This window comes from Formosa sp. Hel1_31_208, assembly GCF_900104785.1.
In the GTDB taxonomy this organism is placed as follows: domain Bacteria; phylum Bacteroidota; class Bacteroidia; order Flavobacteriales; family Flavobacteriaceae; genus Psychroserpens.
The window spans coordinates 2,875,687-3,098,671 of record NZ_LT629733.1; the positions used below are offsets into that span (position 1 = coordinate 2,875,687).

A 222,985-nucleotide genomic window follows, 5' to 3' on the forward strand; every position below is an offset into this window, starting at 1 on the left:
TGGTGAATATAAAATCCGACTAGACTTCCCTCCTGTGGCCACCCAAGTCTTATCGCCAACAATAGCTATATTGGTATTACTTGCAGCAAAAGCAGCTTCGCCTTCTTTAGCTTTTGGTAAATTATCACAAGCCAATTTTGTCCAGGTGTCACCACTGTCGCGCGTAATGATAATACTCATACAATCTTCTGTGGGGTCACCAATAGCAATACCTTCTTGGCTATTCCAAAAATCTATAGCATCATAAAACACCTTTTCTCCAATCTCTTCGTAAACCAAAAGAGGGGCGTTAGATTTTCGATGTTTTTTGTACAACTTAGCAGGATTAGCGACTGACATGAAAAACACGTCACCATTAACATTTTTGATAGCCCTAAATGCTAAGGGCTTATCCTCATGCGTAATGACATTTTTAGAATGTGTCTTTTTAGAACTAAACTCAAAATTCGTTAGATCTATTTTATTTTCAGCTTCCAGAGCAATCAACCCAATATGATTTGAGCTTCCATAAAAGATGTAATCATCATTAAAATCTATAGCTCTAATACTTGTGGTGGAATCAATAAATATGGGCTCTATAAAAACTGAATTAAAATTTTGAGTACGCACAGGAACTTTATCTTCTCGACAGTTAAAACATATTGAAAAAATGATAAATAGAAGAAATGGATAGCGCATATGTAATTTTGTTTGTATAAAAATAGAAAAGCTTAACGAATTAATAGATAAACAAATCCCAAATAAACATTTTAATGTACCTTTGCATGCTTAATTTTTTATCATGCGCTTACACAGAAACTTATGCTTTGCCGTCGTTGATGGATTAACTCTCATCTTTAACGAAGGAAAATATGCAGACAAAGTGATTCAACAACTCTTAAAACGTGATAAACGTTGGGGAAGTCGTGATCGCGCCTTTGTTGCCGAAACAACCTATGACATTGTGCGTTGGAAACGTTTGTATGCCGAAATAGCTGAAGTTAAAGCCCCTTATGACAGAGACAATTTGTGGAGAATTTTTGCAGTTTGGGCCACGCTAAGAGGTATTAAATTACCAGACTGGAAATATTTCGAGAATACACCTCAACGAAAAATAAAAGGCCGTTTTGACGAATTGACAAAGACCAGAAAATTCAAAGAATCTATTCCAGATTGGCTAGATGATATAGGGGTTCAAGAACTTGGAGAATCTAAGTGGACTAAAGAAATAGCTGCTTTAAACGTGCAAGCTGATGTCATCTTAAGAGTCAATACTTTAAATACTACTAAAGAAAAACTACAGTCGCTACTATTCGACAATGACATAGAAACTGAAAGCATTAAAGGGTATCCAAATGCTCTGAAGTTAAGGGAGAGAGCAAATGTTTTCCAAACGGAAGCTTTTAAAAATGGTCTTTTTGAAGTACAAGATGCCTCGTCACAATTAGTCGCAGAATTTTTAGATGTTAAACCAGGCATGAGGGTTGTAGATGCCTGTGCAGGTGCAGGCGGAAAAGCATTGCACATTGCCTCGTTAATGGAAAATAAAGGCCAAATTATTGCATTAGATATTTATGAAAATAAATTAAATGAACTCAAACGAAGAGCAAGACGTAATGGTGCGTTTAATATTGAAACAAGAACCATTGAGTCAACCAAGGTCGTCAAAAAACTATATGATAAAGCTGATAGAGTACTCATTGATGCCCCATGTTCAGGTCTAGGTGTATTGAGACGAAATCCAGATGCGAAATGGAAATTACAACCAGAATTTATCGAAAGCATTAAGAAAACACAACAGGAAATTTTACAACAATATTCAAGAATTGTTAAAGATGGCGGCAAACTAGTTTATGCAACCTGTTCTATTTTACCTTCAGAAAACCGACAGCAAGTTGATAGTTTTTTAGCCTCGGAAATGGGTGAAAATTTTAAATTCATAAAAGATAAGAGTATATTGTCACATGAAACAGGTTATGACGGATTCTACATGGCATTGCTTGAAAAGACAAATAAATAACACATGAAACACATCTACTTTTGCTTTGCAGTTCTTACTGCATTTATAAGCTCTGCACAAATTCCACCGGGATATTACGATGCTGCTACAGGAACTGGGTTTGCTCTAAAAACACAGCTTAAAAATATTATTGATGATGTTAATGATAATAACGGTCAACCGTTTCATGATAATTCTGTCACCTATAGTCAGCTTTGGACACTTTATGAAACATCTGATGTGCGTCCCGATGGAAAGGTTTGGGATATGTATAGTGACTGTAATTTCACTTTTGTTGTCGATCAAGATATGGGATCAGGTGGCGGAAGCGAATGCTCAAAATTTAATAGAGAACATAGTTTTCCAAGAAGTTGGTTTGACGACCAACAAAGCTTACCCATTTTTGCTGATGCTTTTCATGTCATTCCATCAGATAAGAAAGTAAATGCTGAACGCGGAAATTTAGCTTACGGTGAAGTCGCATCAGCAAGTTATACATCTTTAAATGGCTCTAAAAGAGGATCCAGTAGTATCACCGGTCCAACAGGTCAGGTTTTCGAGCCCGCAGATGAATTTAAAGGAGATATTGCTCGTGGGTTCTTTTATGTAGCCACTAGATACGAAAACCTAATTAGTGGCTGGGAAGCCAACGATAGCGATGGTGATAGCATGTTAGATGGCTCGAGCAATCGTGTTTTTGAACAATGGGCTTTAGACATGTTGTATTCTTGGCATGTTAATGATCCCGTAAGCCAAAAGGAAATCGATAGAAATAACGCGATTTTTTTGCATCAGGACAATAGAAATCCGTTTATAGACAACCCACAGTATGTTTTTGATATATGGCAAGATGTGTTGTCTGTGGATGAATTTGACATTGCCGAAACTTTCAAAATGTTTCCTAATCCGGCTAGTGAAAATGAAGTAACAATATTATCTAATCGAGATATTGTAGCTGAAATTTATGACATTTTAGGAAAACGAATATCAGTGCAAATTGTAACAGCAAATCAAAATAAATTAAATATATCGAATCTATCCAAAGGCATGTATATCATTCGGTTAAAGTCTGATCAAAACAGTTCGACGAAGAAATTAATTAAACAATAAACTGAATTTATAATTATAAAAAGCGACTCTAATGAGTTGCTTTTTTTTACATTACAATATCGTTCTTCCATTCAAAAGGCAATGGTATATCTTTGTCATCTATGAGCTGCCTAATATCAATTTCTATATTCCTACTCATATTGGTAATTGGGACATCATTTGGTCCTCCTTCAAAAGGATTTTCGGTGTTCTCACCAATAGCTTCCATGGTATGGAATACCCAGGCCAAAAGCGTACTAAAAGGAATTGAAAACCAAACAAAATGATTGGCAATAAACTGCTGAATTCTATGTAATGTCGAAGTTTTAGATTCATGAGTCGTCAGGTCTTCAATAATATGAATTCCTATGGCCTCAAAGCCTTCCAATATCCCAAAGGGCAATAAGATAACAAACACCCAAACAAACATATAATTGAGTGTCGCAAACTGCCTTGGGTATGGAAAGTTTTTGATACGCTCACTCTTTCCCTGTAAAGCATAAAATTCAACAAGCATATTAGCCATTTCCATATGTCTAAAATCTTCAATCAATCCTTGTTGCATTAATTCTTTTAATCGTTTCGATTGAATCCCTAATAATTGTGAGGCTTTATTTCCTTTAGCAAAAACCTCTTGGTATTCACTTTCAGAAATATAGCCTTTAATTGCATCTTCGATAGGAATCGTATCCTCACATACTAAATAGTGAGCTTCTCTAAATTCTCGATTTGATTTTTGTGCCTTCACATGCTGTTCCCAGGGTTTATCTGCACGCATTTGATAACGCAATGCTGTTAACCAAGCGATATGGCGATGAACCATCTCTCTATGAATCTCATGTAATTCTTCATGAGAAAGCTTAATTTTAGAATGATCATTGTTAATAAAATCTTTGACCATAATTGTCCATGAACGTGATGCATTTACAATTCCTCCCCAAATTTTTCGAGCTTCCCATAAGCGGTCATAGGATGCATTATTTTTAAAACTCACAATAAATGCAACAGCCGTACCAAGCACTCCCAGTGGCAGCCAGGGCACGTGCAACCATTTGAGACCCGCAACATCAAAAAGTACGACAGGAATTGTAGAAAGAATAAAAAATAAAAAAATGTGACGGCGGGTCCATTTAATGACACCTTTTACTGGAAATATTCGCCTTGTATACATAGATTTCGTTTAAGTCATTTAAAAGTAAAGAATTCAATTTAGAAAAAGTAAATCCTATTGTGAATTATTTAGTGAATAACTCTCAATATTCAGCACTATTATCGTGTCGAATTACATTGAAAAAGTGTAAATTTGAGCTTTCAAAAATTCAATACAAAATACGATATAATGATTCATTTCTTCGGAAACCAAAACAGTAAGGTTTATGCTGTTCAAGTCACAAAAGAATTATCAGCAGAAACCATAACTAAATTAATTTGGTTATTTGGTAACCTGCCAATAATAGAACAAGCATCTCTAGATGCTTTTTTTGTTGGTCCGCGAGCTGCAATGATTACCCCTTGGAGCACTAATGCCGTTGAAATTACTCAAAACATGGGTATCGATGGGATAATTCGTATAGAGGAATTTGAAGTATGTTCAGCTGATTTCACAGGCTATGACCCAATGATCTCTGAAAAATACAACAGCTTAAATCAAGAATCTTTTACCATCGACATTGAACCAGAAGATATTCTCAATATTGAAGACATTTCGGCCTATAATGAACAAGAAGGTTTAGCTTTAAATAATGAAGAAATAGACTACTTAGAAGGTGTTTCAAAAAAGATTGGTAGACTTTTAACAGATTCTGAAGTCTTTGGATTTTCTCAGGTGAATTCTGAGCACTGTCGTCACAAAATATTTAACGGAACATTTATCATTGATGGCGAAGAACAACCGACATCGCTTTTCAAGATGATTAAAGAAACATCGAAACAGCATCCTAACACTATTGTTTCAGCATATAAAGATAATGTCGCCTTTATTAAAGGCCCTATAGTCGAGCAATTTGCGCCAAAGCGTTCTGATGTCCCTGATTTCTACGCTAAGAAAGACTTTGAATCTGTGATTTCGCTTAAAGCCGAAACTCATAATTTCCCAACTACCGTAGAACCTTTTAACGGCGCTGCAACGGGTTCTGGTGGTGAAATTCGCGATCGTCTTGCTGGAGGAAAAGGGTCTTTACCTTTGGCAGGAACCGCTGTTTATATGACTTCATATTCGCGCTTGGAAGACAATCGCCCTTGGGAACAAAAATTTGATGCTAGAGCTTGGCTATACCAAACCCCAATGGATATTTTAATAAAAGCTTCAAACGGAGCATCAGATTTTGGTAACAAATTTGGTCAACCTTTAATTACAGGCTCTGTCTTAACGTTTGAACATGAAGAAAACACCTCATCAAGCGCATCAAAAGCTAGAAAGCTAGGTTATGATAAAGTAATCATGCAAGCTGGCGGAATTGGATACGGGAAAGCTCAACAAGCCCTAAAAGATACTCCTAAAGAAGGTGATAAAATTGTAATTCTTGGTGGAGAAAATTACAGGATTGGAATGGGTGGAGCCGCAGTTTCTTCCGCAGATACTGGAGAATTTGCTTCTGGCATTGAACTCAATGCTGTACAACGTTCTAATCCTGAAATGCAAAAACGTGCTGCTAACGCTATTAGAGGCATGATAGAAAGCGAAGTGAATCATATTGTTTCTATTCACGATCACGGTGCTGGCGGGCATTTAAACTGTCTTTCAGAGCTCGTGGAAGATACGGGAGGTGAAATTGATTTAGACCAATTACCTGTTGGTGACCCAACGTTGTCTGCTAAAGAAATTATTGGTAATGAATCTCAAGAACGTATGGGATTAGTTATTGCTGAAGAACATTTAGATACTTTACAAAAAATCGCAAATCGTGAACGCTCTCCAATGTACACCGTTGGAAACGTTACAGGTAATGATCGATTTACGTTTGTATCTAAAACCAAAGGTGACAAACCAATGGATTTAGCCTTAGAAGACATGTTTGGCAGCTCTCCAAAAACGATTTTAACAGACAAAACAGTTAAAAGAAACTATAAAAACCCGAGATATAAAACCAAAAATTTACACATTTACTTAAAGCAAGTCTTACAGTTAGAAGCTGTTGCATGTAAAGATTGGTTAACAAATAAAGTAGATCGATGTGTTGGTGGTAAAGTTGCCAAACAACAATGTGTTGGATCTTTACAAATTCCTTTAAATAATGTTGGTGTCATGGCATTAGATTATAATGGAAAAGAAGGAATTGCAACATCTATAGGCCACTCTCCTATTTCTGGTTTAATTCATCCAGAAGCTGGGAGTAGAAATTCAATCACAGAATCTTTAACTAATATTATTTGGGCACCTTTAAAAGATAATTTACAATCTGTTTCATTATCTGCGAACTGGATGTGGCCCTGTAAAAATGAAGGTGAAGATGCGCGTTTATATAAAGCTGTAAAAGCGATATCTGACTTTTCAATAGATTTAGGGATCAATGTTCCAACGGGAAAAGATTCATTATCAATGAAACAAAAATATCCAGATGGTGAAGTCATTTCTCCTGGAACAGTTATTATTTCTGCTGCAGCAAACTGTAATGAAATTTCTAAAGTAGTGGAACCCGTTTTACAAGTTGATGGCGGAAATATCTATTATATTAATATCTCACAAGATGGTTTTAAATTAGGAGGGAGTTCTTTTAACCAAACATTAAATACTATTGGAAATGAGGCTCCAGATGTCAAAAATGCCGCTTTCTTAAAAAACACATTTAATACCATTCAACAACTAATTAAGAATGATAAAATTTCTGCGGGCCATGATGTAGCTTCTGGAGGATTGATTACGACCTTATTAGAAATGTGTTTTGCTGACAGAAATTTAGGTGCCAATTTTGATATATCGTCTTTAAATGAAGACGATTCAATAAAAGTACTATTTGCAGAAAATGCAGGACTTGTTTTTCAAGCAGATGCGTCTGTAGAATCAATCTTATTGCAAAATAATATTGAATTTTTTAATATCGGTACAGTAAATAATTCAGAAAAAGTAAGTATTAAAAATCAAGAAGACACATTCTCTTTTGATGTTTCTGAAATGAGAGCTATTTGGTATAAAACTTCTTTTCTTCTTGACCAAAAGCAAACAGCTAACGGTTTAGCAAAAGCGCGCTATGAAAATTACACAGAACAACCTTTAACTTATCATTTTCCGAAGCATTTTACGGGACAATTACCAAAAGTAGATACAAGTAAACCAAGACCTAAAGCCGCTATTCTTCGTGAAAAAGGAAGTAATTCTGAACGTGAAATGGCTAACGCAATGTACTTAGCTGGTTTTGATGTTAAAGATGTTCATATGACCGATTTAATTTCTGGTCGTGAAACTCTAGAAGACATTCAATTTCTAGGTGCCGTTGGTGGTTTCAGTAATTCTGATGTATTAGGTTCTGCTAAAGGATGGGCTGGAGCCATCAAGTATAACGAGAATGCGAATAAAGCGATTAAAAACTTTTTTAATCGTGAAGACACCTTATCAGTTGGAATCTGTAATGGCTGTCAGTTATTCATGGAATTAGAATTGATTAACCCTGAGCATAACGAACATGGTAAAATGCATCACAATGCGTCTTATAAACATGAAAGTGCTTTCACTTCGGTAACGGTACAGGATAACAATTCGGTAATGTTATCGACATTAAAAGATGCCACCCTTGGGGTTTGGATTAGTCATGGTGAAGGAAAATTTAAACTTCCAAAGGACGAATCCGATTATAATATTGTGGCTAAATATGGTTATGATAGTTATCCAGCCAATCCGAATGACTCAGACTATAATACTGCAATTCTTTGTGATACAACTGGTCGACACTTAGTGATGATGCCACATATTGAACGTTCAACATTTCAATGGAATTGGGCAAATTATCCTAAACACCGAACAGATGACGTATCTCCTTGGATAGAGGCATTTGTCAATGCCCGACTTTGGGTAGAAAAACACTAAGGTATGCATTAAATAACCCTGAAGTTAACTTGAAGGTTTTATCTTAAATTACAAGAATTTAGAGTTGTACAAACTAATCGACACGTTCGTAAATAGCCATGACTCCACCTGTATATTCTTCAATGGTTCCGTCGGGTCTGATAATATCGTTATCACCGAAAAGACTTAATCCATATAAATGTTCAAATGGTATATTAAAAGTCAAAACATTGTTGTCATTTGATAATTCCCCATCATAATAAAACACATTATTATAGCTTACATTGACAACAGCATCAATCTGTTGATAAACAAGTCTTGCACCATCGGGCTCAATACAGTCATAAGTTTGAGTTTGATTATCATTTACTATTAATGATAGCGACCTGTAGTTTGGAGCTCCAAAAGTATCATCCAATCGAAAATAAAGTTCAGAAATAACACAAGCATTACCTTCTTCTAATAGGTCCTGAGAGTAAACGCCGTCCCCATTTAAATCGATACTGCTTTCTAATATATAGTTTGTAATCACAAAGGTTTTATCTTGAATATTAAACTCGGTGGTATTACTATCATCATTTTCACAAGAGCATAAACTCAAAAACAAAAGGAGTAATATAACTAGTTTATTCATAACATATAATTTTAGTTGATATTTAAGAGATGCATAAACCATTAAAAGGTTGCGTAGATTCTTATAAAATATATTTACTGATTTTCGCCTTTTCGTTTAACAAATTTATAAACCGGCAATGATTACCAATAGAGTATTGCAATTATATAGAGTAATCATTACCTTTCCAAGATGTATTATTTTACCTACAATTAATCTAAAAATATGACGCTAAGTTATTTTGACAACAAAGTTCCTCATTTGATTGAAGAGTATTATCAATTATCGTTTACAGAAAATTCACTACCATTTCAATCTACTGTGTTGCCCGTAGGATTTACACATATCACTCATTTGTATTACGGTGAACAAAAAGCCTTCCTTAATAAGAAAGAAATGGTTTTAAAAGACACCATCATTAGCGGTCAATTCTTTCGGTCGTATCAATTACATTGTTCGGCACCTTCTTTATCCTTCGGAATTAGTTTCCATCCCACGGCATTATTTAAAATATTAAACTTAGATATTTCAACAATAGATAATAAACATATATCCCTCGAAGTATTTCATTCAGATTTTAATGCGCAGCTACTCAAGGTTTTTAAAACCTTTTCAACACCAAAGGATATCGTAAAACATCTCGATCATTTCTTTTCTAATTTAGAACTTAACACAAATAAAACAACACAGCAGATTGATATTGCAATTGATCTTATTAAACAAAAAGAAGGGCTTTTAAATATTAGTAGCATTCTTAATCAAGTTGACATGTCCCAAAAAACCTTAGAGACGCAGTTTAAAAAAATAGTTGGACTGACACCGGGAAAATACGTGCGTTTATATCGTTTTATAAAACTAATGCGTAAATATGAAAATCAGGAAATAGCAATTAAAGATTTGCTATTTATGTATGACTATTATGACCGGTCTCATTTTGCTAAAGATTTCAAACTATTTATGAATGAAAGCCCAAAGTCCTACTTCAAAAAAGACTATCCGTTGTTAAAAGCTGTCTTTAAAAATGACTAGTTACGATTTTTTACACCATTTAATTATTTAGATGTTCTAACTTTAAACTTTGAAATGATAGTCGGTCAGCAAAAAATTAATATATAGGGTTTATTAGTTTAAGTTATTTGTAGTAAAGTATTGACTATTTATTTTAGATAAAATTCAACAAATTGAGGAGTTGTGTCATTGCAACTCCTTTTTTGTTGTTGTCATTTGAATTTCCCTTATTATTTCCTATTTTGCATTACTACAATCCTTTCAAAGACGATGACAGAAATAACGAGACTTTTCGACTTCCCTTACTATCAATTAGAAACCCATAATCTTGATGCTGCATTAGTTACAAAATATGACGGAGAGTGGATAAAAACATCTACTAAATCATATCTAGACAAAGCCAATGCTGTAAGCAGAGCATTGCTAAAATTAGGAGTTCAAAAGAATGATAAAATTGCTATTATCTCAACAAATAATAGAACCGAATGGAATATCATGGATATTGGTATTCTTCAAGTCGGCGCTCAAAATATTCCTATTTATCCTACCATCTGCGCAGAAGATTATGAATATGTATTAAATCATAGCGAATCCATATTTTGTTTTGTTTCTGATGAAGAAGTCTTTGAAAAAGTAAAAAAAGTACTAGGAAACACTCAGTTAAAAGAGGTCTACTCTTTTGACCATATAGAAGGATGTAAACATTATTCTGAACTCTTCGAACTTGGTAAAGATGACAGCACACAAAATGAGGTAGAAGCCAGAAAAGATGCTGTTTTACCCGATGATCTTGCTACTATTATTTATACATCAGGAACCACAGGAAAACCAAAAGGCGTCATGCTTACGCACTGGAATATTACGAGTAATGTTTTAGATAGCGCATCACGAGTACCACTAGAAGAAGGACAAACACGGGTATTGAGTTTTTTACCAATATGCCACATATTCGAACGTGTATTAATTTACGTATACCAACACTCTGGAACCTCTATTTATTTTGCTGAAGGTATTGATAAAATTGGTGATAATGCCAAAGAGATAAAACCGAACCTAATGAGTGTTGTCCCAAGATTACTTGAAAAAGTATTCGACAAAATCATGCTTAAAGGTGAAGATTTAAAAGGGATCAAGAAAGCTTTATTCTTTTGGGCCGTAAAACTGGGCGAAAAATGGGAACCTTACGGTGCTAATGGTGCCTGGTATGAATTTAAATTAAAAATAGCAAATAAACTCATTTTTAGTAAATGGCGAGACGCTCTGGGAGGAGAACTGACAACGATGGTTTCCGGTAGTGCCGCATTACAACCACGTCTGTCTCGCATCTTTTGTGCTGCAGGTATGCAAGTTATGGAAGGCTATGGTCTTACTGAAACTTCACCAGTAGTAACCGTAGGCATGTATAAAAATAATATGTTTAAGGTGGGTACAGTAGGCAAACCTATTGATAATGTCGAAATTAAAATTGCCGAAGACGGCGAACTCCTCATAAAAGGTCCAAACGTTATGAAAGGATATTTTAAAGATCCAGAAAAAACGGCGAGCGTTATGACAGGTGACTATTTCCATACAGGTGACAAAGGCGAAATTGATGCGGACGGATTCTTAAAAATTACTGGACGTAAAAAAGAAATGTTTAAAACGTCTGGCGGAAAATATGTAATTCCTCCACTTTTAGAAAACGATATGAAGCAGTCACTTTTCATAGAACAAATCATGGTGGTTGGTGAAGGAGAGAAAATGCCAGCAGCAATCATACAACCTAATTTTGAATTTATTAGAGATTGGATAGCTCATAAAGGTCATACGATTGGCACATCAAATGCTGAGATTGCAACTTCAGACATTGTTATGAAACGAATTCAAAAAGAAATCGACAAATACAACCAACACTTTGGTAAATGGGAACAGATTAAACGCTTTGAACTCACCTCTGATGTTTGGTCAATTGATGGTGGTCACTTGACACCTACCATGAAAATGAAACGAGATATCATTAAAGATATTTATCAAGAACTTTACGACAAAATTTATAGAGCCTAGGGAATTTTCGCAAGTTATAACCATTATTCCTACTTTATTAAACCTTTTTTCAAACTTGAAAAAACGACGGTTAATATACTAACATTCTAAATTTGTAGTATTAATCTAAAAACGAATATTATGAAATTTTCAAAATCAATTACCGTCTTAGTCTTATCTCTTTTTTTAAGTATCGGTACTTTTGCCCAATCAACAGAATTTTTAACCACTCGAAATCTCGGATTTAAAGAATCATCTAAAGTTCAAAATGTAGAGATTAAGATTACTGAAAATACTTCAGCATTAAGGCTTAGCATTAAATGTGGTGTTAGAAAAGGAAATGTCTCCATACAAATCTACGATCCTTCTGGAGAAAAACAAGGAGAATTCTCTGTAGAAAGCATGGAATCTGATGATAACGATTCATTGTTTAGCATGCTTAAAGAAGGCGTTACTGGACAAATCAATAAGTATATTAGTAAACCACAAAAAGGAACTTGGATTATAAAATTTATTCCAAAAAATGCCAATGGACGAGTAGAAATTCAGTCTTGGCAAGAAATGTAAATATTGATATTAATGTCCAAAACTAAACGAGTTTTACACATCAGTTTATTATTCATAATTAGTTCTTGTTTATTGTGTGCTGCACAGAATAAACAGGAACACTATGACATCAAAGGAACCATAGAACTAGATTCTACCTGGAGTAATAATGCCTACTTATCTCTAATTCCTTCGTTCAATAAAATGTATACAATGTCTAATTCCATGATCGTATCTGTAGCGCGAATAGATGCTAATGGAAATTTTAAATTCGACACATCCTTTTTACCAGAAGAAGAACATTTATATAGAATTCATATTTCAAAAAAAGATGCGCCTCCAGCCTCACTTATTATAGGCGGTAACGATGAAAACCACATTTTTATTATTACTAAAAAGAATTCTAATATCTCCATTAAAAAGAAGAATAAAAACAGTCCTTTTCATCAATCTAAAGTATATGGCAATCAGCAAAATATAGCCTTAAATGAGATTAATCAAATTTCTCGATTTATAGATAGTACTGGACTAGAAGAAACATATCTCAAACGAGAATTTATAACCAAGGGTATTAATGAGAAGCTAAGATTTGTAGCAGACTCCTCCTCTAATGCATTAGTATCGCTTTATGCACTTTACAAAAGCAAATATGAAAACAACTATAGTATCAATAAACAATTTTATTCAGATTATATTGAAAAATGGTCACATAACAAATCTTTATATTTTAAAGAATTTAGAAATAGCCTACCTATAGAAAATCAAAAAAAATCTTATTCAAATATTCTCATAGGTATTACCTGTTTTCTAATTGGGATTTTGTTGAGTTATTATTTTTGGGTATTGCGGAAAGTAAATAAGTTAAAAACACTTAGTGTACAAGAACGAAAGATTTTTATATTTCTTCAAGACGGAAAAACAAACAAAGAAATTTCAGATGAGCTTAATATTGGTTTAAGCACAGTGAAATCTCACGTGAGCAATATCTATTCAAAACTTGGTGTTAAATCTCGTAAAGAGATTCTAGATATCAATTTATAAATTCACTTAGCTGCTATCTCATCATTAAATACTATGCGCGCATAATTTTCCTTAAAATACTATGCACGCATAGTATTTTTTAGTATATTTGGGTTTCAAATTTCAACATATGAAAGATAAAACAATTGACTACGTCCTGAGAACCACATGGTTAGCTGTAAATAAGATGTACAATGAGGAAGCATCTCAATTCGACACAACCATGGCCACTGGCTTTGCTCTTCTGAGTATTGATCCAGAAAACGGGACACCCTCCACATCTCTTGGACCTAAAATGGGAATGGAGGCTACCAGTTTGTCACGAACTCTAAAAAGCATGGAAGAAAAAGGTTTGATAGAACGTAAACCTAATCCAGAAGACGGTCGTGGTGTACTCATTTATCTTACTGAATTCGGTAGAGAAAAAAGAGCTTATTCTAGAGAAAAAGTGCTCACTTTTAATGAAACAATAAAGGATAATGTTTCAGGTGAAGAATTATTGAGTTTCTATAAGGTAGCCGAAGTTATCAATAACATGATTTCCAATAAACAGATATACAATCAAAAAGAACACATTTTAAAATAAGATGAGTAAACGTAGAATTAAAAAAATAGCCATTATTGGATCAGGAATTATGGGAAGCGGAATCGCTTGTCATTTTGCCAATATTGGAGTCGATGTTTTATTATTAGACATCGTACCGAGAGAACTAAATGATATAGAAAAGGCCAAAGGTTTAACCCTTGAGGATAAAATAGTGAGAAACCGATTGGTAAATGATGCGTTAACCGCTTCAATAAAATCAAAACCGGCTCCATTATATCACCCATCATTTAAAAATCGAATCACCACAGGGAACCTTGAAGATGATATCGCTAAAGTAAAGGGTGTAGACTGGATTATGGAAGTTGTTGTTGAACGTTTAGATATTAAACAGCAGGTTTTTGAAAAACTAGAACAACATAGAACTCCAGGAACACTTATTACGTCAAATACATCTGGTATCCCTATTAAATTTATGAGCGAAGGTCGAAGTGAAGATTTTCAAAAACACTTCTGTGGGACACACTTCTTTAATCCTGCGCGCTATTTAAAATTATTTGAAATCATACCAGGTCCAAAAACCGATGCATCAGTTTTAGAATTCCTAAATGGTTATGGTGAACAATTCTTAGGAAAAACATCAGTGGTCGCAAAAGATACTCCTGCATTTATTGGTAATCGAATTGGAATCTTCAGTATTATGAATGTATTCCATGTGGTTAAAGAACTAAGCATGACCATTGAAGAGGTAGATAAACTATCTGGCCCTGTTATAGGTCGACCAAAATCGGCAACTTTTAGAACGGTTGATGTTGTTGGTTTAGACACCCTAGTTCATGTAGCAAACGGAATCAAAGATAATTGTCCTAATGATGAGCAATTAGAGTTATTTCAAATACCAGATTTCATCAATACCATGATGGAGAATAAATGGTTAGGAAGTAAAACAGGGCAAGGATTTTACAAAAAAAACATCTCAGCTGAAGGCAAAAAGGAAATTCTTTCTTTAGACTTAGAGACCTTAGAATACAGACCAAATAAAAAAGCAAAATTTGCCACTTTAGAATTGACCAAAACAATCGATAATGTTGCAGATCGTTTTAAAGTATTAGTCAAAGGAAAAGATAAAGCAGGAGAATTTTACAGAAAACATTTATCTGCCTTATTCGCTTATGTTTCAAACCGAATTCCTGAAATCACAGAAGACTTATATAAGATTGATGATGCTATGAAAGCAGGATTTGGTTGGGGACATGGTCCCTTTCAAATATGGGATGCAATTGGTATTGAGAAAGGTATTGAGATGATGATGTCAGAAGGTGTGGAACCCAATGCATGGGTACGCGAGATGCTGGCATCTGGAAGTACGTCTTTCTACACTGTTAAAGATGGTGCTTCTTATGCATATGATATTCCGAAGAAATCTCAAGAGAAAATTCCTGGTCAAGATAGCTTTATCATACTAGACAATATTAGAAAATCAAATGAAGTCTTTAAAAACTCAGGAGTCGTAATTGAAGATTTAGGTGATGGTATTTTAAATGTTGAATTCCAATCTAAAATGAATACCATTGGTGGCGATGTTCTTGCTGGATTAAATAAAGCGATTGATCTTGCTGAAAAAGATTTCGCAGGTTTAGTCGTTGGAAATCAATCTGCTAACTTCTCTGTAGGCGCAAATATAGGAATGATCTTTATGATGGCTGCAGAGCAAGAATATGATGAGTTAAATATGGCTATCAAATATTTTCAAGATACCATGATGCGCATGCGCTACTCCTCTATTCCAACAATTGCTGCTCCTCATGGAATGGCATTAGGTGGTGGATGCGAGCTATCAATGCATGCAGATAAAGTTGTTGCAGCCGCTGAAACATATATCGGACTTGTAGAGTTTGGTGTTGGTGTGATTCCCGGTGGTGGTGGCTCAAAAGAAATGGCCTTAAGAGCACAAGACACATTTAGAAAGGGTGATGTTGAACTCAATGTTCTACAAGACTATTTCTTAACTATCGGAATGGCTAAAGTAGCTACTTCAGCTTATGAAGCTTTTGATTTAGGAATTCTTCAGAAAGGAAAAGATGTGGTAGTGGTTAATAAGGACCGACAAATTGCTACAGCTAAAGCCTATGCCAAATTAATGGCCGACACTGGATACACACAACCTGTAAAACGTAAAGACATTAAAGTACTTGGGAAACAGGCATTAGGAATGTTTTTAGTAGGAACAGATGCCATGGAAGCAAGTCATTATATCAGTGAACATGATCAAAAAATAGCTAATAAGCTAGCTTACGTGATGGCTGGAGGTGATTTATCAGAACCTACTTTAGTTAGCGAACAGTATTTGTTAGATCTAGAACGGGAAGCGTTTTTATCTCTTTGCACAGAGCGTAAAACTCTAGAAAGAATTCAACACATGCTAAAAACTGGCAAACCTTTAAGAAACTAAGACAATGAAACAAGCATATATAGTAAAAGCATATAGAACGGCAGTTGGAAAAGCACCAAAAGGTGTATTCCGTTTTAAAAGAGCAGATGAATTAGGCGCTGAAACTATTCAGCACATGATGAAGGAATTACCCAATCTTGAGGTCTCAAGAATTGACGATGTAATTGTAGGTAATGCAATGCCTGAAGGATCACAAGGTCTCAATATGGCACGATTTATTTCCTTAATCGGATTAAATAGTGTTGATGTTCCTGGTGTTACAGTAAATCGTTTTTGTTCTTCAGGTCTCGAAACTATTGGTATTGCCGCAGCAAAAATTCAATCGGGAATGGCCGATTGCATCATTGCTGGAGGATCTGAAAGCATGAGTTCTGTGCCTATGACTGGATTTAAACCAGAACTAAATTACGATACGGTTAAAGCAGGTCATGAAGAATATTATTGGGGAATGGGAAATACTGCTGAAGCTGTAGCGAATCAATTTAAAGTGTCGCGCGAAGATCAGGACGAATTTGCATATCATTCGCACATGAAAGCCTTAAGCGCACAAGCTGAAAATCGTTTCCAAGATCAAATTGTTCCAATTACTGTGGATCAAACCTATATCGATGAGAACGGAAAAAAAGCCACAAAGACATATACGGTCAACAAAGATGAAGGACCAAGAAAAGGTACTAGTAAGGAAGCCTTAGCGAAACTAAGAGCTGTATTTGCTGCTGGAGGAAGTGTTACTGCCGGAAACTCTTCACAAATGAGTGATGGTGCCGCTTTTGTTATGGTTATGAGTGAAGCAATGGTTAAAGAATTAAATATCGAACCCATTGCACGTTTGGTAAGTTATGCAGCTGCAGGTGTTGAACCTCGTATTATGGGAATTGGTCCTGTTAAAGCGATTCCAAAAGCTTTAAAACAAGCTGGATTACAACAATCAGATTTAGGGCTTATTGAACTTAATGAAGCTTTTGCTTCTCAATCTCTTGCAGTAATACGTGAATTAGATTTAAATCCTGACATCATTAATGTGAATGGAGGTGCTATCGCTCTTGGACATCCTTTAGGTTGTACTGGAGCTAAATTATCAGTACAGTTATTTGATGAAATGCGGAAACGCGAAATGAACGCTAAATATGGTGCGGTAACCATGTGTGTTGGTACTGGTCAAGGTGCTTGTGGAATATTTGAATTTTTAAACTAAAAAAGAAGAACAAAACAAAATATAGCGATGGAAACAACAGAAAAAGACATTCTAAGAGGAGGACAATTCTTAGTCAAAGAAACCAAGTGCGAAGATATATTTACACCTGAAGATTTTTCGGAAGAACAACAAATGATGAAAGATTCGGTAATGGAATTTAATGACCGTGAAATCATTCCTCATAAACCTCGTTTTGAAGCAAAAGATTATGCCTTAACTGAAGACGTCATGCGTAAAGCTGGTGATATGGGCTTTTTAAGTGTTGCTGTACCAGAAGCTTATGGAGGAATGGGCATGGGCTTTGTCTCTACGGTCTTAACTTGTGATTATATATCAAGTGGAACGGGATCATTCAGTACAGCCTTTGGTGCGCATACAGGAATTGGAACAATGCCAATTACACTCTACGGAACCGAAGCGCAAAAACAAAAGTATGTCCCAAAATTAGCTACTGGAGAATGGTTTGGCGCTTATTGCTTGACTGAGCCTGGAGCTGGATCTGATGCTAATTCAGGAAAAACCACAGCAGAATTGTCTGCCGATGGAAAATCTTATAAAATCAATGGTCAAAAAATGTGGATTTCAAATGCAGGTTTCTGTCGTTTGATGATTGTTTTCGCACGTATTGAAAATGATAAAAATATTACAGGTTTCATCGTTGAATTCGATAAAGCAAACCCGAATGGTATTACACTGGGTGAAGAGGAACATAAACTAGGTATTCGCGCAAGTTCTACACGTCAAGTATTCTTTAACGACACTGTTGTTCCTGCCGAAAACATGTTAGCTGGCCGAGGTGAAGGCTTTAAAATTGCCATGAATGCACTTAACGTTGGACGAATAAAATTAGCAGCTGCTTGTTTAGATTCTCAAAGAAGAATTCTAACTACAGCAGTCAATTACGCAAATGAACGTAAACAATTTAACACCCCTATTTCAGATTTCGGAGCGATTAAAGTGAAACTTGCTGAAATGGCTGCAAGTGCTTATGCTGGAGAATCTGCAACATACAGAGCTGCTAAAAACATTGAAGATCGCATCGCTATGCGCGAAGCTGCTGGAAACTCACACCAAGAAGCAGAACTAAAAGGCGTAGAAGAATATGCTATTGAATGTTCTATCTTAAAAGTAGCCGTTTCAGAAGATGTACAAAACTGTGCTGATGAAGGCATCCAAATTTTTGGAGGTATGGGATTCTCTGAAGAAACACCTATGGAAGCTGCATGGAGAGATGCACGTATTGCCCGTATTTACGAAGGAACAAACGAAATCAACAGAATGTTATCAGTAGGGATGTTGGTTAAGAAAGCTATGAAAGGTCATGTTGATTTATTAGGTCCTGCTCAAGCAGTACAAGAAGAATTAATGGGAATACCATCTTTCGATACACCCGATTATTCTGAGTTATTTTCCGAAGAAAAAGAAATGATTAAGAAGTTAAAAAAGACCTTCTTAATGGTTGCTGGTGGAGCGGTTCAAAAGTATGGTCCTCAATTAGAAGATCACCAACAATTATTAATTGCAGCAGCAGATATCTTGATTGAAATCTACATGGCTGAATCAGCTATTTTAAGAACCGAAAAGAATGCTAAGCGGTTTGGTGAAGACGCGCAATCTGCTCAAATTGCCATGGCCAAATTATACTTGTACCATGCCGTTGATATCGTTGAAGAAAAAGGAAAAGAAAGTATTATTTCTTTTGCTGAAGGCGACGAGCAGCGTATGATGCTCATGGGTCTAAAACGTTTTACTAAATATGCCAACTATCCAGATATCGTAGATTTACGCAAGGAAGTTGCAGAAAAAGTGAAATCTGAGAATAAATATTGTTTTTAATCTAGACGTGTTCTAATTTTAGAAACAGCAAAAGCCAATTCACTAACGGAATTGGCTTTTTTAATTTTACTATCTTTAAATCCATTAAATATTGTAGTTATGAAACCTTATACTTCTCTTTTCTTTTCACTTTGTTTTTCTGTCTGTTTTGCGCAATCCAATACCGAAATTTTCCTCTTTGATTTAGAAACGAGTGCTACTCAAATAGAACTCAACAACGGTCAAAACATTTCTAATAACTTAGGCTATGATAATCAACCGTCATTTTTAAATGATCGCTATATATTGTTTGCTTCAACAAGAAATGAACAAACAGATATTGCCAAATATGATATGAGATATGGTTCTAAATCTTGGTTAAATTTTACAGAGGGCGGTGAATACACACCGCTAAAAGTTCCTAATAAGGATGAAGTTTCCGCAGTTAGACTCGATAAAGATGGGAAACAACGTTTGTATGGCTATACGATGAGCAATGGCGAATCAACAGAACTAATTGCAGACTTAGTTGTTGCTTATTATACGTGGTTTGATGATCATACTGTTGTTTCTGCTGTCATTGAAGGTGATGATTTAAACCTTTATGTTTCCAACGTCTTAGATGGTCGTAGCAGAAAATATGCTACCAAGGTTGGTAGATCATTCCATAAAATCCCAAACTCAAACCTCGTTAGTTTTATTTCTAAAGCGAATGAAACCTGGCAAATTAAATCCTTAAATCCTCTTACTGGTGTTACTAAAGTTATCGCAAATACCATAGAAGGTGTTGAAGATATTTGTTGGTTAAATAATAAGACCATTCTTTCAGGTCAAAACAATGTGCTATACAAACTGACTTTACAGCGTGACAACAACTGGAAAGAAGTTGCTAATTTAAGTCGTAATAGCATTTCTAAAATTACAAGATTAGCGACTAATGCAGATGCTTCAAAATTATTAATTGCAGGTGATGTAGATTCTACGGCAACCACTACAGAAACAACATTAGACACCTCTGAATCTGATGAAACTACGTCCGACAACTCTACTAAAACTTCTGATGCTAAAGCCATCGTTCAAAAACAATTAGATGCCTATAATGCCAGAGATATTGATGCCTTTATGGCAACTTACACCAAAGACGTGAAGCTCTATAATTATCCTAACGAACTCAGAACTGATGGTCAGGAACAAATGCGCAAAAGTTATAAGGAATGGTTTGATGCGGTTCCAGATTTAAGAGCTTTTATAAAAAACCGTATTGTAATTGGCAATAAAGTCATAGATGAAGAGCAGGTGACCGCCAACGGTAAAGTAATTAATGCCGTTGCCATATATGAAGTAGAAAACGGCCTAATTAGTAAAGTCACCTTCATTCAATAAACTAGATGCCCCTAACTTTATATAGGTTTTAGTTACTAGGAATTAGGATAAGTTCTTCCTGAGGTTCAATTAGATACTCAGCAGCATTTTTTGTTACTATAGCCATCTCTTCTACTGAAATAGTTTTTAGTGAACCATCTTCTAACTTCCAAGAATGAAATCCATCAAATGCGAAAGTCATTCCTTCTTTGAGTTGTTTTTCTGAAGCTGGTCTTACATGAGATGCTTGTGAACCTCCTAAATTTGGACCAACATCGTGAGCCACATATCCTACGGGATGTCCTGTACTCCACATAACGTACTCTGATTTTGCCGCTTCCATTAGCACACGTTGTGCTCTATCAACATCAACTCCCTTTACTCCCGGTTTCATGGCCGCCAGTACCGCTCGGTTACCTGCTTTTCCACTTTCCCAGTAATACTGGATATTATCTGGAGCTTTAGTCTCATCATCTTTTAGGACATATGCAAATCGTTGAATATCACTAACCCATTGATCGTAGACTTTGATTCCAAAATCGATTTGAATAACATCTCCTGGCATAATTATTTTATCGGTTGCATGCGAATGGCCTCGGTCTGGACCAGAATTCACATTTGGGTTTTGGTCTGGAGCCCAACCATCGGTTACAGCGTACTCAGCCATTTTTTGCTTTAAAAACTTGGCAATATCCGCATCTGTAGATTGTCCAGGAATCACTTGTTTATAAGCTTCAATTTGCCAATCGGCCGTTAGTTGGGCTGCCTTGCGTAAAATTTCAACTTCTTCTGGTAGTTTGATAGATAACCATTCATAAATTAATTGTGTAGATGAAACTAATGTACCCTCATAATCCATTAATAAATTTTCAAGATCTGTTCTTTGTGTGAATGAAAGTCCGTCAGCCATGGCATTCGAGTCCGATGAATTAACTGCGATAGTTGCAAAATTCTTTTCCTTAATGAAATTTGTGGCCATTTCGACTGCCGATGTTCCTCTTTCAACACTCACCACTTCATCATGAATATTTAAATCGTCTAAAGCTGTTGCTTCACCAGAAGGTGAAAACACCATGGAATGAAATCCATTGTCATCATTAAAAAATAAAAAAGCTGCAGTACCACCTGCATTTTCACCTCCAATATGATCAGCGATAGGATCGTTATTATTTTCTCTACAAATCACCAGCCAACAATCTACTTCAGCAACCTTCAGTGCTTGAGGTAATAATGAGTTAATGCGTTCCTTTCTTATGTCTTGCCAAGGATTCTCACCCCAAAAACTCTGAGGATTAATGATAACTTCTTGTGGCTTGGTATCAATACAGCTAGTGAATAGTATTAATACGACAATCAAAATACGGTGAATAGTGTTCATTTTTAAACTTTATAGTATCTTGACGAAGATAGTAATTATAGCAAAAAATTGAAAGCATTTAAGTCATTCTAATAATTTAAAAACTAATCTCCTTATATTTATAAGACATGAAATATCTATTACTCCTCGTTTTCTGTTTATCGACGCAGATTCATGCTCAAGAACCTACTCTAGAACCTAAATTGGAAAACATCACTTGGATCTCCGGGAACTGGAAGGGCGAAGCCTTTGGCGGACAAACCGAAGAAAACTGGAGCAAACCTTCAGGCGGTTCGATGATGGCAACGTTCAAACTCATCAATGAAGGAAAAGTATCGTTTTATGAAATTGAAATTATTAGAGAACTCGAGAACACATTAGTACTGCAATTAAAACACTTTGATAACGACCTTAAAGGCTGGGAAACTAAAAATGAAACGGTAGATTTTCCTTTGAAAAAAATTACGGCAACCCAAGTTGTTTTTGAAGGCATGAGCTTTGAAAAAGTAAATGATAATGAAATGAATGTATATGTCGACATAAAAAATGACGATGGTGACATAGAAATAGTGAAATTTAATTATCATAAAGACTCAAAAGAAAACAAACCGCTTAAGCAGCTTATTAAAGTAAAAAAAGCGGAAACAAATCCCACTATAGATGGTATTGCAAATGAAGCTGTATGGCGCACATCTAAATGGTACTCTTTAGATCAATTGTGGTTGGGAAAAGCATACTCGAAAGATGATTTTCAAGGTCGTTACAAGCTATCATGGACCAATGACGCGCTTTATCTTTTAGTAGAAATAGAAGACGACAAACTCATTGACAATAATGAAGACCCACTTGTTGCATGGTGGGACGATGATTGCTTAGAAGTTTTCATAGATGAAGATAACAGTGGTGGGAACCATCAATTTACGCACAATGCTTTTGCTTATCATATAGCCTTAGACGGAAATGTAGTTGATTTGTCCACTTCGGAACAAGGTAAATTATATAACTCCCATATAGAATCTAAGCGCATTACAACGGGTAACACTTCAATTTGGGAAGTGAAAATTTCGCTTTATGATGACACTTATAGCGACGCAGGTGATCATACGCCTATTAGATTAAAACGCAATAAAAATATCGGATTTGCATTAGCCTATTGCGACAATGATAACAGCGACAATCGTGAAAATTTTATTGGCTCTATTGCTGTGGAAGGTAAAGATAAAAATAGAGGTTGGATAGATGCGGATATTTTTGGAACTTTACTACTTGTAAATTAACATCATCAAAAATTATACTATGAAAAAATTAATGACCCTTATGTTTTTAATGGCAACATGTCTAACATTTGGGCAAACCAGTCAGAAAATTTACGATATCATCGATGCTGTTTCAGAAGAACGATTGCGTCAAGATGTTAAAACACTTACCGAATTTGGTACCAGAAATACGTTTAGTGACACTCTAAGTGAAACGCGTGGTATTGGTGCTGCAAGACGATGGATTAAGAACGAGTTTGAAACCATTTCGAAAGATTGTAATAATTGTTTAAATGTATTTTATCAAAAAGATTTTGTCTCTAAAGAAGGAAATCGACGTGTTCCTAAAGATGCATGGGTGGTCAATGTCATTGCCGTTCAAAAAGGGACGACCTATCCTAATCGCTATATCATAATGAGTGGCGATATAGACTCAAGAGCTAGTGATACTATGGATTTTACCACAGACGCACCAGGAGCTAATGATAATGCCTCTGGAATGGCAGGCACCATAGAAGCTGCAAGAGTCTTATCTAAGTATCAATTTGAAAGCAGTGTCATATATGTGGGTTTATCTGGTGAAGAGCAGGGTTTATTTGGTGGAGCTGGGTTAGCTAAACACGCCAAAGAGCAAGGTTGGAATATTATAGGAGTTTTAAATAATGATATGATTGGAAACATCACAGGTGTTGATGGCGTAGTTGATAATCGTACGTTCAGAATATTTTCAGAACCAACAACTACTGACGAAACTGATCCAGAGAAATTAGCACGACAAGCCAGAGCAAGACGTTTTTATGGAGGAGAAGTTGACGGAATATCACGTCAGTTAGCGCGATATGTGCATAAGACTGTAAACACTTACATGCCAGAAATGAATCCTATGATGGTATATCGTTTAGATCGTTTTGGTCGAGGAGGTCACCACCGCCCTTTTAACGATTTAGGCTTCGCTGGAATTAGAATTATGGAAGCTCACGAAAATTATACACAACAGCATCAAGATATTCGCACAGAAAATGGGATACAATATGGTGACACTTTTGAGCATGTAAATTTCGGCTATGCAAAAAAACTCACCACTGTTAACGCCATCAATATGGCTAGCTTAGCTTGGGCTCCACCGGCACCTCCCACAGTTGAAATAGGTGGAATTGTTGAGCCCTCTGCTAAATTGAAGTGGAGTTCAGTAGCCGGTGCCAAAGGATATAAGATCTATTGGAGAGCCACCACCTCACCCACTTGGGATCATAGTAGATATGTTGGTGATGTCAATGAGTTTACACTTGAAGGCATCGTCATTGATAATTTTTATTTTGGCGTAGCTGCTGTAGATGATGAAGGTTTTGAAAGCGTCGTCGTTTTTCCGAATAAAATTATGCGATAGATGAAAATCAATGTCGGTTTTATAATCCTTCTTTGCTTCTTTTCATGCAGTGAAAAAGTAATTAAACCTAGTTATATTCAATTTCAAACCAAAGAGGATTCTATTGTTATTTCGGCAATAAACAGAAATAATTATCCACTTCATGTTTATGTGGAGCAAAATTCTCAGGCAGTAACAGATACGTTAATCTTACTTCCAAAAGAGTCAAATATATTATTGCGTTTATCATCACAAGATGACGACACACTATCTATCCTTGAAAACTATGGCTTTAGAGGTGCTTATGGCAATCCGAAAATGACAGTTTACGATACATTGTACAATTATCAGTTACCTTTTCCTAAGGGCAAAAAATATACCGTCTTACAAGGGAATGATACCAACTTCACTCATGATAATGACTTTTCAAGATACGCCATAGATTTTAGAATGCCAATTGGTGACACTGTTTGCGCTGCTAGAAGTGGCTATATTGCAGGCATTGTACAACACCATAAAAAGCAAGGTACCAATCCGTCTTATCGCGATTATGCTAATTTCATTACAATGTATCATAAGGACGGTACATTTAGTCAATACGTTCATTTAAAACAGAATGGTGCTTTAGTAGTTCACAATCAATATGTCGAAAAAGGAGACCCTATTGGTTTGTCAGGTCATACGGGTTGGTCAACAGAGCCACATTTGCATTTTGCAGTTTTTAAATCGAAGCCTTTTGAATTTGTATCTATCCCAATTCTAATAAACGGAAGAAAAAGTCAATCCATAAACAAATGGGATTTGGCGACTCATTAACAAAAGAAAGGCTACCAAACGGTAGCCTTTTTTATTCTATAATAAAAATTGATTAATTGACTAATATCTTTTTAGAATCGATTCCATTTTCAGTATGGACTATAACAATATAGGCACCAGTAGTCATTTGATCGGCATTAATAGTGAATGTATTGTTTGAATTTATAGCATTCGATCTATACACAGATTGACCAAGAATTGAATAGATTTCAATATTATGAATATTTATGTTTGCGTTATTCAAAACTTTAATTTGATCTGCATTTACATCAAACCTGATGTCAATTGAGTTAGCATTTGTTTCAAATTCGTTTACACCAAGAGTATCCGGTTGTGCAAATACAATTTCAAATCGGTTTAAATATACACCAGAATTTAAATTTACTGCGTAAGGACCTTCTTTGATATTAAAATATATACCTAAAGTGATATCATGTACAAATATGTTCATGGAGTTAGGAATGTTTTCAAGTTTATCAATTTCAATCGTATTGATACCATTACTATTAGTCGTAATTCCAATTGGAATGACTGTATCTTCGTTGATATCATTAATCCCCTGATTTAAAAACTTGCCAGAATCGATTAACCAAAACATATCATCAGATTGTATATTGTCCATTTCAGTATCAAAATCCTCATCAAAACCTGAAGATGCATTCTCATCTGCCAAAACTGAAATTTCTCTCATATAACTATTAGGAGAATTATATTCTAACCTTATCTTCATTCTTAAGTCTGGTTCTTCAATAGTAGTAGTAGTAGTTGTTGCGGCAGTCTCATTACTGGCAAATAAATGACCTGTACTAAGCAATAAACACACTAACAATACTGCAGTCTGTAATTTAGTTAATACTTTAAAAATTGTAGTTTTTTTCATAATCGTAGGTTTTAAGTGATCGCTCACCTCATTAATTAGTTTAATTGTCTTATTTAATTACATGATGTGTATACAACAAAAATTGTAACACGTTGAGGGAGGATACTTAACAACTATGATAAGTATTGGGATTAATTTGTTATTGTAAAATAATATGAAATTGGCTTACCGACTCAGTAACAATTAAGAAGTCATGAAGTAGGCAATCATATTTCGTAGGCTTGGGACCCATTATTTCATTATATGTTCACACATACAATTTCAACAACACCTCAAAGATAGAGTGCTACATCACCAGAAGATCATATACTCGATTACAGGGAATAAATACTCGATGAAATGTAGTAAATGACTGTTTTTATCGATGAAATGACCACAATAAAAAGACAACTAAATCACTGTATTTAACTATTTATTAGATACTTATATTATTTACTGAATTAATCTACCATATGTAATAAGCTCAATTGTATAAAAAACGAAAAGACCACCCGAAGGCAGTCTTTAAGTTGACATAAATTAAAAAACTAACTAATTAACTATTACTTTACGAGAGAAGCTTCCATTGTCTGTTTCAATTTTAACAATATAGGTTCCCGTACTGAATGTCTTTGTATTTATATGTAATTCACTCTCTGAATTATTCTCTTCAATTACTAATATTGATTGTCCTAAGATGGTAAACACTTCAATACCATCAATTATGTATCCATTTGGATTTAAAATCGTAATATTTTCATCAGCATTATTGTAGAATACATTTAGTATATCTTCTATTTCAGTAGTTTCTATACTCAATGTATCTTCATCACTAAATACGATTTCAAAACGATCTAAATAAACTCCTGCCAATAAATCAATATCATAAGCACCTTCCTTCAAGTTGTGGAACAATCCTAATTGGATATCGTGTAAGAAGATATCCAAGTCATCTGGAATATTCTCTAACTTATCTATTGAAATTGTATTGATTCCATCCGTTTCTGTATTAACACCTAACGGTAAAACCGTTTCGATATTCATAGCTCCAACACCTTGAATCACGTATTTACCTTCATCAATCAACCAATACATATCATCAGGTTGGTTGTCATATAACTCAGCATCATAACCCCAATCATAAGCCATACTTGCATTATCATCGGCAGTTACCAATATCTTTCTAGTATAGGTATCAATAGAATTGAATTTTAATCCAATTTTCATTCTCAAATCACCTTCCTCTTCATCTGCTGAAGATTGAGCTGTACCATCGTTACGTACAAATATTGAAGCACTTGTAGCTTCCGTTTTAAATGCACGTTGACTATTATTGAATCGTATTGTACCTGTATTTTCTCCTACAACAAAGAATCCTTGACCAACTGGTATGTATCGTCCTGGTAATTTTGTTCCAATCAAAACACTCTGATCAACATCCTCGTCGGCAACACCGTAAGCTACAGCAGGAACTGCTCCAGCTAAATTATAAGTAGCATATCCACCTTGATATTCACCCAGAACATGAGAACCTCCTCCCCAATGTTCCCAGAAGTATAAAGTACCTGTCGTATTACCTGGTGCGTCTATAGTAGGAGCATTATCTTGGATAAATGCATGAGCATCTATTGCTGAAGCATATGGGTTACCAACTAAATAATCATTACCTGCATTTATGGGCAGCGAAATTGAACCATTATTAGGTTTTCCATTAACCGTATAGTTTTGTTCTAGTGTCACATTTCCAGATGTATTTGCAACTCCTTTCATTGTGAACCCTTCTCCTGGATTTAATGTGCCATTACTTCTAACATGTTGCCATGACGAATAATCACCACTAGTTTGGTTTACAAACTTCCAAATCCAATAATCAGCGATTCCAATTGGTGAACCTGATGTACCATCATAACCATTTGTAATGAAATTAATATTTTGTGGTGTCAATGGATTTGTTCCATCTTTAAATACATTACTTACGTTATAACTTGTATTGTTAGAGGTTGTACTTGTTACTCCAACAGGAGACGACCAATAATTATAAGTATACATATCTCTTGTTCCTTGTTGATCTTTTTCTAAAGACCCTGAACTCGCAACATCCAAATCACTATCAGCTATTTGAATTAACTGCGATTCGCCCTGTAAATCAATTTTTCCGTTTAGTTTTAGATAATGAGTAACGGTTAATCCGTACCCAGTTTTTGCTGTATTGTTTCCAGCTACAGTAATTTTATTCGCATCAACTAACAAGCCTAAAAGAGATCGATTATTAGTTGGGATAGTACTATTATCCATAATTAAATTATGAGCCGTTCTTACGATATTCCAATCTACAGGAATTGTCGGATTTACAATTGACATGGCTCCCGGGATTGTTTGCATCGTACCACTAGACCATGACGCAGTTGACTTCCATTCACCATCGGCCTGAGATTCATAAGGTAATGGAGCCGTTTGTCTATCTACTGTATCTAGATTTCTTAAGGCACCTTGATTTCCATTTCCAGAAGCATCATCAGTGTTGGTGTAGGTGTAAACTGACATAGGATAATACCCTGCCAATTCTGACCATGGAATAGATTCTACCTCGTTTTTTGTAATGTCTGTTGGTAGTACTTTACCTGCAACAAAAGCGGCATTATTTTCAATTTCTTGATTCATAATAAATCGCAATTGATCTACAGAAAGATTGGTATCCCAAACTCTAACTTCATCAATATTCCCTCTAAAGTGCTGTGTTGGTGAATTTTTTCCTGCAGCTGCAATGTAAAAAGATTCATTGGTCGTAATTGGTGCTGTTTTAACTCCAGATTTATCGAGTACACCATCAATATATAAGGATAAAGTTGTCCCATTATAAATAGCCGCTATGTGATGCCATTCATCATCAGGTATACTCGTATTAGAAGTAAGTCCCATATCTGCACCATTTTTCCAATACATCTGTATTCTGTTGTCATTGTAAATTCTGAAATCATAACCAGTCACAAACGGATTACCCCTTTTCGACATTATAGATTTTGTTCCACTATCAGCTGCATCTCTTTTAATCCATGCCGACAACGTAAATGCCGACGGATTTAGATCTAATGCATTTTCCATATCAATGTAATCCACTGCACCATCAAAATACACCGAACGTTCCACAATCACTTGTGGTGCATAACCGAAAGTTATATATTTTGTACCATCAAAATCATAATTTGTTTCTAGGTTGCCATTTCCGTCAGATTTCATAATTCTATAATCAGCGGTAGGATCAAACACACCTGTACTAGAAATAAACATTAAATAACTCCCTGGAGGTGTAATGTTTCTTATCGCATCTTGAGGAATGCGAACCTTAACTGAAGGAATATCACCACCAGTTTCTACAACTTTCCAAACACGTTGCATTGCTGTAAATGATACATTGGTTGTAAGTGCTGGACTAATTCCTGCACTCATATTTACTGAGATTGTTCCGGCAGCTAAGTTTAAATCAGAGCCATTATTCCCCCACACTAAAAATTCTTTATCATTAAAGCTGGTCGGGTCATTACTTTTATGCTCTTTATTGGTGTCGTAAATATCGTTTAATCCCATCGTTATGATTCCTTCTATTCTACCTGTTCCGTCGGCAGCATCATTAACACTCCTCGATTGTCTTTGGTTTAATTCTGAAAGATCATCTCGACCTATCCCAGTAATGTCATAGTTATATCCAGCATTTAAGGATTGATCCCAAATGATTTTTCCATCACTATCTGCATAGTCTTGTGACGTCCCATTTATTCCTAAGGTAATGCCATATTTAATAGCAAGGTACGATTGTATTCTGTTTCGTTCTTGCGTTAAACTTCCATCAGCTCGTCTTGATTTATACGTAATAACTTCAGCAATACGACCATCAAAACTACCATTCCAATACTGACTTCTTCCCAACCAATATCTACCGTTATTAACCATTTTGTATTTGGCAATATCGTTAGTTTCTGTTCCTACCTGATTGGCATTAAAGTATAATTCCATATCAGTATCAGACGCATTTTGTCTAACATTCACAATATGTATTTGGTTGTAATCCGTTCCCGTTCCTGTATCTGCTCTTCCATAACCATTTTCTGGGGAAGAAGGCGAAGTTTCATTGGTAGTCGCAATACAATAACTTAATCTTTCATTATTAAATCTTGCCGTATAGGCACCATATCCAAAACCTGTTACATCCTCTGTATATGATGGACCTGCAGGATCTGTACTAGTAAATGTGTCTAATGGAATCATAGAGGTCGTAATCGTTGGATCTGGCATTATTACAACAAACATATCATTTGTATTAAATCCACCGGTACCTGTTAATTCATTTCTACTTCCATTACTAATAATATAAGTCATATCACGGTTAGCCGTGTTGTTGTTGTTTTGAAAATCAATAACTGGATTAAAATTAAAGTTTCGATCTGTATTATTTCTATATACAGGTTCTTGACCAGTAACCATTACTTCAGCATTATTTCCTAAACCGTTATCTGTCCACTGATTTACTAGTGCTCCATCAGTTCCATAGGTCGACCCATCCAATTCATCAGCTTTAAGCCAAAGATCTAGATCTGATGTAATACCTCCAGGTGCAACAACTGGCGTACAGAATGTTGTTCCTTTAATAGTGATATTATCAATATAAACTCGGTCATTATCATCACTAGCGTCACATCGCACTCTAAATTGTGAATTAGGTCCCGTTGGAAACGAATAATCTGACTTAAATACAGTCACCATTTTACCATAAGCTATGGCGTAATTTACAGTTTCAAAATCGGCTGATTTTCTTGCAACTTGACCACTTTCAAATGCAGCGACAATAGCCCAAGTAGTTCCACCATCACTACTATATTCAATAAAAAAATCTTCAAAATATGTTTTTGTGTTACCACTATAATTTGATTCCATACTATAGGGCTTAAAAAAGAATTTAAAATCTACTTTATCAAAACTTGATAAATCAAATAAAGGTGATAAAAAAGAGGAGGCGTTTCCAACTGGATCGTCATCTCTAATACGTAAACTATAATTGCCTTGATATGCCCATGTCCCATCATTAAATCGAATGGCATCGACTCCACCTGAGGTCCAACCGTCTAAACCGCTTTCAAAAGTCGCACTATGGATAACTGTTGTTCCACAAGTTCCACTGGCATTACTAACATCCTGAATGTCGAAATTTTCAGTAGCTTCAGTTTGTAGGTCTTGTGCCATTACCGCAATGGTATTGAACACGAATAAGAAAACTAGGAGAAGTAATTTTACAATTACAGGTCTTCCAAAATTTTTAGCAGCTTTCATAATAATAGTTTTTAATGATGTGTCGCATCATTGGTTAAGTAAAATCCCTTACTTGTTTTAATTAATTTATGTCAAACATTATCGTGAAAATCTTAATTCTTAGAATTTAGATAACACATGAGGGAAAATACTTCGCTATTACGAAATGTATTTTGGATTAATCAGTTATTGAAAAAACATTATGAAAGAAAAATACTAACTTAGGATGTACGTTAATGAATTAGGGCTATCCTGTATCTAAAGTATACAGCTTTGGAAAGACATAACACAACGTTGCAGAAATAACTGCATTAAATAGGTATTTTTATTTCATAGGCTTGGGGCCAAATATTTAATTGTACATGCATACAATATCAATAACGATGTAAATGTATACTTACAACGGCTAATGTAAGCTAAAAATCGATAAAGTGCTTCATATATTCGATAAAATACACTAAATTACAGTAATAATCGCCTAACTACTATGATAAATTCTGAGTTATTTGGCTACAAATATATAAATATCAGTGTTTTAGGTTTATTTTTTAATTTCTCAGATTTATGACTAAAGTGTATGATACATCATGACTGTTAGTGAATGTGTTTGATGCGGTCAACTCACCTATTTTAAAACTTTCAGGTTGTATATAGTGTTAAAAATCAGGCTTTTGAATCAAATTATAAAAAGGGTCGCTAAAGCTTCCTTTATTATTTATATTCCACTTATAAAACTACCATAAGGGTCTTTAAATTGAATACCTTCTGTAAAGCGATACTTGCTCAATTGCTTAAATTCTACCAATGCCCACAGGACAAATTCTTTTACGAAATAACTCTCCTCGTTTTTGAGATTTGGTTGATAGTCAGCTAATAAGTCATCTAAAGGAGATACTCCATCTAGCAACGCCTTGTATTCTTTATCCCGAAGTTCGTCTAAAATCTCAAAACCTTCTTGCTGATTAAAAAACCAAGAGATGATATCATCGTAAGGTGTTTCCTCATCTTCTTTTTTAAGTTTTTCTATCTTTGGAAAGAATTCAGGAAACAGACTTTTTACGGCTTCACCTATTAAATTATAGGCCACCATAGCAGCGCCTTCCTGCTCACCTTCATAAACCAATTCTACTTTACCTGTAATCGAAGGTATAATGCCAACAAAGTCACTCAAACGTAACATCGTTTTATCATCTCCTGCCTTCAAAGCTCTACGTTCTGCTGTACTTAGTAAATTTTCTAATGCCGTAATACTTAGTCTAGCACTCACACCACTTTTAGCATCGATGAATTCGCTTTCACGAGCTTCAAAAACGATTTGCTCTAATAAGTCACGTGCTAAATCTGGCACAATAACTGACTGTTTTTGACTTTCCAGAACTTTTGCTTCTTGTTCAGTAATCAATCTGGCCGTCTCAATATCTGCCGGATAATGGGTTAAAATCTGACTTCCTATTCTGTCTTTTAAAGGTGTCACAATACTACCTCTATTCGTATAATCTTCTGGATTTGCTGTAAAAATAAACTGTACATCCAAAGGCAAACGTAATTTGAATCCTCTTATCTGAATATCCCCTTCCTGTAATATATTAAATAAGGCCACTTGAATACGCGCTTGTAGATCTGGCAATTCGTTAATCACAAAAATACAACGATTGGCCCTTGGAATCATTCCGTAATGAATCACCCGATCATCAGCATAGCTCAATTTTAAATTGGCCGCTTTTATAGGGTCAACATCGCCAATGATATCAGCAACTGTAACATCAGGAGTGGCTAACTTTTCAGCAAAACGTTCACTTCTGTGCATCCAAGAGATGGCGGTATCATCGCCTTTACTGGCAATCTCCTCTTGAGCATAGCGCGAGATCGGATGAAACGGATCATCATTAATTTCTGAACCTTGTACTACAGGAATATACTCATCTAAAAGATTCAGCATTAGTCGTGCTAATCTCGTTTTTGCTTGACCGCGAAGTCCTAATAAATTTATATTATGACGTGATAATATGGCACGTTCGAGTTCTGGTATTACTGTATTTTCATAACCATGAACACCTTCAAATGCAGTCTCCTTATTTTTTATTTTTTGAATGAGGTTATCTCTAAGTTCGTCTTTAATAGATTTTGACTGATATCCTGCTTTTTTTAATTCACCTAATGTCTTTATAGTTTCTATTTTCATTATCCTTTAATTCTTTTTTTTCTGTTTGTTTCGTAATCTTCAAATATCATTTCACCCAATCCTTTCAACCCTGTATAAAAGGCTTTACCTTGATTAGCTCTGGTAAATTCTTGCACAAACTGCATTAAATACTGGTCTTGTGCAATCATGAATGTGGTGATGGGTATGTGCAGTTTCCGAGCTTGTTGTGCCATAGCATAACACTTATTGGTAATGTAAGGGTTAAGTCCGTTACTATCTTTATAGTATTGTCCGTCAGGCAAACGCAAGCAACTTGGTTTTCCATCGGTAATCATAAAAATCTGTTTATTCGTATTGCGTTTTCGTCTTAAAAGATCCATCGCTAATTGCAGACCAGCAACCGTATTGGTATGATAAGGGCCTACTTTTAAATACGGCAAATCTTTTATTTGTATTTGCCAGGCATCATTCCCGAAGACAATAATATCCAGTGTATCTTTAGGGTAGCGGGTTGTAATGAGTTCGGCTAAAGCCATAGCCACTTTTTTTGCTGGAGTGATGCGATCTTCACCATACAATATCATACTGTGGCTAATATCGATCATAAGCACCGTGCTCATTTGAGATTTATGAAGGGTTTCTTCGACGACTAAATCATCTTCTGTTAATTTGAAATTCCCTATACCATGATTAATTTGCGCATTTCGCAAACTTTCGGTCATAGATACTTTATCTAAAGCATCCCCAAAATGATAGTTTCTAAAATCTCCTGTATGCTCGTCACCTAAGCCAGGACTTTTACTTTTGTGATTCCCTTGACCACTTCGTTTAATTTTTCCGAAGATATGATCTAAAGCTTGTTGTCGGATAGCACGTTCGGTTTTAGCTGTAATTGCCATTCCACTATTACCATCAGGGTCAATATCTTCTTTGATATACCCCTTGGTTTTAAGGTCTTCTATAAAATCATCAATGGTATATTCAGCTGTAGTTAACTCGTATTCCTTATCTAATTGGCGCAGCCAATCTATAGCTTCGTCAAAGTCACCTGAAGTATGGGTGATAAGCTCTTTAAAGATTTCAAAAAGCTTTTCAAAGGGCGACTGGTTAAGGACTTCGTATGACTTAAAAACGAAGCCTTTTTTGAAATTATTTTTCTGTTTCATAGCCGCATAAAAATAAGGCTTTTTAAACTGAAAAATATTAAAGCAATTATAAAATTATTCTATAAGTTTCAATTTCTGTAGTTTCTCAATTTTAATCTGTTTCCCTTCAGTCGAGATGAGACCTTTTTTCTTAAATTGCGATAAAATTCTAATAGCCGATTCTGTGGCCGTACCGACCACATTGGCATAATCTTCTCTGGAAAGCACCACGTTAAGATAGCCATTTTCATCAACACCAAAACTATTATAAATGTATACGAGAATGTCTGCTAAACGCTGCTTCACAGATTTTTGAGCCATATTAACAATAATATCCTCAGAATCTTTAAGATCTTTGGCCATTGTCTTCAAAACATCCATGGTGAAATTCGGATTTTTTTGTAAATCATTTAAAATCTCTTGTCTCGGTATAAAGCAAAGTTCCATATCGTTTATGGCAATGGCACTTAAGTTTGTAGATTCCTCCCTTATTAAAGAGTTCTTTCCTAATAGATCACCTTTTACAACTAACTTTACAATCTGATCCTTACCATTGGCGCTAAGTTTAGATAATTTGCAAATACCATCCTTTACACAATACACGCCATTTATAATGTCACCTTCTTCAAAAATAACATCGCCTTTTTTAACAGTTCGTGACGTTTTACAACCTGAAATTCGTATTAACTCATCTTTTGTTAGTGATTTTAAGGAATTAAATTCTTTTACGATACACTGCTCGCATCTACTCATACCCTATAAATTTTATACAGTAAATATATATAAAACATGACAAATATCATATTATTACTTGACATCTTTTATGACTTTTATGGCAGGTATAAATGAGCAAATTTTTATGGAACAAACTACTTGTTTCCATTGTGGTGATGATTGTAACAACACCATAATTAACTACAACGACAAAAGTTTTTGCTGTAATGGCTGCAAGACGGTTTATGAGATTTTTTCAGAAAACGACTTGACGTGTTACTATGATTTGCAGGCATCTCCAGGCGCAATCCCTAAGGAAATTGAAGGGAAATATGATTTTCTGACTCATGAAAATATTATTGAAAAACTCACTGAATTTAATGATGACAACACGCAAATAGCCACATTTTACATTCCACATATTCATTGCAGTTCATGTATTTGGATTCTGGAAAACCTCAATAAATTGAATGCTGGCATCTCAACGTCTCAAGTTAATTTTGGAAAGAAAACAGTGAGAGTCACTTATAACGTTAGTAGTACTTCTTTAAAAGAGGTTGTACTGTTAATGAGCGCAATAGGATACGAACCTTATATCTCACTTGACGATTATAAAACAGGGCGCCAAAACGTCAATAGAAGTTTAACGTACAAATTAGGAGTTGCTGGTTTCGCCTTCGGAAATGTCATGTTTCTCTCATTTCCAGAATATTTTGAAGTCGGTGAATTTTGGCTCGAAAAATACAAACACCTATTTCGGTGGATCATGTTTGCCTTTTCATTACCAGTAGTCTTTTATGCAGGACAAGATTATTTCATTTCAGCATATAAAGGCTTGCGCTCGAAGTTATTGAATATCGACGTTCCTATTGCTTTAGGTATTGTCGTGCTATTTTTGAGAAGTACCGCAGAGATTATTTTTGATTTAGGTTCTGGATTTTTTGATAGTTTAACAGGACTCATTTTCTTTTTATTACTAGGAAAATATTTTCAACAAAAAACATACAGCTTCTTATCGTTTGAACGCGATTATAAGTCTTACTTTCCCATTGCAGTAACTAAGATTAATGCAACTGGAATAGAAACCCCAATTCAGGTTTATGATATAAAAAAGGGAGACCGCTTGTTAATTAGAAATGAAGAATTAATACCAGTAGACGGCATTCTTATTCATGGTAAAGCACGCATTGACTATAGTTTTGTGACTGGAGAATCTGAAACTCTTAGCAAACAATCAGGTGATAAATTATTTGCTGGCGGTAAACAAACCTCTGGTGTATTAGAAATGGAAGCCATAAAATCTGTTGAGCAAAGTTATCTCACACAATTATGGAGCAATGATGTCTTTTCTAAGAACAAAGAAGATGGCTTTACCAACGTAACCAATGCCATAAGTAAACGTTTTACTATCGCCGTTTTAAGTATTGCGATTATTGCTACCACGTATTGGCTAATCGTTGATGCATCCAAAGCAATGAATGTATTTACGGCTGTACTTATTATTGCTTGTCCTTGTGCTATTGCATTATCGGCACCGTTTACCTTTGGGAATCTGCTGCGTATCTTCGGAAAGTTAAAATTCTATGTAAAAAATGCATCTGTCATTGAGCAGTTAGCTGCAATAAATACCATAATTTTCGATAAAACAGGAACCATTACTTCCAATAAAAAGAGCACAGCAAGTTATGATGGTGTTGCACTCAGCTCTACTGAAGAAACCCTATTAAAAAATACGCTTCGAGGCTCAAACCATCCATTAAGTCGAACATTATATGACGTCTTAGCCGAACATAATATTATCGCCCTAAACCATTACGAAGAACACCTTGGAAAAGGAATTGAAGCATCTCATGATGCAGATCGTATTAAAATTGGCTCTGCATCTTTTGTTGGTGCAACGGAAACCTCTGCACTAAACACAACAGTTCATATTAGCACCAATAATACATATAAAGGGAAATACACCTTCTATAATAGCTATAGAAAGGGCTTGTCTAAATTATTTAATGATCTAAAAAAGCACTATGATTTGGTCATCCTATCAGGAGATAATGAAGGAGAATTTGAGAATCTGAAGAAACTTTTACCTTCTAAAACAAAACTAATCTTTAATCAAAACCCCAACGACAAACTAGACTATATAAAGTATCATCAATCTGAAGGGGCTAAGGTACTAATGATTGGTGACGGCCTTAATGATGCTGGCGCACTAGCACAAAGTAATGTTGGTATCGCCCTATCAGAAAATGTCAATGTATTCTCACCTGCCTGTGACGCGATTTTGGATGCCACAAAATTTAAACAATTAAATAGTTTCATTAGTGCCGCAAAAAGCGCTATCAAAATCATAAAATGGAGTTTCGCATTGTCTTTTGTTTACAATATCATTGGACTTTACTTTGCGGTAACAGGACAATTGGCTCCTGTTATTGCAGCTATTTTAATGCCTTTAAGTTCTATTAGTATTGTCGTATTTACAACGATCGCTACTAATTTTTTAGGTAGAAGAATAGAATGAATACAAATAACTAAACATGACATAAATCATGTTTTTTAAAACTGTTCAAATGTACTTTTGAACCATAACTTCTAATAGGTATGAGTGTTATATATATTTTACTGACTATCAGCATTATTATTGCTATTGTTTTTTTTATTGCTTTTATCACAGCAGTAAGAAACGGACAATTTGATGATAGCTATACACCTTCTGTTAGAATGCTTTTCGAGGATGAACTCGTTAAAGAGCAGCCTAAACCATCTGTTAAAATCAAAAAGACTAATTAAATTATTATGGAAGTACAACAATTTCATTACGATAATAAAATCGTTAAAAATTTCCTCTATGCCACTATGCTTTGGGGAGTTGTAGGAATGTTGGTAGGCTTACTACTCGCATTTATGTTTTTATTCCCAAACCTCACTGACGGTATTTCGTGGTTAAGTTTTGGTCGTTTAAGACCTTTACACACTAATGCAGTTATTTTTGCATTCGTAGGGAACGCTATTTTTGCCGGTGTTTATTATTCCTCACAACGATTACTTAAAGCAAGAATGTTTAGCGACGCCTTAAGCAAAATCAATTTCTGGGGTTGGCAGCTTATCATTGTTGGTGCGGCAATTACATTACCTCTGGGATACACAACCTCAAAAGAATATGCAGAATTAGAGTGGCCTTTTGATATTGCCATTGCACTAATTTGGGTTGTTTTTGGTTGGAATTTAATTGGCACAATTCTTAAACGTAGACAGCGCCATTTATATGTCGCTATCTGGTTTTACATCGCAACTTTTGTGACTGTTGCTGTACTGCATATTTTTAATAGTTTAGAAATGCCTGTGAGCGGACTTAAAAGTTACTCGGTATATGCAGGTGTTCAAGATGCCTTGGTACAATGGTGGTACGGACATAATGCTGTAGCATTTTTCTTAACAACTCCTTTCTTAGGACTAATGTATTATTTCGTCCCAAAAGCAGCGAATAGGCCTGTATACTCTTACAGACTATCTATTGTTCACTTTTGGTCTTTGATTTTCATATACATTTGGGCTGGTCCTCACCATTTATTATACACAGCGCTTCCTGAATGGGCTCAAAACCTTGGCGTCGCCTTTTCTGTGATGTTATTAATGCCGTCTTGGGGAGGAATGATAAATGGACTCCTTACACTTCGAGGTGCTTGGGATAAAGTGCGTACAGATCCTGTTTTAAAATTTATGGTTGTTGCAATTACTGGTTATGGTATGGCAACCTTTGAAGGCCCAATGCTTTCTATAAAAAGCATGAATGCCATGGCGCATTTTACGGATTGGATTATAGCGCACGTTCACGTAGGCGCTTTAGCATGGAATGGTTTCTTGACCTTTGGTATGATTTATTATCTCGTTCCGAAGTTATTTAAAACCAAATTACATTCTTTAGCCCTCGCCAATCTTCACTTTTGGATTGGAACGCTCGGAATTATTTTCTACGCACTTCCAATGTATGTTGCAGGATTTACACAATGGGCAATGTGGAAACAATTTAATCCAGATGGAACTTTAGTATATGGTAACTTCCTAGAAACAGTCACCGAAATTATCCCAATGTATTGGATGCGTGCCATTGGTGGCACCCTATTTCTTACAGGTATGATTATCATGGTTGTGAATGTTATTATCACGATTAGAAATGGTAGCAAAGTAACCGATGAACTAGCCGAAGCTGCTGCGCTTAAACGCGTCTCTAAAAGGCGTGTTGCTGGCGAAGGATGGCATACATGGTTAGAACGTAAACCTGTGAAATTAACACTGCTTGCTACAGTTGCTATCTTAATTGGGGGTATTGTACAAATAATTCCAACCTTACTCGTCGAATCTAATATTCCAACTATTAGTAGCGTAAAGCCTTACACACCATTAGAACTTGAAGGTAGGGACATCTACATCAGAGAAGGTTGTGTAGGTTGTCACTCTCAAATGGTAAGACCATTTAGAAATGAAGTAGAACGTTATGGTGAATACTCGAAAGCAGGTGAGTATGTTTATGATCACCCATTCCTTTGGGGAAGTAAACGTACAGGACCAGATTTACATCGTGTAGGTGGGAAATATTCTGACAACTGGCATTTAAATCATATGTATGATCCGCAAAGCACCTCATCTGGCTCTATCATGCCTGCATATCAATGGATTGTTAGAAATGAGCTTGATAAATCACAAACCGAAGCTAAAATGGAGGTTATGGTAACACTTGGTGTACCGTATACTGAAGATGACATTGCTAACGCACAACAATCTATGAGTGACCAAGGAACTCAAATAGAAAAGAACCTATACACAGATCCAGATTTTGCTAAATCTTATGAAGCAGATAAAAAAGCTGGAGGTGAAGCATTTATTGAAATGCGAAATAGAGAGATTGTAGCTATCATAGCATATTTACAACGTCTTGGTACAGATATTAAAGTAAAAGATCAAGAAGTTACAACAATTCAAAACTAATTAATCATGCTAAAATTCGTTAAAAATCACATGGAAAGCATCACAGGAATAGAAATCTATCCTTTGATTTCCCTTATTATATTTTTCAGTTTTTTCGTCATCTTATTTTGGTGGGTAATTACTGCAAAAAAAGACTACATCACTACAGTGAGTAATATTCCGTTAGACAACCAAAATCCATCAGAATTATGAGAAATATACCTTCATGGATAAGAATACCTATTGTATTCTTTATCATTTTCGGACTTACAGAATACGTTATAGATTCTGGTGACGAACCTGCATTTATAGCTGAACCTTTAGTAGGATTATTTTTAGTACTTGTGTTTTTAATTCTTGTAGCTATTGAAGCTATTGTTAGTGCAATTAATAATGTACTATACCAAAGTTTAGATGAAGCCGCTAGAGCTAGAATTGATGCCAAACAACATGAGCCTTCTAAGCTTCTAAGTTGGATCAATAATACGTATACAAAGCTTGTTGGCACAAAACCAATCGAGGAAGAACACGATCTTGTTTTAGATCATAATTACGATGGTATTAAAGAGCTTGATAACGATTTACCGCCATGGTGGTTATATGGCTTTTATGCGTCTATAATTTTTGGTGCTGTTTACTTAGCAAGATTTCACATTTTTAATGGTGACAATCAATTTCAAGAATTAGATGCTGAGATTGCTCAAGCTAAACTTGATATTGAAGAATACAAAAAGACAGCAAAAGACTTAGTCGATTTCAATACGGTAACTGTTCTTGCAGATGCAAGTGATCTCAATGCCGGAAAAGCCATTTTTGAAACCAACTGTGTCGTATGTCATAAATCTGATGGTGGTGGCGGAATTGGCCCTAACCTCACCGATGAAAATTGGATTTCAGGAGGTGGCATCAAGAATGTATTTAAAACGATTTCAGAAGGTGGTCGCGATGGAAAAGGTATGATTGCATGGAAGCAAAGTTTGAAACCTTCGGAAATGGCACAAGTGGCGAGTTATGTTCTACAATTTCAAGGAACAACTCCAGCAGAACCTAAAGCAGCTGAAGGTGACATTTGGGTAAATGAAGAGGTTTCCGCAGAGGATATTCCAGTTGAGGCTATCGAAGTGAAAACGGATTCAGTTACTTCAATTAAAGACAATTAATAATGGAAACGCCCCAAAACGAAACTTTTAGAGATTCTATTGGGACCATCAATGAAGATGGTAAACGTGCTTGGGTCTATCCAAAAAAACCTAGTGGGTATTATTATGAAAAACGCAAAATCGTTAGTTACGGACTTCTAGCATTTTTATTTGCTGCACCATTTATTAAAATTGGTGGGAACCAGTTTTTAATGTTCAATGTCTTAGAACGACGGTTTAATATCTTTGGCTTTCCATTCTGGCCTCAAGACTTTCATTTATTTGTCATATCCATGTTAATAGGTGTTGTTTTTGTAACGCTTTTTACGGTAGGTTTTGGACGTATTTTCTGCGGCTGGATTTGTCCGCAAACTATATTCATGGAAATGGTCTTCCGAAGAATAGAGTATTGGATTGATGGTGATAGAAATAAACAGCGAAAGCTAGATAGGCAAAAGTGGGATGCTGAAAAAATAAAAAAGCGGCTTTTTAAATGGTTTATATTTTTGGTAATCTCTTTCCTTATTGCTAATGTATTCTTAGCTTATGTCATTGGAAGTGATAAACTGATAAGATATATCGTAGAGGGCCCTATTAAACATACGAGCACACTCATACCTCTCATCATATTTACGGCAGTGTTCTATTTCGTATTTGCTTGGTTTAGAGAACAAGTATGCATTATCGCTTGTCCTTACGGAAGATTACAAGGTGTGCTACTCGACAATAAATCGATTGTTGTGGCTTATGACCATAAACGTGGTGAAGGTGAAAGCGGTCGCAAGAAGTTTAGAAAAAATGAAGACAGAGAAGCGCTTGGTCATGGTGACTGTATTGATTGTTTACAATGCGTTAATGTATGTCCGACAGGTATCGATATTAGAAATGGAACACAATTAGAATGTGTGAATTGTACCGCTTGTATTGACGAATGTGATCACATTATGGATAGTATCGACCTACCAAAAGGCTTGATTCGCTATGCAAGTGAAGATAATATTGAAAATAAAAAGAAATTTAAATTTACGCCAAGACTAAAAGGTTACACAGCCGTTTTAGTTATTTTGATAGGTGTTTTATCTGGTATGCTTTTACTGAGAAACGATGTAGAGGCAAGAGTACTGAGACTTCCGGGTCAACTATATGAACATAAAGGAGAAACTATTATTAGTAACGTATTTACCTATAAGCTGATAAATAAAACAACAGATACCATACGCAATGTGAGTTTTAAATTGCGTGAGTATAAAGGAGAGATTAAACTGGTATCCACATCAGATGTTTTTGAGGTTCCAGCACAAGGATTAGCCGAAGGCACCTTATTTATAGAAATAGACAAAAGTGAACTCAAAGGTGACAAAAACAAACTCATGATTGAGGTGTATAATAATGACGAACTTATAGAAACCACAACCGTGAATTTTTTAGCACCAAGGAGTTATAAATAAAGTTAAAGCACATGCATTAAGGATTGAACGGTCTGTTTGAGCTCTCCCAATAGCTATTGGGAAGCGAGTAGTGAAAGCCTGACCGGAGCCTTGCGCAGGAATGCCATAAAAAATAAAATTATGAAATTGAATTGGGGAACAGGAGTCGTATTAGCTTTTATAGGTTTTATTAGCTTCATCTTGTATTTCGTTGTTAATATATATACATCGAAAAAGTACGATACTGATTTGGTCACTGAAGATTATTACAAAGCCGAATTACAATATCAAAATGATATTGATAAAGAGAATAATGCAACAGATTTAGCATCAAATATTTCGTGGAAACGTTCAGAAAGCGGTTTAGAAATTTTGTTCCCTGAAACTCTGGATTTCAATCAAATCACTGGAAAAGTGTTCCTATATAGACCATCTAACAAACAATTAGACTTTGAAACTACAATTTCATTGTCTAAACACAATTTGCTCATACCTGACAAACGTTTGTTGGATGGTCGTTGGAACATAAGAGTTGATTGGCAATATAATGGAAAATCATATCTATTCAAAAAGGAAATTATTTACTAACTATTAAATTATGCTCTGGTCTGCACTTGTTTTTGGTCTTCTAGGAAGCTTCCATTGTGTTGGAATGTGCGGTCCAATTGCATTTATGCTGCCGGTAGATAGAAGTCATACATCAAAAAAAGTATTTCAGATATTCACCTATCATTTCGGAAGAATTCTCGCCTATAGCTTAATAGGTTTGGTATTTGGTTTAGTAGGTAAAGGTTTATATATTTTTGGAATCCAACAGCAACTCTCTATAGCCATTGGTATATTAATGATTCTTATTGTCTTAATACCCACACAAACATTTAATACCTATAATTTCTCTAAACCCATCTACAGGTTAATTTCTAAAGTGAAATCGGCTCTAGGGCAGGCTTTAAAAAAGAAGACTGCTGATACGTTTTTAACCATCGGATTTTTAAATGGTTTTCTTCCTTGTGGTCTAGTCTATATGGCGGTTATTGCATCTATAGCCACTCAAAACGCGCTTCAAAGTAGTCTTTATATGGCGTTATTTGGGATTGGAACCATTCCGTTGATGACTACAGCCATCTATATTGGTAAATTTCTAAATGCAACTGTTAAACAGCGCATCCAAAAAGCCATCCCTGTGTTTGTGATTATTATTGGTGCGTTATTTATCTTAAGAGGATTAGGATTAGGCATTCCTTACATCTCTCCTACTCCTATTGTAGAAATGGCAACCAGTGCGATTGATTGCCATTAAGAAACGGTCAATACATATACCTAAATATAAAAATTGTAACTAAAAATAAAGTCGAACTCATGACTGATATACATAAACTTCAACTCAATAAAGATGACATGAAGCAGTTGGGCTATCAGGTTATTGATACCATTGTTGCCCATTTTGAAACTGAACACTTAAAAAAGCCTGTCGCAACAGCTACAAGACAAGAAATGGATTCTCTTTTTAGCACCAATGTTCCAGAAAATCCAACGCCATTTCAAGATGTTTTAGAATTTATTATCAAAGAAGTGCTACCAAATAGTAATATTGTATCGCATCCTAAGTCATTTTCTTTTGTACCTGGCCCGAGTAATTATGTGAGTGTAATGGCCGATACTTTAGCTACTGGATTCAATGTGTTTTCTGGCGGATGGGTAGCCTCTCCTGCAGCAGCAGAACTAGAAATTGTCACTATTGACTGGCTCCTAAAACTGTTTAAATTTCCAACTAAAAAAGGCGGTGGAATTTTCACTAGTGGTGGTTCTATGGCAAACCTCACAGCACTAGTTACAGCAAGACGACAATGTTGTGGTGATGACTTTTCAAAGGCTATCATTTATTTATCAGATCAAACCCACTCTTCTAATATTAAAGCCATTAGAGTATTGGGATTTAAAAAAGAACAAGTTCGGATTATACCTACCGATCTCGAATATAAAATCGCTATCAATAAATTGAAAAATGCCATTGCAAAAGACAGACTTGAAGGCTTACAACCCTTTTGTATCATTGCTTCTGCTGGAACTACAAATACAGGAACTGTTGATCCATTAAACGAAATTTCAAAAATTTGCAAATCTGAGAAACTATGGTTTCATGTTGACGGTGCTTACGGAGGCGCAGCTATATTAGCTGAAAAAGGAAAACAATTATTAAAAGGTATAGAGAAAGCAGATTCGCTCACTATTGATCCTCATAAATGGTTATTTCAACCCTATGAAATGGGTTGCCTTTTAGTCAAAAATCATAAATGGTTGAGTAAAACATTTAGCGAAAAACCTGAATATTTAAGAGATATTGAAGGCAATACCTCTGAAATTAATTTTTATGACCATGGCATTCAACTCACCAGACGTTTTAGAGCACTAAAATTTTATATGTCATTAAAGACCTTCGGACTTAATGCGTTTAAGCAAGCTGTGAGTTATTCTATCGATCTCGCTGAAGAGGTTGAGAACTTCTTAAGACAGAGTTCAAATTGGGAAGTGCTCTCTCCAGCAACGTTGGCCGTTATAAATTTTAGATATCATCCAATCGGCGTTTCACTAACTGAAAAATCATTAGATAACTTAAACCAACATATATCCAAACAGGTCATGCGATCAAGAGAAGCCTTGCTAGTTACGACTGTTATTCAGAATCAAGTGGTATTGCGCATGTGTTTAATTAATCCACGTACTACAATGACTGATGTGAAAGACACGCTATTATTATGTGAATCAATCGCTAAAGAGAAATGTGAGTCTTTTGTTTAAGAACTTAATCCTAGTTAAATGATATTTATCATATTATTTAAGCAAAGGTAATGGTAACTTTAATTGTCACTTAAATACTGAAGATTATGAAAAAAAATATGCCTGTTTCAACAATAATGACGACTGAGGTCATTACCCTAAATAAAAATGATAATTTAGATACTGCAGAAGCACTATTTAAGAAAAATAAAATCCGCCATATTCCCGTTGTTGATGGGAATAAGATTTTGGGCATGCTAAGTTACACAGATTTACTTAGGATAAGTTTTGCAGATGCTGTTGATGAGCTTGATGAGGAAGTGGACACTATCGTTTATAACATGTTCACTATCGAGCAAGTTATGGCTAAAAACTTAATTAGTGTCGATTCTGATACCACTATAAAAGAGGTCGCTGAAATTCTTTCTAAAAAAGAATTTCACGCGTTACCTGTAGTAGATAATGCTCAGCTGGTTGGTATTGTGACAACCACAGATCTCATCAATTATTTACTGAGACACTTTTAAATTATAGTCATACGAAGAATAATAACTCATTAAGACTCACATTGTGAAATGTTGTTTAATGAGTTGTTATTTTATATATGACAATGTTATGCTATTTTATTAATTTTTAGATATTTGTCAAAAAAGAAATATTTATGTTTTCAAAAGCTTGCGAATACGGTATTAGAGCATCCATATGTATTGCTAAAAACTCGTATGAAGGCAAAAGAATTAGTTTGAAAGACATTTCAGAAGGCATAAATTCACCACAAGCCTTTACTGCTAAAATATTACAAGCCTTGGTTAAGCACAAAGTTATTAAATCGGTGAAAGGTGCTTATGGTGGTTTTGAAATAGATAAGAGAGATATCTCACAAATAAGACTCTCTCAAATTGTCAAAGCCATTGATGGTGATAAAATATATGTAGGCTGTGGATTAGGTCTAGAAGAGTGTGATGAAAATCATCCCTGTCCAGTACATGACAAATTCAAGTCCATACGAAATGATTTAGAAAACATGCTAGTGCATACCAATTTGGAAGAGTTAGCTTTAAACTTAAAAAAAGGAAATGCTTTTTTAAAGATTAAAGATCAAAAACAATAAAATCGATAAATAGAATTTCACACTTATGAGTATTCATATAGAAGCCAAAAAAGGAGACATTGCAGAAACCGTATTATTGCCTGGAGATCCAATGCGAGCAAAATGGATAGCCGAGACGTTCTTTGATGAGCCAAAGCTCTACAATGATGTTCGTGGCATGTTAGGCTACACAGGCACGTATAAGGGCAAACCTGTCTCTGTACAAGGCACAGGAATGGGCATTCCGTCTACTTTAATCTATTGTCATGAACTTATTAATGAATACGGCGTAAAAAACTTAATACGCGTTGGCTCTACAGGATCCTATCAGAAATACGTAAAAATTAGAGATATCGTTATTGCCATGGCTGCATCTTCAACTTCCGGAATTAATAATTCGCGATTTATAAATGCCGATTATGCACCTACTGCAGATTTCGATTTGTTTATGAAGGCAGCACAATATACTAAAAAACATAACATTCCTATTAAAGCAGGGAATGTATTATCTTCAGATGAGTTTTATGAGGATGATTTTAATTCGTACAAAAAATGGGCAGAATTTGGCGTGCTCTGCGTAGAAATGGAAACCGCTGGCATTTATACCATCGCTGCAAAACACAATGTGAGTGCGCTTTCTATACTTACAGTTTCAGATTCCTTAGTGACAAAAGAAGCCACTTCGGCAGATGAACGCGAATCTACATTCAACACGATGATTGAAATCGCGCTGTCAACTCTAGAATAATAGGAATTACACTTTAAAATATTTAAAATATGCTTCGATTAATTGCTCCAATTGATGTAAAGCAGCCTCAGAAGTTGTACGATCTGTTTGTTCCCTTAATATTGAAATCTCATCTAACATAGGTACTAAAACAATATGTAATTGATCATGTGGTTCCCCTTTCATTGAACAGTTTTGAATCACATAACTCGTTTGCTTAGCTAAATCATCTCCAAGCGCTTTATAGTCGGACGACTTTCTTTTTTTAAATACTGAAATAATAGAATCCATCTTCTGAACACCTTCATGGGTTTCTATGTTTGCAACCCATTTTTTACCATTATCCAACTTGAGTTGTAAGGTATCTAAAACTGCTATATGTTCAGAACTAGAAACAGATTCTGAGCTCGTCTTTTTCTCTTCATTCTTGCAGCCTACTCCTAAAATTATGAGTAGAATTGCTGCTGTTAATAGTCTTTTCATGATGATAAAAATAATGAATTAAAAATCTTTCTTTTTCGATTTAAATACAATCCGAAATACGGGCAAAATCACCCAAACCGAAAGCATTGCTAATGAAACCATGAGTCCGAAACTAGTTCCGAAGAATTGCTTAAAAATAGCTCCAGTATAGCCTAATAATGCAGAAATATCAAGTTTCAAAAGTATAAGTGTTCTTGACAAATCTATAGGATTTAGCATGGTACCAAAAAGCGATACTTTATCTAGCGGATAGTCTTCAAACATAATCAAGGTCATTAAAAACAAACCGTCATAAATGATGGCTAAAAATAACCAAAGCAATATCGCATAACCAAAACCTTTAATTTTATTTTCATTAGACAAGGCGATATTAAAGGCTAAAGCTGTAAAAATTAAGGATAAAAACGTTCCAGTGACCAACAGTAAAGAAAAATCCCAAATCGCACTACTCTCAAACAAACCATAGAATACAAACGGAATTCCCAATCCGAGAATTAAACTCATCGATAAGGATAAGGCTACACCCAAATATTGTCCTAAAAATATGGATGAACGCTTTAAAGGCTGTGCCAATAAAAGCTCAGTAAATTCTTTAGAATTATAATAGTACATCACTCCAAAAATGGTTCCTATTAACGGCACTAAAACAATGATGACATTCATTAAGGTAATCACCGCTTTTGACAAATCATTATTTAAAAATAAGAGGACCACACCTAAGAGCAAATAGAAAGCAAAATAGACGTAACTCCAACGGCTACGCATCAAATCGAAAAAACTATATTTTAATATTTTAAGCATGGTTTTCAGTTAATATAGACGCAATTGCATGTTCAAAATCAGGCTGCTTGGTCTTGGTTTTTAATTCTGAAATAGAGCCTTTAAAGTAGATGTTGCCTTCTAGCAAAAACACAATTTCATCTGAAACTTCCTCAACAAAACTCATAATGTGCGATGTAATTAGGATTGTCTTTCCTTTAGCTTTTTCAACTTGTATTAAATCCTTTAATCGGATGAGAGAAATTGGATCCAATCCAGTAGTAGGCTCATCTAAAATAATTAAAGGGCTATCAAACATAAAGGTGAGAACAATATTCACTTTTTGCTTCGTTCCTCCTGAGAGATTCCCTAGCTTTTTATCTAAAAATGGCTTTAATTTAAAGAGTTCAATCAAATGTTGATCTTCATCAGTAAACTGACGCAAATCCTTGATCATTTTAATCAATTCTTTAACTTTTAAATTACTCGGGAAATTTGCTATTTGTGGTAAATAGTCAATTTTATGTCTGTACTCTGAATTTTTCTTCACGTCCTCACCAAAGACAGTAATCTGTCCTTTGTTAGGAATGACCATCCCAAGAATAGCTTTAATTAAGGTTGTTTTTCCTGAGCCGTTCGGGCCGAGTACAGCAAAAATCCCACCTTCGTCAATCGTCAAGTCCAAACCGCTCAACACCTGATTCTTTCCAAATTTTTTATGTAAATTTTGAATGCTTACCATGTCACTTTTTTTGTTAATGGATGATGATCTAAAAGATTATCTGGCGTGAACACTGGAGATACTTTTTCAGAAAAATCGATAATATCTATAAATAAACTGCGCAATAAAATAATGGTTTCTGGCGTGCGATTTACAACATAAGAAAACAATTTTACTGGTCTGTATGGAATATCTCCTACACCATCTTTATCGAGGTCATAACCTGTATAATTGCTCCAAAAATTTCGATCGAAAATATTATCGTTTACTTTACTATTGTAAGCAATATCAAAAGAATTGTACAAAAAGTTATTCTCAATAAACTGATTGGCGTAACAGGCACCACGGACTTTCAAAGCCCATCCATTATTTTTAAAATTGTTGTTTTTGTAGATGACTCGATTTGTGCCTTCTATATTAATTCCGATGGTATTTTGCTCAAAGGTATTACCAATAATTTCAGCATCGTTAATTTCTTTTAAAAGCATGCCGTAAGATGCGGTTCCCCAATTCTCTCTAAAGGTATTATTGAGCATTTTTATTTTTTTGGAAAACATAACAGCGACGCCTGCTCCATTATTTTCAAAGGTATTATCCTCATAAACATCGTCGTTTGAAAACATAAAATGCAAACCATATCTAATATTTAAAGCACTCACATTGTTTTTAATGATACAATCATCAGAAAATTCTAAATAAATTCCATCACGAACATGCTCAATATAATTATGTTCGATTTCAATGTGATGACTATACCACAATTGGATCCCATTTCCGGAGTTGTGTTCCTCAACTGCATCACCAACAATCTTATTGTGATATACTTTTCCGTGATGAGACTTTTCTATATAAATTCCGAAGAACAACTTTTCGAGTACTAAATTTTTAATGACGAAATTTTTACTTTTCTTGACGCGAATCGCAGCGTAGTCTTGAGTATAACTCGTGCCGACATTGATAATAAACAGACCGTCAACAGTGACATTATCTGAAACTATAGTAATTATCTCACCCTTTAATTCACCATCAATCACTGGATAATCTTTACCAATTATAGTCAATGGTTTATCAACCAAAATATTATACGCCTTGTACGTCCCCTTTTCTATTACGATAGTATCAAAATCTTTAGCTTGGCTAATGGCGTTCTTTAATGTCGTAATCGGGCAAGTTGTACAGACTTCGATAGTTTGTGCGCATGCAATTAATGACATTAAACACCCTATAAAAAAAGCCGTTATCGTCTTATTCATACTTATCGTATAATTAGAAATTTTGAGTTTTCACTTGCTTCAACCCAATGGGCAGTATCCTTCGGAAAACCAAATAACTGATGCTTGGTGAGTTGATATTCTAACCCATCAATAAAAAAAGTGATTGCACCTTCGAGTACCAGTAATTGAGCATCTGTCGGAGAGGTATGCTTCGGAAAAACGGCATTCTTTTCTAAACTTATCTGAAGAATTTCCTTAGCATTAATATCCAGTATTTTTCCAGCGTTTAATCCGTCATAAGGCGTTAAATTAATAAGGTCATTAATTTCGTAGGTCATGATTATCGGTTTAAATGTGTTAATAATTCATCCCAAGTGTATATTGTTCCTCCCTTTTCTGCTTGCGTTGCTTTGGCGTCAGATAGATTTTCAAATGCTGATAAATAGGCACCCATCGGACTGGGAATGTTTTCACTTATTAAAAATGTGGCTTGAGTCGCATCAATAAGAGCTTCGGGCTCTGAGTAGTTATTTGATAAATACAATGCGATTTCAGAGGTGTCAAATTCATCTAAAAAATTGACCATACATTCGGTCGCATCAAACTTATAGACCTTTCCTTTTTTTGTAACTACCTCTGCTGCATGAATTTTATCAACAATGGTCATTTTGCAGAAATGACAACCATCGCTACCATAATCTATGGGTTTTGGTGACACATTACAGCTGAAAAATAGGCACAGCAATGCAATGATAGAATAGTGTTTTAGTGTTTGCATGATGTTTAGTGTTTTAGTGTTTTGATCGTATTTACATAGTCAATGATTTTTGGTGTTGTTTTTTACCTACAAAAAAAGCAATAAATGAGGTTGCAATACCCAAAGCTAAAAATAAAGCACCTAGTTGTGGGTAAGAGTGTGCCCTAAAATTCAGAATATCCCGACTGCCAAAAAGTGGTGGCTGAAATCCCATTTGTGTCCCATCAGGATTGGTAAATTTCATAATGGCCTTTGGATCGAGATTATGACCATAATCGTGTTCCCACAAATAAAAGTCATACATCCCAGCAGAGCTTAAAACAATCATTATAATAAACCATCCTAAAAACCATTTGTAGTTTCCTTTCCAAGCAATTAATAAACCTAAAAAACTGGTAATTAGAATACCTGCTGGAAAGATTTTAAACTCAGGAATGGCATCAGGAATATACTTCATACCAACATAGTGGTTCATGAGGTTGATATTTTTGATATCATGCGGATTGGCATCAGAAAAGTCATTAATATGAATATACATACCTAAAGGCGTAGGATATTGCGGTGCTTCTAATGTAATCTTCCACAGCGGAAATAAAAATAAACCTAAGGGTAGAATGGTTGCAAGCAACATGATGATGTTCGACTTTTTCATCGTAAAATATTTAGTGATTTTTATAGTGTTTTAATAAAAAGGCGAGAGCGATAAAATTACTCTCGCCTTTGATATAGGAAAATAAACACTAAAACAAAATTTCCCTAAATTCTTTACTCAATATCTTCTCCAAGAGACCATTTTAATGGCGTATTAGCATTTGCTGCAGAGACTCTCACATAACCTTGCATTTCTTGATGCAATGCAGAACAGAAATCTGTACAATAGAATGGCCATACTCCAACTTGTTTAGGTTCCCAGACAGATGTCTTTGTTTGCCCTGGCATAATTAATATCTCTGAGGTATTTTGGCCTATCATCGCAAAACCATGTGGTACATCAAAATCTTGCTCCAAGTTTGTGATATGAAAATATACTTTATCTCCAACCTTCACACCTTCAATATTATCTGGTGAGAAATGACTTCTAATGGTAGTCATGTATATATGAACTTCATTACCATTTCTTACCACCTTGGTATCATCATCAGATTTAGCAGCATAAGGATGCTTGTTTTCTTCTAAACTGTAGATTTTCTGAGAACGTTCTTTAATAATATCCGCGCGCATAGCGGCAGCATAGTGAGGCTCTCCATGCGTTGGAAAGTCTAAAAGTAATTCCATTTTATCTCCAGATATATCATACAATTGAGCACTATGCTCTAACTCAGGACCTGTTGGTAAGTAACGATCTTTCGTAATTTTATTCATCGCAAACATATACTTACCTTGAGGTTTTCCAGAGTTTCCTCCGGGAATGGTTAAGTGGCCTACAGAATAAAACGTAGATTGTCTGTCTAATACTTCCCATGTGCCTAGTTTCCATTTTACAACTTCAGACGAAATAAAGAAGGTCGTATAAGCATTCCCTTTACCGTCAAATTCTGTATGCAGTGGTCCTAATCCAGCTTGTTCAACGACACCAGCTAATACATCTTCAAAATTTAAGATTGGAATACCATAAGCATCTCCTGCAAATTTTTCATTGTCAATAGCATCTATCATTCTTGTAAATGAATGTACAGTTAAGTTTGCAGATAATTTTCCGTTACCAACAATATATTCTCCAGAAGGATCTACATCACAACCATGTGGTGATTTAGGTGTTGGTAAGAAATATACTGCTCCAGGAACTTCTGACGGATTAACAACACGTACTTCTTTTATCATAGTAGATGTGGCCGTATGTGTATCCTCATCATAAACGTTATGCGCATAATTAGCTGGCATCATTTTACCACCACCATTATTTACATATGCTTCAATTTTTTTCCAGTTTATAGCTGCGATAAAATCTTTATCATTCTGTGATGCGTTAACCTCTAGAAGCGTACTTGCTTCTTCAGTATTATAGGTAGAAAAGAAGAACCAACCATGAGAAGCACCACGCCCTGGATGCGCTAAATCGTAGTTAAAACCTGGCATGAGCACTTGAAATTTTATTTCCATAGCTCCAGTTTCTGGTGCAACACTAATAAAAGATAAAGCTCCTTGAAAATTACCTTTGTAATCTTTAATTGGCATATCGCGTTGCGGAATTGGTACAGAAAAACGTGTACCTGCAACAACGTACTCTGTGTTTTCTGTTACAAATGATGAACTGTGATTACCTGCACTGTTAGGTACTTCAATAATTTCTGTAGTTTCAAAAGTTTTCAAGTCGATCTTCGCAATTCTTGGTGTGTTGTTTTCATTTATAAAGATAAAACGTCCATCAATTTCCCCATTAGTTTGGGAAATGTCTGGGTGGTGAGAATCTCCCCAAGGAATAAATCCGTGAGACGTATTCAGCATTGGTTTTGTCTCTTCGGAATAACCATATCCAGAAGTTGGAAACTGTGAGAATACAGGAATCTCTTTAAACATTCTTCCTGATGGTAATCCATAAACAGTTAAATTACCACTATAACCTCCAGAGATAAACGCATAAAATTCATCATGCTCTCCGGGCGCAACGTATACTTTTTCAGCAGCATTACTCGAAAGTGCTCCAGAATTACTCTCTGATGTTTTTGAATCATTACAGCTCGTAAATGCAGCATATACAAATACAAGCGCAATAGTTATTTTTAATATATTCTTCATATTCTTATAAATTTAATTAGTGTTTTTAATCTTCAGTTGGCGGCAATAGTACTTTATCAATAACATGCACAATTCCATTTCCTGCTTTTACGCTCCCCAATATTTTTGCACCGCCAATCATAGGTTCTCCATTAATTACCTCGATTTTAACATATTGATTATTGGCTTGTCCAAGTTTTTTAAATTTCTTTAAAAAGTCTTTAGAGTAATTACCTGGAGTTACATGATACTTCAAGATATTAGCTAAGGCATCTTTATTCTCGGGTTTCAGTAAATTTTCAACTGTTCCCTCAGGTAAGGCAGCAAAAGCCTCATTAGTTGGCGCAAAGACCATTAAAGGTCCTGCATTAACTAAAACATTTTCAAGATCTGCGGCTTTTACAGCTGCAACCAATGTAGTATGATCTTTAGAACCAATTGCAATACTTAGAACAGTTGTGCTTTTATCATCTTTAATAAAAGCTTGTCCTGCTTTTTTATTTGATGTGGTTTCAGTCTCTGAAACTGTTGAGTCCATTGAAGCTTCTTTGTCTTCATTTTTACATGAGAGCATTATAGCTATCACTGCAAAAACAAGACATAGTTTTTTGGTTGTTTTCATAATATCGTGTTATAGTGTTAAAGTGTTCTGAAATATTCTAATACTGATCTAGCCTCTTGTTCCGTTAGGTTTTGATTAGCCATTGGCGAACCATTAAACTCAATTAATAATTCTCTTGCTAAGGGATCATTTTTAACCATTTCCTCAGGGTTTAAAATCATATTCATGACCCATTCTGGTGATCTACGATCAAAAATATCTGTAGGTGGTGGACCAATAAATTTTTTGTCTGGTCTATGGCAAGCAGTGCACATTTTTTTAAATACTTCTGCACCTTCAGCTACCATGTTTTGATCTATTTCTTCATCTAAAGTCAAAGATGTAATTGGACCAACACCTTTATTGGCTAAGTCAACTCTTTGAGATGCTTTTATAGTCGTCTCTTTAGGCGTTTCCTTTTTAACAACTGCCTCTTTTTTCCCATAAGAAATAGGTTCTTTTTTCTTTTCTTCTTTGCCCCCACAACTTAACAGCAGTGTTACAAATAATACAGTCATTAGTTTTAGTGTTTGTTTCATTTTGATTTAGTTTATTTTACAATATTAGTCACTCAATAGTAGAATTCATATGATAATTATCATATTTCGGACAATTTTATCCTATTTAAAATTATACTCTTTTATTACTGCCATTGTGTTAAATCTTTTCTAAGTTGAGTTCGTAATATAGCAACAGTGCAACTTTTCCTTATCTTTAAAGCAACTAAACCAAACCACTATGAAAAAATGTATGCTTTTGATGCTTTTTATGGCATCCCTCTCTCTCGTTGCTCAAGATATTTCTCCTGATTTATTAAAAAACATGACGCCACGAAATATTGGCCCAGGAGGTATGTCTGGACGCGTTACATCAATTGATGCTGTTCATTCCAATCCTGATATCATGTATGTTGGAACAGCTTCTGGAGGTTTATGGAAAAGTGAATCAGGAGGTATTACTTGGACCCCTATCTTTGATAATCAAGTCACAGCTTCCATTGGAGCAGTAGCCATTCAGCAATCAAATCCTAGTGTTATTTGGGTAGGTACAGGTGAAGGCAACCCAAGAAATAGTTTGAATGGTGGTTACGGCATTTTCAAATCATTAGATGGTGGAAAAAGCTGGAAAGCTATGGGATTAGAAAAAACACGTCATATTCATCGTGTCATAATAGATCCTACCAATCCAGATGTTGTTTATGTAGCGGCAATAGGGTCTCCTTGGGGAGAACATCCTGAGCGTGGCGTTTTTAAAACGACAGATGGCGGTAAAACATGGAATAAAATCTTATTTGCAAACAATAAAACAGGTGCATCCGATTTGGTGATGGATCCTTCAAACCCCAATAAGCTAATTGCTGCCATGTGGGAACATAAACGCGATCCTTGGTTTTTTAATTCTGGCGGTGAGGGTTCTGGTTTACATATTACCCATGACGGCGGAAACACCTGGAAAAAAATCACAGAGAAAGAAGGTTTTCCAAAAGGAAACCTCGGTCGTATAGGCGTCGCTATTGCACCTAACAAACCAAATATAGTTTATGCACTTGTTGAAGCAAAGAAAAATGCACTCTACAAAAGTGAAGACGGTGGGTTTAGCTGGTCAATGATCAATAATAAAAGTGATATCGGTAATCGACCTTTCTATTATTCTGAAATTTATGTCGATCCTCAAAATGAAAATCGCGTCTACTCCGTATTTACTTATATCAATGTATCTGAAGATGGCGGTAAAAATTTCACACAACTCATGCCTGCCTATGGGGTGAGTAACGGCGTGCATCCCGATCATCACGCTTGGTGGATTCATCCTGAAGATGGCAGTTTTATGATTGATGGTAATGATGGTGGTATGAATATCACAAAAGATGGCGGAAAATCATGGCGTTTCATTGGTAACCTTCCTGTCGCACAATTCTATCACATCAATGTTGATAATGAAATCCCATATAATGTGTACGGAGGAATGCAAGATAATGGATCTTGGAGAGGTCCAGCTTATGTATGGAGAGATCAAGGTATTCGCAATAGCTATTGGCAGGAAATTAGTTTTGGTGACGGATTCGATGTGGTTCCAGATCCAGACAATTCAAGATATGGCTGGTCAATGAGTCAGCAAGGGTATGTGAGTCGCTATGATTGGCAAACTGGAAATAACTATTCCGTAAGACCAACACATCCTGATCCTAATGTGAACTTACGCTTCAATTGGAATGCTGCTATCAATATTGACCCTTTTGATACGAGTACATTGTACTTCGGAAGTCAGTTTGTACATAAATCTACCAATAAAGGTGATACTTGGAGTGTCATTTCGCCAGATCTCACTACAAACGATCCAGAAAAACAAAAACAATCGGAAAGTGGTGGTTTAACCATGGATGCCACAGGAGCCGAGAATCATACCACAATTTTAGTCATCGAGCCTTCTCCTCTTGAACGGAATATGCTATGGGTTGGTACAGACGACGGAAAAGTACATTATACCACAAATGGTGGCGATTCATGGAATGACGTGACCAAAAACATTAAAGGTTTACCCGCAGGAAGTTGGGTTGCTCAAATTAAAGCATCAAATAAAAACAAAGGAGAAGCACTATTAATCGCTAACGATTATAGACGTTTCAATTACACACCTTATGCCTATCGTACAAAAGATTATGGTAAAACATGGGAACGTATAGTAGATGGAAATGACGTAGCGAGTTATACGCTTTCGATAATAGAAGATCCAGTAGAATCAAACTTACTCTTTTTAGGTACTGATGACGGACTTTATATCTCCTTCAATGCTGGAAACACCTGGTCGAAATGGACTAAGGGTTTCCCTACCGTATCTGTAAAAGATCTTGTTATTCACCCAAGAGAGCATGATTTAATTATTGGGACTTTTGGGCGTGCTGCTTGGGTCTTGGACGATATTCGTCCGCTAAGAACATTAGCTAAAAATAAACAAGTGATCAATCAAAAATTAGAATTATTTGATCCTCCAACAGCATATCAAGCGGCATACCAGCAACCAACAGGAAGCCGTTTTGGGGCTGATGCCATGTATCACGGTGAAAACAGAGGCTATGGTGCACAATTCTCTTATTTTATTAAAGTAGTTGACAAGCCTAAAGTTACCGAAGACAAGAAAGAGGACTCAGAAGATGCTGCTCCTGATGACAAAGAAAACAAAGTGAAATGGGACTCTATTCATTTCAAAATTTATGATGGCGACCGCCTAATTCGCAGCTTAAAGCGTAAAACTCCAGATTCTACAGGACTTTACAAATGGAGTTGGTTTATGGATGAAGCAGGTGTAGACTATCCATCAAAACGCATCAGAAAACGTACAAGAGAACCAGGAGGGGTTTCGGTAAAACCCGGAACTTACAAAGCCATTATGAGTTATGGAGATCAAACTTCAGAAGCGATGATTAAAGTTGAACTAGACCCTCGAGTAAAAGTGTCACTTGCCAATATCAATCAAGTGTATGATGCATACAAAGGTCTAGAGAACATGCAACAAACTTCAGCCGATGCCGTAAAACAATTGATAGAAAGTAAAACTATTGCAAAAGACTACCAGTCCCTACTTCAAAAACTGGATAAGATAACGTACAAAGAAAATATTAAAGCCTCTAAGGAGATTGTAAAGCAAATTGATAGTATCGTAGACAAATTCCTAGGGAAAGAAGATAAGCGACAAGGTATCACCAGAAATCCTGAGGTCACTGTTATGCAACGCTTAGGCTTAGCTAGAAGTTATGTTGGATCGCGACAAAATGGAATTACCTCAACCGAAACGACGCTCATTAAAAATGCTCGGGAGGCCTTAGAAAACATACTTAGTGAAACCAATACCTTCTTTCAGGATGCTTGGGTACCATACCGTTCAAAAATGGAGCAGTTACAACCAAATCCATTTAAAGAGGTAAAGACGTTTAAATTAGATTAACAACACACTAAAACAATCAATATGAAAACAAAACTTTTAGGATTATGCATCGCCATTCTAATGGTTTCTTGTAAAAAAGACACCAAGGATAACGCAATGGCAGAAAGAGAGATTCAACAGTATACTATAGAGCAGTTTATGGACAACGAATCTGTTGGTGGTGGAAGCTTCTCTGCTGATAATAGTAATTTATTAGTATCGAGTAACCGCTCTGGTATTTATAACGTCTATACTATTCCTGCAATGGGAGGAGAAATGACTGCAATCACACAATCGGATAGCACTTCCATATTCGCAAGCTCTTACTTTCCAAATGACAACAGAATGTTATTAAATGCCGATGGAAACGGTGACGAAATTGACCATTTATTTGTTAGAGAATTGGACGGTAGTATCAAGGATATTACGCCTGAAGTTGGAGCTAAATCTTCATTTTACGGTTGGTCTAAAGACAAGCAAAGTTTATATTTTGGTTCAAACAAACGCGATCCAAGATATTTTGACGTTTATAAAATGTCCATCTCAGATTATACGTCTGAAATGCTCTACCAAAATAACGACGGACTAGATTTTGGAGGTATGAGTGATGATGAAAACTTTTTTGCACTATCAAAAAATCTAAACACTAATGATAGTGATTTATTTCTTTATGATGTTGCTGGAAATGATATGATAAAGATCAATTCCAATCAAAGCGCTAATTCTGCTCAGGATTTTTCTAATGATAATGCGATGTTTTACTATACCACTGATGATGGTAGTGAATTTTCTTATTTAATGGCATACAATCTTGATACCAAAACAAAAACAAAGATTGTGGAACGCTCATGGGATGTTAATGGTGCTGGTTTCACAGCCAATGATAGCTATATGGTTGTATATGTTAATGACGATGGAAAAAATGTTATTGAAGTATTAGAGACCGAAACAATGACGCCAATTGAATTACCCGATTTTGGTGATAAGAGTATTACAAGTGTTGGTTTTAGTGAAGACGAGACCTGGATGCGTATGTATGTAGGAGGCTCTAATTCACCTTCAGATTTATACACGTATAATTTCATAACCAAAGCACAGCATAAGCTCACCAACGTACTTAATGACGATATTAATAGTGATGATTTAGTAACAGCAAAAGTGATCCGTTTTAAATCTTTTGATGGCACTGTAATACCTGCTATATATTACTTGCCAAAGCAAGCTTCCGAAGCGAATAAAGTTCCAGCTATGGTTTGGGTGCATGGTGGTCCAGGTGGACAATCACGTCAAGGTTTTAATCCGTTAATTCAATATATGGTAAATCATGGTTATGCGGTTTTAGCAGTAAACAATCGTGGAAGTAGCGGCTATGGTAAAACATTCTATCAGATGGATGACAAAAACCACGGTGAAAAAGACCTACAAGATTGTGTTGAAGGCAAAAACTGGTTGGCTCGTCAAAATGAAATAAATGGTGAGAAAATAGGTATTATTGGTGGCTCTTATGGTGGTTATATGACTATGGCAGCTTTAACCTATACACCAGAAGAATTTGATGTAGGTGTAAATCTATTTGGAGTTACCAATTGGCTTCGTACCTTAAAAAGTATTCCACCTTATTGGGAATCGTTTAGAGAATCGCTCTATTTAGAATTGGGTGATCCTTATTCGGCAGATTCAACACGTTTAAGACGTATTTCACCATTGTTCCATACAGAAAAGGTGACTAAGCCTTTAATTGTACTGCAAGGTGCTCAGGACCCAAGAGTATTGCAAGTAGAATCTGATGAAATTGTGGCTGGGGTTAAAAAAAATAATGTTCCTGTAGATTATGTCTTATTTGAAGATGAAGGTCATGGTTTTGTAAAGAAAGAAAATCAAATTGAAGCCTACAGTCGAATATTAAAATTCCTAGATGTGCATTTGAAAAATGAAAATGCACCAATTGATGGTGAAACACCTTCTACCGAAATTGAAGCAGAAGAGTCTAATTAATTCAAAGTAGCATATAAAACAAAAAAGCTTGGGCATACCGCTCAAGCTTTTTTGTTTTATGTGCTAGTGATTTAAATTTTAAAAGTAATTACCGGAAGAGTTGAATGATTAGCAACATCTTCAGAGACACTACCTGCAAAGAAATGTGCAAGCCCCTTTCTTCCGTGTGTTGGAACGGCAATAAGATCTGCTCCTATTAAATTTGCTGCATTTAGAATTCCTTTCTCTATGCTATAATCTGCGATATAATGTATATCATTTATTTTATCTAAATTTCCATTAGCCGTTTTTAAAAAGTCTGCGACTGTCGCATCAATTTCCGAAGAACTTCTAAAGCCTTCTCCAGGAACATTGACATGTATTAATTTTAGATTATCAAATAACTGGCGTGCTTTTAAATAGGGCTCTACCATTTCTTTAGAAAAGTCACTCGCAAAGGCTACAGTATTAAACTCTAATTTAGTTGGTTTTTGCTTCACTACTAATACGGGTAACTCAGAATGACGTACCACTTTTTCAGTATTTGAACCTACAAAAATCTCAGAGAGTCCGCTTGATCCATGCGATCCCATAACAATCATATCGGCTGCATGCTCATCTGCGACTTCTGCAACTTCGCTAAACACTTTAAAATGCTTAACTATTGGGGTTACATCAACACCTTCCAAATAGTCTTTTGATAAAAACTCATCAAACTTCCGTTCTGCGAGTTTTAAGAAAAACACCATTTTTTCATTCAACTCATTATTAGAGTCTGTGACACGGCCTTTATCAATTTCTAACATATGTAGGACGAGTAATTCTGCGTTGTTTCGTTTTGCTAGAATGGCTGCAGTTTCCAGAGCATACTCAGAGTATTCTGAAAAATCTATAGGTACAATTATCTTTTTCATAATTTTTTGGATTTTTTTGGTTAAGTCTGTTAAAAATACAAGTTTTGACTAAGTATCAAAACTATTTCAGACATTATATACGAATTAAATGGTCATTGAAAATAATCTTGTACTCGGTTGTTTACGTTGTAACAACACATCAAATGCCATACAGACATTACGAACAAAGGGGTGACCTTTTTCTGTAACCTTCAATCCCTCTTTGTAAAATTCAACTAATCCATCGGCTTCCATTTCTCTCAAATGAAAGACAATATCTTTAAGTTGATCTATTTTTAGTGAAGTGTCACTCCAGAACGTTTCAAAATGACACATTAAATTCAGGATATGTTGTCTTACAATAAGGTCTTCAGTGTTTAGAATATGACCTCTATACACTGGAATAATCCCTTGATTTACCAAATGATAGTATTCTTCTATACCTTTCACATTTTGCCCAAATCCGTACCAGCTATCACTAATAGATGACACCCCTAAACCAATCATGGCTTGTGTTTTGGATGCGGTATAACCCATAAAATTTCTGTGTAAGGTATTGTTTTGCATCGCATGGTATAGCGAATCCGTTTGGAGCGCAAAATGATCCATTCCAATCTCGACATACCCTGCTTCACTCAACATTGCTTTACCTAATTCATACTGTTCACGTTTTAAAATTCCTGTAGGCACATCTTCATCTTTATATCCACGTTGGCCATTACCTTTTAACCATGGCACATGAGCATAACTATAAAAAGCAATACGATCTGGCATTAAAGTCTTAGTCAACTCTATGGTTTTGGCGACATGGGCTTTGGTTTGAAATGGCAATCCAAATATAATATCATGACCTACAGAGGTATAACCAATAGCTCTAGCTGCTAAAGTAACTTCCTGAACTTTACTAAATGGTTGAACGCGATGAATTGCTTTTTGAACGGTATCATTATAATCCTGAACGCCAAAACTCACACGTCTAAACCCTAAATTATAAAGTGTTTGTAAATGCTCACGAGTTGTATTATTAGGATGTCCTTCAAAACTAAATTCATGCTGCTCGGTAAGATTCGCTTTTCTAAGAATGCCTTTAATCAAGAACTCTAAATTTTCCGAGGAAAAAAATGTTGGGGTACCTCCACCGAGGTGAAGTTCCTTAATATTTGGCCTACCCTTGAGCAGATCACAATATAAATTCCATTCTTTTAAGACCGCTTTAATGTATGGTAACTCTACATCGTGGCGTTTAGTGATGCGTTTATTACAACCACAAAAAGTGCACATTTGCTCACAAAATGGCAAATGAATATAGAGGCTAATCCCTTCGGAAGCATTGCTTTCATTAAAAGATTTTGATAATGAAGCTTTCCACTGCTTTAGTGAAAAGGTGTCATTATTCCAATATGGAACCGTTGGATAACTGGTATAACGCGGTCCTGCCACATTATATTTATTGACTAATGAATTGCACATACCTTAACAATTTGCATCAAAAATACAGGCATTAGTTTATATAAAATATGACATTAATCATGTCTTGACAACTTTAGAAACTCATTCTTTTTTACTGAAAACTGATTCTTTAAAAATTACACAAGGACATACAACTACAATAAATTCTAAATATTTTATGCGTGAGATTGCGAATTCGAAATTATAGCGCAAACAAATTTGACATATTTATAGCGTAATTATTTTTTATCGTTTTAAATTAATGATTATCTTTCAAGTTCATAACACTTAAACACAAAAACTAATGAAACGTTCCATTTTTTATATTACAATCTTAGCCTTATGCTTAAGTATATCGTGTAAATCTGATAAAAAAGACGAGGCCACAGAAGCCGTTACCGAAGTAGAAGCTGAAGTTGAAGAAACACCAACGACAACAGAAAAAACAACTAAAGAACGACCAGATTATTTTGATGAAAAGAAAATGGTTACAGTCACTTTAGATCCAAAAAGCAATAGTGGTGTTAGTGGTAACGTCATATTTTCTCAAGAAGCAGGGGTTGTGACAATGATGGCTAGACTTAGTGGCTTAACTCCTGGTGAGCATGCGATTCACATTCATGAAACGGCAGATTGTTCTTCTGATGACGGTAAATCTTCTGGTGGTCACTGGAATCCAACCGGACAACCACACGGAAAATGGGGAGATGTCGCTGGATACCACAAAGGTGATATTGGTAATTTTACTGCTAATGCTGAAGGAAAAGCTCAAATCACTAAAGTGACCGATGAATGGTGTATTGGATGCGGCGATGCAACCAAAGATATTTTAGGTAAAGCCATTATTGTACATCAAGGTGTAGATGATTTTAAGTCACAACCCTCGGGAGCTGCTGGTACTCGCGTAAGTTGCGGTGGTATTATTGAATAAGATAAATAAAAACAATATTATAAAAAGCACCAAACAAAAGTTTGGTGCTTTCTTATGATATAACATCTCGCTTTTAATTAAGGTATCATTTGAAGTTGGTTAATCAATTATATTATCCAATAATACCCAGAAAAAATTAACTTTGTAGGGTCTAAAAACAAAGTCATGAACCCATCTACCAATGGTTGGATAGAAAAACTATGCTCTCAAATTTCTAAAAAAGGAATTCCTTTTGAGAATTACCAAGAGCTATATGATAGCCTTAAAGACTATGGCTTTATTTATGGTGTGAACGTTGGCATCACTAAAACTATTGAGAAAATACATCGCTATTCTGAAGACGAATTGGCTAAAATCAATTTGATTACTGGCTTGTATATCATTTACCAATTTCAGAGGCCTGATAATAAAACTACAGAGTTTACCAGTGAATTACTAAACTTCTATAAAACCCTAGAGGTTGCAGATTTATCACTATGGGATCGATTAGTCATTGGTAAAAGTGACATGACACTTTTAGAACGCTTAATTCATGATCGTGTGAAGATTGACGATAATCTACTCACAAGAAATTTCAATAAGTCTATAACGAACTCTCTTCTTTTTGTTGATGTATTAACCTTTGAGAAATATCTCAAGGAAAACATTGACCCGAAGTCTTACGCCGCAAATTTGGAGAGTATTATTATTGGAACCTTATATCAATCGCTAAATTCTAAAAGTAAAATTACCGACTACGACAAAGAGATTATTGATCTTATTGAAGCATCCACGTCTTTTATTGAAGAAGAGGCCAGTGTTATTGAAGATTTGATTTTTGATATCGATTACAATATTGAAGATCACGAAAAGAAATATCTTATCGATCTGATGTGCTTATCCATTTGGGATGATGAGATTTTAGAAAAATCTGAATATCAATTTTTAAAGCAATTGGCGAAACAGTTAGAGATTGATATTTCTGAAGTTCATGATTCTATTTTTTGTGTAGCAAACTTTCACTCAGATCACAAAAAAGAAGTGATGTTGTTTCAACAAACAAATCCGATTACAAACTTTTATGAGAACTCCTCTCAATTGGTTAATAAATTGATAAGACGAAACAGTAAGCGATTGGTCAAAGAGTTAAGACAAAGTAAGGACTTGATGTTACTCATCAGTAAATCGACACATTCCGACCTGAGTAAAGAGGAACAAAAACAGATGCAAGGGCAATTACTTGATATTTTGAAATCCATACCGAGCTTGGCAATTTTCATGTTGCCAGGAGGTGCTATTCTCCTTCCCATTTTTGCAAAATTAATTCCCAATTTACTGCCATCCTCTTTTGATGACAATCGTATAGAAAAATAATCTACAGTTTTACAAACCTAACATTAAACGTACCTATTGACGCTTCAATTGCAAGAATATATACTCCAGATTCGAGAGTTGTTGTTGAAATATCTAAAAATTGGAGCTTATCAATTTCCGACGTTTTAATAAGGCTCCCTTTCATATCGATTATAGTGTAAGATCCAATTATAGGCTGCCCAATGTTTACGGTCAGCACATCCTTTACAGGGTTTGGATAGGTTTTAATTTGGTTAATATTGAGATCATTTAATGATAAGGTCGCTAGTGTTGCCACCGGACTTAGCGTAGCAGTGCTTAAAACACCATCTATTGAACGCGCTGTAATCCGAAACCAAACATCATCGCCATCAGATAATGGTGGGTTTTCCCATAAATATGAAGGACTCGTTAAATTGGTGGCAACGGTATTAAAGGTATTAAGGATGTCATCACTGTATTCAATGTCATAAAAAACTGGTCTACCATCGTCTGGATTATCAAGTTCCCAAGTAATTGGAAAGGATGGATCATAGATACCAGAAATTGGTGAACTGAATGTGATTTCAGGCGCATTATAATCATGTAAGAGTTCAGCAAAACCAACACCTGTGACCGCTATACCATTTACTGTTCCTGTGATAGATGTTGCTCCTTCATAAAATCGAAACGGTAAGAGCACTTCTGTATTATCGTGCAAAGTAGAAATAGTCAAATCTAGATTATTTACAACAGATGTAAGTCGCCATTGCTTCGAATAACAGCGTTCACCATCTGGCATGCAGTTAAATGCCAAGCGCTCTATTTGAAAATCACTATTTGTATATTGTGTGTTTTCATCGACATATGCAGACAATATTCTGTACTGATCTGTATTAGGAACTAAGCCATTTTCTGTAAAGATGTTCCATAAATTGATATCGATACCATTAGATAATTGCATACTAAACCATTCGTATTTTTCTCCTGTTAAGGGATTAAAATTTCCATATTGTCTATCTATCCATGCGGTTCCAATAACGGTTTCGGTATTCCCGTTAAAGGTTAAAGACCCTGTAACGGCATTCATCGTTTGCGAGAAATAATAAGTGTAATTAGTGGCACCTTGATCTAAAAGTCCATCATCCCCAAGAATTAAAGGTCGTTTCAAAGTTTCAAATTCGATATCTAATCCTGCATTGGTTGTCGCTGCAAACAATTCATACTCAAAAGGAATAGGTATATTATCTATATCTTCTTTATTTCGCCAGGACTCTACACCAGCAAAAAGCACAGTGGCTTCGATATCAAAACTAGTTGTAGATAGTGTTGTATAATTTAATGGTTTAACATCTTGAAGAAATGTTCCAGTATCATCATCTGTTATATTCAAAATTCTAAAACCGTCAAATCCCGACTGTGGATAATGAAAAAAGGTATACATGAAGCTATAGCTTTTACCTGTCGTTTGGCCAATAACATGGCCTGCTGAATACCACCATTCAATCGGTTCAGCACTGTGACGCCCTTCATCTGTTGGAAACGCAATTTGACCACTAGGGTTATAAGGATATGTTTTCCATTCTTGGGCAAATGCAACATAACTAATAATCCAAAACAGAATAGCCAGATTAATTTTAAGCTTCATAATTAAAACATTTATAGGGTAAGCTAAAGATTAGAATATCGTGGAACAAATATTTCAGCTAATGAGCACGTTTTAGAGTTTTAGTGTAAAAGACGTAACTTTAAGTATCAAAATGCGTCTCATAGTTGAAATTAAAACCTTAAGATAGAAATGATAAAACATGCTCTTTTAAAGCAACAGCTCATTGCCTTTTTAATTCCCATAGCACTTTTATTAACATTAGTATTACTTCTTAATTCTAGTACCTTTTCAACCTATCAAAGTCGCCTTTCTAACCTTATTACTATTGATTTTATCATTACGATTCCGTTGATCTATTTTCTACTCATCAGAAAAACAAACATCTCAAAACTCACCATTGCTCCCTTTCTTATTTTATGTGTGGTTATTGCTTCATATACCATTCCTCCAGCAAATCAAGACCTATTGAGCTTGTTAAAAACTTGGTTAGTCCCCATAGTTGAGTTAAGTGTTTTGACATTCATCATACTCAAGGTTAGGAAAGCCATAACGCGTTATAAAAAAGCAACAAAGACGCATCAAGATTTTTATACTATTCTTGTAGACACTTGTAAGTCGATATTTCCTAAAAAAGTGGCTAGATTAGCAGCTAATGAAATTGCATTGATTTATTATGGATTTTTCAATTTTAAAAAAACGATTCTAAAGCCTAATGAGTTCTCAAATTATAAAGGATCTGGAATCTTATCCACGCTCGGTGCCATTATTTTTGTCGTGGCAATTGAAATGGTATCGGTTCATGTCCTTACCGCAAAGTGGAGTGCAACTTTAGCTTGGATACTTACCATTTTGAGCTTTTACTCAGCACTTCAGCTTATAGGTATTATTAGATCTGTACCGAAACGACCACTTGTGATTAATGAAGACCACTTAATCCTACGCTTTGGAATTTTAAGCGAAACCATTGTGCCTATGAGTGCAATTGAAACCCTACAAATTGCCAGCGCATCCGACTTCAATAAAGACAAAGGGACAAAAACCTTATCACTTTTAGGCGAGCTAGAGCACAGTAATATTGTCATCTGTCTTAAAACACCTCAGCAGTTACAATTTCTCTATGGAAAACCTAAGACCTATAGCAAATTATTACTTTTTGTAGATGACAATCAAGGTTTTAAAACAACGATAGAAACACTGCTTACAAATTAATTAGACGATGAAATTACAAAACTACTACCAACTTCTTAATATTAAGAGATCAGCAGATTTGGACGCAATAAAAAAAGCATTTCGTACAGAAATAGCTTTATATCATCCTGATAAAAACACATCTGAAGGCGCCCGAATTCGTTTTGATTTGTTAATTGAAGGATTTGATATACTCTCTAACCCAAAAAAGCGTGAAGCTTACGATAACATGCTAGGCAATGTAGAAACAAATAAACCAGTCCTCATTGAGCCTAAAGCCGAAGAACAATACAAGGAATGGAAGAAAGAATCTAAGAAAAAATCAGACACTTATTGGTTAAAAGATTTGAGTGACCTATTGCTCCTCGATTTGTTTCTTGATGTTGGATTATCTAGTTTGTTTTCTGGGACAGATGACTTACTCGACGGACTTGGAGATTCACTAGGCGATATTTTTGATGTGTTCTAAGCGAGCCAACTCTTGAAGTCTTTCACCCGTTCTCGTGCCACAATCACTTCTTGCTCATTGAAAGTATTTAGCTTTATCTGTAATCTTGAATTGGTATAACTTACCATATCTTTAATTCCGTTTATATTGACAAAGAACTTTCGGCTAATGCGAAAAAACTTATGAGGTTCAAGTTCATCTTCTAGTTGCTCTAAAGTGGTATCTAATAAATAATTTCTGCCTTCCGAAGTAAAGGCATATGTCCCTTTATTCTCACTGTAGAAACACTCGATATCATCTATATTTACAAGTTTTAAATGCTGTCCAACTTTCACAGAAAAGCGTTTTTTGTACTCACGTTCTATAGGATTAACCAGTAGTTTTTTAATATCATTAAAATCCAAAGTCACCGTTTGCTGTTTAGGCAAACGCTCTTTATACTTCGATACAGCGATTTGCAAATCATCTTCATCAATTGGCTTTAATAGATAATCAATACTGTTGAGTTTAAAAGCCTGTAAGGCATATTCATCATAGGCTGTTGTGAAAATCACTGCCGAATTGATCTCAATAGTTTCAAAGATTTCAAATGAGAGTCCGTCACTTAATTGTATATCTAAAAAGATCAGTTCTGGATGCTCATTATTTTGAAACCAATCAATAGATTCCTCTACGGAATGCAACATGGTTTGTGCTTCCATGTCTAATTCGGACAGCATACGTTGGAGTCGTCTTGCTGATGGTTTTTCGTCTTCTATAATGATTACATTCATGGCTATACATTTATTTTATTACTGAAAAGCTTTATTCCCAAAACGTGGTTTCTACGTTTTCTTTTTCTTTTAGAATCTTCTCTATTTTTTTATCCTCCCAACTTTTCTTAAAAAGAAGTCTTCCTTTAAAAACAGTCCAACCATGGATACAAATAAAAACAGTCCATAAGACCAAAGTTGAAACATTTATTCCTGTAATATTATCTGTATATGGTCCTTCTTCAAGAATGTAAAAATTATATGAAATAAGTGCAACTACAATAACATATAATACGACATGCAAATAGAAAATTTTAATTCGCTGAACTTTATGCTTAGCTTTTAAAAATCGTTTTTCTTCATCTTTATTTAATTTCATAACTCTAAAATCTTAAGTTGATTATTCCCAATGTTTATCATCTTTCTCCATAATCTCTTTAATTTTGCGCTCTTCCCAATTCTTTCCGAAGAAAAAATCTGGTCCATAAACACCTAGAAAGTGAAAAAAGAGTCCGATTCCCCAAAAGAATGCCGTAGCAAATGTCCCAAAACTCCAGAGTTTCCCTCCATTAGAGACTATCAGAATGATTATAAATAAATTAACAATCACATAAGAAGCAAAATGCCAGTAAAACCCAATAAGTGATTTTACTTTTTTCTGAGCTCTTAAGTAAGCCTCTTCTCTTTCAAAAGCGCTTCGTTTACTATTATTTTCGTAAGGTTCTATATTATTTTCCATTGTATTTGCTCTTTAATTCCAACGTTTTTCCTCTTCTTCTTGCATAAATTTTTCAATTTTACGCTTTTCCCATCCACTGCCTAGTACACCATCATTTACATATACTTTATACGCATGAAATACTAATCCCATTCCCCAACCAAACATTGGAAACCAGAACCATTGTATGGTATTTGGCGTAAATGTATACCAGATAAAAAATAAAAATGGGATAACAAAACAGTAGGAGATTAGGCTGTAATAAAATTCTTTCATCTCTTCTACACGTTTTCGTGCTCTAACGTATGAGTCGTCAAATTTTGATTTTGGTTCGATTGCTTTCATAATTGATACTTGTTTTGTAAGCATTGGTATTGCTACTGCAAAACTTTTTGCTTGTTGATTGATTGATACTGTTTTATTTGATAATAATTTATAGCGTTGCTTGATATTTTCTAATCCTACACCACTACTCTTTTTTACAATTTGTTTCGGCTGAAGGTTATTCTCTACAATCAGCATACCTTCAGATTCATAAATTTTAATATGCAAGGGCTTACTGCTAGTAACCATATTGTGTTTTACTGCATTTTCTAGCAACAATTGTAACGATAATGGTACTACCTTACTTTCTGGATTTGAAGCCTGATCTGGAATTTCAAAAATAATACTGTCTTCAAATCGCATTTTTAAAAGCGACATATAGGTTCTCGCAAAATTGAGCTCTTCATCTACGGTGATTAGATCTTTATTTTTCTGTTCTAAAACGTAGCGATATACTTTTGACAAAGACGTGGTGAACTTTTGCGCATTCTTTGGGTTTTCTTCAATTAAACTTGTCAATACATTTAAGCTATTGAATAAAAAGTGCGGATCTAACTGATTCTTTAAAGCATCAAACTTTGCGCTTGCGGTTCCTGCAATAACCTTTTGCTCTTTTATTTTATTTTTTTGATATCTGTTATAGAAAAATATAATATGAAATACAGAGATAATACTTAAGGTAATCCAAAGTCCGAAAGAATATCCATGCCATGTTTCTCTTCTTATAAATTCTTCAAACGACAAATCATTAAACACTATTGAAATAAATGCTCTTAAAAAAAATAGCCCAATTAATGTAATGATAGTAGCTCCAATGACACCAACAATAATACGTTTTATTGTATCTCCTTTTTTCCATTGACGACGTTCCATATAATCAAAGAACGCCATATTCGAGTATCCTAGAACAAACGTATATAACTGGTAAAACCCAAAATCAATTAAAAACTCATTAACACTGTTAAAATCAAAATCATTTGATAATGCATTTCCAATGACAAATACAATGCATCCAATACTGAACGTAATAATGATATTTTTAAATGATTTTGTCATAATAGTTTATTCTTTACATGATTTCAAAACATCTACTGCTCGTTCTTTTCCCCAATTTGGATGCAGATCGCTTTGTGGTTTAAAGTTAGCAAAAAGTTCTATTGATCGCTCCATTTCTTGGCAATAAGGCTTGGTATCCTGTCCAAAATAGCGTGCACTTCCCATTCCCCATTCTGCTTTACCAAAAGCTACTCTTGGATTTTGAGGATCCAAATTGAAGGCTTTATTATATAGTTCTGAAATTTTACCTGAGTATTTCATACCGTATTTCATACCGTCAAAAGCTACCCAATTGGTAAATACTTGAGCCTGCAGCACTAATAATTCTGGGTTATCATTACTGATACTCACCGCTGTATTTAAGTGCTCTTGTGCTTTATCTAATTGTGCTTTTAAAACCGTTTCATCGGTAATATTCCAGCTTTTTAAACTGTTAATTTGTGCGATGTAGTAATGTGGTAACCATTGTTCTGATTCTGCATTAGCAATGCGTTCGAACATATTTTCTGCCTCATCTGTTTTGTTAGATTGCCAAAGCTCAAATGCTTTCTGCATGCCTGTTTCATAATTGGTTTGTGCAGATGTTACTTGGCTGAAAACAAAGAAAATAAAAATTTTAACTAAGGTTTGCATGATATATTGGTTTAATGCTGAAAAAGGTTCAGCTTGATTGATGAGACAAATATCAAACAGAAGAGCGGTTTTTAAAAAAGGGAATGACCGAATTGTAATTTTTTAAGGATGAATTGAAAAAAAACATTTTTTTAATCAAAAATTAGTAACTTGATAAGACTTTTTACTACTAATTAACAAGATCAATCTTTATTACTTCCGCCATTATGAAAAAATCTATTTTTTTACTGTTCATATTATTTACATCATTATCATTGTCTCAGTCTAATAAACGACTGAAAGGCATTGAAAAACAATTAAATACCATTCTTGATCTGACTAAATCTCCCGGTTTTGCGGTTGCAGTAGTTGAAGGCGATAAAATCGTTTATGCCAAAGGGTTTGGTTATAGTGATTATGAAAACAAAGTCCCCGTTGATGAACATACGTTATTTGCTATTGGGTCATCAACTAAGGCATTTACTTCGGGACTACTAGGTGTCTTGAGAGACGAAGAAAAATTATCATTTGATGATAGTCCGTTAGACTATATTCCTGATTTTAAATTCTATAATAGTGATATGAATAATACCATTATAATTAAAGATTTAATGAGACATAGTACGGGTTTGCCGAGACATGATGCCTCGTGGTATTTTTTCCCTAATAAAGACAAAGACAGTTTACTAATGCGTGTAAAGTATCAGGAACCATTTACGGGAGTGCGACAACAATGGTATTATAATAACTTTATGTTTTTAGCGCAAGGCGTGATTACGGAAAAGATAACTGGAAAAAGTTGGGAAGAGAATATCGAAACGCATTTTTTTAAACCTTTGGGCATGACGCGCTCTAAAACAGATATTGAAGGGATGAAGTCCAGTTCAAATGCAGCGTTTGGTTATGAATTAAAAGATAACACAGAGATTTCAAAAATGGATTATTATGATATTTCTGGGATGGCACCAGCAGGAAGTATTAATAGTAGCGTCAATGACATGAGCAAATGGATTACATTATGGTTACAAAAGGGTAAATACCAAGATCAGCAAATCATTCCAGAAGATTACATTAAAGAGGCCATGAGTTCTCAAATGGTGCTTGCTAGTGGCCTTCCTGATGATAAATATCCTGATATGCACTTCGCCAATTACGGTTATGGTTGGATGTTAGGATCATATAAAGGACATTATCGTGTTGAACACGGAGGAAACATAGATGGTTTCTCAGCAAGTGTCGCCTTTTTCCCTACTGATAATATGGGTATTGTTGTATTAGCTAATCAAAATGGTTCGGCCGTTCCAAGTTTAGTTCGAAATACTATTGCAGATTATATGCTAGAGGTTGACAAAACCGATTGGATTGGACGTTTTAAAGAAAATTTAGAAAAATCATTGAAAGCACAAGATGAAGCAAAAGATGATACAGAAAAATCTAATGTAAAAAATACAAAACCATCCCACATTAAATTAGACTATACCGGTTCTTATCATCATGATGGTTATGGAAAATTCAATGTAATTGTAGAAAATGACACCCTTTTTACCGAGTTGGATGGTGATAAGTTATATTTACATCATTTTCATTATGACACTTTTGAACTTATAGATGTCGTGAAAGGAAAGGTAGATACTTCTGCTATAGGCCAATCCTTAAAAGTAACATTCCTTACCAATGAATCGGGAGATATTTCTGATATGGAATCCACTTTAGAACCTACAGTGGATCCAATCGTTTTTAAACGTACACCGAGCACGATTGATGTAGATAAAGAGACACTAGAAACTTATGTAGGTGATTATAATTTGGCTGGTACCATAATAAAAGTGTATCTCAAAGATGAAAACGTATTGTATCTATTTGTTCAAGGACAACCTGAGTATGAGTTATTAGCTACAGCAAAACACAAGTTTTCTTTTAAAACTTTGGAAGGGTTTAAGGTAGAGTTTGTAGAAGATGACAAAGGTGGCATTATACAATTAAAGGCCATTCAACCTAATGGCACTTTTGTGGCGACTAAGAACCCAAAAGAATAATTACTAAGCATATGTATGAATAAAGCACACAAGAATTATCGGGTATTGAGCGTTCTTACTCTAAATGTCGTATAATGAAAAAGATAGTAGTAGCTACGGGCTTAATTGTTGTACTTATAGTGCTGTTTTATGTAGGTTTACACCTTTTCGGAAGATTTATTTATAATACCCAATCTTGTAAGCAATTCAATATTGATAATATCGAATTAAGGACAGGTGTTGACATTCCTAAAGTAACAACAATTAAATGCGAGTGCATTAACAATAAAAAAGTATCAAAATTTATTATAGATACTGAAAAGGTTGATATAGTAACCTATATAGCCAATAATGACTTTGTGCTTGTTGATGACCTATATATCAAAGAGCATGACAACAAGAACTCCACATATAGAGTTGTTTTTAACAAGCAAACCGCAGAGTTAATTGTCAACCTAACCTATAAAAACTAGATGGATAAAAAACAAAAAAGCACCAATTTGGTGCTTTTTATAGGGTCATAATTTAGTGTTTATTTTACATCCATAAGTTCTACATCGAAAACCAAGGTCGCATTTGGTGGAATAACGCCTCCAGCTCCCGCAGAACCATAACCTAAATCACTAGGAATAACTAAACGGGCTTTATCACCAACGTTTAATAAACAAATACCTTCATCCCATCCTGATATTACCTGACCTACGCCTACTTTAAAATCTAAAGGCGCATTTCTTTTATAAGAAGAATCAAAGACAGTTCCATCAGCTAATTGACCTTTGTAATGAACAGAGACCATTTTACCAGCTACAGCGGGTTTTCCATTTCCTTTTTGTATAATTTGATAACGCAATCCGCTTTCAGTGACTTCAAAACCAGCCGCTAATTTATCTAGCTTAGCTTTCGCCGCCTCACGTTCTTCAGCAACTCGTTTTTCTCTAGCACCTTCAAATGTTCTAAACGCTTCAACAGCATTAAAGTTTTCAGCACTAGAACCCACTCTTACAATTTCTAAAGTTTCGATCTCATCACCTTGCGCAATAGCATCTACTACGTCCTGTCCTTCAACTACCTTTCCAAATACGGTATGGTTATTATCTAACCAAGGCGTTTCAATATGAGTGATAAAAAACTGACTCCCATTAGTTCCTGGTCCTGCATTTGCCATCGACAAAACTCCTGGTGCATCATGTTTTAAATCAGGATGAAACTCATCATCAAACTTGTATCCAGGATTACCAGTTCCTGTCCCTTGAGGACATCCTCCTTGAATCATAAAATCAGGAATGACTCTATGAAACTTTAATCCGTCGTAATATGGTGTTCCTTGTGGTTTTACTTCATTTTCTAAATTTCCTTCAGCTAAAGCAACAAAGTTACCTACGGTACCTGGTGTTTTCTGATATTCTAAAGCGACTAAGATTTCGCCTTTTGTAGTATTAAATTTTGCGTATAAACCGTCTTGCATTGTGTTTTATTTAAATTGAGATGCAAAGATAACAAACTCTTTCAGAAGAGCGAAGTAAGTATCATTATTTGGAATTTGAATTTCTTAAGATTAGTTTTGTTCAAAATAAAAACTAGATGAGCTTCATTACTAAATTAAAATCTGCCCTCGGAAATTCTAAAACAAATACTCCACAAGCCGTTTCTGACACCACGGATGCTATTATCGATGATATAGAGCACGACCCATTTGCAATTTCAGAGAGCAATGTTTTTTATGCTGGATTAAATGAATTAGGAGGTTATTATTTTTTTCAAACGATTATTGTTGGAACTTTAAAGGTCAAATCAAAAAATGGTGGTCAATTAACTATCATAGGAACTGACTTTGAACTACAACTTGATTCTGACTCTATTGAATTTGAATCAGACCCAACAGATGTTAAAGGTAGGAGTATCACAAAAATTGATTTCCAAATTGAGGAGGCTGATGCTGCCAAAATTGATCGTAAAACGGTTACGCAACTAGAACTTGTTTGCAAGAAACATAAACTCATATTTACTGTGTAAATAGAATGAGCACAATCATCATATTAATTGGCGACTTCACTAATAAATTTAATTCGATAGAGTCGTAATTCTTCATCATCGTAATCGCCATCAAATTCTTCAATAGCTACATCAATTTTATCAGTTTCAGACTCCATAAAATAATCATGAATCTCCTCTTGCTGGTCTTCATCTAATACATCCTCTAACCAGTAATCAATGTTTAATTTCGTGCCTGAATAAACGATAGCTTCCATTTCTTTGATAAAGTCTGCCATAGACATGCCTTTTGAAGTAGCAATATCTGTTAATGGCAGTTTTCGGTCAACATTTTGAATGATATACAATTTAATAGCAGAATTAGACCCCGTACTTTTGACTACAAAATCATCAGGTCTTGTAATATCATTATCTTCGACATAGGTCGCAATCAATTCAACAAAGTCCTTTCCGTATTTTTTTGCCTTTCCATCTCCGACACCATGAACATTACTCAGCTCTTCTATGGTGATTGGATATTTAAGTGCCATATCTTCTAATGAGGGATCTTGAAAAATGACAAATGGCGGCACGTCTAAGCGTTTTGCATTGCGTTTTCTTAAATCCTTCAGCATCTTCATAAGAACTTCATCTGCTACTGCTCCCCCACCTTTGGCTGCCGTAATAATACCATCATCTGTACCTTCATCGAACACATGGTCTTCGGTCATCATAAAAGACTTTGGTGATTTCATATATTGTCGTCCTTCTTGAGACAGTCTCAGCACGCCGTATGTTTCAATATCCTTTTTAAGAAAACGGGCAACCAATACTTGACGAATAAGTGCCATCCAATATCTATTATCGCGATCTTTACCTACTCCAAAAAACGGTTGTGTATCTGTTTTGTGAGATGAAATTAAGGCATTTGTTTTCCCTATTAAAACCTGAACTAAATCTTTAGATTTATATTTCTCGTTGGTCTTATCAACCGTCTCTAAGAGAATAGACACTTCTTTTTGTGCCTCGTGTTGTTTTTTAGGGTATCGCACATTATCATCCATTTCACCACCTTCTCCAGTGGCATTGTCAAATTCTTCACCAAAATAATGCAATATAAATTTACGTCTGGATATCGAACTTTCAGCAAATGCAACTACTTCTTGAAGTAATGCTTGACCAATTTCCTGCTCTGCAACAGGTTTTCCAGACATAAATTTTTCTAATTTCTCTATATCTTTATAGGCGTAAAAAGCTAAACAATGACCTTCTCCTCCATCTCTTCCTGCACGACCTGTTTCCTGATAATAACTCTCAATACTTTTTGGAATATCATGATGGATGACAAAACGCACATCTGGTTTATCGATTCCCATACCAAAAGCTATGGTTGCAACCACGACATCACAATCTTCCATTAAAAACATATCCTGATGTCTTACTCTAGTCTTTGGATCTAGACCTGCATGATATGGCACGGCTTTAACGCCATTAACTTGTAACACCTGAGCTAGTTCCTCAACACGTTTTCTACTTAAACAGTAAACTATACCTGATTTCCCTTCATTTTTTTTGACAAAGCGAATAATATCGGCATCTACATTTTTGGTCTTTGGACGAATCTCATAATACAAATTCGGTCTATTAAAGGACGCTTTAAATGTTGTGGCATTTGTAATGTCTAGACTTTTTAAAATATCTTCTTGGACTTTAGGTGTCGCGGTGGCCGTTAACCCAATGATTGGAATATTATCCCCTATACGTTTTATGATATGACGTAAATTTCTGTACTCTGGTCTAAAATCATGTCCCCATTCACTGATACAATGTGCTTCATCAACCGCCATAAATGAGATGGTAACAGACCTCAAAAACTCAACATGCTCCTCTTTAGTCAAAGATTCAGGAGCCACATATAATAGTTTTGTGACACCATTCATGATGTCTTCCTTTACGCGTTTGACTTCTGTTTTATTCAGTGAAGAATTTAAAACGTGTGCAACACCTTCTTCATTAGAGATTCCTCTAATAGCATCTACTTGATTCTTCATTAAGGCAATTAGAGGTGATACAATAATTGCTGTTCCTTCCTTTATCAAAGCTGGTAATTGGTAGCACAATGATTTTCCACCACCAGTAGGCATGATAACAAATACATCCTCACTGTTAACAACACTTTTAATAACGCTTTCTTGTAGTCCTTTAAATTTGGAAAAACCGAAGTATTGTTTTAGTGCAGAATGTATATCAATTTCTTTTATACTCATTAATCCCTATTAGTATTTTTGATACATTTGCATAAGACTAAAGATAACAATTTCTTTATACCCATCAAACTCAAAAAAATTTAATTTTGAACAGTATTCAATCTATCCTAAAAACCGCAAGAAAAACCATAGATTTAGAACGAGATGCTATTGCTAATTTAAGTCATTTGTTAACAGATGACTTCGCAAATGCGGTGTCCTTAATTTATAATTCAAAAGGCCGAGTTATTATTACTGGTATTGGCAAAAGCGCTATCATCGCCAATAAAATTGTAGCAACGCTAAACTCTACTGGAACACCTGCTGTATTTATGCATGCTGCAGATGCCATTCACGGTGATTTAGGATTGATTTTAGAAGATGATGTGGTCATTTGTATTTCTAAAAGCGGTAATACCCCAGAAATAAAAGTTTTAGTACCCTTGATAAAAAATGCCAAAAATAAAATGATTGCTATCACAGGTAATGATTCATCATTTTTAGCACAGCAAGCCAATTATGTGCTGAATGCCTATGTCGCTCAAGAAGCTTGTCCGAATAATTTAGCACCCACCACGAGTACAACAGCTCAATTGGTCTTAGGAGACGCACTTGCGGTATGCTTATTAGAATTACGTGGTTTTTCGAGTAAAGATTTTGCAAAGTATCATCCAGGCGGTGCTTTAGGAAAACGATTATATCTAAGAGTAAGTGATCTCTCCTCAATTAATGAAAAACCAAAAGTAGAGTTGAATACCTCTGCTAAAGATGTGATTGTTGAAATTTCAGAAAAAATGTTAGGCGTTACAGCGGTCGTTGATAATAACAAAATTACGGGTATCATTACCGATGGTGATTTAAGGCGTATGTTAACCAAAAGTGAGAACTTCATCCACCTGATCGCTAAAGATATCATGAGTAGTAATCCAAAGCGAATAGATGAAGATGCTATGGCCATTGATGCTATGGAACTCATGGAAGAACATGGTATTTCACAACTTCTGGTTGAGAAAAATGGAGAATATGCTGGGGTCATTCACATTCATGATTTAATAAAAGAAGGTATTATATAATGGGTAAAAAAAGCACCAATGAAATGTCATTTTTAGATCATCTTGAAGATCTAAGGTGGCATTTAATTAGAATCACAGTGGCTGTATTAGTTTGTGCAACTGTGGCTTTTATCTTTAGTGGATTCATCTTCGAACATATTATTTTTGCTCCTAAACGAATGGATTTCCCTACCTATAAATGGTTATGTCAAGCCTCTCAATTTTTAGGAATAAATGACACTACATTTTGTGCTACTGAATTCCCATTTAAAATTCAAAGCAGACAAATGGCGGGACAATTCTCGGCAGATATTTGGACCTCCATATATTCCGGGTTTGTTATCGCATTCCCTTATGTAATCTATCAGTTTTGGAGCTTTATTAGTCCAGGGCTTCATATTAATGAACGTAGACATTCTAGAGGTTTTATAATAATTACTTCTTTCTTGTTTTTTGTTGGTGTATTATTTGGCTACTATGTTGTATCGCCATTATCCATAAACTTTTTAGCTAATTATAGCGTAAGCATAGAAGTATCAAATGAATTCGATTTAAGTTCATGGGTATCCACCATACGATCTTCATGCTTAGCATCTGGTTTTGTGTTTGAACTCCCTATTATTATTTACTTTTTGACCAAAATTGGATTGGTAACGCCGCAAATCATGAAAAAATATCGAAAATTCGCTCTTGTCCTGGTCTTGATACTATCAGCCATTATAACACCTCCAGACTTAGCAAGCCAGATTATTGTAGCAATTCCCATATTGATTCTATATCAAGTGAGTATTTATATCTCAAAAGTTGTAATTAGAAACCAAAACAAAAAACAAAAAGCACATGTCTGATATTGTTTCCGAATTTAATGCCTATCGTTCAAAAATGAATGACGCTATTTTAGCTGACAACAATAAAATTATTAAGCGCATCTTTAATCTTGATACTAATGCCTTTGCTGAAGGTGGCGCCTTAGATAAAAAAACAAAAGAACTCCTAGGTCTTGTTGCTTCAACAGTATTGCGTTGTGATGATTGTATCAAATACCACCTAGAAGCTAGTTATAACGCAGGATTAAAAAGAGAAGAGGTTGTCGAAGCGTTGGGCATTGCCACTTTGGTTGGTGGTACTATTGTTATTCCGCATCTGCGAAGAGCTTACGAATTTTGGGACGCACTAGAACAACAGCGTTAAACTTTTAATAAAGGAAGAACGACTCGTTCTGATTTTGCTATTTTAGCTTATATTTCATCAGTTATGAAAACACTTAGAGCCGACAATTTAATGAAGTCCTATAACGGACGAAAAGTAGTTAAAGATGTATCTTTAGAAGTCAAACAAGGAGAAATCGTAGGTTTATTGGGGCCTAATGGTGCTGGAAAAACCACATCCTTTTATATGATTGTGGGTCTTATCAAACCTAATGGTGGAAATATTTATCTCGACGATACCGAAATCACGAGTTTTCCAATGTATAAACGTGCTCAAAACGGCATTGGCTATCTAGCTCAAGAAGCTTCAGTATTTAGAAAACTGAGTATTGAAGATAATATTTTGAGTGTATTACAAATGACGAAACTGAGCAAGAAGGAACAGCAGGATAAAATGGAATCCCTCATTGAAGAGTTTAGCTTAGGGCACATCAGAAAAAGCCGAGGTGATTTACTTTCTGGTGGTGAACGACGTCGAACTGAAATTGCTCGTGCTCTCGCTACAGATCCTGATTTCATTTTATTAGATGAACCCTTCGCTGGTGTGGATCCCGTTGCAGTCGAGGATATCCAACGTATCATCGCCCAATTGACAAAAAAGAATATTGGGATTCTTATTACAGATCATAACGTACAAGAAACTTTAGCGATTACAGACCGAACGTACTTAATGTTTGAAGGTAGCATTCTTAAAGCTGGAAAACCTGAAGAACTCGCAAGTGACGACATGGTGCGAAAGGTATATCTAGGTCAGAACTTTGAGTTGCGTAAGAAAAAGTTGGAGTTCTAATTAGTCCGACTTAACCAAGGTTTTATTAAATAACATACGGTAAAGTTTCTTCAAAAGTTTAACTGCTAAAAGCGTTATGGCTCCAACTAACAAGCCCACAATAAAATCTCGCAATATTGATGGGATTTCTTCCAAGAAATGATGTAAAAATTCTACGTTATGTACAAATATGCCACCAGCAACCAAAAGCAAGGCTAACGTTCCAATAACGGATAAACTCTTAATTATTTTTGGCAAGGCGTTCACTAAAACGGTTCCAATAGAGTAAGAAATTCCTTTTTTGCCATTACTCATTTTAATTAATCGAAATCCTAGATCATCCATTCTAACAATGAGTGCTACAATCCCATAGACTCCTGCAGTGGCTATGACAGCAACTATAGAAACGACTATAATTTGAAATAACAACTCTTTTCCAACTACAGTTCCTAAAGCAATAATTATAATTTCTACTGAAAGTATAAAATCGGTTACTATTGCTGATTTTATTTTTGACTTTTCTAAGGTTAAAAGTTCTTCTTTAGAAAAATCTTCTTTTAATTTAACGACCTCTTCATGATGATGTGGCACAAGATATTCGTAAATTTTTTCTGCTCCTTCATAAGCTAAATAAACGCCCCCTAGCACAAGAATCACAATTACTGCCCATGGCAAAAACGCACTCAATAAAAATGCTAAAGGTAAAATAATCAACTTATTTAGCATCGAACCTTTGGTTATAGCCCAAAGTACAGGAATCTCTCTTGATGACACAAAGCCAGAAGCTTTTTCTGCATTCACAGCCAAATCATCGCCCAAAATACCTGCCGTTTTTTTTGTGGTTATTTTACTCATTGCAGCAACATCGTCCATGAGTGCTCCAATATCATCTAATAATGCAAAAAATCCTGATGCCATTACTTGTAATTAAATGTTTGAATAAATTATTTAGATGTTGTGCTTTTAAGTACCGATAGTACAATATAGAGTAACATAATTAAAGGGATTGCTATAAAATGAAATAGTATCATTAACAGTATACTCGATACGATTAATGCATATCGAAATTTATTATCTAAAAACCCATAGTTTTTAAATTTTAAGGCAAGTAATTTTATATTTGAGTTCAACAAATAACAACTCACTAGAGTTAACCCTATTAAAAACCACTCATTCAATATTAAATGAGTCGCTAAATTATTATTGTGAAACTCTATAATCAAGGGCAACGACAAGATAAGTAAGGCATTGGCAGGTGTTGGCAGACCTTTAAAATAACTTTGCTGATCTTCATCAATATTGAATTTAGCCAAACGATACGCAGAAGCCAAGGTAATACACAAACCAATAAGCGTTATTGGTTCAATGTGCAAGTCACTAAAGCTGAATTTTGAGCTCCATTCCTTTTGAGTCACTATTTCTGGAGCACCTATACTCAATGCAATCAGTTTATACATAACAATACCAGGCACCAACCCACTGGTTACCATATCTGCTAACGAATCCAACTGCACACCCAAAGCACTTTGTACCTTGAGTTTTCTCGCCAATAAACCATCGAAAAAATCAAAGAAAATACCCAGAAACACAAAAGCTGAGGCTGCAATAAAATTATTATGTACAGCGAACACGACGGCAATACTTCCGCTCAATAAATTAAGAAGTGTTACAAAATTTGGAATGTATTTTTTTATGGACATACATTAGATTTGTGTAAAAATAGCAAACTATTTACGACTATTCCAAAACATGTGCAATATCTAAGGTCTTTTACAGTTTAATAGATGAAAAATAATGTGCATCTTTGTAAAAAAAATTTTGCTGTTGAAAAAGTACATTTTCATTGTCTCCACTTTGATTACTTTTCTGTGTACTGCTCAAACTAAATATTCGAATGAATTTTTGAATATTGGTGTCGATGCAGCTGCCCTAGGAATGAGTAATAGCGTGGTTTCTCACTCTGCCGACGTAAATTCTGGATATTGGAATCCGGCTGGTTTAGTCAATATTGAAGATAACCAGTTAGCCCTATTACATTCTAATTACTTTGCGAATATTGCAAACTACAATTACATTGCATTTGCCAAGCCTCTTGATGATAGAAGTGCTATCGGAATATCACTTATTAGATTTGGTGTTGATGATATTTTAGACACCACCCAATTGATTGATGATCAAGGAACCATTAATTACGACCGTATTAGTTTGTTTTCTACAGCAGATTATGCCTTAACCTTTTCCTATGCAAGAAGGTTACCGCTTGACGGATTAAGCTATGGTGTAAATGCGAAGGTCGTTCGACGTATTATAGGAGATTTTGCAAATTCCTGGGGATTTGGTTTAGATGCTGGTATTCAGTTTGAGACGAAGAATGATTGGAAATTTGGGATTATGGCGAGAGATATAACAACCACATTTAATGCCTGGTCATTTGACGATGACAAATTAGCAACCATACAAAATGCTATTGAAGGACAAAACCAAACGGTTCCTGAAAGTACAGAACTTACCATTCCGAAGTTACAAATAGGTATGTCTAAAAAGTTCATATTTAATTATGATTATTCTTTGTTGACCTCACTCGATCTTAATGTAAGATTCGAACAAAATAATGATGTCATTTCAACCTCTTTTGCCAGTGTAAATCCTGCACTAGGTTTTGAATTTGGCTATACAGATCTAGTATTTTTAAGAGGTGGCCTTGGAAATTTTCAAAATGAACTACAAATTGATAATTCAGAAGACTTAACGTTTCAACCTAGTTTAGGTCTTGGATTTAAATATAGAGGTATTCAAATAGATTATGCATTCACTGATATTGGAGACCAAAGTGCAGCCTTATACTCTAATGTGTTCTCTTTAAAACTCGATTTTAGTATCTTTAGATAGTGAACCGAACCTTACTCGCCTTAGTTTCAGGAATAATATTAGCACTAGCATGGCCTAGCTATGGTTTTCCTATATTGCTATTCTTTGCATTTGTACCATTGCTTATGGCTGAAAGGGAACTTCGATTATCTGAAGTAAAACGAAAGGGGCTTCAACTATTTGGTTTATCATATCTCGCGTTTTTTATCTGGAATATCATTACTACAAGCTGGCTCAGACATGCAGATATTTTTGGCGCAAGTTTTGCTGTATTTGTCAACTCGGGATTGATGGCTTTACTCATGCTGCTTTATCATAAATATGCTAAAAGACAGTCCCAAAACCGTGCCTTATTATTTCTTGTTGCACTATGGATTAGTTTTGAAAAACTCCATCTAGAATGGGAGTTTTCATGGCCTTGGTTAAACTTAGGTAACGGCTTTTCAGAATATATTACTTGGATTCAATGGTACGAATACACAGGCACCTTTGGTGGCACACTTTGGGTATGGCTTTTAAATATATTGATTTTTAAGGGTATTTTATCGTATCAAAAAGAACGCTCAAAAGCTCGACTAAAATCTTTACTTCTAAAAAGCAGCCTACTTATTCTATTTCCTATTCTCATTTCATTAAGTATATACTACTCTTATTCACATGAAGGCGAAAAAATAAATGTGATTGCCTTACAACCTAATATTGACCCTTATTCTGAAAAATATGCGGCAACTAATATTAAGTTTTCAGATCTGTTTATCGAACTGAGCAACACAAAAATTACAGATTCTACAGATTTTATTGTGGCACCTGAAACTTTTTTTGCAGAGAGTACCTATATTAATCGGTTTGACAATTCATTATTAAAAAACAGGTTGGAACGCTATGTGAGCCAACATCCCAATATCAATTTAATTACCGGAATTTCATTTGTTGACTTCTTTAAAGATCCTAAACGTATTCGAAAGGAAACTAATACCTACAAATACCAACCAAACACTTGGTATGATGATTACAATTCGGCCATTTTTATCAATACGTCCGATTCTGTTGCTAAATACCACAAATCAAAATTAGTAGTTGGTGTAGAGAACTTTCCGTATCAAGGCATTTTAAAGCCATTAATTGGCGATGCTATGATAGATTTAGGCGGTACGGTAGCTATGAAAACTACTCAAAATTACAGAGGTGTTTTTACGTCGTCAAATTCAAAATTTAAAGTAGGGCCAATCATTTGTTACGAATCTGTTTATGGTGAATTTGTAACAGGATATATTAGAAACGATGCCAATTTTTTAGCAATTATTACCAATGATGCCTGGTGGAATGAAACACAAGGTCATAAACAACATCTCAGTTATGCACGATTAAGAGCTGTAGAGACCAGACGAGATATCGTAAGAAGCGCAAATACTGGGATTTCAGCTATTATTAATGCAAAAGGTGACATCACTACACAATTGGGCTATAACCAAAAAGGAGCCTTATCTGGTCAACTCATATCGAATGATAAAATAACCTTTTATGTCTTAGCTGGAGATTATATCGCTCGAATAAGCATTTTTGTTTTGGTGTTTGTGTTTTTGATTGGGTTCTTCCGAAGACAGCGAGAAACTCTATAAAAATACTACTCATTGACCTCTGTAATATAAAATGGTACTGAGGGTTTTGACTATAATATTTAAATCCAGAAAAATACCGCGATGCTTGATATAAAACAAGTCGTACTGGAGTTTGGTTAGACTATCATCAACTGAAGAACCATATCTTGTTTTTACCTGTGCCCAGCCAGTTAGTCCGGGTTTGATAATATGACGTGTTTCATAAAATGGAATAATACGAGATAATTCATTTACAAAAAACGGTCGTTCTGGTCTCGGACCAATAATACTCATTTCACCACGAATCACATTTATAAATTGTGGAATTTCATCGAGTCGGGAACGTCTTAAAAAGGTACCAAACTTCGTAATTCGAACATCATTTTTTTGTGCCCATTTTGCGCCATCTTTTTCAGCATTTACAATCATACTTCTAAGTTTCACAATTTCAAAGGGCTTTCCATTTTGACCCACACGTTCTTGCGTATAAAAAAGCGGTCCTTTATTACCTATGAGATTACCTAAAAGAATAAATGGAAGAATACAAAGCCCAAAACATAATCCTAATACTGAAAACACAATATCAAATGCTCTATGAAAAAATAGATACAGTGTATTTTGATTACTTCTGCTAAATGGAAAATATTTATAAAAATCCTTACCTATAAACTGAATAGGTACACGATAGGTTAATTCTTCATAAACCTGAGTGTACTCTCTAATTGTAAAGCCTTGATCTAGAAGATTAATTAAGTCATGATATATTTCTGATGTTATGGTTTCAGAATTATAACTAGCAACCAACACTTCAGATATTTTTTCCTTCCGAATAACATCCATGAGTTCGTTGGGTTCAAACTCTTTTAAGCCTTTAAATTTAATCGGCGATTCAGATTCAGATTCACAATTGATAAATCCAACAATTTTATAATTTGGATCCGATTGATTTAAGGGTTTTATGATGTTCTCTATATTAGATATTTCACCCACTAATAGGACCTTTTTATAAAATCGAGGCGTGGAAATAAAAGCAATATAAGCCCATCTCCACAAAAAAATCATCACAATTATTGTGAGATAAAACAAAACAATTTGCAGCCTTTGTTCGGGTAAAAAGGGAGTAAGTACCGGTGTTAAAAGATAAAATAAAACAGTGACTGATACGGTCAAAACGATATTTCTAAAGGTCACATCCAATTTACTGGATTTTTGAAGATCATAAATTTCGAAAATCGTCCCAAAAACGGTGATATAAATAACCAATACTGCTAAAGGAATTACATTATCTCTGTTAATGGTCAGGTACTCAAAATTAAAAAACAGCTCTAATGTGTAAATACCAATAAAAACAAAAACGATATCTAATAGACGTAAGAGTACTTTTCGTTCTGATACTTCAAAGTGAATGTCCTTTTTTCTAGCCATTTTATAACGCTTATGTTGTAAATATAACAAGTTAAGATGAACTAGTCCAATTATACTATTTTAAAATATTCAACCACTGATTTTTGATTAAGCTCCAATCAAATTGCTCTACTTTTTCTCTCGCATTTTTAATGATTCGTAATCTTTTTTCATGATTCACAAAAAGTTCTGAAATCGCTTTTGCCATGGCTTCAACATCATTTGGCTCAACCAATAAACCATTAGTCTCATGATCAATAAGGTAAGGTAAGCCACCAACATTAGTCGATACTACTGGTAGACCCAGCGCCATGGCTTCGATAACGCTTAAAGGCATATTGTCAAAATTTGTAGTATTGATGAATACATTATAATCTGCTGAGAGGGCAATCCATGCTTCTTTAGTGAGTTTACCTGTAAATTTCACTTCTAATTTTAAATCTGCCGCCATCTGTTTGACTTCTGCTAAACTCCCATCTGAATCTGGACCTACCATACAGAGCTGGACTTTGGGATAGGATGATTTTAATTGATCTAAAACATGAACTGCAAGTTTTGGGTTATAAATTTTTGAGAAGGATCGTACCCATAGTAGTCTCGGACTGTCATAGGTTGTATCGCACACCTTATAATGAGCTATTTGTAAGCTATTAGGAATATATTTAAGATTAGAAAAACCGTGACGTTCAAAAGCTTCTTTAAGATAGAGAGATGGCGCTATATTATACTTAGCATTTTTAAAAATCAGGCGACTCATTTTGGGAGATGATATGAGTCGTTTTGGAAGATTTCCACCGTGCAAAATGGGATAAAATGTTAGTTTAAAGATACGGCATAACTGACTAATTACTAAGGCGTAATAGAAATTTTGAGTACTGTAAGTATCTATTAATACAGCATCAACCTTAGCTCTTAATACCACTACTTTTCTTATCATATCCAAAAGACGCAACACTTTGTTGTTATAACTGGATGCATAATACATTGTGATACCTTCTTTAGACAACAAAGGCCCTAGCACATCAATGTATGAGATGTTATGCTTGGATGCGTGCAGTTGGTTTCCTATGTACAGGACGTTTTTCATAAGTCACATTTAAAAGTGTAAGAGCATAAATAAAAGCTGGCGCAGCGATGCGCATTGATGAGTGATTTATCGTAGCAAACCAAAAACACAGGAAAGCATAGAAGTAATAATTACGTTTATTTTGGGACCTTAAATCTAAGGGTTTGAAAATTAGAATCAAGATAATGATAATCCCAAAAATTCCATGTTCAGCAAGTAATCGGCTAATCTCACTATGTGAGGTAACCCCTTGACCTTCCAATTCTATTCGTTGATCTTTAGCTCTACTCGATCCTATTCCGAAGAAAGGATTAGAAATAAACCCATCTAGTTCTTCCTGGAACAACTTTTTACGACCGGTAGTAACATCGCCTTTTTCTCTTCCAAGATGATCTTTATTAGCATAACGCAAATCAATAAAACCATCTGTTTGCTTAGATGTTATTACCCATGTTACAGCCACACACAAACTAAAAAACACAAATAACGCGAGTATTTCATTCTTTTTTCTTCGAGATACTTTTAGGTAATAAATACCTAGGAAGGCTATAATAGCGATAATAGCTGTAATGACCCCACCACGACTAAAGGTGACCATGGCACGGAAAGCTATGGCTGAAAAGATAGTTAGATTTAAAATTTTCATTCCAATAGATGGCGATTTTGTAAACAATCGAACGACAACAACAAACATACCTAAACCCAAAACAGTTGCCACCTGATTGGCTCCCCAACCCCCTGAGGCTGATCTATTAGAACCTGTACTCGATAACACGTCACGAACACTTGGGTTATAAAAAAAGATATATATGGTATGGGTAATTATAGGCAAAAGTATATACAACAATAATGTATTCAGTTGCTTTATAGACACCTTTTTATCATAGCAAAATAACGCCGCAGCACCTAAGCAAATAGGTCCGCTTAACACAAAGGCTATATTAGTTCTAAAATTAGCATCAAAGCTCAAGGTCGTAGATGCCACAAATATAGAAGGTATTAATAGCATAATGTAGATAAAATACGGATAACCCCTGCCAGATATGCCTTTGTAAAACATACCCATTATCATAAATAAAATAACCAGATACTTACCAGCCTCATAAGAGATAGAACCTTTGGTCATTCGTAAGAATACCTCAGCTCCAACAAAATATGCACACGCCTTCAAGATTTCAAAGGTTTTTAGGTGATTTGGCGATTGAAGGATACGATATAAAAAGAATCCCAAAGCGAGCAAAAAATACACTTTCGCTAACGATTCATTGAAATAAACAACCATGCCTATGAACATATGTAACGCAATGGCACTTATATAGGTAATATTCGTTTTCAAGAAGAGGTTTTTGAGCTTGTTATGATTTGGCTAAAGATAATATATCTTAAGTGATGCACAAGTCCATAATACATACAACAGCGTTAATTCTTATGAAAATATACGTTTGTAGTCATCTAAAGGAAAGCGGTAATGATAACTCTTACCAATAACAAAAAGAACAAAATGAACAATAAAAACTGGAATTTGCGGTCTGAATTTGCGCAGGTACGAATCATACGTTTTATTTGAATAATGGCAAATAAGAAATGGGATGCTATCTGGGTCTAAATAATTTCTAATGATCACTTTTTCATCAATATCTTTTTCCGAATTAAATGACTTGAAATAAACTTTTTCATTTTTTCTTACCAATTCATATAGTTCAATAACCGATAAAGGCACTCCTTTATGGTAGAAAAATAACACGCTGCTATACACATCAATGAAAATCCATTTATTGAGGTCTTCACTATAGACTTCATTAAAAGAATGACCTCCATAATCTTTATTAAACGGTGCTCTGGTATTCCCCCATTCCCGAACTTTTATATCGTTAATAACACAAAAATTATTGAATATTTGCGCCATATCACTGCAAACACCTCCTTTACCCGACAACATAATTTTTAGTGCTGTATCAGAAGGTTCACTGAGACCTGGACCTCCTTTAATATTATTTTTCAACCAAACGCTTAAATGCTTTATTTTTTCTAAATCTGTTTTTGGCTGAAAATCTTTAAAAATGCTTTGATTGATCTCCTCGAAATACGACGGAATAGTACTTTTACTGTTGTACTGATTATAAGTATAACCTTGAATTTCTTCAATATTTGAATTCTTGGATAATAATTTAAAACGGGCTTTATAGAGTAAAGGGTGCCGCTTAAAAATCCAAGTCAGTTTTTTCAAGGTCATTTATAAAAGTTATTAATAGCAGGGATAAATGTAGTATTTTTTTTTTTTTGACAACGAATAAATTATTGAATTTCAAACGGTTCTCTCTCTCTAAACGGAAATTTTAAACTTACTATAATTGCTCAAATTTTACTTGAATCCGTCAAAATCTCATTTTTGATTCTCTGGTTATAATGGGCATACGTAAACTTTTGATGTTGTTCATTTGCATTTTGAATCATCGCAACATAAGTGCCATCAGAAAGATATAATACTTTGGCTAAGGCTTTCGTGATTTCACTTTCTCTTATTGCATTGAGTAAAAACCCATTCTCATTATGTTTGACATATTGCGAGAGCGAAGACACATTTGAGACTATGGGCAAACAGCCATAATTCATCGCTTCAGCTATAACTTTTGGAAACCCTTCGGAAGCGGATGGCAATATAATAGCATGAGATGTTTTATAAATCTCATGAACCTCATGTCTCGCTAAAAATCCGTGAAATATGAAGTTCAATCCGATAGACTGTGATTCATCTTTGTATACCTGCATAAGCTGACCGTCACCTACGATGTGTATGTTCTTTATTTTTGCTTTGTCAGAAGCCTCTAATTGACTCAAGGCTCTTATAAGGAAACCAACTCCTTTTGCTTCCTCTAATCTGCCTACAAAACATAAACTTAGTTGTCCTTGCTCAAGACGTTTTGTCTGTATTACTATTTTTCCGATTTCTATTTCAGCAGCTGTTAAACACGGGTTTTCAAAGGTGAGGCAATGCAAAGGCTGATCGCTCCACCTGCCATTTATGGTCACCTTTCTTTTTTGTTTTTTTAATAACCAACGCTGAAAACGATACGCCATTGGCGCCTGCTTTTGCTTCCAATTTCCTGCATATTTAAACCATCCCGGTTTTGAACTCAACCCTATTAAATATGGAATGACATAAACACCAATACCTGTAGGCGCTCTAAATTGAAAGTAATCTGCTTTGCGTAATGCAGATTGTACGGTTTTTAACACCAAAGGACCTTTGAAAATCAGATTCATTTTATCACGCATTGTGTCACCACCTAAAGCCGGTATAGCCACGAAAGAAATGCGATTCGAAATATATGGCAAAGCACTAGATGGAGCTTCACAATCATGTAACATTGCCACATGGTATATGTGATCAAAAATTTCAAGCAAATGGTTGATTTCAGTCACTGTAGACCCCAGACCTAATATAGTCCCATCATCATCTTTATAATGCTCTGTATGTGATATTATGGTTAAAACTCTCATTCTAATAAAGCCATGTAAGATTTGATAATATGAGTCCAATCATGTTGTTCAGCCCATTGCTTTGCTTCGTTTTGATACTGTATATCACGATGTAGTATCTCTGAAATCGCTGTTACCATTTCTTCGGCACTGTCATGCGCAATTAAAAGCCCTGAGGACTTTACCTTTATAGCATCTTCTATGCCGCAGCCCAAAGATCCTATAACTGGAACCCCTAAAGCATTTGCCTCTAATATAGCGATGCCAAAGCCTTCCACATCACCATCACTACTTTCTGAACTCAACATCACAAATATATCGGTTTGACTCAGCATTTCTTTTAAAACCATATCATCCACACTTCCGTGAAATGTGATATGATCCTGAACTTGCAGTGTCTTAGCAACTAACTTAAAGTCATTTGCTTCAGTTGGAATCCCTATACAATGGTAATGCACTTCCGGATAATGCTTTATTATCTCAGGCAAGTGTCTAATTACATTTAATTGCCCTTTCCTTGCACTAACCCGACCTACCGTAGTTAATATAGGCTTGCCTTTTATCGTTGTTGACATGTGACGCGTCATGCTCCAATTTGAAAATTGGATTCCATTAGGAATAACCGTTATATTGAGATTGAGGTAAGCCACTAAGTCTTTAGTATAATTTGAAACCGCAATTACCTGATCAAACTTGCGAAGTGCTATATCCACAGATTTACGAAGTAGCACCGATTTAAAATTGACTTCTGTACCATGAATTATTGCTAAAGTCTTGCGATTTGAAAACATACTAAAGAAACCCACATTCCATAATGAAAATTTACCGGTAGCAATAACACAGGAGGCCGATTTAAATGCTCTATAGGTTAATACCAAACGCCTCATATACATTCTAATGCGCCAATTATATCGTTTTACACGTTTTACAGCGAAGGGTAAAGTCTTATCAAAACGAAGTTCTTCTTCTCCCTTGCTCGAGCGTTGATCTGAAATAACCTCCACACAATAGCCATGCTTAGACAAGTACAGCGCCAAATTATAGGCGTGATTTCCTATGCCTCCAGGCTGTGGTGGAAATTCAGAGGTCACAATAACGATATGTTGATGTTCTTTACTCACTCTAAGGTCACAATTAGAGGCCCTTCCTTCATTTTTTTACTTGACAACTGCCAAGATTTAAAGACCTGATAGCATACTATTGGAAGTAAAAGTGCCGACAAAAAAACACCTAATACCAACAGTGGTTTATTTTTTTTAAACTGATACGGAAATATAGATAAAGGCACCATACGTAATAAGGCTAACTTTGCGCTTTTATGACCAAAGTAACGCCTAAAAAAGTACAAGACACTTGGAATAGGACGCGGTGCGAAAAATTTTGAAGGCCTAAAGGCATCCCAACTTCCCATTTCTCTTAAGCCACCAGTAGCCGCTTTAACGTCAACACAAGAGGCTATTGGATTGGATACACTTTTTATACCTTGTAAATACACACGCAACCCAAACTCTCCATCTCCCATACGCTGTTTTTCAAACTGCCGATCGAACAAGCCAACCTGTTGAAATACCGATTTATACAACATGGCATTACCCGTGGCAAATTGCGAGGCTACAGCAAAAAAAGCTCGCTCTTTCGGAATCTGCTGACCTTCAGGATAAAATACACCAGCAGACACTTGAGCATTAAAAAAATCGAGACATTTAAGATGTGATGAGATCCAATTAGGCTGAATCCGTACATCATCTTCAGAAAGTGCAATAAGTTCACCTTGCGCTGCTCGTATGGCATTATTTCTAGCTAACCACAACGCCTTTTCTTGTTGTCGAATGACATTAATAGTCAAATTAAATACGCTATAAAAGGCTTCATCAAAGGCGTCCGATTGATCCACTACGATGATTTCAAAATTTGAATAATCTTGATGTTCAAAATCCTTTAATACATCCTTCAAATAGTGATAGCGATTTAATGTTGGAATGATAACACTTACCCTCGGATTGTTTTCGATTAAAGCAGATTTAAAAGACGACCATTCTGCATTTATTTCAGCTATGGGATGAATTTCAACTCTTGAGATATGTCTTGTTTTATACCAAGCTAAACACTCTGTAAACGGATTATGGAGCGATAACAAACGACATATCAACACATAAAACACCCAAGCCGAATGAAAATATTTTCTAATGAAGCGATAGTTATCTTGAACCGTTAGTTGCTCAAAACTTTCATATGTTAACCCATCACCAACAAATCCTTTTTGAATCGCCTGCCATGACAAATCATAATTTGTAGCCGATTTTGATTGAAAGCCATCATCTAATTCTAGTTTCGATGTTACAGATTCAGGCAGCTCTTCAGCTACAGGAAATACCGAAAAACCACTCTTATTACAGAGTCTAAAGTAATGTGTAGGTTGTAAATATTTTAAGAATAAAAAAGGCATGAATTACGTGTCTATAATTAAAAACATGATGCAATATTTACATTATGCCATAGGGTTATCGGTCTTCAAATTAATGACGCTTTTTATGGATTGATAGATGACCTCTTTTTCAAAAGTTTTATGATATATTTCTTTGAAGAACTCACTTGACAATCCTTCTCCACGAATATATGACATTAGTTTTTCTTTTAAGCCTTCAACGGACTTTGGATTAAAAGTAAACGTATCAACCGAAAATGTATTTAGGTCGATAAAATTAAGTGCCCCAAATTCTGTAGACACTATTACAGGAATACCCAAAGCAATCGCTTCAATAAATACTAAACCAAATGCTTCATGTAAACTTGGCAATACAACAACATCCATTTGATTGTAAAAGGCTGCCATTTCATTCACATTTAGCTGCCCTAAAAAGGTAATCTCAGATTCGAGATCTAGTTTCTCTATGTTCCTCATTAACTCCTTCTTATAGTCTCCATCTCCAGCAATATATAAATGAATTTGATTGTCCTCATTTTTCAATTGATGTATCGCATTAATTACAACCTCATGGTTTTTATCAGCCACCAAGCGTCCGGGACAACCAACTTTTAATACTGATTTATTAGCATGAATTCCCGAAAACTCTGTATCAGCTTTAAAATCTAAAATAGTTGTCCAAAAAGGAATACGAGTCGTTCTGTTTTTAGCTACACCATAAATAGAATGCAACTCTTGCTCTAATACTTTTGAGTTAGCGATGACTATATCAGCCATTTTCAAAAACAATGCTTTTACCCATACTTTAAATACACTCGGCGCACTATGACCATAGACGGTATGAAACCACACAATATTTTTTTTTACTTTCAACAGTTTACCAAATAATAAGGCCGGATTCACATAACTGAAATTTGAAATAATAACATCGGGTTGTGTCTGTTTAATGATCTTATAAATATGTTTGTAATTTGAGACATAACTCCCGCGCTTATCTCCATAAATCTCTACACCGTTTTGAATAAAGGATTCTTTTCTATGCTTTAAAAAATAATTAAAGACTGTATGTCCGTCATTGGACAATTTCATGGAGAGTTCTTGAAAAAAACTAGACAGTAGGCCTTTGTTATAAGTATATAAGATGAGTATTTTCAAGGTTGACGTTTATATGTTCTAATCGATGCTTCGATTTAAATAACTAGGCTAAATTTAGTTGTTTCTTTAAACTTAAATAAAGAAATCTTTATATTCTATTTAGGTTGTCTATCTAGTAACTGATGTTTTTCCTCAAGAAGACCCCTAATTTAAGATAAGTTTTTTGACTTAAAATCTTGAGCAATACATATTTAATCATATTTAATATTTTGAATTTAATTGTTTTTCTAGTTTTCGAATTCTGCTTATTCACATGGGGTTTCTTTACTAACCTTCCCAATATGTTTTTAGGTAATTTTTCATCTAAAAAATCACACAGCTCTGTCCATTCCAGTGTCTTAATCGTTGTGCTCAATGCGCGTTTGGGATATGTCTCAGTAAACTTATGGGCTGTGTTGTAATACCTATTGAAATAGTCTAAGAAGAGTGCTTTATTCGCTTCCGTTTTTGATAGTTTCATGTAACTAAATGATAAGTACCTGTCATTTTTATTGCCATAAGAGTCATAAAAACTTTTCCACCACGATTCAAAATCGCGATGTAGTATAATACATTTCACTTCTGGGTTATTGATATATCGTTCCCATTCAAAACACCATGGATAATCTTGAAATGCGTCATATTCGCTAAATTGTTTCTCTAAATAGCTGGTATCTTGAAATTGATAATGTATATCTGGACCTGTGACTTTATAATTCAGAATTCTCAACATGACTGCTAGGGTTGAGGTTCCTGTTTTAGGCAAGCCAACGACAATCACTTTATGTTGTTTATTAGACAAATTACATGGTTATTTATATCCTATCGCTACTAAATGGGCGGTTTTTGAGGCCGTTTTTCCGACACCTCTAGATTCAAATCGATTTATAATATTGGAACCTATTGATTTTATAATGCCGAAAGGATCACTGAGTTTAAAACTTTTTAAGCCTTGAACGCGATACTTTCCTGTTTTTACCGCATAATGCACATCCACTGAAGTAAAATGTTTTTCGAGTAAGGTCTGTAACTGAGCCTTTGTATAATGGCGCACATGATCAGGGTTTTTGTCTGGACCTTCATTCTTAATATAATCGCCATTAGGTGTTGTAAAATAAGCCCAACCATTAGCCGCAATAACCTTTGCTATGTTTTCGACAAAAATGTCATCCTCTTCAACGTGTTCGATAACTTCAATACAAACAACGGCGTCATAAGAGGCGTCATCAAGGGTAGATTGTGTCATATCCTCAATAATAACGTCTTTTATATTACTTCGTTTTTTTTGAATGGTTTTTAATATGTCGCTTGTAAACCCTAAATTCAAATCTTCTTTTGTGCCGCTTTCTTGTGGCACATCTAATAAGGTAATATCTGCAGACAGATTAATCGTATAAGGCGATTTTCGACCACCCACATCTAAAACGGAACACTTGCCATTCGTTCCTTTATACGACTTCAACAGTCGTTTGATATCATTGCGAACGGTCACTAAATGTGTCGGCATCAGAGAAAAGGTCACCCATCGCATGAATTCGTAGTTTGTCATCTCAGATTTTGGTAAATAGTTAGTTTATAAAATGTATTACAATAATAGATATAATGAATTAAATAACCACAACGAACACTTAAAAGCTCTATCTCATTATAGAAACTAGATCAGTTATTATAAAAATGGACGAAGGCCTGATTTTGTTTCATTAAATTAAATTCATTTCGCACTCTGGCCACAGCAAATGTCCTTATGTGTTCTTGATCTTTTGAAGACAGGTTGATGACGTCAATAATACGTTGCGCTAATTGCTTCGGCTGACGCTTAGGCACCACCCAACCCGACTTTTCATGCAACACATTTTCACTTAAACCTTCAGCATTAGATACGATAGTCATTAATCCCATAGCTTGCGCCTCTAATACGGCATTACAAAAGCCTTCCTGTATGCTATATTGCACATACAGATGTGAAGCTTCTAGTCTCTTTTTAACCTCTATTTGCGGCAATTTACCAGCAAAAGTCACTTGAGTATTTAAGTCAAGCTGATGCACTGCGAACTGCAAGCGCTCTAACTCCTCACCGTCTCCAATAATTGTATAATGAAAGTGAATGCCTTTTTGTTTAAGAAGCTGCATGGCCTCTAGGGTATACACGATTCCTTTCTTCCAATGCAGTCGGGCTACCGTTACTATTTGTGTCACCTCATTGCTATGTGATTGTTTTTCCGAATAGAAAAAATCGGTATTGATCGCTGGTGTAATTACTCTTATGTTTTGGGCTTCAATATGGTAAGCCATTAAATCCTGTTTCATTTCTTGCGATAACACGTGATATTGTGCGTTCTTTCGAAATAATAAATCATAGCAATTTTTATGTTTCAGCGGAGAGAGATACAAATCAAATCCGCGAAAACTAACGGCCATTTTAGCATCTATAGCGCTAGCGACATTCTCTCTACCTTCAGCTAACATACCAAACCCAAAATGTAACCAATCTAATTGTTTAGAAAATAAAAACTGATTTAAAATCAATCGTTTCAATCGACTTCTCAACCTTATACCATCAGTACGATCAGCTTTGACATGTTGTATCGTTTGTATTGGATACACCGTCAAACATTTTAAAAAAGTAAACAGACTAATCCATAATACCTTAAGTATATGGCCATCAAATTTAGGTGCAACCACAACCTTACACGGAAAATCTTGATCATCGTCAGTGCGATAATCTACAAATAACACCACCTCAAACCCATTGCTCTGTAAACCTTTAATTTTATTTCTAAAAAAGGTCTCAGAATACCGAGGAACTGTTGACAATACAATCCCTATTGTGGTTTTTTGTGTTTTAGTTTTAGACATGCACTTCAATTATTAGAGTCCGTCATATAATGCAATCATATCATTGACCATTTGACTGGTTGTATGATTTAATTGTATTCTTTTTAGGCCTTGCTCACGCACCTTTTCTTTGATATCTTCAGGCAAATTGGCTATCTCAATTATATGTTGCGCCATGGTTTCAGGGTCTCGAATAGGTGTTAAATAGCCATTAACACCATTGGTGATGACTTCATTCATTCCACCACAATCAGTAGATAAGACCAGCGTTTTTAATGACATGGCTTCTAAAACCACATTGGCCAAACCTTCTTTAATACTTGATAGTAGTAATATATCTGATTGATAAATAGACTCTTGCACTCGACTAAACGACATATAATCAAGTAGCTCCACATTATGCTGAAGTCCTAAATCATGGATTTGATACGCTAATTCAATATTTTCAGCAGCACCTATGATGGTATATTTAAAGTTGAAATTTGCAGTTTTTAAAATCTTACACGCATCCAAGGCATAGGTATAGCCTTTCACCCAATGCGATCTTCCAACGGAAAGGATGTTAAATACATCATTTGTTTTGATGTTTTCAACGTGTTTTGGTACCACATCTAAACCACTATAAACCACATTTATTTTTTCCTTTTGGGCGCCATACTTTTCAGCTTCAACAGCTATAGCTTTAGACACTGCGTGAAACGCATCGACTTTAGGGAAATAATTGTGATACATAGTTGCTATGTCCTTATCGGCAATAGGAGAGTAATTAATGTGTGCCCCACGAAGACTTAATACCAGTTGCATTCCAAACTCTTTCACCCAGATCCAGTCCTCCAACCCTTTAGCCCATTGCAGATGAAAAATATCTGGTTGATGCCATAATACGGGATAGTACTTCACTTTATCTGATAACGCATTACGAGAGCGCGCTTTAAGTATGTGATCAAGTTTAGATTTTTGTTGACGTTTAAAGATGAATAGCAAAACGCTATATTTTAATAAATGAAACGCTTTATGAATTTTGGTATTCTTATACCCTACTACGGCAACCGAACCCTGATAAACCGGTATGCTTTTTTTTAAAAAGCCAAATACATAAAGTTTATGGTTAGACCGAGACACACCCAGAATAAGGCGCTCAATAAAGGTTGTACTTGGTATATCACCAGAGTAAATAGCTATTTTCTTTTGATGTTTCATTAGAACATTTAGGTCTATTCTATCATCACATTAAATTCATTTGCAAATCTTGCACTTGAAATCTCTCTCCCTTTGTGATTAACGTGAATAGCATCGTAAAAATACATAGTGTTATCTAATAAATTACTATGATTAATGATCTTATAGTTTAAATTTTGAGTGACTATTTCTTTGTTTTGCATGGGCGAAAAATAACAAATCAATTCCATACCATTTAATTCGCATAATGCTCTTATGTTTTCAATATCCGCATTTTTAAATTCAATCTTAAGTGCAGTCGTCGTGGTTATTGTTTCAGCAGTCCGTTGTGTTGCGGGATAAGTATAATTGCCTCTATCATCAAAACGATTTCGTTTTTCAGAATTGAATATACTTAGAAGTGAAGGGTAGAACACCTCAGTATTATAATAGGACACGCCTAATAAAGGAGCCCACTTTGATCCACTGAGAAGTTCTGCTCTTCTGCTATTATATCTTTTGTAATAGTCATGAACATAAGATTCGTTTGCAAACGGCATAAATCGATAATCATTATCACTAACATCCTTATAGTTCACATCAAAACTCGATGCACTTGGCGCCAAGATGCAATATTTTGACTTTTTCCCTTGTGCTATAAAATGTTGTAGCATGATATATTGGCTCGACAAACCTGTATCATCCATGGCCAAATTTAATCCCGTAGTTCCAATTATTGAATCAATGGCTTTTGTATGAAGTGTGGTTAAACCTGTACTCGATCCTAAGATGATATAATCAAATTGGTCTTGTGACACATGGTTGGCGATAAAAGAGGGTTTATAAAATGCTGATTTCCGCAAAGCGTATAAACTCCCATAGGACATTACAGACACGAGAATAGCCGACCCAATAATAACTATCAATACGTTTTTAAAAAATCGCTTCATCACTAGAATTGAAAATAAATAAAGTCTGATGGGTTCTTAAACACACCCATAAAACAAATTAATAGCGTTATTAGTATTGCGGTATATTTTGACAATACCACTTCTTTTTTATTATGCTGAACAGCCCATCCCTCAAACACTAACAAGATAAGAATACTTGTTAAAATTATTAGTGAGAATAAGATCGTTTTGGAGCTTTTGACGAAAACATCTAAACCAACACCATTAAAGCTAAAGATATCTATTAGGAATTGCCATGCGATCGTCACTGTATCGGCTCTAAAAAAGATCCATGCTAAGGTCACCAAGATAAATGTGAGCAATAGTTTAGGGATTTGAGCATATGACATGCGTGTTGTATCCACATGGATGCGATTTCTTTTCGCTAGAAGTAAGGGTAAAAAGAGGAGTGCATGAACGGTTCCCCAGATAATGAAGGTCCAATTAGCCCCGTGCCAAAATCCGCTAACGAGAAATACAATGAATACATTTCTTAGTTGTTTTAGACGGTTCCCTCTTGAACCACCCAGAGGAATATAGAGGTAGTCTCTAAACCAGGTTGACAAAGATATATGCCAGCGTCGCCAAAACTCTGCGATATCTCTGGAAAAATACGGAAATGAAAAGTTCGTCATTAATGAAAACCCGAATAATCGCGCCACTCCAATGGCGATATCAGAATAGCCTGAAAAATCACCATAGATTTGAAATCCGAACAGCAAAGCACCTAAAAACAATTCTGCAGACGAATAACCTGTAGCACCATCAAAGATTTGATTGACGAAAAACGCACAGTTATCGGCGATAACAACTTTTTTAAATAAGCCCCAAATAATCAAGTAGAAACCGCTCATTGCCATTTCGAAATTGAATATCCGTTTTTTATTAAACTGCGGTAATAAATGAGAAGCCCGTTCAATAGGACCAGCGACGAGCTGCGGAAAAAAGGACACGAAAGCCGCAAACTGAACTAAACTATGGGTCGGTTCAATTTTTTTCCGATACACATCAATGGTATAACTTAAGGTTTGAAATGTATAAAATGAAATCCCAACGGGAAGTATGATATTTAAGGTAGATGTTTGCATATGAATCCCAAACATTTGCCAGGCGTCAACCCAACTGTCTATAAAAAAGTTGTAGTATTTAAAAAAGGCTAACATTCCAAGGTTCACCAACAAACTCAACACTAAAAGATAGGCTCTGCGTTTTTGCTTGTCTTCTTTCTTTAAGGCTTTAGCTACAAAGAAATCTATGAGTGTACTTATGGCTATAAGCGCTAAAAACCTGTAATCCCACCAGGCATAGAACACATAACTTACAATGACTAAAACTAAGTTTTGCAGATTTAATGACCGATGGACGATATACCAATACAGTATAAAAACTATAGGCAAAAAAACAGCAAAATCAAGAGAGTTAAATAGCATATTGTCTTTATTCGTCTTTAAACCATTTTGAATAGACCTCTTTCTTCACAAGGTCATCAATCCCTTCAAGCTCCGTTTTAAAGTAATCGTCAAGACATCGTAGCGAATCTTTTGAAGCTTCGAAAGTATACTTGCTACTTTGAGGGTTTATTTTTTTGTGCAGTTTATCTGTCACCCTCATCCACAAGGGCATACGCACTTGAAAACTAGGTTGAATTGGTAAAAAATTGGAATATCTATAGTTGCCAGTCTTTTTCAATAATCGGTTTCTAAACAACTGCAGACCAATATATTTTGGGACTTTTGTTTTATTAGAATGGGTATCGAACACCGTCTTATCAAAGGCATCAAAATTGATGTTTAAAAAATCACAAATAGCTTTAATACTTGCTTCTTTATTCTGAATAAAATCTTCAAACAACACAATTTTGATTCTATCGAAAGGTATGTGTTTATAATAAAACTCTAGCTGTTCTTTGTACAAACTCCTTTCTATAATACTATTTGGAGCGTATCGTAGCGTCTCTTCCAGCGAATAAATTGCGCGACCCGATTTTAATTTATGGAGATAATTTGAAATGACACGTTTTGTTGGGTGGCGCAACATAAAAATCAACTTAATGGGTTTATCCTGCATACTAATCCGTTTTGCAGCAATCCTAGAAGCTAAATAGGACGTAGAATCTTCCCCAACACAATTGGAGGTGGTTTTAAGGTCTTTAAATTTTGAATGGTACCAATCCCATAATAATTCTGGATGTTGCTCCATAGACTGGCGCAACCAGACCTTATGTTTCGCATCATAAAAGTTAAAATCGGGATGTTGTAACATACTGTCGATATCAAAAAAGCCTAATTCATCTCGCGCTATGGCTACTTCTGGATGGGCATCTAATATGGCATGTATACTTGTTGTCCCAGATTTCATGGCACCTCCAATGATGAAATCCGGTAAATATTCCGGATGTTTAGATGTCCAATTATTCTGATTAGCAGTACCCATTACTCTTGTTTTACAATACTTAAATATAAGGTTTCGTGATTTTTAAGAAAGGTTTCAATTGAAAATTCTTTAATCACTTGTTGCCTCATTCTCGAAGCAAGGTTTGATCTGTCATTTTGAGACATCTGTTTCACTTCTTTAATTTTTTCAGCCAATTCCTTTACGTCACTAGCTTTAAATAAGCACTCGGGAAATGCGTTCAGAATATCTTTTACACCCGACACATTAGAACCTAAAACAACACATTCTGATGCCATAGCTTCTAAAGGTGCATTCGGAATCCCTTCACGCCTTCCTTCATCTTTAGTGGGTATCACAAATACATCTGCCAGCTCCAAAAATGGTCTTACTTCCAATTGCTTGCCCGCAAATACAATATTATTATTGGCTTTGTAGTGTTCTTTAAGATGTCTGCCATAGTCATTCGTGTCATTTCCAACGATAAGTACCTTTATGTGATCATCATTTAACTGCTCGACAGCTTCAATAAGAACTTCAATCCCTTTTACAGCCACTAAATTTGCAATAGACAAAATCACAAAATCATCTGTTTTAAAATAGGTCGTTTTAGATATATCGGATACAATTGCAGAAGGTTTATACACCTCTGTATCTATTGCCAATGGAAATCGAACCACTTTATCCATCATATCTGCAAAATATTGTACCATCATATCCCGATTGACTGCAATAATTTTAGTGCTTAATTTAGATTTCCATGTCCAATACTTATTACCCCATCCCATTGCTTTTTTTGTATAGATATAGGGTATTCCGGCAAGTCTCGCTGCTAAAGGTTCGGAAATATCAGAACTCCAATTCCATGAATGTATGAGATCAAATTGCTGCGCTTTAAAAAATCGTTTTATTTTCAATACCCTAAACGGAAAGCTAAGCCAAGGTCTATAGTTCGTTTTGAAGGGGAAGATATGAATTTTAGCATCTAATTTTTCGACCTCTTTAAAGAACAAGCCGTCATCTCGGGTGCAACATATTTCGGGCTCAAACACATCTCTATCTATATGTTTTACCAAATCATAGACAGATTTCCCACTGCCTGACGTATCAAAATTAGATATGGTATATAAAACACGTATTTTTTTTGACATGCTATGTTTTGTCGATTTGCTTAATAACTCTTGCGGGATTCCCTGCAATTATACTGTTTGAAGGCACATCTTTTACGACGACAGAACCCGCTCCAATAACCACATGATTTCCAATTGTAATGTCACCAATTATCACAACATTGGCACCTACAGTGACATCATTTCCAATGGTTGGTACTAGACTATTATCGTTGCCTTTATTCCCTATGGTCAATCCATTTCGGAATTGGAAGTTTTTACCTATAGACTTCGCATTTATTACTGTTGCAAAGGGATGATAACACATCATTCCGCCTTCAATTTTAGTGCTTCTAAACAGTTTACAGGGAAGGTCTTTGGTGAACCAATGTTTCCATTTATGACCACTGCGTTTAATGCGCCAAAAAAAGATAAAGGCAAAGTCTGGGTAGTACAACATTAAATGATAGAATTTCTTCTCTAGTGTATCTGGTGTCACCGAACAACCTCTAACATTAATCGTTTGATTAATATCGGCTTGGATTACAAAATCGTTCACTACATAAGCTTTATACAAGACATTTAGTAGTAATTTTTTGTAGGCGTGTTTTATGATAAAGGTAAAACGGTTCATGCTTAAGCCAATCCTTTAAAGTGTTTTGATATGGTTTTTTATATAGTAAGGAACAAGGTAGTAAACATATATTTTAAGTAGAAATGAAAATGGAAATATTATCAACATCCCTAATAATAAGCGCAAAAGTATTGGAAATGTCACTGGAGCGATGTCTTCCTTAATCTCTTGAAGTACTAATTGTCGTTGACCAATGCCTTTAGTTTCATATATGCGTTTGCCAGTGGTTTGATACAAGTAGGTATACAGCAACGATTTGTATTTGAGCGGTACCTCATTTTCTAAGTAAAATGGCAAATGGGATTTCACAAAGCGCGTCCAATGTAAAGCCGTAAGATTTTCTTTCTTTTTTGCCATTTCAATGGTTGAGAGTGCATGCTTAAAATACAAATACACATAGCTATCTAAAAACGCTATATCACAGGTCATCCCTAACTTGATATCAAATGCGGTGTCTTCGGTATTTTTAATGCCTTCATTATAAATTCCAATCTTTTCAAATACTGTGCTTCGATACAAAAAAGCTGGAGGGCCAACAACATCTTTTAAATTTGAAAACCAGTGCAAGCCCCAAAATGGTTTATCTTTTAAAACCACTTCATCCGATTCGTCTTTGGGTTTCTGAGTTTCAGAAATACCGCGATGCGATTTCACCATTTTCCCAAAAACCGCATATCGGTCTTCGTATTGATCTAATACGGCCATCATTTTATTTAGGGCATTCGGATATATTTCATCATCCACATCAAATATATATACATAGTCCCCTTTTGCGTGTGCTATGCCCATATTTCGGGCTGCAGCGGCACCTTGTTTAGGCTGCTGCAATAATTTCACTCTGGTATCAGTATTGACAAGCTCCTGAATACGGGCTACAGATTCATCTTTAGAATTATTATTCACATACAGCAATTCAAAATCGTCGAGGTTTTGATGCATGATAGAATTATATGATTTCTGAATAAAATCGGCTCCATTAAAAACAGGTATGATGACTGATAACTTCATAGCTTAGGATTTGGAAAAATGTTTATGCCATAGCGACAAGGTTAACAGCATACTCGTTGGATGTGAATACCGCACATAGTGGGCTGTTTTAAATTTATGATACGTTTGCTCAACGATGTCTTTCGGTACAAATTCTAAAAATGACGTTTCAAAAAGATAGTGACGCAGCTGTTCATCGTTTTCAGAGCCTAAGAATTGTAATTCAAAATTACGTTGTATATATGGTTTTCCCATTAAAGCATTAAACTCTCGTTGCGCTTTATTTATAATTCTATAGGGTAAATTATAAGGGGCTTTATTATATGGATAGGTATTTAAATTGAATGGTTTTTGCGCTTGCCAGGTGATATTTGCAAGGGCTTTATCCTGTTTTAAGTGTGCAATCTGCAAACGTCTATCAGCCAAGTATGCTTCAGGAATTGTGCAAATAAATTCAATCATTCTTTGATCATAATAAGGCAAACTTATGGGGTGGGCGGCCTCAAAGACACTCAAATTAGTTGTGGTCCAGCGATGTGCCCATTGTGAGGTTTTAAACGCTCTCACTTTTGCACTTAAATTATCAATCTTAATGTTTGATAGGGACGTCTCGACCCTCGACATCACATAGCTCTTCACATCGCCTTTGAGATTCCAAGATTGCCATAATTGCGCTGCGAGTTCGAGGCCTCCAGGTTTCAGCATTTTCTTTAGCAATATAGGAATAAGCTCCTTTTCTTCTGTGTCTTTTGGAACGCCTTTATCAAAGAGCACATCGCCCCAATGTCCCAAAGAAAATAGCCCTTTCATGGATTTTAATTGATTTAAAACCGCCATTTGTCTCGGATGTGTAAATTCAGAATAGCAGTGATTTAGTTGTGCCAAATCGTCAATGCAGTCCCATAAATAGCCCTTAGGGATTTTAAAAGACTCAAAGCTAAAATCACAAACCTCAGCAATGTGTTTGCTTATTTTATGTTCAGGAAACCCATCTTGAAAGGCATAACTAAAGGCATGAACAGGGTTTTTTAAATGTTTTAGAATGAGTGCCTGACTTCGACTATCGAGACCACCAGATAAGGGTAAGATTACAGGCTGATCCCCAATTTGAGCTTTTGTGATGCTAGAGAGTAATTGCACATATTCTTCTAAGGCTTGTTCAAATGAAATATCTCTCGGACTGTAATGCCATTCAAAGTTCGATTCACTTTTAATACGTCTGTTGTGTTCATCGAAATGATGATCATGGGCCGGAGACAAACACACTACATCTTTCCAATAGGTATCCTCGTCAAGAAAAAAACCTGTTGCCGCAAACACACATATGGCTTCTAAATTGAGCTCATGAGGGGCATCAATTTTCGCAAATTGCTGTTTGGTAGGTAGTATTGGTTGCTTTATTATACTCGATTGCATGAGACCACATATGGAATTTATATCATTAAAATGCTATTCGGACTCTACATGTTTAATAGTCCAATAACTTATATCCTATTCCAAAAATATAATATATAAGACCAGCACAAAACAATTGAAAGACTTTCTTTTTGGTTTTAAGTTTAAATGCATGCCCTAGGCATTTTAATAGCATTATAAAGCTTAACCTGAAATTTTTACTTTTAACAATCCCTGAATAATATCTTAGAAAATGCCAGTTTAAGTATTGAATTGATTTTGGGTTTAAAGCTAAGGCCTTCCTATTTTTTATTAAATAGGTGTATACTAAAAGTTTATAAGGTGATTTATTACTGTGCTCATTTAACCGCTCGGAATGCTCACGGATATTGACCAAAGTTTTATCTATGATAATTGGCTGTAATCCATTTTGCAAGGCCTGCACATGATACTTAAAATCATCTGCTGTAAGCAGTGTCTCATCAAACGTGAGTTGCACACGCTCCAAACTTTCGCGTTTCCACAATGGCGAATTGACACCCCATCCAATCTGTTTTCTGATAAAATCATTTACTGGGTCTTCACTCCAAATTTCTGGGTTCCAAAACACCTTTTTTGGCACTCCTGCAGTAACAAAAAAAGAAGATTGGCTAATTGTAAAATCAAAGTCACCCGATTTGAGATGCTCTATATCTATTTCTAATTTATTGGCCAACATGAGATCATCAGAATCAAACCAATTAATGTAATCGCCTTGACTTTTTAAATACCCATAATTTCTTGCAGCAGATGGTCCTTTAGGCAACTTGTTAGGTTTGGAAAATAACTTAAAACGAGCATCTTTCTGAATATATTCGTGCACAACGGTACAGGTATCATCAGTTGATTCATCATCAACAATAATACACTCCCAATTCGGATAGGTTTGAACTAATATACTATCGAGTGTCTCCCCAATTAAATTCGATCTATTGTAAACCGGAATAATTATAGAAATTAATGGTTTCAATTCTCTCTGGATTTAAAATTAAGAAATCGATATCCTTTTTTAAATAACAGATAAGACATATAGCCCAAAGTGGTCTTTAGCATTTGACAATAATAACTTAGTTTGAATTCCTGAATAATCAATCTCCGAAATAGGAAAAAATGCACATGAAACTTATGCTTTAATGCTAATATCAAATAAGCACTATACCTTGACATCAAATAATTATTAACCCTGGAACTATTGACGTTTTCAAATTGCTTCACTTCTTTTAGGTGGCAGTCCATGGAATTAAAATAAGATATTAGTTCTAATTTGTTCAGTTTAGACCGTTCTTTAGATAAAGAATTAGCATGCACTCTATTTTGCATGAGTGCCTCATCTAAAAATTCTAGTCGAGGATTTCTATATAATTGTCTCAGATTGAAATCCCAGTCATCACCATTGGTTAATTGTTCATCAAATAGATGTTGCTGAGTCACTAAGAACGATTGGCGCCATAATGGTCCACACACAAAAAAATTAATCTTACCAATAAAAAAATCTTCTAATAAGGTTTCTGAGTAAATCTCATAAGTCTTCATTATTGTCAGACTATTGAAATCGACTAATTCTGTTTTAGCCACCACAGCATCTGTTTTTGGATGAAACTCTTTCAACCAATGCTCAAAAGCAAATGGCTTAAAGAGATCGTCGCTATCAAAAAAGTTAATAAATGTACCTTTTGCTTTTTGAAACCCAAAATTTCTACAACTACATGGCCCTTTAATTTTATTTTCAGGTCTTGAAAAATAACGGAATCGGTGATCGGTCTCAGTGAATTTTCCCATAACCAATGCCGTGTCGTCATCACCGCCATCATCAACGACTATACATTCCCAATTCGGATAGGTTTGTGCCTTTATTGACGCCAAGGTATCGCCTATAATATGCGCACGATTATAGGTCGGGATAATAACTGATATCATAGGTGTTGATTGGTTCATTTTATTTTTTTTGACAAATGATAACCTTTATTGAACACTAAAAAAGACACCATAAATAAGAAGGCCATTAACTTGGATTTTACAGAAATGAGCGAATCTTTCATAATATAATTAAAAAAGGCACGAAACGCCCATTTAAAATTTCGATGAATCACAAATTGCTTAAACGCAGATAAAAGATAGCCTTTTAAATAAAGCTTCGTGGGATTATCTAAACGTATTTTAGGATTATTATAAAGTTTTAGACGTGCTACAAAATAATGCCATCGCTTTACATCACTTCCATCATAAGTAATACTGCCTTCATGTTCTCTTACATAAATAAGCTCTATGTTTAGCACTGCAACATTTGGCTGCTTATTTAATATGCGACAATGAAACTCCCATTCTTGAGCAGCTTTCAATTCTTCATCAAATAAAGTGTTCATTGTTACTAAAAAACTTCGTCTCCAAAGCGCTGCGGGTGTTAACCAAACCACATTATTAATTATGTAATTATGTAACGTAAATTTACTATCAGGCGCTATTTGTTTTAATGGTTTCGTTTTGGTTAACTCACTTTTAAATGCAACTGCTTGACACAAGGAAACATCAATTTCAGGTTTTTTAATTGATGACAATTGAAATTTCAGCAAGTCCTCATTCATCACATCATCACTATCAAACCAATTGATGAATTCGCCTTTGCTCATGGAAAACCCAAAATTACGAGCACCATTACCACCAGGCAAATACGAATTTGGACGTTTCACATATTTGAATCGTGGATCTAATTCAGTATAGCTTTTTAGCAACGTATCTGTATTATCAGTTGAGCCATCGTCTACAACAATGCATTCCCAATTACGATAGGATTGATTCAAAATACTATCTAAGGTTTCGCCAATTAGATGTGCACGATTGAATGTTGGAATGATTATAGATATCAATGGTTCTTGAATCATGAAATTAAAATTAGTAAATAAATACCTTATTTAAGACCCTCAATATAAACTTCTTATTTCGTTTGTAGCCCCAAATGACATTCATATTCAAAAAGATAAAAACCATTTGTATCTTCAGTCGCAACGACAAAGGCATGTCATTTTTATACGTTCTATATCCATTTTTAATTTTGAGCTTATTAGCGCTATACATAGTGACGTCGAGATAGTAAATTTCAATCAAATTTTTGAAAAGCATCCCAAAATATTTAGCATATAAAGCCTTTTCGATTAAGCCCAAACTCACTAGATTCGTCACGAGCATATGTTCTTTTCGTCGCCCTTCAGATTGGGCGCTATAAACACCTCCACTGTGCAACCGATAGGCACTGGTTACAGTATTTAATAACTTTATTTTCCCAAATTTAGATTGCCACAGTAACATGATATTATCTAATCCTGGAGCCGATGGAACAGTACTAAAATCGCGATTCCGAAATACTCGAGTTAAGGTAGGTGCCCAAATGGGAAGATCTTTATGTTCATATATCTCCATGCGATCGTCACCCATTAATTGGTCTTTTACAATGTCAGTATTTGAGTTGATTACTCTCGTATTTGTAAAACACACTTCAAAAGCAGGATTTGCTTCTAAAAACGCCACTTGCTTTTGTAATTTTTTAGGATCTATCCAATAGTCGTCGCCTTCACAGAGTGCCACAAATTCAGATTTACAGGCGTTCAAAGCATATAAAAAATTATCATACATGCCTTTATTTTCGGTCTGTTTTGTATAGGTAATCAATGATCCTTGAGGATGTGTCTCAATGAGACTATTAACAATTATTTCAGTGTTATCTGGTGAACAATCATCAACAACAATTAATTCAAAGTCAAAAGACGTCTCTTGCATGAGTACACCTTCAATAGCCTGTTTGATGTATAACTCATGATTATAAGTGATCATGCACACACTCAAAAGAGGTTTATTGCTCATAATTAAAACGGCAATGGTTTCAAAGTTTTTTTTATTTCGGCCGGAACTCCCGCCACCATACAATTATCTGGTACGTTTTTGGTCACGACAGCACCTGCCGCAACTACCACATTTTTTCCAATGGAAATATCTGGTAAAATTGTTGCATGACTTCCAATTTGTGTATAATCCCCAACGCTACTTCTACCAAGTAAAATGGCACCTGGAGAAATATCCACAAAATTACCAATTTGAGTATCATGGGTAAGAATGACACCATAGTATACAATAGTGCAAATCCCAAGACTTACATGAGACGATAGTACGGCTCGATCAAAGATATTTGATCCCTCTCCAATAGCAATACCATAGTGCCCAATAGATGTATTTGTACTCACTGTGCTTGTTACCACGCCACCCAATGCGGTAAAAGCATCGTACATTTGTTTTCGCAGTTTTGGATTACCCAAACCTAAAATAAAGCGCTTATCTTCCCTTAAGAAATGCGCACTGGCTTCTTCAAAAGAATTTAAAACAGGGAATTTATCATGTATTTTACCTGAAGAAATCATATTTATATCATCATAAAAAACCAAACCATCAGTTTGATTCATTTGATGTAATACTTCTAAAATTTCATTCGCAAAACCTCTAGCTCCAACAACTAACATATATTCGCGTTTATTATTTTAATTATTCTATCCACATCCTGACGATCTAAATCTACATAAAGTGGTAAACATAACACACATGCCGAAATTTTGTGGGATAATTGGCATGGTTCTGAATGATCAACATATGGCAAAGTATCGAGACTTGGATAAAAATACCGTCTTGCAAAAATAGCTTCCTTCTCTAAAGCCGTCTTTACTTTCATCAAAACCGCTTCATTTTTAAATATTACTGGGTAATAGCAATAGTTCCATTCTACGCCATCACGTAATTTTAATAACTGAATATCTTCTGAGCCTAATCCATTAGAATAACGCTCTACTACAAATTTACGTCGAGCACATATATGAGACATATACGGCAAAACCGCAAGACCCATAGCAGCTTGGGGTTCGCTCATTTTAGCGTTGATCCCAAGCCCATGAAAAGCTTCGGGTCCGTCGTGCCCAAAATTATGATGGTCATACATTGTATTGTAATACTCTGGTTGACATACGAGCGCGCCTCCTTCTCCAGTATGAAATAATTTGGTAGCATGAAAGCTACACGTACTCACATCGCCATAAGTAAAAATGGACTGCCCTTTGTAGGTGACCCCAAAACAATGGGCGGCATCATAAATGACTTTCAATTGGTGTTTTTTTGCAATCATCTCAATCGCCTCGACATCACAGGGATTACCAAACACATGCGTTGCTAGAATAGCCGAGGTCTCAGGCGTAATAGCCGCTTCAATCTTGGTCTCATCTATGGTTAAATATTCTGGATGGATATCTACAAATACCGGAGTGCATCCTTCCCAAACAATACTGCTTGTTGTCGCTACATAAGAGAAGGGTGTGGTAATAATTTCACCTTTGAGACCTAAAGCTTTTATGGCGATTTGTAAAGGCAAGGTCCCATTGGTCATGGCAATGACATTGGGAACCTGAAGATGCTCTTTTAATTTTTGTTCTAATTCTTGTACCAAAACACCTCTATTGGTCATCCAACCCGTCTCCCAAGCCTTTTTTAATAATGCTTGATAGTCGTTTTGTGGTGGCAAAAATGTTTTTGTTACGTTGATCACTGCTTTCGTTTTACATCTAAGGTTTTATTCATCCAAGGGAAATCATCACCTATTGGTGGTTGATTTAAAAACGTACACAATTTACCATAGTCTTTGGCATTTGACACATTGATTACCACTAATTTTTCAGGGCGACTTTTGAAGTAGTTTTTAACCGTTGCATTATACTGCTCATAAAAGGCCTTTAAAACATTCTCGTCGTAAATATTATCGTCAGGAGTACCGTAAACATTTTTGGCAAAACTATAAGCAAAACCTTGCTCACGATACGGCGTATTTTTCAAATCAGTTGCGGTAGGAATTCGTTTTCCATCAGCCCATAGTTTAGAATGAAAGCGTGTTAAGGATTCATACCACTGCTCGGTTGAATCCCGCTCCGTGAGAATAAACTTTGCATTTGGAAATGCGAGATCTAAATGTTGATAGGTATATGGAAGGGAAAAGGGAATATCCTGAAAAGCTTGAGCTTTTTTACAAAACGCAATAATGGTTTTAAAATCCCGTTGATGCCAAGACTTTAAAAGCAATTCGCCTTTCACTTGGTTTCCTTTGGTATAACCCATTTGTTTTAAAACCGTCTCAATGGTGGTGGTTCCCGTCTTATTATGACCAATACAGAATATCTTGGGTGATTTCTTAAACAAACGCATACTGTAAATTTATGTTTTTTTGACAAGTATAAATAATTTGACACCAATTCATCCTTTTAAAATATATGCTCTAAGACTCTAAATTTGTGATACAGCATTAAAAAAAGTAAATTAATTTTGTAAATAATGTCTCCCTTTAGTGACATTTTTCTCACGACTTTTTTCAATTAATGGCCTTAAACTTTTTAATATCCTGAGCTCTTTTTTATAATGCGAAATACGATTTAACTTAAATTGTAATATCGCTTTCACTATTAAACGTTCGAGCTTGTGGATTTTTTTTTCTATATGGTTGTTAGACAATATATTCCCATAATGAACTTTATAACTTAACTCTAGCTTCTTATAATAAGCATCAGTATAGATAATTAGTTTCTTATGAACCCGTTCAGTTCTATCATGGATGATAAAAATATTCGGCACAACACCAATATGAAATCCATGATATAATACACGCTGACAATAATTATCATCTTCACCATAATGAAAAAACAAAGGATCAAAACCTCCAACAGTATCTAAACAAGATTTCGAAATTAACCAACCTGCAGCATTTACGAACGGAACGTGGTAAACATTTTTAAGAGTATTTCCTAAAACAAAATCTGAATAAAATTGACCTGTTTGTTCTTTAAGCATAAACGAGGAAAAGTTTTTATCAAGTCTCTTTTTATCAGCAGTAATATGTATTGGACTTAGAACACCAAATACAGGTTGCTTTTGCTGAATACTAACCATCTTTTCGAGTACATTACCTACTAAATAGGCATCTTGATTGAGCAAAAACACATGTTCTGCATCTTTTTCAAGAGCATACAGTATGCCCAAATTATTCGCTTGACCAAAACCTAAATTAATATCTTGCTCTAATAAGGTTATATCCGGGTAGTTTACTTTAATAAAACTAACGGATTCATCTGAAGAATTATTATCGACAACGATAACACGGTATTCTTTGCAGCTATCTAGGCATTGCTTCAGCCATGCCATACCATTATATGTAACGATGACGATATATATATTTTTCATCTAATCAATATCTTAATTTTGGTGATTAGGATTTTAAAAAACTTTTTAAAAGATACATTTTTTGCTAGATAGTTCACATCTAAATATTCTTTCTTATGGACTTCATCAACTCGACTCAGAGAGACAAGTTGTTTTTTTAATAATATCTCTTTTTGAGGTTCCTCAGTTAAATATGACAAAATACATGACTGATAATTTAATATTTTGGTGTGCATTTGCGCATCATTCAATGTTGAATAAACACCTACTCCGAGCCTGTAAACTGCCATCTTTTCATGTAATTTTTTTATATTTCCTGAATTGGTATATATGATGTGTAAAAAATAATCTGCAACCGAACTATACTTCAATTCAAAAGGAAAATTTACAGGTTGATTTCTGTACATAACAGAAGCGGTATGAATAAAGTTACCTTGAGTTAGCAAGTCAATTAGAGTATGGCTTTTGTTTTTGATATTATTATATCTTTCTTTAGCAATATTTTTTTCTAAAAATATTTCACCTTCCAAAATCTCTACCTCATGAAAACAAAGATTATAATCTTCATTTTCTTCTAAAAAATTTACTTGTTTTTGCAGTTTTAATGGATCGGTCCAATAATCATCCCCTTCACATAATGCAATATACTTACCTCTAGAGGATCCAAGAATATCAGTAAGATTTGCAGTCATACCGATATTATCTTTTCGGTTGATATATTTAATTATTATTCTACTTGCTGTTTCATTAATTAGAGAACGAATTATTTTGTCAGTGTTATCCGTTGAAGAGTCATTCCCGATAATTACTTCGAAACTAAATTTAGTTTTCTGCATTAATATACTCTCTAACGCTTTTTTGATATACTTATCTTGATTATAAGTAATCATACAAACACTAACAAGCGGATCTTGAATCATATACTTGCGTTTTTTGTGTAAGGTTTTCTATTCAAAACTTTGATCAAATTTTATCTTATAAAATTATAATGTTATTCTGGTCTTACTACATATAAAACCGATTTCATATCAATACCTGAATTTTCGAAAACTGTCTTAGAAAAATAATCTACACCTAATTGTTCAACATGAAATCCTGATTCTTTTAATCTCTGCGTAAAATCAAATTTACTGTACATTCTTACATGATCATCTTGTCCAAAATACTTCCACCTTAAGTGTTCAGATTCTAAATATTCTTCATTTTCAACAGACTTTTCTATGCTTAATAGTATCGGCACTAATAATATGCCAACACCATTTTTTTTCAAAATACGATGTAATTCTGACATAGCTTTTAGATCATCATCAATATGCTCTAAAACATGTGAACAGATGAACATATCGAAACTATTATTATCATAAATATGCATATCTTTTATATCTACAATATCATCGACATTATCCATAAATAAGTCAGCAGTTCGATAGTTTATATTTTTCAGCCTAGATATAAACTTAGACAAAGACTTAGCGGGTGCCAAATCCAATAATTTTAATGAATTATCTTTATTTCCTATATGTTTTTTAATAAAAAGAGCAATTAATCTCTCCCTGTCTGATGCTCCACAATTATCACATTTATAATATTTTAAATTTAAAGTTTCGAACAAAAAAGGTGAATAAACAAATCCATGCTCAAAGAACTTACCAAAGTAATACTCATAAAGAAAAGGACTTATAATTACCTGTTCATCGCATACAGGACAATATTTAGATTTAGCAATCTGTGCATTTTGACCACTAGGTGTTTTTCTAAACTTCTTTTTAATATAATATTTAAACTTCTTTAGCATTTTTATTTTTCTAAAAAATTACATGTATAATTTTTAGCTACAATATCTTTAGATGTAATTCTCGGGAAATTCTTAGCTATTGTTTTTATTTTTAAAAAAGTGATTAATTTTTCAAAATCGTTCTTTTCAGAGAGATTAATTGTTATTAATCTATCTTTTGACTCATTTACCGAGAAATAGTTTTGGACATCATTTATATGGTCCTTATATTTTTTCATTAATACTTCTTTATTATATAGTTCGATATTGTTATCAAAAAAAACATTATTCATTAAATCCCATGACCACCCTTTATAGACATAATTTGAATTCTTTAAAGATTCTAGCGTAGGTTTTTGACCGTTATGATAAAATTCTGAATGGAATTTCAAAATAGAATTATACCACTCCTCAGGAGAACTTCGTACGGTCAGTATAAATTTGCTATTTGGAAAATACTCGAATAGATATTTAAAAGTTTTGGGAAGTGAAAATGGGACATCTTGGAAAACTTGCATCTTACTCTTCTCGCACGAATTAATTATTTTTTCAAAATCTTCATTTATATAATTGCTCAAAAGTAATTCTCCCTTAGCTTGATTAAATACTTTATAACCGTGATTTTCAAAAAAAACACCCAACGAAGTCGTTCCTGTTTTATTCATCCCTATGCAAAATACAAGTGGTTTGTTTTTATTTTTATTGAATAGATTTAAAATTCCCATGAAAACCTTGGTTTTAAAAATCCTGGAGATTTTCCCATCCATTCCCCTAATACTTTTTCTTCCTCGAGTATGACAAATTTTAGAACATCATTGGAATTAAATAGTAATTTTTTCCCATCAGTTATCATAATATCAATAGCAAAAACACCTTCATTAAAAAACAAAGACGGAATTCGCATTATGATTTTTTTTGATCCTATATAAGCAATATTCTGTCCATCTAAATTAGAATTAGTCACAAATATTTTTTGTCCACTTGAATCTTTGAAGATATATACAATAACGATTTTGTCATTTTCACTCTTCTCAATATCTATGCTAATAATTACGGAATCTTTTCGATTTATTGGACTTTCATAATCTTTACTAAATCCATGAATTCCTATATGCTTTATACTAAAAGTCACATCTTCAAATTCATTTTTATCAAAATAATAAGACTTTTGACTTGAACCCTTTTGATAGTTTGAGTTTAAATAAAACTCTACCGCATCATCTTGATTCCCCTCAAACACCACCTTCCCATGTTCTAACACGATCGCCCGTGTGCACAAACTTTTCACAGCCGCCATATTATGACTTACAAACAGTACGGTGCGTCCTTCGCCTTTAGAAATGTCCTGCATTTTACCTACGGCTTTCTTTTGAAACTCGGCATCACCAACAGCTAACACCTCATCGATCACCAAAATATCGGGTTCTAAAAAGGCGGCTACCGCAAATGCCAATCGTACCCGCATCCCAGAAGAATAGCGTTTTACAGGGGTATCCACATAGCGTTCACAGCCACTAAATTCAATAATTTCTTCTTCTTTGGCTCTAATTTCAGTCTTGGTCATCCCTAATATGGCTCCATTGAGATAGATATTCTCTCGACCGGTTAATTCGGGATGAAAGCCAGTTCCTACTTCTAATAAAGAGGCAATGCGACCTCTGGTTTTAATTTCGCCAGTTGTTGGCCCAGTGACTCGAGACAATATTTTTAGTAAGGTTGATTTTCCGGCACCATTTTTTCCAATAATACCCAAGACCTCACCGCGTTTCACTTCAAAGTTGATATCCTGCAGAGCCCAAACATAGTTACTCGTCGCCTTAGTGCTGCGATCATTCACATCTCCCACTTGTAAAAAAGGGTCGTCTTTTCCACGCAATCTATGCCACCAACGTTTCAAGTCATCACTCATCGTACCTGTACCCACCAGACCCAATCGGTATTGTTTGCTAATATGAGATGCTTTAAGTATGGTATCAGACATTATTATACGGTATCTATAAAGGTTTTCTCGGTTCGGTTAAATATAATAATTCCTAGAAAAAAGAGGATGACGGTGACGGCTGTTGTAAAAATGATACCAAAGGCACTAATAGTGCCCTCACCCAATAACATATATCGCGCCGTTTCAATAATATAAGCCATAGGATTATACTCTACCAGCCAGGCAATCTTTGGCAATTTTTCGCGCATCAATGCCAATGGATACATCACGGCAGAGACATACATGAGCAATTGCACGCCAAAACTCACTAAGAATTTCAAGTCGCGATATTTGGTAACTAAAGACGAAATAATCATGCCAAGACCCAAGCCTAACATGGCCATAAGTATGACGAGTATAGGAAAAAACACAATCGCACTATTCACATGAATACTGGCACCTTGCGTCACATAATAGACATAAAAAGCAACAAATACTAACAACTGAATTCCGAACTTTACCAAGTTTGAAATCACCACCGATAAGGGCGAAATGACCCGTGGAAAATAGACCTTTGAGAAAATAGCGGCATTACTTTTAAAGGTATCAGAGGTTGCAGTTAAGCAGTTTCTGAAATAGCCCCAAACAGAGATCCCTGCCAGATTAAACAAAAATGGAGGCACCGAACCCGTTTCGATATTCGCCACTTTATTAAAGATTAATGTAAAGGTAATGGCTGTAAATAAGGGTTGAATGAAATACCATAAGGGTCCCAGAATCGTCTGCTTATAAACGGTGATGACATCGCGTTTCACAAACAGCAGTAACAAATCTCTATAGCGCCATATTTCTTTAAAGTTGAGATCTATCAACTTGCGTTTTGAAGAAATGGTGTAGAGCCATTGTTCCTTAGGTTGGGTATTCAAAATTGATTTAAGATTTAGTTTATGCTAATATACTAAATGCTTATAGAGTATAAAATAATCGCAAGGCCTAATTCCTAACTATTTATGAAAAGCGTCCCAAGTGATTCTAAGCCCTTCTTTCACCGTAAATTGTGGTTCATAACCCAATAATTTTTGTGCTTTAGAAATATCAGCTAAGGAGTCGCGCACGTCGCCTTGTCGCGGTGGCCCATGCACCGCCTCTACCTTAGAATTGGCAGATTCCTTTAACGCATTCCATAAATAATTCACGCTAATCCGCTCGCCACAGGCCACATTAAACACTTGGTTCTTTGCCTTTTCAGAGGCGAAAAACCCACGTATATTGGCTTGCACCGCATTATCTACAAAGGTAAAATCTCGCGTTTGCTCACCGTCCCCATTAATTTGAGGTGAGGCGTTATCAACTAAAGCTTGCATAAATAACGGAATGACCGCAGCATAAGCACCATCAGGGCTTTGTTTTGGTCCGAAGACATTAAAATATCGAAAGCCAATGACATCGGTATCATAGGTTGTTCCGAAGACATCGGCGTACAATTCATTGACGTACTTGGTCACCGCATAAGGTGACAAGGGCTTGCCAATTTCATCTTCTACCTTAGGCAACACTTTGCTATCACCATAGGTTGAACTTGAAGCGGCATAGACCATACGTTTAACCGTTGGAGTGTCTTTAAGTGCAATCATCATATTTAAAAACCCAGAAATATTCACCGCATTGGTGGTTGCTGGATCATTAATAGAACGCGGCACAGAACCTAGAGCTGCTTGATGAGACACATAATCGATACCATCCATCGCCGCTTTACAGGTTTGCAAATCTCTAATATCACCAACAATAAGTTCAAAAGCTGGATGATTGTGAAACTCCGTTAAGTTTTCGCGATGACCGTTTGAAAAATCATCCAAAACACGCACTTTCTTAGCGTCATATTTTAAGAGGTATTCAACGATATTGGAACCGATAAACCCACCGCCTCCTGTTACTAAAAATGATAACTGACTTAAATCTTCATTGTGGTATTTATTGTCGTACATCATAATCTGGCGTCTACGGCATCTTTAGGTAATAATGATTTGACATCAAAAACAACACCGATATCCGATTTTAGTTCTTTTAAGTTTAGCTCTAAAAATTCTTTGTGAGATACGGCTAAAACGATGGCATCATAGTCAGTTTGCAACTTCGACGCATCCTCTAACAATTCAAAATTATACTCGTGTTGCACCTCCTCTTTTGAAGCCCAAGGGTCATACACATCTATTGTAACGTTATAGGTTTCAAATTCTTTTATGATATCAATCACACGTGAATTTCTAATATCTGGACAGTTTTCTTTAAATGTGATGCCGAGAATAAGCACCTTAGAATCTTTGATGCGTGCCCCTTTTTTAATCATCAGTTTCACGGTCTCTTGAGCAACATAACCACCCATACTATCATTCATTTTTCGACCAGCAAGTATGATTTCCGGATTATAACCAGATTCAATCGCTTTTTGAGCCAAATAGTAAGGGTCAACACCAATACAGTGCCCACCCACCAATCCTGGTGTGAAATTTATAAAATTCCATTTGGTTCCAGCAGCTTCCAAAACGGCTTTAGTATCGATATCTAGTAATCTGAATATTTTAGACAATTCATTTACAAAAGCGATATTAATATCACGTTGCGAGTTCTCGATAACTTTAGCAGCTTCAGCAACTTTTATGGACGGTGCCGAATGGGTTCCTGCTGTTATAATTGATTTATAGAGATCATCGACTCTTTTAGCGATTTCTGGCGTAGATCCTGAGGTCACTTTTAAAATCTTAGTCACTGTGTGCTTTTTATCTCCCGGATTGATACGCTCTGGAGAATAGCCTGCAAAGAAATCTTTATTAAATTCTAATCCGGAGTGCTCTGCCAAAATTGGCACACAAATATCTTCGGTGACTCCAGGATATACAGTAGATTCATAAATCACAATATCTCCATTTTTAAGCACCTTACCCACACTTTCACTCGCTTTTACCAAGGGTGTAAACACGGGTTTATTTAAGGCATCGGTAGGCGTTGGAACCGTAACAATATAAATTGTAGAATCTTGGATATCGCCAGCATCATTGGAAATCAATAGCCCTTTTTCAGCCTTTGGATTTGAGGTCAACACTGCACTTAAATCTTCATTTTCCACTTCTAGGGTCTTATCCACACCGTTTTTGAGTTCAGCAATGCGAGCCGCGTTAATATCAAAACCAACGACCATATACTTTTTAGCAAATTCAACGGCTAGCGGCAAACCCACATAGCCAAGTCCGAGTATTGTTATTTTTTTATGCGTATCCATTTTCAACTACATAGTGTTTTTAGAATAATATTCAAATCTAAAGAAAAACTCCAATTTCGCGCGTACTTTTTATTGATTTCAACCTTATCTGCCCAAATAATCGTTCTATTGTATGTTTCTGGGTCCACTTGATTTGCGAGTATAACTTCTTCGTTTTTATATTTTAATGTTGCCGGACCAGTTATTCCCGGTTTTAGTAACAAAATGATGCGATCATCACCTTGTAATTGATCGGCAAAACCTTCAACATCTGGTCTTGGGCCCACAAAACTCATATCGCCTTTAAGCACATTATATAGTTGTGGCAATTCATTCAATTTAGTCCGTCTCAGAAATTGACCTACTGCTGTGGCACTCTTGTAAATTTGTCCTATTTGATGAGGACCCGCTTTTAAAGTTCTAATCTTATAAATATTAAAACGTGTCCCATGTTGACCAATACGCGGTTGTGAAAAAATCCCAAATTGCCCTGAATCTATGGTACTCATGAGGACCAAAAAAACAATAGGAATAACTAACACTGGCAACAGCACTACAGCAAAGCAGACATCAAAAATGCGCTTTATTAGGAGTTGCTGCTTACTAATCACTTTAAATTCGTTTTATAAAATCCTTGACACGTTTGAACAGGCTGTTGTTATCACGCTCATGATAAGCATTACCGTAAGTGCCATAACCATAACCGTAGCCGTAGCCATAGCCATAGCCATAACCATAACTTTGGTTGGATTTATGCCTGTAAAAGTTTAAAACAAAGCTGATATTCTTGACTTCTCCAGCTCTGTATTTGGCATTTACAAGCGCTAACATGCCTTTTTTGGTATAATCTAACCGCACCATAAAAATGGTGGCATCGGCATAATGTGTCAATTCTAAAGCATCGGTTACTAGCCCCAGAGGTGGTGTATCTAAAATAATCATATCATACTCCTGACGTAATTGCAGTAATAGATCTTTCAGCTGGTCACTCATCAATAATTCAGACGGGTTTGGCGGTACGGGACCTGAGGGCACAATATCAAGATTTTCAATATGTGTGGTTATTTTAATGCTCTCAAAATCGCTCTCCCCAATTAAGTAATTTACTACCCCTTTATCATTGTCAATATTAAAATCTCCAAAAATTTTAGGTTTACGCAAATCCAAACCTAAAAGAATGGTTTTCTTACCGGTAAGCGCATAGACCGTCGCAATATTAATAGAACAAAAGGTTTTTCCTTCACCACTCACCGAAGATGTAATCATGAGTGTTTTTCCGTGTTCCACATCTAATTTCTTATAGAAAAATTGCAAACTCGAACGAATCGCTCTAAACGATTCAGCTACTGCCGATTTTGGTTTTTCATAAACAACGAGGTTGTTTTTATATTTGTACTTCCCAATCAAGCCTATAATTGGAATTTTAGACAATTGTTCGACCTCCTCCGACCCGTGAATGGTATTATCGAGCAGAAAGACCACAAAAATCAAAAACATGGGAATAAAAAAGCCCATCATCAAACCCATCATATAATTGAGGGACTTATTAGGACCAATTAAACCACCGCCTATATCTTTGGCTTCATCCACAATGGAGATGTCAGAAATATTAGCCGCCTTCACTATGGCCGCCTCGCTTCGTTTGGCCATATAGACGTCATAAGCCTCCTGACTGATGTCCAAATTACGTTGAATTTTTAAGAACTGCTGTTGATCTTCGGGCAATCCACTCAACTTGGCTTCAAAATTGGCAATCCTGTTATTTATTGCTGCGATCTGAACACGTATTGTCTTTTTCGTAGCATCAATGGTTTCTAATAATACATTCTTTTCGGCATCAATACGGCGATCAATATCTTTAAACAAGCCTGACCCTTCTTTGGTGGTATACTCTAAATTTTGCCGTTCAATAGACAAACCGGTGATCTTCGCCACACTACTTAAAATATTATTCTCATCAATTCCAACTGAGGTAGGAGCCGCGATATTGGTATAATCGGTTTTTGTATTTAAATAGGTTTCTAAATTATCGAGATAATTGAGCTTTAGCTCTTCATTTTGTTTACCAATTTCAATTGCTCTGAGTTGTGATGAAATGTTAGAAATTTCTTCCGTGACACTAAAGACCTTGTTTTGTTTTCTGAAATCATTCATTTCATCAGTAAAACCTCTGAGGTCGTCATCAACAGCGTTTAGACTACTATCTATAAACTTAATGGTATTGGTGGCATATAGGTTTTTACGTTCCAATTCAGTGCGGCTTAAGATGGCAGAGGTTGTATTTAAATAATCAACAATCTTCGCTTTATTCGTTCCCGACAATTGTAGCCGCAATACAGACGGTGACGAGGGAGAAAATGGAGTGATGCTTACCTTTCCTTTATAAGAATTCACAACGCCATCAAAATTTGCAAATCGTATAAAAAACTCTGATCCGGGTTGCACATTTAAATTTGGTTTCAGCGTGAGTGACCCATTTAAAAATGACAAGCTAATATAATCACCATTCTTGTAGGATTTGGTAAACGTTCCTGTTGGTACTTGTATTCGTTTCTTCGATTTATCTGAATAGATCTGTGCTGTCCTATTAGCCCCTTCAAACTCGGTAAAGACTTCAAATTCATTATTGTTTTTAAATCGAATCCCCACAGGATAGCCTAAAACTTGAGGTTGTGATTTATCGAGAATAAACTCAAAAGGGACCCGTTTGTATACATCTTCTTTTCGGTATTTACCTTCAACCAAATAGCTCATATAATACTGAAGCGAATCGACCACCAATTCGTTATGCGACCTGGTCTTCATGGTGGTAATCACCTTCCCTACCTTACCAGAAACACCACCCCAATTAAAAGAGATACTGGTATTGGCAGTAAAAAACGGATTTTGATCGTTTTCAACAGAAATTAAAGAGTCTAATTTGTAAACATTTTGTTTCCTTACATTAATTAAATAGGCGATGATCATCGCCAAACTCACGAACACTAATATAAACTTCCATAGACTGAGAACTTTAAACAAATAGCCTCTAAAGTCAAAACTTAATCGACTAGACTCTGTCTGTTCAAATTCATCATGTGTGTTATAATCTTTCATCTATAGTCTAGTAACAAGAACAATTGTAGTGGTTATCAAGGAGAGTACCGTAGCAATCGTCCCCAGTGTTTGAACTAAAGTTACTCCCGTTCCAATTGATTTTTGTTTGAGAGGTTTCACATAAATAATATCGTTAGGCTGTATGTAATAATACGGTGATTTCATCACTTCAATATCGGTTAAATCTACAGTATGTATTTTTTGGCCTTGTGGATATTGTCTGATAATCTGCACTTCTTTTCTGTTACCCGTCACAGGCATGTCACCAACATTAGCTAAGGCCTCAAAAATATTAACCCGTTCTTGAAATAAGGTTTGTGTGCCCGGTGAGCCTACTTCTCCTGTAGCAGTATACCGCAAGCCAGCTAATTTAACGGTAACAAAAATATTAGCTGTTTCCTTAAATTGATCTTCCAATAACATATTGGTAATTTGTCTTTCAATCTCTTCCATCGTATATCCAAGAACATTTAAGGTGCCTAAAGTTGGTACCCGTATGTTGCCATGTACGTCTATCGTAAAGCCATCAAAATAAGCGCGCTCAGCACTGGAAGCGTTCAAATTACCTTCCCCAACTGGGTTAAAAATAGTGACGTTTTCCTGGTCTAAGACCTTAATACGAATATTTAAAATATCATTGACTTGCGCGCGATACAGCTTTGGTTGTTCTACCATAGTTTGCGTAGAGTCCAATGCTGTGTTTTTATTTTGAAGATATACAATGTCTTTTTGTGGAATACATGATGTAACTAACGCACATAATAAGACACCTGTAAGCACTAATAATCTATTCATTGTTAAGTTGCTTGATGCTTCACAAATATAACCTATCACTATTAATATCAAAACTATTCCTCGATTTTTTAGCCCTACCAGTTACTGTTTAAGTTTCTGAAAAAAGAAAATGAAGATTATTCTCTTAATCTAATTTACAAGAATCACGCCTAGCAGAAGTTATGATTTGTTTTGCTCATGATATATACCGGAAAAAAGCACATATTATTGCCTTAAATTAAAAGGTAAATGGTATAATATCGCTTTCTTTGTAAAAAAATCGTCTTGAACTATCTTACTGTTGAACATATCTCAAAATCCTATGGCGAATTAGAGCTTTTTAAAGACCTCTCGTTTAGTATTCACAAGGATGATAAAATTGCCTTTGTCGCCAAAAATGGAAGCGGCAAAACTTCTATTCTCAATATCCTATCAGGAGCAGATACGGCAGATTCCGGACAAGTGGTCATGAGAAATGGATTGCGCATCTCTTTTTTGTCGCAATCCCCACAGTTTGATCCTAACCTCACTATTAACGAAACCATTTTCAATTCCGATTCTCCGCAATTAAAAATCATCGAGAATTACGAAAAAGCATTACTCAATCCAGAGGACGCCGAGGCCTATCAGAAAGCTTTTGAGCAAATGGACCTCCATAATGCCTGGGAATTTGAACTGCAATTCAAACAAATTTTATCACAACTTAAACTTGACGATCTCGAGCAAAAGATTGATACCATGTCTGGCGGACAGCTAAAAAGACTGGCATTAGCCCAGGCATTAATTAGCAATCCTGATCTATTAGTACTTGATGAACCCACCAACCACCTAGATCTAGAAATGATTGAATGGTTGGAACAGTATTTTGCAAAGTCACAGTTTACCTTATTTATGGTCACGCATGATCGTTATTTTTTAGAACGTGTATGTACTGAAATTATTGAACTTGATGAAGGCAAACTCTATACCTATAAAGGAAATTACTCGTATTATTTAGAAAACAAAGAAGCGCGCATCAGTCAGGAGCAAGTCGAAACTGGAAAGGCAAAACAACTCTTTAAAAAGGAATTGGAATGGATGCGTCGCCAACCTAAAGCGAGAACGACCAAATCGAAATCACGTATTGATGATTTTTCAGATATTAAAAAACGTGCCCACCAGCGTCGAAGTGATCATAAGGTTCAACTTGAGATTAATATGGAACGCTTAGGAAGCAAGATTGTAGAATTCCATAACGTTTCAAAAGCCTTTGAAGACAAAGTCATTCTAGACAAATTTGAATATACCTTTAAACGTGGCGAGCGGATAGGGATTATTGGTAAAAATGGGACTGGAAAATCAACGTTTTTAAATATGCTTACCAATAGCCAGCAACCTGATAGCGGTAAGATTATTATTGGCGATACCGTTAAATTTGGTTACTATACGCAAGGTGGTATCGCGGTAAAACCCCAACAAAAAGTGATTGAGGTTATCAAAGAATTTGGTGAATTTATTCCATTAGCTAAGGGACGACAAATTAGTGCTAAACAACTTTTAGAGCGTTTTCTATTCGATGGAAAAAAGCAGCACGATTATGTTGAAAAATTAAGTGGAGGTGAGCAAAAGCGCTTATACCTATGTACAGTTCTCATTCAGAATCCTAATTTTCTAATTTTAGACGAACCTACCAATGACCTCGATATCGTCACCTTAAATATTCTTGAAGAATTTTTACTGGATTTCCCAGGTTGTCTTCTCGTTGTTTCTCACGACCGTTACTTTATGGATAAAATTGTAGATCACCTATTCGTATTTAAAGGTGATGGTGTTGTTCAAGATTTTCCTGGTAATTATTCTGATTATAGAACTTACGAAGCATCAACTCCAGCAGCATCTAAAGTTACTGTTGAAACGTCTAAAGTTTCCGTAGAAAAAGAAAAAGATTATAAGGCCGAAAAGCTATCCTATAACGAGCAAAAAGAATATAAAAATATAGAGAGTAAAATCCGTTCTTTAGAACTCGATAAAAAAATACTCGAAGAAAAATTTAATGACGCTTCTTTAACTCAGGAACAAATTAACAAGCTCTCGCTTCAGTTACAAACCATCATTAATACTATTGAAGAGAAAGAAATGCGCTGGCTTGAATTATCAGAAAAATTTGAATCCTAATCATGTTTCAGATTCTTGAATATATAAAGTTTTTATTCAAATCTACCAATCAACATGGTGTGCATTCCCCTTTTGTTTATGACCTCGTCACCAAATGCTTTTATGATACCTCATCACATGAGGCCTATTCGCAACTTTTAGACTATAGAACAGCTTTATTACAGCATACAGGCCGTATTGAAATCACCGATTTCGGTTCGGGCTCAAGAGTTTTCAATTCAAATTCCAGACGTATAAGTGCGCTAGCAAAGACGTCAGGCAGCTCTTTAAAACGCGCACAACTCTTGTATAGAATTGTCCGTTATTTTAAACCGAAACACTCCCTTGAGCTTGGCACATCTCTAGGTATTGCAACTCATGCCATGGCCCTTGGTCATCATGAAAATAGCATTACAACTATTGAAGGTTGCCCAAAGGTTTCCGCATTTACCGCACAACAACTCCGTAATTACCATATACATAATGTGACCCTAGAAAACGGTGAGTTTGGAAGCCTCCTTCCAACATTAAATCACCACAGCTATGATCTTGTTTTTTTTGATGGAAATCATCATAAAACAGCCACCTTAGATTATTTCCACAGTCTTTTAGAATCCGCCCACAATGATTCTATTTTTATTTTTGATGACATATACTGGTCTAAAAGCATGATGGAAGCCTGGGAAATTATTAAAACACACCCTAAAGTAAGCGTTACCATTGATACCTTTTATTGGGGTTTTGTGTTTTTTAGAAAAGAACAAGCCAAAGAAAATTTCATAATAAGAGTGTAACAACAAGTCATGTATTGCGTCATATGGTGTGAAATCTGTATCTTGCAGAGACTTAAAATTAAAAGTATATTCCAGTATGAGTAACGTCATTGAAATTAGAGATATCATTCGTGATTTTAAACTCGGGCAAGAGACTGTTCATGTTCTAAAAGGTATAAATCTAGATATTGAACGTGGTGATTATGTCGCTATTATGGGACCATCAGGTTCTGGTAAATCCACCCTAATGAATCTATTAGGCTGTTTAGACACCCCAACTGCTGGACACTATATACTCAATGGTAAAGACGTGAGCCAAATGAGTGATGACGAGCTTGCGGAAATTAGAAATACTGAAATAGGCTTTGTATTCCAAACTTTTAATCTCTTACCCAGAACCACTGCTTTAGATAACGTAGCATTGCCAATGGTTTACGCTGGAGCTTCAAAATCTGAACGCGCGAAACGCGCTGAAGAAGTATTAAATGATGTTGGTCTCTCTGATCGTATGGATCATAAACCTAATCAGTTATCTGGTGGTCAACGGCAACGTGTTGCTGTGGGCCGTGCCTTAGTGAACAAGCCCTCCATTATTTTGGCTGATGAGCCTACTGGGAATTTAGATTCTAAAACGGGAATGGAAATCATGGCACTTTTCGACGAGATTCACAGAGCTGGAAATACCGTCATTATGGTAACACACGAAGAGGAAGTTGCCGAACATGCACATCGTATTATAAGACTGCGTGACGGGATGGTAGAAAGCGATACGCGAAGATAAGAATGTCAAGAGGCTAAATTTTACGGCTATTGTAAGTGATGTTTTTTTCGCTCAACTCTGAGAAATAATAACCTGAATGAAAATTTAAACACATAAATCATGCTTTACACAATTGCCATACTTGCGGGTTTCTTTGTATTCATTCGAATTATTTTTAGAAATAATGAACGTTTACGTGAACGTCGAAATAAAGATTCTATCTTTCATAAACGTCGCTTCAAACGATAAGATCATGACTAAAAAAATATGGTATATCATCGCTGGTATTTTACTTTGCTTTTTAGGTTCTGTGCTCATTATTTCCATAACAATATACGCTGACAAAGCCACAAACAATAGTGTTTATTACTTCCTTATCATGCCTTTTATTTTAGAAATAATTGGCGTTTTGATCCTTCGCAAAGGCATTCTTTTAAACGGCAACTAAAAAAAATTCAACGATGCGCATTAGTGCGATTCGAATTAAAAACGCGTATTTTTGAATTTCAAAAATTGACACTTGTATTATGAAAATATATACTAAAACAGGAGATAAAGGCACCACCGCTCTTTTTGGAGGCACTCGCGTCCCAAAGCATCACATTCGCATTGATAGCTACGGAACCGTAGACGAATTAAACTCGCACCTCGGACTCATTAGAGATCAAGATATTGATAATCACTACAAAGACGTACTTATAAAAATCCAGGATCGTTTGTTTACTGTCGGCGCTATTTTAGCAACCGACCCAGAAAAAGCCATCTTAAAAAGTGGAAAGCAGCGACTTAATATTCCAAAAATTTCGGAAGGTGATATTCAACAACTGGAACAAGAAATGGATACCATGAATGAGGCATTGCCACCAATGACACACTTCGTATTGCCTGGCGGCCATCAAACCGTGTCATTCTGTCACATCGCTCGTTGTGTGTGCAGGAGAGCCGAACGCTTGGCCAGTGCACTTAATGATTTGGAACCTTTTCAACCCGAGAGTCTCACATACTTAAACCGACTTTCTGACTATCTCTTTGTATTGGCACGAAAGTTGTCCTATGACTTGCAAGCCGGAGAAGTAAAATGGATTCCAGAAAAAGAATCCTAGAGTACCACTTTGCAGAATAAATTATCAGTTCTAACAGGCTTAAACTCAATAAAAATTAAACGTTCTTTAAATTATTATTTAATTAATTCATTTTTTTCTTGACTTTATGAACTATAATTTTATTTTTGCAAAAAAATAAACCTATAACACATGTATTGGACATTAGAATTAGCATCTTATTTAAGTGATGCGCCTTGGCCAGCAACTAAAGACGAATTAATCGACTACGCTATTAGAACAGGGGCTCCTTTGGAAGTTGTTGAAAATCTACAAGCGATAGAAGACGAAGGTGACTCTTATGATTCCATTGAGGAAATCTGGTCTGACTATCCGACTGACGAAGACTACCTCTGGAATGAGGACGAGTATTAAAGGTAATTTTATCAAGAATTACTTTTTTGAATATAAGAAAAGTTAAAAAGTCTCGTTTAGAGACTTTTTTTGTGCTTAAATCTTCGTAAAAAATAACACAAATCTTATCTTTGAGATTCCAGAATTTTAAAGAGAACAACGTTGCTCGCAACGTTATAAAACAATATAACACACATAACATGAGTTTTTTAAATTCAGTATTAAAAGTATTTGTAGGTGATAAGGCTAAACAAGATGTTAAAGAGCTCACTCCTATTGTAGCAAGGGTGAATGCCTTTGAGAGTGCTCTTGAGCAATTATCACATGATGAGCTTAGAGCTAAAACAGGAGAGTTCAAGACCAAAATCGCAGACGCACGTCGGCCGCTACAAGATGAAATTGATCAGTTATTAAAAGAGGCTGAAGAGACTGAGGATATTGATAAAAGAGAGGATATCTATGAGTCTATTGATAAAATTAAAGACGACATCTATCAGGTGACTGAAGTGGTTCTTAACGATATCATGCCTGAAGCTTTTGCTGTTGTAAAAGAAACAGCGAAACGTTTTGTACATAACACTGAAATCGCTGTTCAGGCCAATGAGTTTGATCGCACAGTTTCTGGTAATAAAGAGTATGTGACACTGGAAGGCGATAATGCCATATGGTCTAATTCATGGGATGCTGCCGGAAAGGCCATCACTTGGGATATGATTCATTATGATGTTCAGTTGATTGGTGGTGCTGCAATGCATCAAGGTAAAATCGCAGAGATGCAAACTGGTGAGGGTAAAACCTTAGTAGCAACACTTCCTGTGTATTTAAATGCATTATCTGGAAAAGGCGTACACTTAGTTACTGTAAACGATTACTTAGCAAAACGTGATAGCGCATGGATGGCACCTATTTTTGAGTTTCATGGATTAAGTGTTGATTGTATTGATTACCACCAACCAAATTCGGAAGCAAGACGCAAAGCGTATAAAGCTGATATTACTTATGGAACCAATAACGAATTTGGTTTTGATTACTTAAGAGATAATATGGCGCATTCGCCAGATGACTTGGTGCAACGTCCACATCATTATGCAATTGTAGATGAGGTGGATTCTGTATTAGTCGATGATGCTCGTACCCCATTAATTATTTCTGGTCCTATTCCTCAAGGTGATCGTCACGAATTTATAGAACTCAAACCTAAGGTTGATGATATTGTTAGCATCCAAAGAAAAGAGCTTGTTAGCGTTTTGGCCGAAGCTAAAAAACTAATTGCCGAAGGTGATACCAAAGAAGGTGGTTTCTTATTACTAAGAGCTTACAGAGGTATTCCTAAAAATAAAGCCTTAATCAAATTCTTGAGTGAAGAAGGGGTTAAGCAATTGCTTCAGAAAACTGAAAATTTCTATATGCAAGATAATAATAGAGAGATGCCTAAAGTAGATGCAGAACTTTATTATGTAATCGAAGAAAAAAACAATCAAGTAGAGTTAACAGATAAAGGTGTTGAATTCTTATCTGGTAAGGACAATCCTGATTTCTTTGTGATGCCAGAAATTGGTCTAGAAATTGCCAAAATTGAAGCTAAAGGACTTTCTAAAGAGGAAGAAGCTGAAGAAAAAGAAGAACTTTTCAGAGACTTCGGTATCAAATCTGAACGTATTCATACGCTCAACCAATTATTAAAAGCATATGCATTATTCGAAAAGGATATTCAGTATGTTGTCATGGAAAACAAAGTCATGATTGTTGATGAGCAAACGGGTCGTATTATGGATGGTCGTCGTTATAGTGACGGTTTGCACCAAGCGATTGAAGCCAAAGAAAATGTAAAGATTGAAGATGCCACACAAACCTTTGCCACGGTTACATTACAGAATTATTTTAGAATGTATCGCAAATTATCGGGTATGACTGGTACTGCGGTTACTGAAGCTGGAGAGTTTTGGGAAATCTATAAATTAGATGTGGTTGAAATTCCAACCAACAGACCAATTGTTCGTGATGACAGACAAGATTTAGTTTACAAAACGAAACGCGAAAAATATAATGCGGTTATTGATGAAGTCACTAAACTTTCTCAAGCTGGTCGACCAATTTTAATTGGTACCACCAGTGTTGAAATTTCCGAGCTTTTAGGTAAAATGTTAAGCATCCGTAAAATACCACACAATGTATTGAATGCTAAGATGCATAAAAAGGAAGCCGATATTGTTGCTGAAGCTGGTCAACCAGGACAAGTAACCATTGCCACTAACATGGCAGGTCGTGGTACTGATATTAAGTTATCAGAGGAAGTAAAAGAAGCAGGAGGTCTTGCCATTGTGGGTACAGAACGTCATGATTCTCGACGTGTAGACAGACAGTTACGTGGTCGTGCCGGTCGTCAAGGAGATCCAGGAAGCTCACAGTTTTATGTGTCTTTAGAGGATAATTTAATGCGTCTATTTGGTAGTGAACGTATTGCCAAAATGATGGATAAAATGGGATTACAAGAAGGTGAAGTGATTCAGCATTCTATGATTTCAAAATCCATTGAACGCGCCCAGAAAAAAGTAGAGGAAAACCAGTTTGGTGTGCGTAAGCGATTACTAGAATATGACGATGTGATGAATGCACAACGTGAAGTAGTGTACAAACGTCGTCGTCATGCCTTACATGGTGAGCGTCTTCAAGTGGATATCGCAAACATGATTTATGATACCTCTGAAGGCATTACTGAATCTAATAAGGAGGCTAACGATTTCAAGAACTTCGAGTTTGAATTGATTCGTTACTTTTCTATGAGTTCGCCAATTTCCGCAGCAGAATTTGAAAAAGGCGATGTACAAACCATTGCAGGGAAAGTGTATAAAGCTGCTTTTACACACTACAGAGAGAAAATGCAACGCAACGCTGATTTAGCATTTCCAGTCATTGCGAGTGTTTATGAGAATCAACGTGATAAATTTAAGCGTATTGTTGTCCCATTTACCGATGGTGTCAAGAACTTACAAGTAGTCACCGATTTAGAAAAGGCTTATGAAACTAAAGGCACACAGTTAATTAACGATTTTGAAAAGAACATCACCTTAGCTATTGTGGATGATGCTTGGAAGACACATTTACGTAAAATGGATGAGTTAAAGCAATCGGTACAATTGGCGGTTCATGAGCAAAAAGATCCTTTATTAATCTATAAATTTGAAGCTTTTGAGTTATTCAAAGAGATGATTGATCAGGTGAATAAAGATGTAATCTCCTTCTTATTTAAAGGCGAATTACCAACTGAAACACAAAATACCATTCAAGAAGCGAAGACACGTAAGCGTGAAAAACTTCAAACACAAAAAGACGAAATCCCTAATATGGATGAGCGTGCAGCACAAAGTAGAGCCGTTGGTGCAGGAGCCTCACGACAACAGCAACAAGTTGTTGAAACCATTGTAAGAGAACAACCAAAAATTGGACGTAACGATAAAGTAACCATTAAACATGTCATGAGTGGCGAAAATAAAACGGTGAAGTACAAGCAGGCCATTCCTTTGATTGATAAAGGAGAGTGGGTATTGGTTGAATAATCGATTCGATAAGCGATGTTGGGTACTACTCACTTCGTCTTATAGCCAAATTATAAATTATTTGCCAGTCTGTACGAGATACAGAAGCCAAAAACCCCGAACAATTTGTTCGGGGTTTTTAGTTCTTAAAGGTACCTTTTTCATAATTCCTTCTTAAATAATTCCACACCACTTAAGGCTTCATTATTTTTGCTAAAGTGAAAAAGAAAGTCATTATTATTGGTTCAGGAATTGGTGGCTTAGGGTCGGCAGCCTTGTTAGCGAAATCAGGTTACGAGGTGACAGTTATTGAAAAAAACAATACGCTCGGTGGACGTGCCAATATTTTTGAAGCCGAAGGGTACACCTTTGATATGGGACCGTCTTGGTATCTCATGCCTGATGTATTTGAGCATTATTTCAAATTACTCGATGAAGACATTTCAGAGCACCTCGATTTGGTAAAGCTCTCTCCGTCTTACCGTGTGTTTTTTTCAAATGATAAAGAATTACCTGTCGTTGACATCCATTCTGATTTAGACAAAGACTTGTCCCTTTTTGAGCAGCTAGAGCCTGGTGTTACCCCTAAAATTAAAGCCTATTTAAAGCGTTCTGGTGAACAATACGAAATGGCCAAAGAGACCTTTATGTATCGCAATCTTGGCTTTTCATTAGACTTTTTGAAATGGAAGGTGATAAAAAAAGGTATAGAACTCAATCCATTCCAAACCATGCAATCGTATTTGAACAAATGGTTTGAAAGTGAACGTCTTAAAAAGATATTAGAATATACCCTTGTGTTTTTGGGCTCAGATCCAGCAAAAACACCTGCCATGTACAACATCATGAACGCCATAGATTTCAACATGGGTGTTTATTATCCGAAAGGAGGTATTTACGAGATTGTACAAGCTTTAGTGAATATCAATACAAAACATGGGACACATTTTATTACGAATGCACCCGTATCTAAAATAATCGTTGAACACAAAAAAGCAACAGGTGTTCAACTCGAAGACGGAAGCCTTCTAGAAGCTGATCTGGTGATCTCTAATGCCGATTTGTGGTTTACTGAAACCAAGTTACTTGAGACGCATCAACAAACCTATCCCGAACGCTATTGGGAAAAGGCTGTTTTGAGTCCGAGTGCCTTTATCATGTACTTAGGTTTAGATAGAGAATTAGAGATTTTAAGTCATCACAACTTGCGTTTTGGTGGTGATTGGAAGCAAAATTTCAAAGAGTTGTTTGATACACCTCAACTTCCGGAAGATCCTAGCTATTACATCTGTAAGCCCACAGAAACGGATCCAGATTTATCACCAAAAGGCACCGACAATTTATTTGTCTTAGTCCCTATTCCTCCCGGCTTGACACTTTCCGAAGTTGATATGAAAAACTACCGACAAAAGATTTTAAATCTCATGAAAGTAGATTTAAATCTGCCAGCTATCGAAGATTATATTGTCTATGAACGATCGTATTGGAGTGACGATTTCCGTAGGGATTATAATGCTTACAAAGGAACCGCTTTAGGCTTAGCACACACCTTAAAGCAAACATTGAAACGTCCTTTAAATTACAGTAAAAAGGTTAAGAATTTGTATTATGTTGGTGCTGGGACGAGTCCCGGAATTGGGATGCCTATCTGTTTAATTTCGGCGGAATTAGTCTACAAACGTATTCAAAACATCAAAACACCTCAACCTTTAGAATCCTTATAGTTGAGGCTACATCACTTCCTTAAAAAACAAAAAGAAAAATAGCACGGCACCAGTTACCACATTGATTAACGGAAAATAGGTATAGTACTTAAACAACTTACTCATATTGTTAATACTGAGTAACACCATAAGGCCGTATACAAGTCCAAAACCTATTGCAATAGGACCTAAGAAGACGTAGCCAATAGACGCAGATATTAAATAACACACCAAACAAAACCATAAGGCTTTCTTTTCACCAAGTAATGTAGCGAGCGTATTCACACCAGCCTTTTTATCGGCATCGATATCTGGAACTGCCGAATAGGTTTGCATACCAAAGGCCCATACCAATCCACCAAGAACAGCCAACCATTCTATATGGGTATTTCCAGTTACAAAAAAGCCAACTACTGCTGGCGACACATATATAATCGCTGAAAACAAGACATCTAAAGGCGGTTTACTTTTAGCGCGAATGGGCGTTGCAGAATAGAAAATTCCTGTAAATAAAAATACAACTAAAGCAATTTTGGTCGGAATATTTACCACAAAAAACAAGAGTAAAAACGGCATAACTAATGCCCCAGTAATCAACCATAATCTGTTATGCTTTTCAGGTTGCAATACGGTTTCGTACGCAACCTTCTTTTCATTATGGATATCAGTTTGGTAGTCGTAAATATCATTGATACCATAGATAAGCACATTAGCTGGAAGCGAAAAGAACACTCCGAAAGCGACCAATAAAAAGGTGGTAAAATTGTCGTGTTCAAACGGATTTCCAGAAGCTATCATCCCTACAAGGAAAGTTCCAAGCACATACATCCAAAACCTAGGTCTGGATAAAAAAAAGACGTCTTTGAGTGACAGTTTCATAACGCTACAAAAATACGCTGATACGGTGAGTAATCATTTAAGGTTTTGTTAAAGGTTTTAGTTTTCCTAAATAAGATACACTAATGCACATTGCTATGACTTATTCTGATATGATTTATTGACTATCTCCTGATTCATAGCAAGAAAAAACAGATGACTATAGTTTCAAAATTAAGTTAGGATCCAAGCAATTTTCCTTATAAAACTCCAAATCCATTTTACTGCAAACACCAGGATAATCCCCTTTATAATCTTGCATGTCTTTAATAATCTGAAAATGTAAATGTGGTGCATAATCCCCATTAACACTTGCATCTCCTAATGTCGCAATTTGTTGTCCTTTATTGAAGACATGCCCTACTTTTAAATTTTCAATGGAAGCTGAACTCAAATGCCCATAAAGGGTATAAAACTCTAGGTTATCGATATGATGCTTTAAGATGATGGTCGGGCCGTAGTCTCCAAAAGTGGTATTGTTTTTAAAGCTGTGAACTGTGCCATCTAAGGGCGTATAGATAGGGGTTTCCGCAGCAATCCATAGATCTAATCCTAAATGGATATTGCGTTCGGTTTCGGGATTAGCAGCCTTAAAATAAGTGCTACGCTGATAGATATTTCGGGTTTCGATATACCCGCCATAAGCCACTTTGGCTTGGTGAGCTGTGATATGTGCATGGATATAGGACTCTAACTTATTTGATGAGGACACATCTACAGAAGCTAGGTCTTTGTTAGATTTTGATAAATCTAAGGGAACGTAGTCATTTATAGAGATATTTGAATCTAACACAAAACATCTTGATAAAGCCTTAAGTGATTTTTCTACAGTATTTTTCATGGAATGCTCCTAATTCTTGAATACCGCTTCTAGTGCTTCCGATTTGTCTTTTGCATAGGTCAATGTGCTGTCCATAGCAAAACATTTTCTGAAATTTTCTAGTGCACGTAATGTATCTCCAGTTGCTAACAGTGCGTCACCATAACTATCATAAGGATTCGCAGAACTCGGAAACTGCTCTGTATTAAATTTAAATATTTGAAGCGCATCATCTAAACGATTGTCCCTAATTAATCCATAGCCCAAACTATTTAATTCTACTTCAGAAAAATCATAATTTTCAGGACTATTAGCCTTTAACATCTTATAAGAGCGTAATGCAGCATCTACATTTTCAGCATAAATTTTTTCGGCCAATTCATTTTTAATATGAAGTTTAGGAAGATTATAAGCCTCTCCTTGTCTGATACTTGTTATGCCATTATGTATGTCTCTCATATATTCTGTAGAATTATTAGTTAATAAAATAAATCCACTTTTAGCATCGACTTCATTATGTAAAAAAGTCCCAAATCCAACCCATCCACCGGAATGATTCACGACTTTCGGTTCTCCTGGATTATACTCTAAAAACCAACCAAAGCCATAGCCTGTATATTCGCCATCGTTAGTTTTACCAGAAGCCCAAGCTTCGTCTAAATAGTCCTTAGAAATAATGGTATAATTGGCCAGTGCCATATTCCAGTTGTACAAATCTTCTAGTGTTGAATAGATGCCTCCATCCCCTCTTACATCATTAACTATATCATAATCATTAGGAATAAATTCGTTTTGATTGAGGGCTGTTTGATATCCAAAAACACGATTAGGCATTTCTGGGTCTGCATCCATTTGATATTTATACAATGTTGTATGTGTCATGCCTACTGGATCAAAAATTTGCTCTTTCAGAAATTGTCTAAAATGTTGCCCAGAGATCTTTTCAACAATGGTTGCTAGCACCAGATACCCTGTATTGCTGTATTCCCATTTTTCGCCTGGCTGAAAATCCAACTCCGGATCAACGCGATAAAAGGTATTTAAGATTTCGTCGTTACCCAAAATATAGGTTTTTGTTGGATCTTCTTTCACAAAGTTTTCGGCAATCAATCGTTCATAATCGGTTACACCAGACGTGTGGTGTAATAAATGACGAACGGTAATATTATCATAAGGGAAGTCTGATAAAATCGAATTGACCTTCTGATCATAATCTAACTGTCCTTTTTCTTTCAATTTCATAATCGCCATTCCTGTAAATTGTTTACTTACCGATGCTAATCTAAATTGTGAATTAAGGTTTAATGAATCTATAGGGTCGATGGATCTTAATCCGTATGCACTTTTAAAAACCACCTCACCATTGTCGTAGACTAAAATATTTCCTGTATGAATACCTAGAGTTTTCATTTCATTGACAAACTGAGCATACTCACCTTTTTTATCTGCTGTTAACACATCATTGGTGTCATTTTTACATGAAAAAAAGCATGCCAAAAAGAGACATACTAGCGTTAGATGTTTTAATAAAGTCATATGTGTTTATTATCGTATTTCTATAACATAAAAATAAGTCTTTTTAATTAGTCTTTAAGAAGCACATCACTATACTTTGCATTTAGGACTATAGTCTTTCCAGAATTTTTGTCATTAGGATAATTCTCAATTGTTTTTTGGGTGGTCAATTTATTATTCAATCGCGAGCGATTACCCTTAAAATAAATGCTATAGTCTGTCTTAGGTAATGAAATCACTGCCTCACTATTCTCTAAAATGATATTTAAATTATTAAAGGTATCTGCTATATTCGAAATTGTTAAGTCTCCAAAACTGCCATCAATAATGGCACTATTCACCAAATTACCTAATACAATATCTGATGAATTACTATTCAAGACCAAGCGTTCTACAGTTTGAATTTGTGCATCATTAACATACTTTAAATTAAGCTCACCAAGACTCCATGTTGTAATATCTACTGGAGAATAAGACACATTGATGGAAGTGTCTCTTCCATCAATGTGATTTGCTACTAATACAGAATGCGATATATTTGCTTTGAGATTATTAATGACAGAAGCTATTTTTAATTCTCCGTGTCTAACGTTCAAATTCAGTTTTGCTTTTTTAGGCATTCTAATCTTTATGGTTTTTTTTACCTTATCACCGCTTCCAAACTCTAATCGTTTTGCAGTCTTATCACGACGCTTGTCATTAGCATCTTGCTGCTCATGAAGACGTTTTTCAATAATCTCTGCATGTTTCTCATGCTCTTTTTCATATTGCGCCATTCGCTTTTCGATTTCCGCACCACGTTTTTCCATTTCTTTTCCAAATTTCTCACCCCAAACTTCCATGTCTTTAGCCCATTTTTCGTCAAAGCGCTTGCCAAATTCTTCTCCCCAAGCTTCCATCTTTTTCCCGTAGTCTTTGCCAAACTTTTCACCGAATTTTTCACCCCAAGCTTCCATGCGTTTTTCGTAAGATGAAAAATCTACTTTTGCCATTTCTCTTCCCCAGGCTTTCATTTTTTCTTTATACGCTTTACCATATTCCTTCTCATAATCCTTACTCCATTGCTCCAAATAAGCTTCACCATCTTTTTTATAAGCCTCTGTATCAAAACTCACGTTACTAATTCCTTTTGGAAGCTCTGGTAACTGTGGCAATACTGGCATTTCGGGCACTTCAAGACGCGCCATTTCTGGCATCTCGGGTAGATTTGGCATTTCTGGCATTTCAGGCATTTCGGCAAGATTGAGTTCTCCAAGAACTTCTAGAGCCTTCAAGGCCTCTAAGGATTCTAAGCCAATATGTATGTCCCCAATATTGTCCCAAGAATTATGCAAACCACCTTCCGAAGAAATTTTTACATAATCACCTGAGCCTTCTACTTCAATATTCCATCGATTTAAAGCCTCTTGGAGCTCTTCCTTAGATAACTTTTCACCATCAATATAGGCTTCAATTTCTAAGGTGCTTTTGTTCCAAGTATCTATTTCTATTTGCACATAACTGGTATTTAAATCAATGGTAACATCTTTTTTTACGTCGATCGACTTTGACATCTTGGTCAACTGTTGTTGTGCTGAAACACTAATAGTGAAACAGAAAAACAAGAGTACTAATGTGATATATTTTGTTTTCATTTTTTTATGTTTTATGCTGAAATATCCCATGATTAATTTTGAGTCGTGAGGATTTCAGACCATTTGGTTTATGTTGTTTGCGCTTCTTCAGAAGTGCTTAACTCTTTTAGTTGTTCTTTTAAGCGATACAATAAATTGAGACGTAATTTCAGATTATCAATTAAGGCACTAACCGTCAACTCGTTTGGACCATTTTCGGTAAGCTCTACTGATAGGCGCTTATACTCCTCATTTAACTCAGCAAGTCTCACTACATAGCCGTCAAATAACTCTTTATTATCGGGTGTTAATTTCACTTTAGACAATTCCAAATTGATATTTGCCAAGTAATAATCTTCAAGCTTTTTAAAATCAGGAGAAATATCGCCTAGTGATCTTAACTCTTGTTCATTTGAAGGGTCTTGGTTATTTACAATTTCGGTTCGAATGGATTCTGCTTCATTAAAAAACTGATATGCTCCAAAGCTCAATCCTATTAACACAAGGATGCTTGCCGCTATATAAAATATGCTGAAACGTTTTGTGATTGATGTGTCTTTTGGTAAAGCTTCATCTAATTTTGTGATGAAACGTGCCTCATGACCTTCGCCCATTTTTAATTGCGAATCCTTCGGTTCATTTTTAAATAAGTCTCTAAGATCTTGTGCCATTTTTAATAGGTATTAACAGTTCTTTTAATTTCGCTTTTCCTCTGGAGAGTTGGGTCCTTGATGCGACTTCTGAAATATTTAAAATTTCAGAAATCTCCTGATGATCATAGCCTTCCATGAGATATAACATCACAACATGGCGATATTTATCAGGAAGTTTTTCAATCGCATCTTTGACTTCGTCTACAGTTATTGTATCCTCTACTAACCATTCGTTTTCATAACTCGTATCAACTACTTTCAGATGCACCTCATCTAAGTCTTGCAAATGCTGTTTCTTAGATTTTAGATAGTCAATCGCTCTATTAATAACGATACGTTTTAACCAAGCTCCAAAAGTAACCTCAGCGCTATACTGATTGAGTTTTGTAAATGCTTTAATAAAGGCCTCTTGTACGATATCTTCAGCTTCCATAGAATCCTTTACAAATCGCATTGCTACAACATACATTCCATCACAATACTGATTGTATAATCGTAATTGTGCAGTCCTGTCGTTCTGCTTACATTGCTCAATAATGTCAACTTGAAGTGTCTTCAAATCTCTTTTGGTTTGGTTACATACCTCATAAATAAATTACTTCTATTTGGTATTGGTTCACTCTAAAGACGAAACAAAAAAGTGATTGTTGCAAAAATGAGTTCTTTTTTTATTTTAAAAATAAAATTTTGATTCTCAGCGTTATTAGTTTAGCATTTCAATTATCTTTGATATCGAAAAATTACAATCCTTCTATATTGCTATGAATACGTTTTTTAAACGCTTACTTGTTACACTATCTATCCTTGCTATAGGACTTTTTATCTATTCATATTTTGTTGAAAATATTTTTTCTTCACGGCTCAGTCCTAAAGATACAGTAGAATTTAAAGTCAACGATCTTAAACTAGAAGTATTCTACAACCGACCGTCAAAAAAAGGACGTGATGTTTTTGGCGCTTTAGTTCCTTATAATAAGGTTTGGCGTACAGGTGCAAATGAAGCTACCACCTTTGAAACTAATAAAAATTTAATGATCAAAGGCATTTATGTGCCCAAAGCAAAGTATACGCTTTGGACCGTTCCAAATGACTCGACTTGGAAGGTGATACTCAATACCAAACAGTATGCTTGGGGAGTTGATGAAGAAATGCAGCCCATGTGGGATCCTAATTATGATTTACTTGAAATTGAGGTTCCAGTAGAACATTTAGATGACGTAGTTGAACAATTTACCATTGCATTTGATAATTCAACAGACCGACTAAAACTCACGATGGCTTGGGATAAAACAAAAATAGCAGTACCTTTAGATGTCGTAAAGGACTAAAACAATAAGGGGTTTGTCAAAGCAATCTAAATCTTCTGCACTACACGAAAAAGATGGTGTTTCGCAATCGGATATCACCAACAAAGATTCTATAAGTTCTATTCAGAAAAAACGCCGTCAGCAGCCCACAACGGAAGCCTTAGTTTCTGAAATTTTAAACGGCAATATTACCGCATTAAGTCGCGCCATTACATTAGTTGAAAGTGCGAATCCAAAACATCTTGAAAAGGCTAACGGTATTATCAAATTATGCTTACCGCATGCTAATCAATCTATTCGGATTGGAATTACAGGCGTTCCTGGTGTTGGAAAAAGCACCTTTATTGAAGCCTTCGGATTACATCTTACCAACGCTGGCAAAAAAGTGGCAGTACTTGCTATAGACCCGAGCAGCAGTCTTAGTAAAGGCAGTATATTAGGAGACAAAACCCGAATGGAAGATTTGGTAAAAAACGACAATGCGTTTATTAGACCCTCTGCTTCTGGCACCTCTTTAGGTGGTGTTGCCCGTAAAACTCGTGAAACTATTATTTTATGCGAAGCTGCTGGATATGACACTATTATTATTGAAACCGTTGGTGTTGGCCAAAGTGAAACCGCCGTACACAGTATGGTAGATTTCTTTTTACTACTAAAAATTGCTGGTGCTGGAGATGAATTACAAGGTATTAAACGCGGTATCATTGAAATGGCCGATGCAATAGCCATTAATAAAGCGGATGGCGAGAATCTCAAAGCCGCTAAACTAGCTAAAGTGGAATTTAATAGGGCCTTGCATTTATATCCACAAAAAGATTCAGAATGGCAACCCAAAGTTACGCTTTGCAGCGCTTTAAAACGTGAAGGTATTTCAGATCTGTGGGCTTTAATTTCAGACTATATCGAACATACTAAAGCAAATAACTACTTTGAAAACAATAGGACCAATCAAAATAAATTCTGGCTACTTCAAACCATTGAAGAAAGACTGAAATCTGATTTTTTTAATCAACCTAACATTAAGCAAGCCTTAAAATCTCAATTACAACTCATTGAAGACGGAAAAACGACTCCTTTTGTTGCTGCGGAATATTTATTGAATCTTAAATAGTGTTACATTATTGATCAATGGCTCACATACTCTCCATCATTATTCCTATTTACAATGAAGAAGATAATATTATGCGCTTGGAAGATGCGTTATTGAAATATATCGACATTGCATTAATACCAATAAAAGTCCTTTTCGTAAATGATGGATCCACGGACAGCAGTCAGAAACTTATTGACACTATTTGCAAACGCCATTCAAGTTTTAATTATCTCCTGTTCACTGAAAACTTCGGATTGAGTGCAGCAATTAAAGCTGGATTTGATTATGTTGATACTGATTTAGTGGGTTATATGGACGCTGATTTACAAACGAGCCCTAACGATTTTAACCTACTCATAGAACATATAGACAACTACGATTTAGTGACAGGCGTACGTATCAATAGAAAAGATGGATTAAGCAAACTCATCTCCTCGAAAATAGCAAATAGTTTCAGGCGTTTATTTACGCGTGATGGGATGGATGATACTGGTTGTCCGTTAAAACTTTTAAAAACAACTTACGCCAAACGCATTCCGATGTTTAAAGGCTTACACCGGTTTTTGCCTGCAATGATTCTTTTACAGGAAGGCACCATAAAACAAGTACCTGTTCAACATTTTCCAAGAGTGGCTGGTAAAAGTAAATTTGGGTTTTGGAATCGTTCTATTGGACCTTTTCTAGATTGTTTTGTTTACGCTTGGATGAAGAAGAAGTATATTAATTATATCGTTTCTAAGACCGATATATGAATTGCTGGATCATTTATAGTATTGGATTTTTGGCACAGCTCTTATTCTCTTCAAGGCTGATAATTCAGTGGATCATCTCCGAAAAACAGCGACGTGTTATTACTCCAACTTTGTTTTGGTCCCTGAGTCTTATTGCTTCAATTTTATTATTTATATATGGCTACTTACGCAATGACTTTGCCATCATGTTCGGACAATTTTTAACCTATTATATTTACATCAGAAACTTGCAATTACAAAGAAAATGGCAACAACTTTCAAAACCCATTCGCTGGTTTATAATAGTTTTTCCGTTGGTATTGAGTTGTTATTACAGCATCACCTATAACATTGATTTCGATCAATTTTTTAATACTCATGATATTCCATTTTGGCTGTTAACTTTAGGAATTATATCACAACTCATCTTTACATTTCGGTTTGTGTATCAATGGCTGTATTCAGAACGGCAAAAAATATCCGTATTGCCTTATGGATTTTGGTTCATAAGTCTCATTGGCGCTTTACTAATTCTCATTTATGCCTTATTTAGATTAGACTGGGTACTTCTTATCGGACATACTTTTGGAACACTAATCTATTTGAGAAACATTTACCTTTTAAAACAACAGGATTTAAAAAATAAGACGGACTAACTAACTCTAAAACGATTTTGCAGGTAGCTATTTAATTTATAAAAAAGCAAACCAGATAGCGCTCCAAAGACCATTCCGCTTAAGACATCCAAAGGATAATGAACGCCAATATAAATTCTACTATAACCCATTGCCATTGCCCAAATGATCATAACAAACGGCAAGAATTTATATTTAGATCTGAGCATCAAACTTGTAAACACTGCAACCGACATAGAATTTGAAGCGTGTCCAGAAAAATAACCATATCTGCCACCACAGTACTCTTTAACTAGTCTAAACATCCCATCTATATCTTCATTGTGACACGGACGTAAACGCATCACTAATACTTTTTTAAAAACGTTGGTTATTTGATCTGTGAATGTAATCATCAAGGCAACCACCAAAAGGGTAAAAATGAAAGTTTTAGTATTTAAGCGCTTATACATGAGATAAGCCAACACCGCATAAAATGGGATCCAATTAAATTTGGTTGTATAGAACATCCAAAAGCCATCCCACGTCTCTGAACCCAGATTGTTTAGGTATAAAAAAAGATCGGTATCGATTTGTATGAGTTGGTCTAACATTAATCGTCGTATCTGGAAACTTCTCTATCGTAAAAATTGGTTGCATCCTGAATCAAATTTTCAGTTTCAGTTTCCAATTCTTTTTGATCGTGTTCATCAAACTCCTCAAGCCATTCTACATCATCATCTTCAAGATTAATAATAAATCTAGGGAATTCTGTATGAATCACATAAATAGCATTTGGATAATCTGTATTGTCGCCGAGTATAAATTTTGGTAGTTCCATATTAGTCTTTACGCATTAGTATTTGACAAAATTAACTTTTTCGTGAGATAATTAAATCTAATGAACAATAATATTGCTGCTGTCGTTAATCCGGCCAGTAATCCTAGCCATATTCCGAAACTTCCATAGGCTTCCTCTTTTCCGAGGAAAAAGCATATCGGAAATCCTACTACCCAATAAGAAATAAAAGTAATAATTGTAGGGATTTTAACATCTTGTAACCCTCTAAGCGCGCCCAGCACTACAACTTGTATGCTATCACTTATTTGAAAGATAGCTGCCGCGAGCATTAATTGAGCGGCAATTGCTACCACTTCCATATTATCACTTAGATTAGTGCTATCGTCAAAATCGACATATATTTTTGGTAAATCATCATGAAAGAAAAAGAAAATGGCTCCGAAGCATATGCCCAATAAAGTCGCTAACAGAAATATAGAAAACGCAATGCGTCGCAATTCGAAATATTGATGCAAGCCTTTTTGATTTCCAACGCGAATCATAGACGCCACACTCAGTCCCATGGCAACCATGAAGGTCATGGAGGATAAATTAAGTGCTATTTGATTCGCAGCTTGTGGATTTTTTCCTAATAATCCGCTTAACCATATGGCAGCAGTAAAAATCGCTACCTCAAAAAACATTTGCATGGCGCTTGGTGCCCCTAGATTAATAAGCTTTCTTATCATCAATTTATCCAAAACAAAAATCTTAATATGCGTGACGTAGTTTTTAGACTTTTCTTTTTTGGTGAGTAGCCACCATAAATGAGCAACCATAATCAATCTTGCTATGACGGTACCATAAGCAGCACCCACAATACCTAACTGAGGGCATCCAAATTTTCCAAAAATAAGTGCATAATTTAATATCACATTGACAACATTTGCAAGAATCGTAGCATACATTGGATATCTGGTCATTGATAAGCCGTCACTAAACTGTTTGAACGCCTGAAAAACGATTAAAGGAATTAGTGAAAACGCTACAAGATTTAAGTAAGGTAAAGCCAGTTCAACAACTTCTACTGGTTGCTTCATAAAATACAACAAAGGTTTCGCTACAAAAACCGACAAGAATAACATCACCCCCAACACCGTACACAAGAATAAACCATGCTTAAAAGATGATTTACCCTCATTGAAATTATTTGCCGCATCGGCTTCGGCTACTAATGGTGTTATTGCTGTAGAGAATCCAATACCAATAGACATCGCAATAAACATGAAGCTATTACCTAAAGATACTGCTGCCAGTTCTGCCGTACCCAACTGCCCCACCATTATATTATCAACAAAGCTCACAAAAGTATGACCTAACATTCCTAAAATTACAGGAGCTGCAAGCCGAAGGTTATAGTTAAATTCTTTAGTGTATTGAGATAAAATCAACTGGTTTCTTTTAAAGTTGGCAAAGTTAAGCCATTTGAATTAGCTAGCATTATAGGGCTTGACAATTCCTGCTAACATAAGAATCAAATCATTGATTATGATAAAGATATAAACTAAAATTGTTAATAAATTGAACTAAAAAGGTATGAGAGAGAGCGACTAAACGCTTATTTTTGATTCAGATTAGATACCTTATTTTAGTAGGTTAGGTATTTGGAAAAGAAACTTTTTTAGCTATTATTTTAGAGGGATTTAAAAATTTTGGTGTTAAAAAACGTTTCAAGCAAAAAGAGGCTTTGGTCTCTTTTTGTTATTTATTGACATGACTAAAATTTCCGTCCGAGCCATTCTCTAAATTTATAAAATGTTGGTAATGGGTCTTTTAAGAATGATTTCAATTCTGTATGGTTCATTAGAAATTTGTATTTAAACAAAAAGTGGGGACGTCGCAGAATAGTTTTGATGACACCTTTTAATCGCATGTATTGAACGTGGTCAAATGCCTTACAGCCTATAGTTTGCTGCAGTGCTAATTGAATGGCTAAATCAGGAAAATTCACACCTGCATTTAATGAACCTTCTATACTACCCCAAAACCGTGGATTTATTTCAATCAATTTATAGCTTGACGCCTGTTCATCATATCTTAAATCCAAATGCGCAACACCCGACCAATTGAGTTTAGCCATTACATCTCGTGCAATCTCTAACACCTCATCATTGTTTAGAAATTCAAAGCTTAGTTGCGGTGCATAAGCATTGTTACCCTTTAAATTTCCTTTTTGTATGGTATGAGTTACGATGTCACCATTTAGGCAAATTACGCTACAATCTATATCATAACCTTTAATATATTCTTGAATGAAATACGAATCCTTATGTCCTCGCAATTTTTTGCGTAACTGAGGTGCAGAATCTACCCTCTCTATGCCATCACCACCTTTTAAATCTAGCGGCTTTATTAGAATTGGAAAATTCATCTCGTTTAAATTGACCTTCGTACCATCAGGAGTTAAATAATAGCTCTTTGGATGCGGAATTTGGTTAAGTTCGCAAAACTCATGGAGACTTTTCTTATTGACACTAATGTCAAATTGGGTTAATCCTGGTAGAGGAATTACTTTTGCTTGCTGTGAAATATCATTTTGATGCTTGATGAAAAACGAAATTTCAGCTTCAGCAATAGGAAGGACTATTGAAATTGAATTCAATTCTATTTCCTTATTAATAATGTCCACCCAAGGTTCAGTTATTTGCCGAGGATAGTATTTATAATATGTAGTAAATTTAGAGTATTTAGTTGCCGTCCGTTTCTTGCGTGACAATACAAATATCTTATAGGTCTCAATCTGAGACAAACAGTGAATTACAGATAGAGCCCAAGTACTGTTCCCATCTGGCACTAAAACATTGAGTTTTTCGCTCATGTGTTTATGAAGCGTGTATGATTAATAGCAGTTCAAATATAATATTTTTAAAATGTAATATTTTGAACGTACAATTTAGCATGATTAAACTCTGAAATCATATCATCAATGATTTGGGCAGCTGGTTTAATATCATGAATCAATCCAGCGATTTGACCAATTTCTAGTTCTCCATCGTCCAAGTCTCCTTCAAACATACCTCGTTTTGCTCGAGCGCGACCTAAAAGTATTTTTAAATCTTCTACTGATGGTCCTGTTTTATACAGTTCTTGGAGCTCATTAAAAAACTTGTTTTTAATCAATCGCACAGGTGCTAATTCCTTTAATGTAAGCTGGGTATCTCCTTCCTTGGCATCCACTACGACTTGTTTAAAATCGATATGAGCCGAAGATTCTTCACTGGCAACAAAGCGACTTCCGACTTGCACAGCATCTGCTCCTAAAATCATAACAGCTAACATGATTTGACCAGTGGCTATACCTCCAGCCGCAATTAATGGCACGTTTAGCTGTTCTCTCACCATAGGAATTAAGGTGAGCGTTGTTGTTTCTTCTCTTCCATTATGACCTCCAGCTTCAAAACCTTCTGCTACAACGGCATCAACACCTGCATCTTGTGCTTTTAAGGCAAACTTTACACTGCTCACTACATGCACTACTGTAATATCTCGTTCTTTGAGCCAGGCGGTCCAAGTTTTAGGATTACCAGCAGACGTGAATACAATTTTGACACCTTCGTCAACGATGATATTCATAATCTCTTCAATGTTGGGATATAACATTGGGACATTCACGCCAAAAGGCTTATCGGTTGCCTTTTTACATTTTTGAATGTGTTCACGTAACACCTCTGGATACATAGATCCAGCGCCAATTAAACCAAGAGCACCTGCATTACTGGCAGCAGAAGCTAATCTCCAACCACTATTCCAAATCATTCCTGCTTGTATGATTGGATATTTTATATTGAAGAGTTCGGTAATTCTATTTGCCATTTAAGATTTTATAAGTTTAAATGTTTTTGAAGCAGTTCCAGATTCAAAAGACATTACATAAAGTCCTGGAGCCACAAATGAGATATCTAATTGTTGAGAGGATTCTATTATTGTTTGTTCCAGAACAGTTTTTCCAAGAATATCATATATTTTCAATGTTGTCTGCTGGTTTGCAGACGGGACTTGAATATTTAGAATGTCATTTGCTGGGTTTGGAAACACCTTGAATTCAAAAAACTCTTCTTCTTGAAGTGACAGCGCAATATCTAAAGCCACTTGAAGATCTGGTATTCCATATCCTAAAAAGAAGTCTGGTGCAGTAAATTGCGATGCAGACATTCTAACGAATTGTTTTATTTCTTCATGATTTGAATTAGGCAGAGCTTGCCATAGTGATGCAATACCACCAGCCATAATTGGAGAACTAAATGAGGTTCCATTATTATTCACAATATCATTGGAGCTGTTTATTACAAATGTTGCGCCACCTCTAGCCACTACATCAGGCTTTTGAGTTGGTTGAATCGCACTTCCTTGTGAACTAAAACTCACATAAATTCCATCAGCATCTACGGCACCAATACTCATAGCGCCAGGTGCATCAGCAGGTGCGCCTACACCATTAACTCCTGAATTACCAGCAGAGGTAACTACAATAATTCCTTTTTCATTTGCAATATTTGCTCCGCGCGTAATAAAGGCTGTCTGCCCATCTAGGTCAGTATCCATGTAGCTATAATTAGGGTTCTGATAAGTTTTATAACCCAAGGAACTATTAATAATGTGGACCCCTAAACTATCTGAACGCTCAGCAGCTTCTACCCAGTAGGCTTCTTCAACCGGTGTTTCTGTAGCTACATCTTCAGTTCTAAATAAATAATAAGAAGCATCTGGAGCTGTTCCAACAAACTGGTCTGGTACAAACCCTGCCATATTACTCAAAACTCTAGTACCATGGTCATTTCCTTCAAATGCATAGACGTCTTCAACTCTATCTACAAAATCATAGCCTCCCAATAAATCACCGTTATCTCTTAAACGTTGAAAAGCTCCCATATCGTCTACATTAGTAAATCCAGAATCTAAAACAGCGATAATAATACCTTCTCCTGTATAGTCTTGCAGATGTAAGGCATCTGCATTTATCATTTCTATCTGGTTAAGCGTATTTCCGTAGTTAAAAACCACAGTTGTATTTTCAACAGCAAATTTGTCTTCTATGGCTTCCAATCGAGTTGGTGGATTTAAGTTGTCATCAGCAAAAACAACAGTCTCAACAAAATCAAAATCATTGACTAAGGCATTAATATCATCAGTACTCCCTTGCACATAAACAGCGTTAAACCATTTTGACTTTGCTAATACTGTGATACCAGTGGCAGGTGCCTTTAAGAGTGTAATGTATGCTTCATTTACTGGAACATCACGTGCATCAATGACAATACCATAGGCATTTTTTCTATCTATGGCCTGCTGAGTCAAGATTAAACTAGGGTTATCTATGGAAGCTTGAACATTTTCTTTTGCGTTGAAATACACCCAAGCATCTTGCTGAGCCAGTGCACCAAATGGAAGAAGTCCTATACAAAGTAGAAGGATTTTTTTCATAGCTATATGTTTTACAATCTAAAAACTAACATGATTTTAGACGTTATTCTTAAGATTTCTTTTTTGCAATTTAAGAAATTACACCCGAACCTACTAATTCGTCATCTAAATACCAAGCTACAAACTGACCTTCAGTAATGGCCGATTGCAACTTATCGAATTCTACATATAGACCGTGTTCCACCTTGTACAATGTTGCTGATTCAAGTACTTGACGATATCTAATTCGGGCTTTTACTTTCATGTTTTGATGAGACTGTAACTTTAAATCTTCCCGTATCCAATGCACTTCATTATCCGACACGAAGAGGGCTTTTTTTAATAATCCCGGATGATGTTTTCCTTGACCCGTATAAATCACATTCTCATCAACATCGGTATCAATAACAAATAAAGGCTCTATTGTTCCTCCTACTGCCAATCCTTTACGCTGCCCTTTGGTAAAATAATGAGCCCCTTGATGTGTTCCAACTACAATACCTTCGTCAACCTTATAATCACTCTTATGTGTTAAATATTGAAGTTCCTCTTCTTTAGAATCGAAAGACGGTATTACACGATTATACAGTGCACTATCCTTAGGAATCTCAACAATAACACCTTGTTTAGGTTTCAACTTTTGCTGTAAGAACTCCGGCAATCTGACTTTACCAATAAAACACAGACCTTGTGAATCCTTTTTATCAGCCGTTATTAAGCCTTGTTCTTTTGCAATCGCTCTTACTTCAGGTTTAGTTAATTCTCCAATAGGAAATAAAGCTTTCGACAATTGCTGCTGAGATAACTGACATAAAAAATAAGATTGATCTTTATTTGTATCAACACCTGAGACTAATTGGTAAATGGTTTGACCCTCTTTTTCAATGGTTCCTTTTCTACAGTAATGTCCGGTAGCAACATAATCGGCTCCAAGATCTAAGGCTATTTTCATAAAGACATCAAACTTGATTTCTCTATTGCAAAGCACATCAGGATTAGGCGTCCTACCTTTCTGATACTCATCAAACATATAATCTACAATACGTTCTTTATATTGTTCACTTAGATCAACGGTTTGAAAAGGTATTCCTAATTTGTCGGCCACAAGCATGGCGTCATTGCTATCATCTAACCACGGACATTCATCAGAAATAGTCACGGAATCGTCATGCCAGTTTTTCATAAACAAGCCAATGACCTCATAACCTTGCTGTTTTAAAAGATAAGCTGCAACGCTTGAATCCACACCTCCCGAAAGTCCGACAATTACTCTTTTCATGTTGCAAAATTAAGAAATAAAAATAGCAACAGAAGTGCTGTTGCTATTATAATTACTAATGCATTCCATAAGAGAAATCTATTGCTTTTTGGGATTTTTACTTCGTTTGGTGTGATCTTTCGATTTCACCAGCTTACCATTTTCGTAATAATTCCAAATGCCATGTTTTAAATCCTGTCGATATGTCCCTTGTGCTTCAATGTTTCCGTCGGTATCATAGTAGGTAGAAACCCCATGAAGCTCGTCATTTTTATATTGAAACTCTTTAAGCACTTTTCCGTTTGCTGCATACCATATCGATCTTCCGTCCAGTTTGCCGTTAATATAATTGGAGCGTTCAGCAACAGTTCCGTCGGGATAAAATACTAATTTTTCTCCATCTAGGTTTCCCTGATCATTATAAAATTCGGTTGACAGTACAGCATCAAACTTATTATGATAGAATATCCATTTTCCCACATGGAGCTTTCCATCCATTTGCCCTTCACTAATTAGTTTTCCCGTTGAGGATAAGAACTTAACAAGAGCTATATTATTATTCGCATTAAAGCGCTTAGTAGCACTTAAAACACTCTTTCCTTGGTTTAAGGTATAAAACTTAAATATGCCTATTTCTTTTCCATGATCAAATTGACCTTCATATCGTAACTGTTTGGTTTTATCAAAATACTTCCGCCATGTACCATCACGTTTACCGCCACTATCAAACTGATTTACAACTTCTTGAGCGTTTAAACTTAAAGATAGAACTGTTAAAATATATATAAAAAAATGAGGCTTCATGTTATTTTGTTTAATCATTTTATAAATTTGTTTAACAGACTGATTTTTTATTAATAATGTTGAACAACAAAAACTCAAAAAAATGAAAATTATTTCAAAAACATTAAAATTATTACCGTTATTTTTAGTCGTCTTCGCTTTTCAAGCGTGTAGCGATGATGACGACAACAACGTTGTAGTGCCACAGCAATTAAACATAGTTGAAACTGCTCAAGCTACAGACGCTTTATCTTCTTTAGTAGCTGCAATTGGAGCAGCAGATGGTGATTTAGGCACTTTACTTAGCGGGAATGGTCCGTTTACAGTATTAGCTCCGACGAATGATGCATTTCAAGCGCTTTTAGACAGTAACCCAGCTTGGGATACGCTTGCTGATATTGATACAGCTGTTTTAGAGCAAGTATTAAGAAATCATGTAATTTCCGCAGATGTAAGTGCTGCTGATTTAGTAGCTCTGTCAGGTGCTGATGGAAGAGGTTATACAAGAACGAATGCTGCAGGTGCAGGTGGAGAAAATGTAAGTCTTCTTTTTGATACTAATGGCGCTTTACCAAGATTTAACAATGTCGCAAATGTAGCTTCTGCTGCGTTAGCAGATATTTCTGCATCAAATGGAACAGTTCATGTTATCGATGCTGTTATCTTAGTTCCTACTATAGTTGACCATGTTGTAAACAATGATAGCTTTTCAACTCTGGAAACCCTTTTGATTGGTGAAAACTTAGTTCCATTACCAGGAACAGCACCACATACAGTATTTGCTCCAACGAATGCTGCTTTTGATGCATTTACAAATCCGAGCAATAATGCATTACCAAACATTTTAGCTAATCATGTTATTGAAGGAGCTGCAGCATTTTCAGAAGGATTAACTACTAGTTATCAAACGACATTAGCAGCTAATGCTGATGGTGATAACTTAAGCTTATATATAGATACGGCTGAAGGTGTTCGTTTAAATGGCGTAAGTTCAGTTACTACAGCAGATATCGTAGGAACTGACGGCGTAATTCATGCTATAGATGCTGTAATTGATTTACCAACTATTGTGACGCACGCTACTGCTAATACAAATTTCTCAACCTTAGTTGCCGCATTAACAGATTTAACTCCTACAGATTACGTAAGTGTATTAAGTAGTAATGATGCAGATAATGATGCTTCACCATTCACGGTTTTCGCACCAATTGATTCGGCATTCGGAGATTTACTTGTAGATTTAGGTTTAGAAAATGCTACTGAAATTCCTACTGCCACTTTAGAGGCAACTTTAAATCTTCACGTATTGACTGATTTAAATGTAAGAGCCGAAGATTTAGATGCTTTAGATGGTGCTTCAGTTCCAACATTTGGTGGACCAAGTATTACTATTGATGCTGGAACTCCAGCAATAATTGATCCTGATGGAGGTTCAAATACTATTATTATTACAAATGTACAAGCTATCAATGGTGTAGTACACGCTATAAATAGAGTAATAAGAGACCTATAATTAAAGCTTAATGTGACGTATTTGTTAATACGGAACTTATGATACCATAAAATATTCATTTGAATTGATTAATAGCAGAATTAAACAAAATGGATGTTTATTTGAAGAGCCCTTAGAAATTCTAAGGGCTCTTCTTATTTTTTGCATGAGTACTAGACCGTAAATTAATGCTAACATCTAAGTCGATGTAAATACATCATCTTGTAGGACATTATTTAATAAGATATGACCAAAATTGTGAACTCATATAAACGCTTACCTTTTACTCTTGTGGTCACATGATCCCTCATTATTCATCGTAGTTTAAAATGGTATTACTATCCTGATTGATAACGAGCCATATGGAAAGACATTTAGGATATAAATAACTGATACTGAATTGTAAATTAGTTTATACCTAGGTATAGAAAAAGCCTTTAACGTGATGTTAAAGGCTTTTTATATGTAAAATCAATAATTAAATTACTATGTCTATTTCTTACGCTTTTGTTGTGCTTGTTTTTGCTGTTCCGCTTGCTCCATCATACTGGCCATTTTCTTCTGAAACTTATTCTGTTTCTTAGGCTTAGCTTTATTTACTTGCATCTGCGCATGAATCTTATCTTCATCTAAAATGTAATTCTTTATGACTAACATGATACCGATACTAATCAAGTTTGAGATAAAGTAATATAAACTCAATCCAGAAGCATATTGATTAAAGAACACCAACATTAATAATGGAGAAAAATAGATCATATATTTCATCATTTTACCCATATCTGGCATACCCTCTTGCGTAGGTTGTGATGCCATTTGTTGACCTGTTGTCATTTTCATATAGAAGAAAATCGCAATAGCCGCCAAAATCGGGAATAAACTGACATGATCTCCATAAAATGGAATATTATATGGCAATTCAGCAATAACATCATAAGATGATAAATCATCAGCCCAAAGGAAGCTCTTTTGACGTAAATCAAATGCTGTTGGAAAAAACATGAATAAGGCATAGAATACTGGTAATTGAATCAAACCAGGCAAACATCCAGCTAACGGACTTGCACCGGCTTTATTTTGCAAGGCCATTGTCTCTTGCTGAGCTTTCATCTTATTGTCTTTGTGCTTCTCTCTGATTGCATCCAATTCTGGTTTCAAAACTCTCATCTTCGCTTGAGACAAAAACTGCTTGTATTGTACAAATGACATCAGTAATTTAATTAACACAGTCATTACAATAATAGCGATACCATATGGTAAGAATCCACTCAAGAAACTAAACAATGGTATAAATAAATGTTTATTAATCCATCCAAAAATCCCCCAACCAAATGGTATACTTTCTTCTAAGTCGTAATCATATTGTTTTAAAATCTTACTATCGGTTGGTCCAAAATAAAATTTAAAATTATTATCTGCTTCTCCATTGGTAAAAATCAAGGGTAATTTTGACGCAAATTCTTTTGTGAATACGGTATCAACTTCCTCATCTTTTACTAAATCGGTAGACGTAATTGCAGCTGTCTTAAACGGTTTATCTGCAACGAGAATAGAACTAAAAAAATGCTGTCTATAAGATAACCAGCGTGCATCATTAATAAGTTCTTCATCATCACTCGCCTGAGCCAATTTATCTATTTTATCGCCATCATGCATGTAAGTTAGTCGCGTATAGCGATTCTCATAAGTAACACTTTGATCATGACGAAAAGTTTTTAGTCGCCAGTCTAAGTTAATCTCTTGAGAACTATTGATGACGCTATTCAATCCTTGAGAGCGAATAGAAAAATCAACCATATATTCCTCAGGTTTTAATTCATACCGGTACTCTAGAAATTGAGATTCTGAGACTTTCAGTTTCATTGAAACTATCGTATTCTCACCATTTTGAGTTACTGAAGGCTGGAAATAAAGATCCTTGGTATTTAATATTCTATTATCTGCTGTTGGAAATGTGATATTGAATTGCTCATTTCCGTCTTGAATTAATGCAATAGGTATGGAGTCATAATCTACAAACGATTTTAAAATCACTTCAGAAAGAAACCCTCCTTTATTACTGAATTTCAAATCCAAAACATCAGTCTGAACAGATGTTTGCGCATCCGTGGCTGAAGGTAAAGCAGATGCATAAGCAAATGCCCCTAATTTATTCTTTAAAGCTTCAACTTTTAAGGAATCATTAGAGTTTCCAAGCGAATAATCTTCAACTATTGCCTCTTTTGTAACTATATCTGCTGAAACCTCTTGTGGTTTAACGCTCTTCTCGGCTTCAATTTGTTCCTGCTTTTCTTTTTCAGCTATTTCTTCTGGTGTCGGTTGATTTTGCCACATCATAAATAGCAAAATTCCGAAGATCAAAATGAATCCAATAATCGAATTAATATCTAATTTCTTTTCTTCCATGTGTCCTATTTAGTTGCTCCGTTAGATTAAGGAGTGCATAGCCTGAGTTTATCAAAAAGCTATCCAGTATTAGTTTTGTGCCATACTGACACTATTATTATCTGTTTTAAAATTTAAAGCGGCTTTCACAAACGAAACGAAAAGCGGATGTGGATTCGCCACAGTGCTCTTGTATTCTGGATGATATTGCACCCCTACAAACCAGTTGTGCTCAGGAATTTCAATAATCTCCACCAAGCCAGTTTCAGGATTTAGTCCTGTAGCTTTCATACCAGCATCTTCAATTTGTTGTAAATAAACGTTATTGAATTCATAACGATGTCTATGACGTTCCTCAATAGCTTCCTTCTTATAGACACTTTTAGCAATACTGTCGTCAATTATTTTACAGTCCCATGCTCCAAGTCGCATAGTTCCACCTTTATGAGTTATTGTTTTTTGTGATTCCATGAGGTCGATAACAGGATGTGGTGTATGTTCATCCATTTCAGTAGAATTTGCAAGTTCTAAACCTAGGACATTTCTGGAATATTCAATAACTGCCATCTGCATACCAAGACAAATTCCTAAAAACGGAATATTGTGTTCACGCACATATTTTACAGCTTCTATTTTACCTTCAATACCGCGTTCTCCAAATCCAGGTGCTACGAGTACACCATGTAAATGTTGTAATTTTTTTGCGGCATTATCTGATGTCAAATATTCAGAGTGTATGGATTCTACTTTAACTTTGACTTCATTCTCTGCACCTGCATGAATAAAAGCCTCTAAAATAGATTTATATGAATCTTGTAGTTCAACGTATTTACCAATAAGACCAATCGTCACTTCTCCTGATGGATTTTTATGACGACTTAAAAATTGATTCCATCTCGTCAAATCTGGTTTCGAGCTTTCTAAAGCTAACTTTTTAAGTACGACTTTGTCAAGACCTTCATCCAACATCATATTGGGAACATCATATATGGTCGAGGCATCAATAGATTGTATAACCGCTTCTGGACGCACATTACAAAACTTAGCTAACTTCTGGCGTAATTCATCTGGTAATTCATGTTCTGTACGACAGACTAAAATATCTGCCATTACACCACTTTCCATAAGCGTTTTAACACTGTGTTGAGTTGGTTTTGTTTTTAACTCACCCGCAGCTGACAAATAGGGCACTAACGTCAAGTGAATAACAATTGTATTGCTTTCGCCTAATTCCCATTTTAATTGTCTAACGGCTTCTACGTATGGCAAAGACTCAATATCACCAACGGTCCCACCAATTTCGGTAATAACGATATCATAATCTCCTGATTTCCCTAGTATTTGTACTCGGTGTTTGATCTCGTCTGTGATATGAGGAATAACCTGTACTGTTTTTCCTAAAAACTCACCACGACGTTCTTTTTCGATCACGCTTTGATAGATTCGGCCAGTAGTCACGTTATTAGATTGACTTGTTGGGACGTTTAAAAAGCGTTCGTAATGCCCAAGATCTAAATCGGTTTCTGCCCCATCATCAGTCACATAACACTCTCCATGTTCGTACGGATTTAAAGTCCCGGGATCTACGTTAATATAAGGATCTAATTTTTGAATTGTAGTTCTGTAGCCTTGTGCCTGAAGCAATTTTGCTAAAGAAGCTGCAATAATCCCTTTTCCGAGGGAAGAAGTTACACCTCCAGTTACAAAGATGTATTTGGTATTAGTTGTTGTCATGTTGCGCCGTTAAACGCAGGCAAATTTACAAAATTTAAATAGTTATTATGGCATTACTTTAGGGTTTAATTATTAACAGTAATAATTGCAGTTTTAAAACACCATAAGCCCCAACAATGCACTACGAATCGACCTATTTAGGATACCTCTTTTTTATATTCCTTATCAACTCTTCCAAACCATTCAGTTTTAACTCGTAGACCTGAGTAAGCATATCGCCTAATTTTCCTTTAGGAAAGCCTTTATTGTGATACCATACCACATAATATTCTGGTAAATCTATGAGGTAACGCCCTTCATATTTACCAAAAGGCATTTTGGTATGCGCCAGTTTAATAAGAAAGTCTTTATCGGGTTGCAACATGTTATTTGGATTTGTAAGCTCTAAATTTGTTCAGTTCATCTTTCACAAATTGAGACCATATTGCTTGACGCTCCATATGAATTGAATTTTGTGTTTGTGTGTCGTAAGCATGCTGCATTTTTGCTAAGTCAGCATTAGTTTTTTGATGCAATTCACCTAAGTCCTCATTAATATTTTGAGACACTTTTAGTTGTGCAATACCATAGCGCAATTGACGCACATGAAGTTCGGTAATATCAAAATGCAATTGCTCATGTGCCAATATATGATCATTACCACTATCACTGAGATACCATGATTGTTCTGGATAAAAGTGTGCTTCAGCATTCGCTTTAAAACTCACATTTCTACCATTGGCTTGTTGGACAGAAAAGGAAAAAGTAATCCCTGAAGCTGTTACAGCCACAGCATCAGAGTTTGGATCTATGTTACCTTTAAAGTCTGACCATGATAATTTCTTTGATTCATTCCAAGTAATAGTTACCTCATCACGAGATGCGGTGTTCAAAAGTAAAAAGAAAAGGACTAAAAGTCTCAACCCCATTATTTCCAGTTAAACGTGATATTTTTTTCAATATCAGGATGTAAACTGTAATGCACAGGACAGGTGTTTGCTGTATGTTCTAAAATTTTTCGAGTCTTTTTATCCGCTTCAAAAGGAAACTCCATAACCACTTCGATTTTAGAGATACGTCTTGGGTTGCTCGCCATCGTTTTGGTGATTTGAGCAATTGTTCCTGTCATATCTACGCCTAAATCTCTGGCTTTAATTCCCATTACGGTAATCATACAACTCGCTAATCCCGTAGCAACAGTATCTGTAGGAGAGAACGCTTCGCCCTTTCCATTATTGTCTATAGGTGCGTCTGTAATGAAGGAATTGTGCGATTTTATATGAATACTTTCTGTTCTTAAATCACCTAAGTAAGTTACTTTTGAGGTCATTGTTTTGCTTCTACTATGGTTAAATTATCATATTTCACGATATAGACAGCTTCGTTATAATAACCTCCGAATAGCTTTTTAGCATAACGAAACTTGTTTTCAACGTATTCAGTTTCTACTATATCAGAAGAAGCCTTATACAAATTATCTTCACTCGCTAAACGCAATAAAAGATCCATTGTTAAGTCAAACCCACGCACTGCATATCGGTTAGGACTCACATTATAAGCTCTTCTGTACGCACGGATAAATCCGTTATCGGTATCCGCAACGGCAGTTTTATGAACTGATGGGTAATGAAACTTCAAATTTGACAAATGATAATTTGAGATTTCTCGACCTTCAAATGCTCTATTTTTATTTGTGGTCATTAAAACGATTTCCTGTTCATCACTATTTAAACCGTTAATCATACTAATCACGTTTGACGCAAAACCTTCATTGTCAGTTTCTAGAAAAACGATATTACGCCCATTTTGAAACACATTTTCTAAGTCAGTTTGATAAATAAAATAAGCTTCCTCCCCTTTCTTATTCTTTCTTGAGAGTATTTGTTTGCTTTCAGGGAATAAACCCTTCAACTTATCACTAATCGCTTTATGTTTGGAATCTGCAATTATCAATACATGTTTGGGTAGTGAATCTGATTGCACAAACTCTATCATTGTTTCTTCAAGTAATTCTGCCGAAGGAATAGTTTGAAATACATTGCTGTAAAGATTAACTGGCATAGAATACGGTGACACTACAGGTATATTATCTTTTTTCAATTCTGCAGCCACACGCTCTAAATTTTTCGGCATTAATGGTCCAATAACGGCATCATAATCTGAAAAATCATTTGCATCCAAAATATTAGAGAGTTCTGTTAATTGATTTCTTGTATCGAACACTTTCAAATAAGTAGAGATACCAAGTTGTTTTGCAGAATCAATGGCTATTAAAGCACCTGCATGAAAGTCTAATGACACTGACAAGAGGCGGTCTGTTCTTATTTTTTTCTTTGCTTCTTGAACGGAATCGACATCGACTTGATGCGTTCTATATGGGAGCATTAATGCAATTTTCTTCTCGCTTAGATTTGTCAAATTAGTCGAGAGGTTTGTATTATCAATATCCTTAATCACGTAATCCGTTTTAACGTTCTGAGGTAAGCGCAAGACCATGCCGAGTTTTAATCCGTCTTCTTTCAAATCTGGATTTAAGGCTTCCAATTCCTCTTGAGTTACGCCCAATTTTCGGTTAAGAGCCATATAGCCTTCACTTTTTAAGACTGTATAATAGTTGAATTCCTCTTCTACCGTTTTCTCTTCATTATTACTTATGTTAGGCACATTTACTTCCTGTCCAGGTTGTAAAACTTCATCTAGATTAGGATTTAAAGCTTCTAATTCTGGTACTGTAATTCCAAATTTATAAGCCACACGCCACTTTCCTTCTTTTGGTAACACCTTATACTTCTTCACGGTATTATTCAGTGACACCTTATTCACGATGGTTTTATACTTCGGGATTTTAATCCTGTCACCTTTCTTTAGATTTTCAGCATATAATCGCTCATTATGCTTTTTAATATCTTCTATTTCAATACCATATTTTTGAGATATACTGAACAACGTTTCTTTACGTCTTACTTTGTGCGTTTTAAAACTGACAACCTCTTTAACGTCCTTAGGAATCGGCTCATTCTTTACCCGTGATGTTGGAATAATTAAAACCGTATTTACTCCAATGGATTTTTTAGCATCTGGATTTAAGGCATAGATATCAAAAGGTGTTACTAAATACATTTTAGCAATACTTTCGATAGTCTCACCCTTTTGAACCGTGTGTGTCTTATAATTCTGAGCTATTGCATAGCTACTGCAAAGGAAGACAAGTATAATTATGATTTTTTTCATTCAAAATAGTTTTATGTGCAATCGGTCTACAGACCTTTTATTATAAGAAACAAATTCAGCACATAAGTCACATCAATTTATTCCCATTCAATAGTTGCAGGTGGTTTTGAGCTAATGTCATACACTACTCTATTAACGCCTTTCACTTTATTTATTATCTCATTAGAGGTTTTTTGCAAAAACTCATAAGGAAGATTTACCCAATCTGCAGTCATTCCATCTGTACTTTCTACAGCTCGAAGGGCGACGCATTTTTCATAGGTTCTCTCGTCTCCCATGACACCAACACTATTTACTGGGAGCAACATTGCTCCAGCTTGCCAGACTTTATCGTATAAATTCCATGAGCGTAGGTTATTAATAAAAATAGCATCCACCTCTTGTAATATACGTACTTTTTCTCTTGTTAGATCTCCAAGAATTCGAATTGCTAAACCAGGTCCTGGAAAAGGATGTCGCCCTAGCAGCTGCGAATCCATATTCATAGAAGCACCAACACGTCTTACTTCATCTTTAAATAATGCTTTCAAAGGTTCTACCACTTTAAGTTTCATAAAGTCTGGTAGACCTCCTACATTATGATGACTTTTAATAGTCGCACTTGGTCCGCCAGTTGCAGAAACACTTTCAATTACATCTGGATAAATAGTTCCTTGAGCTAACCATTTTACATCTTGTATACGATGCGCTTCATCATCAAAAACCTCAATGAACACACGACCGATTGCTTTTCTTTTTTTCTCTGGATCGCTTTCACCTTCTAAAGCATCCAAAAAGCGTGCCGAAGCATCTACCCCTTTCACATTAAGTCCCATACCCTCATATTGGTGTAAGACATCTTCAAACTCATTTTTCCGAAGTAATCCGTTATTTACAAAAATACAATAGAGGTTTTCTCCTATTGCTTTATGCAGCAGCATAGCCGCTACTGAAGAATCTACACCTCCAGACAACCCTAAGACCACCTTATCATTACCTAATTTAGCTTTTAGACCATCTACAGTTTCTTCCACGAAAGATTGTGGTGTCCAGTCTTGTTCTACTTTTGCGATTTTGATTAAGAAATTATGTAATAGTTGGTGACCGTCTGTAGAATGATATACTTCTGGATGAAATTGAATGGCGTAGGTCATTTCACTTTCAATCTTAAAGGCCGCATTTTCCACATCACTAGTACTTGCTAAAAGCACACCTCCAGCTGGTAGTTTCTTGATGGTATCACTATGGCTCATCCAAACCTGACTTCCTTCATGGATATTTTCAAAAAAGTCTTCATCTGGTTTTATAAAACCTAAATTGGCTCTTCCATATTCTCTGGTATTTGATTCTGCCACTTCTCCTCCTGAAAAATGTGCTAAATACTGAGCTCCATAGCATACGGCTAGCATTGGCTTTTTTCCACGAATACCTGAGAGATCTGGATGAAGAACATCTTCACCCCTTACCGAGTTTGGACTACCTGATAAAATAACAGCTTTAAAACTATCAGAATCAGAAGGAATTTTGTTGAATGGATGAATTTCGCAGTAGATATTTAACTCTCTAACGCGACGTGCAATAAGCTGAGTATATTGCGAACCGAAATCTAAAATAAGGACTTTATTGTGTTGCATGTGCAAAAGTAATAATTGCTGCTAAAACTAAAACAACAACAGCACAAATTTTACACTAAATTGTTAACACTGAAAACGAGCCTTTAAGTGGTTCTAATTCTTGGATTAAAGTTTGGATTATTGCATCTCCGTACTCTAAATAAAATTCTGAAAAATTCATGTTGCGCTCTTGCAGACTATGACTAGGAAATAGTTCATCTTGAATTTCGGCAACACGTTCAAGATGATCCTTAAGCTTGCGTTTTTGAGCTTTCAATAAACGCTTTTCCAATTTTTCTAATCCTTTAATTTGCTTACGCTCTTGAGCTGCGACCGCACCTTCAAAAGACTTATCGGTCGCTTGGGCAATTTTGTAAAGGTCTTTAAACTGTTGTTCCAACTGTTGCTTTTGAGCGGAAAAATCAATCTTAATTCCTGATATTTGTTTTGTAACTTTCGTTTTCAGTTCGTTTTGATTTAAAAACAAATCCTCTATGGAAACGTCTAATTTTTGAAGTTTCTCTTTTTGCTTATCGGTCATAAACAACACCGAATTACGCAATAGCAACATGGGAAACACAACGTTTTGGGCTTCAAAATTAGATTTAAGCTGCAACCAATAGGCCAACTCACCTCCTCCTCCTATATAACACAGGTTTGGCAAAATGACTTCCTGATACAAGGGACGCACAATCACATTTGGAGAAAACCGTTCAGGCATCTCATTCAGGTGTTGGAGCAATTCCATCTCGCTCCATTGAATTTCGGTATTGTTAACACGAAACACACCTTGATCCTCAACAATGCGCTCACGTAATCCTTCAGTAATGTAGAATAGATTTATATCTCTTGGATTGACTTGTATTTTATAATTTCCGTCGCAGGCATTTAAGCTATCGTTGGCTAGCGAGACTTTATGATGTGATGTTTTAGTGATTAACTCGTCTTTTACATATGGAATAAATAAGCGCTTTAAATCCTTGTCATTTCCATCAATAATTACAAGTCCGTGTGCACCAAACAATTCATTAACCAAATAACGCATTGCTTTGGCTAGATCCTGATGTTTTAAATAGGCATTGGCAAATAAATCTTTTATTCGTTTGGCATTCGTTGTATCCCCAAGTTGACTTGCATATACCTCGAATACGACCTCCAAGCCATTCAAATCTAATTCACCAACAGCTCCGGAAGCATTGCGGTTCCATTGGACTTTTTTTCCTTTAAAATTGAAAAAGTTGATCTCATCGAAATCATGATCTTCAGAAGCCATCCAATACACAGGAACAAAGTTTTGATTGGGATAGTTTGTTTTCAATTGCTTACATAAATTGAGCGTTGAAATGATCTTATAGAAAAAATAAAGTGGCCCAGTAAACAAATTAAGCTGATGTCCTGTTGTAACTGTAAAGGTGTTTGGGTCACTTAATACCTTTATATTCTTTTTTGTGCCTTCGGAAATTTTATAACCTTCGTACTGCCGTTCTAAAGCTTGCACCAATATCATTCGGGTTTCAGAGGCAAAGGCAGCTTGTTTTTCCTTTATTTGTGCCTCAAAACCCTCAATATGAGGAAAACGATTATAGAATGATTTCAGTTCTTCTTTCTCATCTAAATAATCGCATATTAAGGAAGAAAAATAATTGGTATCTCTAAACGGAATACAGTCGGTTGGCATAGTTACAATTCAATTCAAGCGTAAATATAATGCTCTTAACTTTTTTTAAGTCCTAAATTTTAGTTAATTCAGGAGCACTTCATATCTTTACTGCTATCATTCTCAATTAGATTTTACATATGATTAGATCTCTATCACTATTTGTGGCTTTCGTATTAACACTAACCACATTTGCACAAAACCTACAATCCCCTTCAGAATTTTTAGGTTATAACTTAGGAACAAAATTTTCAAGACATCATCAAGTTGTCGATTATTTTAAACATGTTCAAACCGAAAATCCGCAGCGCGTTAAACTTATGCAATATGGCGAAACCAATGAGCGTCGACCATTATTGCTGGCCTTTGTGACTTCCGAAGCCAATATGAATACACTTGAAGTTATTAGAACAAACCATCTAAAAAATGCTGGACTGCTTGACGGCACAGCATCAACAAATGACATCGCTATTGTCTGGTTAAGTTATAATGTGCATGGTAACGAAGCATCAAGTACTGAAGCGTCGATGAATACGATATACAAATTACTCAGTGAAAATAAAACCTATTTAGACAACACCGTCGTCATTATTGATCCCTGTATCAATCCTGATGGTCGCGACCGTTACGTAAATTGGTACAATGAAACAGCTAGTGTCCCGTATGATATTGACCAACAAGCTAGTGAGCACAACGAACCTTGGCCTGGCGGTCGACCTAATCATTACTTATTTGATTTAAATAGAGATTGGGCATGGGCAACACAGGTAGAAACTACCGCACGATTAAATGCCTATAACCAATGGATGCCGCATATTCATGTCGATTTTCATGAACAAGGCATTAATGAACCTTACTATTTCGCACCAGCAGCCGAACCTTTTCACGAAGTAATTAGTGATTGGCAACGTAATTTTCAAACTCAAATTGGAAAAAATCACGCGAAGTATTTTGACGCTGAAGGTTGGTTATACTTCACACGTGAACGCTTTGATTTATTATATCCTAGTTATGGTGACACCTACCCAACCTATATGGGAGCTATTGGAATGACCTACGAGCAAGCTGGACACGGACGTGCTGGTCTTGGGATTTTAAATGATGAAGGCGATGAATTGACATTAATAGATCGATTAACTCATCATACAGTTACTGGACTATCTACTGTAGAAATCTCATCTAAAAATGCGGTAAAACTAAACACGGAGTTCGCTAAGTTTTTTGATAACTCAGGATTGAATTTCAAAAGTTATGTCTTAAAAGGAAATGTCAACAAAATTAATAGCCTCACTAAGCTTTTAGACAAACACGAGATTGCGTACGGATTTGCAAAAAACGGAAAAGTAAGCGGTTATAAATATTCAACGGCAAGTCAAGGACAAATGAATACATCATCAAATGATTTGGTAGTGAGTACGAATCAACCGAAAGGAAAAATGGTAAAAGTCCTATTTGAACCTAATGCGAAACTAAGTGATTCTCTAACTTATGATATCACGGCATGGAGTGCACCTTATGCATATGGGCTAGAGGCTATTGCTAGTAAGACTGCAATTAGTAGTCAAAAAAGAATTACTGATGCACAGCTACCTACAACGAACACATCAGCAACAGGTTATGTTATGGCGTGGAACTCTATGCAGGATGCAAAATTTCTAGCAGCATTACTTAAGCAAGGTATAAAAGTTCGTTTTACGGAAAAACCGTTTACAACACAAGGCAATACTTATGACAGAGGCTCCTTAATTATAGTGCGAGGTGATAATAAAAAAGCAGAAGAGTTTGATGCTATCGTAATAAATAGTGCCTCTAAATTTGGTCGAAATCCAGACGCTATATTGTCAGGATTCTCAACTTCAGGACCTGACTTTGGGTCACCTGATATCAAATTAGTAAACCCTCCTAAAATAGGAATCTTAGCTGGTGATTATACGTCATCTTTAAGCTATGGCGAATTGTGGCACTTTTTTGAACAACAACTACACTATCCAATTACGTCATTAAATACAGAAAACTTAGGGCGCACCAACTTATCAAAATACAACGTTTTGATTATGCCAAATGGATATTATAACGGTCTTTTAGATGACACAGTCATGGACAAACTCAAAACATGGGTGCAAGCTGGTGGCAAGCTCATTGCTATTGATGGCGCATTAAATAGTTTTGCCGACAAAGAGGGCTTCGGATTAAAACGAAATCAACAACAAGAAGACACTATACAAAACAAAGATGATTCTCAACTTGTAAAATATGCCGATAGAGAACGCTCATATACCAACAATCTCATCACGGGTGCTATTTTCAAAAGTGATGTAGACGAGACACACCCTATGGCTTTTGGTTATAGCGACACGTACTTTACGCTTAAACTAGGGAGTTCATCTTACAGTCTTTTGGACAGTGGCTATAACGTTGCTTATATTGATAACAATCCTAAAAAAGTATCTGGTTATGCCGGTAAAGATGCTTTAAAACGCTTGGGCAACTCTTTAGTATTTGGAGAGCAGCGCATGGGAAGCGGTAGTTTGATTTATATGGTAGATAATGTGATGTTCAGAAGCTTCTGGGAAAATGGCAAACTATTTTTAGTAAATTCTATTTTCTTTGTAAATAACAATTTAGCTGAGTTGTAAATAAAAAGCAAGAAATTAAGAGATATGGACAAAAGCTTACAAACCATGATTAGTAATATGCCAGAGAAAACTGGTAAATCATTAGAGCAATGGATATCCATTCTTAAAGAAAAAGACTTTACTAAACATTCAGAAGGTGTAAATTTCCTTAAGCAGAAACACGGCGTAACACACGGTTTCGCAAACACAATAGTGACCTTATCCAAAAGTCAAAACGATGCGCCTGAAGATTTAGTCACCAATCAGTACAAAGGCAAAGAACTTCTATTTCCTATGTATGAAAAGCTCCTAGCTGCAATTCATACATTAGGAAATGACATTACCATCACACCAAAAAAATCAAGTGTAAGTGTAATTAGAAAACGACAATTCGTATTAATTAAACCTGCAACTAAAACACGTATTGATCTTGGACTAAAGCTACCCGAAAAATCAATAACAGATAGATTAGGTAGCTCTGGTCCTTTTGGAACGATGTGTACGCATCGTGTTCAAATTACTTCGATAAATGATATTGATGAAGAATTAATTGATTGGATGAAAGAAGCTTATGACAGAGCAGAATAGGATTTCACATAAAGTTTACACTTTTTTCACATTTAATCTGTCTATATGAGTATCAATCCATGATATATTTGAATGATATTAACTTCAAAATAAATCTGATATGAAAAAGCACGTGATTACAGTTAGCACAATTCTTGTTATTTTAAGTATCGTAATAATTGGCTTTACTAACTGGAGCGCCAAAGAGACTGCCGAGGTAAACTTATCGAATAAAAAAACTCTTGCTTTTGAAAACCAAAATATGAAACGGTCAAATGACAACGTCATTCCTGAGCTGTATTATGGCGTAGATACTCGATTTACAGCCATCAAAAAAACAGACCTTGCTAAAGTGACTACAATTTACGATTTCCTTACTGATGAAGAGGCCCAACAAATAGCTCACATTAATTCTGTAAAGGTGATCATCATTAAAGACAATCAACAATCTGAAATGCAAGAATATGGAACAGATGCTCATCTCACTGATGCTCAAATAAAACTAATAAGATCAACGGAACATTTTAACCATTTTACAATTAGAACCGATTTTAAAGAGAAGCATAAGGACACTGGAAAAATGGAAGAACGTTTTTTCGGTCCGCACTTGACTGTTGTTCCAGATACACAAGCCATTTATATTGATGGTAAGGCGTCACTTATTAACTATCTTAAGGAGAACAGTAATGACGATATGACCATTATCACTGAAGGTAAACTTGGAGCGATTAAATTGTCTTTTATCGTAACAAAAAACGGAACTGTTTCAAATATAACACATGACGCGATGACAACAGGATATCCTTCTCTTGATGAAAAATTCATTCAACTCCTAAAAAATATACCTGGAAAATGGATTCCTGCTGAAAATTCAAAAGGCGAAAAAGTTGATCAAGAATTGGTGTTTACTTTCGGACCTGTAAATGGGTGTTAAACATTACCTAAAATAGTTAGTCAATTACCTCAGCATACAAATCAAAATCCTCGGCCTCAGTCACTTTAACTCTGGTATATTCTCCTGTTTTTATATAGGTATTTGTGGCTTCAATTAAAACTTCATTATCTACATCTGGAGAATCATATTCGGTACGACCAACAAAGTAGTTCCCCTCTTTACGATCAATAACGACTTTAAATTCTTGTCCGATTTTAGCCTGATTCAATTCCCAAGAAATTTGAGATTGGATTTCCATAATCTGATTAGCTCTTTCCATCTTCACATCTTCAGGCACATCATCTTCTAGGTTGAAGGCATGTGTGTTTTCTTCATGAGAATAGGTAAAGCACCCTAAACGTTCAAAACGCATTTCTTTGACCCAGTCTCTTAGCGTTTCGAAATCTTCTTGAGTTTCTCCAGGATAACCAACAATTAAAGTGGTTCTAATAGTCATTTCTGGCACTTTTGCTCTAAATGCTTTAAGCAAGTTCGTCGTTTTCTCTTTAGTGGTTCCACGACGCATACTTTTTAAAATAGAATCTGAAATATGCTGTAACGGAATATCAAGATAGTTACACACCTTAGGCTCGCGATTCATCACATCTAATACATCCATAGGGAAACCTGTTGGAAATGCATAATGCAAACGTATCCATTCAATACCTTCAACTTTTACTAGGTGTTCTAGTAATTCGGCGAGATTCCGTTTTTTATATAAATCTAATCCGTAATACGTTAAATCCTGAGCAATCAAGATAAGCTCCTTAACACCATTAGCGGCTAATTTTTCTGCTTCAATTACAATCTCTTCAATTGGAGTACTCTTATGTTTTCCTCGCATTAAAGGGATTGCACAAAAACTACAGGGTCTATCACATCCTTCTGCAATCTTCAAATAGGCATAGTTTTTTGGTGTTGTTGTTAAACGTTCTCCTATGAGTTCATGCTTATAATCAGCTCCTAAAGCTTTTAATAATTGTGGTAATTCTGTCGTTCCAAAATATTGATCTACATTAGGAATTTCTTTCTGTAAGTCTGGCTTGTAACGTTCACTTAAGCAACCTGTTACAAAAACTTTATCAACCTCACCTGCCTCTTTTTTTTGCATAAATTCCAAAATGGTATTCACACTTTCTTCCTTAGCATTATTAATAAAACCACAGGTATTGATAACTACAACATTTCCTTCTTCTTCATGAACAACGTCCTTCCCACTGGCTTTCAATTGTCCCATTAACACTTCGCTATCATAGACATTCTTGCTACAACCTAGTGTTACGACGTTAATTCTGTTCTTTTTAAGTGATTTGGTTCTCATAGTCAAATTTCAGATGGCAAAGATACACAATGATTTATGATATATTTGTTTTGTATGGATTAAACCTTATCATAGCTGAAAGGTCTAATTTTAAATATTGAAGAATGAAACTAAGGTATTTTTTTATAATTCTAATATGGAGCTTCTTTAGTATCGGTTGTTCTTCGGAAGCTAACGAAACGCCAATTCCTCAAGATCAAGAACCACTGCCAGCAGCTATTTACTTTCCGCCTCTCGATGGCAGTGACACTTGGGACACAAAATCGGTAGCCGATTTGGGATGGAATGATAACCAATTACAACCGCTTTTAGACTTTCTAGAAGAAAACAATTCGAAAAGTTTTATCATAGTTCACACGGGGAAAATCGTTGTCGAAGCCTACATGAACGGTCATTCCAACAGTTCTCTCTGGTATTGGGCAAGCGCTGGAAAAACACTAACTACTACTGTTACAGGTATTGCGCAAAATGAAGGCTTATTGAATATCAATGACAAAGTTTCGGATTATATCGGCACGGGATGGACAAGCACCCCTTTAGAAAAAGAAAATTTAATTACTAGTAAACATCTCTTATCTATGACTTCTGGATTAGACGATAGTTTAGGTGATGACATTTCCACAGAAAACCTTCAATATCTTGCCGATGCTGGCAATCGTTGGGCTTATCATAATGTCTATGTCAAGCTTCAGGATGTGGTTGCTAGTGCCAGTGATCAAACTTGGTCTAACTATTTTAATACCACACTCAAGAACAAAATCGGAATGTCAGGAGCTTGGATTCAAAACAACGATTATAGTGTATACTGGAGTGATACTAGAAGTATGGCTCGTTTCGGACTCATGATTTCGGCCAATGGAAAATGGGAAAACACACCAATTATATCAGAAGACTTTTTGAATGTAGCCATTAATACGTCTCAACCTTTAAATGAAGCCTATGGCTATATGTGGTGGCTCAATGGAAAATCGACCTTTAGACTACCTCAATCACAACTAGAATTTCAAGGAGAACTTATTCCGAACGCGCCAAGTGATATGTATTGTGCATTAGGCAGAGATGACCAAAAGATTTACATTGTACCTAGTAAAAATATCGTTGTCATCCGCATGGGAGAAACTGCCAATGATGTCAACTTTGCCTTATCCTCATTTGATAATGACCTTTGGGAAAAAATCAATGCTTTAATTAACTAGTTATAATTTTTAGGTGCGACTCTCATTCTAGAAGCTTGTTCATAGACATAAGCCCATTCTAACAATTGCTTCTCGCGTAACCGAGAACTAATAAAGGTAAGGCCTCTTGGCGCACCAGTTTCTGTATACCCCATAGGAACAGTTAAGGCAGGGTATTCGGCAACTGCTGCAAAACCAGCGTGGTAATTATTGATAGATAAGATGCCATCTAAGTTTTGAGCAGACATGGGTTCATCGAAAAAACGTTTCCCATTTGTTTTTAAAACACTTTTGAGTGCTTCAAATTCTATAGTGGTACTAGAATCTTCAGAAACGCCATAAAACAATTTTTGTCCGTAAGGCATAATGTTCAAACTATCTGTACGATTAAATGCTATAATATCTTCAAGAGATGTATATTCTAGATACGGATTGCCGTAATCTTTTAAATAATTTACTAAATCTGTTTTCATATCTAGGTTTAATAACCGCACAAAATTTGGAAGCTTTATATCTTGTGGCTCAAGCTCTACAATTACTGCACCTTGTGCCCTTAAGGTTTTGATTGCTTTATTATAAAGTGAGTCTGACATAAGCGTATTAAATGCTCCAAAGCGTTTTCCCTGAACACTTGCTTCTTCCAGTCCTTTAAAATAAAATGGTTTACTCCATAGGACCTGAAGTGATTTTGAATCGGATATATCTTCACCAAAAATTGCATCTAAAACGATGGCATTATCCATTACGTTTTTTGTGATTGGTCCTGCAGTATCTAATGTAGATGAGATGGGTATAATACCCGCTCGACTCACCAATCCAATAGTAGGTTTTAATCCAACCGTTGAATTTTGACTTGCTGGTGATAATATAGAACCTGAAGTTTCGCTTCCAATAGCGGCAGCACAAAAGTTCGCTGCAACGGCAACTCCACTACCAGCGCTTGAGCCTCCAGTATCCATGATTTTACGGCCGTATGGATTCAAGGTTTGTCCACCAATTGCACTATAACCACTAGGACAATCACCACAGAAAAAATAAGCCCATTCACTCAAATTAGCTTTACCTAAAATGATGGCATCATTTGCTTTTAATTGAGAAACGATAAAAGCATCATTTGTCGTATTATCTTTCAGAGCCACAGCGCCTGCAGTGGTTGGCATTCCTGACGCATTAATATTATCTTTTAAAAGGATCGGCATTCCAAATACTGAGTAATTAAAATCTGCATATAGCTCCATGGTTGTTAATTTTGCGTCTTTAGCTCTGGCCTCTTCAATCGCATTAGGATTAATACTGATTACCGAATTTAAGGACAATTCGTTCTCTCGATCAAACTTTCTAATTCTGTATAAATAAAACTTTGTTAGTAATTCATATGACAGTTTTCTGTCTTGAATATTCTTTTGAAGTGTTGGAATGTCCTGATCAAGAATAACTGATTTTAAAGAATTATAAGTCTCTTCAGTAAAATCTTTTAGATCATCATTTATGGAATTCCAAAGCTCCGTTTGATTAATATATTTTGAATCTAAGACTTTAAAATCGGTGATGTCTTTAGTCGAAATATCACTAATATCATTCTCGTCTTTGATTTCTTGAGGCGCCTCATCTGAGGTTTCTACTGAAGTATTGGTTTCTTTTTTCTCTTCGGAATTTTTACAGCCAAATGTAATACACATTAGGCAACACAGTATTATATATCTCATGGTTAGCAGTTTTTATAAAAATACGGAAAAATGCGTTTCGACTAGTACCCAAATTAGCAGAAAGCTAATTGCGCATTTCAAAAGGAATAATGATGTCTTTTTCGCGTTGGTTATCGGTCTTAGAGTAATTGTGCTGTATTTATTTAAAGAAACTATCTACAAACTCGTACTTATTAAATACTTGCAGGTCTTCAATACCTTCACCTACTCCAATATATTTAACTGGAATTTGAAACTGATCGCTAATACCAATGACCACACCTCCTTTAGCGGTACCGTCAAGCTTCGTCACTGCCAAGGAAGTGACCTCGGTAGCTGCTGTAAATTGTTTTACCTGTTCAAAGGCATTTTGTCCTGTAGAACCATCCAGCACTAAAAGCACATCATGTGGTGCATCATCAATCACTTTTTGCATCACACGTTTCACTTTAGTCAACTCATTCATTAAATTGACTTTATTATGCAAGCGTCCTGCGGTATCAATGATAATTACGTCGGCGTTTTGGTTAACTCCTGATTGCAGTGCATCAAAAGCCACACTAGCAGGATCACTCCCCATTTCTTGGCGTATCATTGGCACATCCACACGGTCTGCCCATACTTGAAGCTGATCAATAGCTGCAGCTCTAAACGTATCTGCCGCTCCGAGAACGACATTCAATCCTTTCTTTTTAAATTGATAGGCAAGTTTTCCAATGGTTGTTGTTTTTCCAACTCCATTCACTCCAACCACCATTAAGACATACGGTCGCTTTGTCCCATCGGCTTGTTTTGGTAATTCTGGAATCACATAATCTGTATCTTCGCCAGAATTAGTTTCAGACAAGAGACCTGCAATTTCTTCACGTAAGATTTGATTTAATTCTGAAGTACCTAGATACTTGTCATTTGCAACCCGTTCTTCTATGCGCTCAATGACTTTCAACGTTGTATCGACTCCCACATCACTTGAGACCAACACTTCTTCTAGGTTATCTAAAACGTCATCATCTACTTTAGACTTACCTGCGACTGCTTTATTAAGTTTAGAGAAAAACGTTGTTTTGGATTTCTCTAAGCCTTTGTCTAAGGTTTCTTTTTTTTCCGAAGAAAATATCTTTTTAAAAAAACTCATTGGTTATAGGTATTTATAAGTTCTAGTCAAATGTCAAGCCGAAAATTAAATCTGCTATTTTGGCAGAAATTCTCTCAAATATAGACATAAAAAAACTGCTTTCACGTATGAAAGCAGTTGGTGATTAAACATAAGATGCTTAATTTATTTTTTACTTAAAAACTCATTGACAAACTCTGGTGCCATTACTGACTCAACAAACATGTAAGCGCCAGTTTTTGGAGATTTAACCATTTTGATCGCTTTGGTAAGTCTTTTAGATCCTGTTTGTAATGATGCTACTGATTTCTTTGCCATGACTTATTATTTTATCTCTTTGTGAATAGTCATACGCTTCAAGATTGGATTAAATTTCTTAATCTCCATTCTGTCTGGCGTATTCTTTTTATTTTTAGTAGTAATGTAACGCGAAGTTCCTGGTTGCCCAGACTCTTTATGCTCTGTACACTCTAATATAACTTGTATTCTATTTCCTTTCTTTGCCATTTTACGTGTCTTTTAACGCGTTATGCTATTATTTTAAAAATCCTTTGGATTTAGCTTCTTTGATTGCAGCAGAAATACCAATTTTATTGATAGTCTTCAATGCTGAAGTTGATACTTTTAAAGTTACCCACTTATCTTCCTCAGGAATGAAGAAACGCTTTTTGATTAAGTTAGCGTTAAATTTACGCTTCGTTTTATTCATCGCGTGAGATACGTTGTTTCCAACCATCGCTTTCTTTCCAGTAAGTTCACAAACTCTTGACATTTCTTTCTAACTTTAAATTATGTTCTTTTAAAACAGGCTGCAAATTTAATAAAACTTTACAATACCCACAAACTAAAAGTGCTACTTTTTTAAAATTTCTTTCTGTAGCATTTCAAAGGCTTTGTTCGCTGCTTTATTGATAACTTTAACGCGATGATTTCCGAAACTAAACTTTTCAGAATAAACACTGTCTTTTGTAGCAATCGCAATGTAAACAATCCCTATATCTTCAGCTGTATCATCTTTTGTTGGCCCAGCGTTTCCTGTAGTTGCTACTGCAAAATCGGTATGCATTAATTGCAATACATTTTTTGCCATACTTTCAGCAACTTGAGCACTCACGACAGAATATGTATCAATAAGTTCTTCGGAAATATTAAGCACGTTAATTTTGGTCTCTTTTGTATAGCTTACAATGCTACCTTTAAAATATTTAGAGGCTCCGGCATTGGTTGTAAATCGCTCTGCTATGAGTCCGCCAGTGCAACTTTCAGCGGCAGCCACCGTTTTATGTTGTTCCGTTAAGTAATTTCCAATAATAGCTTCGATGGAGATATCTTCTTCAAATCCTGCAAACACATCTCCAATTTGAGGTAAAAGTAGATTGGTTTGTTTTTCCATTTCAGCGGCTATCATCTCTTTATCATTTCCTTTAGCTGATAAACGCAACCTTACACGTCCTAAACTAGGCAGGTAGGCTAACTTGATAAAGTCTGGCAATTCATTTTCATAAGCTTCAATGCGCTCTGCAAGTGCACTCTCACCTACACCATAGGTGAGGAAAGTTTTATGTTGAATGTATGGAAATTTAAACTCTGCTCTAAGTTTAGGCATTACCTCATCGTCTATTAATGCTTTCATTTCATAAGGCACACCTGGTAATGAAATAAATACAGTATCATTTTTTTCGAGCCACATCCCTGGAGCGCTTCCATATTTATTCATCAATACCTGAGCTTTAGAGGGCACAAGAGCTTGATCCAAATTCACTTGCATGATAGGCTTCTTAACAAACACCTTCCAAATATGCTCTATATTTTGACGTACGGAAAAATCTTCAATGAGTCGATCGTTAAAATAATCGGCCATAGTTTTTTTGGTGATGTCGTCTTTTGTAGGTCCTAAACCACCAGTTAAGATTACAATATCAGCATTTGCTTCGGCTTCTTCAAGCGCCTTTAAGATATGGGTTCTATCATCCTGAACAGATGTAATTTGATATACAGATACCCCTATTTTATTAAGTTGTTTTGCTATAAAAGCTGAATTTGAATCTATAATTTGGCCAATGAGAATCTCATCACCAATCGTAATTATTTCTGCCAGCATTATAGGTTAAAGTCTTGTTTGATTTCTGCAACAGCGTGCTCTACAGCCTGCAATACGAGATTTAATTCTTTCGTGCAGTCTTCACCACGTTTTTCAAATTTTCCCCAATCTTGAACTATAATAAGATCTTGAAGCACACCCAACTCGAATAAGTCTATAGTAGGTTTCATTTTGTGTGCTGCTTGATAGGTATTGTAGAAATCTTCAGCTGCTACTGCTTTTTTGAGTCGTTCAGCATCTTCAGGCACTTCTTCTAAAAAAGCTTCTGCTAATGCATTAACAAAATCCATGTCATTATCTGCTAATTCTTTTACTCTCGCTAATTTGTAGTGTTGTTCCATTATTTTATTGTAATTGAAAACAATTGTTTGTCTTCGATATATCCCTTTAATTTATCATTAGCAATAACTTTGCCAACTCCCGATGGCGTCCCTGTAAATATAATATCTCCAATCTTTAAAGTAAAATATTTTGACACATATTCTATAATCTCGTCAATCTTCCAAAGCATTAAACTGGTATTTCCTTTTTGAACAATCTCATCATTTTTTCGCAAACTAAAATTGATTGCATTGACATCTTCAATATCAGATTTTGGCAGCCAGTCTCCTATGACTGCTGCGCCATCAAAGGCTTTGGCTTTTTCCCACGGTAAGCCTTTAGCTTTGAGTTTTGACTGTAAATCACGTGCCGTAAAATCGATCCCTAAACCAATTTCATCATAATATTTATGGGCAAACTTTTTGGCAATATGTTTTCCTACTTTGTTGATTTTTACCAGAATTTCCACTTCGTGATGTACATCTTCCGAAAAATCTGGAATAAAAAAGGGCTGTTTCTTTAATAAGATAGAAGTATCTGGTTTTAAGAACACTACTGGATCAGTGGGTCTCTCATTTTCCAGTTCTTTAATGTGTTCTGTATAATTTCGACCTATGCATATTAACTTCATAACTTTTGCTATTCCTGCAAAGGCAGGTTTCTTCTTTTTCTAATTTATATATTACTTATGTCCCTGCGCTTTCAGGAATTACGATTAACTCAATTTATTGTTAAATGCTCTTAACTTGATTGCAGTTAGCACCTTTTTGGTATACAACGGGAAATCAGCATTGAGTAACCAGCCAAAATAGCCAGGTTCATTTTCTAGAACATCTGTAACCAACTTCCCTTTATGCTTTCCAAATGAAAAACATTCTTGTTCATCTTTATTGTAAGCAATAAATCCAGCGAAATCTGCGAAACGTTTTCTTGAACTGAAATCAGCCAAAAACTTGGCGTCATTTTCTAAGTCTTCATAACGATCCAATTGCGCCTTTAGCACTTCATAAGTTGCCAAAGTGTCTGCCTCAGCACTATGAGCATCGTCTAAGTTTTTATCACAATAAAATTTGTAAGCTGCACTTAAAGTACGCTGTTCCATTTTATGAAAAATAGTCTGAACATCAATAGACTGGGCGTTTTTCATGTCAAAATCTATTCCAGCACGTAGCATTTCTTCTGCCAAAAGAGGAATATCAAAACGATTAGAATTAAAGCCTCCTAAATCTGAATCTTTAATCAGATGATACACTTCTTTGGAGATATCTGCAAAGGTTGGTTTGTCGGCAATATCAGCATCAGAAATCCCGTGAACTAAAGTCACTTCTGGCGGAATTGGAATGGTTGGGTTAACACGCTGAGTGTAGGTGTCCTCAGTTCCGTTAGGATGCACTTTTAAAATTGAAATTTCAACGATTCTATCGTTTGTGATATTGATTCCAGTTGTTTCTAAATCGAAAAAACAGATGGGCTTTGTGAGATTGAGCTGCATGTCCTATTAATTTTAAACAAAGGTAAATAGAATATGTGGAATGACTGGTTTTGGCTTATGGAATAAATTAGCGAACTTCGTTGCGAGGTGATTTAAACTCACCACTAACAAATAATCATATCAATATGCAAATCAAAACCAACCGCATTGAGTCTATTGATGTTTTAAGAGGTCTTGTAATGGTAATTATGGCATTAGATCATGTGAGAGATTATACGAACACGGGCTATCTCTTCATTAATCCAACAAATATGGATTCTACGACACCTGCATTATTTTTTACGAGATGGATTACCCACTTTTGCGCACCTGTTTTTGTGTTTCTTGCAGGTACCTCTGCATTTTTGTTTGGCTCAAAACAACCAACAAAAAAAAACCTCTCAAAATTTTTATTTACACGAGGACTCTGGCTAATTTTTATAGAACTAACAGTTGTCAATTTTGCTTGGACTTTTGATATCGGTTTGGGTGTACACATTTTTCAAGTGATATGGGCTATTGGTATTTGTATGATGTTTCTGGCTGCTTTAATTTATCTACATAAAACACTGTTATTGGTGTTAGGTTTTATCATTCTTATTGGTCATAATCTTTTAGATGGCATTACTGTACAAGGCAATGATCCACTTTCATTATTATGGTATTTCACACATCAACAAGGATCAGTAGCATTCAATAATGGGGAAAGTTTACTATTTATTGCTTATCCATTTTTACCGTGGTTAGGCATTATGGTTTTAGGCTATTGTTTTGGACATTTTTACCAGAAAGGATTTGATATTAAGATTCGTAAAAAGTGGCTACTTTATATGGGTTTAGGTGCTATAGCTCTATTTATAAGTATACGTTTTATTAATATCTACGGAAATTTGACACCTTGGAGCGAACAAAAAGATGGTGCGCATACATTAATATCTTTTTTAAATACAACTAAATATCCACCATCGTTGTTATATACATTAATGACGCTTGGTCCGGCTATGCTGTTTTTATATATTATTGAATCTGTAAAGAATTGGTTTACAAATATTTTAGTAGTCATAGGACGTGTACCATTTTTTTACTACATTATTCATTTGTATGTGATTCACCTTTTCGGATTAATAGGTCTGACACTTTTAGGTGAAAATTGGAAAGAATTAGTTTTAACTCCTCAACGATTCATGAGTAAATATCTTGCTACTAAAGGTTATGATCTATGGGTTACTTACCTGATTTGGTTTATTACTATTGTATTACTCTATCCATTATGCAAAATGTATATGAAATATAAAGCCAACAATAAAGACAAATGGTGGTTGAGTTATTTATAGGATTCTAACCTAGAATAGAAAAGCACAATCCTAAAATTGTGCTTTTTTTATTGGTGTGATTCCTACTTTTGAAGAATGTTTTTTTTTAAATCTCTCTATTAGAATCCCAAGCCTCTAAATAATCTTTAACGGCTTTTACAAATTGTCCGCCAAGCGCACCATTAACGACTCTATGATCATAGGAGTGCGATAAGAACATTCTATAACGAATACCTATAAAATCACCTTCAGGAGTTTCGACAACTGCAGGAACTTTTCTAATAGCTCCTAAAGCTAGTATTCCAACTTGTGGTTGATTGATAATTGGTGTTCCCATGATACTACCAAAAGTACCAACATTAGTTACCGTATAGGTACCACCTTGAATATCGTCTGGTTTTAATTGATTATGACGTGCGCGATTTGCTAAGTCATTTACCTTTTTAGTCATTCCTACTAAATTCAACTGATCTGCATCTTTAATGACAGGTACAATTAAATTTCCGTCGGCCAAAGCCGCAGCCATTCCTAGATTGACATGCTTCTTTTTAATGATGTTATCCCCTTGTATCGAAATATTCATCATTGGAAAATCGCGCAATGCTTTTGCCACTGCTTCCATGAATATTGGTGTAAAAGTCAGGTTTTCTCCTTCTCTTTTAAAGAACTCATCTTTCACTTTCTTACGCCAGTTCCAGATTTTCGTCACATCGGCTTCTATAAAACTCTGCACATGAGCAGACGTTTGCACAGATTCTACCATATGATGAGCAATAAGTTTACCCATTCTAGTCATCTCTACAATCTCATCATCTCCACTTGCTAACACTGGAGCCGGTTGTGACTTTCTCTCAACTGCATTCACTTGAGCGGCCGCTGGTTTCGCTGTTTCAGATGGAACAGATTTTACAGGTTCGGATTGCGCGCTTCTTGAATCTAAATATGCTAGAATATCATTTTTGGTCACGCGTCCATCTTTTCCAGAACCTGGCATCGCATCGAGCTCATTCTGTGTTACCGCTTCTTGTTTTGCAATATTCCTTACTAAGGGTGAATAAAAACGATCTCCTGAGCTTACGATTGGCGCAGCAGTTTCTTGCGCTACTGTAACTGTTTTTGTCACCTCAGCAACAGCAACCGGTTCTGGAATAGATTCTGATGCTAGGACTTCTCCTTTTGGAGCAGCAGTTGCTACAGTATCTTCACCATCTATCTCTATAACAGCAATAGTTTGACCTACCTGAACAACATCATCAACTGCAAATAGTATTTCTACTAACACACCATCTACCTCACTTGGCACTTCACTATCAACTTTGTCTGTAGCAATTTCTAGCACTGCTTCATCAGCTTCAATTGTGTCACCAACCTCTTTTAACCAAGATGTTATTGTTGCCTCTGCAACACTCTCTCCCATTTTTGGAAGCTTTAGTTCAAATTTTGCCATATCTGTAATCTAGCGTCTATAATTTGTTTATGGATTGCAAAATTAATGAAAAATCAACACAATTATTGAGATTATTTCAATTAATTATCTGCAATAGATATAACTTCTCCCCTACGTTTGGAGCTATTACTTCCGATGATAAAGTTAGAGTTTTTTGGAAGAATTTTAAATGTTGACGTACAATTTTTAGGTGTATTGGACAGTATTTCGATGATTGACTTAAAATTAAGATAATTATTGTCTAAAATATATTCTGTGCCATCAACATAATTAGTAAAATGATTAACCACAATTAATTCCTTTGCCAAAGCAACTTCTACGCGCTTATGATGTTCCGCAGACACCAGTACATATTGCTTTGGAGTTTTATGTTCTATTTCCGAAGTGCTACGAAATAAAGGCGCTAATTTTATTCCTAGCCATACAAGTACATTAAAAATTACATTAGACTTAAAATGTTTGTCGTAAAAAATTTGCATCGCACCATAAAAACGCTTGGCATAAGTTTCATCTTTTAATGTGCTTTCCCCTTTGTAATGTATAACAGTTGTGTTGCCTTGATACATATTGTGATAATTAGCTTTAAGTACTTTGTATGATAAATCTATGTCTTCACCATACATAAAATAGTCTTCGTCAAATCCCTGAACCTCATTATATACTGCTCTTCGTATCATCATAAAAGCACCTACAAAAACGGGCACTCTCCCTGTCCCTTTTTCATTTAGATTAGACGCATAATAGGATTGGGACATCCCGAGAATTTTTTTGATAGCTATAAAAGGTGTTGGTATATTCCTTTTACTTTCTGGAAGAAAACGCCCTTGCCCATCAATAAGTCTGCATGATAAAATCCCTAGCTTATGTTTTAACTCCGAAAGACTAAGGAGATGTACAAAAGTATCTTCTGCAACGACCGTATCTGGGTTTAAAATACAAACGTATTCTCCTTTGGCCGCTTTTACTCCAATATTATTTCCTTTTGAAAATCCGAAATTTTCTTTGTTTTCAATCAGTTTGATATTTGGGAATACAGTTTTGACCATAGCACAGCTACCGTCTACAGAATGGTTATCAACGACAATAATTTCAGATTCTATATCCACCAAAGCCGCTTCGACACTTTTAAGACAGAGTTCTAAAAAATGGCGTACATTATAATTCAATATGATTACTGAGAGCTTCAAAGGGTCGCTAGGATTTTAAGGAGGCTTCAAATGGGATTCTATTTATAATACTTCTTCCAAGTGTGACTTCATCGGTATATTCCAATTCATTTCCTACAGAAATACCTCTTGCTATGGTAGAGGTTTTTACGTGATATTCCTGAATTTGTTTATAAATATAAAAATTAGTGGTATCGCCTTCCATAGTAGATCCTAAGGCAAAAATTAGTTCTTTTACCTTACCTTGCTTTACTTTTTCAACCAACGGCTGTATATTCAACTCATTAGGTCCAATACCATCCATGGGTGATATCTTTCCACCTAACACATGATACAACCCTCTAAATGAACTCGTGTTTTCGATAGCCATGACATCTCGAATATCTTCAACAACACAAACAATATCGTCTACGCGGTTTGGATTAGCACAAATTTCGCATAGCTCTGTATCACTAATGTTATGACAACTTTTACAGAATTTAATTTTGGTACGCATTTCACTCAAGGCATTAGCAAAATTCAAGGTTTGCTCTTTGGGTTGGCGTAATAAATGCAGTACCAAACGCAAAGCCGTACGCTTACCAACACCCGGTAGCTGCGACATTTCATTAACTGCGTTTTCTAATAATTTAGAAGAAAATTCCATAGTTGCGAATTTACAATATGTCTAGCAATTTCGAATACCTTTACACAAAAAAACCACCATCAGATAACTGACAGTGGTTTTACCTTATACTTGAATTAAGCTTATTCGATTACTAATTTTTTAGTTACGAATCCTCTTGAATTATTAATCTTAACAAAATATAGTCCGGTAGCATAATTTGAAACGTCAATTGTCTTAGGTTGAGCTATCGTTTGGTTCTTAGCGAAGTACATTAATTTACCTTGAGTATCAAAAATTCGTATCGAGACTTTCTCAGTTTTATCCCAACTCAATGTCACATTTTTATTAGTAGGATTAGGATACATATTAAATGACTCTAAATCAAACTCACTTAAACTAAGGGTATCATCAAATAGGTCTGAGCGCCATAGTCCGCGTCCATAAGTTGCGGCATAGACTTTTTCATCTACTGTATTAATTTCTAATTCACTAATAATCACATTAGGTAAACCGTTACTAAAAGGTTGCCATTCTGTATAGGTATTATCAATATAGTATACACCATAATTCATACCTAAATACAAGCCATCAAAACCATTGTCATGCCAAACCAAGGCTTGTGCATTAAAGTTTGGTAAGTTAAGTTGGTATGAGGTCCAATTATCTCCTCCATTTGTAGAAACAAATACCTTACGACCATCTGTTGTAGCAATTGCAACTTTAGCTGGATCTGAAGGATGAACAGCTATAGAGTTAATATTCCCGAGTATTCCAGGTATTTCTGTCCATACGGTATTGACATCTGCATTTGTATTTTTAAACATTCGATTTCCATCAGCGGCATACATCACGTTACTATTAGATGGTGCTATTTTCAAATGGTTTAAGTCTCCTCCAAAGTTTTGTGAAATACTCGTCCAGAACGTTCCACCATTTACTGATTTATAAACTTCATCATAGCCTGTATAAATTGTATTTGGTGTTATAGGATCTTGTTCAAAAGGCGTGATCCAGTTTCCTGATTTGCCGTCAGGTTCTGGCAAGCCGGTATAATTTGCACCTCCATTAAAGGTTTTATATAATGACCCAAACTGAGAGGTCCCGTAAAGTATGTTACTATCATTTTTATCTACAAACGATTCCATTCCATCAGCACCTAACCAATCTGACCAAACGCCATCAGCTGCTCTCACAGATGTACCATTATCTTGAGATCCTCCGGTAACGATTACAGGATCGGTTTGACTAATTCCAATTTTATAAAATTGTCTAATTCCTAAACCTGTTGTTAAGTCTCTATAAAATGTTGAATTTACTGTTGTTGGGTTGTCTGCGACATAAACGCCACCATCAGTCCCGGCATAAAGTTTACCTTCAATAAATTCTAATATATCCACATCAGCATGACAATAGCCAATATTTAGTGAAGCTGCATTTCCAGGAACCCATTGAGAAGTTATACCAAAAGTAGTTCCCCCATCAGTAGAACGCCACGTATTAATACCAGCAATATGAACATCATCAATATTAGTTGGGTTAATAGCTATATCCATATCTCTTGGTGCTTGTCCTAAATTATCATTAGCATTGGTATCATATCCAAAATAATTCTTATTGTTATGATCTAACTCAGTGAATGTGTTTCCACTATTATCAGAGCGATGAAAACCTGCAAAGGTTCCATTTTGAGCTTCTAAGACATATACAACATCTGGATTAGCAGGTGAAACACCAATCATTTTTGGCCCTCCTGCAAAGGTATTAGGACTAGTTTCAAAGCCATCTTCAAAAACAGTCCCTAATGTTGCATCATTTATTGACACATCATCTAATGTTAATCCGCGACCATAGAATGACGTTCCTTCAAATGCCACATAATAATCAGAACTCGGATTAGGCAATGCTAGTGTAATATCATTCCATGTTGCTGATTCTGAGGTATATTCTGCCAATTCTATCCAGCTTCCGCCGGCTGATGTTTTATATAAAACTCTCACGGTATCTATATCTCCTGCCCAATTTACATTGGTATACGAAAAGCTTACAGTTGGGCTAGAAGCACCTGTTAAATCTAAAGCTGGTGTTATCAAATTAGTTGTTGGTTCTGAGAAATTACCAATATAGAAAAGTGCCATTCCAGAACCTGTTCTTGGCGTTACCGAATTATTCTGATTAGATCCTGATGTGGTCCAATCATTAGTTCCACTTACAAATTCTTGAGTCCAAGACCCTAATCCGTTTGGAGATGTAAAAGTAGTTCCTCCATCTGTGGACTTAAAGAAAGACGTTCCTGAGGCGTAAATAACATTAGTATCTCCAGGCTTAAACTCTATGTCATAGCCATTGGTTGCGCTAGAGGTGATCCTCGTCCATGTGGCTCCTGTATCTGTAGATTTAAAAATCCCTCCACCTTCAACAGAACAATACATTTTACTGGTATCTGTTGGATCTATTAAAATTTTGTTCACATTACCGTTTCCTGTATCGGCTAACAATGACCATGTAGCCCCTGCATCAACCGATTTAAAAATTGTTCCGCTAGTCGTTCCCCAATAATAAATAGAAGCGTTAGTGGGATCTATAGCTAAGGCGTAAACGACAAGGTTAGAAAGGTCATCTGTTAAGACATCCCAAGTCACTCCACCATCAAGTGTTTTCCATACACCTCCAGAATTTGCTCCAACAATCATATGATCTGAATTACCACTCTCGGCTGCAATGGCTGTAATACGACCAACTCCTGGGTTCCATCCACTACTTTGATTCCAATAAACAGGACCTAATTCTTCCCAACTTCCAACGGTAGTTCTAGCAAGAGTTGTCGATTCATTTAAATAGCTATTATAGGCTTCGAGCTCATTGAAATAAAACTCAGGCGATTTTAACATGCCATTTTCGTCCATATTTCTTAAAGCTTGATATTCCCAACGTTTGTATGGTTTATAGCCTCGTCCTCTTTCGGTTCCAACTAATGCAAAATGGGCTTCAGCGGCTGTTTGAATCTCAGCAACCGTATAGGTGCCTTGTGCAATCATTTGTCTGTAGTCTTGAGACCAAACCACAGTAAACGAGAAAAGAAAAGCCAATAGTAGGTAAAAATTTTTCATAATGAATAATGGTTAGAATTAAGTACATTGAAATGTTTAGAGACCATGAAAAACTGTTATTTCAGAAAAACATGGTGCTTCATTAGAAATTACTTAATATTGTTTACAATTTTTTACGAAAATAAGATATTTGAATTAAATCTTCGCTAAACTTGCAAATATGTCGACGAACGCCATCATTTTCCTCATTCTAGCCTATTTTGGTGTCTTAATTTTAATTTCTTATTTCACGGGTAAAACATCCGGAAATGAGGCGTTTTTTAAAGGGAATAAACAATCACCATGGTACGTTGTTGCTTTTGGGATGATAGGTGCATCACTTTCAGGAGTTACCTTTATTTCTGTTCCTGGCTGGATTGAGGCCTCTCAGTTTAGCTATATGCAGGTCGTATTGGGCTATATCGTTGGTTACCTCGTCATAGGAACAGTACTCTTACCCTTATATTATCGACTCAATTTAACATCAATATATACGTATTTAGAAACGCGATTTGGAAATTATGCATATAAGACAGGTTCGTCCTTCTTTCTAATCTCCAGAATAGTTGGCGCGAGTTTCAGATTATATCTCGTCGCCAATGTACTGCAAATTGTATTATTTGATGAATTAGGGGTGAGTTTCTGGCAAACAGTGACCATTACAGTATTACTCATATGGCTTTACACATTTAAGTCTGGAATTAAAACGATAGTTTGGACAGATACCTTGCAAACACTTTTTATGCTTGTCGCTGTAGGCGTCGCTATTTATTTCGTTAGTGATGAACTGGGAATAGAAAGCGGAAATCTACTAGGTTACGTACTCGATAGCGATCTTTCTAAAATGTTCTTTTTTGATGATTATAAATCCGGGAACTATTTTTGGAAGCAATTTATTTCTGGAGCCTTTATTGCTATTGTTATGACGGGTTTAGATCAAGATATGATGCAAAAGAATCTCACCTGTAGATCTTTAAAAGATGCTCAAAAAAACATGTTTTGGTTTACCATTGTTTTGACCATTGTCAATTTTGTGTTTTTAAGTTTAGGTTTGCTACTCACTATATATGCTCAGCAAAATGGTATTGATGCGCATAAAGATGATCTTTTTCCTATTTTGGCTAAACATCATTTAGGAGTTGGTGTTTTTGCTTTTTTCTTGTTAGGCCTTATTGCTGCTGCCTACTCAAGTGCAGACAGTGCCTTAACCTCACTAACAACCTCTTTTAGCATTGACATTTTAGATATTGAAAAAAAATACACCCAAGAACAACAAGTCGTCACCAGAAAACGAATCCATGTGGTCATTTCATTGGTGCTTATTCTAGTCATCATCGCTTTTAAATATATCATTAAAGATGAAAGTGTGATCGCTAAATTATTTGTTTTTGCAGGCTATACTTACGGACCTTTACTTGGTTTATATGCCTTTGGTTTATTTACATCTTGGAATGTAAAGGATAAATTAGTGCCAATGATTGCGCTATTATCACCCATACTATCTTATCTCATTAGTGTTAATAGCCTTAAATGGTTCGGATTTGAATTTGGATTCTTTATTTTAATTCTTAACGGACTATTAACCTTTCTAGGTTTAATACTGATTCGTAGACAATAATACTAAAGTACACGCCTCTTCAAAATAAATATTGTGTTGTTTTAAGATATTTTGAAATTCAGGATTTTCAGTACCTGGATTAAAAATAATACGCCTTGGTTGTAATGCGATGACATAGTCGTAGAACGGCTTTTGTCGACTCGGGTTTAAATAAAGTGTCACCGTATGAATTTCTTGATAGGGCATTAGATTGGTGTCTATATTTATTCCACCAACCTCTCCTTCTCTCAAACCAAAGGCCACAACCTCATGGCCAGAATCTATCAATCTGTTAATTGCAAAATTAGAATAACGCTGCGGTTTTAATGATGCACCTAAAACCAATGTCTTTTTTACCATTGCAATTGTTTTGAGACAAAAGTACAATTCATTGCATAATGGCTCTTGCAAATGTTAAAAAAATGTTAAGGTGCGTTAAAACGAGTAACACCTTGAGGAAGTAATCGTCTATGTTAATACAATCAAATTAATTTCATCAATCTAAATCAATCAATCAAAAATGAAAATCCTTACCCAAGTGTGCATTTTTTTATATGCCCTAGTAGCATTTGCACAACCTCCAAAATTAGAATTAAAAAATGGAACTGTAACAGGTCGTGTTATCGATGCAGAATTACAACAACCTTTACCTTATGTAAATGTGATTATTAAAGACCTCTCTGATACTATTATCACCGGTGGCATCTCTAATGATGATGGTAGCTTCAAAATTGAAAAGTTACCCGATGGTAAATTTATAATTGAAATCACGTACATAGGATATAAAACTATATCCAAAGAAACCACCCTCGAAAGAGGAAAACGAAACATTAATCTTGGTGATCTGTACCTTAATGAAGATACTGAAAGTCTCGAAGAAGTCACCGTTATTGCTGAAGTGTCTACCATTCAACAAAAAATAGACCGAAAAGTTATAAATATTGGTAAAGACCTCACTACATCAGGACCTACAGCGTCTGATATCATGAATAACATTCCTTCGGTAAATATCGATCAACAAACGGGTGATATTTCTTTACGTGGTAATCAGAATGTGCAAGTCATGGTGGATGGAAAACTATCCAATATTCCTGCGGCTCAGCTCTTACGACAGATTCCTTCAACGTCTATAAAACAAATTGAACTCATCACGAATCCTTCAGCAAAATACAACCCTGAGGGGATGAGTGGTATCATCAATATTATCTTACATAAGAATGTAAATATTGGTTTTAACGGAAATCTTAATTTGGGACTTACCTATCAATTAGAACCAAAGTTTAACAGTTCTATTGATATGAATTACAGAAATGGGAAGCTTAATTTCTACGGAAGCTACGGTAATAATATTTCAGATAACCGTAATACTGGATTGCTAACACAAACTGAGGCCGATGTATCTCAAACCTTCAACTTTTTAGACCAGCGTAATTCGCATTTATTTAAGTTTGGTGTCGATTATTATATCAATGATAAGAATACATTTTCAATCTTTACAAATCAAAATATTTTTGATGGTGGTACAATAGGTCAAACGAATCTTTTCCCTATCTCTAACCCCACTAACGGTCAATTTCAAGATTTCGACAATATGAATGATAATAATAGTCAGCAATACAATGCAGATTACAAATTAGATTTTGAAAAGGAAGGTCATAACATTGAATTAGAAGTCGATTACAATACATATGAAAGTGATTTAGAAACGGTGAATACATTTACTGGTAATCTAGTGAGACCGAACTTTGATGAGTTTACTGATACTGAACGCAATCGTACAACGATAAACTTAGACTATGTCAACCCCCTATCTGAAACTGCTAAATTAGAATTAGGCGTTCAAGCTCGATTATTTGATAATACCATCACATATAATTCTGATGCGCGTGTACAAAATGAATTTGGCGATTTTATTCCAACACAAACACTTTTCGATTATGAAAGAAATATCTATTCGGCATATGTGAGTTATGGGAAAAAGTTAGATAAATGGTCGTACCAACTAGGAGTAAGAGCAGAAACTGTACAAGTTGATGCCTTGGCTATCGACACAGATTTGACGAATGATACCACTACTAATTTCCCATTTGAAAATGACTATTTTCAGGTATATCCTTCAGCATTTGTAACCTATACTGCTTCAGATAAGAATTCGTATCAATTTAGTTATAGCAGACGTGTGGATCGTCCAGGCGTTGGACAAGTAAATCCAATACCTGAATTTAACACCCCTTTAATTTCTCAATTTGGAAATCCTGAACTAGAACCTCAATTCACAAACTCTCTAGAAGTAAACTATACGAGAAATCTTGAAAAAGGAAGTATTACAGCCGGCGTATTCTATAGGCTCATCGAAAATGAGATTAACCAAGGGGTATTTGTTGACCGTTCCAGTTTAGGTTCGGGTCGTGTGATCTTAACTAATGATAATTTTGACAATACTTCAGCCTATGGATTAGAAATTTCTAGTAGCTACAAACCAACAAAATGGTGGAGTTTTAATGCTAGTTTTGATTTATATGCACGGAAACAAACTGGTATTGCTGAGTCTTTAGATCCAACAATTATTGATCCTGCTGAAACAGATATCAACCTTAACAAGGTAGAGGTAGATAACATCATATACAACTTTAGAATCTTTAATAATTTTAAAGCAACCAAGAAATTATCGTTCTCTGCTTTTGCAATGTATAGAGGAAAAGATACAGGTCTAAATTTTGAAATGGATCCAATGTACTTTGTAAATCTTGGTATGCGCTATAGCTTTCTTGAAGATAACAGAGCGACGTTTAGCATGAATTTCAACAATGTATTTGACACACAAGAAATCTCTATTGTAAGTGAACGTCCGTTTAGACAAACAGTAAACTTTCAGCCAGAATTTAGCACCATATTTGTTGGTTTATCTTACCGCTTTGGAGGTGGGAAATACAGAGCAAAATCTCGTAAGAGACGAGATAATGATGAAAAATCAGGCGGAGGTCTCATGTAAAAATAAAGTTTAGTAGCCTTCATAAATAGTTGATGGTTAGTGTTAATGTTAGGTTATTAAATAAGAAAGCCCAAGACTAAAAAGTCTTGGGCTTTTGTTGTTAAAAGATTATCCATGCACTGGGAGATGATTAAAATATCCGACTTAAATTATGTAAAAACATAAGTATTCGTTTTTTCAGAGTTAGTTTTAAAACACAAAAACGCTGATTAGTCGAAAAAAAAACCAAAGCAATCTTGTTTTGGATTTTTTTAAAACGAATGAATTTGTGTTAATTGAGCGTTAAAACTGTTAAGAAATAAAATAAAATAGAAATTCTAGCGTCTATAGAGTGTGATAAGTTTTAAGGCTAATCAGTTTAGTGAATCACTGTTTTATAGTTTTAGTGTTTTTCAATAAATTGGTTAATAGCAGAAAAATCCCAAAGTTTAAACTTTGGGATTTTTTGTTTTATTAACAAATGAAGCTTAAGTGCTTTGCTTCCGACTTAAGTAAATAGCATAAACTCCAATAATCAATAGAATCCCTGATGCTGAAAGCCCATAAATATCATTATCGTGCCTTAGCCCTCTAAATTGATTACCAAACATGATGCTGCAAGCTATAAGAAGTAAACCTGCACCAGCATTGTTTCTTTTTTTTGTTTTCCATCTTTTCGGGTATTAGTTAGAATCTAAAGATAGTATTAAATTCCTTATTTTAAGGAGCTCAGAATGAGCGTTTCAAAATCCTAATATTTTTTTGGATACTTTTTTGAATATAGATTGATTTTATAAATAAAAAAAAGATTGTTTCAAGATCTATCGACGGAACATCTACTTGGGAAGAAAAATCTCTAGATACTGATATACTTATCAGTCCCACCAGTATAGTTGAAAGATCTAATAACGGTAATAGTACTCATACTCATGGTAGTTTTGTTTTAGGAAACCTTCAAATGACTTGGTCTGGCACCGAAAACAATGGTGGGACTCATGGAAGTGCTACTTTGACTGATCAATTAGCTCCAGGTTTAGATGTTAGTGTTACCATGGAAACTGATTGCGTTAATGCCATTGGAAATGAAGTGGTGTACGTAGGACGTATTACAGAATCTATTGACCCTACTAATTTTTTATTTAGAGTTGGAAATAAAATCTCTTTAAAAGTGATAGATAATGGTCAAGGTAATAATGCTCCAGCAGATCAATTTGGTGGTTTGTTTATTTCAATAGGTGGATTTTTCGGAGGCGAGCCACAAGTTTGTGAATCTCTTGGACAGCCAAATTTTTCAGCTTGGGAAGGCCTGCCAACAACTGATATACCAGCACCTGGAAGCGTTAAAATAAACAACTAAAATCAACAAACTTTAGAGTTTTACATTTCAAATAAAAGTGAAGTCGTCAATACGTTTTATTGTCTACTTCACTTTTTTGTTTGCAATAAATTATTAGATTTTTTTCAGATAGAATCAGCTGAAACACAAAAAGAAATGTCTTACCACTTTATAATCACACTTCCCCAAGTAAACCCACTACCAAAAGCTGCTAAAACCACATTATCTCCTTCTTTTATTTTTCCTTCTTCCCATGCTTCGGTTAATGCAATAACGACAGAGGCTGCTGTCGTATTACCATACTTCATGATATTATTAAAAACTTGGTCATCCCTAAGACTAAATTTCTTCTGAATAAACTGTGCTATTCTTAAATTCGCTTGATGCGGAATTAACATATCAATGTCTTCGCGTTGCAAACCATTTTTAGCCAAACCTTCCATAATGACTTCGCTAAAACGAACGACTGCATTTTTAAATACAAAGGTACCGTCCATATATGGGAAATAGGATAAATCTTCATCGCCAGCTTCAATAATTTCTGGAACCCAATGTGCAATACTTGGCGATGCCACAATAAGTTTATCTGCATATTTACCTTCGCTATGTAAGTGTGAAGATAGTATCCCTTTTGTAGTATCCTCTTCTCTACTTAACACCGCAGCGCCTGCTCCATCGCCAAAAATAACCGTAACACCACGACCTCTTGTACTTTTATCTAATCCGTTACTGTGATATTCGGCTCCAATAACGAGAATGTTCTTATACATTCCTGTTTTTATAAATTGATCAGCTACCGAAATTGCATAGATAAAACCAGAACACTGATTTCTTACATCCAAGGCTCCAACGGTAGGCATATCTAACATATCTTGAATTTGCACACCACAGCCAGGAAAATAATAATCTGGACTCAAGGTAGCAAATACGATAAAATCAATGTCATCTTTGGTTATACCTGCACGCTCAATGGCTATCCTAGCAGCTTTTGCACCCATAACTGCCGATGTATCTTCTGTGCCTTCTTTAATCCAACGTCTTTCTTTTATACCAGTACGTTCTTGTATCCATTCATCATTGGTGTCCATCATATTAGATAGATCATCATTTGTCACTACATTATCAGGAAGATACTTTCCTAAGCCAATTATTTTCGAATTATACATAGTAAAATTTAGTGTTAAATAAGTATGCAAAATTAACCATTTCAGACTGAAATTCATCCGCATTCGTTATGCGTGCATAATATATTACAAGATGTCAGTTTGTCACGTTATCGGTATTGGTATCTTTTTTGTCTAGAGTAAGCTATTAACATTATTTAAATAAAACATATATATCATGACAAAAGGAAATATTAATGTATCGGTAGAAAATATTTTTCCGCTCATTAAAAAATTCTTGTATAGCGATCACGAAATATTTTTACGTGAATTAATTAGTAATGCTACAGATGCCACGCTTAAACTAAAACATCTAGCGAGTATTGGTGAATCTAAAAGTGAGTACGGAAATCCGCAAATTGAAGTTAAAATAGACAAAGATGCTAAGAAGCTTCATATCATCGATCAAGGTGTTGGTATGACTGCTGAAGAAGTTGAAAAATACATTAACCAAATTGCCTTTTCTGGTGCTGAAGAGTTTCTTGACAAATACAAAGATGCAGGCAAAGATGCTGGAATTATTGGTCATTTTGGATTAGGATTCTATTCTGCATTCATGGTGGCTGAAAAAGTAGAGATTATTACTAAGTCTCATAAAGACGAACCTGCAGCACATTGGACCTGTGATGGATCTCCAGAATTCACCTTAGAAACTTCTGATAAAACGGAAAGAGGATCAGAAATTATTCTTCATATTGCTGAAGATTCTACAGAGTTTTTAGAAGAAGGAAGAATAAGCGAGTTGTTATTGAAGTATAACAAGTTCATGCCAATTCCAATTAAATTTGGAACAAAAGAGGTGAATGTAGCACTTCCTGAAGATGCTCCAGAAGATGCAAAACCAGAAAAAACAACTGTAGATAATATCATAAATAACCCTAATCCAGCATGGACCAAACAGCCAACTGAGTTAGAAGATGAAAACTATAAAAGTTTTTACCGCGAGTTATATCCTGCACAATTTGAGGAGCCGTTATTTCACATTCATTTAAATGTAGATTATCCGTTTAACTTAACAGGAATATTGTATTTCCCGAAGATGACGAATGATTTAAACATTCAGAAAGATAAAATTCAACTTTATCAAAATCAAGTCTATGTGACTGATAATGTTGAAGGTATTGTCCCAGAATTCTTAACCATGTTAAGAGGTGTTATCGATTCTCCTGACATTCCATTAAACGTATCTCGTTCTTATTTACAAGCTGATGGTGCGGTGAAGAAAATATCTTCATACATCACACGTAAAGTGGCTGATAAGTTAAAGTCGTTATTCAATTCTAATCGTGAAGATTTCGAAAAGAAATGGGATGACATTAAAATAGTCATTGAATACGGAATGCTTTCAGAAGAAAAATTCTTCGAAAAAGCTGATGCTTTTGCTTTGTATCCAACAGTGGATGGTCAATATTACACTTACGAGGAATTATTCAATAAAATTAAAGCTAAACAAACCGATAAGGATGATAAGCTAGTTATTTTATATGCTTCGGATGTGGATGCGCAACATTCATATATCGAATCTGCTAAAGCAAAAGGTTATGAAGTATTACTATTAGATTCTCCTATAGTTTCGCATTTAGTTCAGAAATTAGAAACGTCGAAAGAGAATATTTCTTTTGCACGAGTTGATGGTGATCACATAGATAATCTCATCAAAAAAGAAGACACCACAATTTCTAAACTTTCCGAAGAGGAAAAAACAAAGTTGGATGAATTATTAAAAGAGGTGATTCCTTCAGAAAAATTCATGGTACAATTAGAGGCTATGGATAGTGATGCGTCTCCATTTATCATTACACAACCTGAATTTATGCGTCGCATGAAAGAGATGCAACAAACTGGTGGAGGTGGAATGAATATGTTTGGCAATATGCCAGAGATTCATAATCTTATTGTAAATACAAACTCTGAATTGGTTGGCGAAATACTCAACACTAAAACTAAGAAGAAACAAGAGCGTTTGATTACTCAAAGTTTAGATTTGGCGCGATTATCTCAAGGTTTACTCAAAGGTGAAGAGTTAACAAATTTCATTAAGCGTAGCTATGATATGATTAAATAAGCTCATACTGAACTCGGTTCAGTATCTTACAAATAACTAAAACCACTTTGTTCACTCAAGGTGGTTTTTAATTAGAAGACAAATCAAAATTATTCACGGCATCTGATATTTCATAACCCAGTCGCAGTCCTTCGGCACAATCAATTCGCATATGCACGCCAAGAGGGACTCTTGAGAAGGCAGCATCTTCAACCATATCAGTGATCGCATTAAACTGTCTTGGCGTTCCTCTAAATTCCGTTCTTCCTTCATGAGAACGATCTGTGAAATTAATAGTGTTTCCAAAAAAATCGATAAAAACGCCTCCAGCTGCCGAAACAAAACACGAATGCCCCGAAGGGTAACTTGGGAATGATGGATTTGGCCAGTTAATAAACCTATAAAGATTGGTTTCATAATCGGCATCAATAAATTCTTGAATATATACATTTGGTCGCATCACCATGTAGTTATATTTATCAGCCCATGTTGACACTGCTGCATCATTAAGAGCGAATCCCAATTTTAGTAATAGCGCTAAAGATGCATCATGACTGAAATCATTCTGTACAATTAATTGATTGGCAATAGAAATTTGTCTGCCAGGTGGGCTCATCATTAATCCTTCAACATCATCAGACCAAAACTCTGCAATCCATAAATCTTCATTATCTTCAGCCTTTGCTGCATTATTCACAGTATACACCTCACTCATTTGTGCAAAATATTCGCTATTTGAAGCTTCGCTATAATCAAGGGGTGGTAAACTGCTAGTTTCAACAGAAGAAATCACAAAGGTGCGCACAGATTCCCAATACGGAAATAAGGCGCGTTCTGGATCTGCACTATATGTCCAAAACCCTTCACCAACAGGTGGCTCATAAGATAATGGTTGTGGTTCTAGTATCTGTGTTTCTGCTTGAACATCTGTCTGACTATAGGCGATTACTTGGTCCGCTACATAACTGCCCCATTGCCGAGAATCTAGTAATAATTCATTAGACATGTTTTCTGCTAGCGCACTCTCTTTTGTGGTTTTAAACACGTCTATTTCTCCTTCAACGTCACCCGACGTATTATACATAAAGTGGTTCATGACCGCAGCATAGCAAGTATTTAACGCCACATTTTTATCTATACTCTCAGCTCGTTGAGACGTATCAATAGTTAAATTCTCAAGCCTTGTTGTATTAGAATTAAACCCTGTGATGTCAGCAACTACAGTTTCATAAGCGGCAAGATGAATATACGCTAATGCTCTAGCCGTTGCATTTGGACGCATACCGAATGAATACCGATCTTGCTGCAACCATATACCGTTCCACTCAATTATAAGTTGGGTCGTTTCATCAGAAACCAAAGGATCATCAGGACTTGGAATTAATTGACCATCGTCAGTATTACACGAACCAAATAAAAGCAGAGCGAATACCAACGTTAGCATCCAATTTAAGCGAGTAGTTTTCATTTCCTTCAATTTACTTTAATACTAATAGCACAAGCATTAATCAACACAAAAAAAACGCTTTGTCTCCTTATTTCGATTTAATTCTGAATTAAAAAGTAGAGTTCCTTAATCGACTAATGATACTTACAAGTTAAATTAATTTTTAAAAAAGACTATTTTTTTAAAGTGATTTTTTGTAAAAAACATGTATGTCATTTTATACTTACCCATGTTAAATGAAACCTGTTGTTCTATATGTGTCACAAAATAAACCGATCATCTGTTTTTTTAAACAAAAAAACGTTCCTTGAGTATTTTTCTTATGATTTTATGTATCTTAAGATGGTTAGTAACCATGTAAAAATGCAATCTGATAATTCTAAAATAAAAGATATTTTTAAAAATCTTTCTTTTTCCGAAAACGAAATAAAGATTATAGAATCTGTATTTCATAAAGTGAACTACAAAAAAGGAGATATGATTATCAAACCAGATGACAATGTTGATAATCAATACTATATTTTGGAAGGCTGCCTCCGTTCTTATTTTATAAATCGACAAGCCAAAGAACATACCGTACAATTTGGAATCAAAGACTGGTGGATTAGTGATTACACCGCATTTTTCTCAGATTCTAAATCCATTATGAATATTGAAGTTATAAAAGATGCCACATTATATAAATTATCTAAATCAGATAAAGAACATTTATATTCTGCAATTCCACGTATTGAGTCCTTTTTCAGAAAAAAATTAGAAAAGGCTTTTGCGGCATTTCAAAAACGCATATTATCAAATTTATCTGAAACAGCTGCTGTTCGATATAAAAACTTTATTAAGACCTACCCAAATATAGAACAGTGTGTAAAAAATTACCATATTGCGTCATACTTAGGGATCACTACTGAAAGTCTAAGCAGAATACGAAAAGACATTTCTCACTCATAATTTATTAACATATATCAATTTATTTAAAGCTAACTTATTGTAATTTTGTGACTTATAATAGTTAGATTGACATAACATTATTGTAAATCCCTATGATTAATAGCTGACAAAGCGCAAGTTTACCCAACTTGCGCTTTTTTGTTTTGAAACACCTTTATAATCACCCACTAGTCTTGAGTTCCCAGTTCTTAAATTGTCTTTCATTCTAGCCATCGACCCATATTTCAGATCTAGAAAAAGATTACAACGCAAGGTCCGCCATCACTAAAAGCAATACTATAAAAAATGATTCAACGCAATGAGATGGATTTTTGTAGTTTTATATTATGAAAATCATCTCGACCAATATCGCTAAACCAACAACCATCTTTTGGAATGGCAAAGAGGTGACCACAGGCATCTTTAAAAAACCTGTTGACTCGGCCATTCACCTCGGAAAAGAAAACGTGAAAGGCGATGAGGTTTCCGATAGAAAAGTCCATGGTGGTATATACAAAGCCTGTTATTTATTTTCTACAGATCATTATCCATATTGGAAAACCCTGTATCCAAATCTCAACTGGACTTACGGTATGCTTGGTGAGAACCTAACTGTTGAACATTTAAATGAAAAAGAACTTCATATTGGTGATATCTATAAGGTTGGAAATGCCTTAGTACAAATCACACTACCTAGAGAACCTTGTTATAAATTTGCTGCTAAATTTGAATCTACAACCGTAATAAAGGCCTTCGTTGCCCACGGTTACCCTGGCACTTATGTTCGTATTTTAGAAGAAGGCACGGTGAAAAATGCCGACACTTTTCAATTGGTGGAAAAAATAGAACATAGTATCTCCATTTGGGATTTTTTTGCGCTGTTATATGCGCAAAATAAAAACAAAGATCATATCCGATTAATTATGGATAATGAGGCTTTACCCCAACGAAAGAGACAGATACTAAAAGCTTTATTATAAGGAGACTCCTTATTATTAGACATTCCTTTTATTAAATCTAGATGATACCCGTTTGGTTTACCAGGTTATAGAAGCGCTTCAAGAGTAAACCTATTCAAACTTGATGTAATTACGTAGAAATAAAATTAAACTCAAGCCTCCAAAAAGACGCTATACACATTAGGTTTTCTCTATAGTATACTTGCAAAAATCTCCTGATGTTATGTAACATAGGTTACATAGGTATATGACAATTATCATGTTATTTTGAGGCACTTCAGAGTACCTTTATACAACTAAAAACATTATAACCATGTAATGTATGATAAGGTTAATTTTATCAGCTGTTACAACAAACTAAATAATCATGAGATCACTTTTTTCAACATTTTTGTATTTACTTTTTTCGGTTTCGGCTATCGCTCAAACTGGTCATATTATGCAAGGTGCAGGATCTGTGAACATGTCTATGGGTGGTGCTGCAACCGCACAACCTTTAGATATTTCAGGAGCTTTGCAATGGAACCCAGCTGCCATATCGACTTTTGATGGAACCATCATAAGTTTTGATATTGGATTATTCTCATCATCTCCAACATTATTCTCTACTGTTCCAGAATTTGATAGCATGGGTATGCCAACTGGTAATTTCTTTTCTGGTGTAACTGAAGACGATAGAGGCCTTTCACCTATGCCTGCTTTAGCAGTAGTTTGGGGAAAAGAAGGTAGCAAGCACACCTTTGGAGCTTCTGCTTTTGGTATTAGCGGATTTGGAGTGACGTTTCCAGAAAGTATGACAAATCCTATTAATGCTCCTCAAAGTATGGGTGGATTTGGTCGTATAGAATCCGATTATATTTTATTACAAATCGGTTTTACTTGGGCTTATGAATTAAGTGACAACTTTTCAATAGGTCTAGAACCAACTTTTAATTATGCCACTCTAGAATTAATGCCTAATCCAACAGCAAATCCTGGAGCATCTGGTTATCCTTCAACAGATAAAGCGACTGCAACTGGGTTTGGTGGTCAAATAGGACTATTTTATGATTCTAAAACAGGGTTTAAGGCTGGTTTATCCTATAAAAGCACTCAATCGTTCAGCAAGTTTAAATTCGATAACACCTATTTAGATGCTTCTACAGGCACTAATGAATTTAATATGGATTATCCAGCAATCTATTCCATTGGTTTGGGATACTCAAAATCTGATTTTGATATTGCTTTAGATTACAGATTAGTAGATTATGAAAACACAGATGGATTCTCAACTACGGGATGGACACCTACTGCATCAGTAAGTGGGTTTGGATGGCAAAACATTTCAATAGTTTCGGCTGGTGTTCAATATAAAGGTATCAATAAACTGCCTTTACGAGTTGGGTACACGTACAGTTCTAATCCGATAAACGACGACGTTGCATTTTTTAATATCCCAGCAACGGCGATTATTAAAAATGCATTTCAGTTAGGGTTAACTTATGAATTTAATGACCGACTTAATTTAAATGCAGTTTACCATCATGGTGATAGCGGAGGAAAAACTTCTGGTCAAATATTAAATCCTGGATTTATACCAAACTTCCCTCCTTATGGTGCAATCCCAGGTAGTAATGTATCCTACGAGATGACTACAGATTTATTTATGATAGGATTTAATTACACGTTTAAAAGAAAAGAGGTAAAAAATAACGACTTATAAAAAACAATATAATGAAAGAGCTACTCATATTAGGTGCAGGGACGTCAGGGACAATGATGGCGAATCATCTTCGAAAAACACTTCCTAAAAAGGATTGGAATATAACAATAGTGGATCAGGAAGAAACACATTATTATCAACCTGGATTTTTATTTCTACCTTTCGATTTATATAAATCGAAAGATGTTAAAAAGAAAATAGATAAGTTCATTCCTAAAGGTGTTCAATTAATTAACGAAAAAATTGATCGCATAGATAAAGACAATGATATCGTTCTACTTAAAAACAATACATCTTTAAAATATGACATTTTAATTATAGCCACAGGAACAAAAATTGCTCCGCAAGAAATAGAAGGCATGTTAGGTGATCATTGGTATGATACTGTATTTGATTTTTACACCTTTGAAGGTGCACGAAACTTGCGTAATAAATTAAGAAATTGGGAAGGTGGCAAATTGGTTGTTCATATTACTGAAATGCCTATTAAATGTCCAGTAGCTCCTTTAGAATTTGCTTTTTTAGCTGACTCTTACTTCATTAATAAAGGAATGCGAGATAAGGTTGACATTACATATGTAACACCAATGTCAGGTGCATTTACAAAACCAAAAGCAACAGAAGCCCTAGAGCACTTATTAGATCAAAAACATATTAAAGTAGTTCCTGACTTTAATATAGAACACGTCGACGGAGCTCATCAAAAAATTGTCGATTATGCAGGTGAAGAGGTTGCATATGATCTATTAGTCACGGTCCCAACTAATATGGGTGACGATATGATTGAACGTTCAGGATTTGGTGATGAATTAAATTTTGTACCCACTGATAAGGCTTCCCTTCAAACCACCGTTAAGGACAATATTTTTGCCATAGGTGACGCGACTAACATACCTGCTTCTAAAGCCGGTTCTGTTGCCCATTTTGAAGCAGAAATATTAACCGAAAACATCAAGAGATATATAGCAGGCGAAGCACTCAAGAAAGAATATGATGGTCATGCCAATTGCTTTATAGAAACGGGTCATGGAAAAGCCTTACTGATAGACTTTAATTACAATCAAGAACCAGTAAAAGGCACATTCCCTTTCCCAGGTGTAGGTCCATTAAGTTTATTAAAGGAAACACACATGAATCATATGGGTAAATTAGCTTTCCGATGGATTTATTGGAACATGCTTATTAAAGGCAAACATATTCCTTTCGTATCTGCAACAATGAATACCGCAGGAAAACAATTAGAAGAATCAGTATAATAATAAACTAAATCTTAAAATAATGGTAGTAGAAAAAATATATGGAGAACTGTGTGTCACATGCAATGCACAAGGTTATTTAACCGATTTAAATCAATGGACAAAAGAAGTTGGTTCAGAAATCGCTAAAGAAGAAGGTATTGAAATGACAGATAAACATTGGGAAGTCATTACTTATTTACAAGATCAATGTAGAAATCAAGTTCCTTTAAGTATCAGAAAAATTGGTAAAAGTGGTGTTGTAAGCATCAAAGAATTCTATCAACTCTTTCCTAAAGGACCTTTAAAAATATCGAGCAGAATTGCTGGTATACCAAAACCCGTAAGTTGTATATAACTCAGGTTATCACTAATCAATAAATACTATTAAAATGGAAAATACTATGTCAAGCCCTGTAAATGAAAAAAAGGAAGGTAAAAAACCCATCAAAAAAATGATGCTTATTTTATCTAAGGCAACAATAGATAATGTTTATGCTTGCTTTATTCTAGCAAATGGTGCTCGAATGGAAGGTATCGAGTCAGAAATATTTTTTACGTTTTTCGGATTGGAAGCGATTCAAAAAAAGAAACTTGAACATTTACGTGTTGCTACCGTTGGAAATCCAGGTATGCATATTCCAACCATGCTAGGCGGTTTACCAGGAATGGAAGCCTTGGCAACCAAAATGATGAAATCTGAAATGGAAAAACTAGATATTCCGCCAGTTGGTGAATTCTTAGAAATTCTTTCAGCCTCAGGAACTAAACTATGGGCTTGTAAATTAGCAATGGATATGTTCCATCTTGGAAAAGAACACTTAGTTGAAGATCTTGATGGTGTATTAACCGTTGGTGATTTCTATGCACGAGCACAAGGCGACAATACACATCTACTCTTTATCTAACTTCTTATGATTACAATGAAAAAAACCACTTTGCTCAGGCAAGGTGGTTTTTTAATTAAGACTACAAGTTTTAAACTATCTTTGTCCTTAAACATGATGCCATGTCATTTAAAGACTTAAAACTTAATAAGCCCATTCTAAGAGCCGTTGCCGAAGCTGGTTATGACAACCCTACCTTAGTCCAAGAACGCACCATACCTTTAGTATTAGAAGGTAAAGATGTGATTACCTCAGCTCAAACAGGAACTGGAAAAACAGCAGCTTTTGCTTTGCCAATCTTACAGTTATTATTTGACAAACAAGATGCTCCTAAAAAAGGAAAAAAAATTAGAGCATTGATTGTAAGTCCGACACGAGAATTAGCTATTCAGATAGCTAAAAATTTCGAAACTTATGCAACATATACCAATCTGAAATCTGCTGTGGTTTATGGCGGCACATCTATTGAACCTCAAAAAGATATTTTGAAGAAAGGTATCGATATTTTGGTGGCAACACCTGGACGACTCTTAGATCTTCACAAACAAGATTTATTGAATCTAGATTATATTGAAACCTTTGTATTAGACGAAGCTGACCTCATGCTTGATATGGGATTTATAGATGATGTCAAGAAGGTTGAACGTTTGTGTCCTGAAACGAAACAAACCCTTCTATTTTCAGCAACAATGCCATTTAAAGTAGAGCAACTAGCCAACTCTATTTTAAAAGACCCAGTACGGATTGAAGTGACTCCTACCTCTTCGGTAGCAAAAAATGTTAGCCAAGTATTATATTACGTACCAAAACAAAATAAAGTAGAATTGTGTTTACATATACTTCGGAATACTGTAAAAGGCAACATCCTTATTTTTAGACGCACCAAGTTTGGTGTAGACAAACTCCATGAAACACTTATAAAAAACGGTTATACAGCGGAACGTTTGCACGGTGACCGTTCGCAAAACGAACGTCAAAATGCACTGGCCGATTTCAAACGCGGAAAAGTCAATATTCTTATAGCGACTGATGTTGCTGCCCGTGGCATAGACATTAATGAACTGGACGCTGTTATCAATTTTGATTTACCAAATATTCCAGAAACCTATGTTCATCGTATTGGTAGAACTGGTCGTGCTGGTGAATTTGGAAACTCATATTCATTTTGTTCTGCTGATGAAAAATCCTATGTAAAAAATATTCAGCAATTGATTAACGTGCAAATTCCAATTGCGGAAGACCATCCGTATCCATTAGATCCGAAAGCAAAACCGATTGTTCATAAAAAACAAGGAAGTAAGTATAAAAAAGGACGTAAAGGTGAGGGTTCTAAAAAGAAAAAGAAACGTTGGTATTAAGCCATAAAAAAAGCCATTAGTTAGTCACTCATGGCTTTTTTGATACTATGATTTTTACACTATTCAAATTTCATTTCAAAAAGCAAATAATGCTCGATACCAAATTTCTCTCCCCATGTTTCAACTGCATCACCTGAAGTTCCAATTTCGCACCACGAATTTGAACCATCTGGGCGCTCGTATGGTAATATATAAGCCAAAAAATTAAACTTTTCATTATAACCAATGTCCAAATTACTTTCGTCAGCAAGGTTACGCAAAGCATAATCGTCAGACGCTATAGCATCGTAAGTTTTGGTGACACTAAATCTTGAAAACTTAAAGGTTAGCTTTAATTTATTATCACGAGTTCGCTTTGATATCACTCGCATTTTAAGCATCGAATCTTTTAGGGTTTCAAATTGGGGGAGACCAAGTGTTTTGCTATTTAAAACTGTGGTATCTGAAACCACTTCTCCATTCCAAATCTCTTTTACGGTTAAGTGATAGCTCTTCCCTTTTAACTCCTTTCCTGAAAACTTAATTTTCATATAATCGATGCCTTCAAAACTTAAAATATCCCTTATTTCGATATTATCAGAAGCGTATTCGGTTTCCATATTTAAACCTGAAGTCGCTTTAAAATTTAGGTCGTTTGTTTGCGCATTTAGAGTGCTGAAGCAAATGAATGCAACAGCTAGTGTGATTAAATTTTTCATGTGTTTATTGTTTTGGTTTGATGAATGTATCGTTTGCTGTGTAGAGAATACCTCTAACCATATCTAAATTAATAACTCCAGAAAAATGCCCTTTACCTTTGGCTTTGCGCTCCATCATATTAAATTTTTTATCGCTTTTTGTGGGTTGCATTGTGATAGACATATTTTCAAAATGATTGACTGTATTATTACCAACCACACTTAAACTGAAGTCATAGGTTTCGGGATAGAAAAAATAGAGTTTCGTATATTCTGAAAAGAAATCAAATCGATTAAAGTCTTTAGCCCAATTGTAAAACCAAAATTCGCCATTAAAGTCTGTGATGTTAACCTTATCTCGAATTTCACCGATTTCAATTTTAGAAAATTCAGAATTTATAGTTACATCTTGCAAGCTTCCAATCTTTCCATTTGTTACATTATCAAAAGAAAAGTCACCTCCTGAAATCCCTTCAAATTCAAAGCTCGCTTGATCGATTTTAAATTTATTATAGGTATTACTTAAATACTTGCCTTTTAAAGTTCCTTTTTTTAGGTTTAAGGATATTTCATTAGTGACATCATCTAAAAATGAAATTTGTGCATGATTACCGATAATTTTAACGTTTATAAAAGCGGGTATTTTGATCACAAATCTACTTTTATACATTTTAACTTTTTTAAAATCTATTGCTTTCTTTTCGCCATTTTTGTCAAGCATCTTGAAGTTTTTAAACATCAAATTCTTAAACTCTCCACCTCTTATCTCTTTTATAATTGAGTCTTTAGATTTTCTATAAATAGTATCATTAGCCCTTCCAATTTTGAATTCATCATTATCTAGGGTTAAACCAAAAGGAGCATCGAGTTGGTAAGCAATTTTTGAAATATTTTGGTAGCTAGAAGCATGGAGGGTTAATGTGTTTTCAAATTGTACCGCCTCAACTTTAATGTCATCTATAAACGACTGGATTTCCTTTTTAGAATATTGACTAAACTCAACGGTATAATTGAAATGAATTTTTCCATCAGTAGAGGTTTCAATCGCTACGGTTGTATTATCAAGATTCAATATGGCCTGTGTATTTTTATTTGCTGAAAAACTCTCAGAATACACGACTTTTTTCTGTGCAAAAATGGGTCCAGATGTGATGAGTATCAGCCAACAAATTTTAAATGCTAATTGTTTCATAGTGTTCGTTTTTTTGATGTAATGATTTGATGTGTTCTTGTATGTCTTTTAATAATTGAAGTCTCATTTGAAGATTTTGAACTAAAGCTTCAATGATCAACATATTGTTGGTATTTGCTTTAAATTGTTTTGAGATGTTCTGATAGTCGATGTCTAAACCATCTAATTTCTCTTTGTATCGCTTTACAAGTTTTTCATCATTAGCCACTCTTATAAAGTTGTGCCATTCTTTGTCTATACTTGCTAAGTACTGCTGTTCAATAGCATCTATTTGCGTTTCTATTGGTGTCTCTTCAACAATTTGGTTAGTCACATTATCAGTTGTTTTAAATATCATAAAAGTAAAGGCTAAAAATAAAACAACTATAGCCGCTACTTTATACACATAGTTGGCATTTAACCTAAATGTTCGTCTCGGTCTAGAGGCTTTGAGTTTATCGTAGAACTCTTGCCTATGGTTAGCTGGCAACTGTTTTCCAGAAGCCTTATTATCTTTAAATAAATCTCTAATATCTTGCTTCATTGTAATGTGTTTTTAAAATTTCCTGAAGTTTTAACCGCCCACGTCTTAAATGGGTTCGTGATGTTTGTATTGGAATATTAAGTATGTTAGATATTTCCTCATGGTCATAGCCTTCAATAAGGTATAATTTGACAACGACCTGATGTTTGCTTGGTAATTTTCCGATTGCATCAAGTACTTGTTGCTTGGATATTTCCGCATTAAAATCCCAACTAGTATCGTCGTCTTCAATAGTTAGATTGGATATTTCTGATGCTGTGAACTCCAATCGTTTCTTTTTTAAATCGTCGATACATTGATTGATAACGATACGTTTTAACCATGATCCAAATGTGAAACTTTCTGTAAAACCATCAAGTTTTGAAAATGCTTTGATAAAACTCTCTTGCATCGCATCTTTCGCATCTTCTTCATTTAAATACCGACAAGCTATTTGAAACATAGCTTGACAGTACAAATCATAAATTTGCATCATCGCCTTCTCTTCTCCTTGCTTGCAGCGATCTATTAAAATGGTATGCGCTTTAGACATGTAGCTTTGGTTAGTATTCAGTATTAAAAACGAAAAAAAATGTTTAGCGTTTCAAAATTCTTAAAAATTTTTGATAAAAGTGATTATCTTTAATCTCAAATCCTAGTCAAATGAGCCAAGATTACAATAATCCTGCATTTAAAAAACTACTACAAAAATTACAGGAAGAGAGTTGGCAGTTAGAATTACTTATTTCTGGTTTTGCCATTTTTGGTTTATTTCAGGCAACCACGCCTTTGAGTATAGCTTCTCAAGAGGCCAGAAATAATGAACATTTATTTTTATTCGTAATCTTAATTGTTGCAACGGTTTCATGCTATATTTTATTATTTAATCTGCTGCTTCACGTCATATTAAGAGGCCTTTGGATTGGCGCTCTTGGCTTGCGCTATGTCTCTGGTGATATTGATTATGAAGAATTAAATTACAGTCAGAAATTCACAACATATCTAAAACATAAAATTGGTTCATTTGACAGATATATAGGGAATCTAGAAAATTACTGTAGTGTTATTTTTGCGATTTCATTCTTACTCATTTTTTATGTCATCGCATTTACGCTAACCTTTACCTCCATTGGACTAATCGCATATTATTTGCTTGATAACAAAACTAATTCTTATGAATGGATAGGTGTCCCTTTAATTTTATTTATCGTTTTTGGAATGCTTTTTACCTTCATAGATTTTCTCACTCAAGGTTGGTTAAAGAAAAAAAAGTGGACCTCGACTATTTATTTTCCAATCTACTGGGTATTTAGTTTTATCACATTATCATTTTTATACAGACCTCTAGTTTATAATTTTTTAGACAACAAATTTGGCCGTAGAATTAGTTTCGCTTTAGTCCCAATTTATTTTTTAATCCTAATGGCAACTAGTTTTAATTACAAACTCTCAAATTATTTAGAATTAGGTCTCAATTCAAATGCATATACCGCAAACAAGGTTAATTATGAAGATCTATTAGACAAAGAAAAAGGTCAATTTATAAGAACGGCGTCAATTCCATCTAAGGTTATTACTGATAGGTATCTCAAAGTTTTTGTGTTATATTCTGAAAATACTGAAGATATTATTTTTGAGTTTAGACCCGATCTTAAACCTGATGATGATACCAGAGGTTTAGGAACTGAAATGAATTTTAGTAATGATTTTTCCGAATTGAGGAAACGAGATAGTCTGAGGCCAGAATATATGAAAACCCTTAATAGCATCTATAACTTCAAGATAGATTCGGTAACCTATAAGCCGCAATTTGTGCTTACCGAAAGCACTACTGAACAGTTTGGCTTTGAAACCTATCTAGACTTAAAAAATGTTCCTAACGGAAAACATCAATTAAATGTGATTCGTAAAAGTCTTAGAAAAAAAGATACCGTAGAGAGTACAAGAGTTAGAATTCCGTTTTGGTATTTTAAAGATTAAACGTCTAAACGCTGATTAAAATACCGCTTTAATAATGGAATTTGAATACATAACATAATAGCAAATAATACTACAGAATAGATAACTGTTTGCGAAAACTCCATACTTGCTAAAGGGTTTGTAAACTCATAATTAGAAAAACGTTCTAAACCTAAATCGCTTAACAGGCCGTTTTCTGATTTTGAAGTCCCAAAAACACTATAACCTAAAATAGCTATCATTCCAAAAGCTATTAATATCCACGAACGCATAGAAATCAATGGCTCATAAGCTGTGACTTTATATGTATGTAACATGTTTATTCGGGACATAAGTGTTTGAGTGAAATCTAACGACGGACTTTCAATTGTTGATTCCCCTATCACTTTTCGGGATAAATTGTCTAATAGTTTATCTGCGCTCTCTTTCATAATATTCAATTATTTCTGGTTCTAACTGTGCTCTTAATATGGCTGCCAACTTTTTACGACATCTAAACAATTTCACTTTAATCGTATTTGCTGTAATACCAACAATCTTAGAAATTTCATCTAAAGATAAGTCATCAAAATAATATAAAGTCAATAAAAAGCTGTCTTCATTAGGCAAAGATGCAATACAGCGTTTCATTGCTAATTCTTTCTCTTTTACCTCCATTTGATCTAAAGCACTGTCTATTGTTTTTACCTGATGTTCTGTAAACTCATTAATTTCAACATCATTAATATATTTTTTATTTTTTTTTATCCGATCTAAACAGGTGTTGTAGGCCACACGATAAATCCAAGTCGAAAATTTAGAATCTCCTTTAAATTTATCTAAGGATTTATAGGCTTTTATAAACGTATCTTGAGCAACTTCTTCCGCTTCCTCTCTGTTTTTCAACATACGCAATGCCAATGTGAACACCAAATCTTTATAATTATCCACCAGCATCGAAAAAGCATTTGTATTGCCATCGATAATTTGATTGATGAGTATTTGATCGTTGTTGGTGGTCATTTTGTTTTAAGACGACACAATTAACCCTAAGGTTACAATTTCCGAAAAATATTTTTTTAATCTTTTTTAAACTAATCTGTAACCAAAACTCAAAACCTGTCGTCATAAGCTCAGAACATTTAAATTTAATCAATTAAAAACGAAACATTATGGGATCAGAATTAATCATTATACCAATTATATTTGGTGCAATCTTTGGAGTATTTTATTTATATTTTTCAACGCGAAACAAAGAACGTTTAGCACTTATCGAAAAAGGTGCCGATGCAAGTATTTTTATGAAAGGTAAACAGCACGCAGCGCCAATCTGGAAAGTACTTACCCTTAACCTTTCCCTTTTATTAATGGGCATAGGGCTAGGAACTTTTATAGCATCTATTATAGATAATTACTCAACATTAGACGAAGACGCCATTTATCCTGCAACAATTTTCTTTATGGCTGGAGTGGGACTTTTTATAGGCTTTAATATGACCAAAAACCTTGATAAAGAATAAATTTCATATCACCAACTAAACTTAAAAGCCACTGTTAATCGACAGTGGTTTTTTTATTTACATCGCTTAATGTGTATATTAGACAAGATGAACTCCAATATATACATTCAATCTATGAAACACCTATTTTGTAACCTACTCGTCTTCATATTAGTGAGCAGTGCCAGTTCACAAACTACAATTGTCGACGAAGAAACGCAATACCCTGTGTCTTATGCAACTATCTCATTTGGTGACGGACAAGGTTTATTTGCAGATGATGATGGTTTATTTATATTCACTAAAAAACTGTATCCAGATGTAGATTCACTATATATTTCTGCCTTAGGCTACAAAGATTTAGCAATAGCTACAATAAATCTTCCAACGACTATTGAGATGCAAATAGAAGCTAATAAGCTCGATGAAGTTATTGTAAACGCTAAAATAAATAGAAAGTTCAAAAAAGAAACCTTAAAACCATATTTAGATGACGACTATTATAAATGCTGGCTACCTACTATAGAAAGTGAAATCGCAGTGTTTTTCCCGAATGACAATGACAAATTAAAAAAAATTACGTCTGTGTTATTTCCAATTACTTTAGAATCTAAAGATTGGAATAAACGCAAACGGTCAAATGCCGATAAGCGTAAATTTTCAACCTTGTTTAAAGTGAAATTCTATAAGAATGATAACGGCATTCCAGGTGACGTCATGACCTATTCAAATATTGTATTTCGAGTCACTGAAAAAAATGGTGATGCGTTCAAACTCGATATCTCAGAGCACAATTTATTTATTCCGAAGGGTGGTTTTTTTGTATCCTTACAGGTTCTTGGATACACAGATCCAAACGGAAAATTACTGCCAAATAAGAAGTATAAAGAGATTAAATCTAAAAACGGTATTGTAAAAATCCCAACTAATTTTAGACCGCTCTTACCCTTTACAGATGAAATTAATCAACACCACACCTATATTAAACGTGTGTTTATTAGTGGGAACAAATGGGTACAGTTCAAACAAGGCAATGGTATTGAATCAAGTTTATTAAGAACTAACCTCAACAATTATGGTGTTGGCATGACTTATAATATCTATAAAGATGACTAGTGCTTGGCACCTATATGTGATGGCTGTGATGTATATTATCGCTGGTATTATGCATTTTGTCAAACCAAAACTCTATCTGCGTGTCATGCCAAGATATTTACCATACCATAAACCCTTGGTGTTTTGGAGTGGTATAGCGGAAATAGCATTGGGTATTGGTTTATGCATACCAGATTTAAAAACCATTTCTATTTATGGTATCATTGCCATGCTCGCAGTATTCTTACTCGTACATTTTTATATGTTATCTGGTAAGAAAGCATCGGCTGGTGTGCCAAATTGGCTCCTTATACTTCGCATTCCTTTGCAGTTTGGTTTGATGTATTGGGCTTGGTGGTATTTATAATTTGACTAGTCAATAATTAAGGTGTTGAATTAGACACCTGTAAGACTTTCCCATTATAATATTTATTTCCATTAAGTGCAAAATCTTGAATATAGGTTGCCATTTCCAAAGCGGTAGTTGGTGCTTGATAGTCTGGAAAAGCTTCTTTCAGCATTTCGGTTTGAACAGCACCTAAAGCGAGCACATTAAATTGTGGACCCGTCTCTTTATATTCTTCGGCTAATAATTCGGTAAGGGTTATTACGGCTCCTTTACTTGAGCTGTAAGCTGCTAATCCCGGGAATTTCATACTACCTTGAATGCCTCCCATTGAACTTATAGTTACGACATGTCCGTCGTTCTTCATGTAAGGCAACACAATACGCGTCATTTCAGAAACACCAAAAACATTGGTTTCATAAACCTTTGTAAAATCCTTAAACGTCGTTTCTGCAAATGGTTTATTAAGTAACATCCCAGCATTATTGATTAGAATATCAACATGCTTCCATTCATTCTGAATAAACTGTTCAACTTTTTGGTAATCATCTTCCTCGCATAAATCGAAAGCAAATGATTCTATGTTGTCGAAATGAAGATTATTTACGGGTTGTGCATTTCTTGATAAGGCTAATACATTATGACCTTGTTTAGCAAACAAATGAACTAGTTCAAAACCAATTCCACGACTGGTGCCAGTTATAATTATATTCTTAATCTGCTTCATACATTATAATTTCTTTAGTCTCTGTGTTACTCATTGTTTCTATTGCAGGTATCACGGCATTAATCAAACTTGCCATATGCTCATAATCTAACTTATCTATTTCATCATCAGCATGATGATAATAATCATAATTGGAAAGATCGCATGATGAAACTGTATGACAAGGCAACTTAAATTCTTTATAGAACGCATAGTTATCAGACTGTCTAAATAAATTGTATTTTTTTGCAATTTCAGAAAACCCAATAAAATTAGACCCCAAATATTCATTCATTTTTTGAGCAATATTTGATTTTTCAAAACCAGTCACAAATGCCGTATAATCGCGATCTTTAAAAGGCACACCAATCATTTCGAAGTTAATCATGGTGTATAGGTTAAGGTTTTCAGATTTCAATCGTTGCGCTAAATGTTTAGATCCCAAGAGTCCCATTTCTTCAGCAGAAAACAAAGCGATCATAATACTGCGCTTATTATTTTTCTTAGTTGCGAAATACTTGGCTATTGCCATAACAGCACTTGTTCCTGCCGCATTATCGTTTGCACCATTAGCTATTGAATCATTCTCTATAGCTTTTGCATATCCGATGTGATCGTAATGTGCTCCTAACACAATAACCTCATTCTTAAGTGTTGTATCTGTACCTTCAATAAAACCAACCACATTAAATGCGTCCATTTCACCAACTTTAAAGTTATCTCTATATGTATCGTAATACGGTTTTACACCAAAAGTTTTCAACTGATTTTCAATGTAAGTTGCAGATGCATTAATGCCATCCGAACCTGTGTTACGACCTTGATTTTTGTCTGAAGCCAAATACATCACGACTTCTTTAACTTCGGCACTCGAAATAGTGATTGATTTGGATTCTGTTTTTACGGAGGACTTACAGCCTAGAATAAGTAATAAAACAACTAATGGAAAAAGTTTTTTCATGTAGATTATTATTTGTCACTAAAGATAAAAAAACCCGAATTGAAAAAAATATCAAATCAGGCTTTTAATATCGTAAGTATCTGAACTAAGTTCAGTATTATAAATTTTATTTAATTTAAACGAGCATTGTTACAGGATTCTCAATATAGCCTTTTAACGTTTCTAAAAATTGAGCTCCTGTCGCACCATCTACAGTCCTATGATCACAGGCCATTGTCAATTTCATTGTATTGCCAGGAACAACTTGTCCATTTTTAACTACTGGCTTAGACACTATAGCTCCAACTGATAAGATTGCAGAGTTTGGCTGATTTATGATTGAGGTAAAACTCTCAATGCCGAACATTCCTAAATTAGAAATTGTAAAGGTACTACCCTCCATTTCGTCTAAAGTTAGTTTCTTGTTGCGAGCACGTCCAGCATAATCTTTTACCGCAGCTCCAATTTGTGGCAAACTTTGCTCATTTGCAAAACGCACCACAGGAACAACAAGGCCATCAGGGACTGCAACTGCAACACCTATGTGTACATGATTATTAAGTTGCATTCTATGATCAAACCATTGTGAGTTCACTTGTGGATGTTGACGCAACGCTAAAGCACAAGCTTTCACAATCATATCATTATAAGAGATCTTTGTATCTGGTATGGAATTGTACTGTGCTCTAAAAGCCATTGCATTTTCCATATCAAACTCCACATTTAAGTAATAATGTGGTGCTGTAAATTTCGATTTTGCTAAATTTTTAGCAATCGCTTTACGCATATTTGAGTTTAGAACTTCATCAAAATCTTCCTGACCAGAAGGCACAAATTTAGCTACTGGCGCTGAAGACTGGGCTGTTATTACTGGTGTAAAGTTTTCTATATCGCGTTTAACAATTCGGCCATTCTCCCCAGAACCTTGGACTTGAGACAAATTGATCCCTTTTTCTTCAGCCATTTTCTTTGCTAACGGCGACACAAAAATTCGACCATTATTTGTAGAAACAACTCCTGTGCTAACTTGAGCAGTAGCAATTGTTTTCTTTGACTCTGTTTTTGGAGTCGCTATAGTTTCTTGTTTTGGAGTTTCTTCTGTTTTTGCTTTAGAAGATGAAGCTCCAACTTTAAAGTTTTTCGCCACAGCAGACACATCTGTACCTGCAGGCCCAATGATTGCTAAAAGTGCGTCTACTTTAGCAGATTCACCTTCATTTAAACCAACATGTAATAAAGTTCCCGATTGGAACGATTCAAATTCCATAGTCGCTTTATCAGTTTCAATTTCTGCTAAAATATCACCTTCTTCAACAGCATCACCTACCTTTTTCAACCAAGTCGCGACAGTCCCTTCTTCCATTGTATCGCTCAATCGAGGCATAGTCACTACTATAACTCCTTCGGGTATTTCAACGTCATTAGATGTCTCAGCATCTTGAATGTCTTCAGATTGTTTTTCAAGGTCTTCTGACTCTTTAGCTGCGTTAACATCATCAACCTTATTTTCAGAAGCTCCACCAATTAATAGACCTGAGATGTCTTCTCCTTCTTCACCAATAATGGCTAAAAGCGAATCAACTTTAGCTGTTTCGCCTTCTCCGATACCGATATGAAGTAAAGTTCCTTCATTGAAAGATTCAAACTCCATTGTAGCCTTATCAGTTTCAATTTCAGCTAAAATATCACCTTCTTCAATTTTGTCTCCTACTTTTTTTAACCAAGTGGCAACAGTTCCTTCTTCCATTGTATCGCTCAAACGCGGCATATTAATTACTTCTGCCATAGCTTATATTTTGTGTTGTATAAATGGATAATCTTCTTGTTCGTATACGGCATCGTACATCACATTTAAATCTGGATAAGGAGAATCTTCGGCAAATTGCTCACATTCTTTAACCAAATCTTTAACGCGCTTGTCCATGACTTTAATCTCGTCGTCGGTGGCATATTTCTTTTCTAAAAGAATATCTTTTACCTGAGTGATTGGATCTATTTTCTTGTACTCTGCCACTTCGTCTTTCGTTCTATAATGCTGAGCATCACTCATCGAATGACCTCTATAGCGATAAGTTTTAACCTCTAAGAATGTTGGCCCACCACCAGTTCGTGCTCTTGTAATAGCTTCGTCAAAAGCTTCGGCAACTTTCACTGGATTCATCCCATCAACAGGACCACAAGGCATTTCATATCCTAATCCGAGTTTCCATATATCCGTATGGTTTGCAGTACGTTCAACAGAAGTTCCCATTGCATAACCATTATTTTCACAAACAAAAACAACTGGCAAATTCCAGAGCATTGCTAAGTTAAATGTCTCATGCAATGACCCTTGACGTGCAGCACCATCTCCAAAACAACATAAGGTCACAGCATCACTTCCATGGTATTTATCCCCAAATGCTATACCCGCTCCTAATGGAATTTGACCCCCAACGATTCCATGACCACCATAAAACCGATGTTCTTTTGAAAAAATATGCATTGATCCACCTAACCCTTGAGAGGTCCCTGTAGCCTTACCATATAATTCCGCCATGACACGCTTAGGGTCCACACCCATCCCAATAGGCTGAACGTGGTTTCTGTATGCCGTAATCATTTTATCTTTCGTCAAATCCATAGCATGAAGCGCTCCAGCTAACACCGCTTCTTGACCATTATATAGGTGAAGAAATCCTCTTACTTTTTGTTGAATGTAAACTGCAGCAAGTTTGTCTTCAAACTTTCTCCAGAATAACATGTCTTCATACCATTTTAGGTAAACTTCTTTTGTTATTTTTTGCATTGGTGGCGTTAATTATTTAAACGAATAACAAAAGTAACACTTTAGTTAGTAATGAAAAAACTGAAAATCGTAAAATTTAGCACGAAAACGTTATAGAAAACTACGATCGAATCCCAGCGGTAATAAATTTGCGAGCGAGTGAGACTTGACAATCTTTCCAGATGTACCCATAAAGTAAATTTCTATTGGAAACTCTTGCTTCACTTCGTATTCAGCTATTGTTTGTCTGCAAGCTCCACAAGGAGGAATTGGTGTGGTATTGATGTTGTTTTGAGCTCCAGCGGTTATTGCCATACTTACAATTTTAGCATCTGGATATTGAGCTCCTGCATAGTATATAGCTGTTCGTTCGGCACATAAACCAGAGGGATAAGATGCGTTTTCTTGGTTACTTCCTGTTATGATTTCACCATTGTCTAATAATAATGCAGCGCCTACTAAAAACTTTGAATAAGGTGCATAAGCTTTTAATCTAGCTTCTTTGGCGTTTTCCATTAAGGATGCAATATGATTTGGTAACTCATTAGAGTTATCATAAACACTAAGCTTTGACTCAATTCTAATCTCCTTCATTACAAACTGTATTAGACAAAAAAACTATTGCTTAAGAACAATAGTTTTTTTGTTATCAATATAATTGACGACTAATATTCGTCATATTCGCCATCTCCAAAGTTAAAGGTTAGAGAGAAACGAAGTGTATTTTCTAACGGGCTTTGCACCTTTGAAGCCGAGAATAAATATGATAAGTCGATATTTATTGTCGTGTATTTAAATCCTGCACCTAAAGCAAAAAACTTTCGTGCTCCTTTTTCATCACTTTCATTAAAATAACCAGCTCTAAATGCAAAAGACTCTTGGTATAAATACTCAGCACCTAAAGCCCAAGTAAACTCTTTTAATTCTTCACTAAATCCTCCTGGCGCATCACCAAAAGATTGAAAAACGCCTGATAAGAACCCTACATCATTAGATTGACCTCCCGTAATAATCGTAGGTTCTCCTTCATCAATATCTGTTGTGGATGGATCGTCTACTGTTTGCTGACCGTCACCATCTGTATCTACAAATCCAAATAAGGGAGGTGTAGGCACTAAAAGTTTTGTCACTTCAGCCGTAACTGATAATTTGTTGTAATCATCAAAGATGAAATCAAACCCTCCACCTAAACGCAAATTTGTTGGTAAGAAGTTCTCTCTACCACCATCATCATATTTAATTTTAGGTCCTAAGTTTTGAATGGCGAATCCAAAGCGTGTTCTACCGTTAAAACTATTGTATGCTTCTTCTTCACTCTGATAATATCCAGTAATGTCAACACCAAAAGATCCAGCAGCTTGAGCATTAGCATCAACAGACTGGATTCGTAAATCCGAGCGTAAATAGCGCAATACTACTGCCATTGAAAACTGATCTGCCAATCGTAAAGAATACGACGCATCTATTGTAAATTCATTAGGTTTTTCTATGATAGGGTCTACAAATTCATTTTCACGAATTTCAATTTCTCCAAGGCCAAAATATTTAAAACTAAAACCAAAGGCACTTCGCTCATTGATTCTATTAAAATAGGTCAAATAAGCAATAGAAATATCATTTACTAATCTACTCAAATAAGGCGTATAACTCACTGCTATTCCTGATTTTGCTTCAGAAAATGTATACTTCGCAGCGTTCCATTGTTGTGCATATGCATCTACAGAAGTCGCAACTCCCATATCTCCCATACCTGCAGCTCGCGCGTCGGGCGCAATCAACATAAAGGGCACACCAGTTGTTATTACTGTAGACTGATTATCAAATGTTATGGTTTCTTGAGCATTTAACGTGTTAAATACTGTAAGTATAATTAGGGCTAAAATGTATTTTTTCATATGTAATTTCATGTTCATTTCAAGGTATTGCTACATTGCTTATATTAAGCAAATATAAATCTTTATTATAGTATGACAAGTTTTTCGATTTTTTTCAACTTGTTTATTTAAACGGTTCGATCTCACTTTTAGTTTATAAACATAAACTCCTTTTCCTATTTTTTCTCCGAAATCGTCTCTACCATCCCAAACAATATCCTTTGAAAGTGAGCTCGTGATTTTACTTCCTCCCGAAGTTTGACCATTTAATGTACGAACAAGTTTACCAGAAACCGTAAATATTTGTACTGAAACGTCTAAAACATCTGAACTATTGTGATTAAACCAAAATTCGGTATAATCAATAAACGGATTTGGATAGTTTAAAACATTAGTAATGACCAATTCATCATCTTTATCTCGCACTAGAAATTCTATTTCGGCAATTGATGAATTATTATATACATCCCAAGCTTTAAGCGTTAAGGTATGTAACCCTGGCTCTAGTTCTCTAAAGGCATAACTTAATTTTCCGCTTTGGTAGTCATCTACATTGGCTTGATAATAATCATTTAGAACAAATGGATTGGTTTCATCACCATCAATAATCGCAGTAATATCATGACCAATACCACTTGCTGTATTGATTCCGTTATCATCTTGCAATTTTGCAATAAGTGTTGGTTGTTCATTGGTAATTCCTCCGGATACGAAATTTTCATCATTCATAAACAAATTGATTACCGGACCAATATTGTCTTCCTCTGCATTTTCATTTATACCTCCTACTTGAATATCGAAACTATAACCTGCCTTATCATCAAGTATATTATCTTGTTTAGAATAAAAACTCACCTTACCTTGCCCTACTGGAATTCCGATATCTCGAGGCACCACATATTCAAATTCAAAGTTTCCATTGGTTACAGTCGCCTGTCCTTTAAAAATAGTTTCTCCTATCGTTTTTAAAATCCAATATAATAAGATCCCCATTACTTGTCGTCCGTCGTTTCCTAAGGTTTGTCGATCAATTTCTTTATCAAATACAGTCGCAGTGACGACGCCATTATAATTTGACAAGAAATTTCCTGAACTATCATAAACTTCTCCAGACATTTTAACTCTATCCAATGCTTTAAGTGGCTCATTAAATTGGCTTAATGGAATATCGTTAACTTGAGTTAAACGAATTTCGGGCTTTGCAAATGCTAATTGCATTGCAGGATCACCAATAAAAAACACTAGTGATTTTTGAGGGCTTCCAACAACACCAACATCATTTTTAGTTCGTCTTAGGGCTTCTCCAATAGTAGGATACTCATTTGATCCATAACTAAACAAGTACTGATCAAGAACTTCATTAAAAGACACACCTATAGTAACAAAAATCTGTCTTGTCGTGGTAATTAATCCAATAGCCCTCCTATTTTATTCCAATAGGTAAATTCACCGGCCGTTATTCTTTGTGGATTATCAAACTTTGTATACTCACAGGTCACAGTCACAAAGAGTGGAAATTTGCATACATTTCTTATATCTTGAGCATCGTTCTTTGTAAAAATACGTTCACCAGACAATCCGTCTTCTCCGCCATGACCAAAATAATTAACAACCAAAGCACCAACTTCAATCGCATCTTTAATGGCTTTATTCACTTCAGGGTAACGTTCTCCGCTCGCCGTGGATTCTTGTTGAAACGCGTCCGTATGAATCTTGATAACATTCATAAAAGGTTTTTCTTCTGTCACCTCATTTCCAATAGCATCGGTTGTGCTTTCAAGAACTATTTCCCAGTCTTTATCAACATCATCTGAAATAACTACAAAATTATTTCTCCAACTGCCAAATGCTTCTTCTTGATAATAACCGTCTATTTTATCTACTAACTCTTTGGCGCGCTGAGGAGACTCAGCTAATATTCTACCAACAGCAATATCTAATCGATCTTGAATTTGCATCAAACCTTCATTTTCATCCATCATTCCGTAGAAATCATCAGAAATAAATGAAGAGGTCAAACTAAAACTCTCCAATGAATTCCATATTGGTACGATATTAGTATTATTTGAAATACGATCTTTATAATCGTAGGATGCATCTCCGAAAAGACATAAATATTTCATTCTTCGATCGGGAGAACTAGCGTTATCATACACATATTTAACCATATTTCTTATGGCTGATATATCGGGATTACCAGAGCTAAACTCATGATAAATTTCATTTAAAGTTTACCACTTGACATTTAAATTATATTGTTCTCTATTAATTTGAGCTAGACGTTCGGCTTGTGTCACAAAATTATTATGAGATACAATAATATAGTCGACATCCTGAAACTCGCCTTGTGCATTTTGAAAAATGGTTCCTTTTATATTCTGGTTGCTTACTGAAGTATTTGCGTCTCTCGACGGCTGGTAATAATCTATACTTGAAACGGTGACATAATTTTTATTAGTTCCAGCAACGTCTTTAAAACTGAAGTTGGCACTCTGATCACTATTTACTACTCTTTGTACATTATATTTATCGGTTATATCCCAAACTTCTTGTATTGAGCTGGCATTACCAATTGTGTATTCTACAATTCCTGGGTTAAGAGCCACGTCATCATTTCTAAACCTGAATTGCGTGCCTTCAAAGATTAATCCTCTTGTAGCTTCAATAGAGATATAGTCTAAATAACCAAATGCTGATGGGTTACTATTATTATTAAAAATCAATTTAACAGCAACATCAGATGAAGGTAAATCAACCTCTTGATCAAAGGTTTTACTATCCGCGAGAATAGGATCATCAACAATAACAAACCCTAAAGTACTAATCAATGTACCATTTAATAAGATTTTCATATCGGTAATGGTCGACTCACTAACTCCTGCGGTAATAACTTTCATCTTTGCTGGTTCGGATGCAATAATGTTTGGAAAGTTAAAGCTAAAGTCTTGTTCATTTTCAATATCAAAGCGTTCACCAAACCAGCGTCTTCCTATTTTTGCCAAGTTTATTTTCATCCACTTCATAAAACTGATAATCTTGAAAGGTATTTACGTCTATAGTTGGACTTCCATCAGGTTGATTCAATGACTGTATCCGCTTACCAAATGCGCCTTGAGTATTTACATAATAATAGGATTTATTAGAATAGAGATTTAAATTAGTATCACTGTCTTCATTGTAACCCGTCGGACCTTCGGCATAAAACAAGATGAAATCTTCATTATTGAATACACCGTCCTCTTCTCCAACAAATCGAATCGCATTTTCCGTAAGATCAAATGGATAATACTCATTGTTGGCTAATGGCAGCATAGCACCACCATTACCATAAATCTTTATGGTTCTTGGGTCGACATTAGTATTGACACCTATCGAACTTAAAAACGACTTACTCAATCTAAATACTCCAGATTTATCTACATAAAATCTATGCCAAGTACCCGTATTCAAAATTGAATTTGTAATTTCTTGAGTGCTTTGAGCCGATCGAGATAAGTTTCCATACTGGTATGTAATCGTAAAAGAAGTCATCTTTTTATAGATACCACGATCATTAATAATTGGCGTAATTTCAAAATAAGCGGAAATTTCATCTCTATCAATCGCATTCTTTAAACTTAGTTTTGGCGCATTAGGAATCAATTCTAAAGGAAGTTGTTTCAACTCTGAAACAGTCATATTACTGTAAGAAACCTGGCTTAACACAAACAGAATTTTCATTGATATAATTACTCTCTTCCCATTGTGAAAAGAATATTAAGCCTTTCTTATAAGTAAAGTTAAAATGTTTTTTATCAAATCCAGGAACTTCTAATGATGCTGTTGAAGTTTCTAAGGTTCTTGGTGATTCCCAACTAATATTAAATTGCTTTTGCTGAGAAAACCCAAATAAAGAGCAAACAATTAATGGTAATAGTAAGTACTTTTTCATAGTCAAATAACGTCTATAACTCGTGATATTATGGAGTCTCAATTTTTTATTCAAAATTACAACAATAATTGATTTATTCAACCGTTATTAACATCAAAATACACCGATAAACTGATCAAAAATCCGTTATTGTGTGCAAAAAAAGGATGAAATGCAACTTTTTTTCCATTTTAGTGCAAAAAAAGTTGTTAGTTTACCTTTAATTACTATATTGCGTGTCTAAAATCAAACTAGCTTACTTAAAAAGTATGGATATGAAAAACATCTTAAACCTAAGGATACTATTGGCCCTAGTACTATCTTTAACAATCGTTAGCTGTAGCAGAAACTCTTCTTCAAATAAACGTCTCTAGAGCAACAGGATGGAAAATTAATGACAAAAATGGTGGTTTTCAGTATAACGACAAGTTCCAAGAACAAGAAACTGCACCAGGATTAGTTTTCATTGAAGGTGGAACCTTCACAATGGGTAAAGTTCAGGATGTCATGCATGACTGGAATAACTCTCCTAACCAACAACACATTCAATCTTTTTACATGGATGAAAGTGAAGTTACTAATAAAATGTACACAGAGTATTTAGATTGGATAAAAACTACTTATCCGCCTGAAGAAGAAAACTATAGACTAATCTATGAAGGTGCTTTGCCTGATACATTAGTATGGAGAAATCGTTTAGGTTATGCTGAAATGATGACTGAAAACTATTTGCGCCATCCAGGTTACGGTGAGTATCCTGTGGTTGGAGTAAGTTGGATCCAAGCTGTCGAATTCGCTAACTGGAGAACAGATAGAGTTGCTGAAATGGAATTACAAAATGCTGGATATCTAGAAAGAGATTCACATTTATCTTCTTCTGCAGAAAGCAATTTTAATGTAGATACTTATATCAATGCTCCAACACTTACATATGGTGGTAATGACTCTATTATCAATCCTCAAAAATCAAGACGACGTGTTCAAACCACCGCTGCAGGTGATACAATAAACAGATTCGCGAAAGAGAATCTGGTATAATCGGACCTGATTACAGACTACCAACTGAGGCAGAATGGGAATATGCAGCTCTTGGCTTAAGTGAATTGAGAAGCTATAATGTCTATCGCGGACGTAAAAAATATCCATGGGACGGTCAATACACACGTTCTGGGAAACGAAAAAACTAAAGGAGATCAATTAGCAAACTTTAAGCAAGGAAAAGGAGATTACGGCGGAATTGCTGGGTGGTCTGATGATGGCGCTGATATTACTGCTCAAGTAATGTCATATGCACCTAACGATTATGGGTTATACGATATGGCAGGTAATGTTGCTGAATGGGTAGCCGATGTATATCGTCCTATAGTAGATGACGAATTTAATGACTTTAACTACTACAGAGGGAATGTCTACACTAAAAATGCGATTAACGAAGATGGAACAGTGAAAATTGTTACTCCTGATGAGATTGTGTTTGACACTTTAAGTAATGGTCAAGTAATTGCAAGAAACTTGCCAGGTGAAATCTTACAGGTAGGTGTTGACGAAAATGAAACGTACTTAAGAACAAACTTTGATAAAAAGTGATAACCGTAACTTTAGAGATGGAGATGCTAGATCATCACGACAGTACGCTGATAGCTTTGATGAAGACGAAGACACTTCTGATAAAAGCAACTTAACTAGCAAAATGTATAACTCTCCGCGACATAACGTTAAAAGAGATTCTACAGGTCAGATTATAAAAGAATATGACACCTCTAATGATAGAACGTCTTTGATTAATGATGAAGTGAGAGTATATAAAGGGGGTTCTTGGAGAGATAGAGCCTACTGGATTGATCCAGCACAACGCAGATATTTCCCACAGGATATGGCAACTGACTATATCGGGTTTAGATGCGCAATGTCTAGAGTTGGTTCAAAACTCAAGGAAATAGTAAGAAGAGAAACTAATTCTTTTTTTAGAAGATATAAAAGTCCTAATCATAATGATTAGGACTTTTTCTTACTTTTATTTTATGAAATTAGAAACTATATACAAGCATTTTTTGACATGTGATTCTGTTTGCACTGACACCAGGAAAACCGGAGATAACAGCATGTTTTT

General features: G+C 35.3%; 197 protein-coding genes and 2 pseudogenes (1 of these 199 cut by a window edge). 76 read left to right on the plus strand and 123 right to left on the minus strand.

The genetic code is table 11. The features are described from left to right. Window positions 1-678, minus strand: partial view of an oxidoreductase gene (locus tag BLT57_RS13020; protein WP_091426274.1) — the 5' portion only. 417 nt of this gene lie to the left of the window's left edge; 678 of the gene's 1,095 nt are visible here — the first part of the coding sequence; it begins with the start codon at window positions 676-678; the stop codon falls past the left edge of the window. Between the two features lie 103 nt (window positions 679-781). On the opposite strand from BLT57_RS13020, the gene BLT57_RS13025 reads away from it, so the two are divergent. Both BLT57_RS13025 and BLT57_RS13030 read left to right on the plus strand, forming a co-directional pair. After that, window positions 782-1,999 (plus strand): RsmB/NOP family class I SAM-dependent RNA methyltransferase, encoded by a 1,218-nt coding sequence (locus tag BLT57_RS13025; RefSeq protein ID WP_091426276.1) that lies wholly within the window; start codon window positions 782-784, stop codon window positions 1,997-1,999. A gap of 3 nt (window positions 2,000-2,002) precedes the next feature. After that, complete coding sequence (locus tag BLT57_RS13030; RefSeq protein ID WP_091426278.1) at window positions 2,003-3,088, plus strand: endonuclease; 1,086 nt, start codon at window positions 2,003-2,005, stop codon at window positions 3,086-3,088. 46 nt (window positions 3,089-3,134) lie between these two features. On the opposite strand, the gene BLT57_RS13035 is transcribed toward BLT57_RS13030, so the two are convergent. Beyond that, the gene (locus BLT57_RS13035; protein ID WP_091426279.1) at window positions 3,135-4,238 is read right to left on the minus strand and encodes a bestrophin family protein; all 1,104 of its coding nucleotides are present in this window, start codon (window positions 4,236-4,238) and stop codon (window positions 3,135-3,137) included. Window positions 4,239-4,406: 168 nt separating this feature from the next. On the opposite strand from BLT57_RS13035, the gene purL reads away from it, so the two are divergent. Continuing rightward, window positions 4,407-8,087 carry a phosphoribosylformylglycinamidine synthase gene (gene purL, locus BLT57_RS13040; RefSeq protein WP_091426281.1) on the plus strand — a complete coding sequence of 1,227 codons (3,681 nt, stop codon included), beginning with the start codon at window positions 4,407-4,409 and terminating at the stop codon, window positions 8,085-8,087. A 73-nt stretch (window positions 8,088-8,160) separates the two neighbouring features. Here the strand turns inward: purL and BLT57_RS13045 are convergent, their stop codons facing one another. Then, window positions 8,161-8,700: a hypothetical protein gene (locus tag BLT57_RS13045; RefSeq protein WP_157717193.1), complete on the minus strand. Its 540-nt coding sequence runs from the start codon at window positions 8,698-8,700 to the stop codon at window positions 8,161-8,163. A 204-nt stretch (window positions 8,701-8,904) separates the two neighbouring features. Here BLT57_RS13045 and BLT57_RS13050 point away from each other — a divergent pair, with 204 nt between their 5' ends. The 9 genes from BLT57_RS13050 to BLT57_RS13090 all read left to right on the plus strand — a co-directional run bounded on the left by BLT57_RS13050 (window position 8,905) and on the right by BLT57_RS13090 (window position 20,664). Further along, entirely contained in the window at window positions 8,905-9,708 is an 804-nt protein-coding gene (locus BLT57_RS13050) for a helix-turn-helix domain-containing protein (RefSeq protein WP_091426284.1), read from the plus strand. Window positions 9,709-9,957: 249 nt separating this feature from the next. Further along, on the plus strand, window positions 9,958-11,730 hold the full coding sequence (locus BLT57_RS13055; protein WP_091426285.1) for a long-chain fatty acid--CoA ligase: 1,773 nt from the start codon (window positions 9,958-9,960) through the stop codon (window positions 11,728-11,730). A 120-nt stretch (window positions 11,731-11,850) separates the two neighbouring features. After that, window positions 11,851-12,276, plus strand: coding sequence for a hypothetical protein (locus tag BLT57_RS13060; protein WP_091426287.1), 426 nt, complete (start codon window positions 11,851-11,853; stop codon window positions 12,274-12,276). A gap of 12 nt (window positions 12,277-12,288) precedes the next feature. Then, window positions 12,289-13,296, plus strand: coding sequence for a LuxR C-terminal-related transcriptional regulator (locus BLT57_RS13065; protein ID WP_091426288.1), 1,008 nt, complete (start codon window positions 12,289-12,291; stop codon window positions 13,294-13,296). A gap of 109 nt (window positions 13,297-13,405) precedes the next feature. After that, window positions 13,406-13,861 (plus strand): MarR family winged helix-turn-helix transcriptional regulator, encoded by a 456-nt coding sequence (locus BLT57_RS13070; RefSeq protein WP_091426290.1) that lies wholly within the window; start codon window positions 13,406-13,408, stop codon window positions 13,859-13,861. Between the two features lies 1 nt (window position 13,862). Next, on the plus strand, window positions 13,863-16,271 hold the full coding sequence (locus BLT57_RS13075; RefSeq protein ID WP_091426291.1) for a 3-hydroxyacyl-CoA dehydrogenase/enoyl-CoA hydratase family protein: 2,409 nt from the start codon (window positions 13,863-13,865) through the stop codon (window positions 16,269-16,271). Window positions 16,272-16,275: 4 nt separating this feature from the next. Beyond that, window positions 16,276-17,466, plus strand: a complete 1,191-nt coding sequence (locus tag BLT57_RS13080; protein ID WP_091426293.1) for an acetyl-CoA C-acyltransferase — start codon at window positions 16,276-16,278, stop codon at window positions 17,464-17,466. Window positions 17,467-17,493: 27 nt separating this feature from the next. Then, window positions 17,494-19,302: an acyl-CoA dehydrogenase family protein gene (locus BLT57_RS13085; RefSeq protein WP_091426295.1), complete on the plus strand. Its 1,809-nt coding sequence runs from the start codon at window positions 17,494-17,496 to the stop codon at window positions 19,300-19,302. Window positions 19,303-19,401: 99 nt separating this feature from the next. Further along, window positions 19,402-20,664 carry a nuclear transport factor 2 family protein gene (locus BLT57_RS13090; RefSeq protein WP_091426297.1) on the plus strand — a complete coding sequence of 421 codons (1,263 nt, stop codon included), beginning with the start codon at window positions 19,402-19,404 and terminating at the stop codon, window positions 20,662-20,664. A 28-nt stretch (window positions 20,665-20,692) separates the two neighbouring features. On the opposite strand, the gene BLT57_RS13095 is transcribed toward BLT57_RS13090, so the two are convergent. After that, entirely contained in the window at window positions 20,693-22,021 is a 1,329-nt protein-coding gene (locus tag BLT57_RS13095) for a Xaa-Pro peptidase family protein (RefSeq protein WP_091426300.1), read from the minus strand. A gap of 107 nt (window positions 22,022-22,128) precedes the next feature. Here BLT57_RS13095 and BLT57_RS13100 point away from each other — a divergent pair, with 107 nt between their 5' ends. Genes BLT57_RS13100 through BLT57_RS13110 form a run of 3 tightly spaced genes read left to right on the plus strand, consistent with a single transcriptional unit; the run spans window position 22,129 to window position 25,438 of the window. Next, window positions 22,129-23,277, plus strand: a complete 1,149-nt coding sequence (locus BLT57_RS13100; protein ID WP_231928705.1) for a DUF6265 family protein — start codon at window positions 22,129-22,131, stop codon at window positions 23,275-23,277. 19 nt (window positions 23,278-23,296) lie between these two features. Further along, window positions 23,297-24,643, plus strand: coding sequence for a M28 family peptidase (locus BLT57_RS13105; protein ID WP_091426302.1), 1,347 nt, complete (start codon window positions 23,297-23,299; stop codon window positions 24,641-24,643). Next, on the plus strand, window positions 24,644-25,438 hold the full coding sequence (locus tag BLT57_RS13110) for a M23 family metallopeptidase (protein WP_091426304.1): 795 nt from the start codon (window positions 24,644-24,646) through the stop codon (window positions 25,436-25,438). It abuts the gene before it with no gap. Between the two features lie 52 nt (window positions 25,439-25,490). Here BLT57_RS13110 and BLT57_RS13115 read toward each other — a convergent pair whose 3' ends face one another. The 5 genes from BLT57_RS13115 to BLT57_RS13135 all read right to left on the minus strand — a co-directional run bounded on the left by BLT57_RS13115 (window position 25,491) and on the right by BLT57_RS13135 (window position 35,639). Beyond that, window positions 25,491-26,318 carry a T9SS type A sorting domain-containing protein gene (locus BLT57_RS13115; protein ID WP_091426306.1) on the minus strand — a complete coding sequence of 276 codons (828 nt, stop codon included), beginning with the start codon at window positions 26,316-26,318 and terminating at the stop codon, window positions 25,491-25,493. 531 nt (window positions 26,319-26,849) lie between these two features. Next, window positions 26,850-31,619 (minus strand): LamG-like jellyroll fold domain-containing protein, encoded by a 4,770-nt coding sequence (locus tag BLT57_RS13120; protein ID WP_231928706.1) that lies wholly within the window; start codon window positions 31,617-31,619, stop codon window positions 26,850-26,852. 694 nt (window positions 31,620-32,313) lie between these two features. Continuing rightward, window positions 32,314-33,780 carry a sigma 54-interacting transcriptional regulator gene (locus BLT57_RS13125; RefSeq protein WP_091426308.1) on the minus strand — a complete coding sequence of 489 codons (1,467 nt, stop codon included), beginning with the start codon at window positions 33,778-33,780 and terminating at the stop codon, window positions 32,314-32,316. Next, a complete protein-coding gene (locus tag BLT57_RS13130) occupies window positions 33,780-34,907 on the minus strand; it encodes a VWA domain-containing protein (RefSeq protein ID WP_091426310.1) in 1,128 nt (375 codons plus the stop codon). Before BLT57_RS13130 ends, BLT57_RS13125 begins: the two co-directional genes overlap by 1 nt. Before the next feature lie 54 nt (window positions 34,908-34,961). After that, window positions 34,962-35,639, minus strand: a complete 678-nt coding sequence (locus BLT57_RS13135; RefSeq protein WP_091426312.1) for a Crp/Fnr family transcriptional regulator — start codon at window positions 35,637-35,639, stop codon at window positions 34,962-34,964. A gap of 106 nt (window positions 35,640-35,745) precedes the next feature. Here BLT57_RS13135 and BLT57_RS13140 point away from each other — a divergent pair, with 106 nt between their 5' ends. The 12 genes from BLT57_RS13140 to deoD all read left to right on the plus strand — a co-directional run bounded on the left by BLT57_RS13140 (window position 35,746) and on the right by deoD (window position 47,744). Then, window positions 35,746-38,118, plus strand: coding sequence for a heavy metal translocating P-type ATPase metal-binding domain-containing protein (locus BLT57_RS13140; RefSeq protein WP_091426839.1), 2,373 nt, complete (start codon window positions 35,746-35,748; stop codon window positions 38,116-38,118). Window positions 38,119-38,198: 80 nt separating this feature from the next. Beyond that, complete coding sequence (gene ccoS, locus BLT57_RS13145; RefSeq protein WP_091426313.1) at window positions 38,199-38,387, plus strand: cbb3-type cytochrome oxidase assembly protein CcoS; 189 nt, start codon at window positions 38,199-38,201, stop codon at window positions 38,385-38,387. Between the two features lie 6 nt (window positions 38,388-38,393). Then, a complete protein-coding gene (ccoN, locus tag BLT57_RS13150; protein WP_091426314.1) occupies window positions 38,394-40,583 on the plus strand; it encodes a cytochrome-c oxidase, cbb3-type subunit I in 2,190 nt (729 codons plus the stop codon). 6 nt (window positions 40,584-40,589) lie between these two features. Beyond that, window positions 40,590-40,775: a CcoQ/FixQ family Cbb3-type cytochrome c oxidase assembly chaperone gene (locus BLT57_RS13155; RefSeq protein WP_091426315.1), complete on the plus strand. Its 186-nt coding sequence runs from the start codon at window positions 40,590-40,592 to the stop codon at window positions 40,773-40,775. Beyond that, window positions 40,772-41,722: a cbb3-type cytochrome c oxidase N-terminal domain-containing protein gene (locus BLT57_RS13160; RefSeq protein ID WP_091426317.1), complete on the plus strand. Its 951-nt coding sequence runs from the start codon at window positions 40,772-40,774 to the stop codon at window positions 41,720-41,722. Before BLT57_RS13155 ends, BLT57_RS13160 begins: the two co-directional genes overlap by 4 nt. Before the next feature lie 2 nt (window positions 41,723-41,724). Next, the gene (gene ccoG, locus BLT57_RS13165; protein ID WP_091426319.1) at window positions 41,725-43,149 is read left to right on the plus strand and encodes a cytochrome c oxidase accessory protein CcoG; all 1,425 of its coding nucleotides are present in this window, start codon (window positions 41,725-41,727) and stop codon (window positions 43,147-43,149) included. A 120-nt stretch (window positions 43,150-43,269) separates the two neighbouring features. Next, complete coding sequence (locus BLT57_RS13170) at window positions 43,270-43,716, plus strand: FixH family protein (RefSeq protein WP_091426320.1); 447 nt, start codon at window positions 43,270-43,272, stop codon at window positions 43,714-43,716. A gap of 10 nt (window positions 43,717-43,726) precedes the next feature. Then, a complete protein-coding gene (locus tag BLT57_RS13175) occupies window positions 43,727-44,428 on the plus strand; it encodes a sulfite exporter TauE/SafE family protein (protein ID WP_091426321.1) in 702 nt (233 codons plus the stop codon). A gap of 59 nt (window positions 44,429-44,487) precedes the next feature. Then, window positions 44,488-45,927: an aminotransferase class V-fold PLP-dependent enzyme gene (locus BLT57_RS13180; RefSeq protein ID WP_091426841.1), complete on the plus strand. Its 1,440-nt coding sequence runs from the start codon at window positions 44,488-44,490 to the stop codon at window positions 45,925-45,927. An 86-nt stretch (window positions 45,928-46,013) separates the two neighbouring features. Further along, window positions 46,014-46,433 (plus strand): CBS domain-containing protein, encoded by a 420-nt coding sequence (locus BLT57_RS13185; RefSeq protein ID WP_091426323.1) that lies wholly within the window; start codon window positions 46,014-46,016, stop codon window positions 46,431-46,433. Window positions 46,434-46,567: 134 nt separating this feature from the next. Further along, window positions 46,568-47,017, plus strand: a complete 450-nt coding sequence (locus tag BLT57_RS13190; RefSeq protein WP_091426324.1) for an Rrf2 family transcriptional regulator — start codon at window positions 46,568-46,570, stop codon at window positions 47,015-47,017. A gap of 25 nt (window positions 47,018-47,042) precedes the next feature. Further along, a complete protein-coding gene (deoD, locus tag BLT57_RS13195) occupies window positions 47,043-47,744 on the plus strand; it encodes a purine-nucleoside phosphorylase (protein ID WP_091426326.1) in 702 nt (233 codons plus the stop codon). Between the two features lie 6 nt (window positions 47,745-47,750). Here the strand turns inward: deoD and BLT57_RS13200 are convergent, their stop codons facing one another. From BLT57_RS13200 to BLT57_RS13245, 10 genes are all read right to left on the minus strand, one after another. Further along, complete coding sequence (locus tag BLT57_RS13200) at window positions 47,751-48,206, minus strand: hypothetical protein (protein ID WP_091426329.1); 456 nt, start codon at window positions 48,204-48,206, stop codon at window positions 47,751-47,753. An 18-nt stretch (window positions 48,207-48,224) separates the two neighbouring features. Further along, complete coding sequence (locus BLT57_RS13205) at window positions 48,225-49,007, minus strand: ABC transporter permease (protein ID WP_091426331.1); 783 nt, start codon at window positions 49,005-49,007, stop codon at window positions 48,225-48,227. Next, window positions 49,000-49,707, minus strand: coding sequence for an ABC transporter ATP-binding protein (locus tag BLT57_RS13210; RefSeq protein ID WP_091426333.1), 708 nt, complete (start codon window positions 49,705-49,707; stop codon window positions 49,000-49,002). The genes BLT57_RS13205 and BLT57_RS13210 overlap by 8 nt, the downstream gene beginning before the upstream one ends. Beyond that, a complete protein-coding gene (locus tag BLT57_RS13215) occupies window positions 49,701-50,900 on the minus strand; it encodes a nitrous oxide reductase family maturation protein NosD (RefSeq protein ID WP_091426335.1) in 1,200 nt (399 codons plus the stop codon). Before BLT57_RS13215 ends, BLT57_RS13210 begins: the two co-directional genes overlap by 7 nt. A 41-nt stretch (window positions 50,901-50,941) precedes the next feature. Further along, on the minus strand, window positions 50,942-51,238 hold the full coding sequence (locus BLT57_RS13220) for a cupin domain-containing protein (protein ID WP_091426337.1): 297 nt from the start codon (window positions 51,236-51,238) through the stop codon (window positions 50,942-50,944). Between the two features lie 2 nt (window positions 51,239-51,240). Beyond that, window positions 51,241-51,678 (minus strand): nitrous oxide reductase accessory protein NosL, encoded by a 438-nt coding sequence (locus BLT57_RS13225; protein WP_091426338.1) that lies wholly within the window; start codon window positions 51,676-51,678, stop codon window positions 51,241-51,243. A 31-nt stretch (window positions 51,679-51,709) separates the two neighbouring features. Further along, a complete protein-coding gene (locus tag BLT57_RS13230) occupies window positions 51,710-52,309 on the minus strand; it encodes a hypothetical protein (RefSeq protein ID WP_172827457.1) in 600 nt (199 codons plus the stop codon). A 113-nt stretch (window positions 52,310-52,422) separates the two neighbouring features. Further along, complete coding sequence (gene nosZ / locus BLT57_RS13235; protein WP_091426342.1) at window positions 52,423-54,393, minus strand: Sec-dependent nitrous-oxide reductase; 1,971 nt, start codon at window positions 54,391-54,393, stop codon at window positions 52,423-52,425. A 25-nt stretch (window positions 54,394-54,418) separates the two neighbouring features. After that, on the minus strand, window positions 54,419-54,994 hold the full coding sequence (locus tag BLT57_RS13240; protein WP_091426343.1) for a fasciclin domain-containing protein: 576 nt from the start codon (window positions 54,992-54,994) through the stop codon (window positions 54,419-54,421). A 17-nt stretch (window positions 54,995-55,011) separates the two neighbouring features. Next, window positions 55,012-55,512, minus strand: a complete 501-nt coding sequence (locus BLT57_RS13245; protein WP_091426345.1) for a c-type cytochrome — start codon at window positions 55,510-55,512, stop codon at window positions 55,012-55,014. 199 nt (window positions 55,513-55,711) lie between these two features. Here BLT57_RS13245 and BLT57_RS13250 point away from each other — a divergent pair, with 199 nt between their 5' ends. Together BLT57_RS13250 and BLT57_RS13255 are read left to right on the plus strand one after the other, a co-directional pair. Then, complete coding sequence (locus tag BLT57_RS13250; protein ID WP_091426347.1) at window positions 55,712-58,915, plus strand: hypothetical protein; 3,204 nt, start codon at window positions 55,712-55,714, stop codon at window positions 58,913-58,915. A gap of 21 nt (window positions 58,916-58,936) precedes the next feature. Further along, window positions 58,937-60,889: an alpha/beta fold hydrolase gene (locus BLT57_RS13255; protein WP_091426349.1), complete on the plus strand. Its 1,953-nt coding sequence runs from the start codon at window positions 58,937-58,939 to the stop codon at window positions 60,887-60,889. 71 nt (window positions 60,890-60,960) lie between these two features. Here BLT57_RS13255 and BLT57_RS13260 read toward each other — a convergent pair whose 3' ends face one another. Next, window positions 60,961-61,782, minus strand: a complete 822-nt coding sequence (locus BLT57_RS13260) for a universal stress protein (RefSeq protein ID WP_091426351.1) — start codon at window positions 61,780-61,782, stop codon at window positions 60,961-60,963. A gap of 84 nt (window positions 61,783-61,866) precedes the next feature. Continuing rightward, the gene (hemN, locus tag BLT57_RS13265; protein ID WP_091426353.1) at window positions 61,867-63,231 is read right to left on the minus strand and encodes an oxygen-independent coproporphyrinogen III oxidase; all 1,365 of its coding nucleotides are present in this window, start codon (window positions 63,229-63,231) and stop codon (window positions 61,867-61,869) included. Between the two features lie 283 nt (window positions 63,232-63,514). Between hemN and BLT57_RS13270 the strand changes: the two genes are divergently transcribed. Both BLT57_RS13270 and BLT57_RS13275 read left to right on the plus strand, forming a co-directional pair. Next, window positions 63,515-64,141 (plus strand): superoxide dismutase family protein, encoded by a 627-nt coding sequence (locus tag BLT57_RS13270; protein ID WP_091426355.1) that lies wholly within the window; start codon window positions 63,515-63,517, stop codon window positions 64,139-64,141. Between the two features lie 165 nt (window positions 64,142-64,306). Then, window positions 64,307-65,494, plus strand: a complete 1,188-nt coding sequence (locus tag BLT57_RS13275; protein WP_091426357.1) for an LETM1-related biofilm-associated protein — start codon at window positions 64,307-64,309, stop codon at window positions 65,492-65,494. 1 nt (window position 65,495) lies between these two features. Here BLT57_RS13275 and BLT57_RS13280 read toward each other — a convergent pair whose 3' ends face one another. Then, complete coding sequence (locus BLT57_RS13280) at window positions 65,496-67,100, minus strand: lipocalin-like domain-containing protein (protein ID WP_091426359.1); 1,605 nt, start codon at window positions 67,098-67,100, stop codon at window positions 65,496-65,498. Between the two features lie 150 nt (window positions 67,101-67,250). Here BLT57_RS13280 and BLT57_RS13285 point away from each other — a divergent pair, with 150 nt between their 5' ends. Then, window positions 67,251-68,270, plus strand: coding sequence for a hypothetical protein (locus BLT57_RS13285; RefSeq protein WP_091426360.1), 1,020 nt, complete (start codon window positions 67,251-67,253; stop codon window positions 68,268-68,270). Between the two features lie 7 nt (window positions 68,271-68,277). Further along, on the plus strand, window positions 68,278-68,718 hold the full coding sequence (locus tag BLT57_RS13290) for a J domain-containing protein (protein WP_091426362.1): 441 nt from the start codon (window positions 68,278-68,280) through the stop codon (window positions 68,716-68,718). Here BLT57_RS13290 and BLT57_RS13295 read toward each other — a convergent pair. From BLT57_RS13295 to BLT57_RS13315, 5 genes are read right to left on the minus strand one after another with little or no spacing between them, the layout of a single operon-like run. Continuing rightward, a complete protein-coding gene (locus tag BLT57_RS13295; protein ID WP_091426363.1) occupies window positions 68,715-69,470 on the minus strand; it encodes a LytTR family DNA-binding domain-containing protein in 756 nt (251 codons plus the stop codon). The genes BLT57_RS13290 and BLT57_RS13295 overlap by 4 nt on opposite strands. A gap of 31 nt (window positions 69,471-69,501) precedes the next feature. After that, window positions 69,502-69,828 (minus strand): 2TM domain-containing protein, encoded by a 327-nt coding sequence (locus BLT57_RS13300; RefSeq protein WP_091426365.1) that lies wholly within the window; start codon window positions 69,826-69,828, stop codon window positions 69,502-69,504. Between the two features lie 21 nt (window positions 69,829-69,849). Further along, the gene (locus tag BLT57_RS13305; RefSeq protein ID WP_091426366.1) at window positions 69,850-70,188 is read right to left on the minus strand and encodes a 2TM domain-containing protein; all 339 of its coding nucleotides are present in this window, start codon (window positions 70,186-70,188) and stop codon (window positions 69,850-69,852) included. Window positions 70,189-70,200: 12 nt separating this feature from the next. Continuing rightward, window positions 70,201-71,547, minus strand: a complete 1,347-nt coding sequence (locus BLT57_RS13310; RefSeq protein WP_091426368.1) for a histidine kinase — start codon at window positions 71,545-71,547, stop codon at window positions 70,201-70,203. A gap of 6 nt (window positions 71,548-71,553) precedes the next feature. Then, window positions 71,554-72,180 (minus strand): M48 family metallopeptidase, encoded by a 627-nt coding sequence (locus tag BLT57_RS13315; RefSeq protein WP_091426371.1) that lies wholly within the window; start codon window positions 72,178-72,180, stop codon window positions 71,554-71,556. 206 nt (window positions 72,181-72,386) lie between these two features. On the opposite strand from BLT57_RS13315, the gene BLT57_RS13320 reads away from it, so the two are divergent. Both BLT57_RS13320 and BLT57_RS13325 read left to right on the plus strand, forming a co-directional pair. Next, window positions 72,387-74,195, plus strand: a complete 1,809-nt coding sequence (locus tag BLT57_RS13320; protein ID WP_091426372.1) for a serine hydrolase — start codon at window positions 72,387-72,389, stop codon at window positions 74,193-74,195. A 74-nt stretch (window positions 74,196-74,269) separates the two neighbouring features. Next, a complete protein-coding gene (locus tag BLT57_RS13325) occupies window positions 74,270-74,647 on the plus strand; it encodes a hypothetical protein (protein ID WP_091426374.1) in 378 nt (125 codons plus the stop codon). A 59-nt stretch (window positions 74,648-74,706) separates the two neighbouring features. Here BLT57_RS13325 and BLT57_RS13330 read toward each other — a convergent pair whose 3' ends face one another. After that, a complete protein-coding gene (locus BLT57_RS13330) occupies window positions 74,707-75,639 on the minus strand; it encodes a peptidylprolyl isomerase (protein WP_091426375.1) in 933 nt (310 codons plus the stop codon). A gap of 116 nt (window positions 75,640-75,755) precedes the next feature. On the opposite strand from BLT57_RS13330, the gene BLT57_RS13335 reads away from it, so the two are divergent. Continuing rightward, window positions 75,756-76,187: a hypothetical protein gene (locus BLT57_RS13335; protein ID WP_091426378.1), complete on the plus strand. Its 432-nt coding sequence runs from the start codon at window positions 75,756-75,758 to the stop codon at window positions 76,185-76,187. Between the two features lie 23 nt (window positions 76,188-76,210). On the opposite strand, the gene BLT57_RS13340 is transcribed toward BLT57_RS13335, so the two are convergent. Further along, a complete protein-coding gene (locus BLT57_RS13340; RefSeq protein WP_091426380.1) occupies window positions 76,211-78,412 on the minus strand; it encodes an ATP-dependent DNA helicase RecQ in 2,202 nt (733 codons plus the stop codon). A gap of 86 nt (window positions 78,413-78,498) precedes the next feature. Here BLT57_RS13340 and BLT57_RS13345 point away from each other — a divergent pair, with 86 nt between their 5' ends. The 4 genes from BLT57_RS13345 (at window position 78,499) to lptB (ending at window position 81,441) form a co-directional block, all read left to right on the plus strand. After that, entirely contained in the window at window positions 78,499-79,464 is a 966-nt protein-coding gene (locus BLT57_RS13345; RefSeq protein WP_091426381.1) for an SIS domain-containing protein, read from the plus strand. Then, the gene (gene tatC / locus BLT57_RS13350) at window positions 79,464-80,291 is read left to right on the plus strand and encodes a twin-arginine translocase subunit TatC (RefSeq protein WP_091426383.1); all 828 of its coding nucleotides are present in this window, start codon (window positions 79,464-79,466) and stop codon (window positions 80,289-80,291) included. Before BLT57_RS13345 ends, tatC begins: the two co-directional genes overlap by 1 nt. Further along, on the plus strand, window positions 80,284-80,634 hold the full coding sequence (locus tag BLT57_RS13355; protein ID WP_091426384.1) for a carboxymuconolactone decarboxylase family protein: 351 nt from the start codon (window positions 80,284-80,286) through the stop codon (window positions 80,632-80,634). Before tatC ends, BLT57_RS13355 begins: the two co-directional genes overlap by 8 nt. 63 nt (window positions 80,635-80,697) lie before the next feature. After that, window positions 80,698-81,441, plus strand: a complete 744-nt coding sequence (gene lptB / locus BLT57_RS13360; protein ID WP_091426386.1) for an LPS export ABC transporter ATP-binding protein — start codon at window positions 80,698-80,700, stop codon at window positions 81,439-81,441. Here lptB and BLT57_RS13365 read toward each other — a convergent pair whose 3' ends face one another. Both BLT57_RS13365 and BLT57_RS13370 read right to left on the minus strand, forming a co-directional pair. Further along, window positions 81,442-82,338, minus strand: a complete 897-nt coding sequence (locus BLT57_RS13365; protein ID WP_091426387.1) for a DUF808 domain-containing protein — start codon at window positions 82,336-82,338, stop codon at window positions 81,442-81,444. A 26-nt stretch (window positions 82,339-82,364) separates the two neighbouring features. Beyond that, a complete protein-coding gene (locus BLT57_RS13370) occupies window positions 82,365-83,120 on the minus strand; it encodes a phosphatidylcholine/phosphatidylserine synthase (protein WP_091426390.1) in 756 nt (251 codons plus the stop codon). Between the two features lie 124 nt (window positions 83,121-83,244). On the opposite strand from BLT57_RS13370, the gene BLT57_RS13375 reads away from it, so the two are divergent. Together BLT57_RS13375 and lnt are read left to right on the plus strand one after the other, a co-directional pair. Continuing rightward, window positions 83,245-84,309, plus strand: coding sequence for a PorV/PorQ family protein (locus BLT57_RS13375; protein WP_091426843.1), 1,065 nt, complete (start codon window positions 83,245-83,247; stop codon window positions 84,307-84,309). After that, window positions 84,309-85,907, plus strand: a complete 1,599-nt coding sequence (lnt, locus tag BLT57_RS13380; protein WP_091426391.1) for an apolipoprotein N-acyltransferase — start codon at window positions 84,309-84,311, stop codon at window positions 85,905-85,907. The genes BLT57_RS13375 and lnt overlap by 1 nt, the downstream gene beginning before the upstream one ends. A 9-nt stretch (window positions 85,908-85,916) precedes the next feature. Here the strand turns inward: lnt and BLT57_RS13385 are convergent, their stop codons facing one another. The 37 genes from BLT57_RS13385 to BLT57_RS13565 all read right to left on the minus strand — a co-directional run bounded on the left by BLT57_RS13385 (window position 85,917) and on the right by BLT57_RS13565 (window position 124,968). Next, window positions 85,917-87,311 carry a sugar transferase gene (locus BLT57_RS13385; protein WP_091426393.1) on the minus strand — a complete coding sequence of 465 codons (1,395 nt, stop codon included), beginning with the start codon at window positions 87,309-87,311 and terminating at the stop codon, window positions 85,917-85,919. Window positions 87,312-87,366: 55 nt separating this feature from the next. Then, window positions 87,367-88,377 carry a glycosyltransferase family 4 protein gene (locus BLT57_RS13390; protein WP_091426395.1) on the minus strand — a complete coding sequence of 337 codons (1,011 nt, stop codon included), beginning with the start codon at window positions 88,375-88,377 and terminating at the stop codon, window positions 87,367-87,369. Next, window positions 88,328-89,692 (minus strand): O-antigen ligase family protein, encoded by a 1,365-nt coding sequence (locus BLT57_RS13395; RefSeq protein ID WP_231928707.1) that lies wholly within the window; start codon window positions 89,690-89,692, stop codon window positions 88,328-88,330. Before BLT57_RS13395 ends, BLT57_RS13390 begins: the two co-directional genes overlap by 50 nt. A gap of 90 nt (window positions 89,693-89,782) precedes the next feature. Beyond that, window positions 89,783-90,589, minus strand: coding sequence for a transglutaminase-like domain-containing protein (locus tag BLT57_RS13400; protein WP_091426396.1), 807 nt, complete (start codon window positions 90,587-90,589; stop codon window positions 89,783-89,785). Between the two features lie 122 nt (window positions 90,590-90,711). Further along, entirely contained in the window at window positions 90,712-91,857 is a 1,146-nt protein-coding gene (locus tag BLT57_RS13405) for a glycosyltransferase (protein WP_091426397.1), read from the minus strand. Further along, window positions 91,854-92,957, minus strand: a complete 1,104-nt coding sequence (locus tag BLT57_RS13410; protein WP_091426399.1) for a glycosyltransferase family 4 protein — start codon at window positions 92,955-92,957, stop codon at window positions 91,854-91,856. Before BLT57_RS13410 ends, BLT57_RS13405 begins: the two co-directional genes overlap by 4 nt. Then, on the minus strand, window positions 92,954-94,282 hold the full coding sequence (locus BLT57_RS13415) for a glycosyltransferase family 2 protein (protein ID WP_091426401.1): 1,329 nt from the start codon (window positions 94,280-94,282) through the stop codon (window positions 92,954-92,956). The genes BLT57_RS13410 and BLT57_RS13415 overlap by 4 nt, the downstream gene beginning before the upstream one ends. Before the next feature lie 42 nt (window positions 94,283-94,324). Further along, window positions 94,325-95,416, minus strand: coding sequence for a glycosyltransferase family 4 protein (locus BLT57_RS13420; RefSeq protein WP_157717195.1), 1,092 nt, complete (start codon window positions 95,414-95,416; stop codon window positions 94,325-94,327). A gap of 112 nt (window positions 95,417-95,528) precedes the next feature. Continuing rightward, window positions 95,529-96,197 (minus strand): sulfotransferase, encoded by a 669-nt coding sequence (locus tag BLT57_RS13425; RefSeq protein WP_091426404.1) that lies wholly within the window; start codon window positions 96,195-96,197, stop codon window positions 95,529-95,531. Window positions 96,198-96,206: 9 nt separating this feature from the next. Next, window positions 96,207-96,944, minus strand: coding sequence for a bifunctional 2-polyprenyl-6-hydroxyphenol methylase/3-demethylubiquinol 3-O-methyltransferase UbiG (locus tag BLT57_RS13430; protein ID WP_091426405.1), 738 nt, complete (start codon window positions 96,942-96,944; stop codon window positions 96,207-96,209). 110 nt (window positions 96,945-97,054) lie between these two features. After that, complete coding sequence (locus tag BLT57_RS13435) at window positions 97,055-98,251, minus strand: glycosyltransferase (RefSeq protein WP_091426407.1); 1,197 nt, start codon at window positions 98,249-98,251, stop codon at window positions 97,055-97,057. Between the two features lie 12 nt (window positions 98,252-98,263). Further along, window positions 98,264-99,430 (minus strand): glycosyltransferase family 4 protein, encoded by a 1,167-nt coding sequence (locus BLT57_RS13440; RefSeq protein ID WP_091426408.1) that lies wholly within the window; start codon window positions 99,428-99,430, stop codon window positions 98,264-98,266. Between the two features lie 14 nt (window positions 99,431-99,444). Next, window positions 99,445-100,338, minus strand: a complete 894-nt coding sequence (locus BLT57_RS13445) for a hypothetical protein (protein ID WP_091426410.1) — start codon at window positions 100,336-100,338, stop codon at window positions 99,445-99,447. 2 nt (window positions 100,339-100,340) lie between these two features. Then, on the minus strand, window positions 100,341-101,768 hold the full coding sequence (locus BLT57_RS13450) for an MBOAT family protein (protein WP_091426412.1): 1,428 nt from the start codon (window positions 101,766-101,768) through the stop codon (window positions 100,341-100,343). Between the two features lie 7 nt (window positions 101,769-101,775). Continuing rightward, the gene (locus tag BLT57_RS13455; protein ID WP_091426413.1) at window positions 101,776-102,771 is read right to left on the minus strand and encodes a sulfotransferase; all 996 of its coding nucleotides are present in this window, start codon (window positions 102,769-102,771) and stop codon (window positions 101,776-101,778) included. Continuing rightward, window positions 102,771-103,880: a glycosyltransferase family 4 protein gene (locus BLT57_RS13460; protein ID WP_091426415.1), complete on the minus strand. Its 1,110-nt coding sequence runs from the start codon at window positions 103,878-103,880 to the stop codon at window positions 102,771-102,773. The genes BLT57_RS13455 and BLT57_RS13460 overlap by 1 nt, the downstream gene beginning before the upstream one ends. 1 nt (window position 103,881) lies before the next feature. After that, on the minus strand, window positions 103,882-104,472 hold the full coding sequence (locus tag BLT57_RS13465; RefSeq protein WP_197675472.1) for a serine acetyltransferase: 591 nt from the start codon (window positions 104,470-104,472) through the stop codon (window positions 103,882-103,884). A gap of 15 nt (window positions 104,473-104,487) precedes the next feature. Then, entirely contained in the window at window positions 104,488-105,480 is a 993-nt protein-coding gene (locus BLT57_RS13470) for a glycosyltransferase family 2 protein (RefSeq protein WP_091426416.1), read from the minus strand. A 3-nt stretch (window positions 105,481-105,483) separates the two neighbouring features. Continuing rightward, complete coding sequence (locus tag BLT57_RS13475) at window positions 105,484-106,875, minus strand: asparagine synthetase B family protein (protein WP_172827458.1); 1,392 nt, start codon at window positions 106,873-106,875, stop codon at window positions 105,484-105,486. 52 nt (window positions 106,876-106,927) lie between these two features. Further along, a complete protein-coding gene (locus BLT57_RS13480) occupies window positions 106,928-107,863 on the minus strand; it encodes a glycosyltransferase family A protein (protein ID WP_091426418.1) in 936 nt (311 codons plus the stop codon). Then, window positions 107,860-108,828: a glycosyltransferase family 2 protein gene (locus tag BLT57_RS13485; RefSeq protein ID WP_091426419.1), complete on the minus strand. Its 969-nt coding sequence runs from the start codon at window positions 108,826-108,828 to the stop codon at window positions 107,860-107,862. The genes BLT57_RS13480 and BLT57_RS13485 overlap by 4 nt, the downstream gene beginning before the upstream one ends. Next, on the minus strand, window positions 108,825-109,772 hold the full coding sequence (locus BLT57_RS13490) for a glycosyltransferase family 2 protein (RefSeq protein WP_091426422.1): 948 nt from the start codon (window positions 109,770-109,772) through the stop codon (window positions 108,825-108,827). The genes BLT57_RS13485 and BLT57_RS13490 overlap by 4 nt, the downstream gene beginning before the upstream one ends. 10 nt (window positions 109,773-109,782) lie before the next feature. Then, entirely contained in the window at window positions 109,783-110,748 is a 966-nt protein-coding gene (locus BLT57_RS13495; protein ID WP_091426424.1) for a glycosyltransferase, read from the minus strand. A gap of 2 nt (window positions 110,749-110,750) precedes the next feature. Next, window positions 110,751-111,398 carry a NeuD/PglB/VioB family sugar acetyltransferase gene (locus tag BLT57_RS13500; RefSeq protein ID WP_091426426.1) on the minus strand — a complete coding sequence of 216 codons (648 nt, stop codon included), beginning with the start codon at window positions 111,396-111,398 and terminating at the stop codon, window positions 110,751-110,753. After that, on the minus strand, window positions 111,392-112,468 hold the full coding sequence (locus BLT57_RS13505) for a DegT/DnrJ/EryC1/StrS aminotransferase family protein (RefSeq protein ID WP_091426428.1): 1,077 nt from the start codon (window positions 112,466-112,468) through the stop codon (window positions 111,392-111,394). Before BLT57_RS13505 ends, BLT57_RS13500 begins: the two co-directional genes overlap by 7 nt. Next, window positions 112,465-113,118: a sulfotransferase gene (locus BLT57_RS13510; RefSeq protein ID WP_091426430.1), complete on the minus strand. Its 654-nt coding sequence runs from the start codon at window positions 113,116-113,118 to the stop codon at window positions 112,465-112,467. The genes BLT57_RS13505 and BLT57_RS13510 overlap by 4 nt, the downstream gene beginning before the upstream one ends. Window positions 113,119-113,229: 111 nt before the next feature. Then, window positions 113,230-114,147, minus strand: a complete 918-nt coding sequence (locus BLT57_RS13515; protein WP_091426431.1) for a glycosyltransferase family 2 protein — start codon at window positions 114,145-114,147, stop codon at window positions 113,230-113,232. After that, window positions 114,144-115,046, minus strand: coding sequence for a glycosyltransferase (locus tag BLT57_RS13520; RefSeq protein ID WP_091426433.1), 903 nt, complete (start codon window positions 115,044-115,046; stop codon window positions 114,144-114,146). Before BLT57_RS13520 ends, BLT57_RS13515 begins: the two co-directional genes overlap by 4 nt. Window positions 115,047-115,117: 71 nt before the next feature. Then, entirely contained in the window at window positions 115,118-115,921 is an 804-nt protein-coding gene (locus tag BLT57_RS13525) for a methyltransferase domain-containing protein (protein WP_091426435.1), read from the minus strand. A gap of 2 nt (window positions 115,922-115,923) precedes the next feature. Next, complete coding sequence (locus BLT57_RS13530; RefSeq protein WP_157717196.1) at window positions 115,924-116,625, minus strand: sulfotransferase; 702 nt, start codon at window positions 116,623-116,625, stop codon at window positions 115,924-115,926. Then, window positions 116,613-117,881: an ABC transporter ATP-binding protein gene (locus BLT57_RS13535; RefSeq protein WP_091426439.1), complete on the minus strand. Its 1,269-nt coding sequence runs from the start codon at window positions 117,879-117,881 to the stop codon at window positions 116,613-116,615. The genes BLT57_RS13530 and BLT57_RS13535 overlap by 13 nt, the downstream gene beginning before the upstream one ends. A 2-nt stretch (window positions 117,882-117,883) precedes the next feature. Then, window positions 117,884-118,747 (minus strand): ABC transporter permease, encoded by an 864-nt coding sequence (locus tag BLT57_RS13540; RefSeq protein WP_091426441.1) that lies wholly within the window; start codon window positions 118,745-118,747, stop codon window positions 117,884-117,886. 78 nt (window positions 118,748-118,825) lie between these two features. Beyond that, window positions 118,826-119,806 carry an SDR family oxidoreductase gene (locus tag BLT57_RS13545; RefSeq protein WP_091426850.1) on the minus strand — a complete coding sequence of 327 codons (981 nt, stop codon included), beginning with the start codon at window positions 119,804-119,806 and terminating at the stop codon, window positions 118,826-118,828. Further along, window positions 119,806-121,098: a nucleotide sugar dehydrogenase gene (locus BLT57_RS13550; RefSeq protein ID WP_091426443.1), complete on the minus strand. Its 1,293-nt coding sequence runs from the start codon at window positions 121,096-121,098 to the stop codon at window positions 119,806-119,808. Before BLT57_RS13550 ends, BLT57_RS13545 begins: the two co-directional genes overlap by 1 nt. A 2-nt stretch (window positions 121,099-121,100) precedes the next feature. Continuing rightward, window positions 121,101-121,688 carry a sugar transferase gene (locus BLT57_RS13555; protein WP_231928708.1) on the minus strand — a complete coding sequence of 196 codons (588 nt, stop codon included), beginning with the start codon at window positions 121,686-121,688 and terminating at the stop codon, window positions 121,101-121,103. A 1-nt stretch (window position 121,689) separates the two neighbouring features. Beyond that, window positions 121,690-124,173 carry a tyrosine-protein kinase gene (locus tag BLT57_RS13560; protein WP_091426445.1) on the minus strand — a complete coding sequence of 828 codons (2,484 nt, stop codon included), beginning with the start codon at window positions 124,171-124,173 and terminating at the stop codon, window positions 121,690-121,692. Beyond that, a complete protein-coding gene (locus BLT57_RS13565; RefSeq protein ID WP_091426447.1) occupies window positions 124,174-124,968 on the minus strand; it encodes a polysaccharide biosynthesis/export family protein in 795 nt (264 codons plus the stop codon). Between the two features lie 264 nt (window positions 124,969-125,232). Between BLT57_RS13565 and BLT57_RS13570 the strand changes: the two genes are divergently transcribed. The 8 genes from BLT57_RS13570 to BLT57_RS13605 all read left to right on the plus strand — a co-directional run bounded on the left by BLT57_RS13570 (window position 125,233) and on the right by BLT57_RS13605 (window position 135,327). Beyond that, window positions 125,233-127,101 (plus strand): ABC-F family ATP-binding cassette domain-containing protein, encoded by a 1,869-nt coding sequence (locus BLT57_RS13570; RefSeq protein WP_091426449.1) that lies wholly within the window; start codon window positions 125,233-125,235, stop codon window positions 127,099-127,101. A gap of 2 nt (window positions 127,102-127,103) precedes the next feature. Next, window positions 127,104-127,874, plus strand: a complete 771-nt coding sequence (locus BLT57_RS13575) for an O-methyltransferase (RefSeq protein ID WP_091426452.1) — start codon at window positions 127,104-127,106, stop codon at window positions 127,872-127,874. 76 nt (window positions 127,875-127,950) lie between these two features. Continuing rightward, on the plus strand, window positions 127,951-128,634 hold the full coding sequence (locus BLT57_RS13580) for an ABC transporter ATP-binding protein (protein ID WP_091426455.1): 684 nt from the start codon (window positions 127,951-127,953) through the stop codon (window positions 128,632-128,634). Between the two features lie 99 nt (window positions 128,635-128,733). Beyond that, window positions 128,734-128,862, plus strand: a complete 129-nt coding sequence (locus tag BLT57_RS14295) for a hypothetical protein (protein WP_255361754.1) — start codon at window positions 128,734-128,736, stop codon at window positions 128,860-128,862. Between the two features lie 278 nt (window positions 128,863-129,140). After that, entirely contained in the window at window positions 129,141-129,716 is a 576-nt protein-coding gene (locus BLT57_RS13590) for a cob(I)yrinic acid a,c-diamide adenosyltransferase (RefSeq protein ID WP_091426459.1), read from the plus strand. Window positions 129,717-129,866: 150 nt separating this feature from the next. Beyond that, the gene (locus BLT57_RS13595) at window positions 129,867-130,088 is read left to right on the plus strand and encodes a DUF2795 domain-containing protein (RefSeq protein ID WP_010177336.1); all 222 of its coding nucleotides are present in this window, start codon (window positions 129,867-129,869) and stop codon (window positions 130,086-130,088) included. A gap of 179 nt (window positions 130,089-130,267) precedes the next feature. Next, the gene (gene secA, locus BLT57_RS13600; RefSeq protein ID WP_091426461.1) at window positions 130,268-133,624 is read left to right on the plus strand and encodes a preprotein translocase subunit SecA; all 3,357 of its coding nucleotides are present in this window, start codon (window positions 130,268-130,270) and stop codon (window positions 133,622-133,624) included. A gap of 197 nt (window positions 133,625-133,821) precedes the next feature. Then, window positions 133,822-135,327 (plus strand): NAD(P)/FAD-dependent oxidoreductase, encoded by a 1,506-nt coding sequence (locus BLT57_RS13605; protein ID WP_091426463.1) that lies wholly within the window; start codon window positions 133,822-133,824, stop codon window positions 135,325-135,327. Between the two features lie 6 nt (window positions 135,328-135,333). On the opposite strand, the gene BLT57_RS13610 is transcribed toward BLT57_RS13605, so the two are convergent. The 6 genes from BLT57_RS13610 to BLT57_RS13635 all read right to left on the minus strand — a co-directional run bounded on the left by BLT57_RS13610 (window position 135,334) and on the right by BLT57_RS13635 (window position 141,342). Next, window positions 135,334-136,185, minus strand: a complete 852-nt coding sequence (locus BLT57_RS13610; protein ID WP_091426464.1) for a prenyltransferase — start codon at window positions 136,183-136,185, stop codon at window positions 135,334-135,336. Between the two features lie 157 nt (window positions 136,186-136,342). Next, window positions 136,343-137,023: a peptidoglycan DD-metalloendopeptidase family protein gene (locus BLT57_RS13615; protein WP_091426466.1), complete on the minus strand. Its 681-nt coding sequence runs from the start codon at window positions 137,021-137,023 to the stop codon at window positions 136,343-136,345. A gap of 9 nt (window positions 137,024-137,032) precedes the next feature. Beyond that, on the minus strand, window positions 137,033-138,538 hold the full coding sequence (locus BLT57_RS13620) for a serine hydrolase domain-containing protein (RefSeq protein ID WP_091426467.1): 1,506 nt from the start codon (window positions 138,536-138,538) through the stop codon (window positions 137,033-137,035). A 47-nt stretch (window positions 138,539-138,585) separates the two neighbouring features. After that, the gene (locus tag BLT57_RS13625; RefSeq protein WP_157717197.1) at window positions 138,586-140,151 is read right to left on the minus strand and encodes a hypothetical protein; all 1,566 of its coding nucleotides are present in this window, start codon (window positions 140,149-140,151) and stop codon (window positions 138,586-138,588) included. Between the two features lie 68 nt (window positions 140,152-140,219). Next, window positions 140,220-140,801: a hypothetical protein gene (locus BLT57_RS13630; protein WP_091426471.1), complete on the minus strand. Its 582-nt coding sequence runs from the start codon at window positions 140,799-140,801 to the stop codon at window positions 140,220-140,222. Further along, window positions 140,785-141,342: an RNA polymerase sigma factor gene (locus BLT57_RS13635; protein ID WP_091426473.1), complete on the minus strand. Its 558-nt coding sequence runs from the start codon at window positions 141,340-141,342 to the stop codon at window positions 140,785-140,787. Before BLT57_RS13635 ends, BLT57_RS13630 begins: the two co-directional genes overlap by 17 nt. Window positions 141,343-141,544: 202 nt before the next feature. Here BLT57_RS13635 and BLT57_RS13640 point away from each other — a divergent pair, with 202 nt between their 5' ends. Genes BLT57_RS13640 through BLT57_RS13655 form a run of 4 tightly spaced genes read left to right on the plus strand, consistent with a single transcriptional unit; the run spans window position 141,545 to window position 144,570 of the window. Continuing rightward, window positions 141,545-142,111 carry a DUF2911 domain-containing protein gene (locus BLT57_RS13640; protein ID WP_091426474.1) on the plus strand — a complete coding sequence of 189 codons (567 nt, stop codon included), beginning with the start codon at window positions 141,545-141,547 and terminating at the stop codon, window positions 142,109-142,111. A gap of 4 nt (window positions 142,112-142,115) precedes the next feature. Further along, window positions 142,116-143,201, plus strand: coding sequence for a methylmalonyl Co-A mutase-associated GTPase MeaB (meaB, locus tag BLT57_RS13645; RefSeq protein WP_091426476.1), 1,086 nt, complete (start codon window positions 142,116-142,118; stop codon window positions 143,199-143,201). A 17-nt stretch (window positions 143,202-143,218) separates the two neighbouring features. Further along, on the plus strand, window positions 143,219-143,935 hold the full coding sequence (locus tag BLT57_RS13650) for a glycosyltransferase (RefSeq protein ID WP_091426478.1): 717 nt from the start codon (window positions 143,219-143,221) through the stop codon (window positions 143,933-143,935). Next, entirely contained in the window at window positions 143,932-144,570 is a 639-nt protein-coding gene (locus BLT57_RS13655) for a lipid-A-disaccharide synthase N-terminal domain-containing protein (RefSeq protein ID WP_091426480.1), read from the plus strand. Before BLT57_RS13650 ends, BLT57_RS13655 begins: the two co-directional genes overlap by 4 nt. Here BLT57_RS13655 and BLT57_RS13660 read toward each other — a convergent pair. The 8 genes from BLT57_RS13660 to BLT57_RS13695 all read right to left on the minus strand — a co-directional run bounded on the left by BLT57_RS13660 (window position 144,567) and on the right by BLT57_RS13695 (window position 152,831). After that, complete coding sequence (locus BLT57_RS13660; RefSeq protein WP_091426482.1) at window positions 144,567-145,142, minus strand: phosphatase PAP2 family protein; 576 nt, start codon at window positions 145,140-145,142, stop codon at window positions 144,567-144,569. The two genes, BLT57_RS13655 and BLT57_RS13660, sit on opposite strands and share 4 nt — an antisense overlap. Beyond that, on the minus strand, window positions 145,142-145,369 hold the full coding sequence (locus tag BLT57_RS13665) for a hypothetical protein (protein ID WP_091426484.1): 228 nt from the start codon (window positions 145,367-145,369) through the stop codon (window positions 145,142-145,144). Before BLT57_RS13665 ends, BLT57_RS13660 begins: the two co-directional genes overlap by 1 nt. An 8-nt stretch (window positions 145,370-145,377) precedes the next feature. Next, the gene (locus tag BLT57_RS13670) at window positions 145,378-146,760 is read right to left on the minus strand and encodes an MATE family efflux transporter (protein ID WP_091426485.1); all 1,383 of its coding nucleotides are present in this window, start codon (window positions 146,758-146,760) and stop codon (window positions 145,378-145,380) included. Window positions 146,761-147,086: 326 nt separating this feature from the next. After that, entirely contained in the window at window positions 147,087-148,187 is a 1,101-nt protein-coding gene (locus tag BLT57_RS13675) for an ATP-grasp domain-containing protein (RefSeq protein WP_091426487.1), read from the minus strand. 47 nt (window positions 148,188-148,234) lie between these two features. Then, on the minus strand, window positions 148,235-149,182 hold the full coding sequence (locus BLT57_RS13680; RefSeq protein WP_091426489.1) for a nitronate monooxygenase family protein: 948 nt from the start codon (window positions 149,180-149,182) through the stop codon (window positions 148,235-148,237). Further along, window positions 149,183-150,790 (minus strand): S8 family serine peptidase, encoded by a 1,608-nt coding sequence (locus tag BLT57_RS13685; protein ID WP_091426491.1) that lies wholly within the window; start codon window positions 150,788-150,790, stop codon window positions 149,183-149,185. Window positions 150,791-150,860: 70 nt separating this feature from the next. Further along, window positions 150,861-152,048 (minus strand): tRNA 2-thiouridine(34) synthase MnmA, encoded by a 1,188-nt coding sequence (gene mnmA, locus BLT57_RS13690; protein WP_091426492.1) that lies wholly within the window; start codon window positions 152,046-152,048, stop codon window positions 150,861-150,863. Between the two features lie 78 nt (window positions 152,049-152,126). After that, window positions 152,127-152,831: a preprotein translocase YidC gene (locus BLT57_RS13695; RefSeq protein WP_091426853.1), complete on the minus strand. Its 705-nt coding sequence runs from the start codon at window positions 152,829-152,831 to the stop codon at window positions 152,127-152,129. Between the two features lie 82 nt (window positions 152,832-152,913). On the opposite strand from BLT57_RS13695, the gene BLT57_RS13700 reads away from it, so the two are divergent. Then, on the plus strand, window positions 152,914-154,323 hold the full coding sequence (locus BLT57_RS13700; RefSeq protein ID WP_091426494.1) for a fasciclin domain-containing protein: 1,410 nt from the start codon (window positions 152,914-152,916) through the stop codon (window positions 154,321-154,323). A gap of 471 nt (window positions 154,324-154,794) precedes the next feature. Here BLT57_RS13700 and yidC read toward each other — a convergent pair whose 3' ends face one another. The 8 genes from yidC to bshC all read right to left on the minus strand — a co-directional run bounded on the left by yidC (window position 154,795) and on the right by bshC (window position 164,901). Further along, window positions 154,795-156,708, minus strand: a complete 1,914-nt coding sequence (yidC, locus tag BLT57_RS13705; RefSeq protein ID WP_091426496.1) for a membrane protein insertase YidC — start codon at window positions 156,706-156,708, stop codon at window positions 154,795-154,797. 69 nt (window positions 156,709-156,777) lie between these two features. Next, complete coding sequence (locus tag BLT57_RS13710) at window positions 156,778-158,421, minus strand: CTP synthase (protein WP_091426498.1); 1,644 nt, start codon at window positions 158,419-158,421, stop codon at window positions 156,778-156,780. Window positions 158,422-158,554: 133 nt separating this feature from the next. Next, window positions 158,555-158,785 carry a DUF3820 family protein gene (locus BLT57_RS13715; RefSeq protein ID WP_091426499.1) on the minus strand — a complete coding sequence of 77 codons (231 nt, stop codon included), beginning with the start codon at window positions 158,783-158,785 and terminating at the stop codon, window positions 158,555-158,557. Between the two features lies 1 nt (window position 158,786). Then, window positions 158,787-159,329: a hypothetical protein gene (locus BLT57_RS13720; RefSeq protein ID WP_231928709.1), complete on the minus strand. Its 543-nt coding sequence runs from the start codon at window positions 159,327-159,329 to the stop codon at window positions 158,787-158,789. Next, window positions 159,329-159,730, minus strand: coding sequence for an OsmC family protein (locus BLT57_RS13725; RefSeq protein WP_091426501.1), 402 nt, complete (start codon window positions 159,728-159,730; stop codon window positions 159,329-159,331). Before BLT57_RS13725 ends, BLT57_RS13720 begins: the two co-directional genes overlap by 1 nt. Then, window positions 159,727-161,631, minus strand: coding sequence for a LysM peptidoglycan-binding domain-containing protein (locus tag BLT57_RS13730; RefSeq protein ID WP_091426502.1), 1,905 nt, complete (start codon window positions 161,629-161,631; stop codon window positions 159,727-159,729). Before BLT57_RS13730 ends, BLT57_RS13725 begins: the two co-directional genes overlap by 4 nt. Window positions 161,632-161,708: 77 nt before the next feature. Continuing rightward, window positions 161,709-163,244, minus strand: coding sequence for a glutamine-hydrolyzing GMP synthase (gene guaA / locus BLT57_RS13735; protein WP_091426504.1), 1,536 nt, complete (start codon window positions 163,242-163,244; stop codon window positions 161,709-161,711). Between the two features lie 55 nt (window positions 163,245-163,299). Next, entirely contained in the window at window positions 163,300-164,901 is a 1,602-nt protein-coding gene (gene bshC, locus BLT57_RS13740; protein WP_091426505.1) for a bacillithiol biosynthesis cysteine-adding enzyme BshC, read from the minus strand. 119 nt (window positions 164,902-165,020) lie between these two features. Here bshC and BLT57_RS13745 point away from each other — a divergent pair, with 119 nt between their 5' ends. The 3 genes from BLT57_RS13745 (at window position 165,021) to BLT57_RS13755 (ending at window position 168,996) form a co-directional block, all read left to right on the plus strand. Then, on the plus strand, window positions 165,021-167,516 hold the full coding sequence (locus tag BLT57_RS13745; protein WP_091426507.1) for a M14 family metallopeptidase: 2,496 nt from the start codon (window positions 165,021-165,023) through the stop codon (window positions 167,514-167,516). 24 nt (window positions 167,517-167,540) lie between these two features. Then, window positions 167,541-168,083, plus strand: a complete 543-nt coding sequence (locus BLT57_RS13750; RefSeq protein ID WP_091426508.1) for a DUF4287 domain-containing protein — start codon at window positions 167,541-167,543, stop codon at window positions 168,081-168,083. 100 nt (window positions 168,084-168,183) lie between these two features. After that, window positions 168,184-168,996, plus strand: coding sequence for a hypothetical protein (locus tag BLT57_RS13755; protein ID WP_091426509.1), 813 nt, complete (start codon window positions 168,184-168,186; stop codon window positions 168,994-168,996). Window positions 168,997-169,012: 16 nt separating this feature from the next. On the opposite strand, the gene rimO is transcribed toward BLT57_RS13755, so the two are convergent. Further along, a complete protein-coding gene (rimO, locus tag BLT57_RS13760) occupies window positions 169,013-170,317 on the minus strand; it encodes a 30S ribosomal protein S12 methylthiotransferase RimO (RefSeq protein ID WP_091426511.1) in 1,305 nt (434 codons plus the stop codon). 104 nt (window positions 170,318-170,421) lie between these two features. On the opposite strand from rimO, the gene BLT57_RS13765 reads away from it, so the two are divergent. Then, window positions 170,422-171,513, plus strand: coding sequence for a serine hydrolase (locus tag BLT57_RS13765; protein ID WP_091426512.1), 1,092 nt, complete (start codon window positions 170,422-170,424; stop codon window positions 171,511-171,513). On the opposite strand, the gene BLT57_RS13770 is transcribed toward BLT57_RS13765, so the two are convergent. The 9 genes from BLT57_RS13770 to BLT57_RS13810 all read right to left on the minus strand — a co-directional run bounded on the left by BLT57_RS13770 (window position 171,510) and on the right by BLT57_RS13810 (window position 178,205). Further along, complete coding sequence (locus BLT57_RS13770; RefSeq protein WP_091426513.1) at window positions 171,510-173,198, minus strand: amidase family protein; 1,689 nt, start codon at window positions 173,196-173,198, stop codon at window positions 171,510-171,512. The genes BLT57_RS13765 and BLT57_RS13770 overlap by 4 nt on opposite strands. 139 nt (window positions 173,199-173,337) lie before the next feature. Continuing rightward, window positions 173,338-174,312 carry a signal recognition particle-docking protein FtsY gene (gene ftsY, locus BLT57_RS13775; protein WP_091426515.1) on the minus strand — a complete coding sequence of 325 codons (975 nt, stop codon included), beginning with the start codon at window positions 174,310-174,312 and terminating at the stop codon, window positions 173,338-173,340. A 144-nt stretch (window positions 174,313-174,456) separates the two neighbouring features. Further along, complete coding sequence (locus tag BLT57_RS13780; RefSeq protein WP_091426516.1) at window positions 174,457-174,609, minus strand: DUF4295 domain-containing protein; 153 nt, start codon at window positions 174,607-174,609, stop codon at window positions 174,457-174,459. A 6-nt stretch (window positions 174,610-174,615) separates the two neighbouring features. Beyond that, entirely contained in the window at window positions 174,616-174,798 is a 183-nt protein-coding gene (gene rpmG, locus BLT57_RS13785) for a 50S ribosomal protein L33 (RefSeq protein ID WP_091426518.1), read from the minus strand. A gap of 28 nt (window positions 174,799-174,826) precedes the next feature. Further along, the gene (rpmB, locus tag BLT57_RS13790; RefSeq protein ID WP_091426519.1) at window positions 174,827-175,063 is read right to left on the minus strand and encodes a 50S ribosomal protein L28; all 237 of its coding nucleotides are present in this window, start codon (window positions 175,061-175,063) and stop codon (window positions 174,827-174,829) included. An 81-nt stretch (window positions 175,064-175,144) separates the two neighbouring features. Further along, on the minus strand, window positions 175,145-176,392 hold the full coding sequence (locus tag BLT57_RS13795; protein ID WP_091426521.1) for a competence/damage-inducible protein A: 1,248 nt from the start codon (window positions 176,390-176,392) through the stop codon (window positions 175,145-175,147). Then, window positions 176,392-176,733 carry an Hpt domain-containing protein gene (locus BLT57_RS13800; RefSeq protein ID WP_091426523.1) on the minus strand — a complete coding sequence of 114 codons (342 nt, stop codon included), beginning with the start codon at window positions 176,731-176,733 and terminating at the stop codon, window positions 176,392-176,394. Before BLT57_RS13800 ends, BLT57_RS13795 begins: the two co-directional genes overlap by 1 nt. Continuing rightward, window positions 176,733-177,344: a fumarylacetoacetate hydrolase family protein gene (locus BLT57_RS13805; protein ID WP_091426524.1), complete on the minus strand. Its 612-nt coding sequence runs from the start codon at window positions 177,342-177,344 to the stop codon at window positions 176,733-176,735. The genes BLT57_RS13800 and BLT57_RS13805 overlap by 1 nt, the downstream gene beginning before the upstream one ends. Before the next feature lie 84 nt (window positions 177,345-177,428). Continuing rightward, the gene (locus BLT57_RS13810) at window positions 177,429-178,205 is read right to left on the minus strand and encodes a 3'-5' exonuclease (RefSeq protein WP_091426526.1); all 777 of its coding nucleotides are present in this window, start codon (window positions 178,203-178,205) and stop codon (window positions 177,429-177,431) included. 125 nt (window positions 178,206-178,330) lie between these two features. Between BLT57_RS13810 and BLT57_RS13815 the strand changes: the two genes are divergently transcribed. Beyond that, on the plus strand, window positions 178,331-179,518 hold the full coding sequence (locus tag BLT57_RS13815) for a DUF1624 domain-containing protein (RefSeq protein ID WP_091426858.1): 1,188 nt from the start codon (window positions 178,331-178,333) through the stop codon (window positions 179,516-179,518). Window positions 179,519-179,603: 85 nt separating this feature from the next. Here BLT57_RS13815 and BLT57_RS13820 read toward each other — a convergent pair whose 3' ends face one another. From BLT57_RS13820 to BLT57_RS13835, 4 genes are all read right to left on the minus strand, one after another. Further along, complete coding sequence (locus BLT57_RS13820; RefSeq protein ID WP_091426527.1) at window positions 179,604-180,944, minus strand: dihydrolipoamide acetyltransferase family protein; 1,341 nt, start codon at window positions 180,942-180,944, stop codon at window positions 179,604-179,606. An 80-nt stretch (window positions 180,945-181,024) separates the two neighbouring features. Beyond that, window positions 181,025-182,131 carry a glycosyltransferase family 2 protein gene (locus tag BLT57_RS13825; protein ID WP_091426529.1) on the minus strand — a complete coding sequence of 369 codons (1,107 nt, stop codon included), beginning with the start codon at window positions 182,129-182,131 and terminating at the stop codon, window positions 181,025-181,027. Window positions 182,132-182,138: 7 nt separating this feature from the next. Then, window positions 182,139-182,756 carry a recombination mediator RecR gene (recR, locus tag BLT57_RS13830; protein WP_091426531.1) on the minus strand — a complete coding sequence of 206 codons (618 nt, stop codon included), beginning with the start codon at window positions 182,754-182,756 and terminating at the stop codon, window positions 182,139-182,141. Window positions 182,757-182,857: 101 nt separating this feature from the next. Beyond that, window positions 182,858-185,824: a T9SS type A sorting domain-containing protein gene (locus tag BLT57_RS13835; RefSeq protein ID WP_091426532.1), complete on the minus strand. Its 2,967-nt coding sequence runs from the start codon at window positions 185,822-185,824 to the stop codon at window positions 182,858-182,860. Window positions 185,825-185,984: 160 nt separating this feature from the next. Here BLT57_RS13835 and BLT57_RS13840 point away from each other — a divergent pair, with 160 nt between their 5' ends. Then, window positions 185,985-187,421, plus strand: coding sequence for a sodium:solute symporter (locus BLT57_RS13840; RefSeq protein WP_091426534.1), 1,437 nt, complete (start codon window positions 185,985-185,987; stop codon window positions 187,419-187,421). Here the strand turns inward: BLT57_RS13840 and BLT57_RS13845 are convergent. Continuing rightward, the gene (locus BLT57_RS13845; RefSeq protein WP_091426535.1) at window positions 187,398-187,760 is read right to left on the minus strand and encodes a CoA-binding protein; all 363 of its coding nucleotides are present in this window, start codon (window positions 187,758-187,760) and stop codon (window positions 187,398-187,400) included. The two genes, BLT57_RS13840 and BLT57_RS13845, sit on opposite strands and share 24 nt — an antisense overlap. A gap of 160 nt (window positions 187,761-187,920) precedes the next feature. Here BLT57_RS13845 and BLT57_RS13850 point away from each other — a divergent pair, with 160 nt between their 5' ends. Beyond that, window positions 187,921-190,392, plus strand: coding sequence for a TonB-dependent receptor domain-containing protein (locus BLT57_RS13850; protein WP_091426537.1), 2,472 nt, complete (start codon window positions 187,921-187,923; stop codon window positions 190,390-190,392). A gap of 937 nt (window positions 190,393-191,329) precedes the next feature. Further along, window positions 191,330-191,728, plus strand: a complete 399-nt coding sequence (locus BLT57_RS13855) for a hypothetical protein (protein WP_091426538.1) — start codon at window positions 191,330-191,332, stop codon at window positions 191,726-191,728. 140 nt (window positions 191,729-191,868) lie between these two features. On the opposite strand, the gene BLT57_RS13860 is transcribed toward BLT57_RS13855, so the two are convergent. Further along, window positions 191,869-192,873: a 3-oxoacyl-ACP synthase III family protein gene (locus tag BLT57_RS13860; protein ID WP_091426540.1), complete on the minus strand. Its 1,005-nt coding sequence runs from the start codon at window positions 192,871-192,873 to the stop codon at window positions 191,869-191,871. A gap of 175 nt (window positions 192,874-193,048) precedes the next feature. Between BLT57_RS13860 and htpG the strand changes: the two genes are divergently transcribed. Further along, complete coding sequence (gene htpG, locus BLT57_RS13865) at window positions 193,049-194,935, plus strand: molecular chaperone HtpG (protein ID WP_091426541.1); 1,887 nt, start codon at window positions 193,049-193,051, stop codon at window positions 194,933-194,935. Window positions 194,936-195,002: 67 nt separating this feature from the next. On the opposite strand, the gene BLT57_RS13870 is transcribed toward htpG, so the two are convergent. After that, complete coding sequence (locus BLT57_RS13870; protein WP_091426542.1) at window positions 195,003-196,382, minus strand: vanadium-dependent haloperoxidase; 1,380 nt, start codon at window positions 196,380-196,382, stop codon at window positions 195,003-195,005. A 342-nt stretch (window positions 196,383-196,724) separates the two neighbouring features. Between BLT57_RS13870 and BLT57_RS13875 the strand changes: the two genes are divergently transcribed. The 7 genes from BLT57_RS13875 (at window position 196,725) to BLT57_RS13905 (ending at window position 203,429) form a co-directional block, all read left to right on the plus strand. Continuing rightward, entirely contained in the window at window positions 196,725-197,309 is a 585-nt protein-coding gene (locus BLT57_RS13875) for a Crp/Fnr family transcriptional regulator (RefSeq protein WP_091426859.1), read from the plus strand. A gap of 326 nt (window positions 197,310-197,635) precedes the next feature. Continuing rightward, window positions 197,636-198,268, plus strand: coding sequence for an MOSC domain-containing protein (locus BLT57_RS13880; protein ID WP_091426544.1), 633 nt, complete (start codon window positions 197,636-197,638; stop codon window positions 198,266-198,268). A gap of 346 nt (window positions 198,269-198,614) precedes the next feature. Continuing rightward, window positions 198,615-199,949: an OmpP1/FadL family transporter gene (locus tag BLT57_RS13885; protein WP_091426545.1), complete on the plus strand. Its 1,335-nt coding sequence runs from the start codon at window positions 198,615-198,617 to the stop codon at window positions 199,947-199,949. 11 nt (window positions 199,950-199,960) lie between these two features. Continuing rightward, entirely contained in the window at window positions 199,961-201,205 is a 1,245-nt protein-coding gene (locus tag BLT57_RS13890) for an NAD(P)/FAD-dependent oxidoreductase (RefSeq protein ID WP_091426547.1), read from the plus strand. 22 nt (window positions 201,206-201,227) lie between these two features. Continuing rightward, the gene (locus tag BLT57_RS13895; protein WP_091426549.1) at window positions 201,228-201,542 is read left to right on the plus strand and encodes a TusE/DsrC/DsvC family sulfur relay protein; all 315 of its coding nucleotides are present in this window, start codon (window positions 201,228-201,230) and stop codon (window positions 201,540-201,542) included. A 34-nt stretch (window positions 201,543-201,576) separates the two neighbouring features. Beyond that, complete coding sequence (locus BLT57_RS13900; RefSeq protein ID WP_231928710.1) at window positions 201,577-202,092, plus strand: DsrE/DsrF/DrsH-like family protein; 516 nt, start codon at window positions 201,577-201,579, stop codon at window positions 202,090-202,092. Window positions 202,093-202,193: 101 nt separating this feature from the next. Then, window positions 202,194-203,429, plus strand: coding sequence for a DEAD/DEAH box helicase (locus tag BLT57_RS13905; protein WP_091426550.1), 1,236 nt, complete (start codon window positions 202,194-202,196; stop codon window positions 203,427-203,429). A gap of 59 nt (window positions 203,430-203,488) precedes the next feature. Here the strand turns inward: BLT57_RS13905 and BLT57_RS13910 are convergent, their stop codons facing one another. The 4 genes from BLT57_RS13910 to BLT57_RS13925 are packed head-to-tail and all read right to left on the minus strand — an operon-like array spanning window position 203,489 to window position 206,353. Next, window positions 203,489-204,127: a hypothetical protein gene (locus BLT57_RS13910; protein ID WP_091426552.1), complete on the minus strand. Its 639-nt coding sequence runs from the start codon at window positions 204,125-204,127 to the stop codon at window positions 203,489-203,491. Between the two features lie 4 nt (window positions 204,128-204,131). Then, entirely contained in the window at window positions 204,132-205,298 is a 1,167-nt protein-coding gene (locus tag BLT57_RS13915; protein WP_091426554.1) for a hypothetical protein, read from the minus strand. Continuing rightward, on the minus strand, window positions 205,279-205,821 hold the full coding sequence (locus tag BLT57_RS13920) for a hypothetical protein (RefSeq protein ID WP_091426556.1): 543 nt from the start codon (window positions 205,819-205,821) through the stop codon (window positions 205,279-205,281). Before BLT57_RS13920 ends, BLT57_RS13915 begins: the two co-directional genes overlap by 20 nt. After that, window positions 205,805-206,353, minus strand: a complete 549-nt coding sequence (locus BLT57_RS13925; protein ID WP_091426557.1) for an RNA polymerase sigma factor — start codon at window positions 206,351-206,353, stop codon at window positions 205,805-205,807. Before BLT57_RS13925 ends, BLT57_RS13920 begins: the two co-directional genes overlap by 17 nt. 110 nt (window positions 206,354-206,463) lie before the next feature. On the opposite strand from BLT57_RS13925, the gene BLT57_RS13930 reads away from it, so the two are divergent. Continuing rightward, entirely contained in the window at window positions 206,464-207,780 is a 1,317-nt protein-coding gene (locus tag BLT57_RS13930; RefSeq protein ID WP_091426559.1) for a hypothetical protein, read from the plus strand. Here BLT57_RS13930 and BLT57_RS13935 read toward each other — a convergent pair. Both BLT57_RS13935 and BLT57_RS13940 read right to left on the minus strand, forming a co-directional pair. Further along, entirely contained in the window at window positions 207,777-208,190 is a 414-nt protein-coding gene (locus BLT57_RS13935; RefSeq protein ID WP_091426561.1) for a hypothetical protein, read from the minus strand. The genes BLT57_RS13930 and BLT57_RS13935 overlap by 4 nt on opposite strands. Then, window positions 208,171-208,761: an RNA polymerase sigma factor gene (locus tag BLT57_RS13940; protein ID WP_091426563.1), complete on the minus strand. Its 591-nt coding sequence runs from the start codon at window positions 208,759-208,761 to the stop codon at window positions 208,171-208,173. Before BLT57_RS13940 ends, BLT57_RS13935 begins: the two co-directional genes overlap by 20 nt. Window positions 208,762-208,910: 149 nt before the next feature. Here BLT57_RS13940 and BLT57_RS13945 point away from each other — a divergent pair, with 149 nt between their 5' ends. The 3 genes from BLT57_RS13945 (at window position 208,911) to BLT57_RS13955 (ending at window position 210,699) form a co-directional block, all read left to right on the plus strand. After that, window positions 208,911-209,258, plus strand: a complete 348-nt coding sequence (locus BLT57_RS13945; protein ID WP_091426564.1) for a DUF6249 domain-containing protein — start codon at window positions 208,911-208,913, stop codon at window positions 209,256-209,258. Between the two features lie 114 nt (window positions 209,259-209,372). Next, window positions 209,373-210,353, plus strand: a complete 981-nt coding sequence (locus BLT57_RS13950) for a hypothetical protein (RefSeq protein WP_091426862.1) — start codon at window positions 209,373-209,375, stop codon at window positions 210,351-210,353. Continuing rightward, a complete protein-coding gene (locus BLT57_RS13955; protein ID WP_091420504.1) occupies window positions 210,346-210,699 on the plus strand; it encodes a DoxX family protein in 354 nt (117 codons plus the stop codon). Before BLT57_RS13950 ends, BLT57_RS13955 begins: the two co-directional genes overlap by 8 nt. Before the next feature lie 16 nt (window positions 210,700-210,715). Here the strand turns inward: BLT57_RS13955 and BLT57_RS13960 are convergent, their stop codons facing one another. The 10 genes and pseudogenes from BLT57_RS13960 to BLT57_RS14275 all read right to left on the minus strand — a co-directional run bounded on the left by BLT57_RS13960 (window position 210,716) and on the right by BLT57_RS14275 (window position 220,896). Further along, on the minus strand, window positions 210,716-211,405 hold the full coding sequence (locus tag BLT57_RS13960; RefSeq protein ID WP_091426566.1) for an SDR family oxidoreductase: 690 nt from the start codon (window positions 211,403-211,405) through the stop codon (window positions 210,716-210,718). Next, on the minus strand, window positions 211,392-212,345 hold the full coding sequence (locus BLT57_RS13965) for a M28 family peptidase (RefSeq protein WP_091426568.1): 954 nt from the start codon (window positions 212,343-212,345) through the stop codon (window positions 211,392-211,394). Before BLT57_RS13965 ends, BLT57_RS13960 begins: the two co-directional genes overlap by 14 nt. 115 nt (window positions 212,346-212,460) lie before the next feature. Further along, on the minus strand, window positions 212,461-214,110 hold the full coding sequence (locus BLT57_RS13970; RefSeq protein ID WP_091426570.1) for a pyruvate dehydrogenase complex dihydrolipoamide acetyltransferase: 1,650 nt from the start codon (window positions 214,108-214,110) through the stop codon (window positions 212,461-212,463). A 3-nt stretch (window positions 214,111-214,113) separates the two neighbouring features. Next, window positions 214,114-215,112 carry a pyruvate dehydrogenase (acetyl-transferring) E1 component subunit alpha gene (gene pdhA / locus BLT57_RS13975; RefSeq protein WP_091420510.1) on the minus strand — a complete coding sequence of 333 codons (999 nt, stop codon included), beginning with the start codon at window positions 215,110-215,112 and terminating at the stop codon, window positions 214,114-214,116. Between the two features lie 90 nt (window positions 215,113-215,202). Beyond that, complete coding sequence (cdd, locus tag BLT57_RS13980; protein WP_091420514.1) at window positions 215,203-215,685, minus strand: cytidine deaminase; 483 nt, start codon at window positions 215,683-215,685, stop codon at window positions 215,203-215,205. 71 nt (window positions 215,686-215,756) lie between these two features. Further along, entirely contained in the window at window positions 215,757-216,986 is a 1,230-nt protein-coding gene (gene porV, locus BLT57_RS13985) for a type IX secretion system outer membrane channel protein PorV (RefSeq protein WP_091426572.1), read from the minus strand. Window positions 216,987-217,025: 39 nt separating this feature from the next. Further along, a pseudogene (gene porU / locus BLT57_RS14310) lies at window positions 217,026-219,184 on the minus strand (type IX secretion system sortase PorU). Window positions 219,185-219,196: 12 nt separating this feature from the next. Beyond that, complete coding sequence (locus tag BLT57_RS14265) at window positions 219,197-219,967, minus strand: hypothetical protein (RefSeq protein WP_231928715.1); 771 nt, start codon at window positions 219,965-219,967, stop codon at window positions 219,197-219,199. Then, window positions 219,936-220,643, minus strand: coding sequence for a hypothetical protein (locus BLT57_RS14270; protein WP_231928716.1), 708 nt, complete (start codon window positions 220,641-220,643; stop codon window positions 219,936-219,938). The genes BLT57_RS14265 and BLT57_RS14270 overlap by 32 nt, the downstream gene beginning before the upstream one ends. 1 nt (window position 220,644) lies before the next feature. Then, complete coding sequence (locus BLT57_RS14275; RefSeq protein ID WP_231928718.1) at window positions 220,645-220,896, minus strand: hypothetical protein; 252 nt, start codon at window positions 220,894-220,896, stop codon at window positions 220,645-220,647. Between the two features lie 248 nt (window positions 220,897-221,144). Between BLT57_RS14275 and gldJ the strand changes: the two are divergent. Then, window positions 221,145-222,874 (plus strand): annotated as a pseudogene (gene gldJ / locus BLT57_RS13995) (gliding motility lipoprotein GldJ). Window positions 222,875-222,985: the final 111 nt, after the last annotated feature.

Coding starts and splice junctions, on each gene's coding strand:
- BLT57_RS13465 (WP_197675472.1), bottom strand. CDS start 104,472: ATGAACCGTTTTACCTTTATCATAAAACACGCCTACAAAAAATTACTA.
- guaA (WP_091426504.1), bottom strand. CDS start 163,244: ATGCAACACAATAAAGTCCTTATTTTAGATTTCGGTTCGCAATATACT.
- BLT57_RS13190 (WP_091426324.1), top strand. CDS start 46,568: ATGTTTTCAAAAGCTTGCGAATACGGTATTAGAGCATCCATATGTATT.
- BLT57_RS13130 (WP_091426310.1), bottom strand. CDS start 34,907: ATGAAACAGAAAAATAATTTCAAAAAAGGCTTCGTTTTTAAGTCATAC.
- BLT57_RS13445 (WP_091426410.1), bottom strand. CDS start 100,338: ATGAAGCGATTTTTTAAAAACGTATTGATAGTTATTATTGGGTCGGCT.
- BLT57_RS14270 (WP_231928716.1), bottom strand. CDS start 220,643: ATGACTGTTTCAGAGTTGAAACAACTTCCTTTAGAATTGATTCCTAAT.
- porV (WP_091426572.1), bottom strand. CDS start 216,986: ATGAAAAAATACATTTTAGCCCTAATTATACTTACAGTATTTAACACG.
- BLT57_RS13295 (WP_091426363.1), bottom strand. CDS start 69,470: ATGAATGTAATCATTATAGAAGACGAAAAACCATCAGCAAGACGACTC.
- BLT57_RS13475 (WP_172827458.1), bottom strand. CDS start 106,875: ATGCAATCGAGTATAATAAAGCAACCAATACTACCTACCAAACAGCAA.
- BLT57_RS13580 (WP_091426455.1), top strand. CDS start 127,951: ATGAGTAACGTCATTGAAATTAGAGATATCATTCGTGATTTTAAACTC.
- BLT57_RS13910 (WP_091426552.1), bottom strand. CDS start 204,127: ATGAAAAATTTAATCACACTAGCTGTTGCATTCATTTGCTTCAGCACT.
- BLT57_RS13275 (WP_091426357.1), top strand. CDS start 64,307: ATGAACCCATCTACCAATGGTTGGATAGAAAAACTATGCTCTCAAATT.
- BLT57_RS13850 (WP_091426537.1), top strand. CDS start 187,921: ATGAAAATCCTTACCCAAGTGTGCATTTTTTTATATGCCCTAGTAGCA.
- BLT57_RS13875 (WP_091426859.1), top strand. CDS start 196,725: ATGCAATCTGATAATTCTAAAATAAAAGATATTTTTAAAAATCTTTCT.
- BLT57_RS13315 (WP_091426371.1), bottom strand. CDS start 72,180: ATGCAAACCTTAGTTAAAATTTTTATTTTCTTTGTTTTCAGCCAAGTA.
- BLT57_RS13440 (WP_091426408.1), bottom strand. CDS start 99,430: ATGAAACATCAAAAGAAAATAGCTATTTACTCTGGTGATATACCAAGT.
- BLT57_RS13415 (WP_091426401.1), bottom strand. CDS start 94,282: ATGCCTTTTTTATTCTTAAAATATTTACAACCTACACATTACTTTAGA.
- BLT57_RS13595 (WP_010177336.1), top strand. CDS start 129,867: ATGTATTGGACATTAGAATTAGCATCTTATTTAAGTGATGCGCCTTGG.
- BLT57_RS13630 (WP_091426471.1), bottom strand. CDS start 140,801: ATGGCACAAGATCTTAGAGACTTATTTAAAAATGAACCGAAGGATTCG.
- BLT57_RS13800 (WP_091426523.1), bottom strand. CDS start 176,733: ATGGAACAACACTACAAATTAGCGAGAGTAAAAGAATTAGCAGATAAT.
- BLT57_RS13655 (WP_091426480.1), top strand. CDS start 143,932: ATGAATTGCTGGATCATTTATAGTATTGGATTTTTGGCACAGCTCTTA.
- BLT57_RS13135 (WP_091426312.1), bottom strand. CDS start 35,639: ATGAGTAGATGCGAGCAGTGTATCGTAAAAGAATTTAATTCCTTAAAA.
- BLT57_RS13290 (WP_091426362.1), top strand. CDS start 68,278: ATGAAATTACAAAACTACTACCAACTTCTTAATATTAAGAGATCAGCA.
- BLT57_RS13100 (WP_231928705.1), top strand. CDS start 22,129: ATGAAATATCTATTACTCCTCGTTTTCTGTTTATCGACGCAGATTCAT.
- BLT57_RS13400 (WP_091426396.1), bottom strand. CDS start 90,589: ATGACCTTGAAAAAACTGACTTGGATTTTTAAGCGGCACCCTTTACTC.
- BLT57_RS13035 (WP_091426279.1), bottom strand. CDS start 4,238: ATGTATACAAGGCGAATATTTCCAGTAAAAGGTGTCATTAAATGGACC.
- BLT57_RS13535 (WP_091426439.1), bottom strand. CDS start 117,881: ATGTCTGATACCATACTTAAAGCATCTCATATTAGCAAACAATACCGA.
- BLT57_RS13495 (WP_091426424.1), bottom strand. CDS start 110,748: ATGAGCAATAAACCTCTTTTGAGTGTGTGCATGATCACTTATAATCAT.
- BLT57_RS13065 (WP_091426288.1), top strand. CDS start 12,289: ATGTCCAAAACTAAACGAGTTTTACACATCAGTTTATTATTCATAATT.
- BLT57_RS13930 (WP_091426559.1), top strand. CDS start 206,464: ATGAGCCAAGATTACAATAATCCTGCATTTAAAAAACTACTACAAAAA.
- BLT57_RS13795 (WP_091426521.1), bottom strand. CDS start 176,392: ATGCTGGCAGAAATAATTACGATTGGTGATGAGATTCTCATTGGCCAA.
- BLT57_RS13155 (WP_091426315.1), top strand. CDS start 40,590: ATGCTAAAATTCGTTAAAAATCACATGGAAAGCATCACAGGAATAGAA.
- BLT57_RS13435 (WP_091426407.1), bottom strand. CDS start 98,251: ATGTCTAAAACTAAAACACAAAAAACCACAATAGGGATTGTATTGTCA.
- BLT57_RS13090 (WP_091426297.1), top strand. CDS start 19,402: ATGAAACCTTATACTTCTCTTTTCTTTTCACTTTGTTTTTCTGTCTGT.
- BLT57_RS13260 (WP_091426351.1), bottom strand. CDS start 61,782: ATGAAAAAGATAATTGTACCTATAGATTTTTCAGAATACTCTGAGTAT.
- BLT57_RS13860 (WP_091426540.1), bottom strand. CDS start 192,873: ATGTATAATTCGAAAATAATTGGCTTAGGAAAGTATCTTCCTGATAAT.
- BLT57_RS13095 (WP_091426300.1), bottom strand. CDS start 22,021: ATGAACACTATTCACCGTATTTTGATTGTCGTATTAATACTATTCACT.
- BLT57_RS13385 (WP_091426393.1), bottom strand. CDS start 87,311: ATGGCTAGAAAAAAGGACATTCACTTTGAAGTATCAGAACGAAAAGTA.
- BLT57_RS13895 (WP_091426549.1), top strand. CDS start 201,228: ATGGTAGTAGAAAAAATATATGGAGAACTGTGTGTCACATGCAATGCA.
- BLT57_RS13025 (WP_091426276.1), top strand. CDS start 782: ATGCGCTTACACAGAAACTTATGCTTTGCCGTCGTTGATGGATTAACT.
- purL (WP_091426281.1), top strand. CDS start 4,407: ATGATTCATTTCTTCGGAAACCAAAACAGTAAGGTTTATGCTGTTCAA.
- BLT57_RS13880 (WP_091426544.1), top strand. CDS start 197,636: ATGAAAATCATCTCGACCAATATCGCTAAACCAACAACCATCTTTTGG.
- BLT57_RS13820 (WP_091426527.1), bottom strand. CDS start 180,944: ATGGCAAAATTTGAACTAAAGCTTCCAAAAATGGGAGAGAGTGTTGCA.
- BLT57_RS13055 (WP_091426285.1), top strand. CDS start 9,958: ATGACAGAAATAACGAGACTTTTCGACTTCCCTTACTATCAATTAGAA.
- BLT57_RS13220 (WP_091426337.1), bottom strand. CDS start 51,238: ATGACCTACGAAATTAATGACCTTATTAATTTAACGCCTTATGACGGA.
- BLT57_RS13675 (WP_091426487.1), bottom strand. CDS start 148,187: ATGAGCGAAAAACTCAATGTTTTAGTGCCAGATGGGAACAGTACTTGG.
- BLT57_RS14295 (WP_255361754.1), top strand. CDS start 128,734: ATGCTTTACACAATTGCCATACTTGCGGGTTTCTTTGTATTCATTCGA.
- BLT57_RS13665 (WP_091426484.1), bottom strand. CDS start 145,369: ATGGAACTACCAAAATTTATACTCGGCGACAATACAGATTATCCAAAT.
- BLT57_RS13250 (WP_091426347.1), top strand. CDS start 55,712: ATGAAAAAATGTATGCTTTTGATGCTTTTTATGGCATCCCTCTCTCTC.
- rpmG (WP_091426518.1), bottom strand. CDS start 174,798: ATGGCAAAGAAAGGAAATAGAATACAAGTTATATTAGAGTGTACAGAG.
- hemN (WP_091426353.1), bottom strand. CDS start 63,231: ATGTGCAATTCATTAGTCAATAAATATAATGTGGCAGGACCGCGTTAT.
- BLT57_RS13615 (WP_091426466.1), bottom strand. CDS start 137,023: ATGAAAAATACTGTAGAAAAATCACTTAAGGCTTTATCAAGATGTTTT.
- BLT57_RS13060 (WP_091426287.1), top strand. CDS start 11,851: ATGAAATTTTCAAAATCAATTACCGTCTTAGTCTTATCTCTTTTTTTA.
- BLT57_RS13640 (WP_091426474.1), top strand. CDS start 141,545: ATGAATACGTTTTTTAAACGCTTACTTGTTACACTATCTATCCTTGCT.
- BLT57_RS13240 (WP_091426343.1), bottom strand. CDS start 54,994: ATGAAAACAACCAAAAAACTATGTCTTGTTTTTGCAGTGATAGCTATA.
- BLT57_RS13835 (WP_091426532.1), bottom strand. CDS start 185,824: ATGAAAAATTTTTACCTACTATTGGCTTTTCTTTTCTCGTTTACTGTG.
- BLT57_RS13270 (WP_091426355.1), top strand. CDS start 63,515: ATGAAACGTTCCATTTTTTATATTACAATCTTAGCCTTATGCTTAAGT.
- BLT57_RS13330 (WP_091426375.1), bottom strand. CDS start 75,639: ATGCAAGACGGTTTATACGCAAAATTTAATACTACAAAAGGCGAAATC.
- BLT57_RS13365 (WP_091426387.1), bottom strand. CDS start 82,338: ATGGCATCAGGATTTTTTGCATTATTAGATGATATTGGAGCACTCATG.
- BLT57_RS13075 (WP_091426291.1), top strand. CDS start 13,863: ATGAGTAAACGTAGAATTAAAAAAATAGCCATTATTGGATCAGGAATT.
- BLT57_RS13180 (WP_091426841.1), top strand. CDS start 44,488: ATGACTGATATACATAAACTTCAACTCAATAAAGATGACATGAAGCAG.
- BLT57_RS13940 (WP_091426563.1), bottom strand. CDS start 208,761: ATGACCACCAACAACGATCAAATACTCATCAATCAAATTATCGATGGC.
- deoD (WP_091426326.1), top strand. CDS start 47,043: ATGAGTATTCATATAGAAGCCAAAAAAGGAGACATTGCAGAAACCGTA.
- BLT57_RS13390 (WP_091426395.1), bottom strand. CDS start 88,377: ATGAAAAACGTCCTGTACATAGGAAACCAACTGCACGCATCCAAGCAT.
- BLT57_RS13515 (WP_091426431.1), bottom strand. CDS start 114,147: ATGAAAAATATATATATCGTCATCGTTACATATAATGGTATGGCATGG.
- BLT57_RS13620 (WP_091426467.1), bottom strand. CDS start 138,538: ATGACTTTATTAAAACATCTAACGCTAGTATGTCTCTTTTTGGCATGC.
- BLT57_RS13085 (WP_091426295.1), top strand. CDS start 17,494: ATGGAAACAACAGAAAAAGACATTCTAAGAGGAGGACAATTCTTAGTC.
- secA (WP_091426461.1), top strand. CDS start 130,268: ATGAGTTTTTTAAATTCAGTATTAAAAGTATTTGTAGGTGATAAGGCT.
- BLT57_RS13230 (WP_172827457.1), bottom strand. CDS start 52,309: ATGAAAAAGTCGAACATCATCATGTTGCTTGCAACCATTCTACCCTTA.
- BLT57_RS13810 (WP_091426526.1), bottom strand. CDS start 178,205: ATGCAGCTCAATCTCACAAAGCCCATCTGTTTTTTCGATTTAGAAACA.
- BLT57_RS13945 (WP_091426564.1), top strand. CDS start 208,911: ATGGGATCAGAATTAATCATTATACCAATTATATTTGGTGCAATCTTT.
- BLT57_RS13970 (WP_091426570.1), bottom strand. CDS start 214,110: ATGGCAGAAGTAATTAATATGCCGCGTTTGAGCGATACAATGGAAGAA.
- BLT57_RS13845 (WP_091426535.1), bottom strand. CDS start 187,760: ATGGTAAAAAAGACATTGGTTTTAGGTGCATCATTAAAACCGCAGCGT.
- BLT57_RS13110 (WP_091426304.1), top strand. CDS start 24,644: ATGAAAATCAATGTCGGTTTTATAATCCTTCTTTGCTTCTTTTCATGC.
- BLT57_RS13960 (WP_091426566.1), bottom strand. CDS start 211,405: ATGAAGCAGATTAAGAATATAATTATAACTGGCACCAGTCGTGGAATT.
- BLT57_RS13170 (WP_091426320.1), top strand. CDS start 43,270: ATGAAATTGAATTGGGGAACAGGAGTCGTATTAGCTTTTATAGGTTTT.
- BLT57_RS13685 (WP_091426491.1), bottom strand. CDS start 150,790: ATGAAAAAAATCCTTCTACTTTGTATAGGACTTCTTCCATTTGGTGCA.
- BLT57_RS13890 (WP_091426547.1), top strand. CDS start 199,961: ATGAAAGAGCTACTCATATTAGGTGCAGGGACGTCAGGGACAATGATG.
- tatC (WP_091426383.1), top strand. CDS start 79,464: ATGGGTAAAAAAAGCACCAATGAAATGTCATTTTTAGATCATCTTGAA.
- BLT57_RS13325 (WP_091426374.1), top strand. CDS start 74,270: ATGAAAAAGATAGTAGTAGCTACGGGCTTAATTGTTGTACTTATAGTG.
- BLT57_RS13550 (WP_091426443.1), bottom strand. CDS start 121,098: ATGGATACGCATAAAAAAATAACAATACTCGGACTTGGCTATGTGGGT.
- BLT57_RS13545 (WP_091426850.1), bottom strand. CDS start 119,806: ATGTACGACAATAAATACCACAATGAAGATTTAAGTCAGTTATCATTT.
- BLT57_RS13320 (WP_091426372.1), top strand. CDS start 72,387: ATGAAAAAATCTATTTTTTTACTGTTCATATTATTTACATCATTATCA.
- BLT57_RS13450 (WP_091426412.1), bottom strand. CDS start 101,768: ATGCTATTTAACTCTCTTGATTTTGCTGTTTTTTTGCCTATAGTTTTT.
- BLT57_RS13770 (WP_091426513.1), bottom strand. CDS start 173,198: ATGAGATATATAATACTGTGTTGCCTAATGTGTATTACATTTGGCTGT.
- BLT57_RS13125 (WP_091426308.1), bottom strand. CDS start 33,780: ATGAAAATAGAAACTATAAAGACATTAGGTGAATTAAAAAAAGCAGGA.
- BLT57_RS13710 (WP_091426498.1), bottom strand. CDS start 158,421: ATGACAACAACTAATACCAAATACATCTTTGTAACTGGAGGTGTAACT.
- BLT57_RS13115 (WP_091426306.1), bottom strand. CDS start 26,318: ATGAAAAAAACTACAATTTTTAAAGTATTAACTAAATTACAGACTGCA.
- BLT57_RS13855 (WP_091426538.1), top strand. CDS start 191,330: ATGACTTGGTCTGGCACCGAAAACAATGGTGGGACTCATGGAAGTGCT.
- BLT57_RS13750 (WP_091426508.1), top strand. CDS start 167,541: ATGGACAAAAGCTTACAAACCATGATTAGTAATATGCCAGAGAAAACT.
- BLT57_RS13210 (WP_091426333.1), bottom strand. CDS start 49,707: ATGGTAAGCATTCAAAATTTACATAAAAAATTTGGAAAGAATCAGGTG.
- BLT57_RS13300 (WP_091426365.1), bottom strand. CDS start 69,828: ATGAAATTAAATAAAGATGAAGAAAAACGATTTTTAAAAGCTAAGCAT.
- BLT57_RS13185 (WP_091426323.1), top strand. CDS start 46,014: ATGAAAAAAAATATGCCTGTTTCAACAATAATGACGACTGAGGTCATT.
- BLT57_RS13140 (WP_091426839.1), top strand. CDS start 35,746: ATGGAACAAACTACTTGTTTCCATTGTGGTGATGATTGTAACAACACC.
- bshC (WP_091426505.1), bottom strand. CDS start 164,901: ATGCCAACCGACTGTATTCCGTTTAGAGATACCAATTATTTTTCTTCC.
- BLT57_RS13455 (WP_091426413.1), bottom strand. CDS start 102,771: ATGGGTACTGCTAATCAGAATAATTGGACATCTAAACATCCGGAATAT.
- BLT57_RS13660 (WP_091426482.1), bottom strand. CDS start 145,142: ATGTTAGACCAACTCATACAAATCGATACCGATCTTTTTTTATACCTA.
- BLT57_RS13560 (WP_091426445.1), bottom strand. CDS start 124,173: ATGAAAGATTATAACACACATGATGAATTTGAACAGACAGAGTCTAGT.
- BLT57_RS13370 (WP_091426390.1), bottom strand. CDS start 83,120: ATGTCCATAAAAAAATACATTCCAAATTTTGTAACACTTCTTAATTTA.
- recR (WP_091426531.1), bottom strand. CDS start 182,756: ATGGAATTTTCTTCTAAATTATTAGAAAACGCAGTTAATGAAATGTCG.
- BLT57_RS13405 (WP_091426397.1), bottom strand. CDS start 91,857: ATGAGAGTTTTAACCATAATATCACATACAGAGCATTATAAAGATGAT.
- BLT57_RS13285 (WP_091426360.1), top strand. CDS start 67,251: ATGATAAAACATGCTCTTTTAAAGCAACAGCTCATTGCCTTTTTAATT.
- BLT57_RS13870 (WP_091426542.1), bottom strand. CDS start 196,382: ATGAAAACTACTCGCTTAAATTGGATGCTAACGTTGGTATTCGCTCTG.
- BLT57_RS13460 (WP_091426415.1), bottom strand. CDS start 103,880: ATGTCAAAAAAAATACGTGTTTTATATACCATATCTAATTTTGATACG.
- BLT57_RS13815 (WP_091426858.1), top strand. CDS start 178,331: ATGCAAATCAAAACCAACCGCATTGAGTCTATTGATGTTTTAAGAGGT.
- BLT57_RS13720 (WP_231928709.1), bottom strand. CDS start 159,329: ATGGGGTTGAGACTTTTAGTCCTTTTCTTTTTACTTTTGAACACCGCA.
- BLT57_RS13575 (WP_091426452.1), top strand. CDS start 127,104: ATGTTTCAGATTCTTGAATATATAAAGTTTTTATTCAAATCTACCAAT.
- BLT57_RS13070 (WP_091426290.1), top strand. CDS start 13,406: ATGAAAGATAAAACAATTGACTACGTCCTGAGAACCACATGGTTAGCT.
- BLT57_RS13050 (WP_091426284.1), top strand. CDS start 8,905: ATGACGCTAAGTTATTTTGACAACAAAGTTCCTCATTTGATTGAAGAG.
- ccoN (WP_091426314.1), top strand. CDS start 38,394: ATGGAAGTACAACAATTTCATTACGATAATAAAATCGTTAAAAATTTC.
- cdd (WP_091420514.1), bottom strand. CDS start 215,685: ATGAAGGAGATTAGAATTGAGTCAAAGCTTAGTGTTTATGATAACTCT.
- nosZ (WP_091426342.1), bottom strand. CDS start 54,393: ATGAAGAATATATTAAAAATAACTATTGCGCTTGTATTTGTATATGCT.
- rpmB (WP_091426519.1), bottom strand. CDS start 175,063: ATGTCAAGAGTTTGTGAACTTACTGGAAAGAAAGCGATGGTTGGAAAC.
- BLT57_RS13730 (WP_091426502.1), bottom strand. CDS start 161,631: ATGAAAAAAATCATAATTATACTTGTCTTCCTTTGCAGTAGCTATGCA.
- BLT57_RS13950 (WP_091426862.1), top strand. CDS start 209,373: ATGAAACACCTATTTTGTAACCTACTCGTCTTCATATTAGTGAGCAGT.
- BLT57_RS13205 (WP_091426331.1), bottom strand. CDS start 49,007: ATGCTTAAAATATTAAAATATAGTTTTTTCGATTTGATGCGTAGCCGT.
- BLT57_RS13840 (WP_091426534.1), top strand. CDS start 185,985: ATGTCGACGAACGCCATCATTTTCCTCATTCTAGCCTATTTTGGTGTC.
- yidC (WP_091426496.1), bottom strand. CDS start 156,708: ATGGAAGAAAAGAAATTAGATATTAATTCGATTATTGGATTCATTTTG.
- BLT57_RS13700 (WP_091426494.1), top strand. CDS start 152,914: ATGAAAATTATTTCAAAAACATTAAAATTATTACCGTTATTTTTAGTC.
- BLT57_RS13965 (WP_091426568.1), bottom strand. CDS start 212,345: ATGAAAAAACTTTTTCCATTAGTTGTTTTATTACTTATTCTAGGCTGT.
- BLT57_RS13105 (WP_091426302.1), top strand. CDS start 23,297: ATGAAAAAATTAATGACCCTTATGTTTTTAATGGCAACATGTCTAACA.
- BLT57_RS13530 (WP_157717196.1), bottom strand. CDS start 116,625: ATGGGAATTTTAAATCTATTCAATAAAAATAAAAACAAACCACTTGTA.
- BLT57_RS13045 (WP_157717193.1), bottom strand. CDS start 8,700: ATGAATAAACTAGTTATATTACTCCTTTTGTTTTTGAGTTTATGCTCT.
- BLT57_RS13200 (WP_091426329.1), bottom strand. CDS start 48,206: ATGAAAAGACTATTAACAGCAGCAATTCTACTCATAATTTTAGGAGTA.
- BLT57_RS13030 (WP_091426278.1), top strand. CDS start 2,003: ATGAAACACATCTACTTTTGCTTTGCAGTTCTTACTGCATTTATAAGC.
- BLT57_RS13780 (WP_091426516.1), bottom strand. CDS start 174,609: ATGGCAAAGAAATCAGTAGCATCATTACAAACAGGATCTAAAAGACTT.
- BLT57_RS14275 (WP_231928718.1), bottom strand. CDS start 220,896: ATGAAAAAGTACTTACTATTACCATTAATTGTTTGCTCTTTATTTGGG.
- BLT57_RS13590 (WP_091426459.1), top strand. CDS start 129,141: ATGAAAATATATACTAAAACAGGAGATAAAGGCACCACCGCTCTTTTT.
- BLT57_RS13305 (WP_091426366.1), bottom strand. CDS start 70,188: ATGGAAAATAATATAGAACCTTACGAAAATAATAGTAAACGAAGCGCT.
- BLT57_RS13470 (WP_091426416.1), bottom strand. CDS start 105,480: ATGAAGTTATCAGTCATCATACCTGTTTTTAATGGAGCCGATTTTATT.
- BLT57_RS13885 (WP_091426545.1), top strand. CDS start 198,615: ATGAGATCACTTTTTTCAACATTTTTGTATTTACTTTTTTCGGTTTCG.
- BLT57_RS13080 (WP_091426293.1), top strand. CDS start 16,276: ATGAAACAAGCATATATAGTAAAAGCATATAGAACGGCAGTTGGAAAA.
- BLT57_RS13175 (WP_091426321.1), top strand. CDS start 43,727: ATGCTCTGGTCTGCACTTGTTTTTGGTCTTCTAGGAAGCTTCCATTGT.
- rimO (WP_091426511.1), bottom strand. CDS start 170,317: ATGAGAACCAAATCACTTAAAAAGAACAGAATTAACGTCGTAACACTA.
- ftsY (WP_091426515.1), bottom strand. CDS start 174,312: ATGAGTTTTTTTAAAAAGATATTTTCTTCGGAAAAAAAAGAAACCTTA.
- mnmA (WP_091426492.1), bottom strand. CDS start 152,048: ATGAAAAGAGTAATTGTCGGACTTTCGGGAGGTGTGGATTCAAGCGTT.
- BLT57_RS13955 (WP_091420504.1), top strand. CDS start 210,346: ATGACTAGTGCTTGGCACCTATATGTGATGGCTGTGATGTATATTATC.
- BLT57_RS13650 (WP_091426478.1), top strand. CDS start 143,219: ATGGCTCACATACTCTCCATCATTATTCCTATTTACAATGAAGAAGAT.
- BLT57_RS13915 (WP_091426554.1), bottom strand. CDS start 205,298: ATGAAACAATTAGCATTTAAAATTTGTTGGCTGATACTCATCACATCT.
- BLT57_RS13610 (WP_091426464.1), bottom strand. CDS start 136,185: ATGAAACTGTCACTCAAAGACGTCTTTTTTTTATCCAGACCTAGGTTT.
- BLT57_RS13805 (WP_091426524.1), bottom strand. CDS start 177,344: ATGAAGTTAATATGCATAGGTCGAAATTATACAGAACACATTAAAGAA.
- BLT57_RS13355 (WP_091426384.1), top strand. CDS start 80,284: ATGTCTGATATTGTTTCCGAATTTAATGCCTATCGTTCAAAAATGAAT.
- BLT57_RS13310 (WP_091426368.1), bottom strand. CDS start 71,547: ATGACAAAATCATTTAAAAATATCATTATTACGTTCAGTATTGGATGC.
- BLT57_RS13335 (WP_091426378.1), top strand. CDS start 75,756: ATGAGCTTCATTACTAAATTAAAATCTGCCCTCGGAAATTCTAAAACA.
- BLT57_RS13905 (WP_091426550.1), top strand. CDS start 202,194: ATGTCATTTAAAGACTTAAAACTTAATAAGCCCATTCTAAGAGCCGTT.
- BLT57_RS13485 (WP_091426419.1), bottom strand. CDS start 108,828: ATGAACCAATCAACACCTATGATATCAGTTATTATCCCGACCTATAAT.
- BLT57_RS13745 (WP_091426507.1), top strand. CDS start 165,021: ATGATTAGATCTCTATCACTATTTGTGGCTTTCGTATTAACACTAACC.
- ccoS (WP_091426313.1), top strand. CDS start 38,199: ATGAGTGTTATATATATTTTACTGACTATCAGCATTATTATTGCTATT.
- BLT57_RS13695 (WP_091426853.1), bottom strand. CDS start 152,831: ATGAAGCCTCATTTTTTTATATATATTTTAACAGTTCTATCTTTAAGT.
- BLT57_RS13225 (WP_091426338.1), bottom strand. CDS start 51,678: ATGCAAACACTAAAACACTATTCTATCATTGCATTGCTGTGCCTATTT.
- BLT57_RS13680 (WP_091426489.1), bottom strand. CDS start 149,182: ATGGCAAATAGAATTACCGAACTCTTCAATATAAAATATCCAATCATA.
- BLT57_RS13715 (WP_091426499.1), bottom strand. CDS start 158,785: ATGTTGCAACCCGATAAAGACTTTCTTATTAAACTGGCGCATACCAAA.
- BLT57_RS13430 (WP_091426405.1), bottom strand. CDS start 96,944: ATGACAAACTACGAATTCATGCGATGGGTGACCTTTTCTCTGATGCCG.
- BLT57_RS13900 (WP_231928710.1), top strand. CDS start 201,577: ATGGAAAATACTATGTCAAGCCCTGTAAATGAAAAAAAGGAAGGTAAA.
- BLT57_RS13755 (WP_091426509.1), top strand. CDS start 168,184: ATGAAAAAGCACGTGATTACAGTTAGCACAATTCTTGTTATTTTAAGT.
- BLT57_RS13925 (WP_091426557.1), bottom strand. CDS start 206,353: ATGTCTAAAGCGCATACCATTTTAATAGATCGCTGCAAGCAAGGAGAA.
- BLT57_RS13280 (WP_091426359.1), bottom strand. CDS start 67,100: ATGAAGCTTAAAATTAATCTGGCTATTCTGTTTTGGATTATTAGTTAT.
- BLT57_RS13120 (WP_231928706.1), bottom strand. CDS start 31,619: ATGAAAGCTGCTAAAAATTTTGGAAGACCTGTAATTGTAAAATTACTT.
- BLT57_RS13920 (WP_091426556.1), bottom strand. CDS start 205,821: ATGAAGCAAGATATTAGAGATTTATTTAAAGATAATAAGGCTTCTGGA.
- BLT57_RS13215 (WP_091426335.1), bottom strand. CDS start 50,900: ATGTCATTAATTGCATGCGCACAAACTATCGAAGTCTGTACAACTTGC.
- ccoG (WP_091426319.1), top strand. CDS start 41,725: ATGGAAACGCCCCAAAACGAAACTTTTAGAGATTCTATTGGGACCATC.
- BLT57_RS13935 (WP_091426561.1), bottom strand. CDS start 208,190: ATGAAAGAGAGCGCAGATAAACTATTAGACAATTTATCCCGAAAAGTG.
- BLT57_RS13340 (WP_091426380.1), bottom strand. CDS start 78,412: ATGAGTATAAAAGAAATTGATATACATTCTGCACTAAAACAATACTTC.
- BLT57_RS13565 (WP_091426447.1), bottom strand. CDS start 124,968: ATGAATAGATTATTAGTGCTTACAGGTGTCTTATTATGTGCGTTAGTT.
- BLT57_RS13160 (WP_091426317.1), top strand. CDS start 40,772: ATGAGAAATATACCTTCATGGATAAGAATACCTATTGTATTCTTTATC.
- htpG (WP_091426541.1), top strand. CDS start 193,049: ATGACAAAAGGAAATATTAATGTATCGGTAGAAAATATTTTTCCGCTC.
- pdhA (WP_091420510.1), bottom strand. CDS start 215,112: ATGCAAAAAATAACAAAAGAAGTTTACCTAAAATGGTATGAAGACATG.
- BLT57_RS13255 (WP_091426349.1), top strand. CDS start 58,937: ATGAAAACAAAACTTTTAGGATTATGCATCGCCATTCTAATGGTTTCT.
- BLT57_RS13625 (WP_157717197.1), bottom strand. CDS start 140,151: ATGAAAACAAAATATATCACATTAGTACTCTTGTTTTTCTGTTTCACT.
- BLT57_RS13520 (WP_091426433.1), bottom strand. CDS start 115,046: ATGATTCAAGATCCGCTTGTTAGTGTTTGTATGATTACTTATAATCAA.
- BLT57_RS13510 (WP_091426430.1), bottom strand. CDS start 113,118: ATGCGTTTGTTTAAGAAATCACCCAAGATATTCTGTATTGGTCATAAT.
- BLT57_RS13500 (WP_091426426.1), bottom strand. CDS start 111,398: ATGTTAGTTGTTGGAGCTAGAGGTTTTGCGAATGAAATTTTAGAAGTA.
- lptB (WP_091426386.1), top strand. CDS start 80,698: ATGAAAACACTTAGAGCCGACAATTTAATGAAGTCCTATAACGGACGA.
- BLT57_RS13525 (WP_091426435.1), bottom strand. CDS start 115,921: ATGCTAAAGAAGTTTAAATATTATATTAAAAAGAAGTTTAGAAAAACA.
- BLT57_RS13765 (WP_091426512.1), top strand. CDS start 170,422: ATGAAACTAAGGTATTTTTTTATAATTCTAATATGGAGCTTCTTTAGT.
- BLT57_RS13725 (WP_091426501.1), bottom strand. CDS start 159,730: ATGACCTCAAAAGTAACTTACTTAGGTGATTTAAGAACAGAAAGTATT.
- BLT57_RS13490 (WP_091426422.1), bottom strand. CDS start 109,772: ATGATTCAAGAACCATTGATATCTATAATCATTCCAACATTCAATCGT.
- BLT57_RS13245 (WP_091426345.1), bottom strand. CDS start 55,512: ATGAAACAAACACTAAAACTAATGACTGTATTATTTGTAACACTGCTG.